General features: G+C 71.3%; 159 protein-coding genes, 1 tRNA gene, 2 other RNA genes, 2 pseudogenes and 1 riboswitch. Of the genes and pseudogenes, 87 read left to right on the top strand and 77 right to left on the bottom strand.

All coding sequences use genetic code 11. The annotated features are described in order from the left end of the window. A partial coding sequence (locus QZV97_RS02930; RefSeq protein WP_295638165.1) for a hypothetical protein occupies positions 1–285 on the top strand: 285 nt, incomplete at its 5' end. 361 nt (positions 286–646) lie between these two features. On the opposite strand, the gene QZV97_RS02925 is transcribed toward QZV97_RS02930, so the two are convergent. Together QZV97_RS02925 and QZV97_RS02920 are read right to left on the bottom strand one after the other, a co-directional pair. Beyond that, a complete protein-coding gene (locus tag QZV97_RS02925; protein ID WP_295638162.1) occupies positions 647–2,956 on the bottom strand; it encodes a xanthine dehydrogenase family protein molybdopterin-binding subunit in 2,310 nt (769 codons plus the stop codon). Further along, positions 2,953–3,417: a (2Fe-2S)-binding protein gene (locus QZV97_RS02920; RefSeq protein WP_295638159.1), complete on the bottom strand. Its 465-nt coding sequence runs from the start codon at positions 3,415–3,417 to the stop codon at positions 2,953–2,955. The genes QZV97_RS02925 and QZV97_RS02920 overlap by 4 nt, the downstream gene beginning before the upstream one ends. A 174-nt stretch (positions 3,418–3,591) precedes the next feature. Here QZV97_RS02920 and QZV97_RS02915 point away from each other — a divergent pair, with 174 nt between their 5' ends. The 5 genes from QZV97_RS02915 to QZV97_RS02895 all read left to right on the top strand — a co-directional run bounded on the left by QZV97_RS02915 (position 3,592) and on the right by QZV97_RS02895 (position 9,006). Further along, entirely contained in the window at positions 3,592–4,194 is a 603-nt protein-coding gene (locus QZV97_RS02915) for a response regulator transcription factor (RefSeq protein WP_295638155.1), read from the top strand. Then, positions 4,195–5,967 (top strand): hybrid sensor histidine kinase/response regulator, encoded by a 1,773-nt coding sequence (locus QZV97_RS02910; protein WP_295638152.1) that lies wholly within the window; start codon positions 4,195–4,197, stop codon positions 5,965–5,967. 85 nt (positions 5,968–6,052) lie between these two features. Continuing rightward, the gene (locus QZV97_RS02905; RefSeq protein ID WP_295638149.1) at positions 6,053–7,675 is read left to right on the top strand and encodes a hypothetical protein; all 1,623 of its coding nucleotides are present in this window, start codon (positions 6,053–6,055) and stop codon (positions 7,673–7,675) included. Continuing rightward, positions 7,675–8,592 carry an alpha/beta hydrolase gene (locus QZV97_RS02900; protein ID WP_295638146.1) on the top strand — a complete coding sequence of 306 codons (918 nt, stop codon included), beginning with the start codon at positions 7,675–7,677 and terminating at the stop codon, positions 8,590–8,592. Before QZV97_RS02905 ends, QZV97_RS02900 begins: the two co-directional genes overlap by 1 nt. A gap of 39 nt (positions 8,593–8,631) precedes the next feature. Next, positions 8,632–9,006, top strand: a complete 375-nt coding sequence (locus QZV97_RS02895; protein ID WP_295638143.1) for a hypothetical protein — start codon at positions 8,632–8,634, stop codon at positions 9,004–9,006. 30 nt (positions 9,007–9,036) lie between these two features. On the opposite strand, the gene QZV97_RS02890 is transcribed toward QZV97_RS02895, so the two are convergent. Both QZV97_RS02890 and QZV97_RS02885 read right to left on the bottom strand, forming a co-directional pair. Further along, the gene (locus tag QZV97_RS02890; RefSeq protein ID WP_295638140.1) at positions 9,037–10,959 is read right to left on the bottom strand and encodes a propionate--CoA ligase; all 1,923 of its coding nucleotides are present in this window, start codon (positions 10,957–10,959) and stop codon (positions 9,037–9,039) included. Beyond that, positions 10,956–11,534, bottom strand: coding sequence for an isochorismatase family protein (locus tag QZV97_RS02885; protein ID WP_295638135.1), 579 nt, complete (start codon positions 11,532–11,534; stop codon positions 10,956–10,958). Before QZV97_RS02885 ends, QZV97_RS02890 begins: the two co-directional genes overlap by 4 nt. A 72-nt stretch (positions 11,535–11,606) precedes the next feature. Here QZV97_RS02885 and QZV97_RS02880 point away from each other — a divergent pair, with 72 nt between their 5' ends. Beyond that, entirely contained in the window at positions 11,607–13,223 is a 1,617-nt protein-coding gene (locus QZV97_RS02880) for a 4-hydroxyphenylacetate 3-hydroxylase N-terminal domain-containing protein (protein ID WP_295638132.1), read from the top strand. Between the two features lie 189 nt (positions 13,224–13,412). Here the strand turns inward: QZV97_RS02880 and QZV97_RS02875 are convergent, their stop codons facing one another. Then, positions 13,413–14,408 carry an MDR family oxidoreductase gene (locus QZV97_RS02875; protein WP_295638129.1) on the bottom strand — a complete coding sequence of 332 codons (996 nt, stop codon included), beginning with the start codon at positions 14,406–14,408 and terminating at the stop codon, positions 13,413–13,415. A 156-nt stretch (positions 14,409–14,564) separates the two neighbouring features. Here QZV97_RS02875 and QZV97_RS02870 point away from each other — a divergent pair, with 156 nt between their 5' ends. From QZV97_RS02870 to QZV97_RS02840, 7 genes are all read left to right on the top strand, one after another. Then, the gene (locus QZV97_RS02870) at positions 14,565–15,287 is read left to right on the top strand and encodes a C40 family peptidase (protein ID WP_295638126.1); all 723 of its coding nucleotides are present in this window, start codon (positions 14,565–14,567) and stop codon (positions 15,285–15,287) included. A gap of 43 nt (positions 15,288–15,330) precedes the next feature. Continuing rightward, positions 15,331–16,458 (top strand): GTP 3',8-cyclase MoaA, encoded by a 1,128-nt coding sequence (gene moaA, locus QZV97_RS02865; RefSeq protein ID WP_295638123.1) that lies wholly within the window; start codon positions 15,331–15,333, stop codon positions 16,456–16,458. 3 nt (positions 16,459–16,461) lie between these two features. Continuing rightward, a complete protein-coding gene (gene mobA, locus QZV97_RS02860; RefSeq protein ID WP_295638121.1) occupies positions 16,462–17,073 on the top strand; it encodes a molybdenum cofactor guanylyltransferase MobA in 612 nt (203 codons plus the stop codon). Continuing rightward, entirely contained in the window at positions 17,066–17,653 is a 588-nt protein-coding gene (locus tag QZV97_RS02855) for a GNAT family N-acetyltransferase (protein ID WP_295638118.1), read from the top strand. Before mobA ends, QZV97_RS02855 begins: the two co-directional genes overlap by 8 nt. 16 nt (positions 17,654–17,669) lie before the next feature. Further along, entirely contained in the window at positions 17,670–18,971 is a 1,302-nt protein-coding gene (glp, locus tag QZV97_RS02850; RefSeq protein ID WP_295638115.1) for a gephyrin-like molybdotransferase Glp, read from the top strand. An 11-nt stretch (positions 18,972–18,982) separates the two neighbouring features. Then, positions 18,983–20,428, top strand: a complete 1,446-nt coding sequence (locus tag QZV97_RS02845) for a dihydrolipoyl dehydrogenase (RefSeq protein WP_295638112.1) — start codon at positions 18,983–18,985, stop codon at positions 20,426–20,428. Positions 20,429–20,495: 67 nt separating this feature from the next. Further along, the gene (locus QZV97_RS02840) at positions 20,496–21,119 is read left to right on the top strand and encodes a hypothetical protein (protein WP_295638110.1); all 624 of its coding nucleotides are present in this window, start codon (positions 20,496–20,498) and stop codon (positions 21,117–21,119) included. Here QZV97_RS02840 and QZV97_RS02835 read toward each other — a convergent pair. Further along, positions 21,104–21,940, bottom strand: coding sequence for a helix-turn-helix domain-containing protein (locus tag QZV97_RS02835; protein WP_295638107.1), 837 nt, complete (start codon positions 21,938–21,940; stop codon positions 21,104–21,106). The genes QZV97_RS02840 and QZV97_RS02835 overlap by 16 nt on opposite strands. Positions 21,941–22,049: 109 nt before the next feature. On the opposite strand from QZV97_RS02835, the gene QZV97_RS02830 reads away from it, so the two are divergent. Beyond that, positions 22,050–22,451 (top strand): hypothetical protein, encoded by a 402-nt coding sequence (locus QZV97_RS02830; RefSeq protein WP_295638104.1) that lies wholly within the window; start codon positions 22,050–22,052, stop codon positions 22,449–22,451. Between the two features lie 9 nt (positions 22,452–22,460). Here QZV97_RS02830 and QZV97_RS02825 read toward each other — a convergent pair whose 3' ends face one another. Next, the gene (locus QZV97_RS02825) at positions 22,461–24,140 is read right to left on the bottom strand and encodes a hypothetical protein (protein ID WP_295638100.1); all 1,680 of its coding nucleotides are present in this window, start codon (positions 24,138–24,140) and stop codon (positions 22,461–22,463) included. 194 nt (positions 24,141–24,334) lie between these two features. Between QZV97_RS02825 and QZV97_RS02820 the strand changes: the two genes are divergently transcribed. Next, positions 24,335–25,327 carry an HD domain-containing phosphohydrolase gene (locus QZV97_RS02820; RefSeq protein ID WP_295638096.1) on the top strand — a complete coding sequence of 331 codons (993 nt, stop codon included), beginning with the start codon at positions 24,335–24,337 and terminating at the stop codon, positions 25,325–25,327. 23 nt (positions 25,328–25,350) lie between these two features. Here the strand turns inward: QZV97_RS02820 and QZV97_RS02815 are convergent, their stop codons facing one another. The 4 genes from QZV97_RS02815 to QZV97_RS02800 form a co-directional block, all read right to left on the bottom strand. Beyond that, entirely contained in the window at positions 25,351–28,452 is a 3,102-nt protein-coding gene (locus tag QZV97_RS02815) for an efflux RND transporter permease subunit (RefSeq protein WP_295638093.1), read from the bottom strand. Positions 28,453–28,465: 13 nt separating this feature from the next. After that, positions 28,466–29,647: an efflux RND transporter periplasmic adaptor subunit gene (locus QZV97_RS02810; protein ID WP_295638090.1), complete on the bottom strand. Its 1,182-nt coding sequence runs from the start codon at positions 29,645–29,647 to the stop codon at positions 28,466–28,468. 120 nt (positions 29,648–29,767) lie between these two features. Continuing rightward, complete coding sequence (gene rnhA, locus QZV97_RS02805) at positions 29,768–30,238, bottom strand: ribonuclease HI (protein ID WP_295638087.1); 471 nt, start codon at positions 30,236–30,238, stop codon at positions 29,768–29,770. After that, the gene (locus QZV97_RS02800; protein ID WP_295638084.1) at positions 30,235–31,065 is read right to left on the bottom strand and encodes a methyltransferase domain-containing protein; all 831 of its coding nucleotides are present in this window, start codon (positions 31,063–31,065) and stop codon (positions 30,235–30,237) included. Before QZV97_RS02800 ends, rnhA begins: the two co-directional genes overlap by 4 nt. Here QZV97_RS02800 and gloB point away from each other — a divergent pair. Together gloB and QZV97_RS02790 are read left to right on the top strand one after the other, a co-directional pair. Then, positions 31,064–31,834 carry a hydroxyacylglutathione hydrolase gene (gene gloB / locus QZV97_RS02795; protein ID WP_295638081.1) on the top strand — a complete coding sequence of 257 codons (771 nt, stop codon included), beginning with the start codon at positions 31,064–31,066 and terminating at the stop codon, positions 31,832–31,834. The two genes, QZV97_RS02800 and gloB, sit on opposite strands and share 2 nt — an antisense overlap. Next, on the top strand, positions 31,831–33,402 hold the full coding sequence (locus QZV97_RS02790; protein ID WP_295638078.1) for a transglycosylase SLT domain-containing protein: 1,572 nt from the start codon (positions 31,831–31,833) through the stop codon (positions 33,400–33,402). The genes gloB and QZV97_RS02790 overlap by 4 nt, the downstream gene beginning before the upstream one ends. Before the next feature lie 18 nt (positions 33,403–33,420). Here the strand turns inward: QZV97_RS02790 and recR are convergent, their stop codons facing one another. Genes recR through dnaX form a run of 3 tightly spaced genes read right to left on the bottom strand, consistent with a single transcriptional unit; the run spans position 33,421 to position 36,143 of the window. Beyond that, positions 33,421–34,005, bottom strand: a complete 585-nt coding sequence (gene recR / locus QZV97_RS02785) for a recombination mediator RecR (protein WP_295638075.1) — start codon at positions 34,003–34,005, stop codon at positions 33,421–33,423. Between the two features lie 4 nt (positions 34,006–34,009). Further along, complete coding sequence (locus QZV97_RS02780) at positions 34,010–34,336, bottom strand: YbaB/EbfC family nucleoid-associated protein (RefSeq protein ID WP_295638072.1); 327 nt, start codon at positions 34,334–34,336, stop codon at positions 34,010–34,012. Positions 34,337–34,358: 22 nt separating this feature from the next. Next, positions 34,359–36,143, bottom strand: coding sequence for a DNA polymerase III subunit gamma/tau (gene dnaX, locus QZV97_RS02775; protein ID WP_295638069.1), 1,785 nt, complete (start codon positions 36,141–36,143; stop codon positions 34,359–34,361). Between the two features lie 84 nt (positions 36,144–36,227). On the opposite strand from dnaX, the gene QZV97_RS02770 reads away from it, so the two are divergent. Both QZV97_RS02770 and ffs read left to right on the top strand, forming a co-directional pair. After that, the gene (locus QZV97_RS02770) at positions 36,228–37,343 is read left to right on the top strand and encodes an AIR synthase related protein (protein WP_295638066.1); all 1,116 of its coding nucleotides are present in this window, start codon (positions 36,228–36,230) and stop codon (positions 37,341–37,343) included. 42 nt (positions 37,344–37,385) lie between these two features. Beyond that, an RNA gene (gene ffs, locus QZV97_RS02765) (signal recognition particle sRNA small type) lies at positions 37,386–37,483 on the top strand. 12 nt (positions 37,484–37,495) lie between these two features. On the opposite strand, the gene QZV97_RS02760 is transcribed toward ffs, so the two are convergent. From QZV97_RS02760 to QZV97_RS02750, 3 genes are all read right to left on the bottom strand, one after another. Then, entirely contained in the window at positions 37,496–39,979 is a 2,484-nt protein-coding gene (locus tag QZV97_RS02760; protein WP_295638063.1) for a serine/threonine protein kinase, read from the bottom strand. A gap of 2 nt (positions 39,980–39,981) precedes the next feature. Then, a complete protein-coding gene (locus QZV97_RS02755; protein ID WP_295638058.1) occupies positions 39,982–41,745 on the bottom strand; it encodes an HDOD domain-containing protein in 1,764 nt (587 codons plus the stop codon). Between the two features lie 88 nt (positions 41,746–41,833). After that, positions 41,834–42,700, bottom strand: a complete 867-nt coding sequence (locus tag QZV97_RS02750) for an alpha/beta hydrolase (protein ID WP_295638055.1) — start codon at positions 42,698–42,700, stop codon at positions 41,834–41,836. An 83-nt stretch (positions 42,701–42,783) separates the two neighbouring features. On the opposite strand from QZV97_RS02750, the gene QZV97_RS02745 reads away from it, so the two are divergent. After that, positions 42,784–43,653, top strand: a complete 870-nt coding sequence (locus QZV97_RS02745; RefSeq protein WP_295638052.1) for an NAD(P)-dependent oxidoreductase — start codon at positions 42,784–42,786, stop codon at positions 43,651–43,653. 37 nt (positions 43,654–43,690) lie between these two features. Beyond that, positions 43,691–43,766 (top strand) — tRNA-Ala (locus QZV97_RS02740). Between the two features lie 63 nt (positions 43,767–43,829). Here QZV97_RS02740 and QZV97_RS02735 read toward each other — a convergent pair. The 5 genes from QZV97_RS02735 to ppk2 form a co-directional block, all read right to left on the bottom strand. Next, on the bottom strand, positions 43,830–44,453 hold the full coding sequence (locus QZV97_RS02735; RefSeq protein ID WP_295638049.1) for a thioredoxin family protein: 624 nt from the start codon (positions 44,451–44,453) through the stop codon (positions 43,830–43,832). 39 nt (positions 44,454–44,492) lie between these two features. Then, complete coding sequence (locus QZV97_RS02730; RefSeq protein WP_295638046.1) at positions 44,493–46,655, bottom strand: protein-disulfide reductase DsbD domain-containing protein; 2,163 nt, start codon at positions 46,653–46,655, stop codon at positions 44,493–44,495. Positions 46,656–46,807: 152 nt separating this feature from the next. Continuing rightward, positions 46,808–47,020 carry a hypothetical protein gene (locus tag QZV97_RS02725; protein ID WP_295638042.1) on the bottom strand — a complete coding sequence of 71 codons (213 nt, stop codon included), beginning with the start codon at positions 47,018–47,020 and terminating at the stop codon, positions 46,808–46,810. 230 nt (positions 47,021–47,250) lie between these two features. Then, on the bottom strand, positions 47,251–47,472 hold the full coding sequence (locus tag QZV97_RS02720; RefSeq protein ID WP_295638039.1) for a hypothetical protein: 222 nt from the start codon (positions 47,470–47,472) through the stop codon (positions 47,251–47,253). Positions 47,473–47,782: 310 nt separating this feature from the next. Beyond that, positions 47,783–48,715 carry a polyphosphate kinase 2 gene (gene ppk2, locus QZV97_RS02715; RefSeq protein ID WP_295638036.1) on the bottom strand — a complete coding sequence of 311 codons (933 nt, stop codon included), beginning with the start codon at positions 48,713–48,715 and terminating at the stop codon, positions 47,783–47,785. A 188-nt stretch (positions 48,716–48,903) separates the two neighbouring features. Between ppk2 and ppsR the strand changes: the two genes are divergently transcribed. Beyond that, positions 48,904–50,286, top strand: coding sequence for a transcriptional regulator PpsR (ppsR, locus tag QZV97_RS02710; RefSeq protein ID WP_295638033.1), 1,383 nt, complete (start codon positions 48,904–48,906; stop codon positions 50,284–50,286). Positions 50,287–50,293: 7 nt separating this feature from the next. Next, positions 50,294–52,462 carry a GAF domain-containing protein gene (locus QZV97_RS02705; RefSeq protein ID WP_295638029.1) on the top strand — a complete coding sequence of 723 codons (2,169 nt, stop codon included), beginning with the start codon at positions 50,294–50,296 and terminating at the stop codon, positions 52,460–52,462. Here QZV97_RS02705 and QZV97_RS02700 read toward each other — a convergent pair. The 5 genes and pseudogenes from QZV97_RS02700 to pufL form a co-directional block, all read right to left on the bottom strand. After that, positions 52,426–53,109 (bottom strand): heme oxygenase (biliverdin-producing), encoded by a 684-nt coding sequence (locus QZV97_RS02700; protein ID WP_295638026.1) that lies wholly within the window; start codon positions 53,107–53,109, stop codon positions 52,426–52,428. The genes QZV97_RS02705 and QZV97_RS02700 overlap by 37 nt on opposite strands. 77 nt (positions 53,110–53,186) lie before the next feature. Then, positions 53,187–54,086, bottom strand: coding sequence for a photosynthetic reaction center cytochrome PufC (gene pufC, locus QZV97_RS02695; RefSeq protein WP_295638023.1), 900 nt, complete (start codon positions 54,084–54,086; stop codon positions 53,187–53,189). A gap of 116 nt (positions 54,087–54,202) precedes the next feature. Beyond that, positions 54,203–54,454 (bottom strand): annotated as a pseudogene (locus QZV97_RS02690) (photosynthetic reaction center cytochrome c subunit family protein); the annotation flags it as partial. A gap of 134 nt (positions 54,455–54,588) precedes the next feature. Then, a complete protein-coding gene (gene pufM / locus QZV97_RS02685) occupies positions 54,589–55,563 on the bottom strand; it encodes a photosynthetic reaction center subunit M (protein ID WP_295638020.1) in 975 nt (324 codons plus the stop codon). Between the two features lie 27 nt (positions 55,564–55,590). Further along, positions 55,591–56,220 carry a photosynthetic reaction center subunit L gene (gene pufL / locus QZV97_RS02680; RefSeq protein ID WP_295638017.1) on the bottom strand — a complete coding sequence of 210 codons (630 nt, stop codon included), beginning with the start codon at positions 56,218–56,220 and terminating at the stop codon, positions 55,591–55,593. 38 nt (positions 56,221–56,258) lie between these two features. Here pufL and QZV97_RS02675 point away from each other — a divergent pair, with 38 nt between their 5' ends. Together QZV97_RS02675 and QZV97_RS02670 are read left to right on the top strand one after the other, a co-directional pair. Further along, positions 56,259–57,125 carry a diiron oxygenase gene (locus tag QZV97_RS02675; RefSeq protein ID WP_295638014.1) on the top strand — a complete coding sequence of 289 codons (867 nt, stop codon included), beginning with the start codon at positions 56,259–56,261 and terminating at the stop codon, positions 57,123–57,125. A 25-nt stretch (positions 57,126–57,150) separates the two neighbouring features. Continuing rightward, positions 57,151–57,726 (top strand): hemerythrin domain-containing protein, encoded by a 576-nt coding sequence (locus QZV97_RS02670; protein ID WP_295638007.1) that lies wholly within the window; start codon positions 57,151–57,153, stop codon positions 57,724–57,726. A gap of 15 nt (positions 57,727–57,741) precedes the next feature. On the opposite strand, the gene QZV97_RS02665 is transcribed toward QZV97_RS02670, so the two are convergent. Further along, on the bottom strand, positions 57,742–60,960 hold the full coding sequence (locus QZV97_RS02665) for an efflux RND transporter permease subunit (RefSeq protein ID WP_295638002.1): 3,219 nt from the start codon (positions 60,958–60,960) through the stop codon (positions 57,742–57,744). Positions 60,961–60,981: 21 nt separating this feature from the next. After that, positions 60,982–62,133, bottom strand: coding sequence for an efflux RND transporter periplasmic adaptor subunit (locus QZV97_RS02660; protein WP_295637997.1), 1,152 nt, complete (start codon positions 62,131–62,133; stop codon positions 60,982–60,984). A gap of 133 nt (positions 62,134–62,266) precedes the next feature. On the opposite strand from QZV97_RS02660, the gene QZV97_RS02655 reads away from it, so the two are divergent. Beyond that, a complete protein-coding gene (locus QZV97_RS02655) occupies positions 62,267–63,412 on the top strand; it encodes an alpha-hydroxy acid oxidase (RefSeq protein WP_295637994.1) in 1,146 nt (381 codons plus the stop codon). A 1-nt stretch (position 63,413) separates the two neighbouring features. Here QZV97_RS02655 and QZV97_RS02650 read toward each other — a convergent pair whose 3' ends face one another. From QZV97_RS02650 to QZV97_RS02640, 3 genes are all read right to left on the bottom strand, one after another. Next, complete coding sequence (locus QZV97_RS02650) at positions 63,414–64,211, bottom strand: DNA-binding domain-containing protein (RefSeq protein ID WP_295637991.1); 798 nt, start codon at positions 64,209–64,211, stop codon at positions 63,414–63,416. Continuing rightward, positions 64,208–65,053 carry a DUF692 domain-containing protein gene (locus tag QZV97_RS02645; protein ID WP_295637988.1) on the bottom strand — a complete coding sequence of 282 codons (846 nt, stop codon included), beginning with the start codon at positions 65,051–65,053 and terminating at the stop codon, positions 64,208–64,210. Before QZV97_RS02645 ends, QZV97_RS02650 begins: the two co-directional genes overlap by 4 nt. 63 nt (positions 65,054–65,116) lie before the next feature. Next, complete coding sequence (locus QZV97_RS02640) at positions 65,117–65,371, bottom strand: hypothetical protein (protein ID WP_295637985.1); 255 nt, start codon at positions 65,369–65,371, stop codon at positions 65,117–65,119. Between the two features lie 259 nt (positions 65,372–65,630). Between QZV97_RS02640 and QZV97_RS02635 the strand changes: the two genes are divergently transcribed. The 10 genes from QZV97_RS02635 (at position 65,631) to QZV97_RS02590 (ending at position 78,395) form a co-directional block, all read left to right on the top strand. After that, positions 65,631–66,242: a TRAP transporter small permease subunit gene (locus QZV97_RS02635; RefSeq protein ID WP_295637981.1), complete on the top strand. Its 612-nt coding sequence runs from the start codon at positions 65,631–65,633 to the stop codon at positions 66,240–66,242. A 2-nt stretch (positions 66,243–66,244) separates the two neighbouring features. After that, complete coding sequence (locus tag QZV97_RS02630) at positions 66,245–67,975, top strand: TRAP transporter large permease subunit (protein ID WP_295637974.1); 1,731 nt, start codon at positions 66,245–66,247, stop codon at positions 67,973–67,975. Positions 67,976–68,060: 85 nt separating this feature from the next. Next, positions 68,061–69,767 (top strand): YbaL family putative K(+) efflux transporter, encoded by a 1,707-nt coding sequence (ybaL, locus tag QZV97_RS02625; RefSeq protein WP_295637972.1) that lies wholly within the window; start codon positions 68,061–68,063, stop codon positions 69,765–69,767. Then, positions 69,768–70,238: a hypothetical protein gene (locus QZV97_RS02620; RefSeq protein WP_295637969.1), complete on the top strand. Its 471-nt coding sequence runs from the start codon at positions 69,768–69,770 to the stop codon at positions 70,236–70,238. It begins immediately after the preceding gene. A gap of 75 nt (positions 70,239–70,313) precedes the next feature. Further along, positions 70,314–71,057 carry a response regulator transcription factor gene (locus tag QZV97_RS02615; RefSeq protein WP_295637964.1) on the top strand — a complete coding sequence of 248 codons (744 nt, stop codon included), beginning with the start codon at positions 70,314–70,316 and terminating at the stop codon, positions 71,055–71,057. Positions 71,058–71,077: 20 nt separating this feature from the next. Further along, complete coding sequence (locus QZV97_RS02610; RefSeq protein ID WP_295637959.1) at positions 71,078–72,670, top strand: radical SAM protein; 1,593 nt, start codon at positions 71,078–71,080, stop codon at positions 72,668–72,670. An 11-nt stretch (positions 72,671–72,681) separates the two neighbouring features. Further along, positions 72,682–74,502 carry an ATP-binding protein gene (locus tag QZV97_RS02605; RefSeq protein ID WP_295637956.1) on the top strand — a complete coding sequence of 607 codons (1,821 nt, stop codon included), beginning with the start codon at positions 72,682–72,684 and terminating at the stop codon, positions 74,500–74,502. Beyond that, on the top strand, positions 74,499–76,298 hold the full coding sequence (locus tag QZV97_RS02600; protein WP_295637949.1) for a hypothetical protein: 1,800 nt from the start codon (positions 74,499–74,501) through the stop codon (positions 76,296–76,298). The genes QZV97_RS02605 and QZV97_RS02600 overlap by 4 nt, the downstream gene beginning before the upstream one ends. Positions 76,299–76,322: 24 nt before the next feature. Then, a complete protein-coding gene (gene dapB / locus QZV97_RS02595; protein ID WP_295637945.1) occupies positions 76,323–77,120 on the top strand; it encodes a 4-hydroxy-tetrahydrodipicolinate reductase in 798 nt (265 codons plus the stop codon). Positions 77,121–77,192: 72 nt separating this feature from the next. Next, entirely contained in the window at positions 77,193–78,395 is a 1,203-nt protein-coding gene (locus QZV97_RS02590) for a glycosyltransferase (RefSeq protein WP_295637942.1), read from the top strand. A 6-nt stretch (positions 78,396–78,401) separates the two neighbouring features. Here QZV97_RS02590 and uvrB read toward each other — a convergent pair whose 3' ends face one another. After that, complete coding sequence (gene uvrB / locus QZV97_RS02585; protein ID WP_295637939.1) at positions 78,402–80,525, bottom strand: excinuclease ABC subunit UvrB; 2,124 nt, start codon at positions 80,523–80,525, stop codon at positions 78,402–78,404. A 110-nt stretch (positions 80,526–80,635) separates the two neighbouring features. Between uvrB and QZV97_RS02580 the strand changes: the two genes are divergently transcribed. From QZV97_RS02580 to QZV97_RS02555, 6 genes are all read left to right on the top strand, one after another. Then, the gene (locus QZV97_RS02580; RefSeq protein ID WP_295637936.1) at positions 80,636–81,829 is read left to right on the top strand and encodes an amino acid aminotransferase; all 1,194 of its coding nucleotides are present in this window, start codon (positions 80,636–80,638) and stop codon (positions 81,827–81,829) included. A 119-nt stretch (positions 81,830–81,948) separates the two neighbouring features. Next, positions 81,949–84,009: a DUF6600 domain-containing protein gene (locus tag QZV97_RS02575; RefSeq protein WP_295637932.1), complete on the top strand. Its 2,061-nt coding sequence runs from the start codon at positions 81,949–81,951 to the stop codon at positions 84,007–84,009. A gap of 221 nt (positions 84,010–84,230) precedes the next feature. Beyond that, positions 84,231–85,472 (top strand): polyhydroxyalkanoate depolymerase, encoded by a 1,242-nt coding sequence (gene phaZ, locus QZV97_RS02570; RefSeq protein ID WP_295637929.1) that lies wholly within the window; start codon positions 84,231–84,233, stop codon positions 85,470–85,472. Then, on the top strand, positions 85,469–86,137 hold the full coding sequence (gene rsxB, locus QZV97_RS02565) for an electron transport complex subunit RsxB (protein ID WP_295637924.1): 669 nt from the start codon (positions 85,469–85,471) through the stop codon (positions 86,135–86,137). The genes phaZ and rsxB overlap by 4 nt, the downstream gene beginning before the upstream one ends. Positions 86,138–86,181: 44 nt before the next feature. Then, positions 86,182–86,817, top strand: coding sequence for an endonuclease III (gene nth, locus QZV97_RS02560; protein WP_295638175.1), 636 nt, complete (start codon positions 86,182–86,184; stop codon positions 86,815–86,817). 27 nt (positions 86,818–86,844) lie between these two features. Beyond that, positions 86,845–87,861, top strand: a complete 1,017-nt coding sequence (locus tag QZV97_RS02555) for an alpha/beta hydrolase (protein WP_295637920.1) — start codon at positions 86,845–86,847, stop codon at positions 87,859–87,861. Between the two features lie 232 nt (positions 87,862–88,093). On the opposite strand, the gene QZV97_RS02550 is transcribed toward QZV97_RS02555, so the two are convergent. Next, on the bottom strand, positions 88,094–89,167 hold the full coding sequence (locus QZV97_RS02550) for an alpha/beta fold hydrolase (protein WP_295637917.1): 1,074 nt from the start codon (positions 89,165–89,167) through the stop codon (positions 88,094–88,096). A 217-nt stretch (positions 89,168–89,384) separates the two neighbouring features. Here QZV97_RS02550 and QZV97_RS02545 point away from each other — a divergent pair, with 217 nt between their 5' ends. Then, positions 89,385–89,786 (top strand): nuclear transport factor 2 family protein, encoded by a 402-nt coding sequence (locus QZV97_RS02545; RefSeq protein ID WP_295637913.1) that lies wholly within the window; start codon positions 89,385–89,387, stop codon positions 89,784–89,786. 211 nt (positions 89,787–89,997) lie between these two features. On the opposite strand, the gene QZV97_RS02540 is transcribed toward QZV97_RS02545, so the two are convergent. Genes QZV97_RS02540 through QZV97_RS02505 form a run of 8 tightly spaced genes read right to left on the bottom strand, consistent with a single transcriptional unit; the run spans position 89,998 to position 97,525 of the window. Then, a complete protein-coding gene (locus tag QZV97_RS02540; protein WP_295637910.1) occupies positions 89,998–90,555 on the bottom strand; it encodes a histidine phosphatase family protein in 558 nt (185 codons plus the stop codon). Beyond that, the gene (gene cobS / locus QZV97_RS02535; protein WP_295637907.1) at positions 90,552–91,370 is read right to left on the bottom strand and encodes an adenosylcobinamide-GDP ribazoletransferase; all 819 of its coding nucleotides are present in this window, start codon (positions 91,368–91,370) and stop codon (positions 90,552–90,554) included. The genes QZV97_RS02540 and cobS overlap by 4 nt, the downstream gene beginning before the upstream one ends. Before the next feature lie 24 nt (positions 91,371–91,394). Then, a complete protein-coding gene (gene cobT, locus QZV97_RS02530) occupies positions 91,395–92,447 on the bottom strand; it encodes a nicotinate-nucleotide--dimethylbenzimidazole phosphoribosyltransferase (RefSeq protein WP_295637904.1) in 1,053 nt (350 codons plus the stop codon). Positions 92,448–92,460: 13 nt separating this feature from the next. Further along, positions 92,461–93,390: a cobalamin-binding protein gene (locus QZV97_RS02525; protein ID WP_295637900.1), complete on the bottom strand. Its 930-nt coding sequence runs from the start codon at positions 93,388–93,390 to the stop codon at positions 92,461–92,463. Beyond that, complete coding sequence (cobU, locus tag QZV97_RS02520) at positions 93,387–93,929, bottom strand: bifunctional adenosylcobinamide kinase/adenosylcobinamide-phosphate guanylyltransferase (RefSeq protein WP_295637897.1); 543 nt, start codon at positions 93,927–93,929, stop codon at positions 93,387–93,389. Before cobU ends, QZV97_RS02525 begins: the two co-directional genes overlap by 4 nt. Beyond that, the gene (locus QZV97_RS02515) at positions 93,926–94,714 is read right to left on the bottom strand and encodes an ABC transporter ATP-binding protein (protein ID WP_295637894.1); all 789 of its coding nucleotides are present in this window, start codon (positions 94,712–94,714) and stop codon (positions 93,926–93,928) included. The genes cobU and QZV97_RS02515 overlap by 4 nt, the downstream gene beginning before the upstream one ends. Next, on the bottom strand, positions 94,711–95,628 hold the full coding sequence (locus QZV97_RS02510; protein WP_295637891.1) for an iron chelate uptake ABC transporter family permease subunit: 918 nt from the start codon (positions 95,626–95,628) through the stop codon (positions 94,711–94,713). Before QZV97_RS02510 ends, QZV97_RS02515 begins: the two co-directional genes overlap by 4 nt. 13 nt (positions 95,629–95,641) lie before the next feature. After that, on the bottom strand, positions 95,642–97,525 hold the full coding sequence (locus tag QZV97_RS02505; protein WP_295637887.1) for a TonB-dependent receptor: 1,884 nt from the start codon (positions 97,523–97,525) through the stop codon (positions 95,642–95,644). A 71-nt stretch (positions 97,526–97,596) separates the two neighbouring features. Next, positions 97,597–97,839: riboswitch (cobalamin riboswitch) on the bottom strand. Between the two features lie 48 nt (positions 97,840–97,887). Between QZV97_RS02505 and QZV97_RS02500 the strand changes: the two genes are divergently transcribed. The 9 genes from QZV97_RS02500 to QZV97_RS02460 all read left to right on the top strand — a co-directional run bounded on the left by QZV97_RS02500 (position 97,888) and on the right by QZV97_RS02460 (position 104,118). Then, positions 97,888–98,124: a DUF904 domain-containing protein gene (locus QZV97_RS02500; protein ID WP_295637884.1), complete on the top strand. Its 237-nt coding sequence runs from the start codon at positions 97,888–97,890 to the stop codon at positions 98,122–98,124. Continuing rightward, positions 98,121–98,420: a cell division protein ZapA gene (locus QZV97_RS02495; protein WP_295637881.1), complete on the top strand. Its 300-nt coding sequence runs from the start codon at positions 98,121–98,123 to the stop codon at positions 98,418–98,420. Before QZV97_RS02500 ends, QZV97_RS02495 begins: the two co-directional genes overlap by 4 nt. A gap of 165 nt (positions 98,421–98,585) precedes the next feature. Then, positions 98,586–100,187, top strand: a complete 1,602-nt coding sequence (locus QZV97_RS02490; RefSeq protein ID WP_295637878.1) for an RHS repeat-associated core domain-containing protein — start codon at positions 98,586–98,588, stop codon at positions 100,185–100,187. A gap of 13 nt (positions 100,188–100,200) precedes the next feature. Then, positions 100,201–100,575, top strand: a complete 375-nt coding sequence (locus QZV97_RS02485; RefSeq protein WP_295637875.1) for a hypothetical protein — start codon at positions 100,201–100,203, stop codon at positions 100,573–100,575. A gap of 378 nt (positions 100,576–100,953) precedes the next feature. After that, positions 100,954–102,180 carry an RHS repeat-associated core domain-containing protein gene (locus tag QZV97_RS02480; protein ID WP_295637872.1) on the top strand — a complete coding sequence of 409 codons (1,227 nt, stop codon included), beginning with the start codon at positions 100,954–100,956 and terminating at the stop codon, positions 102,178–102,180. A 12-nt stretch (positions 102,181–102,192) separates the two neighbouring features. Then, positions 102,193–102,471: a hypothetical protein gene (locus QZV97_RS02475; RefSeq protein WP_295637869.1), complete on the top strand. Its 279-nt coding sequence runs from the start codon at positions 102,193–102,195 to the stop codon at positions 102,469–102,471. A gap of 61 nt (positions 102,472–102,532) precedes the next feature. Next, a non-coding RNA gene (ssrS, locus tag QZV97_RS02470) (6S RNA) lies at positions 102,533–102,714 on the top strand. A 41-nt stretch (positions 102,715–102,755) separates the two neighbouring features. Beyond that, positions 102,756–103,220: an EVE domain-containing protein gene (locus QZV97_RS02465; RefSeq protein WP_295637866.1), complete on the top strand. Its 465-nt coding sequence runs from the start codon at positions 102,756–102,758 to the stop codon at positions 103,218–103,220. Between the two features lie 88 nt (positions 103,221–103,308). Next, a complete protein-coding gene (locus tag QZV97_RS02460; RefSeq protein WP_295637862.1) occupies positions 103,309–104,118 on the top strand; it encodes a sulfite exporter TauE/SafE family protein in 810 nt (269 codons plus the stop codon). An 8-nt stretch (positions 104,119–104,126) separates the two neighbouring features. Here QZV97_RS02460 and QZV97_RS02455 read toward each other — a convergent pair whose 3' ends face one another. Both QZV97_RS02455 and QZV97_RS02450 read right to left on the bottom strand, forming a co-directional pair. Beyond that, positions 104,127–105,131: a sensor domain-containing diguanylate cyclase gene (locus QZV97_RS02455; RefSeq protein WP_295637859.1), complete on the bottom strand. Its 1,005-nt coding sequence runs from the start codon at positions 105,129–105,131 to the stop codon at positions 104,127–104,129. Between the two features lie 105 nt (positions 105,132–105,236). After that, complete coding sequence (locus QZV97_RS02450) at positions 105,237–106,511, bottom strand: ANTAR domain-containing protein (RefSeq protein ID WP_295637856.1); 1,275 nt, start codon at positions 106,509–106,511, stop codon at positions 105,237–105,239. 200 nt (positions 106,512–106,711) lie between these two features. Between QZV97_RS02450 and QZV97_RS02445 the strand changes: the two genes are divergently transcribed. Further along, positions 106,712–107,986: an MFS transporter gene (locus QZV97_RS02445; protein WP_295637853.1), complete on the top strand. Its 1,275-nt coding sequence runs from the start codon at positions 106,712–106,714 to the stop codon at positions 107,984–107,986. 10 nt (positions 107,987–107,996) lie between these two features. Here the strand turns inward: QZV97_RS02445 and QZV97_RS02440 are convergent, their stop codons facing one another. Further along, complete coding sequence (locus QZV97_RS02440) at positions 107,997–109,727, bottom strand: bifunctional protein-serine/threonine kinase/phosphatase (protein WP_295637849.1); 1,731 nt, start codon at positions 109,725–109,727, stop codon at positions 107,997–107,999. An 80-nt stretch (positions 109,728–109,807) separates the two neighbouring features. On the opposite strand from QZV97_RS02440, the gene nirB reads away from it, so the two are divergent. From nirB to QZV97_RS02410, 6 genes are all read left to right on the top strand, one after another. Further along, positions 109,808–112,249 (top strand): nitrite reductase large subunit NirB, encoded by a 2,442-nt coding sequence (nirB, locus tag QZV97_RS02435; RefSeq protein WP_295637846.1) that lies wholly within the window; start codon positions 109,808–109,810, stop codon positions 112,247–112,249. After that, complete coding sequence (gene nirD, locus QZV97_RS02430; RefSeq protein ID WP_295637842.1) at positions 112,249–112,629, top strand: nitrite reductase small subunit NirD; 381 nt, start codon at positions 112,249–112,251, stop codon at positions 112,627–112,629. Before nirB ends, nirD begins: the two co-directional genes overlap by 1 nt. A 7-nt stretch (positions 112,630–112,636) precedes the next feature. Next, positions 112,637–115,426: a nitrate reductase gene (locus QZV97_RS02425; protein WP_295637839.1), complete on the top strand. Its 2,790-nt coding sequence runs from the start codon at positions 112,637–112,639 to the stop codon at positions 115,424–115,426. A gap of 42 nt (positions 115,427–115,468) precedes the next feature. Further along, positions 115,469–116,440, top strand: a complete 972-nt coding sequence (gene ybiB, locus QZV97_RS02420; protein WP_295637836.1) for a DNA-binding protein YbiB — start codon at positions 115,469–115,471, stop codon at positions 116,438–116,440. Beyond that, positions 116,424–117,194 carry a uroporphyrinogen-III C-methyltransferase gene (gene cobA / locus QZV97_RS02415; protein WP_295637833.1) on the top strand — a complete coding sequence of 257 codons (771 nt, stop codon included), beginning with the start codon at positions 116,424–116,426 and terminating at the stop codon, positions 117,192–117,194. The genes ybiB and cobA overlap by 17 nt, the downstream gene beginning before the upstream one ends. A gap of 112 nt (positions 117,195–117,306) precedes the next feature. Continuing rightward, entirely contained in the window at positions 117,307–118,431 is a 1,125-nt protein-coding gene (locus QZV97_RS02410) for a sterol desaturase family protein (RefSeq protein ID WP_295637830.1), read from the top strand. A 35-nt stretch (positions 118,432–118,466) separates the two neighbouring features. Here QZV97_RS02410 and QZV97_RS02405 read toward each other — a convergent pair whose 3' ends face one another. After that, positions 118,467–119,489: a catalase family peroxidase gene (locus tag QZV97_RS02405; protein ID WP_295637827.1), complete on the bottom strand. Its 1,023-nt coding sequence runs from the start codon at positions 119,487–119,489 to the stop codon at positions 118,467–118,469. A gap of 120 nt (positions 119,490–119,609) precedes the next feature. Between QZV97_RS02405 and QZV97_RS02400 the strand changes: the two genes are divergently transcribed. From QZV97_RS02400 to QZV97_RS02365, 8 genes are all read left to right on the top strand, one after another. Further along, positions 119,610–120,827 (top strand): NAD(P)/FAD-dependent oxidoreductase, encoded by a 1,218-nt coding sequence (locus tag QZV97_RS02400; RefSeq protein WP_295637824.1) that lies wholly within the window; start codon positions 119,610–119,612, stop codon positions 120,825–120,827. A 133-nt stretch (positions 120,828–120,960) separates the two neighbouring features. Beyond that, positions 120,961–121,173, top strand: a complete 213-nt coding sequence (gene rpsU, locus QZV97_RS02395) for a 30S ribosomal protein S21 (protein ID WP_295637821.1) — start codon at positions 120,961–120,963, stop codon at positions 121,171–121,173. An 84-nt stretch (positions 121,174–121,257) separates the two neighbouring features. After that, the gene (locus QZV97_RS02390) at positions 121,258–121,704 is read left to right on the top strand and encodes a GatB/YqeY domain-containing protein (protein ID WP_295637819.1); all 447 of its coding nucleotides are present in this window, start codon (positions 121,258–121,260) and stop codon (positions 121,702–121,704) included. A 43-nt stretch (positions 121,705–121,747) separates the two neighbouring features. Then, positions 121,748–122,095, top strand: coding sequence for a TIGR01244 family sulfur transferase (locus QZV97_RS02385; protein ID WP_295637816.1), 348 nt, complete (start codon positions 121,748–121,750; stop codon positions 122,093–122,095). Between the two features lie 117 nt (positions 122,096–122,212). Continuing rightward, positions 122,213–123,397 (top strand): DNA polymerase IV, encoded by a 1,185-nt coding sequence (dinB, locus tag QZV97_RS02380; RefSeq protein WP_295638171.1) that lies wholly within the window; start codon positions 122,213–122,215, stop codon positions 123,395–123,397. 162 nt (positions 123,398–123,559) lie between these two features. Then, the gene (locus QZV97_RS02375; RefSeq protein ID WP_295637812.1) at positions 123,560–124,486 is read left to right on the top strand and encodes a DUF3034 family protein; all 927 of its coding nucleotides are present in this window, start codon (positions 123,560–123,562) and stop codon (positions 124,484–124,486) included. 28 nt (positions 124,487–124,514) lie between these two features. Continuing rightward, on the top strand, positions 124,515–124,970 hold the full coding sequence (locus QZV97_RS02370) for a group 1 truncated hemoglobin (RefSeq protein ID WP_295637808.1): 456 nt from the start codon (positions 124,515–124,517) through the stop codon (positions 124,968–124,970). Positions 124,971–124,977: 7 nt separating this feature from the next. Continuing rightward, a complete protein-coding gene (locus QZV97_RS02365; RefSeq protein ID WP_295637805.1) occupies positions 124,978–125,613 on the top strand; it encodes a plastocyanin in 636 nt (211 codons plus the stop codon). 9 nt (positions 125,614–125,622) lie between these two features. Here the strand turns inward: QZV97_RS02365 and QZV97_RS02360 are convergent, their stop codons facing one another. The 3 genes from QZV97_RS02360 to dcd all read right to left on the bottom strand — a co-directional run bounded on the left by QZV97_RS02360 (position 125,623) and on the right by dcd (position 127,672). Further along, positions 125,623–126,498, bottom strand: coding sequence for a neutral zinc metallopeptidase (locus tag QZV97_RS02360; RefSeq protein ID WP_295637802.1), 876 nt, complete (start codon positions 126,496–126,498; stop codon positions 125,623–125,625). An 88-nt stretch (positions 126,499–126,586) separates the two neighbouring features. Then, positions 126,587–126,934: a hypothetical protein gene (locus QZV97_RS02355; protein WP_295637798.1), complete on the bottom strand. Its 348-nt coding sequence runs from the start codon at positions 126,932–126,934 to the stop codon at positions 126,587–126,589. A 168-nt stretch (positions 126,935–127,102) separates the two neighbouring features. Next, the gene (gene dcd / locus QZV97_RS02350) at positions 127,103–127,672 is read right to left on the bottom strand and encodes a dCTP deaminase (RefSeq protein WP_295637795.1); all 570 of its coding nucleotides are present in this window, start codon (positions 127,670–127,672) and stop codon (positions 127,103–127,105) included. A 108-nt stretch (positions 127,673–127,780) separates the two neighbouring features. Here dcd and QZV97_RS02345 point away from each other — a divergent pair, with 108 nt between their 5' ends. Further along, positions 127,781–128,311 (top strand): Mpo1-like protein, encoded by a 531-nt coding sequence (locus QZV97_RS02345; protein WP_295637792.1) that lies wholly within the window; start codon positions 127,781–127,783, stop codon positions 128,309–128,311. After that, complete coding sequence (locus QZV97_RS02340; RefSeq protein ID WP_295637788.1) at positions 128,311–129,303, top strand: MBL fold metallo-hydrolase; 993 nt, start codon at positions 128,311–128,313, stop codon at positions 129,301–129,303. The genes QZV97_RS02345 and QZV97_RS02340 overlap by 1 nt, the downstream gene beginning before the upstream one ends. On the opposite strand, the gene QZV97_RS02335 is transcribed toward QZV97_RS02340, so the two are convergent. From QZV97_RS02335 to QZV97_RS02305, 7 genes are all read right to left on the bottom strand, one after another. Beyond that, a complete protein-coding gene (locus QZV97_RS02335; protein WP_295637785.1) occupies positions 129,300–130,163 on the bottom strand; it encodes a formate dehydrogenase accessory sulfurtransferase FdhD in 864 nt (287 codons plus the stop codon). The genes QZV97_RS02340 and QZV97_RS02335 overlap by 4 nt on opposite strands. Positions 130,164–130,231: 68 nt before the next feature. After that, on the bottom strand, positions 130,232–130,627 hold the full coding sequence (locus QZV97_RS02330; protein ID WP_295637782.1) for a hypothetical protein: 396 nt from the start codon (positions 130,625–130,627) through the stop codon (positions 130,232–130,234). Between the two features lie 17 nt (positions 130,628–130,644). Beyond that, positions 130,645–131,751 carry a formate dehydrogenase subunit gamma gene (locus tag QZV97_RS02325; protein ID WP_295638168.1) on the bottom strand — a complete coding sequence of 369 codons (1,107 nt, stop codon included), beginning with the start codon at positions 131,749–131,751 and terminating at the stop codon, positions 130,645–130,647. Between the two features lie 56 nt (positions 131,752–131,807). Beyond that, the gene (locus tag QZV97_RS02320) at positions 131,808–132,041 is read right to left on the bottom strand and encodes a hypothetical protein (RefSeq protein WP_295637780.1); all 234 of its coding nucleotides are present in this window, start codon (positions 132,039–132,041) and stop codon (positions 131,808–131,810) included. Further along, positions 132,038–132,661 carry a formate dehydrogenase FDH3 subunit beta gene (gene fdh3B / locus QZV97_RS02315; RefSeq protein ID WP_295637777.1) on the bottom strand — a complete coding sequence of 208 codons (624 nt, stop codon included), beginning with the start codon at positions 132,659–132,661 and terminating at the stop codon, positions 132,038–132,040. Before fdh3B ends, QZV97_RS02320 begins: the two co-directional genes overlap by 4 nt. 12 nt (positions 132,662–132,673) lie before the next feature. Beyond that, positions 132,674–135,631, bottom strand: a complete 2,958-nt coding sequence (locus QZV97_RS02310) for a formate dehydrogenase subunit alpha (RefSeq protein WP_295637774.1) — start codon at positions 135,629–135,631, stop codon at positions 132,674–132,676. Between the two features lie 15 nt (positions 135,632–135,646). Next, complete coding sequence (locus QZV97_RS02305) at positions 135,647–135,853, bottom strand: formate dehydrogenase (RefSeq protein WP_295637771.1); 207 nt, start codon at positions 135,851–135,853, stop codon at positions 135,647–135,649. A gap of 338 nt (positions 135,854–136,191) precedes the next feature. Here QZV97_RS02305 and QZV97_RS02300 point away from each other — a divergent pair, with 338 nt between their 5' ends. Both QZV97_RS02300 and QZV97_RS02295 read left to right on the top strand, forming a co-directional pair. After that, the gene (locus QZV97_RS02300) at positions 136,192–137,568 is read left to right on the top strand and encodes a sigma-54 dependent transcriptional regulator (protein WP_295637766.1); all 1,377 of its coding nucleotides are present in this window, start codon (positions 136,192–136,194) and stop codon (positions 137,566–137,568) included. A 1-nt stretch (position 137,569) separates the two neighbouring features. Beyond that, positions 137,570–139,636, top strand: a complete 2,067-nt coding sequence (locus tag QZV97_RS02295; protein ID WP_295637763.1) for a cache domain-containing protein — start codon at positions 137,570–137,572, stop codon at positions 139,634–139,636. A 225-nt stretch (positions 139,637–139,861) separates the two neighbouring features. Here the strand turns inward: QZV97_RS02295 and QZV97_RS02290 are convergent, their stop codons facing one another. The 6 genes from QZV97_RS02290 to QZV97_RS02265 form a co-directional block, all read right to left on the bottom strand. Further along, entirely contained in the window at positions 139,862–140,485 is a 624-nt protein-coding gene (locus tag QZV97_RS02290; protein ID WP_295637760.1) for a molecular chaperone TorD family protein, read from the bottom strand. Continuing rightward, complete coding sequence (locus tag QZV97_RS02285; protein ID WP_295637757.1) at positions 140,482–142,680, bottom strand: 4Fe-4S dicluster domain-containing protein; 2,199 nt, start codon at positions 142,678–142,680, stop codon at positions 140,482–140,484. Before QZV97_RS02285 ends, QZV97_RS02290 begins: the two co-directional genes overlap by 4 nt. Next, positions 142,595–143,257 (bottom strand): DUF3306 domain-containing protein, encoded by a 663-nt coding sequence (locus QZV97_RS02280; protein ID WP_295637754.1) that lies wholly within the window; start codon positions 143,255–143,257, stop codon positions 142,595–142,597. The genes QZV97_RS02285 and QZV97_RS02280 overlap by 86 nt, the downstream gene beginning before the upstream one ends. Further along, positions 143,254–143,742, bottom strand: coding sequence for a DUF3305 domain-containing protein (locus QZV97_RS02275; RefSeq protein ID WP_295637751.1), 489 nt, complete (start codon positions 143,740–143,742; stop codon positions 143,254–143,256). The genes QZV97_RS02280 and QZV97_RS02275 overlap by 4 nt, the downstream gene beginning before the upstream one ends. Position 143,743: 1 nt before the next feature. Continuing rightward, a complete protein-coding gene (gene apbC / locus QZV97_RS02270) occupies positions 143,744–144,841 on the bottom strand; it encodes an iron-sulfur cluster carrier protein ApbC (RefSeq protein ID WP_295637748.1) in 1,098 nt (365 codons plus the stop codon). A 74-nt stretch (positions 144,842–144,915) separates the two neighbouring features. After that, positions 144,916–146,688: an ATP-binding protein gene (locus tag QZV97_RS02265; protein ID WP_295637745.1), complete on the bottom strand. Its 1,773-nt coding sequence runs from the start codon at positions 146,686–146,688 to the stop codon at positions 144,916–144,918. Between the two features lie 104 nt (positions 146,689–146,792). Here QZV97_RS02265 and metG point away from each other — a divergent pair, with 104 nt between their 5' ends. Together metG and QZV97_RS02255 are read left to right on the top strand one after the other, a co-directional pair. After that, positions 146,793–148,835, top strand: a complete 2,043-nt coding sequence (gene metG / locus QZV97_RS02260; RefSeq protein WP_295637741.1) for a methionine--tRNA ligase — start codon at positions 146,793–146,795, stop codon at positions 148,833–148,835. 18 nt (positions 148,836–148,853) lie between these two features. Further along, positions 148,854–150,566 carry a SulP family inorganic anion transporter gene (locus QZV97_RS02255; protein ID WP_295637738.1) on the top strand — a complete coding sequence of 571 codons (1,713 nt, stop codon included), beginning with the start codon at positions 148,854–148,856 and terminating at the stop codon, positions 150,564–150,566. Between the two features lie 13 nt (positions 150,567–150,579). Here the strand turns inward: QZV97_RS02255 and QZV97_RS02250 are convergent, their stop codons facing one another. Next, positions 150,580–152,094 (bottom strand): CYTH and CHAD domain-containing protein, encoded by a 1,515-nt coding sequence (locus tag QZV97_RS02250; RefSeq protein WP_295637735.1) that lies wholly within the window; start codon positions 152,092–152,094, stop codon positions 150,580–150,582. Positions 152,095–152,148: 54 nt separating this feature from the next. Further along, a complete protein-coding gene (locus QZV97_RS02245) occupies positions 152,149–152,640 on the bottom strand; it encodes an outer membrane protein assembly factor BamE (protein ID WP_295637732.1) in 492 nt (163 codons plus the stop codon). A gap of 45 nt (positions 152,641–152,685) precedes the next feature. On the opposite strand from QZV97_RS02245, the gene QZV97_RS02240 reads away from it, so the two are divergent. The 12 genes from QZV97_RS02240 to QZV97_RS02185 all read left to right on the top strand — a co-directional run bounded on the left by QZV97_RS02240 (position 152,686) and on the right by QZV97_RS02185 (position 161,950). Then, positions 152,686–152,886, top strand: coding sequence for a DUF3460 family protein (locus QZV97_RS02240; RefSeq protein ID WP_295637730.1), 201 nt, complete (start codon positions 152,686–152,688; stop codon positions 152,884–152,886). A 14-nt stretch (positions 152,887–152,900) separates the two neighbouring features. Continuing rightward, entirely contained in the window at positions 152,901–153,746 is an 846-nt protein-coding gene (locus QZV97_RS02235) for a ScpA family protein (RefSeq protein WP_295637727.1), read from the top strand. Positions 153,747–154,163: 417 nt separating this feature from the next. After that, complete coding sequence (locus QZV97_RS02230; RefSeq protein WP_295637723.1) at positions 154,164–154,808, top strand: CPBP family intramembrane glutamic endopeptidase; 645 nt, start codon at positions 154,164–154,166, stop codon at positions 154,806–154,808. Between the two features lie 66 nt (positions 154,809–154,874). Further along, complete coding sequence (gene panB, locus QZV97_RS02225; protein WP_295637721.1) at positions 154,875–155,723, top strand: 3-methyl-2-oxobutanoate hydroxymethyltransferase; 849 nt, start codon at positions 154,875–154,877, stop codon at positions 155,721–155,723. A 92-nt stretch (positions 155,724–155,815) separates the two neighbouring features. After that, positions 155,816–156,655: a pantoate--beta-alanine ligase gene (gene panC, locus QZV97_RS02220; protein ID WP_295637718.1), complete on the top strand. Its 840-nt coding sequence runs from the start codon at positions 155,816–155,818 to the stop codon at positions 156,653–156,655. Between the two features lie 164 nt (positions 156,656–156,819). Beyond that, on the top strand, positions 156,820–157,242 hold the full coding sequence (locus QZV97_RS02215; protein ID WP_295637715.1) for a VOC family protein: 423 nt from the start codon (positions 156,820–156,822) through the stop codon (positions 157,240–157,242). A 45-nt stretch (positions 157,243–157,287) separates the two neighbouring features. Further along, the gene (locus QZV97_RS02210) at positions 157,288–157,647 is read left to right on the top strand and encodes a DUF1428 domain-containing protein (protein ID WP_295637712.1); all 360 of its coding nucleotides are present in this window, start codon (positions 157,288–157,290) and stop codon (positions 157,645–157,647) included. Positions 157,648–157,657: 10 nt separating this feature from the next. Further along, positions 157,658–159,214, top strand: a complete 1,557-nt coding sequence (locus tag QZV97_RS02205; RefSeq protein WP_295637709.1) for an MFS transporter — start codon at positions 157,658–157,660, stop codon at positions 159,212–159,214. Next, positions 159,202–159,636, top strand: a complete 435-nt coding sequence (locus QZV97_RS02200; RefSeq protein WP_295637706.1) for a YciI family protein — start codon at positions 159,202–159,204, stop codon at positions 159,634–159,636. Before QZV97_RS02205 ends, QZV97_RS02200 begins: the two co-directional genes overlap by 13 nt. A gap of 22 nt (positions 159,637–159,658) precedes the next feature. Beyond that, positions 159,659–160,195, top strand: coding sequence for an SRPBCC family protein (locus QZV97_RS02195; protein WP_295637703.1), 537 nt, complete (start codon positions 159,659–159,661; stop codon positions 160,193–160,195). Positions 160,196–160,216: 21 nt separating this feature from the next. Further along, complete coding sequence (locus QZV97_RS02190) at positions 160,217–161,515, top strand: RNA polymerase sigma factor (protein ID WP_295637700.1); 1,299 nt, start codon at positions 160,217–160,219, stop codon at positions 161,513–161,515. Positions 161,516–161,593: 78 nt separating this feature from the next. After that, positions 161,594–161,950 (top strand): YciI family protein, encoded by a 357-nt coding sequence (locus tag QZV97_RS02185; RefSeq protein WP_295637697.1) that lies wholly within the window; start codon positions 161,594–161,596, stop codon positions 161,948–161,950. 19 nt (positions 161,951–161,969) lie between these two features. Here QZV97_RS02185 and QZV97_RS02180 read toward each other — a convergent pair whose 3' ends face one another. The 8 genes from QZV97_RS02180 to QZV97_RS02145 form a co-directional block, all read right to left on the bottom strand. Beyond that, positions 161,970–162,377 carry a YdeI/OmpD-associated family protein gene (locus QZV97_RS02180; RefSeq protein WP_366558877.1) on the bottom strand — a complete coding sequence of 136 codons (408 nt, stop codon included), beginning with the start codon at positions 162,375–162,377 and terminating at the stop codon, positions 161,970–161,972. Positions 162,378–162,551: 174 nt separating this feature from the next. Next, positions 162,552–162,734, bottom strand: coding sequence for a hypothetical protein (locus QZV97_RS02175; protein ID WP_295637690.1), 183 nt, complete (start codon positions 162,732–162,734; stop codon positions 162,552–162,554). Positions 162,735–162,748: 14 nt separating this feature from the next. After that, on the bottom strand, positions 162,749–163,213 hold the full coding sequence (locus tag QZV97_RS02170; protein ID WP_295637687.1) for a hypothetical protein: 465 nt from the start codon (positions 163,211–163,213) through the stop codon (positions 162,749–162,751). A gap of 32 nt (positions 163,214–163,245) precedes the next feature. Then, a complete protein-coding gene (locus QZV97_RS02165; protein ID WP_366558879.1) occupies positions 163,246–163,656 on the bottom strand; it encodes a GNAT family N-acetyltransferase in 411 nt (136 codons plus the stop codon). Positions 163,657–163,712: 56 nt separating this feature from the next. After that, on the bottom strand, positions 163,713–164,234 hold the full coding sequence (locus tag QZV97_RS02160; RefSeq protein ID WP_295637680.1) for a GNAT family N-acetyltransferase: 522 nt from the start codon (positions 164,232–164,234) through the stop codon (positions 163,713–163,715). 16 nt (positions 164,235–164,250) lie between these two features. After that, positions 164,251–164,568, bottom strand: coding sequence for a hypothetical protein (locus tag QZV97_RS02155; protein WP_295637677.1), 318 nt, complete (start codon positions 164,566–164,568; stop codon positions 164,251–164,253). Between the two features lie 52 nt (positions 164,569–164,620). After that, positions 164,621–165,004 (bottom strand): MAPEG family protein, encoded by a 384-nt coding sequence (locus tag QZV97_RS02150; protein ID WP_295637674.1) that lies wholly within the window; start codon positions 165,002–165,004, stop codon positions 164,621–164,623. Positions 165,005–165,107: 103 nt separating this feature from the next. Further along, positions 165,108–166,127, bottom strand: a complete 1,020-nt coding sequence (locus QZV97_RS02145) for a hypothetical protein (protein WP_295637671.1) — start codon at positions 166,125–166,127, stop codon at positions 165,108–165,110. A gap of 188 nt (positions 166,128–166,315) precedes the next feature. Here QZV97_RS02145 and QZV97_RS02140 point away from each other — a divergent pair, with 188 nt between their 5' ends. Next, positions 166,316–166,657, top strand: coding sequence for a YciI family protein (locus tag QZV97_RS02140; RefSeq protein WP_295637668.1), 342 nt, complete (start codon positions 166,316–166,318; stop codon positions 166,655–166,657). A gap of 219 nt (positions 166,658–166,876) precedes the next feature. Here the strand turns inward: QZV97_RS02140 and QZV97_RS02135 are convergent, their stop codons facing one another. The 5 genes and pseudogenes from QZV97_RS02135 to QZV97_RS02115 form a co-directional block, all read right to left on the bottom strand. Continuing rightward, positions 166,877–167,407: a hypothetical protein gene (locus QZV97_RS02135; RefSeq protein WP_295637665.1), complete on the bottom strand. Its 531-nt coding sequence runs from the start codon at positions 167,405–167,407 to the stop codon at positions 166,877–166,879. 166 nt (positions 167,408–167,573) lie between these two features. Then, positions 167,574–167,963, bottom strand: a complete 390-nt coding sequence (locus QZV97_RS02130; RefSeq protein WP_295637662.1) for a hypothetical protein — start codon at positions 167,961–167,963, stop codon at positions 167,574–167,576. 157 nt (positions 167,964–168,120) lie between these two features. Beyond that, positions 168,121–168,429 (bottom strand): hypothetical protein, encoded by a 309-nt coding sequence (locus QZV97_RS02125; RefSeq protein ID WP_295637659.1) that lies wholly within the window; start codon positions 168,427–168,429, stop codon positions 168,121–168,123. A 141-nt stretch (positions 168,430–168,570) separates the two neighbouring features. Continuing rightward, positions 168,571–168,963 carry a nuclear transport factor 2 family protein gene (locus QZV97_RS02120; RefSeq protein WP_295637656.1) on the bottom strand — a complete coding sequence of 131 codons (393 nt, stop codon included), beginning with the start codon at positions 168,961–168,963 and terminating at the stop codon, positions 168,571–168,573. Further along, a pseudogene (locus QZV97_RS02115) lies at positions 168,947–169,362 on the bottom strand (dihydrofolate reductase family protein); the annotation flags it as partial. The pseudogene QZV97_RS02115 and the gene QZV97_RS02120, both read right to left, overlap by 17 nt.

Below are 169,362 nucleotides of genomic sequence, written 5' to 3'. Positions count from 1 at the left end.
TTCGGCAACCGCCTCATCCGGGAGACAGGCGGCGTCGCCTTCCAGGATCCGAACTGCGAGCTGGGGCCGCGGCTGCTGGTAGGACTGCCGATGCTCATCGAGGGCGGCACCGAGGTTGTCATCGACGTTCGCGTGCTCCGACGCACCGACGGGGAGCGCCTGATGGATACCCGCACGCAATGGCGCAACGGCGGCACCTTCGTGATCAAGGGCGTTGGGTCTCTGGATGTCGACCTGAGCGCCGCCTTGAGGTCCGCATTCGCACCCGTGTCGCCCAGGCGCTGAAGCGCACCTCGGTACCCGATCGGATCGTCCGGATGGATTGGATCGGACTCGCCATGTCGACGGATCTCCCGCCCGAGACCCAGTCTTCGCGCTGCGCGCGACAAGGCAGCGCATCTATCCACCTCTCGCCGCTTGCCGGATCGGTTGTGACCGAGCGGTTGACCCTTGGCTCTTGCCACGCCGGCAAGCTGAGCACGGGATGGTGGCACTGTCGAACGTCGGCTTGTAGACGAGCGGGACAGCGGGATGGGTGTCTCTGATGGGTCGCAAGGCGACACTCAGTCAAAGCCCCCAAGCCGCTCTGGCACTCAAGCCCGCACGCCTCCCGGCGTGCGGACCCTGACCATCACGCCGCCAGCAGCTAGCTGCTCGCCGTCCCCAGCTGCGCCCGCAGCGGCAACTGCCGAATCCGCTTGCCGGTGGCCACGGCGATGGCGTTCATCAGCGCCGGCGCGACCACCGGCACGCCGGGCTCGCCGATACCGCCCAGCGGCACGTCCGGGGCCGAGGGCAGGATGTGCACGGCGATCTTGCGTGGCGCCAGGTTCATGCGCGCCACCTCGAACTGGTGGAAGTTGCCCTGCTCGGCGCGGCCGTTCTTGAAGGTGATCTCGCTCACGACCGCTTGGCTGATGCCCATGATGCAGGCGCCCTCGATCTGCGAGCGCACGCGGTCCGGGTTGACGACCGGGCCGCAGTCCACGGCCACGTCGATGCGCGGGATCGTCAGCTGGCCCTTGGCGTCGACGCTCACCTCGATCACCGCCGCGATGTAGCTGACGAAGCTGTAGTGCGCGGCGAGCCCCAGGCCCTGGCCGGCGGGCAGCTTGCGGCCCCAGTTGGCTTCCTTGGTCACGCGCTCGACCACCCGGCGCAACCGACCGGTGTCGACCGGGTAGCGCTCGGGCGACTCGCCGTGGTTCCACGGGTCGCCCAGCTTCACCGGGTCGAGCTTGCGGTCTGGGCCCAGCAGTTCCAGCAGCAGGTCGCGGTGGTCCTTGCCCTGGGCCTGCGCGATCTCGGCGATGAAGGACTGCGTCGCGAAGACGTGCTGGATGTTGCTGACGGCGCGCAGCCAGCCGATGCGGGCGTGCGCGGTCGCCTCGGGGTTCTCGATGCGCACGTTCGGGATCGCCAGCGGCAGGTTGGTCAGGCCCAGGCCCAGCTCGAAGGGCGCCAGCGTCTTGGGGTCGGGCGCGAAAATGGAGACGATGGTCGGCTCGGCACTGCGGTGCAGCCAGGCCGTGAGCTTGCCGCTGGCGTCCAGGCCCGCTTCCAGCCGCTGCGCGCACACGGTGTGGAAGTAGTCGTGGTGCAGGTCGTCCTCGCGGGTCCAGGTCAGCTTGACGGGCCGGCCACCCATCTCCTTGGAGACCAGCGCCGCCTCGACGATGAAGTCTGGCTTGGACTTGCGCCCGAAGCCGCCGCCCAGCAGCGTCACGTGGACGGTGACCTTGTCCTTCGGCAGGTTCAGCCGCTTGACGATGCGGTCGTGCGCGGCCTGCGGCGACTGCACGCAGGCCCAGACCTCGCAGGCGCCGCCCACGATGCGCGCGGTCGCGGCCGGCGGCTCCATCGCGGCGTGCGCGAGGTGCGGCACGTAGTAGCTGGCTTCGACCTTCTTCGCGGCCCTGGACAGCGCGGCGTAGGCGTCGCCGTCGTTGCGCACCACCTTGCCGCCGGGCTTGAGGACCGCAGCCTCGAGCTGGGCGCGGAAGGCGGCCGAGTCGTAGCTGCCGTGGGGGCCGTCGTCCCAGTCGATCTTCAGCAGGCTGCGGCCCTTGATCGCGGCCCAGGTGTCCTTGGCCACCACGACCACGCCGCCGATCGGCTGGAACTCCGACGGCGGCGGCGCGCCGTCCATCGCGTAGACCTTGACGACACCCGGCACCTTCAACGCAGCGGCGGCATCGAAGCTCTTCACCTTGCCGCCCATCACCGGCGGGCGCGCGATCACCGCGTACAGCATGCCGGGCAGGCGGGTGTCGATCCCGTACTGGGTCTTGCCGGTCACGATCGCCAGGCCGTCGGTGAGGTAGGTGTCTTCCTTGCCGATGTAGCGGAACTCGCTGGGGTCCTTGAGCTTGACGCTGGCGGCCGGCGGCACGTCGAGCTTGCCCGCCGCCAGCGCCAGCGCGCCGTAGCCGAGCTTGCGGCCCGTGGGCACGTGCACCACCTCGTGGTTCTTCGCGCGCACCTGGGCCAGCGGCACCTTCCAGCGCGCGGCGGCGGCCTGTTCCAGCATGGTCCGCGCGCTGGCGCCGCAGCGGCGCATCGGGTCGAACCAATGGCGCGTGCTGCGCGAGCCGTCGGTGTCCTGGTTGCCGTACTTCGCCTCGTTGCCCGGCGCCTGGACCACGCGCACGCGCTTCCAGTCGGCCTCCAGTTCGTCGGCGACGATCTTCGGCAGGCTGGTGCGCACGCCCTGCCCCATCTCGGCGCGGTTGACGACGATGCTGACCGTGCCGTCCGGCGCGATCGAGACAAAGATCCTGGGGCTGTCGCGCAGGCCCTCGGGCATCGCGTCGCCGCCGTACTTCTGCGGCTCGGCCGCGGCGGCCGGGCCCGGCATCCCGACCACCAGCACCAGGCCGGTCAGCGGCACGCCCTTGAGGAAACTGCGGCGGCTGGTGCCGGCTGCTTGCACAGGCAGATCGTGCGGCGCGTTCATGCTGCGTCTCCCTGACCGGCGGCGGTCTTGATCGCGGTGCGGATGCGCGTGTAGGTGCCGCAGCGGCAGATGTTGCCGCTCATCGCGGCGTCGATCTCGGCGTCGCTGGGCTTGGGGTTGGCCTGCAGCAGCGCCGTCGCGGTCATGATCTGGCCCGACTGGCAGTAGCCGCACTGCGCGACGCCGATCTTCATCCACGCGGCCTGCACAGCCTTGCCGACGGGCGTGGCGCCGATGGCCTCGATGGTGGTGATCTTGCGGCCCTTGGCGGCCGACAGCGGTGTCTGGCAGGCACGCACCGGCGTGCCGTCGAGGTGCACGGTGCAGGCACCGCACAGCGCCATGCCGCAACCGAACTTGGTGCCGGTCAGGCCGAGGTGGTCGCGCAGGACCCAGAGCAAGGGCGTGTCTTCCGGCGCGGCGACGGTGGTCACCTTGCCATTGAGGGTGAGGCTGGTCATGGTGGGCTCCCTGCAGTGAAGACAACGATCCTAGACCTGAACGGCAAGGCTTGCAGGCGCGGTCTCTTGCCCGAGCGCGTCTCGGGCCGACCTGCCCTTTGGGGCAGCTCTGCACGACGACTTCTCGAAAGACAATCGCCGCTTCCTCGCCGACCGCGCCCGCCTGCCCACCCGATGAACCTGCTGCTCGTCGACGACCATCCGCTGTTCGGCCTGGGCTTCGTCCATGCGCTGGCGCACGGCAGCCCGGGCGTCGACGTGCGAACCGTGCTGAACCTCGAGCAGGGTCTGGAGCTCGCCGACCGCTGGCCGGCGCTGGACTGCGTGCTGATCGACTACCGCCTGGGCGGCGACAACGGTCTCGACGGCCTGCGGCGCTTCGGTGTGCGCCATCCGCTGGTGGCGCGCGTGCTGATCTCGGGCGACGAAGACCCGGCGCTCGCGGTGCGGGCGCGCACCGCGGGTGCTGCCGGCTTCTTCGGCAAGTCGATGCCGATGGCCGAGCTGATCGCGGCCCTGCAGTCCATCGTGCGGGGCGGCGAGTGTTTCCCGTCGCACGGACTCGCGCCGGTCGCGGCCCGCGGCACCGGCCCGACCGCGCGCCAGCTCGAGGTCCTGGCCCTGGTCGCCGCAGGCCGGCAGAACAAGCAGATCGCCGACGAGCTGGGCATCGCCGAGCGCACCGTCAAGCTGCACATCACCGGGCTGCTGGCCCTGACCGGCGCGCGCAACCGCACGCACCTGCTGGTGCAGGCGCGCGATCTGGGCCTGCTGTAGATGCCGGCGGCGCAGTGCCCGATCAACCCGGCGCCTGCGGCCGCGCCGGAGGTCGACCAGCTGGAGCGGCTGGTCCGCACCACGCCGGCGGCCTGGCTGCTCAGCACGCTCGGCGCGGTGATCTGCTACGTCGAGTACGCGCCGCCGACGCGGTCGCCGCTGACCGCCTGGCTGGTCGCCTTCTGCGCGATCAGCACGATGCGGCTGGTGGCTGCGCTCTACGCGACCCACCTGCGCCCCGCGGCACTGACGAGCCACGGCTGGCGGCGCGGCTGGCTCGCCAGCACCTACGTCCACGCCGCGCAGTGGGGACTGCTGCCCGTGGTGCTGGCCACGCCGGGCAGTGCCGAGGCCGAGGCCATCCTGCACATCACGCTGGTGGCGATCGCGATGGGCGGCTCGGTGCGCCTGCCGGGCTTTCGCCGGACCTTGTATGCCCACGTCCTGCTGGTGCTGGGCCCGCTGATCCTGCGCGACCTGATGACCGGCAACCCGCACCACGCGCTGATGGCGATGCTGGTGTTCCTGATCACGGTCTATGCGCTGGTCAGCGGCCGCAACCAGTCGGGCGCGCTGCTCCAGATCCACGAGCAGCGCCGCCGCAACGCCGAGCTGATCGAGGCGCTGCAGCGCGAGAACGCCCGCAGCGATGCCGCCCTGCGTGCGGCCGAGTCGGCCAGCGCGGCGCGCACGCGCTTCTTCGCCGCCGCCAACCACGACCTGCGCCAGCCCCTGCACGCCATGGGCCTGCTGTCGCAGACCCTGCTGGCGCGCGACGGTGCAGCGGCCTCGCCCGAGATCGCCCGCCACCTGAGCGACTGCGTCGATGGCATGACCGAGGTGGTCGACGACCTGCTCGAGATCACGCGCCTCGACGGCGGGCACATGACGCCGCAGTGGTCGGTGTTTCCCGCCGCCGACCTGATCCGCGAGTGCTGCCGGATCTACGAGACCTCGGCCCGCGCGAAGGGGCTGCAGTTCTCGACGGCGATCGAAGCGGCCGCCGTGCGCAGCGACCGCACGCTGCTGATGCGCGTGCTGTCGAACCTGGTCGCCAATGCGATCCGCTACACCGCGCAGGGCTCGGTCCGCGTCGCGGCGACGGTGCGCGACGAGCGCCTGCACGTCGTCGTCGAGGACACCGGCATCGGTATCGCCGAAGAGCATCTGCCGCGCATCTTCGAGGAGTTCTACCAGGTCGGCAATCCGGCGCGCGACCGGCGCCTGGGTCTGGGACTGGGCCTCGCGACGGTGCAGCGGCTCGGCGAACTGCTGTCGCTGGAGGTCGCGGTGCAGTCGGCGCCGGGCCGCGGCAGCGTCTTCTCCTTCGTGCTGCCCATCGTCGCCGGCGCAGCGACCGACGCGCTGCCGCCGGCCGACGGCGCCGAGTCGCTGCTGCCGGTGCGGCGCGTCCTCGTCATCGAGGACGACGCCGACTCGCGCCTGGCCCTGCTCGGCCTGTTGCGGTCCTGGGGTTGCGACGCGCGCGGCGCCGAAGGCCTGGCCGACGGGCTGGCCTGCATCGAGGCGGGCTTTCGGCCCGAGGCCGCCGTCGTGGACCTGCGCCTGGCCGACGGCGCCAGCGGCATCGACGCGGTGCACGCGCTGCGCGCGCGGCTGGGCGGCGACTTGCCGGCCGTCATCGCGACCGGCGATGTCGGCAGTGCGGCCATGCGGCGCGCGCAGGCCGAAGGCCTGTCGGTGATGGTGAAGCCCGTGCGCGCGGTGCAGCTGCGCGCCTTCCTGAGCCAATCGTTCTCGACCGCGGACTGATCGCGACGGCCTGCCCGATGGTGCTATTGGAGCCACGGCTCCGGCTGCCTAGCATGCCGCGCATCTTGGGTCCGGGAGCGATTCGATGCGTGAGCGCAGGGTGTGGGCGGGTCTCGTGGTGCTGGGGTCGATGGCCGTGCTGGCGGCCTGCGGCGGCGGGGGCGGCACGGGCCCGATCGGCGGCACGCCGCAGCGCGTGGAGCTGTTGGTCGGTGTCAGCGGGTCCGGCAGCGTGCGCTCGCAGCCGGCCGGCATCGATTGCGGCAGCGCCTGCCGCGCGTCCTTCGACGCCGGCAGTTCGGTCACGCTGACCACCACGCCGGCGGTCGGCCAGGTCTTCACCGGCTGGGACGGTGCATGCGCCGGCACCGCCTCGACCTGCACGCTGGCGATGAACGCAGCGCGCACCACCACCGCGCGCTTCCAGGCCGCGCCGCCCGCCGGCGGCTGGGGCGATCTGGTGCGGCTCGCGGGCAGCGGCGCCGCCGACCCGGTGGTCGCCATCGATGCCGCGGGTCGTGCCACCGCCGTCTGGCGGCGGCTCGAGCCGGGGACCGCCCAGTACCACCTGTGGGGCAGCCGCTCGCTGGGCGGCAGCGCCTGGAGCACGCCGGAGCGCCTGGAGATCAATCCGGGCAACGTCTCCGAGCTGCGGCTCGCCGTGGACCGCAGCAGCGGTCGCGGCATGCTGGTGTGGATCCAGGCCGGTGCAACGGTGGACCTGCACGCGCGCCCGCTCGACCCGTCCAGCGGCTGGGGCACGGCCGCGCGGGCCGAGACCGGCGCCGGCATGGTCGGCGTCAGCAGCGTCGGCGTCGACGCGAGCGGCAACGCGGTGGCCGTCTGGTCGCAGATCGGCCCGGGGCCGCGCTTCAGCATCTACGCCAACCGCTACAGCGCCGCCGGCGGCTGGGGCAGCGCCGCACTCATCGAGACCAACGAGGTGACCGGCAGCGTCGACGGCGATCCGATCGTCGCGGTGACGCCGGCCGGCGACGCGGTCGCGGTCTGGAAGCGCTCCAACGGCATCAGCGCCGACCTCTGGACCAACCGCTACGCCGGCGGCAACTGGGGCACGGCGACGCAGCTGGTGGCCGACGCCGGCACGGCGCAGTCCATCGGCCGTCACGACCTCGCGGCCGACGCACGCGGCAACGCGCTGCTCGTCTGGGGCCAGCTCGACATCGGCGGCGGCGTGGCGAACGACGCGATCTGGTTCAAGCGCTACGCCGGCGGCGGCTGGTCGTCGAGCGCAGCGCGCGTCGCGCCCGCCGTGCCCAACACGCAGGGCACCATCAGCACGCCGCTGCTGCGCGTCAATGCTGCCGGCGCCGCTGCGGTGGCGTGGGTGGGGTTCGACACCTCGCTCAGCGCAGCGACCGCAGCGGCCGACGGCAGCTTCGGCAGCCCTGCCACGCTGCGCCCGGCCGGCTCCCGCGCATGGACCGCGCCACCGGCGCTCGGCATCGACGACACCGGCGGCGCCATCGCGGCCTGGGGCGACCCGGACAGCCTGGATCTCGTCGCCTCGCGCCTCGTGCCGGGCAGCGGCTGGACGGCGGCCGCCGCCGTCGAGGCCTATGCCGACCTGGCCTTCGGCCCGGCGCTGGCGATGAACGAGAGCGGCAACGCCGTGCTGGCCTGGTCGCAGCTGTTTCCCGCCAGCGGCAGCGAGATCGTCGTGCGGCGCTACGCGTCGGGCCGCTGATGGCGGGCGCCGGCGGCAGCGCGCGCCTGCACGACTGGCGCCGCGGCGGCGCCTGCTTCCTGTGGCGCGGGCATCGCATCTTCGTGGCCGAGGCCGGCAGCGGCCCGCCGCTGCTGCTGATCCACGGCTACCCGACCGGCTCCTACGACTGGTTCGCGGTCTGGGACGCGCTGGCCGCACGTCACCGCCTGCTGGCGCCGGACCTGCTGGGGCTGGGCTGGTCGGACAAGCCGGCGGGCCACCGCTACGGCATCGCCGATCACGCCGACATGATCGAGGCGCTGCTGACGCACCACGGCATCGCGCGCGTCCACGTGCTGGCGCACGACCTGGGCGTGAGCATCGCGCAGGAGCTGCTGGCGCGGCAGCGCGAAGGGCCGGGGCGCTGCCGCGTCGAGTCGCTGGTCATGCTGAACGGCGGTCTCTGTCCGGAGGCCTACCGGCCGCGGCCGATCCAGCGCCTGCTGGCGTCGCCGCTGGGCCGCTGGATCGGGCCGCGCGTGCCGCGTCGCGCCTTCGAGCGCGCGATCCGCTCGCTGTTCGGGCCCGGCCACGCGCCGGCGCCCGGGCTGATCGACGACTTCTGGCAGCTGCTGGAACACCACGACGGCCGCCGCGTCGCGCATGCGGTCGGGCGCTTCTGGGTGGACCGGCTGGCGCAGCGCGATCGCCTGGTCGCCACGCTGCGCGAGGCCGGGCCGCCGCGGCGCCTGATCAACGGCGCGGCGGATCCCAACTCGGGCCGGCACATGGCCGAGCGTTACCGCGAGCTGCTGCCCGATGCCGACATCGTGAGCCTGGCCGCCGTCGGCCACTGGCCGCAGATCGAAGCGCCGGCGCGCGTGGTCGAGGCGGTGCTGCAAATTACCGCGCACCTGCCCGATGGTGCTATGGAGCGCAGCCGCACCGGCTCCTAGCATCCAGCCGATCCCACCACTGCGCATGACGTCCACGACATGAGAAACATCGCCTCCACGTTCCACCGTTCCAGCCTCGTGCTCGCCGCGCTCGCCGGCATCGGCGGCTGCGCTGCGACGATCGACCAGGCCGGCATCGAGCAGAAGACCTCGTCCGCGATCGGCCGACCGACGGGCAGCTTCACGATCTCGAACCAGGTCGAGGGCACCGGCGGCCGCATCGACTACAGCGTGAAGGCCCGGGACGGCGCGAGCTACAAGTGCTACATGTACTCGGCCACCGGCTTCCAGCGCGCGATGTCCTTCGGCCAGACACCGCACTCCGAGGCGATCTGCACCGCGGCCGGCGGCGGCGCCACGACCCCGGCGCCCGCGGCCTGCAATGCGCTGAACAAGGCGGCGGGGCGCTGCTGACGACGGCGGCGCGATGGCGCCGTCGGCCGATCAGGCCTTCAGCGCCCCCCGCACCTGCTCCAGCGCACCCGGATCCTCGATCGTCGTCAGGTCGCCGGGATCGCGCCCTTCGGCCACGGCCTGGATGGCGCGGCGCAGCAGCTTGCCGGAGCGCGTCTTGGGCAGCGCGGTCACGAAGTGCACGCGCGACGGCCGGGCGACGGCGCCGAGCTGGCTGTCGACGAGCTTCATCACCTCGCCTTCGAGCTTCATCCGCGCCGCGGCGTCGCCGAGCGCCGATGCGTCCTTGGCGATCGCGAAGGCCATCGCGACCTGGCCCTTCAGTTGGTCGGCCACGCCGACCACCGCGACCTCGGCCACGTTGGGGTGGCTGGAGATGCTTTCCTCGATCTCGCGCGTGCCCAGGCGGTGGCCGGCGACGTTGATCACGTCGTCGGTGCGGCCCAGGATGAAGTAGTAGCCGTCCTCGTCCTTGATGCCCCAGTCGAAGGTCGAGTACACGAGCTTCCCGGGGATGCTCTTCCAGTACGTATTGACGAAGCGCGCGTCGTCGCGCCACACGGTCTGCATGAAGCCGGGCGGCGTCGGGCCCTCGATGACGACCACGCCCTTCTGGTTGGCGGTGGTCAGTTCCTCGCCGGTGCTCTCGTGCACCAGCTTGACCTTGTAGCCGTACATCGGGATGCCGGGGCTGCCGAACTTGGACTTCTGCGTCTGCACGCCGTTGGCGATGGTCAGCAGCGGCCAGCCGGTCTCGGTCTGCCAGTAGTTGTCGATGATCGGGCGGCCCAGGGCCTCGGCGATCCACTGCGCGGTCGGCTCGTCCAGCGGCTCGCCGGCCAGGAACAGCGCGCGCAGCGAGCTGAGGTCGTGCTTCTTCAGCGCCGCCGGGTCCTGCTTCTTCAGCACGCGCACCGCGGTGGGCGCGCTGAACATCGACGTGACCTTGTACTTCTCGACCAGGCTCCACCAGATGGCGGCGTCGGGGCGGATCGGCAGGCCCTCGTACATGATCGTCGCCATGCCGGCGATCAGCGGGCCGTAGACGATGTAGCTGTGGCCCACCACCCAGCCGATGTCGCTGGTGCTGAAGTAGGTCTCGCCGGCATTGCCCAGGAAGATGTGCTTCATGCTGGCGGCCAGCGCCACGGCGTAGCCGCCGGTGTCGCGCTGCACGCCCTTGGGCCGGCCGGTGGTGCCGCTGGTGTAGATCGTGTAGCTGATGGCGGTGGAGTCGAGCCAGGTGACCGGCACGGGGGTGTCGAGGTGCTTCTCGCGCAGCGGCCCGTAGTCCACGTCGCGATCGGCCGTGCGCTCCATGGCCGCGAGGCCGCGATCGACCAGCAGCACCTTGGGGACCTTGTGCTTGGACAGCTTCAGCGCCTCGTCGAGCAGCGGCTTGTAGGGCACGACCTTGCCGGCGCGGCTGCCGGCATCGGCGCTGACCACCAGCGTGGGCTCGGCGTCCTCGATACGGCTGGCGAGACTGACGCTGGCGAAGCCGCCGAACACCACCGAATGCACGGCGCCGATGCGCGCGCAGGCCAGCATCGCGAACGCGGCCTCGGGAATCATCGGCATGTAGATCAGCACGCGGTCACCGCGCTTCACGCCCTGCTCCAGCAGGATCGCGGCCATGCGCTGCACTTCGGCCTGCAGCTCGCGGAAGCTGTAGATGATTTCCTTGTCGACCTCGGTCGACACCCAGATCAGCGCGTTCTGGTCGCCGCGCGTGGCGACGTGGCGGTCCACCGCGTTGTGGCAGAGGTTGGTGGTGCCGCCGACGAACCAGTTCGCGAACGGCGGATTCGAGTCGTCGCAGACGGTGGTGAAGGGCGTGTGCCAGTCGATCAGCTGCGCCTGCTCGGTCCAGAAGGCGTCGGGCTGCTCGACCGAGCGGCGGTAGAAGGCGGCGTAGTCCATGCGGGTCGTCTCCGTGTCGTTCTTGTTCACTCGATGCGCGCCTTGACCAGGGCCAGCACCGGCTTGAATCGCGGATGGGTGCAGCTGCGCAGCCACTCGAAGACCACCATCTCGGTCGAGACGAGGGTCGCGCCGGCCCGCTGCAGCCGCTGCATCGCGAGGGCGTGGTCCTGGGCCGACCGCGACGCGCAGGCATCGGCCACGACCCACACGCGCCGACCGGCGCGCAGCAGGCCCAGGGCGGTCTGCAGCAGGCAGACATGCGCCTCGCAGCCGGCGACCACTACTTCGGCGGTGCTGTTGACGGGATCACCGCCCAGCAGGTCCAGCAGCCCGTCCTCGCAGGCGTCGAAGTGCATTTTCGACAGCGTGCTTGCGCAGCGCTGACGCACCGCCTCGTCGTTGGGGCCGAGGCCGGCGGGGTTCTGCTCGGTGCCGACGATGTGCACGCCCAGCTCGCGCGCCGCGTCGGCCAGGCGCAGCGCGCGTGCGACGGCCTGAGCGCCGCCGTGGATCTGCGGCATCAGCCGGTGCTGGTAGTCGACGAGCACCAGCACGCTGCGCGCGGCGGACATCGAGGCGGCGGCGTCGGGGGAGTTGTTCATCAGGGAAATGTAGCCTTGGGCCGCCAGCCGGGAACTGCTCAAATGCCCTCAGTCCACCGCACGACCCGAACCATGAACGCCCCCCACACACCCGCCGTCGCCGCCCCACCCGCCACGCTGATGACCGGCACCGACTACCGCGAGTCGCTGCGCCGCTACAAGCCGACGGTCCATGTCGACGGCCAGCGCATCGACTCGGTGGCCGACGCGCCGTCGCTGCAACCCGGCGTCAACGCCCTGGCCTACACCTACGACTTCGCGCACGACGCGAAGCTGGCGCCGGTGGCGCTGGCCTCCCAGGCCAGCCGCGGCCGGCAGGTCAACCGCATGCTGCACATCGACGAGTCGGCCGGCGACCTGCTGAACAAGCTGGAAGCGGTGCGCCTGCTGTGCCAGGAAACCGGCTGCGCGCAGCGCTACCTGGCCCACGACGCGCTGAACGCGCTGGCCCAGGTGACGGCGCGCATCGACGACGCGAAAGGGTCCACCGAGCACCGCGCCCGCTTCGCCGCCTACCTGGCCCATGTGCAGGACGAGGACCTGTCGCTCGGCATCGCGATGACCGACGCCAAGGGCGACCGCAGCCGCAAGCCGCACCAGCAGGCCAACCCCGACACCTATGTGCACGTGGTCGAGCGCAACGCCCAGGGCATCGTCATCAGCGGCACCAAGGCCATCGTCACGGGCGCGCCCTACATGCACGAGATCCTGCTCATGCCCAGCCGCAACATGGGCGAGGCCGATGCCGATTTCGCGGTGTGCTGCGCGGTGCCGATCGACGTGGCCGGCCTGACCATCGTCTCGCGCCCCGCCGGCCGGCCCGGCGAGAAGCTGGAACACGGCAGCGCCCTGTTCTCGCGCAGGTACGGGCAGTCCACCGCGGTGCTGATCTTCGACAAGGTCTTCGTGCCCTGGGAGCGCGTGTTCTACGCGGGGGAATGGGAGCACAGCCACGTGCTCACCTACAGCTACGCCACCCACCACCGCCACAGCTGCATCGCCGCGCGCGCCGGCTTCGGCGACCTGCTGATCGGCGCCGGCGCGCTGATGTGCGAGGCCAACGGCTTCGACCCCGGCGAGAAGAGCAACCTGCGCGAGCCCATGGTCGAGCTGATCAAGATCACCGAGGGCTTCTACGCCTGCGGCGTGGCGGCCAGCGTCTACGGCACGCAAGACGCGCATGCCGGCAACTTCATGCCCGAGCCGGTGTTCGCCAACATCGGCAAGCTGCTGCTGGCCACGCAGATCTACGACATGCACCGCCTGGCACACGAGGTCTCGGGCGGCCTGATCGTGGCACTCCCCGGCCCGGACGAGGACCACAACCCCGCCACCGCCGCGACGCTGGCCGAGGTGCTGCGCGCCAACCCCGCCGTGCCCTACGACAAGCGCATCGAGGTCGCGCGCTTCATCGAGGACCTGACTGCTTCGTATCAAGGCGGCTGGTACTCGGTGATCAGCCTGCACGGCGGCGGCTCACCGGCGGCGATGAAGCAGGAGATCTGGCGCAACTATCCGGTCGGCAGCAAGGTGGAGCTGGTCGAACGCTTGCTGGATCGCGGGGTCCTGCATGACGAGACGCGGGCGATCACGAAGAACCGGCAGCCCGGCAGGTGCTGCGACCAGGGGTGCAGCGCGCCGGGGCAGGCGGTGATGGTGGATCTGCCGAAGACGACGCGGTCGGACTGAGCGCGGCTGGCGGGAGTGCCAGCTCCACCACCGCGTGCGGCGAGGAGCGACGGCGCCGCCCGAGCGCCGAGTCGGGGTACTGCACGGAGCGAAGTAAAGGAGGAGACGCAAGCGTTCAGCAAGCGTCGGGGGACATGAGCGCAGTGCAGTGCCCCGGCTCGGCGCGAGCGCTCCACGGACGAAGAGCAATCAGCCCGAAGTCCGCACGACAATCCGCCCCCTCACCTTGCCTTGCATCAGCTCCTCGGCCTTGACGATGGCTTCGTCGAGTCCGATCTCGGTCGTCATCGACTGCAGCAGCGCCGGGTCCAGGTCGCGCGCGAGGCGAGCCCAGGCTTCCTGGCGTCGCGCGATCGGCGCCATCACGCTGTCCACGCCCAGCAGCGCGACGCCGCGCAGGATGAAGGGCATCACCGTGGCGGGGAAGTCCAGGCCCTGGGCCAGGCCGCAGGCGGCGACGGCGCCGCCGTAGCGCGTCTGCGCGCAGGCATTGACCAGCGTGTGGCTGCCGACCGCGTCCACCACCGCGGCCCAGCGTTCCTTCTGCAGCGGCTTGCCGGGGGCGGCCAGTTCGGCGCGGTCGACGATGCCGGCGGCGCCGAGCTTCGTCAGGTAGTCGGCCTCGCTGGCCTTGCCGGTGGCGGCGATCACCTTGTGGCCCAGCTTGGCCAGCAGCGCGATGGCGACCGAGCCGACGCCACCGGTAGCGCCGGTGACCAGGATCTCGCCGTCGCCCGGCTTGATGCCGTAGCGCTCGAGCGCCAGCACGCAGAGCATCGAGGTGTAGCCCGCGGTGCCGATCGCCATCGCCTGCCTGGGCGTGAAGGCATCGGGCAGGCGCACCAGCCAGTCGCCCTTGAGGCGCGCCTTGCCGGCGAGGCAGCCCTTGTGCGTCTCGCCGACGCCGAAGCCGTTGAGCACCACGCGGTCACCGGGCTTCCAGGCCGGGTGATGGCTGTCGATCACGGTGCCGGCGCCGTCGATGCCGGCCACCATCGGCCAGCTGCGCACGACCGGCGAGCGGTTGGTGATGGCCAGGCCGTCCTTGAAGTTGAGCGTCGAGTAGTCGATCGCGACGGTCACGTCGCCGCCGCCGTCGATGACCGGCAGGAAGCCGTCGTCGACTTCGCGCAGCTCCGCGCGGAAGCCTGCCTCGCCCTTGTCGAGCACCAGTGCCTTGAACATGCCGACCGTCTCCTGTGGGTTCTCTGCGGAGGCCGCAGTGTAGGTCGCGGGCCGTGTCGTGCGCCCCTCACGGTCTTGAGCAAAGCGAGTTAAGTGCTTGTAAGGCAAGGCTTTTCCGCTTGACGCCCCGGGCGGCAGGCCGCTAAGGTCGCGGCCATGCTCGCCCGCCATTCGACCGCCCGACCGCTGCTGCTGGCCCTGGCCGCGGCGCTGTGCCTGGGGGCCGGCAGTGCGCGGGCCGAGCCGAGCAGCGGCGACGCGATCAAGGGCTTCCTGCTCGAGCGCGGCCTGCTCGACCCGGCCCGGGCCGACCTGCCGCTGACGCAGCAGGTGCGCGAGCGCGCGGTGCAGGCCTCGAACTGGGCCTCGGAACTGGTCGTCGCGGCGATGAACTTCCTCGGTGTCGACTACCGGCGCGGCGGCAACTCGGTCGAGACCGGCTTCGACTGCAGCGGCTTCACGCGCCACGTCTTCGAGTCGAGCATCGGCCTGGTGCTGCCGCGTCGTTCCGCCGAGCAGGCCAAGGCGCCGGGCCTGGCCGCCGTCAAGCGCGACGAGCTGGAGCCGGGCGACCTGGTGTTCTTCAACACGCTGCGGGCTGCGTTCTCGCACGTCGGCATCTACGTCGGCGACGGCAAGTTCATCCACGCGCCGCGCACCGGCGGCCAGGTGCGGGTCGAGGACATGCGCGTGGCCTACTGGAGCAAGCGCTACAACGGCGCGCGCCGCGCCAGCCTGCCGACGGCCGAGACGGCGAGCGTCGCGCCTGCCCCGGTGCCGGCCGCGCCGGCCTTCGTCTCCACCGCCGCGCCGGCCGGCGCCGGCCCCACGACCCTCAACCCACCCCCGGGTTCGGTGCAGCCCCTGCTGGTGCATTGACCCGGCCGGCGGCCGAGGCCGCCACGCGCGGCACAATCGCCGCATGGCCGAGCGCAGCATTCCCCTGATCGACCACCGCCAGGCCGCGGCACGCCCGGCGGTGCCGCGCGACGCGCCGGCGCCCGATGGCCTGATGACCGACCGGCGCGGCCGCCTGCTGCGCGACCTGCGCATCTCGGTCACCGACCGCTGCAACTTCCGCTGCAGCTACTGCATGCCCAAGGAGGTGTTCGACAAGGACCACCGCTTCCTGCCGCATGCCGAGCTGCTGAGCTTCGAGGAGATCACGCGCCTGGCGCGGGTCTTCACGCTGCACGGCGTGCGCAAGCTGCGCCTGACCGGCGGCGAGCCGCTGCTGCGCAAGAACCTCGAGATCCTGATCGGGCAGCTCAGCCAGTTGCGCACGCCCGACGGCGAGCCGCTGGACCTGACGCTGACCACCAATGCCTCGCTGCTGGCGCGCAAGGCGCAGGCGCTGAAGGACGCCGGCCTGCAGCGCATCACCGTCAGCCTGGACGCGCTGGACGACGCGGTGTTCCGCCGCATGAACGACGTCGACTTCCCGGTGGCCGAGGTGCTGGAAGGCATCGAAGCGGCCGCCAAGGTCGGGCTGGCGCCGATCAAGGTCAACATGGTCGTCAAGCGCGGCACCAACGACCAGGAGATCGTGCCGATGGCGCGCTTCTTCCGCGACAACTTCGGCGGCGCGGTGGTGCTGCGATTCATCGAGTACATGGACGTCGGCATCACCAACGGCTGGCGCATGGACGAGGTGCTGCCGTCGGCCCAGGTGGTCGCGCGCATCCACGAGCACTTTGCGCTGCGCGCGCTGGAAGCCAGCGCCCCGGGCGAGACCGCCGAGCGCTGGGGCTACGAGGATGGTCGCGGCGAGGTCGGCGTGATCTCCAGCGTGACCCAGGCCTTCTGCGGCGACTGCAACCGCGCGCGGCTGTCGACCGAGGGCAAGCTCTACCTCTGCCTCTTCGGTCACCGCGGCCACGACCTGCGCACGCTGATCCGCGATCCGGCCGGCTACACCGACCTGCAGATCGCCGCGGCGATCGGCCAGGTCTGGCAGGGCCGCGACGACCGCTACTCCGAGCTGCGCGGCAGTGCCGCCGGCGAGCTGGCGGCTGCGGCAAAAGTCGAGATGTCCTACATCGGCGGATAAGGGATGGACCCCTCGCTGATCACCGGCGTCATCCTCGCCGGCGGCCGCGGCAGCCGCATGGGTGGTGTCGACAAGGGCCTGCAGCCCTACCGCGGCGTGCCGCTGGCGTTGCACACGCTGATGCGGCTCTCGCCGCAGGTCGGCGAGGTGATGATCAACGCCAACCGCAATCTCGCCGCCTACGAGAGCTTCGGCGTGCCGGTCTGGCCCGATGCCGACGCGGACTTCGCCGGGCCGCTGTCGGGCTTCCTGGTCGGGCTGGAGCGGGCCGAGACGCCCTGGGTCGTCACCGTGCCCTGCGACACGCCGGACTTTCCGGACGACCTGGTGGCGCGGCTCGCGCAGGCGCTGGAGGCCGGGAACGCCGAGATCGCGATGGTCCGCGCGCCCGACAGCGAGGACCCGCAAGGCACACCGCGCCCGCAGCCGGTGTTCTGCCTGATGCACGGCACGCTGATGGAGAGCCTGGTGAAGTTCGTCCACGACGGCGGCCGCAAGATCGACCGCTGGACCGCGCAGCACCGCTGCGCGATGGTCGACTTCACGGAGCCGGCTGCGTTCTTCAACGCCAACACGCTGAACGAGTTGCGCCAGCTGGAGCTCGGTCGTGGCTGAGACACCGGCCGTCTTTGTACGCGCCCGCCGGCTGGCCCCTGCGAGGCCCGCGACGATCCGCAAGCTCGGCCCGGCCGACCTGGGCGCCTACAAGTCGCTGCGCGACGAGGCCCTGCGGCTGCATCCCGAAGCCTTCACGTCGGACCACCAGACGCAGCGCACGCGCACGCCCGAGAGCTACCTGGGCCGCCTGGGCCTGAACGAGCCGCTGGGCGGCAGCTTCCTGCTCGGCGCCTTCGTCGACGGGCCGCAGGTGCCGCAGCTGATCGGCTCGGTCGGGCTGGAGCGCGAGACCAAGCTCAAGCGCCACACCGCCACGCTGATCGGCCTGATGGTGCTGCCGGCGCACACCGGGCACGGCATCGGCCGCGCGCTGGTCGCGGCCTGCATCGCCGAGGCGCGCCGGGCGCAGGGGCTGGAGACGATCCTCCTCAGCGTCACCGCGTCGAGCGCGCGCGTGGTGCAGCTGTACGAACAGGCCGGCTTCACGCGCTACGGCCTGCTGCCGCGCGCGCTGCGCATCGCCGACGCGCGCGGCGAGCGCTACGTCGACAAGGCGCAGATGCTGCTGAACCTGTGACCGGCCGATTCGCACCATGAGCACCCCCGCCCTGCCCTCGATCGAAGAGATCGCCTCCTGCGTCGCCGGCTACGACCCGAACGCGCTGACGGTGGCGCAGGCGCAGGACTTCATCCGGCGCTTCGTACCGCGGGTCAATGCGGTCGAGAAGCTGGCGATCCGCAGCGCGCTCGGCCGCGTGCTGGCCGCCGACCTGGTGTCGACCATCGACGTGCCCTCGCACGACAACTCGGCGATGGACGGCTACGCACTGCGCGCCGCCGACCTGAAGACCGATGCGCCGACCGCCCTGCGCGTCGCGGGCACCGGCCTGGCCGGCCAGGCCTATGCGGGCAGCGTGGGCGCCGGCGAGTGCGTGCGCATCATGACCGGCGCGGTGATGCCGGCCGGGCTGGACACGGTCGTCCCGCAGGAGTTCACGAAGCAGCAGGACGGACTCGTCGTCGTGCCGCCGGGGGTCGTGGCCGCAGGCGACAACCGGCGCCTCGCCGGCGAGGACCTGGCGCGCGGCGAGGCGGCGCTGTCGGCGGGCCGCATCCTCAAGCCGGCCGACATCGGCATGGCGGCCTCGCTGGGCCGCGCCGAGCTGCCGGTGTGGCGGCGCCTGCGCGTGGCCTTCTTCTCGACCGGCGACGAACTGCGCTCGATCGGCGAGCCGCTGGACGAAGGCTGCGTCTACGACAGCAACCGCTACACGATCCACGCGATGCTCACGCGCCTGGGCTGCGAGGTGCTCGACCTCGGCGTGGTGCGCGACGACCCGGCGGCGCTGGAAGCGGCCTTCCGCAGCGCCTGCGAGAACGCCGACGCGATCATCACCTCGGGCGGCGTCAGCGTCGGCGAGGCCGACCACACCAAGCGCGTGATGGCGCAGCTCGGCGAGGTCGCGTTCTGGCGCATCGCGATGCGGCCGGGCCGGCCGATGGCCTTCGGGCGCGTCGCCGCCGACGGCCCGGGCTCGAAGTCGGCGGTGCTGTTCGGCCTGCCCGGCAATCCGGTCGCGGTGATGGTGACCTTCTATGCCTTCGTGCGGGAGGCGCTGCTCGCCATGTCCGGCGCCGCGCCGGTCCCGCTGCCGCTGCTGCGCGCGCGCACGCTGGAGCCGATCCGCAAGAAGCCGGGCCGCACCGAGTACCAGCGCGGCATCGTCCAGCGCGCGGCCGACGGCGACTGGGACCTGGCGCTGACCGGCGCCCAGGGCTCGGGCATCCTGCGCAGCATGAGCGTGGCCAACGGCCTGGTGGTGCTGCACCACGAGCAGGGCTCGGTGCCGGTGGGCGGGCATGTGGATGTGCTGCCGTTCGATGGGCTGATCTAGCCGGACCCATCATGCCGACACGCCAGGTCGATGTCGCGATCCTCGGCGCTGGTTCCGCCGGCCTCAGCGCGTGGCGCGCGGCGCGCCAGCACACGCCGCAGGTGCTGATGATCGACCCCGGCCCCTGGGGCACGACCTGCGCGCGCGTGGGCTGCATGCCGAGCAAGCTGCTGATCGCCGCCGCCGAGGCCGCGCACGCGGCGCGGCACGCGCACCGCTTCGGCATCGACGTGCAGGGCATCCAGGTCGACGGCGCCCGCGTCATGGACCGCGTGCGCAGCGAGCGCGACCGCTTCGTCGGCTTCGTGCTCGAGGACATGCAACCGCTCGAGCCCGGCCACCTGCTGCGCGGCCGCGCGCGCTTCACCGGGCCGAACGAGTTGCACGTCGACACACCGGACGGCGCGCTGCGCGTGCGGGCCGGCCGCTTCGTCATCGCCACCGGGTCGCGGCCCGAGGTGCCGGCCGCGTGGCGCACCGCGCTGGGCGAGCGGCTGATCGTCAACGACGACGTGTTCGACTGGACCGAGCTGCCGCGCTCGGTCGCGGTGGTCGGCGCCGGCGTGATCGGACTCGAGCTGGCGAACGCGCTGCACCGGCTGGGCGTGCGCGTGCGCCTGCTGGCCCGCGGCAGCCGCATCGGTCCGCTGACCGACCCGGTGCTCGCGGCGCAGGCCGTGCGCATCTTCGAGACCCAGTTGCCGCTGCAGCGCGAGGCCACGTTCTTCCACCTGCAGCGCGACGGCGACGCGGTCGACCTGCACTGGCGCACGCCGCAGGGCGAGGAGCGCGAGCGCTTCGACTTCCTGCTCGCCGCCATCGGACGCCGGCCCAACATCGACGACATCGGGCTCGAGCACCTGGGCCTGCCGGCCGACGCCCTGGACGACGACGGCGTGCCGCGCCACGACCCGGCCACCGGCCGCATCGGCGACAGCCACGTCTTCATCGCCGGCGACGTGGCCGACGACAAGCCGCTGCTGCACGAGGCCGCCGACGAGGGCCACATCGCCGGCGACAACGCCGGCCGCTGGCCCGACGTGCAGCCGCAGCCGCGCCGCACGCCGCTGGCGGTGGTGTTCAGCGAGCCGCAGATCATGCTGGCCGGCCGCAGCCATCGCGAGCTGAGCGACGCGCGCGTGCTGTTCGCGACCGGCCACGTCAGCTTCGAGAACCAGGGCCGCAGCCGCGTGATCGGCCGCAACGTCGGCGCGCTGCACGTCTATGCCGACTGCGGCACGCGCCGGCTGCTGGGCGCCGAGATGATCGGCCCCGCGGCCGAGCACCTGGGCCACCTGCTGGCCTGGAGCATCGGCCACGGCGCGACCGTCGACGACGCGCTGGCCCAGCCCTTCTATCACCCGGTGATCGAGGAGGGCCTGCGCACCGCGCTGCGCGAACTGCGCAAGGCGCTCGACGCGCGGCCGCCGTGCGAGGGCTGCACGCCCGGCGAGTGAGCCGCCCCGTTTGCAACGCCCTGTCTCGGTGCTTGCCCTCGGCCGGCGATGTGTTCAAGATGCCGGCATGAAGCTGCGCCTGCTCCCTGCCCTGGCTCTGGTCCTGCCGTGCGCCGCCGCGCTGGCCCAGGCCACGCCCGACGACAAGCGCAAGACCGCCGCCGAGGCCTGCGAGGCCGCGGTGGCCGAGACCATCCGCGACATGCGCGGGCGCGCCGCGGCGCAGGACGTGCAGTTCATCGCCTCGCGCCGCGTGGCGCTGCCCAAGTCGGCCGAAGAGACGGCCTTCCGCGGCGAAGGCCGCTACCGCGGCAGCGCCGGTGCCACGCGGCCCTTCACCTACAGCTGTGCCTACGACGGCAGCGCCAACACCACCAGCGGCGTGGTGTTCCGCGAAACCGGCGTCGCGACCGCCGCGGTCGAGAAGCCCTGGGAGCCCGACCTGACGCGCCTGTCGCCCGAGGCCTGCGAGTCCGCCGCGGCGACCTCGGTCACCGGCCGCTATCCGCAGGCCGGCCGCATCAGTTTCCTGTCCGACACGCGCAAGCTCAAGCCGGCGCCCAACCGGCAGACCGCGCTCGAGGGCGATGGCCTGGTCGAGCGCGCGCCCGGCATGAACCCGATCCGCTTCACCTACCGCTGCGAGATCGATGCACGCGGCAAGGTCACCGCGGTTCACACAGGAAGCTGAGCCAGCGCCGCGTCGAACGACTGCCGCAGGGCCGCGGCCGTGGCCTCGTCGGCCGGGAAGAAGGTCTCGAGCGCCAGCTCGGACAAGGTGATGTCCACCGGCGTGCCGAAGACCGTGGTCGTGCTGATCAGGTTCAGTGTCCCGGCCGGCGTCACGTACTGCAGCGGCACGATCACACCGCCGTCGGGCAGCGGATGCTCGTCCGGCGGCGTGCCGGGCGGCAGCGGCATGGCCTGCAGTTCCTCCAGCAGCGCCTGCAGGGTCGCGTCGCCCGAGGCCGTGACCTGCTGGCGCAGCCGCAGCAGCAGGTGGCTGCGCCACTGCGCGAGGTTGCCGATGCGCGGGCCGAAGCCGCGCGGGTGCAGGCTCAGGCGCAGCACGTTGCAGGGGTGCGCGAGGAACTCGGGCTCGATGCCGGCCAGCAGCGGCGGCACGGCGCGGTTGTGCGCGACGAGGTTCCAGTGCCGGTCGACCAGCAGCGCCGGATACGGCTCGTGGCCGCGCAGCACCAGGTCCAGCGCCTGGCGAGCACCGGCCAGGGCCGGGTCGGCCAGCGGGCGCTCGCGGTACAGCGGCGCGAAGCCGGCGGCCGTGAGCAGCACGTTGCGCTCGCGCAGCGGCACCTCCAGCTGATCGGCCAGGCGCAGCAGCATCGCGCGGCTGGGTTCGGCACGGCCGGTCTCGACGCAGCTGAGATGGCGGGTCGAGATCTCGGCCTCGGTCGCGAGGTCGAGCTGGCTCATGCGGCGCCGCTGGCGCCACTGGCGCAGCAGCGCGCCGACCGGCTGCGCGGCGTGCGAAGTGGGCGAGGTGAGGAGCATGGGGCGACGATAGCGCAGCCGACTCGCCGCGCGCATGACCCGCCAGGTCATGGCCGGCGTGCACGCCGATGCGGACCATCACGGCATTCGCAAGCCACCTGGAGTCCGCATGAGCACTCTCCGCCCTTCCCTGCTGCTGCGCCGCGCCCTGCTGCTCGATGCGGTGGTCAGCGGCGCCAACGCCGCCCTCATGGTCGGCGGGGCCGGCCTGCTGGCGCCGCGGCTTGGCCTGCCGTCCGCCCTGCTGCTGCTGGCCGGGCTGGCCCTGCTGCCCTACGCCGCGCTACTGCTGTGGCTGGCGACGCGCGAGGCCGTGCCGCGCGGCGCGGTCGTCTTCGTCATCGCCTGCAACCTGCTGTGGGCGATCGACTGCGTGCTGCTGCTGGCGACGCAGTGGGTCACGCCGACGACGCTGGGCGAGGCCTACGTCGCGCTGCACATCGTCGCGGTGCTGGGCTTCGCAGCGCTGCAGTGGGCCGGCCTGCAGAGATCGGCCCTGCAGGCCCGCTGACCCGGCAACTCACACTCCGACGGAGAACAAGCGCGCGTTGTTGACCGTGTAGACGCGCCCGTCCGGCCCGATCGCGGTGGGCGTGTACGACTGCGCGTAGCCGTTGTTCAGCGGCAGGCTCTCGGTGAATGCGTTGGTCGGCAGGTGCCAGCGGTAGAGGATGCCGTCCTCGCTGTTCATCAGCACGGAGCTCGTGAACGGGTCGACCACCGCGGTGTTGATGCACCACTCCTTGACGCCGCCCGGCCAGTTCGGGTCCGGGGTGATGCCGAGGATGCTGATGATCTCGCGCATCACCGTCGCGCCGGAGAACGGCGCGTCGACCTGGGTCTGGTTGGGGTCGAGGATGGCGACGCGGTGCCGGCCGTCGCCCGCCGGTCCGGTGCCGCCGTAGCTGTTGTACTTGGCGCACAGCAGGTAGCTGGACGGGCCGACGTACTGCGGAACCATCGCCCGCGGCACGATCGACGGCGTGTTGTCCCAGCCGAAGGAGCCCGGCGTGCGCAGCGTCGTCAGCGCCGCGTCGAAGTGCAGCAGCCAGCCGCGAAAGCCATGCGCCGGCGGGTTGGACTCGAGCACGCCGATGTAGACGTCGCCGTCGGGGCCGACCAGCGGCGACGAGGTCGCGTTGTCGCTGACCCAGGACGGCGCGCCGGTCAGCGGGTCCAGCAGCACGCGGCGCGTCAGCACGGCCAGCGTGTCGGCATTCAGCGCCAGCAACCGGCCGACCGCGCGCGCGCCCGGCGCCGGCACGTTGTTCAGCACCACGTAGAGCGTGCGTTCGTCGACCGACAGCGCCGGCGCGCTGTTCATCGCCGCCTTGGTGATGGTCGCGTCGGCCGCGGCGGTGGCGGCACTGACCCAGGTGGCCACGCCGTCGGCGCCGATGCGCGCGATGCCGCCGCCCGTCAGCCCGGCCGGGTTGGCCCCGGTGACCACGAAGCCGAAGAAGACATTGCCCTGGCTGTCGGTGGTCAGCGGCGTGTTGATGAAGACCGTCGCGTCGAAGGTGGCCGGCGCGGCGTCGTAGGCGGCCTCGCCGTAGAAGACGGCGTGGCGCTGCGCGCCGCTGGCGTTGTCGGGGTCCTCGCGCAGCAGCAGGCGACCGCCCGAGTCGGGGATGAGCAGCGGGCCGTCGGGCGCCTGCGCGAGGTTGAAGGCCGGCACCCAGTTGTACGGCGGCAGGCGGTAGTCGCTGTCGAGCGACCACACCATCTGGCCGTTGGCGCCGATGCGCGCCTCGACGCGGAAGCCGGCCGTCGTGCCGCCGCTGATCTTGATCGGCACGAGCACGGTGTTGTAGCGCGTGATGACCGGCGAACCGTAGTGCGCCAGCAGCGCGCCGTTGTTGTACGGCGGTGCCAGGTCGACCGCGGCGCTCCAGATCAGCCGCGTCAGCGGCAGGCTGGCGATGCCGCTCAGCGCGCTGTGCTGGGCATTGCGCGCGAAGCCCAGCCACGGCGGCCCGTCGACCGGCACGACCGGTGGTGGCGGGGCCGGCGGCGGAGGCGGGGGCGGCGCGGGCGACGGGGATCCGCCACCGCCGCCACCGCAGGCGGCGGCGAGCGCGGCCGACATCGCGGCCAGGCCCAGAAGGCGGCGGCGACGCGGGTCGAGTGCGGCAGCGGGCTCGGCAGCGCGGTCGGCAGGAGAAGGGGACTCGGCTTCGGTCGAATGAGGATCGCTCATGGCGGGCAGGGAATCAGGGGCTCGGGACGTGGCGCGGTAACGCCGGGACAACCGACGCTAAGCGCGAACGGCGGCCGCCGCAACCGAATCTGCCCTCTGGCGCGCTGCAGCGCGCCGCCCGATGCGCTACCCTCGCCGCGTCCGCCCGGCGCCTCGTTCGCGCCGGCTTCCCGACCGTCCTCCCCGACCCGCGCATGCCGGCCCAGGAAACCTCCCCCGCCCCGTCCGCCACCGACGAAGCCGCCGCGCTCGTCGCCTCCGTCCAGGAACTGCACCGCTTCGCGATCCTGCTGCTTGCCGATGCCCCCGACGACCCGCTGTGGGTCGATCGGCTTCGAGCGCTGGCGCAACGCCTCGACGCGCTGCGCCTGCAGTCGCCCGACGGCCTGTTCTACCTGCTGATCCACGGCGCGGCGCGTACGCTGGAGCGCTACAGCAGCCATCACGCGCTGGTCTGCACGGCGGTCGTCGCCGAGTGCGCGATGCACCTCGGCTGGCCCGAGCCCGAGCAGCGCAGCCTGGCGCTGGCCGCGCTGTCGATGAACCTGAGCATCACCGCGCTGCAGGACGAACTGGTCTACCGCGAACGCACGCCGACGCTGGACCAGCGCATGGCGATCGACCGCCACAGCGCACGCAGCACCGAGATGCTGTCGGCGCTGGGCGTCGCCGACGCGCTGTGGCTGGCCGTCGTCGGCCAGCACCACGCGCCGCCCGCGCCGCCGGCCGCGGACGGCGACGAGCCGCCGGCATCGCCGGGTTCGCTCGACCCGGCGGCGCGGCTGGCGCGGCTGCTGCAGCGCATCGACGTGTTCACGGCACGCATGAGCCCGCGCAAGGCCCGCAAGGGCCTGCCGCCGATGCAGGCGATGCGCGAGGCCTGCCTGGGCAGCCAGGGCACGGCCGACGACATCGGCGTGGCGCTGACGCGCGCGCTCGGCATCTACCCGCCGGGCAGCTTCGTGCAGCTGGTCAACGGCGAGACCGCGGTGGTGCTGAAGCGCGGCTCGCGCGCCAGCCAGCCGCTGGTGGCCAGCGTGCTGGGCGCCGACCGGCAACCGCTGGCCGCGCCGCTGCTGCGTCGCACCGCCGATCCCGGCGAGCAGGTCAAGGGCCCGTCCCGCAACGACGAGAGTCGCCTGCGGCTGGACCACGTGCAGTTGCTGACGCTGGCCGCGTCGTCCTGAGCGCCCCCAGGGCTAGGCGGTGCTCAGACCGCCGCGTCGGGTGCGGGCTGGTCGGCCAGGGCCGGCGTGTCGTTCGGCCCCGGCGCGTGCTGGCGCGCGAACAGCGTGTAGACGGTCGGCACGACGAAGATCGTCAGCAGCGTGCCGAGCGACATGCCGCCGACGATGACCCAGCCGATCTGCTGGCGGCTCTCGGCGCCGGCGCCGGTGGCCAGCGCCAGCGGCACCGCGCCCAGCACCATCGCGCCGGTGGTCATCAGGATGGGTCGCAGCCGCAGGCTCGCGGACCGCGTGACCGCCTCGAGCGTCGACAGTCCCTGCTGGCGCAGCTGGTTGGAGAACTCGACGATCAGGATGCCGTGCTTGGTGATCAGGCCCACCAGCGTGATCAGGCCGATCTGCGAATAGACGTTGAGCGTGCCCCCGGCCAGCTTGAGCGCCAGCAACGCGCCGACCATCGACAGCGGCACCGCCAGCAGGATCACGAAGGGGTCGACGAAGCTCTCGAACTGCGCCGCCAGCACCAGGAAGATGAACAGCAGCGCCAGTACGAAGACGAGGCCGAGCGCGCCGCCGGACGTGCGGAACTCGCGCGAGATGCCGTTGAGCTCGGTCGAGTAGCCGGGCGGCAGCACCTTCGCGGCGGCCTGGTCCATGAACTGCAGCGCCTCGCCGAGCGCGTAGCCCGGGCCGAGGTTGGCGGTGATCGTCACCGAGCGGCGCTGGTTGAAGTGGTTCAGTTCGCGCGGCGCGACGCTGGTCTGCACCTTGACCAGCGCCGACAGCGGGATCATCGCCGCGTTGCCCGCGGCATCGGCGCGGCCGCGCACGTAGAGCTTCTCGATGTCCTCGGGCGTGCTGCGGCCGCTGGGCTGGGTCTGCACGATCACGTCGTACTGTTCGGCATCGCGCTTGTAGCGCGTGACGTTGCGGCCGCCGAGCATCGTCTCGATGGTGCGCGCGACGGCGTCCACCGAGACGCCGGCATCGGCCGCGCGGTCGCGGTCGACCGAGATGTAGATCTCGGGCTTGTTCAGGCGCAGGTCGATGTCGGGCTGGACGATGCCGGGGTTCCTCGCCATCTCGGCCAGCATCTGCTGGGCCACGCCGAACAGGTTGTCGTAGCTGTCCGAGGTGAGGATCACGAAGTTGACCGGCCGCTCGCGGAATCCCCCGCCCAGCGAGGGCGGCGTCACCGGGAAGGCCTGCACGCCGGGCAGCGCGGCGAACTTGGGCGACAGCTCGCGCGCGATGGTCGGCGTGCTGCGCTCGCGGTCCTTCCAGTCCTTGCCGCGGAACACCGCGATGCCCTGCGCGACCGTCGGCGTGCCGGAGATGATGAAGATGCGGTCCAGGTCGGGGTCGGCGAGCGCGATCTTCTCGATCTCGCCGAGATAGCGCGAGGTGTAGTCCAGCGTCGCACCGTCCGGGGCGCTGACGCTGGTGAAGACCACGCCGCGGTCCTCGATCGGCGCCAGCTCGCTCTTCATGCCCTTGAACAGGAGCGCGGCGCCTGCCGCCGACGCCACCATCACCAGCACCACGACCCAGCGATGCGCCAGCGTCCAGCGCAGCACGCCGGTGTAGCCGTCGGTCAGGCGCTGCAGCCCGCCTTCGACGAGGCGGTCGAAGCGGCTGGGCCTGGGGTTGTGGCGCAGCAGCTGGCTGCACATCATCGGGCTCAGCGTCAGCGCAACGAAGCCGGAGACGACCACCGCGCCGGCCAGCGTCAGCGCGAACTCGGCGAACAGCCGGCCGGTGCGGCCGGGCGTGAAGGCGATGGGGGCGAACACCGCTGCGAGCGTGAGCGTCATCGCCACCACCGCGAAACCGATCTCGCGCACACCCTTGAGCGCCGCCTGGAAGGGCTCCATGCCCTCTTCGATGTGGCGGTAGATGTTCTCGAGCACGACGATCGCGTCGTCGACCACCAAGCCGATCGCCAGCACCAGCGCCAGCAGCGTCAGTGTGTTGACGGTGAAGCCGGCCAGCGCGATCAGCGCGAAGGCGCCGATCAGGCTGACGGGGATGGTGACCAGCGGAATGATCGACGCGCGCAGCGTGCGCAGGAACACGAACACCACCAGCGCGACCAGCACCACCGCCTCGACGATGGTCTGGAAGACCGACCGGATCGAGCGGTCGATGAACACCGTGTTGTCGTTCGCCACCTGCACGCTCACGCCGGGCGGCAGCTCTTCGCGCAGCCGCGGCAGCATGTCGCGAACGCCCTGGGCCAGCTCCAGCGGGTTGGCGGTGGCGTTGCGCACCACGCCGGCCGACACCGCCGGCTTGCCGTTGAATCGCACCGCGCTGCGCTCGCTGGCAGGCGCCTCCTCGACGCGCGCGATGTCGCGCATCCGCACCGTGTAGCCCTGGGCGCTCTGCTTGATCGCGATGTCGGCGAACTGCGCCGGCGTCGCCAGGTCGGTGCGCGCGGTGACGGTGAACTCGCGCTGCTGGCTCTCGATGCGCCCGGCCGGCACCTCGAGGTTCTGGCGCCGGATCGCGTCCTCGACGTCCTGCACCGTCAGGCGCAAGGCGGCCAGCTTGTCGGGGTCGAGCCAGACCCGCATCGCGTAGGTGCGGTCGCCGCGGATCTGCACGTCGGCCACGCCCGGGACGGTCTGCAGCCGCGGCTTGATGATGCGCGTCAGCAGGTCGGTCAGCTGCAATGCGGTCTGCGAATCGCTGCTGAAGGTCAGCCAGATCGTCGGCGAGGCGTCGGCCTCGACCTTGGTGATGATGGGTTCGTCGACGGTGTCCGGCAGCCGGCCGCGCACGCGCGAGGCGCGGTCGCGCACGTCGGCAGCGGCGTTGTCCGGGTCCTTCTCGAGCTTGAAGCGCACCGTGATCTGGCTTTCCTCGGAGCGCGAGATCGAGGTGACGATGTCGACGCCGTCGATGCCGGCGATCGAGTCTTCCAGCGGCTTGGTGACCTGCGACTCGATCACCTCGGACGACGCACCGGTCAGCCGCGTCGTCACGGTGACCACCGGCTCGTCGATGCGCGGGTACTCGCGCAGCTGCAGGCGCGAGAACGACACCAGGCCGATCAGCACCAGCAGCAGCGACAGCACGGTCGCGAAGACCGGGCGGCGGATCGAGGCCTCGGCGAGCTGCATCGCGACCTGCCGCTCAGCCGGCGCGCGCCGCCGACGCCGCCGGCCCGGACGGCGCGACCGGTGCCGCCTGCGCCGGCTTGGCGCCCAGCTCGACCAGCTTCAGCGGCAGCGCGTCGCCGCGCGCCAGCTGCTGCTGACCGGCGGTGACGATGCGGTCGCCGGCGGCGACGCCGTCGAGGATCTCGACCTTGCCGTCGCGGCGCAGGCCGGTGCGGACCTCGAGCCGCTGCGAGGTCGGGCCCCGGGGGCCGTCGACGACCTTGATCAGCAGCTCCTTGCCGGCCTGCGGCAGCAGCGCCTCCTCGGGCACCAGGACCGCGCCCGGCCGCTGCCCCAGCACGACCTTGACGCGCGCGAACATGCCCGGACGCAGTTGCGCGCTGGCGTTGGGCACGCGGGCCCGCACGGCGATGGCGCGGCCGTCGGCGGTGATCTGCGGCTCCAGCGCCTCGACGACGGCGCTGAAGGTCTGCCCCGCCAGCGAGTCGATCGCGACCGCGACCTTCTGCTGCGGCTTGATGCGCGTGGCGAAGCGCTCGGGCAGGTTGAAGTCGACGTAGACGCTGGAGCTGTCCTCCAGCGCGACGATGTCGGCGCCGTCCTTCAGGTAGTCGCCGACGTTGACCTGGCGGATGCCGGCCTGGCCGTCGAAGGGCGCGAGGATGCGCAGCTTGTCGACCGTGGCACGCGCCAGCGCGACCTGGGCCTCGGCCACGGCGACGTTGGCCTGCGCCTGGTCGACCACGCTCTGCGTGACGAAGTTCTGCGCCACCAGCTCGGCATTGCGCTGCAGCGTCGTGCGCGCGATCGCCAGCTGGGCCTGCGCCTGGCGCAGCTGGGCCTGCGGCAGCGAGTCGTCGAACTGCACCAGCAGCTGCCCGCGCTTCACGCGCTGGCCGTCGACGAAGCCGAGCCGCACGATGCGGCCGCTGACCTCGGGGCGGATCACCACGCCCTGGCGCGAGCGCAGGCTGCCGACGGCCGTCGTGTCGTCGGTCAGGTCGCGCGCCTCGGCGCGGGCCACCTCGACCGACACCGGCCCGGCCGGCGTGGCGCCTCGGCCGGGGGCGCTGGGGGCCGCGTTCGCGACGCCGGCGCCCGAGGCCGACGACGGTGCGCGCTGCTGCCACCACCAGGCCAGCAGCGAGGCGGCGATCAGGCCCACGGCGGCCACGCTGAGATGCAGTCGTTTCATCGGGAGCTTGTCAGCAGAATCTCAGGATTCTGAACCGCCGCGGCCCGGCGCGGCGGCAGCGGCTTTGCATACCGCACGGCCGGGCGAGGGGAAACATTGCTTCACACAAGGCGGCCCGGCTCACAGGAAGCGCGCCACGCCCTGGTTGGCCAGTGCGTCGGCGCGCTCGTTGCCCGGGTCGCCGGCGTGGCCCTTGACCCAGTGCCAGTCGACATGGTGCACCGAGGCCAGGGACTCGAGCTTCTGCCACAGGTCGGCGTTCTTGACCGGCTTGCGGTCGGCGGTCTTCCAGCCGCGCTGCTTCCAGCCGTGGATCCATTCGGTGATGCCCTTGCGGACGTACTCGCTGTCGGTGTACAGCGCGACCTTGCAGCTGCGCTTGAGCGAGCCCAGGGCCTCGATCACCGCGGTCAGCTCCATGCGGTTGTTGGTGGTGCTGGCCTCGCCGCCGCTGAGTTCCTTCTCGTGGCCGTCGCTCGACAGCCAGGCGCCCCAGCCGCCAGGCCCCGGGTTGCCCTTGCAGGCGCCGTCGGTGTAGATGGTCACGGCCGGGCGGGCGATCACGTCGCTGACGCTGCGGGCCGCGCTCACTCCAGCTCCTCGCTCAGTTCGCGGTGCCGGTGGCTCACCACGGCCGGCGCGGCGCGCGACTTCGGGGCCTTGCCGCGCGCCAGGCCGATCAGCCGCATGCCGCGCACGCGCTTGACGGCCGTGACGAGGTAGACCGCACCGAACATCGGCCACCAGCGGTCGCCGGCTTTCTCCATCCAGCCCCAGCGGTCCAGCCACGGCTGGGAGCGCAGCGCCGGCCGGTAGCAGCCGAAGGCACCGCCCTCGACCTCGAAGCTGAGCAGGCGCAGCCAGTCGCGCAGCCGGCGGTTGGCGATGAACTCGCCGGCGCGCGGCAGGAACAGGCTGGCGCCGTTGCCGCCGGCGCCCAGCCGGCGCGACCAGCGCCCGCCCCACTGCCGCAAACCCCACAGGCTGGCCGGGTTGAAGCCGACGATGACCACGCGGCCCTCGGGCACCAGCACGCGCTCGACCTCGCGCAGCGTGTGGTGGGCGTCGCGCGCGAACTCCAGCGTGTGCGGCAGCACGACCAGGTCCAGGCTCTGGCTCGGGAACGGCAGCGCCTCGAAGTCGCACAGCAGCGATGTCGCCGGCATCGGCGCCGGCGGGGCGTCGTGGTCGGCCTCGCGGGCCGCGGCGGGCGTGACGCCCGGGCGCGCGAGCCAGCGGTGCGGCATGCGGTTGGCGCGCAGCGCGTCGATCTCGGGCAGGCCGAGCTGCAGCGCGTGGAAGCCGAAGACGTCGGCCACGTGGGCATCGATGCGCGCCTGCTCCCAGTCCAGGACGTAGCGTCCCGGCGGTGTCTGCAGCCAGCGCGGCAAATCTATACTCGAAGCCTCTTGCGTCATGGACCTGCTTGCTGTTCCCGCCTTCACCGACAACTACATCTGGATGCTTCACGATGGCGTGTCGGCCATCGTCGTCGATCCGGGGGACGCAGCACCGGTCGTTCGTGCTCTCGACGAGCGGTCGCTGAAGCTGTCGGCGATTGTAGTGACCCACCACCACGGCGACCACGTCGGCGGCGTCGATGCGCTGCGCGATCGCCTGCAGGGGCCGGTGTGGGCGCCGGCGACCGAGTCCATCCCCGAACCCAACGTGCCGCTGCGCGGCGGTGACGCGGTCGACCTGTTCGGCACGCGCTTCGAGGTCATCGACGTGCCGGGCCACACGGCCGGCCACATCGCCTACTTCGGCCGGCCGGCCGGCCAGGCGCCGATCCTGTTCTGCGGCGACACGCTGTTCAGCGGCGGCTGCGGCCGCCTGTTCGAGGGCACGCCGGCGCAGATGCATGCCTCGCTGTCGCGGCTGGCGGCGCTGCCGGGCGACACGCGGGTCTGCTGCGCCCACGAGTACACGCTGTCCAACCTGAAGTTCGCGCGCGCCGTGGAACCCGGCAACGCCGAACTGGTCGACTACAGCGCGCGCTGCGAATCGCTGCGCCGACGCGACCTGCCGACGCTGCCCAGCAGCGTGTCCACCGAACGGCAGGTCAATCCTTTCCTGCGGGTCGCCGAACCCGAGGTCCGCGCCGCGGCGCGGGCCCACGGCGCGACCGGCGACGATGCGGTGAGCGTGCTCGCCGCATTGCGACAGTGGAAGAACGAATTCCGATGAAGCGCCCCACCGCCCTGCTGCAGCGTCTTGCACCTTCCCTGGCCCTGACGCTGCTGCTGGCGGCCTGCGCCACGGCCCCGACACCGGTGCCGCCCCCGGTCGCATCCGCCGCCTCGGCGGCCAGCGTGCCGGTCGCGGCGGCCTCCGTGCCGGCGCCGGTCGCCGCCTCCGCGCCGGCCGTCGCCGCGTCCGGGTCGGTGCCGGCCGCACCCGGCGAGCCGCCCGCCGTCGCCGCCGGCACGCCGACCGATCCGGTGCGTCCCGAGGAGCCCGTCAACCTGGCCGACGACACGGCCCAGCGCGACCTGTGGGTGCGGGTGCGACGCGGCTTCGCGATGCCCGACCTCGACACCGACCTCGTGCGCAACCGCGAGCAGTGGTACGCGACGCGACCCGACTACGTGCAGCGCATGACCGAGCGCTCCAGCCGCTACCTCTATCACATCGTCGACGAGATCGAGCGCCGCGGCATGCCCACCGAGCTGGCGCTGCTGCCCTTCATCGAGAGCGCATTCAACCCCCAGGCGATGTCCTCGGCCAAGGCCTCGGGCATGTGGCAGTTCATCCCCTCGACCGGCAAGCACTACGACCTGACGCAGAACATCTTCCGCGACGAGCGCCGCGACGTGCTGGCGTCGACGCGCGCCGCGCTCGACTACCTGCAGAAGCTGCATGCCCAGTTCGGCGACTGGCACCTGGCGCTGGCCGCCTACAACTGGGGCGAGGGCAGCGTCGGCCGCGCGATGGCGCGCAACCAGAAGGCCGGGCTGCCGACCGACTACCTCAGCCTGAAGATGCCGCTCGAGACGCGCTACTACGTGCCCAAGCTGCAGGCCGTGAAGAACATCGTCGCGCGGCCGCAGGACTTCGGCCTGGTGCTGCCGACGCTCGAGAACCACCCCTACTTCCTCAGCGTGCCGATCCAGCGCGACGTCGACGTGGCGCTGGTGGCGCGCCTGGCCGGCCTGACGATGAGCGAGTTCCAGGCCCTGAACCCGCAGCTCAACCGGCCGGTGATCCTGGCGGCCGGCACGCCGCAGGTGCTGCTGCCCTACGACAACGCGAACGACTTCCTGATCGCGCTGCGCCAGCACCAGGGGCCGCTGGCCAGCTGGACCGCCTGGACCGTGCCCAGGACCATGAAGCCGGGCGACGCGGCCAAGCAGGCCGGCATGAGCGAGGAAGCGCTGCGCGACGTCAACCGCATCCCGCCGCGCATGCTGATCAAGGCCGGCTCGACGCTGCTGGTCCCGCGCAACCACCAGCGCCACCAGGATGTGTCGGAGCGCGTCGCCGACAACGCGGCCATGCACCTGGTGTCCGACGGCCCCAACCTGCGGCGCACGACGGTGAAGGCGCGCAAGGGCGACAGCGTGGCCTCGATCGCGACGCGCTACCGCGTCAGCGCGGCCAGCCTCGCGACCTGGAACAAGGTCTCGGCCGGGGCGTCCTTCGCCACCGGCCAGGCGGTGGTGCTCTACGTACCGGCCAAGGCGGCGGCCAAGAAGGGCACGCGCACCGCCAAGAAGGCCACCAGCAGCAAGCGCGCCAAGGCCGGCAGGCGCTGACCGGTTCTGCGCCGGCGCTCAGCGCCGGTCGCTGAGCGCGTGCGCGATCGTGCCGAGGTCGACGTACTCGAGCTCGCTGCCGACCGGCACGCCGCGCGCCAGTCGCGTGACGGTCACGCCGCGCCCCTTGAGCGCCTGCGCGATCACGTGCGCCGTGGCCTCGCCCTCGGCGGTGAAGTTGGTCGCGACGATCAGCTCCTGCACCTCGCCGTCGGTCGCGCGCTCCAGCAGCGCGGCCAGGCCGATGTCGCGCACGCCGATGCCGTCGAGCGGCGACAGCCGCCCCATCAGCACGAAGTAGAGGCCGTGGTAGCTGCCGCTGCGCTCGACCGCGGCCTGGTCGGCCGGCGTCTCGACGACGCAGAGCTGGCGTCGCTCGCGCGCCGGATCGAGGCAGGTGCTGCAGACCTCGGCCTCGGTGAAGGTGTGGCAGCGCGCGCAGTGGCGCACCGTCGCCACGGCGCCTTCGAGCGCCCGCGCCAGCTGCTGCGCGCCGCCGCGGTCGTGCTGCAGCAGGTGGTAGGCCATGCGCTGCGCCGACTTGACGCCGACACCCGGCAGGCGCCGCAGCGCCTCGGTCAGCTGGTCGAGCGACGAGGCCACGGGGTCAGAAGGGGAACTTCATCCCCGGAGGCATCGGCATGCCGGCGGTGAGCTTGCCCATCTTCTCCTCGCTGGTCGCGGCGGCGCGGCGCACCGCGTCGTTGACGGCGGCGGCGACCAGGTCCTCGAGCATGTCCTTGTCGTCGGCCAGCAGGCTGGGGTCGATGGTGATGCGCTTCACGTCGTGCTTGCAGGTCATCACGACCTTCACGAGGCCGGCGCCCGACTGGCCCTCGACCTCGATCAGCGCCAGCTCGTCCTGCGCCTTCTTCAGGTTGTCCTGCATCGCCTGCGCCTGCTTCATCAGGCCGGCCAGTTGTCCTTTGAGCATCTCGTTCTCCAGAAAATGATCGTCAGGTCGGCTTGACCGACCCCGGCACGATGCGCGCCGTCTTGTACTGCGACAGCATCTGCACGACGAACGGGTCGGCATCGATCTCGGCCTCGGCCGCGCGCTGGCGTGCCTCGCGCGCTGCGGCGTCGCGGCGCGCCGGCGTGTCGACGACCGCGCCGGCCTCGACCTCGAGCGCGACCGCGTGGCCCAGCACCTGCGCCAGCGCGGCCTGCAGCTTGTCGGCATGCGCGGGGTTGCGCAGGGCCTCGCGCTCGACGCGCAAGGCGAAGCGCGTCTCGCCGCCGTCGATGGCGGTGCACTCGGCCTGCAGTGCCAGCTCGCGCACCAGCGCAGCCACCGCATTGGCGGCCACGAGCGACTGCACCAGCGCGTGCCAGCGATCGCCGAGCGGGCCGGTGACGAGCGGCGCCGCATCGGCCACCGGTGCAAGCGCAGGCGCGCGCGCGGACCGCGGCGCGGCCGGCGCGACCGGCGCCTCGGCCTCGATCGGGATCTCTTCTTCCCACGGCGGCACGCCGGCCGCGGGCGCCGTCGCCTGGACCGGCGCGGGCTTGCTGGCCGGTGCGACCGCGGTGCTGGCCACGGCCGGATTGCGCGCCAGCGGCACCGCCGGTGCGGGTCGCGGCGCCGGCGCCGCCGAGGACGGCGCGGCGGCAGCGCGCGGCGGCACCGACCGCGTCGCCCCGCCCGGCCGGAAGGCCAGCATGCGCAACAGCACCATCACCAGACCGCCGTACTCATCGGGCGCCAGCGCCAGCTCGCCGCGGCCGTGCAGCGCGATGCTGTAGAGCAGCTGGGTCTCGTCGGGCGGCAGCAGGCCGGCGCGCTGCTCGAGCGCGGCGGTGTCGGGATCGTCGGCGTCCAGCGCGCCGGGCACGGCCTGCAGCAGCGCCATCTGCTGCAGCACCACGGTCATCTCCTCGAGCGCGCCCTCGGCCGACAGCCCCTCGGCGCGCAAGGCGTCCGCGGTGGCGACCACGGCCGCACCGTCGCCGGCGGCCAGCGCATCGATCAGCGCATAGACGTGGCTGCGCTCGACGGCGCCGAGCATCTGGCGCACGCCCGCCTCGGTCAGCGCACCGGCGCCGAAGGCGATCGCCTGGTCGGTGAGCGAGAGCGCGTCGCGCATCGAGCCGTGCGCGCCGCGCGCCAGCAGGCGCAGCGCACCGGGCTCGGCCTCGATGGACTCGCTGGCCAGCACCTGCTGCAGGTGCGTGCGCACGACCTCGGGCGGCATCGGCCGCAGGTTGAACTGCAGGCAGCGGCTCAACACGGTGACCGGCACCTTCTGCGGGTCCGTCGTGGCCAGCACGAACTTCAGGTACTCGGGCGGCTCCTCCAGCGTCTTCAGCATCGCGTTGAAGGCCGTCGTCGACAGCATGTGCACTTCGTCGATCATGAAGACCTTGAAGCGCCCGACCACCGGTTTGTAGGCCGACTGCTCCAGCAGCTGCTGGATCTCGTCGACGCCGCGGTTGCTGGCCGCGTCGAGCTCGGTGTAGTCGACGAAGCGGCCGGCATCGATGTCGCGGCAGGCCGGGCAGACGCCGCAGGGCTGGGCGGTGATGCCGCCCTGGCCGTCGAGCCCGGTGCAGTTGAGGCTCTTGGCGAGGATGCGCGAGACCGTGGTCTTGCCGACGCCGCGCGTGCCGGTGAAGAGGTAGGCGTGATGCAGGCGTTGCGAGCCCAGCGCGTTGGCCAGCGCGCGCACCACGTGCTCCTGGCCGACCATCTCGCCGAAGTGGCGCGGACGGTACTTGCGGGCCAGGACCAGGGTGCTCATGCGAATCAGTTTACCGGGGCAGCGCAAGGCCCCGCGGCGGCGCGGTGCCGGATAATCCGGCGCACTCGCGCCCCCTGCCCGCCCATGACCACCGCTGCACCCACCCCGCTGAGCTACGAACAGGCCGGCGTCAACTACGACCTCATCGATCCGCTGAAGGTGGCCGCGCAGCGCGCCGCGAAGGACACCGCGATCAACCTGGCGGCGCACGGCTTCGGCGAGGTCGCGGCCTCGCGTGGCGAGTCGGCCTACGTCGTCGACGTTGGCCCTTTCTACCTGGCCAGCATCGTCGAGTGCCTGGGCAGCAAGGCGCTGGTCGCCGACGAGATGCAGGCGCTCACCGGCAGGAGCTGGTACGACCGCATCGCGCAGGACACCATCGCGATGGCGATCAACGACCTGATCACCGTCGGCGCGACGCCGCTGGTGGTGCAGGCCTACTGGGCCGCCGGCGGCAGCGACTGGTTCGGCGACGCCCAACGAGCGCAGGCGCTGGTGGCCGGTTGGAAACGCGCCTGCGACGTCTGCGGCGTGGCCTGGGGCGGCGGCGAGACACCGGCGCTGGCCGGCATCGTCGAGGCCGGGCGCATCGACCTCGCGGCGTCCTGCACCGGACTGATCAACCCGAAGAGCCGGCTCTCGGTCGGCGACGCGCTGGCACCGGGCGACGCGATCGTGCTGCTGGCCTCGAGCGGTATCCACGCCAACGGCCTGAGCCTGGCGCGCAAGCTGGTGGAACGGCTGCCGCAGGGCTACCTCACCGAAGTGGCGCCGGGCCTGAGCTACGGCGAAGCCCTGCTCGCGCCGACGGCGCTGTATTCGCCGGTGACCGAGGGGCTGTGGCAGGCCGGCATCGTGCCGCACTACAGCGCCAACATCACCGGCCACGGCTGGCGCAAGCTGCTGCGCCACCCCGCGACCCACACCTACCGCATCCACACCGTGCCGCCGGTGCCACCGGTGCTGGAGTTCATCGCCCGGCACGCCGGCCACGACGCGCGCGAGGCCTACTCGACGCTGAACATGGGCGCGGGCTTCGCGCTCTTCGTCAAGGCCGCGGACGCAGCGCGCACCGTCGAGGTCGCGAAGGCCACGGGCGTCGCGGCCTGGGTCGCGGGCGCGGTCGAGGCGGGGCCGAAGCAACTGCTGATCGAGCCGATCGGCGTGCGCTTCTCCGACGACGACCTCAAGCTTCGTTGAAGCGGTGAAGGGCCCGAGGACCCGTCACCTACAATCCACCTCGACGGGCCTCCCCGCATGGGGGCGCGGCCAACCGGGTCAGGTCGGGAACGAAGCAGCCCTAACCGTTAGCTCTCAGTGACGGGATCAGGCTCGTCACCCTTGCTCTGTCGTCATCCGCCGCTCGCCTGGCGGAACGCCATCACGGCCTGATTGCGCAAGGTGCGCAGCAGCGACAGTTCCTTCTCGCTCAGCACGATCGCGCCGGCTTCGGCCTTGTCGGCGTAGATCAGGCCGACCGGCGCCTGCTTGACCGACAGCGGCAGCAGCAGGAAGGCCGGCGCGTCGATCGTGTCGCGGTACCAGGCCGGCAGGCGGCCGCGGAGATTGTTCGCGGTGGCATCGCTGATCAGCGTGTCGGCGCCCTTCAGGCACACGGCCGCAAACAGATCGGCGGTCGTGCCCGGCGCCGGCTTGAGCGCGACGCGGAAGGCCGCCTTCAGCGCCTCGTCGCCCTCGCCCAGCAGGAAGCGGCCGACCAGCGCGCCGCTCTTCGCGTCGCGCAGGCAGAACAGCACGCGCCGGAAGCCGAGCGCGCGGTACATCGTCTCCAGGATCATGCGCAGCACCTCGCCGAGCTTGACCTCGTCGACCATGCTGTTCGTGATGTCCTGGATGCCGGCGGCCAGCACGCTGGCCGGGTCGGCGGCGGCGGCGCGGTCGCGGCCTTGCGGTGCAGCCAGCACCAGGGTGTCCTCGACGCGACCCGGGCCGATGGCGAGGTCGGACAGGGTGTCGGACGCAGCCGCGCCGTGCTTCGCGGGCGCGGCCGATGCGGCAGCCGGCTGCGGCTTGGGCGCCAGCAGCCGCTCGGCGGTGGCGCCGGGCTGCAGGCGGATCTCCAGGCCCGCGGCCAGTTCGGTCAGGCGCCCGCGCGAGCGGCCGACGGCCGCGATCATCTCGCGCGCCGGCACGCCGATGGCACGCGCATGACGCTCGGCCAGCTCGGCGAGCTTGCGCGTCGCTTCCTCGGGTTCGTGATGCAGCAGCGTGTCGGCGATCTCGTTGGCGGCGCTGGCCAGCCAGCGCAGGCGCTCGGGCACGGCGGCGGGGGGCTGCGAGGGCGGCGTGCCGGTCGCCGTGCGCATGCAGCGCTGCAGCGTGTCGGGCAGGCCCCAGTGGCGGGCGACGCCCAGGCCCAGCTCTTCGTAGCTCAGGCCCAGCACCGACACCGAGGCTGCCGCTTCGGGCATCGGCTGCTTCGGCGCGCTGCGTGCAGGCACGACGCCGGGGCGCACGAGCCGGCGCACCTGCTCGGCTTCCTCGGGGAAGTAGAACTCGGCCAGCAGACGGCCGAGGTTCTGGAACATCGCACCGAGGAAGGCCTCCTCCATCACGCCGTGCTGCGCCATCGAGCCCGGGCACAGCTCCTCGGCCAGCGTGCCGGCCATCAGCGCGCGCAGGAACTCCTGGCGGATCTGCTGCGCGTGTAGCTTGTCGTTCATGTGCTCGACCAGCACCAGCGACAGCGCGAGGTTGCGCACGCCGGCAAAGCCCATCAGCTGCACTGCGCGCGAGACCGTGCTGATGCTGCCGCCGCCGGCCTGCGAGTAGTGCGCGGTGTTGACCAGCCGCAGCAGCTTGTGCGTCAGCGCCACGTCCTTGAGGATCTCGCCGGCCAGGGTGCCGAGGTTCTCGTTCTCGGACGCGGCGACACGCTGGATGCTGGCGACCGAGTCCGACAGCGCCGGGAAGTCGGTCTTGTGGCGCATGCGGCGCAGCAGGAAGTCGAGCGTGCCGGCCTTCTGGGAACCGGCTGCGCCGGTATCGTCGGCGGCCGGTGCGAGCCAGGCCTTCAGCGCGTCGCGCAGCTCGCCGGCGTCGCGGAAGCGCTGCGCCGCATCGCGCGCCAGCGCACGCTGGATCACGCCACGCAGCGCGTCGTCGATGGGTTGCGGCGTCTGGGCCGGCAGCGCGAGGTCGGTGTCGGCGATGCGCTTGAGGATCGCCGGCACCTCGGTCTCGGTGATCAGCGCGCGGCCCAGCATCAGCTCGGCCAGCACGAGGCCGAGCGCGAAGACATCGACCGCCGGCGTCGGCGGCTCGCGCTTCAGCGTCTCGGGTGCGGCGTAGCGCGGCGTGCCGACGGCCGCGACGGCGACGCCGCTCTTCACCGCGATGCCGAAGTCGGTGACGCGAGCATGGCCGGCCGCGTCGACGAGAAAGTTCGACGGCTTCAGGTCGCGGTGCACCAGGCCGGCGGCATGCGCCTGGGCCAGCGCATCGACCACGCCGAGCATCCACTCGACCGCCTCGCGCGGCGCATAGGGGCCGCGCTGCAGCAGGTGCCGGTCCAGCGAGGCGCCGGCCACGTACTCGAAGACGAGATAGGGCTGGGCCCGCGCGCCGCTGCCGTGCAGGTCGGCCTCGAAGACCGGGACGATGTGCGGATGGTTCAGGCCGGCGGCGGCGCGCGCCTCGGCCAGCCAGTCGCCGAGATCGGCCCCGGCCTCGACGTTCATCAGCTTCAGCGCGACGTCGCGCGCCAGCCGCGGGTCGTGCGCCAGCCAGACGGTGCTCTGCGCACCACGGCCCAGCACGCGACGGAGCTCGAAGCGGCCGACGCGCTCGACGCCGGCGACGGCAGCCGCACCCACGTTCAGGCCGCCTGGTCCACGGGATGCGCGCTCGCGTCGACGTCGCGCAGCGCCGACTGCAGCGCGTCGGCCAGTTCGTTCTGGCCCAGCACGATGGCGCGCGCGTAGCGCTGCGTCACCTTGCCGATCGCGACGGCGGCAGCGCCGCTGCGCGCCTCGCGCGAGTTCAACGCGTCGACCGCCTCGACGGCGGCACCGGCCAGCAGCCGCATCATGTCGCCGCGCTGGTCGGGCGTGCGCACCGGCGCGTCGGTCGAGACGCGGCGCATCGCGTGCAGCATCGATTCGGGCAGGCCCCAGTGGCGCGCGACGGCCAGCGCCAGCACCTCGGGCTCGACGCCGATCACGGCGCAGGCCGCGGCCGCCTCGGGCATGCCGCGCGGCACCTCGGGACCCGGATGGACCAGGCGGTGGATCTGCTCGGCCTCGTCGGGGAAGTGATAGCGCAGCAGCAGCGCGCCCAGATGCTGCAGCAGGCCGACGAGGAAGGCCTCCTCGCCGTCCATGTCGGCCGGGCACAGCCGGCGCGCCACGTGGGCAGCGAGTCGCGCCTCGCGCAGCGCGGCGGCCAGGGCCGGCGCATGCTGTTGCTGCAGCGCGCCCGGCCAGGGCTTCAGGCCGGTCGTGCTGCGGCGCAAGCCCTGCACGCCGATCAGCTGCACGGCGCGCCGCACGGTGGCGACGCCGCTGCCGGCCTGGGCCGCGAACTGCGCGGCGTTGACCAGCCTCAGCAGCTCGAAGGCCAGCGCCGGATCCTGGATCAGCACCTCGGCCATGTCGCTGATGCGCTGCTGCTCCATCGCCACCACCGCGGACACGCGCGACAGCAATCCCGGCAGCGCCGGCAGGTGGCCGACGCTGTGCATGCGATCCAGCAGCAGCGCCAGCGCGCCCTCGCTGCCGGCCGCCTGCGCATCAAGCCAGCCCTGCAGTGCGCGCTGCAGGCTGCGCGCGCCGAGGTAGCGGCGCTGCGGCTCGCGTTCGGTGGCGCGGTTGACGATGGCGCGCAGGGCATCGGGCACCGGCTGCGGTGTGGTCCAGCCCAGGCGCACGATCTCGCGGTCCAGGCGCTCCAGCGCCGTCGGCGGGTCGGTCTCGTCCAGCGCCGGGGCGCCGGCCAGCAGGCGGTGCAGCAGCAGGCCGCAGGCCTGCAGGTCGCGGGCGCCGGCGTCGCGCTGCAGGCGCAGCGCACCGGTGTCGACGGCGCGCGCGGCGCTGGCACCGGCCGCCCGTGCCGGCGGCGCACTGCCCGCGTCCGCGCCCGGCAGCAGCATCGCGCGACCCTGCGCGTCGATCAGCACGCTGTAGGCACCGATGTCGCCGTGCGCGAGGCCGGCCTCGTGCACGAAGGCCAGGCCCTGCAGCAGGTCGATCATCCATAGTGCCGCGTCGGCCGGCGTCGGCGGCTCGCCGCCGGCCAGCCGTGCGTCGAGCGTCATGCCCTCGATGGCCGGACCGGCGACGTAGGGCCAGCGCTCCTCGACACCGACCTCGGTGACCGGCAGCAGCTGCGGATGATTCAGGCGCGCGACGAGGCGGGCGTCGTGGAGCCAGTGCTCCAGGGCCGCGGCATCGGTCGGCTGGTGGCGCGGCAGCGCCAGGATCAGGTCGTGGGCGGTGGCCGGCTCGCGCGCGCACCACAGCATCGTGCGGCTGCTCTTGCCCAGCAGGCTCAGCAGCTGAAAACGGCCGAGCCGCCGCCCGACGGCGCCGGAGGCGGACGTCGGCGGCGGAGCGCTGGTCGATGAGGACGGGGCAGCGGGCATGAGGCCACGGAATCGTTGCCTCGATTGGACGGCCGGCCGGCTCCCGGCAATGCGGGGAACTGGGGCCGCGGGACCGTCTTATTCCGGTTCAGGCGCGCAGAAGTTCCCAGGCGCGCGCATGCAGCACCCCGTCCGGCTCGGCCAGCGCGTGCAGGACGTCGAGGTGGTTCGTGCCCGGCACCTCCTCGCAGCGCGGCACGACCGCCTTGCCCCAGGCGGCCTGGATCAGGCGGTTCTGGCGCAGGAACTCCTCACTCTCCAGCGCGCCGGCGGCGGCCAGCAGCGTGCGCCCGCGCGGCGCTGGAAAGCGCGCCGGGCTGAGGTGCGCCACCGCGGCCGGCGTCAGCCGCAGATCGGCCTTCAGGAAGGGCGTCAGCCGCACCGGCTCCAGCTCGTAGAGCCCCGAGATGCTGAGCGCGCACCTCACCAGCCCGGCCGGCAGATCGGGCGCGACGCGCCGCCAGTCGCAGGCCAGCAGCATCGTCGCGAGGTGACCGCCTGCCGAGTGGCCGACCAGCACGATGCGCCGCGGGTCGCCGTGGTGCGCGGCCGCGTGGCGCCAGGTCCAGGCCAGCGCGCGCGTCATCTGCAGCACGATGGTCTCGATGGTGACGCTGGGCGACAGCGCGTAGTTCGGCAGCACCACGGTCGCGCCGCCGCGCACGAAGGCCGGCGCGACGAAGCTGTGGCCGGCCTTGTCGAGCGACCGCCACCAGCCGCCGTGGATGAAGACCAGCACCGGCGCGCCGGGCTGCGCGGCCGGAAAGACGTCGAGCGTCTCGTTCGGCCCGTCGCCGTAGCGCAGGTCGACGCGACACGGCAGCGCGGCGCGGGCCGCCGCCGAGTCGGCGTCCCAGCGCGCGAACAGCTGCGGATGCCCGGGGATGCGGGCGCGGTTGTTGTACTGGACGTCGAGCCAGGCGGGGTCGAGGCTGGCGGGCTGCGGCAGGGTCATGTGGGTGGGGGCGGTGCGTCGTGGACTCGCTTCCTATACTGCCCCAGAACCCCACCGATCCACCACAACGACATGGAGCACCGATGAAGATCGCCTTGCTGGGCACCGGCCTGATGGGCGCGCCGATGGCGCGGCGGCTGTGCGGCGCCGGCTTCGACGTGACGGTGTGGAACCGCACGCGCGCGAAGGCCGAGCCGCTGGCCGCCGATGGCGCGCGCATCGCCGATGCCGCGACCGAGGCGGTGCGCCAGGCCGACGTCGCGATCACGATGCTCGAGCATGGCGACGCCGTGCAGGACCTGCTGTTCGCCCAGGGCGTGGCCGATGCGCTGCCGCGCGGCGCGTTGCTGGTCGACATGAGTTCGATCAAGCCGGCCCAGGCCCGCGAACACGCCGCCGCGCTGGCGACGCGCGGCATCGGCCACGTCGACGCGCCGGTGTCCGGCGGCACACTGGGCGCGCAGGCCGGCACGCTGACGATCATGGCCGGCGGCGAGGCGGCGGACTTCGCCCGCGCGCAGCCGGTCTTCGCGCCGATGGGTCGCTCGACCCACGTGGGCCCGCACGGCGCCGGCCAGCTGGCCAAGCTGGCCAACCAGATGATCGTCGGCATCACCATCGGCGCGGTCGCCGAGGCGCTGCTGCTGGCCGAGCGCGGCGGCGCCGACCCGGCCCGGGTGCGCGAGGCGCTCAAGGGAGGCTTCGCCGACAGCCGCATCCTCGAGGTGCACGGCCAGCGCATGGTCGAGCGCGATTTCGCCAAGCGCGCCGCCGTGACGGTGCAGCTGAAGGACCTGCGCAACGCGCTGGCGACCGGTGCCGAGACCGGCTTCGACGCGCCGATCACGCGGCTCTTCGAGCAGCTCTACGCCAGCACGGCCGAACACGGCTGGCCCGACGTCGACCATGCCGGCCTGTGGCTGGAGCTGGCGCGGCGCAACGGCATGCGCTGAGCGTGCCGTCGGCGTCGGCTACAATGCGCGTTGTCGTGGGGGGGTAGCTCAGCTGGGAGAGCGTCGCGTTCGCAATGCGAAGGTCGGGAGTTCGATCCTCCTCCTCTCCACCAGGACACCGAAGGCCTCGATGCTCATCGAGGCCTTCTTCTTTGCGGCGTCCTTCTTCGCTTCGTTCAGCTCGCGTACTTGACGCTGCAGCCGTAGGGCGCCGCCGTCGTCGTGCTGACCGGCTTGCCGGCCAGCGACTCGGCCAGTGCAGCCTTGACGAAGTTCTTCGCGCCGGGGATGTCGCCGGGGTCGGCCGAGCGCTTGTCGTCGATGCCGCCCGCGTAGACGAGCTTGCCGCCCGGGTCGATGACGTACATGTGCGGCGTGGTCTTGGCACCGTAGGCCTTGCCGATGCTGCCGCTGTCGTCCATCAGCATCGCGGCGGGCGCGGCGCCCCAGGTCTTGTACTTCGCCGTCAGCGCCGCCGGCGCCAGGTAGTCGGTCTGGCCCGGCGCGGTGGAACTGACCGACAGCCACACGACGTTCTTCGCCGCGGCGTCCTTCTGCAGCGCCTGCATGTTCTGCGCGCCGTAGTGCTTGACGACGAAGGGGCAGCCGGGGTTGGTCCACTCCAGCACGACGTGCTTGCCCTTGAAGTCGGCCAGCTTCACGAGCTTGCCGCTGGCGTCCTTGACCTCGAAGGCCGGCGCTGCCTGCCCGATGCTTGCGGTCTGTGCGGCGGCCGTCAGCGGCAGGGCCGCGGCCAGCGCGGCGAGGACGATCAGGCGCTTGTTGAATTCACGTCGCATCTTCGGCTCCTTGATTGACGTTGACGAGGGAACAGGGACTCACAGGGTCGCGAGCGCCTCGGTGACGAGGCGCCCGGTCAGGATCTCCGGCAGCAGCAGCGGCTCCTTGCCGGGGCGGATCAGCAGGTAGACGGGCACGCCGTTGCGGCCCAGCCGGGCCAGCGCCTCGGTGATGCGCGCATCGCGGTTCGTCCAGTCGGCGCGCATCAGCACGACGCCGGCGTCGGCGAAGGCGCGCATCGTCGCGTCGGTGCGCAAGACCAGGCGCTTGTTGACCTGGCAGCTCACGCACCAGGCCGCGGTGAAATCGACGAAGACCGGCTTGCCCTCCGCGACATGGCCTGCGATCGCCGCCTCGTCGTAGACCTGCCAGGCCGCGTCGGTCGACGTGATGGGCGGCGCGTCGGCTTGCGCCGCGAGCGCCGGCGTTGACGCGCCGGGCCAGGTCCAGGCCAGCAATGCGGCGAGCGCCAACGCGCCCAGCACCCTGCCGGCCAGCGCGCGCGCCGGCGGCAGGCCCGCCAGCCACACCAGGAAGGCCAGGCCCACCAGCGCGAGCAGCGCCTTGGCCGCGCCGTCGACGCCGGCCTGCTGGCCCAGCACCCACACCAGCCAGACCACGGTGGCGAACATCGGGAAGGCGAGGAACTGCTTGAGCTGCAGCATCCATACGCCCGGCCGCGGCAGCCGGTCGCGCCAGCCCGGCATCAGCACGAGCAGCGCGTAGGGCAAGGCCATGCCCAGGCCGAGCGCGGCGAACACGCCCAGCGCGAGCAGCGGCGACTGCGTCACCGCATAGCCCAGCGCGGCACCCATGAAGGGCGCGGTGCAGGGACTGGCCGCCGCCACCGCCAGCACGCCGGACCCGAAGGCATCGGCCGCAGGCCGCTCGGCGCGCCAACCGGCCAGGCGTTGCGGCAGCAGGTTGCCGACCTCGAAGGCGCCCATCAGGTTGAGCCCGAGCGCGAAGAACACCAGGGCCAGGACGAAGACGACGCCCGGCTCCTGCAGCTGGAAGCCCCAGCCGATCGCGCTGCCGGCCGCACGCAGCGCCAGCAGCGCGGCGGCCAGCGCGATGAAGCTCAGCAGCACGCCCGCGCCATAGGCCAGCGCGTGCACGCGCAGCGAGGACCGGTCGCGAGACTGCTGCGCCAGGCCCAGCAGCTTGATCGACAGCACCGGAAACACGCAGGGCATCAGGTTCAGCAGAGCCCCGCCGAAGAAAGCCAGCGCGAGCGCCGTCCACAGGCCGAGGTCGGCGCTGCCGCCCAGGCTGGCCGGCGCGGTCGTCGTGGGCATTGCCAGCAGCACGGCCCCGGCCGGCAGCGCGATGGCGGCCACCGGCTGCACGGTCGCCGCGACCTCGACCGCGCGCCGCGTGCCGCCCCAGGGCGGCGGCGCATAGGCGCCGCCCTGCGACACCAGCACGCCGTCGAAGCGCGACGGCAGCGACGCGCCGTCCAGCAGCGCGAGCCGGATCGCGTAGCCGCGCGCGGTGCGAAGGACCTCGTGGCGGGCCGGCTCGAGGGTCTGCTCGGCATGCGGGAAGAAGTGCAAGGGCGGGCGGGCCGCCGAAGCCGCGGCATCGCCGGCCGGCTCCAGCTCGAGCAGCAGCTCGCGGCCGGCCTGCTGCAGCCGGGCGGTCCAGCCCGGCACGGGGAGCGGTCGCTCGACAACGTGGCGCTCGAACAGCGCGCGTGCGGCGCCGGGCGTGGCCGGCGTGCCGGCCGCGGCGACCGGCAGCTGCAGCTCGAGGTCGGCATGCTCGGGAATGCAGACGTCGCTGCAGACCAGCCAGTCGGCGCGCGCCTTCAGCGTCAGCGTCTCGCCCGGTTTCGCATCGGCGGGCGGCGTGTAGCTCAGCGGCAGCAGCACCTCGCCTTCATAACCGTAGTTGACCAGCGGGCCGATGGGCAGGCGCTGCGGCGCGGGCCAGTCGATCGCGGTGGTGCTGCTGCCGGCCGGCAGCGTCCACTTCAGCGTGGTCGGCAGGCCGGAGTCACCCGGGTTGCGCCAGTAGGTGTGCCAGTGCGGGATGTGCTGGAGCTTCAGGCCGATCTGCAGCGGCTGGCCGGGCTTCACGGCGGCGTGCTCGGTCACCAGCTCGGCGGTGACGTGCGCTGTCTTCACCGGCGCGCCAAGGGCCGGCGCGGCGGCGATCGCGAGCAGGAGCGCAGCAAGAAGGACGAAGGCTTGCGACATCGGACGGCGGCCCGGAAGTTCCAGCGGTCGGAGTCTCGACAGGTCGGCGAGTTCCTGCGCCGCCGGCTGCACAAGACCCCGGGCCACTCAAGGCCAAGCGACGGGACGTGCCGAAGACCGGCATCGCATGCATCGGTCGGATGCACGCGCCGTCAAGCGGCTTCGTTGTCGGCGGGTGATTCGTCGACTTGCTGCAGGCAGCGGTCGTGCACCTCGAGCACGCGATTGGCCAGGCGCAGCAGCTGGTCGACATCCGGCGGACGTTCGCCGCGACTCATGCTGCCGACCGCGGCGAGGAAGGAGTAGCGCGCCTCTTCGACGGCTCGAAACCTGGACTGAACCGGATCGATGTTGCTCGTCGCCATGCCGCACCCCGCTACCGCTTGTGAGTCGACTCTACAGGCACGGGCGAGGGCTGAACAAGCGTTACGCGGATCGATTTCGACAGCGTCTGCCGGAGGCTGTCCCCACATTCTGTGGACAAGGCTGTGGACATGCGGTGCAGAGCACACGCCGATGCGCGCCCGGCCTCGTCATCGCTCTCACTGCTGCAAACTTCAGCGCTTCATGCACGCTGTCACATGGGCGACGACGCTCAGCGCGGCGGCGGGCAGGCGAGCACCGCGCCCTGCACCGTGCAGGTGCCGCGCGGGCCGACCAGGTCGGGGCCCAGGCGCTGCAATCGCGAGCCGTCGCTGGCCCAGCAGCCGGTCGCATCGCAGCCGGTCACGACGAGCGGCGACGGCGGCGGCGCGATGGCCGACGGCGCGGGCACCGGTCGCGGCGCGCCGGTGATCCTTGCGGCGGGTGACTCCACGCTGATCGGCGCACGCAGGCGCGGCCGCGGTGGCGGCGACTCCGGCGCGGCTCCGAGACAAGCCCGTGCCGCATCGCGACGTCGCGCCACCATGCGCGCATCAGGGGCCGACGTCGCCGCGGACGCGGCACGGCCCTCTTCGACTCGAAGGGCTTCGAGCGCGCGCTCGCAGTCGGCAGAACGCAGGGGATCTTCGCCGGCCGGCGCACCCGCCATCGCTGTCGACATCAGGAGTCCGATCGCAAGCCGGCCAGGGATTCCTCGTCGCATGCCGGGTTCGACCGCAATGGTCGCCGCAAGTTCGCAGCTCTCAGTAGACCTCGGGCACGACCATCTCGGCCGGCACCGGCTGGCGCGTGTAGTCGGGGTTGCGCACGCGCGGCGGCAGCTCGACCAGGGGCTTGGGCACGGCCTCGTAGGGCATCTGCGACAGCAGGTGCGCGATGCAGTTCAGGCGCGCGCGCTTCTTGTCCACCGCGTGCACCAGCCACCACGGCGCCTCGGGGATGTGGGTGTGCTCGAGCATCGCTTCCTTGGCCTTGGTGTAGGCCTCCCAGCGCACGCGGCTCTCCAGGTCCATCGGGCTCAGCTTCCACTGCTTGAGCGGGTCGTGGATGCGGCCGAGGAAGCGCAGGTGCTGTTCCTCGTCGGTGATCGAGAACCAGTACTTGATCAGCCGGATGCCGGATCGCACCAGCATGCGCTCGAACTCCGGCACCGAGCGGAAGAACTCCTCGACCTCGTCTTCGCTGCAGAAGCCCATCACGCGCTCGACGCCGGCGCGGTTGTACCAGCTGCGGTCGAACAGCACGATCTCGCCGCCGGCCGGCAGGTGCTGCACGTAGCGCTGGAAGTACCACTGCGTGCGTTCGCGGTCGTTGGGCGCCGGCAGCGCGACGACGCGGCAGACGCGCGGGTTGAGCCGCTGCGTGATGCGCTTGATGGCCCCGCCCTTGCCGGCCGAGTCGCGGCCCTCGAACACGATCACGACCTTCTGCCGGGTCGCCGCGACCCAGTCCTGCAGCTTGACCAGTTCGCCCTGCAGGCGGAAGAGCTCACGGAAGTAGCGGCGCCGTTCGACCTGGCGCGTCGCCTCGTCGCCGCCGGCGCCGGGTTCAAGCGCCTCGAGCTGGCGGTCGTCGAACTCCAGCTCGAACTCCTCGTCGTAGCCGTCGATCAGGTCGTTCTCGATGCGTCGGACGAGTTCGTCGTGGTCGACGCTCGGGGCAGGCTGCCGGTCCATGAGGTCCGATGCGGTCGAGTTGGGGAGTTTTCGATGTTCGGGGCGAGCCGATGACGGCTTGATGACGCCGACGCTGCGGTCCGCCGACCCGCGCATCCCCTAGGCACCCCGGCCCCGACCCCCGCCTAAACTGGCAGGGATGCGCGGCCGGGCTCGGCCACGCCCCCCGAAGGAGCCACGCGAGCCACGTGCCGGATGACGCCCCCGATCTCGCCGCCCTGTCGCCGTGGGCGCGCGAGCTGGCGCAGACCTTCGTGTCGCTGGACAGCGACATCGCGCTGGTGATCGATGCCGACGGCGTGGTCCGCAACGTCGCGCAGGGCCACGCCGCGCCGCTGTCGGCCGCGGTGCGGGACTGGGTCGGCCGGCCCTGGGTCGACACGGTGACGGCCGACACCCGCGGCAAGATCGAGCGCCTGCTGGCCGATGTCACGTCGACCGGGCTGGCGCGCCGGCGCGAGGTCAACCACCCGTCATCCAGCGGCGACCACATCCCGGTCGCCTACGCCGCGGTGCGGCTCGGCGAGCACGGCCCGGTGCTGGCGGCCGGCCGCGACCTGCGTGCGATCGCGGCGATCCAGCAGCGCTTCGTCGATGCGCAGCGCGAGATGGAACGCGGCTACTGGTCGGCACGCCAGGCCGAGTCGCGCTACCGGCTGCTGTTCCAGGTGGCGACCGACGCGGTGATGATCGTCGACGCCGGCAGCCTGCGCATCCTCGAGGCCAACGAGGCGGCCTCGCGGATGTTCGACCTGAGCCTCGATCAGCTGGCCGGGCACGACGTGGTGGCCGGCTTCGAGCATCACTCGCGCGGCGCGGTCGAGGAGTTGCTGACGACCGCGCGTACCGGCGGCCGCGCCGCCGAGATCCGCGTGCGGCTGGCCGGCAAGGTGGGCAGTGCCAGCGTCGCGGCCACGCCCTTCCGCGGCGCCGGCGCGATGCACCTGCTGGTGCGCGTGCGCCAGGCCGAAGGGGCGGCCGCCAGCCCGCTCGATCTCGGTCGATCGCTGGCGCGGCTGGTCGACGGCGCGCACGAGGGCGTGGTGGTCACCGACTCGAGCGGTCGCATCCTCGCCGCCAATCCGGCCTTCGTCGACTTGCTGCGCGCCGGCGACGAGGGCGCGCTCAAGGGCCGGCAGCTCGGCGAGCGTGCCGGCCTGGCGCCCGCCGAGATCGAATCGCTGCTGACCGCGGTCCGCCGCCACGGCCTGGCGCATCGCGCCGGCCTGGTGCTGCGGGCGGCCGGCGCGCCGGCCGCCCGCGTCGATGTGTCGGCGGCCCTGCTGACCGAAGGCGACCAGGAGTGCGTGGGCCTGATGCTCAAGCTCGTCGACCGGGCCACGGACGAGCCGCAGCCCGAGAGCGTCGTGCTGACGCCGCTCGCGGCGCGCCTGGGCACGGCCGACCTGGGCACGCTGCTGCGCGACGCCAACGCACGGGCGCAACGGCAGCTGATCGACGCGGCGCTGCAGCGCGTCGGCGGCGACGTCGCGGCCGCGGCCGCCTTGCTGGGCATCACCGCGCGCACGCTGAAGCGCCGGCGCGGACCCGGGACGGGCGATGCAACCTGAGCCGGCCGTGAGCGCGCTGACCAGCCCGCCCTTCGGCCAGGCCGACCTGAGCAACTGCGAGCGCGAGCTCATCCACCTGGCCGGGTCGGTGCAGCCGCACGGCCTGCTGCTGGCCTTGCGCGAGCCCGAGCTGCGCATCGTGCAGCTGAGCGCCAACCTCGAGGCGCTGGCGGGCGTGCCGGCCGAGGTGCTGCTGGGCCAGAAGCTGGCCGAGCTCGGCGGCGACATCGAGTCGCAGGTACGCCGCCAGCTCGCGTCGGCCGACCTGTCGGAGCCGGCGCCGCTGCGCTGTCGCATCGCCGTCCACGGCCGCGCGACGGACCGGGAGGGCTGCCTGCACCGCGAGCCGCGCGGCCTGCTGCTCGTCGAGATCGAGCCGACGGCATCGAGCCTGCCGACGGTCGACCTGCCCCACGACCGGCTGGTCGAGCAGCTCGGCGCCGCCGTCGAACGCTTCAGCAATGCATCGACCATCGGCACGCTGGCCGACTCGGTGGTGCGCTGCTTCCGCGACCTGGTCGGCTACGACCGCGTGATGGTCTACAAGTTCGACCCCGACGGCCACGGCAAGATCATCGCCGAGGCGCGCGATCCGCGCCTGGAGTCGCTGCTGGATCATCACTACCCGGCCTCCGACATCCCGCAGCGCGCCCGCGAGCTCTACCTGCGCAACCGCGTGCGCGTGCTGGCCGACGTGCACTACGAGGCCGCCCCCCTGCTGCCGCAGCGCCTGCGCGGCAGCGACGAAGACCTCGACATGTCGCTGTGCCAGCTGCGCAGCATGTCGCCGCTGCATCTGCAGTACCTGAAGAACATGGGCGTGACGGCGACGCTGGTGGTGTCGCTGGTGCGTGAAGGCAAGCTCTGGGGTCTGATCGCCTGCCACCACTACAGCCCGCGCAATCTGCGCTTTGCGGTGCGCGCGGCGGCCGACATGCTGGCCGAGGTGATCTCGACGCGCATCACGGCGATCGAGAACTACGCCCATGCGCAGGTCGCCATCCAGGTGCGGCGCCTCGAGCAGCGCCTGGTCGAGGCCACCTCGACCGAGGGCGACTGGCGGCTGGCGCTGTTCCGCAATCCGCGCACGCTGCTGCAGCCGCTCGATGCGACCGGCGCCGCGCTGTATCACGAGGGCGAGCTGCTGACCTCGGGCGAGGTGCCGTCGACACCCGAGCTGCGTGCGCTGCTGCAGTGGATCGACACGCGGTCCTTCGACGGGCTGTTCAGCTGCTCTTCGGTGGCGCGAGAGAACCCGGCGCTCGATTCGCTGACGCCGACCGCCAGCGGCGTGCTGGCCGTCAAGCTGTCGGCGGCACGGCCCGATTACCTGGTCTGGTTCCGCAAGGCGCAGTTGCTGACCGTCACCTGGGCGGGCGATCCGTCCAAGCCGGTGGTCGGCAACGACCCGCTGGAGCTGTCGCCGCGGCGGTCCTTCGCCGCCTGGTCCGAGATCGTGCGCGGCACCGCCCTGCCCTGGTCGACGGGCGAACAGGCGCTCGCGCGGGCCTTCGGCGAGGCGCTGATCGACATCGTGGTGCAGGTCAACGCGGTGCGCCTGCTGATCGCCGAGCACCAGCTCGCCGGCATCCGCGCCACCGTCGCGCACTCCAAGGAGCCGATCGCGATCGCCGACGCGACGCAGCACCTGCTGTTCGTCAACGACGCCTTCCGCGACCTGACCGGCGTGAGCAGCGGCAGCGCGTCGCTCGACGACCTGGCCGCCCTGTGCACGCAGCCCGCGCTGCTGCGCAAGGCCGTGGACCAGCTGAGCCAGGAGCGGCAGCCCTGGCGCGGCGAGCTGAGCCTGGCGCGCGGCAGCGACACGCTGCCGGTCGGCCTGCGCGCCGAGGTCGTTCCGGCGCGCGACGGCTCGGTGCTGGGCTACTTCCTGATCCTCGACGATCTGCGTGAAAGCCGCCGCACGGCTGCCGCGCGCCAGCATCTCGAGCAGTCGCTGTCGCGCACCGGCCTGCGCCAGCCGGCCGGCCGCGGCGAGACGCAGGCCGATGGACTGATGAACGCGATCCTCGCCAACGCGAGCCTGGCGGCGATGGACATCGCCGACGGCAATGCCTTGCCGGGCGTGGCGCCGCTGCTCGAGGAACTGGAGGCCTCGACCGAGCGCGCCGCGGCGCTCTACGCGCGACTGCGCGGGCTGGCGTCGGAAGGCTGAGGCCGCGCCAGATCGGCGGCGAGCGCGAGCTCGTCGAACAGGCGCAGATGCAGGCCGAAGGCGAGCCGTGCCTCGGCCACCAGCATGTCGGCCAGGCGACCGCGATCGTCGATCGCCGCGAGGCCGTCGCGGAAGTCCCGGCCACGCTGCGCGGCCAGCGAGACACCTCCGAAGTCGTAGAAGCGCGTCGCGTCGCCAGCCGGCAGCTGCAGGCTGCGCTCGACGATGGGCGCGAGCAGCTGGCCGCCGCTCAGGTCCCCGAGGTAGCGCACGTAGGCGTGGCCCAGCAACGCGGCCGGCGTCTCGCGGGCCAGCTGCCGCAGGTGGCGGGCATGCTGCTGCGCCGCCGGCTGCGCGTCGAGCTCGGTCGCCCACGCCTTGCCGGCCAGGCCGCACAGGTCGCGCTCCAGCGCCGCGCGTCGTGCCAGCGCCGGGCACCAGACGCGCGCGAGCTGCGGATGGCCCGGGTGCGCGTCCAGCCCGGCCTCGAGGGCCGCGTAGATCTCGTGCAGGCTGCGCAGCATCAGCGCATACGCGCCGCGCTCCAGGCGGCCGCTCAGCAGCGCGCTCATGAAGGCGCTGCGCTCGGCGGCGCGGTGCAGCTCGTGGGTCTCGGACTTCAGGCGCTCGGCCAGGGGCTCGCTCACACGGCGCTCCGTCGCGTTGGGGAGCCCCCATCATAGGCAGCGGCCCCGCCGCTGCGGGGCCGGCCGCCACTCGGACGCTACTTCAGCGCCACCTCGACGCGCCGCGCCTTCGGATCCTCGCCCGACAGGTTGGCTTCGGCCGACTGCGGCTTCTCCAGCACGACGCGGTCGGCGCCGATGCCGGCCGCCTTCAGCGCATCGCGCACGGCGAAGGCGCGCTGCTTCGCGAGCTCCTGGTTCTGGCTCAGGCTGCCCGAGGCCGAGTGGTAGCCGGAGATCACCGCCTTGGCCGACGCGTTGGCCTTCAGGGACTCGGCCAGCGCCGCGAGGCTCTTGCTGCCGTCGTCCGTCAGCGCCGACGAGCCGACCGCGAAGAATACCGTCGCGCTGTCGACCGACGCGGGGGCGGCAGCCGGTTCTGCGGCAGCGGCCGGTGCCGTCACCGCCACCTTGACGCCGCTCAGCTCGGGGTGCGCCTTCAGCAGGCTGGTGCCGTAGAGCGGCTTGTAGGCCCCCTGGTGGCAGGTCGCGCAGTTGACCTTGGCGACATCGCCGGTCGGCCCGTTGCGAGACGCCGGAAAGACCGAGGTCAGCGGCTGCATGTAGGCCTTGTTCAGATCGCGCGCCATGCGGATGCCGTACCAGGCCGTGGTGCGCTGCGGCGTGCTGGCGTCCCACTGCGCGAACGAACGGCTGTTGTGGCAGTAGGTGCAGTTCACGCCCAGCGACTGCGACATGTGCATCATCAGTCCGTAGGTCCACTCGGCCTGCTTGGTCGATTGGCGGTTGCCGGACGGCAGCGCCGTGGTTCCGATGACGCGGATCTCGTTGCCGCTGGCCAGGAAGGGCGTGAACGGGTCCTCGGGCAGCGAGGCCCAGGCCACCGAGCCCGCCGCGACGTTCTGGCCGGCGCGATCGCCGACCAGGGCCGTCGCCTGCTTCTGCGGCGCACTCGTGAACCACACCTCGGCCGGCACCGGTTGACCACGGTGGCAGGTGTAGCAGGTGACGCCGGTCTCGGCGACGTGTGGTTCTTCCAGTCGGCGTTGATGTGCTGCGTCATCTGCAGCACCTTGCGGGCGACGACCTTGGTGTAGAGCTTGTCCGACGACAGGTCCTCGCCGGCGGCGTGGCAGTAGACGCAGCCCTGCTTCGGTGCGACCCAGGCCGTGATCGCCGTCATGGTGCGGGTGAACTCGGCCACGCTCTGGTCGCCGAGGACCTGCACGTTCTTGAAGGTGTCCTTGGCCTTGGGGCCGTCCGCGGGTGCTGCCGGCAGCGCGGCCGGCGACGTGTTCAGCGCCGCCTGGGTCGCGACGATGCGCGGGTTGTAGACCTGCTCCATGCCGGTGCCGCGGTAGCCGCGCTGCACCGTGTCCACCGGGGGCCGCTCGCACCCGGACAGCAGCAGCGCGGCGGCTGCCAGGAAGAGCCACGGTGTCGTCCGCACGATGACGTGGCCCTTGTCGAGGCGCTTGCTCATGGCTTGACTCCCAGCAGGGCGGGGTCGGTGACCGCCGGAAACACCGCCGGATAGCCCGGCGCCACGCCGTGCTTGACGGCCCAGAGGAACCAGTTGTCGACCACCGTGCCGGTCAGCAGGATGCCGATGCCGCCGGTGAGCGGGCACAGCACCGCGAACCACCAGGCCCAGCGGTGGACCGATTCCATCGTCGCGTTGAAGCCCATGGTCCAGCGCCAGAACAGCGCGGCGCGTTCGCTGGCGGTGCCGCGGTCGGTGATCTGCTCGATCTCGCGCTCGCCGCCGAAGCGGCTGACCGCGAGGATGGTCGCCCCGTGCATCGCGAACAGCAGCGCCGACCCGTACAGGAAGGCGATGCTGAGCATGTGGAAGGGGTTGTAGAACAGGTTGCCGTAGCGGATCGAGAAGGCCGCGGTCCAGTCGAGGTGGGGGAAGATGCCGAACGGCACCGCCTCGCCCCAGCTGCCCATCAGGATCGGGCGGAAGAAGCCCAGCACCAGGTACAGCCAGATCGCCGCGGCGAAGGCCCACGCCACGTGCGTGCCCATGCCCAGCGCGCGGGCCCGGCGGTACATGCGCGCCCACCAGAGCAGGATCGACGCGGTGAGGAAGAAGCCCGCCATCAGCCACCAGCCGCCCTGGTTGAGCGGTGGCATCTTCAGGCCGTACTCGGGTGGCGGCGGCTCGAGCGCCAGCCAGGGCAGCTGCCGCACGAACTGCACGATGTCCCAGTTGACCGAGGCCAGCATGTTCAGGCCGATGATCTCGAAGGCCGCGAAGAAGCAGATGATCGAGATCAGCCCCAGCCAGCCCAGGTAGATCGGCCCGATCTGCGCGTCGCCGAGGCGGCCGAACAGGTGGATGTGCGCGGGCACGCCGTCGCGCTTCTTGGACCCTGCTGCCAGCGGCACGCCGGCATAGGAGGGTGCGGCAACCTGCACCCGTGTGAAGAGGTTCTGGTATTCGGCCACGTTGGTCTCCTCGTCGTTCGGTGCGGGTCAGCGCCAGATCGGCAGGTTCAGCCACCAGCCCCACCACTCGGGCCAGCCGCGCGTCCAGAACGGCCCGCTGATGACGATGCACACCGCGCTCCAGAACACCGCCGACAGCGCCAGGAACAGGCCGAGCCGGTGGATGCCCAGGGTGCCGATCGAGTAGCCGATCGCGTCGCGGAAGAAGGTGTTCTCGTGCTCGGCCGTCTTGACCGGCTCACCCGGGGCCGGGTTGGTCGACGACAGGATCAGCGAGCCGTGCAGCGACAGCGCGAAGCAGGTCGCGAAGAAGAAGCTCACCCCCAGCATGTGCGCCGGGTTGTAGTGGAAGTGCAGGTACTGGTAGCCGGTGTTCGACACCCAGTCCAGGTGACTCATGATCCCGTAGGGGAAGCCGTGGCCCCAGGCGCCCATCAGCACCGGGCGGATCACGACCAGCGTCACGTAGGCCAGGATCGCGAAGCTGAACGCGAAGGGCACGTGGTAGCCGATGCCGAGCTTTCGACAGATCTCGACCTCGCGCAGCGCCCAGGATCCGAAGGCGCCGATCGCGCAGACCGTGATGAGCTGCCAGGAGCCCCGGGCGCTCGTGCCTTGATCCAGATCAGCCCTGTCGCGAGGGTCGCTTCCTAGCATCGGACGTCTCTTGCCCCCTGCCTGGAGCCCCCCGTCGCATGGAAACCGCCTCGGAGATCGCCGATCGACTGTCGCGCGCGTCATGCCGGAAGTTCTACGACGTCTACCGCGCCATCGACTGGCCCGAGCGCCTGGATGACGCGGCATGGGCGATGTCGCCGGAGCTGGTGTCGCTCCACGGCACGCCGGCCTGGGACGCGCTCGACGAGGCCGGCCGCCACCGGCTCGCCCTGCACGAGATGGCCAACGTCTTCAGCCTGATCCTGCACGGCGAGCGGCTGCTGGTGCAGGGTCTGGCGCATCGCCTCTACGCGCGCAGCAACAACCGCCCGATCACCGGCTACCTGCATCACTTCCTGGACGAGGAGAACAAGCACATGGTGATGTTCGGGGAGTACTGCCACCGCTACGTCGGCAAGGTCTACCCGGACAAGAAGCTGGCGCTCGCGCCGCGGCCGCTCGCGCCCGGCGAGGAGGAGGTCGTGTTCTTCTGCATGGCGATGGTGGTCGAGGAGCTGGGCGACTTCTACAACGTCGTCATCGAGCAGGACGAGCGCGTCGACGCGCTGACGCGCCGCATCAACCAGGTCCACCACATCGACGAGGCCCGTCACCTCGCCTTCGGGCGGCTGCACCTGGCCGAGCTCTTCGAGCGCCACGCGCCGGGCTGGGACGCCGACGCGCTGGCGGCGTTCCGGCGCTGGCTCGGCGACTACCTGCGCGCCTGCTGGGGCGAGTACTACAACCCCGCGGCCTACCGCGACGCCGGCATCGCGGACGCCTACGAGGTGCGCCAGGCCGCCATCGGCCACCCGGCCGCCGTCGCGCACCGCGTCCGCGCCTCGGAGAAGCTGGTCGGCTACCTGCTGCGCACCGGCGTGCTGGCCGAGCGCCCGGCCTTGTGAGCGGACGGAAGGGAAGGATTCGCCCATGGAACATGCTGCCCTGCGGGTGATCCGCGACGAGCACGCCTCGCTCGCGGCGATGCTGCGCACCGTGTCGCTGCTGCTGGCGCAGCACCGGCGCGACGGCACGGCGCCCGACTTCCGGGCCCTGCGCGCGATGCTCTTCTACATCACCGAGTTTCCCGAGCGCCTGCACCACGCCAAGGAGTCGACGCTGCTGTTCCCGCTGCTGCGGGCGCGCAGCGCGCAAGGCCACCGGGTCCTGGATCGCCTGGACCGCGAGCACGGCGAGGGCGAGCGCGCGACGCGCGAACTGGAGCATGCGCTGATCGCCTTCGAGATGATGGGCACCCCGCGGCGCGACGCGTTCGAGCAGGCAGCGCAGGCCTACGTCGACTTCTATCTCGCCCACATGCGGCTGGAGGAGCAGGAGGTGCTGCCGCTGGCGCAGCAGGTGCTGACGGCCGGCGACTGGGCCCTGCTCGACGCGGCGTTCTCGAGCAACGACGATCCGCTGCTGGGGCATGCGCCGGCAGCCGAGTACGCGGCGCTGTTCAGCCACATCGTGCGCCTGGTGCCGGCGCCGCTGGGCCTGGGCTGAGCGCGTCGGCGCCGCTCAGGCCGGCTGCGGCCCCTGGCGGCGGGTCAACCGCCGCCGCAGCGCCGCGCCGCCGCGCACCAGCAGCCGCCAGACAGCGCGCAGCATCAGCAGCGTCAGCACCGCCTCGACCAGCGTGACGACGAAGGCCGGGAAGGCCGACCAGCGCGCCGCACGGCCGCGGAACTTGGCCGCGGCACGCTCGCGCGAGATCTCGATGCTGTCGTAGAAGCTCGGGATCACCAGCAGCGTCAGCAGCGTCGAGGTCAGCGTGCCGCCAATGATGGCGACCGCCATCGGCCGGTAGAACTCGCCGCCCTCGCCCACGCCGATGGCCACCGGCAGCATGCCGGCGATCAGCGCGAAGGTCGTCATCAGGATGGGCCGCAGGCGCTGGCGGCCGGCGGCCATCAGCGCCTCCTCGCGCTCGACGCCGCGCGCCTCGGCGCTGCGTGTCGCGTCGATCAGCAGGATGCCGTTCTTCGCCACCAGGCCCACCAGCATGATGATGCCGATGAAGCTCATCAGGTTCAGCGTCCCCTTGGTCACCAGCAGCGCAAGCACCACGCCGATCAGGCTGAGCGGCAGCGACAGCATCACCGGCAGCGGCGCGGTGAACGACCCGAACTGCACCACCAGCACCAGGTACATCAGCGCCACGCCCATCACGAGTGCGATCCCCATCTCCGAGAACACCTCCTGCTGGTCGCGCGAGGCGCCGGCCAGCTCGAGGCCGTAGCCGGGCGGGAAGTCCATCGCGCGCGCGAGCTTCAGCGCGTCGGCCGTCACCTCGCCCGGCGAGCGGCCCTGCGCATTGGCCGACACGGCGATCATCCGCTTGCCGTCGGCATGCTCGATCTTCGACGGCGCCTTGCCCATGCTGACGCTGGCGATCTGCTCGAGCGGCACGACCATGCGGCCGCTGCCGGCCACGGCGATCGGCAGCCGCTCGATGTTGGCCGCGTCCACCCGGTCGTCGGGATGCAGGCGCACCGCCACGTCGCGCGTCTCGCCGGAGGGGTCGACCCAGTCGCCCACCTCGACGCCGGCGAAGGCGACGCGCAGCGCCTGCGCGGCGTCGCCGGCCGAGATGCCCAGTGCGTTGGCCAGGCCGCGGTCCAGCTCGATCTTCAGCTCGTCCTGCGGGTCCTGCTCGGACAGGCCGACGTCGGTCGCGCCAGGCACCTTGCGCAGCTTCTCCATGAACTCGCTGGTCAGCGCCAGCAGCTGCCGCGAGTCGCTGCCGTGGAAGCGGATCTGCACCGGCTTCTGCACGCCGTTGTTCAGGTCGTCGATGACCGTGTACTCGGCGCCCACCAGCCGCTGCATCCGCGCCCGCAGGTCGACGGCGATCTGCTCGGCCGAGCGCTTGCGCTCGGTGCTCTTGCCGATGTCGACGTAGATGCGCCCGCCGCCCGGGTTGACGTAGCTGTTGGTCGCGACGGTCTCCGGCACGCTGCGCGCCTGCACGGCGGCGCTCTCCATCTTGAGCCGCGCGTACTCGAGACTGCTGCTGGACGGCGTGCGCACCTCGATCGCCAGCACGCCGGCATCCGAGGCCGGCAGGAAGCTGGAGCCGCCGACCGTCGCCTGCAGCACCAGGGCCAGCACGAAGCTGCCGAAGCCGAACACGAACATCCAGGTGCGGTGATGCAGCGCCCAGGCGATGACGCGGCCGTAGCGGTCGGCCTGCCGGTCGAACCAGTCGTTGAAGGTCGCCAGCCAGCGGCTGATGCCGCGCCGGGGCGCCTCGTGGTGGCCCGGCGGATCGCCCCAGTAGGCCGACAGCATCGGGTCGAGCGTGAACGAGATGAACAGGCTCACCATCACCGAGGCCACGACGGTCAGCGCGAAGGGCCGGAACCACTCGCCCGACACGCCCGGCATGAAGGCCACCGGCACGAACACCGCGACGATGGAGAAGGTGGTGGCCATCACCGCCAGGCCGATCTCGGCCGTGCCGTTGAGCGCCGCGGTGCGGCGGTCCTCGCCGCGCTCCATGTGGCGCACGATGTTCTCGCGCACGACGATGGCGTCGTCGATCAGCACGCCGATCGCCAGCGACAGGCCCAGCAGGCTCATGAAGTTGAGCGTGAAGCCGCACAGCCACACCGCGATGAAGGCCGCGATCACCGAGGTCGGCAGGCTCAGCGCCGTGATCAGCGTCGAGCGCCAGGAGTTGAGGAACAGGTAGACCACGAAGACCGTCAGCCCGGCGCCGAACACCAGCGCATGGATCACGTTGTTGAGGCTGCTCTGGGCGTCCTCGCCGCCGTCCTCGGTGATGACGAGGCGCGTGCCTTCGGGCAGGCCCCGGGCGATGTCGGCCACCAGCGTGCGCACCTCCTTGGCCACCGACACGGTGCTGGCGTCGCGCGAGCGCGTCAGCGAGATGCCGACGTTCGGCTGGCCGTTGCGCACGCTGAAGGTCGTCAGCTCGGCGAAGCCGTCGCGCACCACCGCCAGCTGGCCGAGGCGCACGGTCTCCTCGCCGCGCCGCGCCACCACGACCTGCTCGAAGTCGGCCGGCACCTCGATGCGCCCGACCAGCCGGATGCTCTGGTCCTGCAGGCTGCCGCGCACCTTGCCGACCGGCGCGGTGGCGTTCTGCGCGCGCAAGGCGTTGACGACCTCGGTGACCGAGACGTTGTACTCGCGCAGCTTCTCGGCGCGCAGCAGCACGCTCAGCTCGCGCTTCAGCGCACCGCTGACGTCGACGATCGCGACACCCGGGATCGCCCGGAAGCGATCGGCCAGCTCGTCCTCGGCCAGCCGCGAGATCTCGGCATGGCTCTGCGAGGTCGAGGACAGCGCGATCTGCACGATCGGCCGGGCCCCGGGGTCGACGCGCCGCAGCACCGGCTCGCGCATCTCGACCGGCAGCTTGTAGCGCACCGTGCCGATGGCATTGCGCACCTCCTCGGCGGCCTCGATCATGTTCTTGCTGAACACGAAGAACAGCAGGAAGCGCGCGTTGCCCTCGTTGGCCGTCGCGTTGATCTTGTCGACGCCGGGGATGCTGTTGAGCGTCTTCTCGATGCGGTTGATGACCTCGCGCTCGACGGTGTCGGGCGAGGCGCCGGGGTAGTCGATGCTGACCGCGAGCATCGGCTGCTCGACATCGGGGATCTGGTTGACGCGCAGCTTCTTCAGGGCCAGCAGGCCCAGCGCCATCAGCGCGATGATGATCGCGATGGTCGCGATCGGCCGCTTGATGCTGAAGTCCGACAGGAACATGGCCGCTCCTCCTTGCCGCCGTCAGCCGCCGCCGGCGGCCGACGCGGCGCTGCCCGCGGTGGCGCTGGCGAACTCGACCGCCTGGCCGTCGACCAGGTTGCTGCCCGGGTTGCGCAGGATCTGGTCGCCATCGGCCAGGCCGCCCAGCAACGGGTATTCGCCGCGGCGCGCATCGCGCTCGCCCAGCTGCACCGCCACCCTGGCCAGCTTGCGGTCCTTGACGCGCCAGACATGCGCCGCGTCGGCGCTGCGCTGCACGGCCGCGTCGGGCAGCATCAGCGCACCGCCGCCGCCGGTCTGGATGCGCCCTTCCGCGTACAGGCCGGCGGTCTGCGGACCGTCCTTGGCGGGGAAACCAACCAGCACCTCGACCTGCCGCGTCGTCGCGTTGGCTGCGGCGTCGACGCGCTTCACCTGGCCGGTGAAGCGGGCCTGCGGGTAGCCGCTGACCCGGAAGCTCACCGCCTGGCCGAGCTTCACCTCGTGCATGCGGTCGGCGGACACCAGGCCCTCGAAGCGCATGCTCGACGGGTCGATCACCTTGACCAGCTCCTTGCCGATCTGGGCGGTGTCGCCGGCCGAGACCTTGCGCTCGCTGACCATGCCGGCGAAGGGCGCCCGCACCTCGGTGCGGCGCAGCTGCTGGCGCGCCGACACGCCGCGGGCGCGGGCCGCGACCAGCTCGCTCTGCGCGTTGTTGCGGCGGATCTCGGCGTCTTCCAGCGCCTGCATCGACAGCATGCCCTGGGCCTGCAGCGTCTTGAGCCGCTGCACCTGGCGCTCGGCCTGGTCGTGGGCCTGGCCGGCGGCGCGCGTCGCTTCCTCGGCCGACGCCAGGCTGTCGCGGATCGAGGTGTCGTCCAGACGCACCAGCAGGTCGCCCTGCTTCACGGTATCGCCGTTTTCCTTGAGCACCTGCAGCACGACGGCCGACACCTCGGCACGCAGGTCGGCGCGCTTCTCGGGCTGGATGGAGCCGGTGATCACCGGGCCCAGCGCCTGCGGGCTCATGCTCACGGTGCGCAGGTCCTCGGGCGCCAGCAGCAGGGCCGGCGCGGTCGGCTTGGCGGCCGTCGCGGCCGGCTGGGCGGCGGGGTCCTTGCCGCAGGCAACGAGTGCCAGGCTCAGCAGGCACAGCACGGGCCAGGGCCCGCAGGGACGACGGATCGGCATCGTTCGAACTCCCATGCGCTTGTGGCGCTTTCACCGGACAGCCGCGCCGACGGCCCGGGCAGGGGCCGGCGCGAGGCCGAGAGTGTCCCACGCGCCGGCTGCCCCAGAATGGCGGCCCGACAAGGAAGCTCCCATGCCCGTCATCACCTGCATCGAGGACCTGCGCGTCCTGGCCGAGAGGCGCGTCCCGCGCATGTTCTACGACTACGCCGACTCGGGCTCCTGGACCGAGAGCACCTACCGCGCCAACGAGGCCGACTTCCGTGCCTTCAAGCTGCGCCAGCGCGTCGCCGTCAACATGGAGGGCCGCACGCTGCGCACCACGATGGCCGGCCAGGAGGTCGCCATGCCGGTGGCGATCGCGCCGACCGGCCTGACCGGCATGCAGCACGCCGACGGCGAGATCCTCGGCGCCCGCGCGGCCGAGAAGTTCGGCATTCCCTTCACGCTGTCGACGATGAGCATCTGCTCGATCGAGGACATCGCGGCCCACACCCAGGCGCCGTTCTGGTTCCAGCTCTACTGGATGCGCGACCGCGACTTCATGGAGCGCCTGATGGACCGCGCCAAGGCGGCCCGCTGCTCGGCCCTGGTGCTGACGCTGGACCTGCAGGTGCTGGGTCAGCGCCACAAGGACATCAAGAACGGCATGACCGCGCCGCCCAAGCCGACGCTGGCCAACATCCTCAACCTGATGACCAAGCCGCGCTGGTGCCTGGGCATGCTGGGCACGCGGCGCCACAGCTTCGGCAACCTGGTCGGGCATGCCAAGGGGGTCAGCGACATGAGCTCGCTGTCGGCGTGGACCAAGGAGCAGTTCGATCCGCGGCTGGACTGGTCCGACGTGGAGTGGATCAAGAAGCAATGGGGCGGCCGGCTGATCCTCAAGGGCGTGATGGACGTCGAGGACGCACGCCTCGCAGCCGACAGCGGCGCCGACGCGCTGGTGGTGTCCAACCACGGCGGACGCCAGCTCGACGGCGCGCCCTCGTCGATCGCGGCACTGCCCGAGATCGCCGACGCGGTCGGCTCGCGCATCGAGGTCTGGATGGACGGCGGCATCCGCTCGGGCCAGGACGTGCTGAAGGCCGTGGCGCTGGGCGCAAAGGGCACGATGATCGGCCGCGCCTTCCTCTACGGCCTGGGCGCGATGGGCGAGGCCGGCGTGAGCAAGGCGCTGGAGCTGATCCGCCACGAGCTGGACATCACGATGGCCTTCACCGGCCACACCGACATCCGCACGGTGGACCGCCGGATCCTGCTGCCGGCCCGCGCCTGAGTCAGGCGTCGAACGAGGCGATCAGGCCTTCGGCGATCCAGCCCTGCAGCAGGCCGACGACCACGGCGGCCGCGTGCTCGTCGCCCTGCCGGGCGGCGGCGATCAGGCACAGCGACTCGAAGCGTTCGCCGGCGAACAGTGCCTCCAGCAGCGCAGCCTCCAGCGGTTCGAGCGAGCGCCAGCGCGTGTCGAGCCGGGGGCGCCAGATCAGCAGGTGGTGGGCCGCCGGCTCGGGCTCGGGCGGTTCGGCCTCGCTATCGTCGGCCCGCAGGGCCTGCACCAGCGGACCGATGCGCCAGCCGAGCGGCAGCAGCGCGGCGCTCGGCAGCGGTGCGAAGCGCAGGCTCGCCCAGGCATCGGCCGGCCGGCCGGCCAGCGCCGCAGCCTCGATCGGCTGTGCGTCCGGCGCGTCGAACGCGGCGCGCAAGGCCCACTCGAGGCGCGCCAGGTCGGCCAGCGCCGGATGCGGCGAGAGATCGGTGCGCGCGGCCATGAAGTCGGCCAGCCCGGCCCCGTACCAGCGGATCGACGGATGGCGCGAGGGATGCGCCTCGACATAGGCGGCGGCCAGCGCGTCGAAGGCCTCGTCGCCCATCACGCGCGGCAGCAGCTCGTGGTTGTCGCGCAGCGCCTCGGCCAGGCGGGCGCGGTAGGCATGGCGGTAGATGCCCAGCAGCGGCGGGCCCCCGCCGTCGCGGGTGCGCAGCAGCGCATCGGCTTCGTCGGCCTGGGCTGCGGCCGGCGCGGCGCCGACGATGGCGCGCTGCAGGCGCCGCTGCTGGTCGGCCAGGCGCGTCATGCGGGCACTCCGGGGCGCGCCGCGGCCAGCGCCTCGGCCTGCACGCGCCGCGCCACGTCCAGCTCGGCCAGCAGATCGTCCAGCGGCGGGATGCGGTCGTCGCGCTCGATCATCGCCGGCACGGCGCCGAGGCGCCGCGTCGTGTAGGCGTACAGCGACCAGACCTCATCGCGCACCGGGTGGTCGTGGGTGTCGATCAGGTGGTCGCCGTGCTCCTCATGGCCGGCCAGGTGGATCTGGCGCACGCGCGCGGCCGGTATCGCGTCGATGTAGCGGCGCGGATCGAAGCCATGGTTGACGCTGCTGACGTAGACGTTGTTCACGTCCAGCAGCAGCTCGCAGTCGGCGCGGCGGGCGAGCTCGGCGACGAAGTCCCACTCGCTCATCTCGTCGCCGGCGAAGGCGACGTAGCTGGACACGTTCTCGAGCAGCAGCCGGCGGCCCAGCAGGTCCTGGACGCGGCCGACGCGGTCGACCAGGTGGCGCAGCGCCGCCTCGGTGTACGGCATCGGCAGCAGGTCGTGCAGGTTGCGGTGATCGACGCCGGTCCAGCACAGGTGGTCCGACACCCAGGCCGGCTGCACCCGATCGGCCAGCGCCTTCAGCCCGCGCAGGTAGTCCAGGTCGAGCGGATCGGTGCTGCCGATCGACATCGACACGCCGTGCATCACGACCGGGAAGTCGCGGCGGATCCGCTCCAGCCAGTCCAGCGGACGGCCACCGGGAACCATGTAGTTCTCGGAGACGATCTCCAGCCAGTCGACGCGCGGCCGCCGCGCCCCGGCGAAGTCGGCGTAGTGTTCGGCGCGCAGGCCGAGTCCGAAACCCTGGAGAGATGACATGCGTCGCAGGCCGGGCGGTCCGGTCCGACACCAGCGGGCGTCGGACCGGACGACTTCCGACGCTTACTTGGCGACCTTGCCGCCGGCCTTGGTGCACTCCTCGGCCGACTTCTTGCTGACCCAGCCCGTGCCCTTGCAGGCGTTCTGGCCCTTGCAGGCGCTGCTGGCCGTCTTGCACTCGGACGTGCCCTTGCAGCCGTTGATGCCGGTGCATTTGACGTCGCCGTCGGCGGCATGCGCGACGGTGACGACCGAGCCGGCGGCGAACAGAGCGGCGGCCGAGGCAGCGATGGCGAGGCCGGACTTGAGGTTCATCATGGTGGTTTCCTTCCAGTAGGGGTGGAGCAGAGAGGGACACGTCAGGCCGGCATCGGTCTCCTCCACCGGCCTGCGTGCGTGGACATACGCCCAGTCCGGGCCGGCGGATGCAGGACGACCGCCCACCGACGGACTGACGCGCCGTTGACGCAGCGCCTCACCGGCCCGGGCAAACACGCGCCCCGCGCCGTTCGCGCAGCGCCTAAACTGCGGCGCGCCTCGCGATGCGGGGCGGCCCGGTTCCGCTTCCGTCCCGCCCATGAACGCTCTCCTGCAACTGTCCCGGCTGATCGACGCACTGAACGAGCGTGTCGGCCGGCTGGCCATGTGGCTGGTGCTGCTGTCGGTGCTGATCAGCGCCGGCAACGCCTCGGTCCGCAAGGCCTTCAACACCAGCTCGAACGCCTGGCTCGAGATCCAGTGGTACCTGTTCGCCGGCGTGTTCCTGCTGTGCGCCGGCTACACCCTGCTGCACAACGAGCACGTGCGCATCGACGTGATCACCTCGCGCTTTTCCAAGCGGACCCAGATCTGGGTCGACATCATCGGCCTGCTGGCCTTCCTGCTGCCCTTCGTCGGCCTGACCATCTGGCTGGCCGTGCCCTTCTTCTACCAGGGCTACGTCAGCGGCGAGATGTCGTCCAACGCCGGCGGCCTGATCCGCTGGCCGGTCTACATCCTGATGCCGGTCGGCTTCATCCTGCTGGGCCTGCAGGGCCTGTCCGAGCTGATCAAGCGCATCGCCTTCCTGCAGGGCCGCATCGCCGACCCGACGCTGAAGAAGGTCGAGAAGACCCCCGAGGAAGAGCTGGCCGAGGCCATCCGCGCCCAGGCCGAAGCGGCCGCGCGCAACGGCGGCAAGGCGGCCTGACCATGGAGTTCGTCACCGCCAACATCGCGCCGATCATGTTCTCGGCGCTGATCGTCTTCCTGCTGTTCGGCTTTCCGGTGGCCTTCGGGCTGGCCGCCTGCGGCATGTTCTTCGGCTTCGTCGGCATCGAGCTGGGGCTGCTGCCGGCCACGCTGTTCCAGGCGCTGCCGCTGCGCATCTTCGGGATCATGGGCAACGACACGCTGCTCGCGATCCCCTTCTTCACCTTCATGGGCCTGATCCTCGAGCGTTCCGGCATGGCCGAGGACCTGCTCGACACCATCGGCCAGGTGTTCGGCCCGCTGCGCGGCGGCCTGGCCTTCGCGGTGATCTTCGTCGGTGCGCTGCTGGCCGCGACCACCGGCGTGGTGGCCGCGAGCGTGATCTCGATGGGCCTGATCTCGCTGCCCATCATGCTGCGCTACGGCTACGACCGGCGCGTCGCCTCCGGCGTGATCGCCGCGTCCGGCACGCTGGCACAGATCATCCCGCCCTCGCTGGTGCTGATCATCATGGCCGACCAGCTCGGCAAGAGCGTCGGCGACATGTACAAGGGCGCCTTCATCCCGGGCTTCGTGCTGACCGGGCTGTACGTGGCCTACATCATCGGTCTGACGCTGTTCAAGCCCAAGTGGGTGCCGGCGCTGCCGCCCGAGGCGCGCACCATCCGCGAGCCCGACGGCTCGAGCGGCCTGCCCTCCCTGGGCGTGCTGCTGATGCTGGCGATCGCGCTGGCGGTCGGCTTCGGCTGGTACTACGAGGACATCGTGGCCGCCGTGACCGGGCATGCCAAGGCCGTGGCACCGCTGGACGAGCAGATCGTCGTGTCGATGTCGATGTCGGTGATCTTCGCGCTGGCGCTGGCGCTGGTGAACCGCGTGACCAAGCTGGGCCTGCTGTCGCGCATGGCCGAGCAGGTCACCTTCGTGCTGATCCCGCCGCTGCTGCTGATCTTCCTCGTGCTGGGCACGATCTTCCTCGGCATCGCCACGCCGACCGAAGGCGGCGCGATGGGTGCGGTCGGAGCGCTGGTGATGGCGGTGCTGCGGCGCCGGCTCGACCTCAAGCTGCTGAAGCAGGCGATGAACACGACCGCCAAGCTGTCCTGCTTCGTGGTCTTCATCCTGATCGGCTCGACGGTCTTCAGCCTCACCTTCCAGGGCGTCGACGGCCCCAAGTGGGTCGAGCACCTGCTGACCAGCCTGCCCGGCGGCCAGGTCGGCTTCCTGATCGTCGTCAACATCCTGGTGTTCCTGCTGGCGTTCTTCCTCGACTTCTTCGAGCTGAGCTTCATCGTGATCCCGCTGCTCGGGCCGGTGGCCGACAAGCTGGGCATCGATCTCATCTGGTTCGGCGTGCTGCTGGGCGTGAACATGCAGACCTCGTTCATGCACCCGCCGTTCGGCTTCGCGCTGTTCTACCTGCGCAGCGTCGCGCCGATGAAGGAGTACGTGGACAAGGTCACCGGCGCGCGCATCGCGCCGGTCACGACCGGCCAGATCTACTGGGGTGCGGTGCCCTTCGTCGTGATCCAGATCATCATGGTCGGCCTGCTGATCGCCTTCCCGGTGCTGGTCACCATCGGCCTGGGCGAGCAGATCAAGGTCGACACCGACAAGGTCATCATCGACGCCCCGATACAGCAGGACTTCGGCGCGCCGCCGAACATGGACGATCCCTACGCAGTGCCGGCCGATCCGGCCTCGGCGCCGGCCAGCGCGGCCTCCAACTGAGCGGCCGGCGCGGCGGCACGGGCGCACGGCGGTGCGTCCGTTATCCTCGGTCAACGTCCGGCATCCCGTCGCGCGTGCCCGCCGCATGCCCCACAACGTCTCGCTGATCACGACCATCGCCGCCGGCCTGGGGCTGGCGCTCGTGCTCGGCTTCCTGGCCGCGCGGCTCAGGCTCCCGGCGCTGGTGGGCTACCTGCTCGCCGGCATCGCCATCGGGCCGGCAACGCCGGGCTTCGTCGCCGACATCGAGATCGCCGGGCAGCTGGCCGAGATCGGCGTGATGCTGCTGATGTTCGGCGTGGGCCTGCACTTCTCGATCGACGACCTGATGGCCGTGCGCAAGATCGCGCTGCCGGGCGCCGTCGCGCAGATGGCGGTGGCCACGCTGCTGGGCATGGGCGTCGCCACCTGGTGGGGCTGGGATCTCGGCGCGAGCCTGGTGTTCGGCCTGTCGCTGTCGGTCGCCAGCACCGTGGTGCTGCTGAAGGCGCTCGAGGCGCGCGGCGTCCTCGACTCGATGAACGGCCGCATCGCCGTCGGCTGGCTGATCGTCGAGGACCTCGCGATGGTGCTGGTGCTGGTGCTGCTGCCCGCCCTGGCCGGCGTGCTGGCGCCGCAGGCCGGGGGCGAGGCGACGCGCTCGATCAGCGTCACGCTGGGCCTGACGCTGCTGCAGGTCGCCGTCTTCGTCGCGCTGATGCTGGTGGTCGGGCGGCGCTTCTTTCCCTGGCTGCTGTGGCAGGTCACCAAGACCGGCTCGCGCGAGCTGTTCACGCTGTGCGTGGTGGCCGCGGCGCTGGCGGTGGCCTACGGCTCGGCGGCGCTGTTCGGCGTGTCGTTCGCGCTCGGCGCCTTCTTCGCCGGCATGGTGCTGCGCGAGTCCGAGTTCAGCCACCGCGCCGCCGAGGACTCGCTGCCGCTGCGCGACGCCTTCGCGGTGCTGTTCTTCGTCTCGGTCGGCATGCTGTTCGACCCGCTCGTGCTGGTCGACCGCCCGCTGCAGGTGCTGGCCGTCGTCGGCATCATCGTCGTCGGCAAGTCGCTGGCGGCGATGGCGGTGGTGCTGCTGTTCCGCTACCCGCTGAACACGGCGCTCACCGTGTCGGCCAGCCTGGCGCAGATCGGCGAGTTCTCGTTCATCCTGGCGGCGCTGGGCGTGTCGCTCAAGCTGTTGCCGCCCGAGGGCCAGAGCCTGATCATGGCCGGCGCGCTGATCTCGATCGCGATCAATCCCTTCGTGTTCTCGCTGATCGAGCCGGCGCGTCGCTGGATCGTCGGCCACTCCGAGGCCGCGCGCCGGCTCGAGGCCCGCGACGACCCGCTGGCCGAGCTGCCGATGTCGACCGACCGCAAGTACCTGTCGCGCCAGGTGGTGCTGGTGGGCTACGGGCGCGTCGGCCGGCGCATCGGCGAGGCCCTGACCGCCGCCGGTCTGCCCTTCGTCGTCGCCGACGACAACCGCGAGCTGATCGAGGCCTTGCGCGCCGACGGCGTGCCGGCGGTGTCGGGCAATGCCGTCGACCCGGCGGTGCTGATCCAGGCCCACATCGCCGAGGCGCGCATGCTCGTGATCGCGACCCCCCAGACGCTGGAAGTGCGCCAGATGGTCGAGACGGCGCGGGCCCTCAACCCGGCGATCGAGATCGTCGTGCGCAGCCACAACGCCGACGAGGCCGCGATGCTGGAGAAGGAGAACGCCGGCAAGGTCTTCGTCGGCGAATCCGAGCTGGCTTCGGCCATGGCGCGGCATGTGCTGCAGCAGGTCGGCGCGGCGGCGCCGGCCGGCCACTAGTTGGAAACCGCCGACGCGACCCCGGCGGTCGAAGGCCCGGCCTTCGGCCGCAGTGCCCGGGCGCTGGCGACGGCGGTGATGCTGGTGCTGCTGGCGGCCGCCTGGCGTGCCTTCGACGGGCCGGCCCTGGCCCAGGCCGGCAGCGGCGTGAAGCTGCTGCTCGGCGGCACGCTGGCGATGATGGGCTGGCTCTACGCCTGGATCCTGCGCAGCCGCACGCGGGTCGCCGGCGGCCTGATCACGCAGAGCTGGCTGTGGGACAAGCGGGCCGAGGCGCAGGCCATCGTCAACGCCAAGTTCGTCTACGTGCCCGGTCTGGCCTGGTTGATCGCGCCGCGGCTGATCGTGCGCACACGCGACGGCGTGGTCACGCAGTTCCACGCCGCCGACCCGGCCGTGCTGCGGGCCTTCGCCGAGCTGACACTGGCCCTGCGCGAGCGCAAGGCCGGCCGTATCCCGACTTCCCCCTAACACCTAAGAGGGGACGAGAACCGGGCCGGGGCTCCGCTACCATCGACCGCGGCATCCACAGCAACGAGGTCCGCGATGAAAGTGCTGCTGATCGACGATCACCCGCTGATCCTGTCGGCCCTCAAGGCGGTGATCCAGGGACTGGGCGACGACGTCACCGTGGCCGGCGCGAGCAGCGCCGCCGCAGCCCGCGCGACGCTCAAGGAGGACAGCGTCTTCGACCTGGTGCTGCTGGACCTGCAACTCGGCGATGCCAACGGCTTCGACCTGCTGGGCGAACTGCGCAGCACCTACCCGGCGCTGCCGGTCGTCGTGGTGTCGGCCAGCGACCGCACCAGCGACGTGATCCGCTCGATCGACATGGGCGCCATGGGCTTCGTGCCCAAGCGCGCCACCAACGAGACCCTGTTCGACGCCCTGCGGCTGGTGATGTCCGGCGGCATCTACGTGCCGCCGATGACGATGGGCGCCGATGCCGGGTCCGCCGCCAGCGCGCCCGAGGCCGACACCGTGCCGGGCTACATGAAGGTGATCGGCAGCCATGCGGCCCAGGGCGACTACCAGACCACCCCCAGCCTCGCCTCGCTGGGCCTGACGCCGCGCCAGACCGACGTGCTGGCCTTGCTGCTGCAGGGCAAGCCCAACAAGCTGATCGCGCGCGACCTGAACCTGTCGGTCGAGACCATCAAGGACCACGTCGCGGCCGTGCTGCGCGCCCTCGGCGTCAACTCGCGCACCCAGGCGGTCCTGGCGGTCAGCCAGATGACGCAGCAGGCCGGCGGCAACAACAGGGCCTCGTGGCGGCTCGGCAGCCGCTGACACCGGACGGTTCCCGCGCGATGCGCGTCGCGATCATCTCCGTCTTCACCGACTACCACCGCCGGGGCCAGCCGCACCGCGGCACGCTGCAACCGCAGATCGGCCCGCTGATCGCCGCCCTGCTGCCCGACGACGCCGACGTCGACATCGTCAACGACACCTGGGAGGACCCCCACTGGCAGCGGTCCTACGACCTGGTGCTGCTGTCGTGCATGCACTCCGACTTCGACCGCGCCCGGCAGATCGGCCACTACTACCGCCAGCGCGGCGCGCGCACCGTGCTGGGCGGCATCTTCGCCAGCACCCACCCGGCGCTGGCCGAGCCCTGGTTCGACGCGGTCGTCGTCGGTGACCCCGAGGACACGGTCCCGCAGCTCTACGCCGACGCGCAGGCCGGGCGCCTGAAGCGCCGCTACTGCTCGAACGGTCACGACGCGCGCCGCGTCCCGACGCCGCGCGTCGCGCCGGTGGCCCGCAAGCAGGCCTTCCCCGTGGCCCTCGAGGCCACCCGCGGCTGCCCCTACACCTGCGACTTCTGTGCCCTCACGGCCCTGGGCACGCGCCACGAGCTGCGCCCGGTGGCCGACGTCGTGCGCGACGTCGTCGCGCTGCAGGCGGCGCTGCGCGGCCGGGTCAGCGACTGGCGCCGGCGCATCGTCATGTTCTACGACAACAACCTCGCCGGCAACCTGCGCTGGTTCCGCGAGCTGTGCCACGCGCTGCGGCCGCTGGGCGTGGTCTGGGGCACCTGCCTGACCTTCAACGTGATCGCCAACCGCGAGCTGCTGAAGCTGATGTACGACAGCGGCTGCCGCGCGGTGTTCGTCGGCATCGAGAGCTTCAACCAGAGCGCACTGGACGACATGGCCAAGCCGCAGAACAAGCTCGCGCGGGCCCGCGAGGCCATCGCGCAGGCGCGCGACGAAGGCATCGTCGTCACGGCCGGGCTGATGCTGAACCCGCAGCACGACGACCTCGACTACCTGCGCGCGCTGCCGCGCCACCTGCGCCAGAGCGGCCTGCACGTGCCCAGCTTCGTCTGCTTCGAGACGCCGTTCCCGGGCACGCCCTTCTTCGACCGCATGGCGCGCACGCCGGGTGCCTTCCTGCCGAACGCGCTGCTGCGCGACTTCAACGCCTACACGCTGGTGCTGCAGCCGCAGCGCGCGCCGCTGCCCGACTTCATCGCCGCCTACGTCGACGTCCTCGGCGAGATCCACGGCTGGCCCAACCGCCTGGCGAAGCTGGCCGACGACCTGCCGCGCCTGCTGAGGCGCGGCTCGCTGGCCGGCGCGGCGCTCGACATCGTCGACATGCTCGACGCGGGCTTCGACCCGGCGCCGGGCCGCAGCTTCTGCGCAGGCACCGAGCTCGCGCCGCCGGAGTCCGTGCCCTTCGTCGACGCCGACTTCCGCTCCGGCGCCGAGCGCGCCGCCGTCTGCGGCGCGACGCGCGTGACCGACGCCACCGGGCGCCTGCTGCCGGCGTGGCATCCGGCCGGCGAGCCGCCGCTGCGCCCCCTGCCCTGGCCGTCGGAGGGACGCGCCCCGGCGCCTGCGCCCGAGGTCGCCACGGCCGAGCTTCCCTCGTGGGCCGAACCGGCCCTGCCCTGACCGCCGCCGCCATGAACGCCCTGCCGCCCCTGCCCCCACCGCCCGAACCCGCCGCCTCGGACCGCAGCGCGCTGCTGCCGGACACGGTGCGATCGCTCTACAGCCAGACCGGCGTCTCGCTCGCCGGCAACCTGCTCGGTGCGGTGGTCCTGGCGATGATCTACTGGGACGTCGCGCCGCGCGGCGAGGTCTACGCGTGGGTCCTGCTCTTCTTCTGGATCTGGGCGCTGCGCCTGGTCTCGCTGCGCCGCTACGCGCACGCCGGCTGGGCCGATGCGTCGGCGCGCGCGGCGCACTGGCAGCGCGTGTGGAACATCGGCGCGATGGCGTCGGGGGCGGCCTGGGGGCTGTCGGCCTGGCTGTTCTACAACGACGGCCGGCCCTTCCACCAGACCACGCTGCTGCTGATCATCTACAGCTTCTGCGTCGGCGCGATCCCGCTGATGGCCTCGCAGATGCTCAGCTTCCTGATCTTCATCTCGCTGTGCTTCGTGCCGACCATCGTGCGCATCGCGACCCACGGCACGCCCGACTCGCTGGCGCTGGCCGGCGTGCTGGCGCTGGTGTTCGCGATGACCGCGCTGCTCGGCCGCATCTTCCGCCGCACCTTCGACCGCGCGATCGAGCTGAAGGTCCGCACCGAGAAGCTGGCCCAGCAGCTGCAGGTCGAGAAGACCGCGGCCGACGAGGCCAAGCGCGCCGCCGAGATCGCCAACCGCGCGAAGACCCAGTTCTTCGCCGCGGCGAGCCACGACCTGCGCCAGCCGCTGCACGCGATGGGCCTGTTCGCCGAGGCGCTGCGCGCACGCACCAAGGGCGACGACGAGGTGCTGCACCTGGTCAACAGCATCAACAGCTCCGTCGATGCGCTCGAAGGCCTGTTCGGCGAGCTGCTCGACATCACCAAGATCGACACCGGCGGCGTCGAGCCGCGGCCCGAGCACTTCACGCTGCGCGAGCTGTTCCAGCGACTCAAGCTGCAGTACGAGCCGACCGCCTTCGAGAAGGGCCTGGCGCTGCGCTTCGCCGGCATGCGGCAGGTGGTGCACGGCGACCCGGTGCTGGTCGACCGCATCGTGCGCAACCTGCTGTCCAACGCGATCCGCTACACCGACGACGGCGGCGTGCTGGTCAGCGCCCGCCGGCGCGGCGACAGCGTGCAGCTGCAGGTCTGGGACACCGGCGTCGGCATCGCGCTGTCCGAGCAGCCGCACATCTTCGACGAGTTCTACCAGGTGCAGGCGCACTCGGCGCTCGAGCCGCACCACCCCAAGGGCCTGGGCCTGGGCCTGGCGATCGTGCAGCGGCTGGCGCGGCTGATGGGCGCGCCGCTGTCGCTGTCCTCGATCCCCGGCCGCGGCACCGTGTTCACGCTGACGCTGCCGGTCGGCAAGGCGCCGCGCAGCGTCTCGCCGCTGCCGGGCGGTGCCAAGCCCGGCCTCGGCCTCACGCTCGAGCAGCGCTTCATCGTCGTCGTCGAAGACGAGCCCGCGGTGCGCGAGGGCCTGGTCGTGCTGCTGCGCGGCTGGGGCGCGACGGTCGAGGCCTTCGACACGCTGGCCGCCGTCGAGGCCTGGGTCCGCGGCGGCAACGCGGCCGCGCCCGATCTCGCGATCGTCGACTACCGACTGCCCGAAGGCCACAACGGCGTCGAGGCGCTGCGCGCGCTGCGCGGCGCCTTCTCCGGCACGCTCCCCGGCATCGTGGTCACCGGCAGCACGATGAGCGGCCACGAGGAGGAGTCGAGCCGCCACGACTTCCACCTGCTGGTCAAGCCGGTCGCGCCGAACAAGCTGCGGGCCATGATCGCCTTCAAGCTGGGACTGCGGTGAGCGCGTCCGACCCCGCCGGCGTCGAGATCGGCTTCGAGGACGACGGGCCGGGCTCCGGCCGCAGCGCCCCGCTCGATCCGGCCCTGGCCGCGGTGGGCCACCCGGTCGACACCGTGCACGAGCCGCTCAGCGCGGCCGGCCTGCTGCAGCGCTTCCGGTTGCACCGGCCGGAGTGGTTCGCCGGGCTGCAGGCGGAGTCCGACGGCATCGAGACCCTGCTGGCGCGCGACGCGGACCTCAGCGCCCGCTGGCAGGGCCTGCCCGGCCTGGACCACCGCAGCCACTGGGACCGCGGCACCGAAACCTCGCAGCCGCGTCGCTGCGAGTGCCATGCCGAGTGGCAGCCGCCGCTGTGGGCGATGGCGCCGGTCGTGCGCCGCCAGGGCGGCACGATGAAGCTGCGGCTGCCGCCGGCGCTGACCGCAGCCGCACTGCAGCAGGCCGTGCTCGAGCATTGCCCGAAGGCCTGGCTGCGCCACGACGACGTGCGCGTGCGCGTCGAGATCGAGACGCGCCTGTACTGGGGCGCGCGCTCGCCCGCCGACGGCCTGCCCTGGATGCCGGCCGCCGAGCACCGCGACAGCGTCGGCCTGACCGCCGAGATCATCGAGATCGAGCGCGGCACGCCGCGCTGGCTGATCGACGAGCGCGACGCCGTCTCGCCGACCATCACGCGCAGCCTGCGCGCCGGCGTCGGCCTGATGGTGGCCATGCCGGTGCTGCTGTACAGCCGCCGGCCGCGTCCGCTGGGACGCTGGCGCAAGCTGGTGCAGCGCGCGCTCGACTGGTTCGACCGCCTGCGTGGCGTGCGCCAGGACTGCGACCCGACCTTCATCGACCGCCTGAAGTCCGACGAACCCTACTGGGCCGCAGGCCTGGGGCAGAAGGCGCCGGGCTGGCTGGCGATGCGGCAGGTGAGCCTGGCCGGTGCGCGCCTGGCGCCGGCCTCGACGGCTGCGCTGGGCAACACGGAGTCGGCGCCCGTGCACGTGCTGCTGCTGCATGGCGGGCTCACCTCGGCCCTCGCCGGCTTCGAGGCCTGGCTCGCCCCCGACCCGAAGCAGCGCCCGCTGTGGACCGGCATGCCGCTGTTCGAGCAGCTGCCCGTGTGGCGCTTCGAGCACGACACCTTCCTCGAGGTCGGCCGCAACATCGACGACCTGATCGAGGCGCTGCAGGCGCAGGTCATCGGCCGCCGCCGCGAGGGACGCCTCGTGCTGCTGGCGCATTCGCGGGGCGGCGTGGTCGCGCGCTTCGCGTTGCCCGAGCTGAAGGACCGCTGGCCCGGCTGGGACTTCCAGGCCCTCACGGCCGGCAGCCCGCACCTCGGCACCGACGTCTTCGAGCGCCTCGGCCAGCGCTGGGTGGGCCTGGCCGGCGCCGTCGGTCTGCTGTCCGGCGCACTGCGCGAAGTCGGCAGCCGCAGCGCCCTGGCCAAGCTGAAGAACCTCGAGCGCGGCATGGCCGGCGACATCCCGCCGGGCTTTCGCGACCTGCTGCCGGCCAACGTGCTGGAGCGCGCCGAGCGCTACCCCTGGCCCGAAGGACAGATCGTCACCTGGGGCTCGCAGTGGCGTGCCGAGGTCGCCGCCGACTGGCGCCCCGAGATGTGGCACCGGCTGATCGAGGGCTTCGCCGGCTTCGAGGCCGACGGCGACGGCATGATCCCGCTCGACTCGGCCAAGCACGGCGGCCAGGCGCACGACGCCTCGCCGGTGTTCCATACCGAGTACTTCGCGCACCCGGACACGGCCGCGCAGATCCGCGCCCAGCTCGAACGGCTGGCCCGCCGCTGAGCGCCTGCCCCGAGGAGACTTCGCATGAGCCTCACCGTCTGCCTCGCCGGCGCCACCGGCTGGGCCGGATCCGAACTGGCGCGTGGCATCGCCGCGGCCCCCGACCTGCGACTGGTGGCCGGCATCTCGCGGGCGAATGCCGGCCGTTCGCTTGGCGACGTGCTCGGCGAGCCGCGCCTGAAGACGCCGCTGTTCGCCAGCGCGGCCGAGGCGCTGGCCGTGGGCTGCGAGGTGTTCGTCGAGTACACGAAGCCCGGCAGCGCCAAGGCCAACATCCTGGCGGCACTGGCGCAGGGCGCTCACGTCGTGGTCGGCACCTCGGGCCTCACCGATGCCGAGTACGCGGAGATCGACGCCGCCGCGCGGGCCCGCCAGCGCGGCGTGCTGGCGTGCGGCAACTTCGCGCTGACCGCCGTGCTGCTGCAGCGCTTTGCCGAGCAGGCCGCGAAGCTGCTGCCGCAATGGGAGATCATCGACTACGCCGACGACGCCAAGCGCGACGCACCCAGCGGCACCGTGCGCGAGCTCACCCAGCGCCTGTCGCAGGTGCGCGCCCCCGAGACCACGGTGCCGATCGACCAGACCCTGGGCCTGCGCGAGGCGCGCGGCGCCACCGTCAACGGCATGCAGGTGCACGCACTGCGGCTGCCGGGCCACGTGCTCGGGGTCGACGTGGTGTTCGGCCTGCCCGACCAGACCCTGGTCCTGCGCCACAACGCCGGCAGCTCGGCGCGCCCCTATGTCGACGGCGCGCTGATCGCGATCCGCCGCGTGCACCGGCTGGTCGGCGTGCACCGCGGGCTGGACAAGGTGCTGGACTGAGGCTCGCGCCTCCTACGCCGCCCACGTCGCTGTCACCACGCCGTCACGCGCGCTGCGCAGCATCGCGCACCGATGACGGTCGCACGCAGACTCGACGACACCCCGCCACCGCCGGCCGCGACGCCGACCCGCAGCGTCGACCTCGTCTACTTCAACGCCGGCGGCGGCCATCGCGCGTCGGCCACCGCGCTGCAGGCCGCGATCCGCGAACAGGGCCGGCCCTGGGACGTGCGCCTCGTCAACCTGCTCGAGGTGCTGGACCCGCAGGACCTGTTCCGCAGGTTCACCGGCTTCGCGCCGGAGGCGATCTACAACCAGCGCCTCGCGCGCGGCTGGACGCTCGGCCTGGGCCAGGAGCTGAAGCTGCTGCAGGGACTGATCCGCCTCGCGCACCCGACGCTGGTCAGGCAGTTGCAGCAGCACTGGCTGAAGACCGAGCCCGACCTCGTGGTCTCGCTGATCCCCAACTTCAACCGTGCGCTGTACCAGAGCCTCGCGTCCGCTTTGCCCGGCGTGCCCTATGTGACGGTGCTGACCGACCTGGCCGACCATCCGCCGCATTTCTGGATCGAGCCCGACCAGGCCCAGCACTTCGTCTGCGGCACGCCGCGGGCCATGGAACAGGCGCGCACGACAGCGCATCCGGCCGCGAGGCTGCATGCCAGCTCCGGCATGATCATCCGGCCCGACTTCTACCGCGCGCCGATGGTCGATCGCGCCGCCGAACGGGCCGCGCTCGGCCTCGATCCGTCGCGACCGACCGCGCTGGTGTCCTTCGGCGGCCAGGGCTCGAAGGCCATGCTCGGCATCGCCAGACAGCTCGCCGACACGCAGCTGATCCTGGTCTGCGGCCACAACGAGGCGCTCGCCGCCAGGCTGCGTGCGCTGCCCGCCGCGGCGCCGCGCCTGGTGCTGGGCTTCACCTCCGACATGCCGCGCGTGATGCAGCTGGCCGACTTCTTCATCGGCAAGCCCGGCCCGGGCAGCCTGAGCGAAGCGGTGCAGCTCGGGCTGCCCGTGATCGTGGTCCGCAACGCCTGGACCATGCCGCAGGAGCGCTACAACGCGCAGTGGGTGCGCGAGAACGGTCTGGGCCTGGTGCTGCCCGGCTTCACGCGCATCGCGCCGGCCGTGGCGGAGGTGATCACGCGGCTCGATGAACTGCGCGCCAACACGCGGCGCCTCGAGAACCTGGCGGTGTTCGAGCTGCCGCGCGTGCTGGACGGCATCCTGCGCGAGAGCGAGGCGCTGCGGCCCGGCCTGCCGCTGCGCTGAGCCGGCTCAGGCGGCCGCGCCGCCTCCGCTGATCGGCACGACGTTGTCGTGCCCGGCGCCGCCGAAGGCCTGCTCGCGCAGCAGCGCCAGCTGGTCGCGCACGCGCGCGGCCTTCTCGAACTCCAGGCTCCTGGCGTGCTCGAGCATCTGGCGCTCGAGCTGCTTGATGCGCTTGCCCAGGTCCTTCTCGCTCATCGCCTCGAGCTCGGCCGCCGCCTGCGCGGCCTTCAGGTCGTCGCCGCGGCTCTTCTCGGAGTAGACGCCGTCGATCAGGTCGCGCACTTCCTTCTTCACGCTGCGCGGCACGATGCCGTTGGCCTCGTTGAAGGTGATCTGGCGCTCGCGGCGGCGCTCGGTCTCGTCGATCGCGCGCTTCATGGAGTCGGTCACCACGTCGGCATAGAGGATGGCCTTGCCGTTGAGGTTGCGCGCCGCGCGGCCGATGGTCTGGATCAGGCTGCGCTCGGAGCGCAGGAAGCCCTCCTTGTCGGCATCCAGGATCGCGACCAGGGAGACCTCGGGAATGTCCAGGCCCTCGCGCAGCAGGTTGATGCCCACCAGCACGTCGAAGGCGCCGAGCCGCAGGTCGCGCAGGATCTCGACGCGCTCGACCGTGTCGACGTCGCTGTGCAGGTAGCGCACCTTGACGCCGTTGTCGGCCAGGTAGTCGGTCAGCTGCTCGGCCATGCGCTTGGTCAGCGTGGTCACGAGCACGCGCTCGTGGAGGTCGACGCGCTCGCGGATCTCCTGCAGCAGGTCGTCGACCTGGTGAGTCGCCGGCCGCACCTCGACCAGCGGGTCGACCAGGCCGGTCGGGCGCACCAGCTGCTCGACGACGTGGCCGGCGTGCTGCTTCTCGTAGTCGGCCGGCGTGGCCGACACGAAGACCACCTGGCGGATCTTGCGTTCGAACTCCTCGAACTTCAGCGGCCGGTTGTCCAGCGCGCTCGGCAGCCGGAAGCCGTAGTCGACCAGCGTCTGCTTGCGCGCGCGGTCGCCGTTGTACATGCCGCCCAGCTGACCGATCAGCACGTGGCTCTCGTCGAGGAACATCAGCGCATCGGCCGGCAGGTAGTCGACCAGCGTCGGCGGCGGGTCGCCGGGCGCAGCGCCGCTGAGGTGCCGCGTGTAGTTCTCGATCCCCTTGCAGTGGCCGATCTCCTGCAGCATCTCGAGGTCGAAGCGGGTGCGCTGCTCGATGCGCTGCGCCTCGACCAGCTTGCCGGCGGCGACGAACTCGGCGAGCCGCAGGCGCAGTTCTTCCTTGATGCCGTCGATCGCCTTCAGCACCTGCTCGCGCGGCGTCACGTAGTGGCTGGACGGATAGACCACGAAGCGCGGCACCTTCTGGCGGACGCGGCCGGTCAGCGGGTCGAACAGCGACAGCGTCTCGATCTCGTCGTCGAAGAGCTCGACGCGGATCGCCAGCTCGGAGTGTTCGGCCGGGAAGATGTCGATGGTGTCGCCGCGCACGCGGAAGCTCCCGCGCGAGAAGTCGGTCTCGTTGCGCGTGTACTGCATGCGGATCAGCTGCGCGATCAGGTCGCGCTGGCCGAGCTTGTTGCCGCTGCGCAGGATCAGCCGCATCTCCAGGTAGTCCTCGGGCTTGCCGATGCCGTAGATCGCGGACACGCTGGCGACGATGATCACGTCGCGCCGCTCCAGCAGGCTCTTGGTGGCGCTCAAGCGCATCTGCTCGATGTGCTCGTTGATCGCGCTGTCCTTCTCGATGAACAGGTCGCGCTGCGGCACGTAGGCCTCGGGCTGGTAGTAGTCGTAGTAGCTGACGAAGTACTCGACCGCGTTCTTCGGAAAGAACTCGCGGAACTCGCTGTACAGCTGCGCGGCCAGCGTCTTGTTGGGCGCGAACACGATGGCCGGCCGGCCCATGCGCGCGATCACGTTGGCCATCGTGAAGGTCTTGCCCGATCCGGTGACGCCGAGCAGGGTCTGGAACACCTCGCCGTCCTCGATGCCCTCGACCAGGCCCGCGATCGCCGTCGGCTGGTCGCCCGCCGGCGGATACGGCATGAAGAGCTGGAAGGGCGAGTCGGGGAAGCTCGCGAATTCGCCCTCGGGCAAGCCGGCATCGGCAGCCACGGGAGCATCGGTCTCGGTCAGAACGGCCATGGGCGGGCTCGCTAGAATGCGGGTTATCCCTTGGGGCAGGGCAATCCGCCAGCGTAGCCGAATCGCTTCGCCCCTGCCACTGACATCCACTGCCCAGCGAAGCCGCCACCATGTCCGCCCTGTTTGCCTCCGTCGAGATGGCTCCCCGCGACCCGATCCTGGGTCTGAACGAGCAGTTCAACGCCGACCCGAACCCGGCCAAGGTCAACCTCGGCGTCGGCGTCTACACCGACGAGAACGGCAAGCTGCCGCTGCTGAAGTGCGTCGCTGCCGCCGAGGCGCAGATCGCCGCAGCGCCCAAGGCACGCGGCTACCTGCCGATCGACGGCATCGCCGCCTACGACAAGGCGGTGCAGGGCCTGGTGTTCGGCGAGGCCGCCGCGGCCAGCGGCCGCATCGCCACCGTGCAGGGCCTGGGCGGGACCGGCGGCCTGAAGATCGGCGCCGACTTCCTGAAGCGCCTGTCGCCCGCGGCCAAGGTGCTGATCAGCGACCCGAGCTGGGAGAACCACCGCGCGCTGTTCACCAACGCCGGCTTCCAGGTCGAGAGCTACCCGTACTACGACGCCGGCAAGCGCGGCATCGACATCGACGGCCTGCTGACCGCGCTGAACGGCGCACCGGCCGGCACGATCGTCGTGCTGCACGCCTGCTGCCACAACCCGACCGGCTACGACCTCGACGCCGCCCAGTGGCAGCAGATCATCGCCACGGTGCAGGCGAAGAAGCTGGTGCCCTTCCTCGACATGGCCTACCAGGGCTTCGGGCAGGGCATCGCCGAGGACGGCGCGGTGGTGCAGCAGTTCCTGGGTTCGGGCCTGGACTTCTTCGTCTCGACCAGCTTCTCCAAGAGCTTCTCGCTGTACGGCGAGCGCGTCGGCGCGCTCAGCGTCGTCTGCGCCAGCAAGGACGAGGCGGCGCGCGTGCTGAGCCAGCTCAAGATCGTGATCCGCACCAACTACTCCAACCCGCCGACGCACGGCGCGACCGTCGTCGCCACGGTGCTGACGACGCCGGCGCTGCGCACCCAGTGGGAAGAAGAACTCGCCGGCATGCGTCAGCGCATCAAGGCCATGCGCGTCGCGCTGGTCGCGCGGCTGCAGGCCGCCGGCGTCCCGGGCGACCTGAGCTACATCACCTCCCAGCAGGGCATGTTCAGCTACTCGGGTCTCAACGCCGCGCAGATGCAGCGCCTGCGCAGCGAGTTCGGCATCTACGGCGTCGATTCGGGCCGCATCTGCGTGGCCGCGCTGAACGAGCACAACCTCGACGCCGTCGCGAAGGCGATCGCCGCGGTCGCCTGAGGCCCCATGGCGCCCCCGGGTTTGCAATTCTTTGCAAGCTCGTGGCTGCTGCCGATGCACCGATACGCCGGCTGCTGCGTTGAACCGTCACCGGTCGCGCCGCGACCCGAGGTGACGCCATGAACGCCATTCGCTTCTTCCCGCCCCGCAGCGGCAGCCTGTTCACCCTGCTCTGCGCCGGTCTGCTGGTGTCAGGCTGCGCCAGCCCGGCCCACGCCGAGAACGAGCCCGACCAGGACATCGTCGACCCCCCGGCCCGCGTCGGCAGCATCAGCGCACTGCGCGGCCCGGTCGACGCCTCGACCGAGGCCGGCGGCGCCTGGGAGCCGGCCCAGATCAACCAGCCCGTGACCACGCAGACCGCGCTGTGGGCGCCGCCCGGCAGCCAGGCCGAGGTGCGCATCGGCAGCAGTTCGGTGCGCCTGGACGGCAACACCCAGGCCGTCTTCTCGCAGCTCGACGACCACGGCGTCTCCATCGACGTCGCCCAGGGCACGGTGCGCGCCCGTGTGCGCAACCTGCCGACCGGCGACCGCTTCAGCCTCAGCGCCGACGGCGTGCGCGCCGAGGCCGACGGCCCCGGCGACTACCGCGTCGAGTACGACCCCGACCGCCGCGCCTACACGCTGCGCGCGATCGCCGGTCGGCTGCGGCTGGTGACGCCGAACAACAGCTTCACGCTGGGCACCGGCCAGGAAGCCCTGGTCGAGCGCGGCGGCGAAACCCTGCAACTGCGCGCCATGGGCCAGCGCGACGACTTCGACCAGTGGGCCGAGGCCCGCGACCGCGACCAGGACCGTCTGGCCGCCGCGCGCTACGTCTCGCCCGAGACCACCGGCATCGAGGCACTCGACGAACACGGCCGCTGGGACACCGTGGCCGAGTACGGCGCCGTCTGGTATCCGCGCGCCCTGCCCTACGGCTGGGCGCCCTACCGCTACGGCCACTGGGCCTACGTGCGTCCCTGGGGCTGGACCTGGGTCGACGACGCCCCCTGGGGCTTCGCGCCCTTCCACTACGGCCGCTGGGCGCTGATCGGCAGCGCCTGGGGCTGGGTGCCCGGCCCGATCGTCACGCGCCCGGTGTGGGCACCGGCGCTGGTGGGCTACGTCGGCGGCAGCGGGGTGAGCGTCAGCATCAGCATCGGCATCGGCGGCGGGCGGCCGGTCGGCTGGTTCCCGCTCGGCCCGCGCGAGGTCTACCACCCGCCGTACCGCTACTCGCCGCGCTACGTGCGGCAGGTGAACATCATCAACGTGACCAACGTCGTCAACGTCACGACGGGCGATCGCACCGTGGCCCGCCCGCAGCCGCCCGCGCCGGCCTACCGCTACGCCCAGCGACCGGACGCGGTGACGATCGTGCGCGAGGACCAGTTCCGCAACGCCCGCCGCATCGGCCGCGACCGCATCGAGCTCACGACGCAGCAGGCCGCGCAGCTGCAGCCGGTGGTCGGCACCGTCGGCGGCCGCCCGTCAGGGGCCGGCCCGCGGCCGGGTGGCCTGCCCACCGCCGCGCTGCCATCCGCGCCGGCGCAGCGCGACGTGCGTGCCGACGAGCCGCGCCGCGGCTTCCGCGACCCGCGCGTCGAGCGTCCGCGCGTCGAGACCGGCCTGCCGCCCCGGGCCATCGGCCCCTACGGCAACAACGCGCCGGCACCGGCCGCGACCGCGCCGCAGCAGCCCGGCCCGGCGAACCCGCCGCGCGGCGAGCGGCCGATGCTCGCGCCGACGCTGGTCGAGGCGCCGCGCCCGCAGGGCGAGCCCGACCGCATGATGCGCCGCCACGGCAACGACGACCGTGCCGACGAGCGCGGCGACTGGCGCCAGAACGGCCGCGGCTACGACGGCAACCAGCGCGGCGAGCGCCCGCAGCCGCGCCAGGCGCCGGAGCCGGCGCGCATGCCGCAAGCGCAGCCGCAGATCGCGCTGCCCAACAACGCGCCGTCGCCGCAGGTGATGCCGCGTCCGGTGCCCGTGCCCCAGGTCATGCCGTCGCCGCAGGTCATGCCGCGGCCGGTGCCGGTGCCGAGTCCGCAGCAGCAGGGCCCGGCGGTGCAGCAGCCGCGGGCGCCCGAGCGATCCGACCGCCAGGAGCGCGGCAACGTCGACCCGCGGCGCGGCTTCGTCGATGCCGTCCAGGGACAGGGCCAGGGCAACAAGCGCGAACGCGAGCGCTGAGACCGCTGACGCCAAGGTGACATCCCGGGCCGGACCGCGCGCGAAAGCGCCGGTCCGGCCCCGCATTTGCGCCCTTTGCCGCGGCCGCGGGCCTGCGACGATGCCAAGGTCGGGGACTCTCCCCTACACTGGTTGCGGCGCAGCATGAGGGTGCGCCGACCCCCACAAGACGACCGGCGGCGCGTCGCGACCCCGGCCGATCGACGCTACGAGGCAACGGCATGCTCTATCAGCTCTACGAAACGCAGCGTGCGCTGCTCAGCCCCTTTGCGGAGTTCGCCACCGCCTCGGCCAAGCTCTACAGCCACCCGCTGTCGCCCTTTGCGCAGGCGCCCGGCGCCCAGCGCGTGTCGGCCGGCTTCGAGCTGATGCACCGCCTGACCAAGGAATACGAGAAGCCCGAGTTCGGCATCACCAACATCGAGGTCGGCGGCGTCGACGTCGTCGTGCAGCAGCAGACCGCGATCGAGAAGCCCTTCTGCAAGCTGCTGCGCTTCAAGCGCTTCACCGACGACGCCAGGCTGCTGGGCAAGATGCGCAACCAGCCCAGCGTGCTGGTCGTGGCGCCGCTGTCCGGCCACCACTCCACGCTGCTGCGCGACACCGTGCGCCTGCTGCTGAAGGACCACAAGGTCTACATCACCGACTGGGTCGACGCGCGCATGGTGCCCACCGAGGCCGGCGCCTTCCACCTCGACGACTACGTGCACTACGTGCAGGAGTTCATCCGCCACGTGGGCCCTGACGTCAACGTGATCTCGGTGTGCCAGCCGACGGTGCCGGTGCTGGCGGCCGTGTCGCTGCTGGCCAGCGGCGGCGAGAAGACGCCGCGCACCATGGTCATGATGGGCGGCCCGATCGACGCCCGCAAGTCGCCGACGGCGGTCAACAACCTGGCGATGAACAAGAGCCATGAATGGTTCGAGAACAACGTCATCTACCGCGTGCCGCCCAACTACCCGGGCGCCGGCCGCGCGGTCTACCCCGGCTTCCTGCAGCACACCGGTTTCGTGGCGATGAACCCGGACCGCCACATGTCGTCGCACTACGACTACTTCCTCGACCTGGTGCGCGGCGACGACGACAGCGCCGAAGGCCACCGCCAGTTCTACGACGAGTACAACGCCGTGCTCGACATGCCGGCCGAGTACTACCTCGACACCATCAAGGTCGTGTTCCAGGACTTCGCGCTGGTCAACGGCAGCTGGCTCGTGAGCGGCGAGCCGGTGCGGCCGCAGGACATCAAGACCACCGCGCTGCTCACGGTCGAGGGCGAGCTCGACGACATCTCCGGCAGCGGCCAGACCGCCGCCGCGCTGGAGCTGTGCAAGGGCATCCCCAGGACCCGCAAGCGCCACTACGAGGTCAAGGGCGCGGGGCACTACGGCATCTTCTCGGGCCGCCGCTGGCGCGAGTTCGCCTACCCCGAGATCCGCGACTTCATCCTGAAACACCAGAAGTGAAGGCGGACGCGCAGCAGCGGCTGGTCGACGCGATCGACGCCGCGCTGCCGCAGACGCAGTGCACGCGCTGCGGCGAGCCGGACTGCCGCCGCTACGCCGAAGCCATCGCCGCCGGCCGCGCCGGCATCGACCAGTGCCCGCCCGGTGGTGCCGAAGGCATCGCGCGTCTGGCCGCGATCACCGGCCGCGCCGTCGTGCCGCTCAACCCGGTCCACGGCATCGAAGGTCCGCTGAAGCTGGCCGTCATCGACGAGGCCTGGTGCATCGGCTGCACGCTGTGCATCAAGGCCTGCCCGGTCGACTGCATCGTCGGCGCGGCGAAGCAGATGCACACGGTGATCGAGTCGCAGTGCACCGGCTGCGAGCTGTGCATCCCGGTCTGCCCGGTCGACTGCATCTCGCTCGAGCCCGCCGGCCCCGCGACCGGCTGGGCCGCCTGGTCGCCGGCGCAGGCCGAGGCTTCTCGCGCGCGCTACCGGGCGCGCGACGCGCGCCGCGCCCGCGCCAAGCGCGAGAACGACGAGCGCCTCGCCGCCAAGGCCGCGCACAAGCTGGCGCACCTGGAAGAGGAAACCCGCCTCACCGATCCGGCCGAGGTCGACGCCAAGCGCCGCGTCATCGAAGCCGCACTGGCGCGAGCCCGCGCCAAGCGACCGCCGGCCTGAGCGCGCGGCGCCGGGCGCGTCCACAATCGCGGCCCATGACGACGATGAATGCCGCGCAGGTCGAGAGCTTCTTCGCCACGCTGAAGGCGGCCAATCCGCATCCGTCCAGCGAGCTGCAGTACGCGTCGGTCTTCGAGCTGCTGGCCGCGGTGCTCCTGTCGGCGCAGGCCACCGACGTCGGCGTCAACAAGGCGACGCGCCGCCTCTTCGTCGTGGCGCCGTCGCCGCAGAAGATGCTGGCGCTCGGCGAGGCCGGGCTGATCGAGCACATCAAGACCATCGGCCTGTTCCGCAGCAAGGCGCGGCACCTGATGGAGACCTGCCGCCTGCTGATCGAGCGCCACGGCGGCCGGGTGCCGCGCGATCGCGCCGCGCTGGAAGCCCTGCCCGGCGTCGGCCGCAAGACCGCCAACGTCGTGCTCAACGTCGCCTTCGGCGAACCCACGCTCGCGGTCGACACCCACATCTTCCGCATCGGCAACCGCACCGGCCTCGCGCCCGGCAAGACACCGCTCGACGTCGAACTCAAGCTGCTGAAGCGCGTACCGCCGCACTACCTGCACGACGCGCACCACTGGCTGATCCTGCACGGGCGCTACGTCTGCCAGGCGCGCAAGCCGCGCTGCGGCGAGTGCGCCGTGGCCGCGGCCTGCGGTTACGCGGACAAGGCCGCCGCCTAGCGGCCAGAAGCATTCGCCGGAGGCCTCGTGTCACGACCGCTGCGCCGGCTGCTGACGAGCCTGGGGGTCGTCGCCCTGCTGCTGGCGCTGCTGGCCGGTGCCTTCCTCGTGAGCCCCTGGCCGGGGGCGCTGGTGATCCGCCAGGTCTTCGACCGCGGCGCGCAGCAGGCGTCCGACGCGCTGCGCAAGCACGTGCCGCCCGGCATCGTCCAGCACCTGGGCGAGGTCTACGACCCTGCCGACCCCGACGCGCGCTTCGACGTCTACCTGCCGCCGCCGCCCGCCGACGGCGCCGCGCGCGGGCCGCTGCCGGTCGTCGTGTGGGTGCATGGCGGCGGCTGGGTGTCGGGCAGCCGCGGCGACATCGGCAACTACGCGCGCGTGCTGGCCGGCCGCGGCCTGGCCGTCGTTGCGGTGGACTACAGCATCGCGCCCGGCGCGCACTACCCGACGCCGGTGCGCCAGGTGAACACCGCGCTGCGCCACCTGTCGATGCAGGCCGCGCGCTGGGGCATCGATCCGGACCGCATCGTGCTGGCCGGCGACTCGGCCGGCGCGCACATCGCGGCGCAGGTCGCCAACACGATCGCGCTGCCGGCCTATGCGGTGGAGGTCGGCGTCGTGCCGGGCCTGGCCAGCCGGCAGCTGCGCGGCGTCGTGCTCTTCTGCGGCCCCTACGACCTGCGCAAGGGCCGGCTGAACGGGCCCTTCGGCCTGTTCCTGCGCAGCGTGCTGTGGTCGTACAGCGGCCAGCGCGACTTCCCGAGCGATCGCGCCTTCGCGACCGCCTCGGTCATCGACCACCTCACGCCCGACTTCCCGCCCGCCTTCATCTCCGCCGGCAACGCCGACCCGCTGCTGCTGCAGTCGCACGACCTGGCGGTGCGCCTGTCGACGCTGCGGGTGCGGGTGGAGACGCTGTTCTTCCCCGATGACCACGTGCCGGCGCTCGGGCACGAGTACCAGTTCGACCTGGATCAGGAGGCTGGACAGCGGGCACTGAAGGAGATGGTGAGGTTCGTGGAGGCGAGAGTGGGTCAGTAGCGGGCGTCAAGAGATCGTTGTGGCCGCTTTCGGCCAGGAGCCGTCCTTCCGGGTCGGCTCGAAAATCTCGCGTCGGCGTTCCGACAAAGGACAGCTTCCCGGTGACGCGTTCGGAATTCTCGTCCGCCCGATCTGGGCGGGTCCCGGTCTAGGTCGACATCCTCGTGACTGGACGTCGGGCGGGATGCTCGAGCTCGCTAACCGCAATCTGGCTTGGCTTCGCGCACGCGGCTCAGGGCTCCCTGCCAAAGCCGGCGTCGCGCGCCCGCACGATCAAGTGTCCACGCGACTCGATGCCCAACACGTCAAGGATCGCGGAAACCTGATTGCGAACGGTCTTGTCCGCCACCTCCAGATGCGCGGCGATCTGGGCGTTGTCGAACCCTCGGGCCAACAGGTCGAGGATCTGAGTTTGTCGTTCGGTGAGCTTGTCGAATCCCTGCGCGGCGCGCGCCGATGGGACGCGGGGAAGAAAGGCCTCAATCGCATCAAGGCACTGCTGCCAGCCGGGTTCATCGGCCGTCATGACGTGATTGACCCCATCGATCGGCACGAACCGGGCGTCGCGGATGCCAGCGGCGATCGCCGCGCCCTCGGCGAACGGCACCCGTACGTCGCCCTTGGCGTGCAAGACCAGCGTCGGGCATCGGACCTCGGCCAGCAGAGGGGTCACGTCCATGGCGTTGAACGCCCGCATGCAGCGAACGGCGTTCGCCGACGAGGCCGACACGCGCTGCAGCTCGTTGAACCATTGGTGCTGCTCCATGGTGCCCGTCGGAAGGAACTGGGTTGTGAAGAACTGGCGGTACGCGTTGTCCTCCTTGGCCCATCCCAGCTCGGCCAGCCGGCACATGGTCTCGGCCTCGTCGCGCTCCTGCTGCGTTCTGGCGCGTGCGAGGCGCCCGCGAGTGAAACCGCCATAGACGATGAGCTGCGCGACCCGCTCGGGGTGGCGCGCCGCGTAAGCGATCGCCACGCCGGCGCCCTGCGAATAGCCGAACAGCGTGTACGGCGGTTCTCCGATCGCGTCCGCGACCGTCGCCAGGTCGTCTACCCAGGCATCGAAGTCGATCGCGGGCGGCTCCCAATCCGACAGGCCGCAGCCGCGGGCGTCGTAGCGAACGTAGCGCCCCCGCGCCTCCATTGCGTCACGCCAGTGGCGGTTCAGCGGATTCGTCGAATCGAACTCGATGTGAGAGAGCCACATGCCCGCCTTGATCACGACGCGCGCCCCCGCGCCCGAGACCGAGTACGCCAGTCGAGCGCCATCGGGCGCGTGGACGAAGCGGATGTCGGGTGGCGCCATGCGTCAAGCTCGTTCGCAGCGTGGCGTTCGCTGGGTCGCCGCGCGGCCCGCCCCACCCCATCGACGGGACAAAGTCCCGGCCGACGCGGCGGAAGGGGGGCGGAATCGGGGCCACGGCGGGACAAGCGCCCGTCGACGAAACACACGTCGGGTTTGAAACTGGACTTCCGTCGTTCCAGTCGACGGATCCCCGTTCAACCAGCAAGGAGTCGCAGCCATGAGCAACATCCAGCGAGTATTGACCATCTACGAGGCTTTTGGTCGAGGCGACGTTCCAACGATTCTCAGCCACTTGGCCGACGACGTCGAATGGGAGCACGGCGCAGCTGACGTGGGCATTCCCTGGCTGAAACCACGACAAGGGCGCGCCGAAGTGCCAGCATTCTTCGAAGCGATGGGCGCACTCGAGATCCGAAGTTTTCAGCCCAAAACCCTGCTCGAAAGAGACAACGTGGTCGTCGCCATCATCGGGCTGGAGTTCGTCGTCAAGGCCACCGCCCACACGGTCAAGGAGGACGACGAGGTGCACATCTGGCGCTTCGGCGACGATGGCAAGGTCGCCAGCTTCTGCCACAAGGTCGACACACACCAGCATTGGCTCGCACTTCAGCCCACGTAGACGTTCGAGGCTCGAGTCTCGGGCCGGATCGGGCCGCGTTGTCGCCCACCTTGTGGCACCGGCGCTCAGATGCCTGCAGGCCACGAGGTCGTGCCGTCGTTCCGTGGGCCGGAAGCTCCCGAGAATGCCCAGTGGCGCCGCTAGGACGGCCACCTTCGGAGCGTCACCGCTGGCCGCTATGGGTCGGAAGCGACCAACTACCACGCACAACTCACTTCAGCCTCACCGCAACGCCCCAGCGCGGCGCCGCAGGCCAGTCGCTTGCCGTGGCGCGTACCGCTCCCGCGTCCCGCAACCAGATCCACCCCGACACCCACCCCCCATGCGTCACCAGCAACCCCGCCGGCGCATCCCTCAGCACCGCCCTCACCCGCTCCAGCAGCATCGCCACGCTCTCGCCCCCGCCCGGCCGGTAGTCGTGCAGGTCGGCCGCCCAGGCGTCGATCTCCTCGCGCGCGATGTCGTCCCAGCGCCGTCCGTCCCAGCGGCCGAAGTCGCACTCGATCAGTCGCGCGTCGACCACGCACTTGAAGCCCCAGCGCCGCAGCCAGCGGCCCACGTCGCGGCAGCGCCGCAGCGGCGACACCGCCACCTCGCGCGGCAGGCCCTCGCGGCGCGCGGTGCGGCGGATGCGGTGCGCCAGGCGCTTGGCCTTGCGCGGGTCCACCGGCAGGTCGGTGCGTGCGCCGATGCAGCGGCCTTCGGCGCCGCGCGGCCGGGGGTGGCGCCAGGCGATCAGCACGGTGGGTGGCGCCGCTTCTTCGCTCACTGCCCCAGCATCGCCAGCACGGCCAGATAGACGGCCAGCTCGCTCAGCTGCTGCGCGGCGCCCAGGGTGTCGCCGGTGACGCCGCCCAGGCGGCGGTGGAACCAGCGCGCGCAGAAGGCACCCGCCGTCACCGCCGCGGCCAGCGCTACCAGCCACGCGGCGGCACCGGGCAGCGCGTAAGCCACGTCGCCGCGCCGCGCGCCGATCAGCAGCGCGACCAGTGCCAGCGGCCACGCGCAGGCCACGCACCAGCTGGCCGCCGACACGCGCGTCGCCAGCGGCTTGGCCTTGGCGTGCTCCACGTCGCCGGCATAGGGCAGCACGCGGATCAGCGTGACGGCCACCGCACGCGACAGCGTGTGCGCCACCAGCAGCGTGGCCGCGGCCCAGCCCAGCGGCAAGGACGCGAGCGCGGTCGCCTTGAGGCCCAGCACCACGATCAGCGCCAGCGTGCCGTAGCTGCCGATGCGCGAGTCCTTCATGATCGCCAGCGCACGCTCGCGGTCGGCGCTGCCGCCCAGGCCGTCCAGGGTGTCGGCCAGACCGTCCTCGTGGAAGGCGCCGGTCAGCCACAGCGTGGCCGCGATCGACAGGCCCACGGCCACCGGCATCGGCCACCACTGCGCGGCCGTCATCAGCACCACGGCACCCACCGCGCCGACGAAGGCGCCCACCAGCGGCAGGTAGCGCGCGCTCTGGTTCAGCCACTCGGGCTGCCAGCCCACCCACGCCGCCAGCCGGCCGCGCACCGGCACGCGGGTCAGGAACTGCAGCGCCAGCAGCAGCAGGCGCAGTTCGTGGGCCAGGAACTTCATGCCGCGATGATGCCGCCCGCGGCGCTAGCCCTCGCTGCGCGCGCTGACGCCGGCCTCGTCGAACGAGGCCATGCCGTTGAGCAGCGCGACGGCGGCGGCCACCAGCGGCCAGGCCAGCGCGGCGCCCGAGCCTTCGCCCAGGCGCAGGCCCAGGCTCAGCAGCGGCTGGGCATGCAGGTGGGTCAGCGCCAGCTGGTGGCCGGACTCGTGGGAGCGGTGCGCAAACACGCAGGCGTCCAGCACCGCGGGCCGCAGCGCATGCGCCACCAGCAGCGCGGCGGTGACGATGTAGCCGTCGATCACGATCAGGCGGCGCTCGTGCGCGGCCTGCAGCATGGCGCCGGCCAGCGCCGCGATCTCGAAACCGCCGAAGGCCGCCAGCGCGTCCAGCGGCGCGCGCGCGTCGGCGTGGCGCGCGGCCACCTTCTGCAGCAGCACCAGCTTGCGCGCGTAGCCGGCATCGTCCAGCCCGGTGCCGCGGCCGGTGCAGGCCGCCACCGGCTGGCCGGTGAGGCGCGCCACCAGCAGCGCCGCGGCCGAGGTGTTGGCGATGCCCATCTCGCCCAGCACCAGCGCGTTGCCGGGCAGGCCGCGCACGACCTCGCAGCCCAGCGCCAGCGCCTGCGCGCATTGCGCCGCGCTCATCGCCGGGCCGTCCAGGGCGTCGGCGGTGCCCGGCGCGACCGGCCGCACCACCAGGCCCGGCCGCGCGCTGCGCGTGCCGGCACGCACGCCCGCGTCGACGACGGTCAGCCCCAGGCCCTGCGTGCGCGCCAGCACGCTGATGGCCGCACCGCCGGCCAGAAAGTTGTCGACCATCTGCGCCGTCACCTCGGCCGGATAGGCCGAGACGCCGCGCGCCGCCAGGCCGTGGTCGGCGGCGAACACCACCGCCTGCGGCTCGTGCAGTTGCGGGTCGACGCGGCCCTGCAGCAGGCCCACCTGCAGCATCAGCGACTCGATGCGACCCAGCGCGCCCAGCGGCTTGGTCAGGTGGTCGATGCGATGGCGCAGGCGCGCGGCCAGCGCGGCGTCGGCCACGGGCTCGACGGTGGGCGGGGTCCAGGGAGTCGTCATGAGGTCGTCGCGTTCAGGGGCGCGCGGCGCGTTCGCGGCGCACCTCGTCCAGCGCCTGGCACAGCGCGCGCGCGCCGTCGGCGATGCGCGGGCCGGCGCGGCTGATCTCGTCGCCGGGCAGCGTGTACAGCCAGCCGCGCCGCGCGGGCGTGAAGCCCTGGCCCAGGCGGCGCCAGATCGCATAGCCGGCGTCGTCGGGCGCGCGCTTGAGCAGCGGGCCGCCGCCGTCCTCGCGCGCGCTCAGCACCACCTCGGGCCGCGCCTGCAGCACCGACTCGATCGACACCTGCGGCGCCAGCGGCTGCAGCTCGGCGAAGACGTTGCGGCCGCCGCAGAGCTCGATCACGTCCGACACGATGTGGCGGCCGCTCAGCGTCATCAGCGGCTCGGACCACACCTGATAGAACACGTCGACCTTGGGCGCGTCGGCCGGGCGCGCGGCGCGCAGCGCGGCCAGCGTGCGGTTCAGCGCCTCGGCGCGCCGGCGGCCCGCGTCGGCCAGGCCCAGCAGGCGCCCGACGCGCTCGATGGCCGGGGCCAGCTCGGCCAGGCGCAGCGGCTCGACACGAAAGGCCTGCAGGCCGGCGGCCTTGAGCATCGCGAGCTCGCGTTCGGTACCGCTGTGGGTCCACACCAGCACCAGGTCGGGCTTGAGGCCGATGATCTTCTCCAGATCCAGCCGCTGGTGGTCGCCGATGCGCGGGATGCGCGCGGCCTCGGGCGGATGGTTGCTGGTGTTCACCGTGCCGACGATGCGGTCGAGCGCGCCCAGGTCGGCCACGATCTCGGTGAGGTTGGGCGCGATGGTGACGACGCGGCGCGCCGGCGCGGGCAGCGTGACGAGCTGGCCACCGTCGTCGCGCAGCGTCAGCGGAAAGCCGGGCTCGGCGGCATGCGCGGCGCCCGCGCAGGCCAGCAGCAGCGCGAGCCACCAGCGCTTCATGCGGCGGGCCCCTTCACCGCGACGGGCAGGCCGGCGACCATCAGGCTCACGCGGTCGGCCTGTGCGGCCAGTTGCTGGTGCAGGCGGCCCTGCACGTCGACGACGCGGCGCGACACGGCGTCCATCGGCACGACGCCCAGGCCGATCTCGTTGCCGACGGCGATGACGGGGCCGGCGCAGCGCGGCAGTGCGGCCAGCAGCGCCTGCACTTCGGCCTGCGCATCCAGCGGCGCGTGGCCCGGCGGCGGCGCGAGGACCTGCGTGATCCACAGCGTGAGGCAGTCGATCAGCAGGCAGCGACCGGCGCGCGACTCGGCCTCGACCGCGCTCGCCAGCGCCAGCGGCGCGTGCGGCAGGTCGACGCTGCGCCAGTGCGCGGGCCGGTCGGCGCGATGGCGCGCGATGCGGGCGCGCATCTCGTCGTCGGCGGCGAGCGCCGTCGCAATGACGACGACTTCGCAGCCGCTCGCCGCGGCCAGGCGCTGCGCCTGCGCGCTCTTGCCCGATCGCATGCCGCCCACGATGAGGTGCAGCGTCATGCGGCCTCCTTGGCGCTGCCGATCCAGAAGCGCCGCTCGCCGCAGACCTCGACCTCGGCGATGGGCACGTCGAAGGCCAGGCCCAGGTGCGTGGGCGTCATCACCTGCTCGCGCGGGCCGGCCCAGAGCTCGCCCTGGCCGTCGAACAGCAGCGCGTGCGTGGCCAGCGACCACGCGAGGTTGAGGTCGTGCAGGCTGGCGACGACCAGGCCGCCGCGCGCGGCGTGCGCCACCAGCGCGGCCACCAGCAACTGCTGGTGCGCGAGGTCGAGGTGGGCCGAGGGTTCGTCCAGCAGCAGCAGCGGCGCGTCCTGCATCAGCGCGGCGCACAGCGCGACGCGCTGGCGCTCGCCGCTGGAGAGGCGGCCCACGTCGTGCGCGGCCAGCGCCTGCAGGTCGAAGCGGCGCAACAAGTCCGTGAGGCGTGCCTCGGCGGTCGCCGCGTCGTCGCCGCGCGCCTGGGCCACGGCGAACAGCGCCTCGTCGACGCGCAGCGGGAAGGGGTCGCTCCAGCCCGGCGGGCACCAGGCGCGCCAGGGCGCCAGCGCGGGCAGCGGCCAGTCGTGCAGCGCCCGGCCCTGCAGACTCAGCCGGCCGCCGGCGGGTCGCAGCAGGCCGGCCAGCGTGGCGATCAGCGTGGACTTGCCGGCGCCGTTGGGGCCGAGGACGACCCAGCGCTCGCCGGCGGCGAGCTCGAGCTTCAGGCCCTGCAGCAGCGTGCGCTCGCCGGCCGCGAGCGACAGGCCGTCGAGCGACAGGCGCAGCGGGTCCTGCCACGGGGTCATCGCCGACCCCGCCTCAGCAGCAATGCGACGAACACCGGCACGCCGACCGCCGCCGACAGCACGCCGACCGGCAACTGCAGCGGCGCGAACGCGCTGCGCGCCACCGCGTCGGCGACGACGACGAAAGCGCCGCCCAGGCCGACGAAGCCGACCGCGCCGGCCGTGGCGACCGCGGCACCGGTGGCCACGGCGGCGGCCAGCAGCACCTGGCGGCGCCGGCGCGCGACCGGCACGCCCAGCGTCGCGGCCCAGGCCTCGCCGCGCGCCATCAGGTCGAGCTCGCGCGACCACGGCCAGGCCAGCGCCAGCGTCGCGACCAACGCCAGGAAAGCGGGCTGCCAGGCGACGACGCCGTTCAGGTCGCCGAGCAGCCAGAACACCATGCCGCGCAGGCGGCCCTCGGGCGCCAGCGTCAGCAGCACCGAGACGACGGCCGCCGCGGCCGCGCCGATCATCACGCCGAGCAGCAGCACCGTCGCACTCGACTCGCCGCCCGGCGCGCTGGCAGCAGCCAGCGGCTGCGAGCGGCCGGTGACGCGCCACGACAGCAGCAGCAGCAGGCCGGCCGCGAGCGCGGCACCCAGCATCGCGCCGACCGCCGCGCCGCCTTCGGAGCCGAGCATCAGCCACAGCATCGCGCCGACCGAGGCGCCGCCCGACACGCCGATCACGTGCGGATCGGACAGCGGGTTGCGCGTCAGCCCCTGCAGCAGCGCGCCGGCCACGGCCAGCAGCGCACCGGTCGCGAACCCGGCCGCGACGCGCGGCGCGCGCACCTGCCACAGGATGGTCGCGTCGCCGATGCCGCCCCAGCCCGCCGACCCGGCCAGCAGCCCGCCGCCGAGCACCAGCACGGCGGCCGCCGCCAGCACGACGAGTGCAGCGACGGGGCGGGCGGGCGCGAGGCGGGTCATGGCCGCGAGTGGATCACCACTTGGGCTGGTACTGCAGGCCGACGAAGACGCTGCGACCCGACTGCGGATAGCCGTAGACGGTCTCCCAGTCGCGGTCGGTCAGGTTCTCGCCGCGCGCGAACAGCTGCCACTCGGGCGTGAGGCGCCAGCGCGCGCGCAGGTCCAGCAGCGCGTAGCCGGGCAGGCGTTGCGCGCCGGTGTCGGGCCGCGCGGCACTGGCGCGCACGTCGGCGCCGATCTCCCAGGCGCCCAGCGGCCAGGTGATGCCGACGTTGCCGAAGCGCTTGGCGCGGCGCAGGCGCTGCTCGCCGGTGGCCTCGTCCTCGGGCTTCTGCAGCGTGAGGCTGGCGCGCCAGGCGATGCCCATCGCGTCGCCGTTGGCGGCGAGTTCCAGGCCGCGGTTGCGCGTGCGGGCGACGTTCTCGAAGCGGCTCGTGCCGAAGTCGTACTCGAACTCGTTGCGCACGCGCGAGCGGAAGGCCGTGGCGCGGACCAGGGTGCTGCCCTCGCTGTACTGCAGGCCGGCCTCGGCCGAGCGCGCGCGCTCGGGTTGCAGCTCGGGGTTGCCGAAGAAGGGCGCGTACAGATAGCCCAGCGGCGCGGCGTTGAAGGCGCTGGAGACGCTGGCGGTCGCCTTCCACGCGTCGGTGAAGGCGTAGCCGTAGCCCAGCAGACCGGTGGTGGCCGAGCCGGCGTCCTCGACGCGGTCGCGGCGCACGTTGAGCTGCAGGCTGTGTGCGCCGAGCTTGCCCTGCAGGCCGCCGTAGACCGCGTCGGCGTTGCGCTCGCGGTCGTAGCCGCCGCCGAAGCCGTCGACGACGTCGACCGACTGCTGCTGCCGCTCGAGCCCCGCGCTGACCGACCAGTCGCTGCCGAGCGCGACCTGGTTGGACCAGCCGAAGAGCCGCGTGCGCGACACGTAGCGGTCGTCGTAGCCGAAGGTGCCGGTCAGGTGGTTGCGGTTCTCGTCGCGCGTCTGCGACAGCGTGACGATGCCGCGCCAGTCCTGCGTGTAGCGGTTGTCGCTGGCGAGCGATACGGTGTCGAGCTTCGTGCGGCCGGTCTGCAGGTCGGCCGGCGTGTCGAAGGCGCTGTCGAAGTCGAAGCGGCCGTCGGCGTGATGCAGGCGCAGCGCCAGCGATTGCCCCGGAGCGAACTCGTGCGCCAGCGAGGCCCAGGCCGTCTGGTTGCGGTAGCCGTCGCGGTCGGGGTTGGCGGCGGGCAGGCGCGTCGGGTCGATGGCGGTGTGGCCGTCGGTGTCGTGGTAGCTCACGCCCCCGGCGATGGAGGTGCTGCCCAGCTTCGCGTCGGCCGAGACGCTGGCATGGCGCGTCTTCTCCGAGCCGCCTTCCAGCACGACGGTGGCCTTGGGCGCACCGCTGGCGCGCCGCGTGAAGATCTGGATCACGCCGCCGATGGCGTTGGACCCGTAGAGCGCCGAGACGTTGCCGCGCACGACCTCGATGCGCTCGATCGAGTCGAGTACCAGGTGCTCGAGGCTGACGGCGCCGCTCGCGTCCTGCTTGTTCATCGGCACGCCGTCCAGCAGCACCAGCACCTGGCGCGAGCTGGCGCCGCGCAGGTAGACGCTGCTGGCCTTGCCGCGCCCGCCGTTGTCGGCGAAGGCGAGGCCGGCCTCGCGCGACAGCAGCGCCGGCAGGTCCAGCGCCTGCGAGCGCTCGATGTCCTCGCGCGTCAGCACGGTGGTGAAGGGCAGCGCGTCGGACAGGCGCTGGTCGAAGCGGGTCGCGGTGACGACGACCGGCGAGAGCGTGGAGGAAGGTGGCGACGTCTGGGCCGAGGCCGAGAGCGAAGCGAACAGGGAAAGGCTGGCGCCGGCGATCTGGGTGAACGCGTGCGCCCGGCGTGCGCGAGGCACGAAGGCTGAGGAAGTCATGAGGAAGGACCACGGATAAGACAGCCGGCGCAAGCTTCCCCGCGAGCGCTGGCGACATGGCATGGACCCTTCGGACCACGCCCCCTGTTGGCCGGTATCCGGGCTGGCGGAGGCGACCCGTGCGACCTTCCCAGCCGCTTCTGGCGACCAGTGGTGTGTGCACACGAGCGGAGGCCTGGAACAGCACCTCGTCCGCTTACCGTTGCGGGGGCAGCGCAGGTTGGGTTCGACCCGGAAGGATCTCACCGCCCTGCTTCCCGTTTGACTGTGTCGGCGTGAACACCGACACGAGCACCAACGCGGCGGAGTGTAAATGCAGCCGGGGGCGGCCCCTACAATCGGCCACGATCGCGGGGAGAGGCATGGCCACCATCGAGGAACTGGCGGAACGCGTGGAGCGGCTGCTGCTGCGCCACGAAGAACTCCAGCGCACGCATGCGCTGACCGTGCAGCAGCTCGGCACGGTGACGGCCGAGCGCGACTCGCTGAAGTCGCGGCTGGCGGCCGCACGCCAGCGCGTCGACGCCCTGCTCGACCGGCTGCCGCTGACCGATCCTGCGGTCGCCGATGGCGCCGCCGAGGAAAAGACCACGCCATGAAGCAGCTCGAAGTCACCATCATGGGCCAGAGCTACATCCTCGGCTGCCCCGACGGCGGCGAGCGCGCGCTGCTGGAAGCGGTGGGCAACGTCGACCAGGAGATGTGCGCGATCCGCGACGCCGGCAAGGTCAAGGCGCGCGAGCGCATCGCGGTGCTGGCGGCGCTGAACCTGGCCTACGCGCTGGCTGAGCGTCCCGCGCCCGCACCCGCCGCCGACGGCGGCCGCCCCGTCGACGTGAAGGCGCTTGTCGCGCGCATCGACGAGGCGCTGGGGCACGACGGGCAGCTGCTCTGACGGTCGACGCGCATTCAAGCGCGTAGGGATACACGCCACATCGATCGGAATCCGCTCGCCCTGAGCTTGTCGAAGGGCCGATTCGGAGCGCGCCCCGCCCTTGGTTCTTGAGCAAGTGACACCTGGGACACGATCGGCCGGCCGACATCGCGCAGTTCGGGCGGCGTGACCGAGAGCTTCACCTACGACGAAGGCAGCTACGGTCGCGGACGGTTGACGCGGATGAACGACGCCACCGGCCAGACGACCTACGTCTACGGCGCCGCCGGCGAACTGGTGAGCCAGACCAGCACGATCTACGGCGTGGGCTACACCACGTCGTGGACCTACGACGCAGCCGGCCGCCTGTACGACATGAACTATCCCGGCGGGATGATCGTGCGGCACTCCTACGACGGCTACGGCCGACTGTCGGCCCAGGCGGCTCTCGTCTCGGGGGTCTGGCGAGGCACGGCCGACGCCTTCCTGTATCAGCCGGCCACCGAGCGGGTCTACGCCTGGCGCTACGGCAACGGCGTCGGCCGCCTGGCCACGCTGGACACTGACGGCAGGCTCACGCAGCTCAGCAGCCCAGGCATCCAGAACCTGACCTACGGCTACCACAACACCGACACGATGGCCTCGCTGACGGATGGCGTGGTCCCGGCGCTGAACGCGAGCTTCGGCTACGACGCGAACGACCGCTTGAGTTCGGTCTCGCGCAGCGGCGACGCACAGGGCTTCGGCTGGGACACGACGTTCAACCGCACCGCCCATACGCGCCAGGGGCAGACGTACAGCTACGCGCTGCACCCCTCGGCCAACCGCCTGGCCGCCTGGAGCGGCGCCGGCCAGTGGCGCAACCTGGGCTACGACGCGGTCGGCAACCTGTACAACGAGTCGCGCCACGACGGCACGCGCGGCTACGGCTACGACGCCTTCAACCGCCTGGCCGCGGTCAACGTCAACGGCAGCCTCGTCGGCGACTACCGCAGCAATGCCCTGAACCAGCGGGCCTACAAGGCTGCCGGCGGTACGACCCGGCGCTTCGTGTACGGGCCTTCGGGTGAGTTGCTGTACGAGGACGGGCCGCAACCCACGGCCTACCTGTGGCTGGCCGGCCAGCTGCTCGGTGTCGTACGCTCGGGCACCGTGTACGCCAGCCACAACGATCACCTGGGGCGCCCCGAGGTGCTGAGCAACGGCAGCGCCCAGGTGGCCTGGCGCGCCGCCAACGCAGCCTTCGACCGCAGCGTGTCGGTCGATGCGATCGGCGGGCTGAACGTGGGGTTTCCGGGGCAGTACTTCGACGCCGAGAGCGGGCTGTACTACAACTGGAACCGCTACTACGACGCCTCCACCGGGCAGTACACCCAATCCGATCCCATCGGGCTCGCGGGCGGGATCAATACGTATGCGTATGTGGGTGGGAATCCAGTTTCGAACACAGACCGGAATGGTCTCGGACCAGTTAGCTTCGTCGCTTGCTCGGTCATCAACGCAACTAAGCAAGTCGTTGACTTTCGCAGCAACGTTCAATCGCTAACCGAAGGAACAAGGGCTACGCGAGATCTACTCGACAAGGTCAACAAGGAGATCGCGGCTTGTCCAAGCAGCGATACAAGCCGGCTACAGGAGCTTGACGGCATACGGAAGAACCTCGCGAGCCAACTGGCTCGATCGACAACTGCTGCAACTGACGCTGGCAACTTCGGACTCCAACAGCTCGCGGAAGGACTTGTATGGGAAGGTGCGTGCGCATTGCTGCTGGTCCTGCCAGTGCCATAAGAGACCTACCGCGATGAAGATGCTCCCCGACTCAGTTTTCAGGCTTGCAGTTGTGCTGCTGGTCGTCATTTCGACAGTTGGTGCGATCTCCGCGACACAACGCTACTTCACGCTCGTAGCCTTGAGCGAATCACTCCAGTCGAAGCGAAGTCTTGAGGACTCATTCGTGCTGATGGTCAAGTCTGGATTGGCGACGACGAAAGTGGACGGCGTGCTCCTTAGGTCTGTTGAGGACGAGTCTGAGCAGCTCAGGGTGGTTCACGATTCGATTGCCAAGCTCGCATCGCAGACCCTGCGCTGGGAGCTTGTTGATGCATCACTTTGGACCTTGATGTTCGCGATTTCCTCAACTCTACTCATCGTGGGTCGACGCAGGAGTCGAACTTAGTGAGATGCGATCAATTTCGACTTCTGGGCACCATAGGGCTGGTTGCCGTGGCGTTCGGTATCGCCAAGGCAGGACGACTTGGTCTTGACTGGCTAGCCAGCACTTATCCCGAGTGGGCGGTTGTCATCGAGCACCTTGGCGGATGGCTCGTCGGACTTGTAGTAGTCATCGTGGTGCTGTTGCCCATTTTTCGTCTGTACGGCGTGTTCAATAGATCAGATTCCGAGACGGATGCGTAATGCAGTCTGATCTACGGCTGGCGGCTGGGCAGCGACCCAGTGAGCCCCGAGCAGATGGAGATCGCGCGGCTGCGCGCCGACGCAGCTCAGCAGCCCAGGCATCCAGAACCTGACCTACGGCTACCACAACACCGACACGATGGCCTCGCTGACGGATGGCGTGGTCCCGGCGCTGAACGCGAGCTTCGGCTACGACGCGAACGACCGCTTGAGTTCGGTCTCGCGCAGCGGCGACGCACAGGGCTTCGGCTGGGACACGACGTTCAACCGCACCGCCCATACGCGCCAGGGGCAGACGTACAGCTACGCGCTGCACCCCTCGGCCAACCGCCTGGCCGCCTGGAGCGGCGCCGGCCAGTGGCGCAACCTGGGCTACGACGCGGTCGGCAACCTGTACAACGAGTCGCGCCACGACGGCACGCGCGGCTACGGCTACGACGCCTTCAACCGCCTGGCCGCGGTCAACGTCAACGGCAGCCTCGTCGGCGACTACCGCAGCAATGCCCTGAACCAGCGGGCCTACAAGGCTGCCGGCGGTACGACCCGGCGCTTCGTGTACGGGCCTTCGGGTGAGTTGCTGTACGAGGACGGGCCGCAACCCACGGCCTACCTGTGGCTGGCCGGCCAGCTGCTCGGTGTCGTACGCTCGGGCACCGTGTACGCCAGCCACAACGATCACCTGGGGCGCCCCGAGGTGCTGAGCAACGGCAGCGCCCAGGTGGCCTGGCGCGCCGCCAACGCAGCCTTCGACCGCAGCGTGTCGGTCGATGCGATCGGCGGGCTGAACGTGGGGTTTCCGGGGCAGTACTTCGACGCCGAGAGCGGGCTGTACTACAACTGGAACCGCTACTACGACGCCTCCACCGGGCAGTACACGCAGTCGGATCCCATCGGGCTTCAAGGCGGGATCAATACGTACAGCTACGTTGTAGGAAATCCAGTGAGCTTCATCGACCACACGGGGCTAATGGGCTCGGGTGGTGGGGGTTCGGCTGGCGGCGGAAGGTGCGGCTGCTCGGCGGCCGGAGGCTCCTCACCAAAGGTGCCGACGCAGGCGCAGGCCGGTGACATCATCAGCAAGAGCATGGCCATCGGAGGCGGCGTGGGCGCTGTGAACGGGGCGCTCTTCGGAGCTGCGGCCGGTGCTTTGGAAGGCGCACATCTGGGAGCGATTGGTGGACTTGCGGTTGCTGATGCGACGTTCAGCGGAGCGGTTGTCGGCACCACGGTCGGAGCTGCCACGGGAGGCATCGTCAGCGGAGTTGCCCTCGGCAGCATCTACGTCGCCAATCGGTTCGGCACAGGCCCAGTAACGCGATCACGGGCGGGCAATCCAGTGCCTAGATCCGGCGCCAGCTGTCCATAAGGATTGCAACTCATGGGCGCGCTGACACGACTTGGTGACTACATATCGACTGAACAGGGGTTCCGAAGGGCCTCGCTCGTAGGATTCGGCATCCCTGCTGCAGCGATCGGTGCTTGGGTCTTTAGCGACTACGACGCTGCTTGGCTGCTGGTGATTCCTGGTGCAGCGATTGCCGCCTACGTTTGGGCGACCGTCATGTGGAAGCTCGTCTTCCGCGAGATCTTTGCTCAGAAGCAGGCAGCAGCTGGGAGAACTGGATCCCGGGTCCGCGACAAGCCAAGCGGGCATTGACAACGCCAGTAGGTCATGACCGTGCTGTCAAACGATAGTTGAGAACCCGGGCGTACACTCGTTTCGTCCGTCGTGTTCGCGGGAGTCTTATATTTCCTTGAACCGATGCTCTTACGAGCAAGGGCTTGGAACATCGCGATGCGGGCGTGATCGTCTCGCGTCAGATGAACCCGAAGCTTCGCTGACCTCGCCCACCTGAACTCCGGTTCAGGAATGCGGCTCTCGGCTCGCGGCGGACACCTTGTCCCGCTGCGCTCGCCTCCCGCGACCCACGCCCCCTGCCGATGGCCTACTGGTTGATGAAGTCCGAGCCCGCCGAGGAGTCGATCGACGACCTCGCCGCCGCTCCCAAGCAGACCCTGTCGTGGACCGGCGTGCGCAACTACCAGGCGCGCAACTTCATGCGCGACCAGTTCGCGGTCGGCGACGGCGTGCTGTTCTATCACTCGTCGTGCCCGCAGCCCGGCATCGCCGGCCTGGCCGAGGTGGTGTCGGCGGCGCATCCCGACGAGACGCAGTTCGACAAGAAGAGCAAGTACCACGACGCCGCCGCGACGCGCGCCGAGCCGCGCTGGTACGGCGTCGACGTGAAGCTGGTGCGCAAGACCCGGCTGCTGTCGCTGGCCGAACTGCGCGCCGAACCCCGACTCGCGACGATGCGCATCCTGCAGCGCGGCAACCGGCTGTCCATCACGCCGGTCACGCCGGCCGAGTGGAAGACCGTGCTGGCGTTGCTGGGCACGGCGTGAGCCGCGCGGGCCGAGCGCTGGGCCGCTCCCGAGCCGGCCCGCACCCCCGCGGGGGGTCGTGCGACGTAGTCGGCGCACGGGGGGCTCCATGATGCTGGACGTTGCGCTGGTCGCCGAGCTGCTGCTGCTCGGCGGCATCGGCGGCTTCCTGGCCGGCATGCTGGGCGTCGGCGGCGGCATGATCCTGGTGCCCTTCACCGCGCTGCTGCTCGAGGCACGCGGCTTCCCGGCCTCGCAGGTGCTGCAGGTCGCCATCGCGACCTCGCTGGCGATGATCTGCTTCACCTCGATCTCCTCGCTGCGGGCGCATCACCAGCGCGGCGCGGTGCGCTGGCCGCTGGTCGTCGCGCTGTCGCCGGGCATCGTGGTCGGCTCCATCCTCGGCGCCCAGGTCGCGAGCCGCCTGCCGGGCGCGCTGCTGAGCCTGGTGTTCGGCGGCTTCATCCTGGTGATGGCGACCAACATGCTGCGCGGCGGCGGTCGCGAGGGCACACGCGAGCTGCCCGGTCGGTGGGCCGTGGGTGCTTTCGGCGGCGTCATCGGCTTCGTGGCCTCGATGGTCGGCGCCGGTGGGGCCTTCCTCACCGTGCCCTTCCTCAGCGCGCATCGCGTCCCCATGCACCACGCGGTCGGCACCTCGGCCGCGGTCGGCCTGCCGGTGGCCCTGGCCGGCACCCTGGGCTATGTGCAGGCCGGCTGGTCGGCGAGCGGACTGCCGCCCGGCACGCTGGGCTACATCTACCTGCCGGCGCTGGCGGTGCTGTCGGTGGCCAGCGTGCTGGCGGCGCCCTGGGGCGCCCGCGCGGCGCATCGCCTGGACACCCGGCAGCTCAAGCGGGCCTTCGCCGTGCTGTTGTACGGCATCGCGGCCTTCATGCTCGTGCGCGCGCTGCGCTGAACGACGAGTCAGGCCTTCGGCTGCGCCGCGCCGAAGGCGATGCTCGCCAGCGCCACGTGGTTGCCGCCGCGCTGCTGCGCCTGCTGCAGCGCGCCCTCGGCGGCCTGCAGCAGGCCGGCCTGGGTCTGCGCCGTGTGCGGGAAGCTGGCCACGCCCATCGACACGGTGAAGCGCAGCGCATCGCCGCCGCGCGCGACGAGCTGGGTCGCGCACTGGCGCCGCAGGCCTTCCATGCGGGCGTGCGCCGTGGCGAGCCCGACGCCCGACAGCAGCACCGCGAAGCGTTCGCCCTCGAGCCGGCTCGGCGCGTCCATCGCGCGGGTGTTGCCGCGCAGCAGGCCGCCCAAGGCCTCGAGCACGCGCGCCCGGCCGTCGGCGTCGTGCGGCGGGCTGCCCTCGGGCGCGGCATCGACGGTCACGTAGACGATCGCGAACTCGCGGTGCTCGCGCATCGACAGGTCGATCTCGCGGCCGAGCTGGTCCCAGAACTGATCGCGCTGCACCAGGCGCGTGGCGCTCTCGCGCGGCGCGCGGCCCTCGACCTCGCCGCGCAGGGATTCGACGGCGCGCTGCTGGGTCTCGAGCTGCTGGAGCGCGTCGCGCAGTTCGGCCTCGCGCCGGCGCAGCACGCTGGTGTCGAGCCACACGCCCAGCAAGGGACGGCTGCCGTCGGCCTGCGCGGCGAGCGGCACGCGCACCGCGGACAGCTCGCGGCGCTGCCCGCCCAGGTCGACCTGGTGCTCGGCCAGGCTGGCGGCAGGCTGTTGCATCGCGCCCTGATCGGCGGCGCGCAGCGCGCTGGCCACCGCGTGCGGCAGCAGCTCGGCGTCGGTCTTGCCGCTGGCCCCGCCGGCCGTCGCGCCGAGCAGCACATGCCCGACCGGGCTGAGGTGGAGGTAGCGGCCGTCGGCGTCCTTGACCCACCAGGCCAGGCCCAGGCTGTCGAGCGCCTCGGCCAGACCCTGCGACAGGCCGGCCGGCAGCGGCGGATGCGGAACGCGGGGGTCGGACATGGTGGGACCCCGAGGCCGAACTGCGCCGAAGGGGGCCCGGGAATCATAGCCCTGCCATCGATGCGCGCATCCCCAGCTTGAAGGCCCGGCGCGCGGCCGGCAGCCTCAGCCGATCAGCAGCTGCATGCTGCGCTCGTAGCGCTCGGTCAGGTCCTCGAAGCGCTCGAGCAGCGCCTCGCTGCTGGCGGCCAGCAGGCGTCGGCCCTCGGCCTGCCGGAGGCGGCGACGCCCTTCGAGCAGTGCGGCCCAGTCGCGCGACGCGTGGTCCAGGGTCGCGACGATCTCCGGCGTGCCCAGCGGCAGGGCGCGCAGGCCGTCCAGCGCGCGCTCGAACTCCAGCGCCGTCTGCTCGGCCGCCGCACGGGCCTGCGCGGCCGGCTCGCCTTCGAGCAGCTCGCCCAGCAGCACCTGCTTGGCGAGGCGCTGGCCGCGCATGCGCTGGCGTCCGCAGAGGTTGATGACGTGCAGCGTGCCGCCGAGGCCGGCGGCCTCGAGCGCGGCCACCAGCTGGTCGGCGCGCTCGAGGCCGCGCTCGGCCAGCGCGTCCAGCGTCGGCAGGTCGGCGCGCGTCGAGGCCGGCGCGACGGCAGCGGCCAGCGCCTGCCAGGCGTCCTTCAGCGCGCCCAGCAGGTCGCCGAAGGTCGCGCGCGACAGCAGCCGGTCCAGCGCCGCCAGGTTGGCCTCGGCGCGCGCGGCCGCGACGGCCAGCAGCGAATGCGCCGCTGCTGCATCGACGTCGGCGACGACCAGCGCGCGCAGCATCACCACGCGCTGCGACAGCATGCGCAGCTGGCCGGCACGGTTGACCGCCTCGCCGTACAGCGCGCTGTCGATGACCTGCCGCGAGACCTGGCCGACGCGCTGGTTGGCATGCATCGACGCCGTGCGCAGCACGCGGAAGGCCTCGTCCTCGCTGATCTGCCCGGCCCGCATCAGGATGCCCTTGGCGCGGTCGACGAGCTTGCGTTCCTCGAGCCGCTGGCTCAGGACGTCGAGCGCCGCCTGGCGCTCGCGATCGCGCGCGAAGCGCAGCTGCGCGAGCTGCACGACCGCGCGCAGCCGCTCGCGCGCATAGCCCTGCGCCACCCACTCGTGCACGCCGGCACGCAGCGCACGCTCGGCCGCCTCGACCGAGCTGTCCTGCGTGAAGACGACGACCGGCAGCGGCTGGGTCGCGGCCAGCGCCTCCAGTGCCGCGGTCAGCGCCGGGCCGGGCCGGGGTTCCCAGCAGACCACCACGTCGGGGCTCAGCCGCAGTGCATCGCGCACCATCATGCTGCACTGCGACACGGGCAGCGCTTGCAGCCCCGCAGCCCGCAGGTCGTCGGCCAGCGGCGGTGCCGAGGCGTCCGAAACGACGGGGAGCACGGTGATGGACATGGGCAGGCGCTTTGGCAACCAATAGCACGGACCAAGCCATTGTCCCCTCGCTGGCACGCATGTTGCGACCGCTCGCGCATCGGGTGTGACGATGCACCCGGGCCGGGCGAACCGCACCGCCGGCCGGGCGCACGCCGACGTGCGCCGGATGTGCCTCCCTGCCGCGCCTTCGGGCCGCGGCGCAGCGCCCACGGGATGCCATGTCCAAGTTCAGCAGCTTCGCACGCGCCGGCCACTGGCCGACGCTGTTCGCCGCCTTCCTCTATTTCGACTTCTGCTTCGCGATCTGGGTGCTGAACGGCGCGATGGCGCCCTTCATCAGCGAGACCTACGGCCTCGACGCCGCGCAGAAGGGCTTCATGATCTCGGTGCCGATCCTGGCCGGCGCGCTGATGCGCTTTCCGCTGGGCGTGCTGTCGCAGTACATCGGCCGCAAGAACGCCGCCATGGTCGAGATGGCGCTGATCATCGCGGCGCTGGCCTTCGGCTTCACGTTCGTCGACAGCTACGACAGCGTGCTGGCGATGGGCGTGCTGCTGGGCATCGCCGGCGCGAGCTTCGGCGTCGCGCTGAGCCTGGGCAGCGGCTGGTATCCGCCCCGGTACAAGGGCCTGGCGATGGGCATCGCGGGCGCCGGCAACTCGGGCACCGTGCTGGCGGTGCTGTTCGCGCCGCCGCTGGCGCAGGCCTTCGGCTGGCAGACGGTCTACGGCCTGGCCGCCGGCACCATGCTGCTGCCGATGGCGGTGATGTGGTTCTGCGCCAAGGAGCCGCCGGACCGCGAGCACCAGACGCTGCGCGAGCACGTCGCCTGCCTGTTCGAGAAGGACGGCTGGGCCTTCAGCCTGATCTACATCGTCACCTTCGGCGGCTTCATCGGCCTGGCGAGCTTCCTGCCGACCTACTTCCACGACCAGTTCGGCGTCACCAAGGTGCAGGCCGGCCAGCTGACGATGCTGGCGACGCTGATGGGCTCGGCGGTGCGCGTGCTCGGCGGCTGGATCTCCGACCGCGTCGGCGGCATCGCGACGCTGTCGGGCGTGCTGGTCGCCGTCGCGGTCACGCTCACGGCCTGCGGCTTCGCCGGCGGCTCGCTGGCGGTGACGACGCTGCTCTTCATGCTGTGCTTCGCCGCGCTGGGCGCCGGCAACGGCGCGCTGTTCCAGCTGGTGCCGCTGCGCTGGCCGCTGACCACCGCGGTGGCCGGCTCGATGATCGGCGAGATCGGCGCGCTGGGCGGCGGCTTCCTGCCCAACGCGATGGGGCTGTCCAGGCAGTACGGCGGCAGCTACCTGTGGGGCTTCCTGTCGTTCACGCTGCTGGCGCTGGCCATGCTGGTGATGTTGCGCATCCTGCAGATCCGCTGGACCCGAACCTGGGCTGAAAGGGGGGGCAGAGCCCCCGCGCTCCGCCCGGGGGGCGGTCACTCATCGCTCCCGCGGGCCCCCTCCGCGAGGGGATTCCAGCATGAGTGACGAGTTCTCGCTACCGCGGCAGCCACAGCAGCCAGACGAGCAGCAGGGCGTTGAAGAGCAGCGAGAGGACGAGTCCTGCCTTCCACAAGGCCATCGGGTCGCGCTGGATCAGCGGCGTGGCGGGCGGCGCAGCGAGCGTGCGCGAGGCGCCGCGCTCCAGCGCGAGCAGCAGTTCCTCGGCGGTCTCGAAGCGCTGCCTGGGGTCGCGCGCGACGGCCTTGGCCAGCAGGTGGTCCAGCCAGATCGGCACGTCGGGCCGCAGGCGCGACGCGGGCGGCGGATCGTGCCGGTAGCGACCCGACTGGTAGGGCTCGATCTCGCCGTAGGGCAGCCGGCCGGTGAGCCAGCGGTACAGCGTGACGCCGAGCGCGAACAGGTCGCTGGCCGCATCGGCCGGCGCGCCGTCCCACTGCTCGGGGTTGATGTAGCTCGGCGTGCCGGCGTGCAGATCGCGCTGCGCGGCCGGCTCGCGGCCGGACAGCGCGACGCCGAGGTCGAGGATGCGCCAGCGGCCGTCGTCGCCGCGGTGCAGGTTGCCGGGCTTGATGTCGCGGTGGATCACGCCGTGGCGGTGCAGCCGGCCCAGCGCCTTGGCCACCTGGGTCGCGCCGCCGACCAGGTCGGTCACGGCCACCGGGGCCGGCACGGCCAGCATCTGCTCGAGCGTGCGGCCGCCGTGCCAGTCGAACACCGTGTACAGCGCGCTCGGCTCGGCCAGCTCGTGCACCCGCACGAAGCCCGGGTCGTCGCCGGCCGCCGGCTTGCGGCTGCCGACGTAGCGCTCGGTCAGGCGCAGCCCCAGCCAGGCCTCGTGGGCCAGCATGGCGCGCTCCTCGGGGTCGCTGGCGCGCGACTCGTGCAGGGTCTTGATCGCCACCAGCTCGCGCTGCGCCGACGCGGTGGCCCGCGCCTGGTAGAGCCGGTGCACGCCGGTGTCGGCGACCAGCGCGGTGACGGTGTAGCCGTCCAGCACGTCGCCGACCTTCAGACGCGGCGGCACCGGCAGGCGGCGGCCGCGCAGCAGTTCGTCCTCGAGCCGGGCCGCGTCGAGCTCGCGCACCACGATGACGAGCGCGGTCGCGTTGTCGGCGCCGCCCGCGCCACGGGCCGCCAGCGCCGCGTCGACCAGCGCCTCGCTGGCCTGCTGCGCCCCGCCCTCGCCGGCCAGCGCAGCCAGGCGGCCGGCCGCCAGGGCGCCGTGCACGCCGTCGCTGGTGAGCAGGTAGCGGTCGCCGACCTGGACCTCGCCCTGGGCGTAGTCGATGCGCACCGCGTCGTCCAGGCCGATGGCGCGCGTCAGCCGCGATTGCAGGTCGGGGTGGTCGAAGCGGTGGTCGTGGGTCAGCTGCATCAGCTCGTGGCCGCGCAGGCGCCAGGCGCGGCTGTCGCCGACGTGGGCGATGGTGACGCCGTGACCCTCGAGCGCCAGCGCGGTCAGCGTCGTCATGGCCGTCGCGCCGCCGCCCTTGGCGTTGTGGGCCGCGAGCCAGGCGTTCTGGGCGCCGACCAGGCGGTCGAAGACCACCGTCGTCTCCCAGGTCGCGGGCGCGGCGAAGAAGTCGGCCAGCAGGCCCATCACCGTGGTCTGCGCCGCCTCGCGGCCGCGGCCGCCGGCCGACACACCGTCGGCGATGGCCGCGATCAGCCCGCGGCCCGGCTCGCGCAGCGCGCCGGCGAAGTCCTCGTTGTGCTCGCGCCCCCCGCGCCGGCTGGTGTGACCGATGTCGACGTCGAAACTCATTGCGACATTGTCACTGTCGCCATCGTCGGCCGAGGTGCTGGCACCCGCTTTGCTATGAACCGCTCGATCAGGAGCCTCGCATGAAGAAGATGAAACTGGTGATGGTGGGCAACGGCATGGCCGGCGTGCGCACGCTCGAAGAGCTGCTGAAGATCGCGCCCGACCTGTACGACATCACGGTGTTCGGCGCCGAGCCCCACCCCAACTACAACCGCATCCTGCTGAGCCCGGTGCTGGCCGGCGAGCAGACGGTCGACGAGATCATCCTCAATCCGCTGTCGTGGTACGCCGAGAACGGCATCACGCTGCATGCCGGCCGGAAGGTGGTGGACATCGATCGCGTCAAGCGCATCGTGCGCGCCGACGACGGGACCGAGGCCGAGTACGACCGCCTGCTGATCGCCACCGGCTCCAACCCCTTCATCCTGCCGGTGCCGGGCAAGGACCTGACCGGCGTGATCGCCTACCGCGACATCGCCGACACCGAAACGATGATCGAGGCGGCCACCAAGTACCAGCACGCGGTCGTCATCGGCGGCGGCCTGCTGGGCCTGGAGGCGGCCAACGGCCTGATGCTGCGCGGCATGCAGGTGTCGGTGGTGCACATCATGCCGTGGCTGATGGAGCGCCAGCTCGACGACGTGGCCGGCAAGCTGCTGCAGAAATCGCTGGAGGACCGCGGCCTGAAGTTCCTGATCGGCGCGCAGACGCAAGAGCTGATCGGCGACAAGGACGGACGGGTGATGGCGGTGCGTTTCAAGGACGGCAAGGAGATCCCCGCCGACCTGGTGGTGATGGCCGCGGGCATCCGCCCCAGCACCGAGCTGGCCGAGAAGATCGGCATCCATTGCAACCGTGGCATCGTCGTGACGGACACGATGCAGACCGTGACCGACCCGCGCGTCTACTCGGTCGGCGAGTGCGCGGCGCACCGCGGCATCGCCTACGGCCTGGTGGCGCCGCTGTTCGAGCAGGGCAAGGTCTGCGCGACGCATCTGGCGCAGTTCGGCATCGGCCGCTACACGGGCAGCCAGACCTCGACCAAGCTCAAGGTCACCGGCATCGACCTGTTCAGCGCCGGCAACTTCATGGGCGGCAAGGACCACGAGGAGATCGTCATGAGCGATCCCTACGGCGGCGTCTACAAGAAGCTGGTCATCAAGGACGACAAGCTGGTCGGCGCCTGCCTCTACGGCGACACCGTCGACGGCAGCTGGTACTTCAAGCTGCTGCGCGAGGGCCGCCCCATCGGCGAGCTGCGCGACAAGCTGATGTTCGGCGAGGCCGGCGCCGGCATCGGCGACGTTGGCCACGAGGGCCACACCAAGGCCGCCGCGATGCCCGACGACGCCGAGGTCTGCGGCTGCAACGGCGTCAACAAGGGCACGATCTGCAAGGCCATCAAGGAGAAGGGCCTGTTCACGCTGGAGGAGGTGAAGAAGCACACCAAGGCCAGCGCGTCCTGCGGCTCCTGCACCGGCCTGGTCGAGCAGATCCTGATGTTCACCGCCGGCGGCGACTACTCCAGGGCGCCGACCAAGAAGGCGATGTGCGGCTGCACCGACGCCAGCCACCAGGAGGCGCGCGAGCTCATCAAGTCCGAGCACCTGCTGACCATCGACAGCGTCTACAAGCGCCTGGGCTGGCGCACGCCGAACGGCTGTTCGTCGTGCCGGCCGGCGATCAACTACTACCTGATCAGCAGCTGGCCGAAGGAAGCCAGGGACGACCCGCAGTCGCGCTTCATCAACGAGCGCAGCCACGCCAACATCCAGAAGGACGGCAGCTACAGCGTGATCCCGCGCATGTGGGGCGGCGAAACCACGGCCGACGAACTGCGCCGCATCGCCGACGCGGTCGACAAGTACAAGATCCCGACCGTCAAGGTCACCGGCGGCCAGCGCATCGACCTGCTGGGGGTGAGGAAGGAAGACCTGGCCGGCGTCTGGAAGGACATCGGCATGCCCTCGGGCCACGCCTATGCGAAGGCGCTGCGCACCGTGAAGACCTGCGTCGGCAGCGAGTGGTGCCGCTTCGGCACCCAGGACAGCACGCAGATGGGCAAGGACCTGGAGCGCGCGATGTGGCGCATGTACGCGCCGCACAAGGTCAAGTTCGCGGTGAGTGGGTGTCCGAGAAATTGCGCCGAGGCCGGCATCAAGGACGTCGGCATCATCGGCGTCGACTCGGGCTGGGAGATGTACGTGGCCGGCAACGGCGGCATCAAGACCGAGGTCGCGCACTTCCTCGTCAAGCTCAAGACCGCGGAAGAGGTGCTCGAGTACACCGGCGCCTTCTGCCAGCTCTACCGCGAGGAAGGCTGGTACCTGGAGCGGACCGTGCACTACGTCGGCCGCGTCGGACTCGACTACGTCAAGAAGAAGATCCTCGACGACGCCGCGGGCCGCAAGGCGCTGTGGGAGCGGCTGCAGTTCAGCCTGGACGGCGAGCCGGACCCGTGGTTCGAGTTCGACAAGGCCGCCGTCGATACGCGCCAGTTCACGCCGGTGGGAGCGCAGTGATGAGCGAGTGGAAGAAGATCTGCCGGGTCGACGAGATCCCGAGCCTGGGTGCGCGCCGCGTGGCACGCGACGGTGCCGTCGCGGTCGCGGTGTTCCGCAACGCCGACGACCAGGTGTTCGCGCTGCTCGACCGCTGCCCGCACAAGGGCGGGCCGCTGTCGCAGGGCATCGTCTTCGGCACCTCGGTCGCCTGCCCGCTGCACAACTGGACCATCGGCCTGGACGACGGCTGCGCCAAGGCGCCCGACGAAGGCTGCACGCCGAAGTTCGCCTGCAAGGTCGAGAGCGGCGAGGTCTTCCTCGATGCGGCCGAGCTGGCCGGCAAGGCGCTGGATCTAGCCGCCCCCGTGGCCGGGCCGAAGCTCAAGACCACGGCCTGAGAACTCGATGCGCGAGACACGCTCCACCTGCCCGTACTGCGGCGTCGGCTGCGGCGTGGTCATCGAGTCGCAGGGCACGCAGATCACCGGCGTGCGCGGCGATCCGGAGCATCCGGCCAACTTCGGGCGGCTGTGCACCAAGGGCAGCACGCTGCACCTGACGGCGTCGAAGGCGATCACGCTGCAGACGCGGCTGCTGCGCCCGATGCGGCGCGCGGCCCGCGGCGCGGAACCGCAGCCGGTGAGCTGGGACGCGGCGCTCGACGAGGCCGCGGCGCGCTTCGCGCAGGTGATCGACGCGCACGGCCCCGACGCGGTCGGCTTCTACCTGTCGGGCCAGCTGCTGACCGAGGACTACTACGTCTTCAACAAGCTCGCCAAGGGCCTGATCGGCACGAACAACGTCGACACCAACTCGCGGCTGTGCATGTCCAGCGCGGTGGCCGGCTACAAGGCCACGCTCGGCGCCGACGCGCCGCCCGCCTGCTACGACGACCTCGCGCATGCGAACACGATCTTCATCGCCGGCAGCAACGCGGCCTGGGCCCACCCCATCCTGTTCCGCCGGCTGGAGGACGCGCGTGCCGCCAACCCGGCCCTGAAGCTGATCGTCGCCGACCCGCGACGCACCGAGACCGCCGAGGTCGCGGACCTGCACCTGCCCCTGCTGCCCGGCACCGACGTCGCGCTGTTCCACGGCCTGCTGCACCTGCTGCTGTGGGAAGGGCTGACCGATGCGGCCTGGATCGCCGCGCACACGACCGGCTTCGAGGCGCTGCGCGACCGCGTGCGCGACTACACGCCCAGGCACGTCGCCCAGGTCTGCGGCCTGAAGGAAGACGACATCGTGCAGGCGGCGCGCTGGTTCGGCCAGAACACCCCCACGCTGTCGCTCTACTGCCAGGGCCTGAACCAGAGTTCGAGCGGCACCGACAAGAACGCCGCGCTGATCAATCTGCACCTCGCCACCGGCCAGATCGGCAAGCCGGGCGCGGGTCCGTTCTCGCTGACCGGCCAGCCCAATGCGATGGGCGGGCGCGAGGTCGGCGGGCTGGCCAACCTGCTGAGCGCGCATCGCGATCTGGCGAACCCGCGGCACCGCGCCGAGGTTGCCGCGCTGTGGGGCATCGCGGACGTGCCGGCCGTGCCGGGCAAGAGCGCGGTCGAGATGTTCCAGGCCGCGGCCGACGGCGAGATCAAGGCGCTGTGGATCAGCTGCACCAACCCCGCCCAGTCGATGCCCGACCAGGCCACCGTGCGCCGCGCGCTGGAACGCTGCGAGTACGTCGTGCTGCAGGAGGCCTACGCGACCACCGCGACCGCCGCCTACGCCGACCTGCTGCTGCCGGCCACCACCTGGGGCGAGAAGGAAGGCACGGTCACCAACAGCGAGCGCCGCATCAGCCGCGTGCGCGCCGCGGTGCACGCGCCCGGCGAGGCGCGCCACGACTGGTCGGCCGGCGTCGACTTCGCGCGCCGCCTCGAGGCGGCGCTGCCGCGTCGGCGCGCCGACGGCAGCAGCCTGTTCCCCTACGCCACGCCCGAGTCGGTGTGGAACGAGCACCGCGAGAGCACGCGCGGCCGCGACCTCGACATCACGGGGCTGTCCTACGCCGCGCTCGAACGCGCGCCGCAGCAGTGGCCCTGTCCCGAGGGCGAGTCCGCGGGCCGCACCCGGCTCTACGAGGACGGTCGCTTCCCCACCGCCGACGGCCGTGCCCGCTTCGCCGACGCGCCCTACCGCGCGCTGGCCGAGCCGCGCGACGCGCGCTACCCGGTGTCGATGACGACCGGCCGGCTGCGCGACCACTGGCACGGCATGAGCCGCACCGGCACGCTGGGCCGCCTGTTCGGCCACGTGGCCGAGCCGGGCATCGAGCTTCATCCGCAGGAACTCGCGCGCCGCGGCTGGGCCGACGGCCAGCTGCTGCACGTCACCTCGCGCCGCGGCTCCATCGTGCTGCCGGTGCGCGGCAGCGAAGCCGTGCAGCCCGCCCAGGCCTTCGTCGCGATGCACTGGGGCGAGGAGTTCGTGTCCGGCCGCAGCGCGATGGGCGTGCCGCTGGCCGGCATCAACGCGCTGATGCCGAGCAGCTACTGCCCGCAGTCGAAGCAGCCCGAGCTGAAGCACGCCGCCGTCAAGCTGCTGAAGGCCGAGCTGCCGTGGCAGCTGGTGGCCGCCGCGTGGCTGCCCGAGGACGAAGCGCTGCAGGCACTGCAGGCCTTGCGCGCGCTGATGCCGGCCTTCGACTACGCGCACTGCGTGCCCTTCGGCCGCGAGCCGCATGCACGCGGCGTGGTGGGCGTGCTGCTGCGTGCGGCGGCGCAGGAGGCGGCCGCGCCCGAGATGCTGGCGCAGGTGGAGGCGCTGCTCGGCATCGCCGGGCCGCAGGCGCTGCGCTACGTCGACCGCAAGCATGGCCAGCACCGTGCGATGCGCGTGCTGGCCGGGGAGCACGGCAACGCCCGCCTCGAGGCCTTCGTGCTGGCCGGCGACGTGCGCGCCGAGGCCTGGATCAAGGCCCTGCTGACCGACGAGCTGCCGGCGCAGGCCTACGGCCGCGCGCTGCTGCAGCCGGGCGCGAAGGCCCCGATCGCGGTGGCGCCGCGCGGCCGGCAGGTGTGCTCGTGCTTCGACGTCGGCGAGCCGCAGATCCTGGAGACGCTGTCGCGCGCCGAAGGCCCGCCCGACGCGCGGCTGGCGCAGCTGCAGGCCGCGCTGAAGTGCGGCACGAACTGCGGCTCCTGCCTGCCTGCGCTGCGCGGCCTGGTGCGCGCCTCGATGCAGGCCGCCTAGGGCCTTCTGCCTCACGTGGCCCGGGACTTGCGAAACTCGACCATGGGCATCGCTCACTACCTCAAGGAAATCGGCCGCGGCAAGGAAGGCGCCCGCTCGCTGTCCGAGGAGCAGGCACGCGACCTGATGGACCAGGTGCTGGACCGCCAGGTCAGCGAGGCCGAACGCGGCGCCTTCGCCATCGCGATGCGCATCAAGGGCGAGAGCACCGAGGAGCTCGCCGGCTTCACCGCGTCGGCGGCGGCCCGAAGCCTCGAGATCGGCAGCGATGCCGCGGACCGCGATGCGATGCCCATCGTGCTGCCCTCCTACAACGGCGCGCGCAAGCTGCCCAACCTGACCGCCCTGCTGGCGCTGCTGCTGGCGCAGGAGGGTCTGCCGGTGCTGGTGCACGGGCCGCTCGGCGACCCCGCGCGGGTCACGACCTACGAGCTGTTCAAGGCGCTGGGCCTGCCGATCGCCCACGACGCGGCCGATGTGCGAGCCGCCTGGGCGCGCCACGAGCCGGTCTTCATGCCGACCGCGTCGCTGTGCCCGCCGCTGGCCGCGCTGCTGGACCTGCGCTGGCAGCTGGGCCTGCGCAACCCCGGCCACACGGTGGCCAAGCTGCTGACGCCGCGCGGCACGCCCTGCCTGCGCGTCGTCAACTACACGCACCCGGAGTACGCGCTGTCGCATGCGCGCTTCCTGCAGCACTGCGGAGCGCATGCGTTGCTGATGCGCGGCACCGAGGGCGAACCGGTGGCCGACGCACGCCGGCTGCCGCGGCTCGACGTCCATATCGGCGGCAGCCTGCGGCCCGAGCTCGGCTGCGCCGGCACCGAGGGCGCGCTGCTGCAGCTGCCGCTGCTGCCACGCGTCAACGACGCGGCGTCGACGGCGGTCTACATCCAGTCGGTGGTGAGCGGCGAGACCCCGCTGCCCGGCCCCCTGGAGGAACAGGTGGATGTCCTGCTGCGTGCCCACCGCGCGATGAAGCTCCACGAAGCCCATGTCCATGAACGCTCTGCCTGAAACTCATCCGGTCTGGCTCGTCGGCGCCGGCCCCGGCGACCCGGAGCTGCTGACGCTGAAGGCGCTGCGCGCGATCCGCCGCGCCACGGTGCTGCTGGTCGACGACCTGGTCGACGACGCGGTGCTGAAGTGCGCGCGCCGATCGGCGCGCATCGTCCACGTCGGCAAGCGCGGCGGCTGTCGCAGCACGCCGCAGACCTTCATCGAGCAGCTGATGCTGCGCGAGGCGCTGGCCGGCGAGCGCGTGGTGCGGCTCAAGGGCGGCGACCCCTTCGTCTTCGGACGCGGCGGCGAGGAGGCCGAGTTCCTGCGCGCGCACGGCGTGCAGGTCGAGGTGGCCAGCGGCATCACCGCCGGCCTGGCGGCGGCCACCGCACTGGGCGTGCCGCTGACGCACCGCGACCACGCCCACGGCGTGATCCTCGTCACCGGCCACCCGCGCGACGCGGACGCGGCGCTGCACTGGCGCACGCTGGCGGCCGCCGCGGCCCAGGGCCTGACCCTGGTGATCTACATGGGCGTGGCCGAGGCGGCGCGCCTGCAGCACGAACTGCAGGCGGCACTGCCCGGCAGCACGCCGGTCGCGATCGTGCAGCACGCCAGCCGGCCGGCGCAGCGCAGCGCCGTCACGACGCTAGGCGGGCTGGTCGCCACGCTGGAAGCCGAGTCGCTCGGCAGCCCGTCGGTGATCATCGTGGGCGACGTGCTGCGCGGCCTGGCCAGCCTGCCGGCGGCCGCGCAGCTCGCGGCGTGAACGGCTGCACGGCCAGCGCCTCGCGTCGGCCTCTGCGCGCGCCCGGCCGACCCGGGCGCCCCCGCAGAATCGCGGCATCGTCCCCCGGGGTCGCCGCGCCATGCCCGTGCCCATGCTCGACAAGCTCCAGCGGCTCGCCGCGTCGCACGGTGCCCTGCGGCGCGGCCGCGGACTGGTGTCGGGCGTCGTCGCGCTGTCGCTCGCGATCCTGTGCTTCCTGGGCGTGCTGGCCTTCCACTTTCCCGAGTACCTGACGACGCCGCAGCTGCGCAAGGCCTACGACGTCGATGTGCTGCGCCAGCTGATGTACTGGTCGATGGTCGTCGCCGGCGGCATCGCGCTGTTCAACATGGCCTTCGGCCGCGTGCGCTGGCTGTCGGCCGGCAGCTTCGTGCTGGTCGGCCTGTCGCTCGCGCTCGGCGGCCACAAGGTGCCGGTCGGCGACTTCGCCGAGGGCACGCCCTACATCGGCCTGGACTGGTTCATCCTCGACCTGCTGGGCTCGGCGCTGATCTTCGTCTTCGTCGAGAAGCTGTTCGCGCTGCGCAAGGACCAGCCGGTGTTCCGCCCCGAGTGGCAGACCGACTTCCATCACTTCATCGTCAACCACATGCTGGTCGGCTTCATGCTGCTGGCGACCAACCTGCTGGTGCACCAGTTCTTCGGCTGGGCCGCGCACGACGGCCTCCGCGGCTGGGTGCAGGGCCTGAACTTCTGGGTCGCGCTGTTCCTGATCGTGCTGGTGGCCGACCTGGTGCAGTACGGCGCCCATCGCGCCTACCACGAGCTGCCGCTGCTGTGGCGACTGCACGCCGTGCACCACAGCGTGAAGACCATGGACTGGATGGCCGGCTCGCGCCAGCACCTGGTCGAGGTCATCATCACGCGCACGCTGGTGCTGGCGCCGATCGTCGCGCTGGGCTTCAGCAAGGAAGTGATCGACGCCTACATCGTGATCGTCGGCTTCCAGGCCGTGTTCAACCACGCCAACGTCAGCGTCACGCTCGGCCCGCTGCGCTACGTGATCGTGACGCCCAACTTCCACCACTGGCACCACGCGCAGGACGACGAGGCGATCGACCGCAACTACGCGGCCCACTTCGCCTTCATCGACCACCTGTTCGGCACCGCGGTGCAAACCGACCGCCCGTGGCCCGAGCGCTACGGGGTGCAGGGCGACGGCGTGCCGGACGGGTTCTGGAAGCAGTTCCTCTTCCCGTTCACCCGGAAGGCCTGACCCGCCCCCGTCGCGGCACCGCCATCCGAAGTCGCCTACTGCTGCTTGGCGCCCTCGGTCAGGCGACGGCCCAGCGACACCGCATAGGGCGCGGCGCGGGCGGCGATCATCGGATCGGCCGACGGCAGCACGCCCTTGGGCATGACGTTCGGGTCGAAGTTGATGGTCAGGCACTCGCCGCCGGCGTCTTCCGACACGCCGGTGATCCTGAGGGCCCCCAGGGTGACCTTCCTGCGCCCTTCGGGCAGCGGCGTGGTGGCGCTGTCGATCCTGTCGCCGGGCTGGGCAAGCTCGAGGTTGAAGTTGAACGCCACCTTGCCGTCCTTGACGCGGGCGCGCAGGTCATCGAACAGGAACGTGCCGCCCTTGGCCTTGGCCTCGTCGTCGGTCAGGCCCTGCACGCCACCGACCGGTTCGAAGATCCACTTGCCGAACTGCTTGTCGCCCTTGGCGTTGACGAAGCCGAAGGCGTGCACGCCCCAGTAGTTGACCGTGCCGAAGCTGGCCGGCACCGGCTGCGACGCGAAGTACCTGCCTTGCAGCAGCACCTCGGGGTTGGCGTCGGCGAAGGCCTTGACCTTGGCCGGATCGGGCGCCTTGGTGGCCGGATCGGGTTGCAGCGACGCGACGCGCCCCAGCATCTGCTCGGGCGACGATGCGCCGAACACCGGCGAGTTGATGTTGCCCATCAGCCAGGTCTCGCCGCCGGGCAGGCGGAACTGCAGTGCCATGTTGCGCTGGCTCTTGCCGTTGTCGGCCGCCTTGGGGTTGGCGCCGCCGACCGAGAAGCGGGCCACGACCGGGATCTTGGCGCCGCTGAAGACCGTCGCGGTGGACAGGCCGCGCGCGTCGGCGCTGCCGATGAACTCTCCCGTGGCGCAGATGCCCTTGGCGCCCGACCGGCGGTAGCCCGCGAACTTGCCGTTGGTGGCCTCGAACTGGTCGACCATGGTGACGGGGTTGACCTGCGGCACCGCCGGAGGCGGCGCTTCGGGGGTCGCGCAGGCCGCCAGGACGAGGACGGCGGCGGCAACGGCGGAAAGAGTCGGCTTGTTCATGAAGGCTCCCGTGGAGAAAGGTTCGAGTGCGCGAGAAGCGCGCTTCGGCGCACTTCGTGATGCTGGTCGAAGGAGGCTCCCGAAAACTTACACGGCGACGGCCCGGATAATCCCGCCCCCATGAATCGCTTCGACCTCGTCGTCATCGGTGCCGGAGCGGCCGGCCTGTTCTGCGCCGGCATCGCCGGGCAGCGCGGCCTGAAGGTGCTGCTGGTCGACCACGCCGGGAAGCTGGCCGAGAAGATCCGCATCTCGGGCGGCGGGCGCTGCAACTTCACCAACCGCGACGCCGGGCCGGCGAACTTCCTGTCGGCGAATCCGGACTTCTGCCGCTCGGCGCTGGCGCGCTACACGCCGCAGGACTTCATCGCGCTGGTGCAGCGCCACCGCATCGCCTGGCACGAGAAGCACAAGGGCCAGCTGTTCTGCGACGAGAGCAGCGAGGACATCATCGGCCTGCTGCTGCGCGAGTGCGAGGCGGGCAGCGTGACGCGCTGGCAGCCCTGCGCCGTCACCGCCGTGCGCCAGGCCGCGGCCGGCTTCGAGCTCGACACCGCGCGCGGCGTCGTCGGCGCCGCACGGGTCGTCGTCGCGACAGGCGGCCTCTCCATCCCCAAGATCGGCGCCAGCGACTTCGGCTACCGGCTGGCCCGGCAATTCGGCCACCCGCTGGTCGAGCCGCGGCCGGCGCTGGTGCCGCTGACCTTCGACGCCGCGGCCTGGGCACCGTTCGCGGCGCTGTCGGGCCTGTCGCTCGAGGTGGGCGTCGCCACCGGCAGCGGCAAGGCGCGCGGTGGGTTCGTCGAGGACCTGCTGTTCACGCACCGCGGCCTCAGCGGGCCGGCGATCCTGCAGATCTCGAGCTACTGGCGCCCGGGAACACCGATCGAGCTCGACCTGGCACCGGGCCACGAGCTGGCGGCGGCACTGCGGGAAGCCAAGGCGGTGTCGAAGCGGCAGCTCGCCAACGAACTGGCGACCCGGCTGCCGGCGCGGCTGGCCGAGGCCTGGTGCACGCGGCTCGGCGAGCTGGCGGCACGCCCGCTGCCGGAGGTGAAGGACAAGGACCTGGCGACCCTGGCGGCCTCGCTGCAGGCCTGGCGCCTGACGCCGACCGGCAGCGAGGGCTGGCGCAAGGCCGAGGTCACCGCCGGCGGCGTCGACACCCGCGAACTGGACTCGCGGACGATGGAGAGCCGGCGCGTCCCGGGCCTGCACTTCATCGGCGAGGTGGTCGACGTGACGGGCTGGCTGGGCGGCTACAACTTCCAGTGGGCCTGGGCCAGCGCCCACGCCTGCGCGCTGGCCAGCATCGCGGGCCGCCCGGCCGCGGCCTGAGGCCCGTTTGCCCGGGCCAGCGGGCATGGCTATAATCCCGCTCCTTTGCTGGCAACCGCGCAGCGATTCCCGTGTCAGGCATCCGGAAAGCCGCCGGGGACATCGAGCGCAACATCCTGGGATCCACCGCTACATGACCACCATCCGCGTCAAAGAGAACGAGCCTTTCGACGTCGCGCTGCGTCGCTTCAAGCGCACGATCGAGAAGATCGGCCTGCTGACGGACCTGCGCGCCCGCGAGTTCTACGAAAAGCCCACCGCCGAGCGCAAGCGCAAGAAGGCCGCCGCCGTCAAGCGCCACTTCAAGCGCGTTCGCAGCATGCAGCTGCCCAAGAAGCTCTACTGAGTTTTCTTCCGCAGCCCGCCGAGCCCGCCTGGGGACGCCCGCGCGGGCTCTGTCGTTTCTGGCGCCTGATTTCTGGAGATCGCGATGACGCTCAAGGACCGCATCACCGAGGACATGAAGAGCGCGATGCGCGCCAAGGAAGCCGATCGCCTGCTGACGATCCGCGGGCTGCTGGCCGCGATCAAGCAGAAGGAAGTCGACGAGCGCGTCGCGGTCGACGATGCGATGGTGATCGCGATCGTCGACAAGCTGGTCAAGCAGCGCAAGGACTCGATCACGCAGTTCGCGGCCGGCGGCCGCAGCGACCTGGTCGACAAGGAAACGGCCGAGCTGAAGGTGCTCGAGGGCTACCTGCCCGCCCGGCTGAGCGCCGAGCAGGTGGCGGCCGAGGTCGCGAAGCTCGTGACCGAGCTGGGCGCCAGCGGCCCCGGCGACATGGGCAAGGTGATGGGCGCCGCCAAGGCCCGCCTGGCCGGCAACGCCGACATGGGACTGGTGTCGGCCGCCGTCAAGCAGGCGCTGGCGAAGTAAGCTTGCCATCCTGCATCGGCCCGCTCTGCCGTCGAGGACCCTCATGGACCTGCCCGCCACCCGCCTGAACGCCGAGATCGCCACCGCCCCGCAACTGGGCCCGCAAGCGATGGCCGCCGCCGCCGCGGCCGGCTTTCGCAGCGTCATCAACAACCGGCCCGACTTCGAGGGCGGTGTCGAGCAGCCGACCAGCGCCGTCATGGAAGCCGCCGCCCGCGCGGCCGGACTCGAGTACGTGCACCTGCCGGTGTCCGGCGCCTTCCAGACGCCCGAGCAGGCGCAGGCCATGGCCGACCTGATGGAGCGCCTGCCCAAGCCGGTGCTGGCCTTCTGCCGCAGCGGCGCGCGCAGCGGGCGCCTCTATCAGATGGCGCTGCAGCTGCGCGGCTGAACCAGCGGGCCGAGCGCCGGGCCGCTCCCAAGCCGGCCCGCTTCCCCAGGGGCCACGAGGAGGCCCCTTCGTGGCCCCTGGGGACCGGCCGATGTACTCATCGGACGAGGGGCTGTCATCACACGCCGCCTGATTGCCCACCTCGACATGGACGCGTTCTACGCGTCGGTCGAGTTGCTGCGCTACCCCGACCTGAAAGGCCAGCCGGTCGTGATCGGCGGCGGTCGCCGGCACCAGCCGGAGCTGCTGCCCGACGGCACGCGCCGCTACGCGATCCTGCGCCACTACGCCGGCCGCGGCGTCATCACGACCGCGACCTACGCGGCGCGCGCCTTCGGCGTCAACTCCGGCATGGGCCTGATGAAGGCGGCCGCGCTGGCGCCCGACGCGGTGCTGCTGCCGATCGACTTCGACGAGTACCGGCGCTACTCGCGGCTGTTCAAGGCCGCGGTGGCCGAGGTCGTGGGCACCGACCCGCCGGTCATCGAGGACCGCGGCGTCGACGAGATCTACATCGACCTCTCCGCCCAGCCCGGCGTCGAGGTCGATCGCGGCGAGGCGGTCGCGCGCGCCATCAAGGCACGGGTGCTGGAGCGCACCGGCCTCAGCTGCTCGATCGGCGTGACGCCGAACAAGCTGCTCAGCAAGCTCGCCTCCGAACTCGACAAGCCCGATGGCCTGACGCTGCTGGGCCATGACGACATCCCGGCGCGCATCTGGCCGCTGCCGGCGCGGCGCATCAACGGCATCGGACCCAAGTCGGCGGCCCGGCTCGAGGCGCTGGGCATCCGCAGCATCGGCGAGCTGGCAGCCGCCGATCCGGCCTGGCTCGTGACCCAGTTCGGCGCGCACTACGGTCGCTGGCTGCATGAGGCGGCGCACGGCCGCGACGAACGCGCCGTCGTGACGCACAGCGAGCCGGTGAGCCTGAGCCGCGAGACGACCTTCGACCGCGACCTGCATCCGCGCACCGACCGCGCCGTGCTGTCCGGCATCTTCACGCGGCTGTGCGAACAGGTGGCCGACGACCTGCAGCGCAAGGGCTACGTCGGCCGCACCATCGGCCTGAAGCTGCGCTACGAGGACTTCCGCACGGTCACCCGCGACCTCACCCTGCCGCAGGCCACCGCCGACGCCGCCGAGATCCGCCGCGCCGCGGGCTTGTGCCTGAAGCGCACGCCGCTGGACCGGCGGCTGCGGCTGCTCGGCGTGCGCGTCGGCAAGCTGGAGCGCCTGGCGGACGCGCCCCCGCGGATCCACGAGCCGCTGGCGCCGTACACCGCCAGCCTGTTCGAGCACTGAAACGCCGGTTTTCCGGGCGTCCCGTGTTTCGCTGGCGTTCGGCGTGAACTCGCTCACGCCGATACGACGCATCCGTGCATCGCTTGCGGCCTGCCGCCCGTAACCACCGGACACACCGCGCGACAGAATCCCTGACGCACCCACTTCTCACGAGGAAACCGCATGCCCCGACGCTCATCGCGCATCCAGACAGGCACCCTGGCCCTGGCTGCACTGGTCCTGGCCACCGGCGCCCAGAGCGCGCTCGCCCAGGGCGCCAACCGTTCGGGCAAGCTGCTGCTGACCAGCGGCGTCAGCAGCATCGACGGCGCGGCCGGCGGCGGTCTCACGCCCTGGGCCGTGACCGGCGGCTATGCGACCGAAGGCCAGTTCGGCGCCAGCGCCTACGCGACCCGCGTCAAGACCTCCGACTACGCGCTCACCGGCTACGGCGTCGCGGCCAGCTACGGCGACCGCATCGAGCTGTCGATCGCGCGCCAGGACTTCGACACCGGCCCGACCGGCCCGGCCCTCGGCCTGCCCGGCCTGCACCTCAGGCAGAACATCTTCGGCGCCAAGCTGCGCGTGGCCGGCGACGCCGTGCTCGACAGCGACACGCTGATGCCGCAGATCGCCATCGGCGCGCTCTACAAGGACCTCGACGCCGCCGGCCTGGCGCCGACGCTCACCGCGCTGGGCGCCAAGGACAGCGGCACCGACGTCTACGTCAGCGCGACCAAGCTCTTCCTCGCGCAGGGCGTGCTGGTCAACCTGACGCTGCGCGCGACCAAGGCCAACCAGAACGGCCTGCTCGGCTTCGGCGGCACGGCCAGCGACAGCGTCAAGCTGCAGCCCGAGATCTCGCTCGCCTGGCTGCTGCGCAAGGACCTCGCGATCGGCGCCGAGTACCGCGCCAAGCCCGACAACCTCAACCCCTCGATCCTGGGCGACGGCCTGAAGGAAGACGACTGGAAGGACGTGTTCGTCGCCTGGGCGCCGAGCAAGCACCTGTCGCTGACCCTGGCCTACGTCGACCTCGGCAAGATCGTGCCGGCCGTCGTGTCCAAGCGCCAGAAGGGCGCCTACCTGTCCGCCCAGCTCGCGTTCTGAGCACCGCATCGATTCCGGAGAACCGAAGATGAAGACGCTGATTTCCACGCTCGCGCTGTGCCTCGCCGCCCTCGGCGCCCAGGCGCAGACCGCCGTCACCGGCAGCTCGGTGCGCCCGCTGCCCGACGACTCGCTGTACCAGGCCTTCGGCGGCAAGCCCGGCCTCGACAGGCTGATGGCCGACTTCGTGCCGCGCTTGAAGGCCGACCCGCGCATCGGCGAGTTCTTCAAGGAGACCAAGGCGGCGGAGCTGCAGAAGCAGCTGGCGTCCCAGCTGTGCGTCGTCTCCGGCGGTCCCTGCAAGTACGAGGGCGCGAACATGAAGGACGCGCACGCCGACATGGAGGTCCGCAAGGCGGACTTCAACGCGCTGGTCGAGCTGCTGCAGCAGTCGATGGACGCGCAGGGCATCCCGTTCACGGCGCAGAACCGCATGCTGGCGCAGCTCGCGCCGATGCACCGCGACGTCGTCAACAAGCGCTGAGGCCGGCATGAACGCGGTGCGCACTCTGCTCGCGGCGCTGGCCTGCATCGCCGGCACGGCCCAGGCCGCGAGCCTGTCGGTCACGGTCACCGACAAGGACGGGACGCCGGTGCCCGACACCGCGGTGATGCTGCGCTATCCGGCGCCGCCGTTGAACCGCCCGGTGCCGCCGCCGGTGGTGGTGGTCGACCAGGAGAAGATGCGCTTCAACCCCTACCTGAGCATCGTGGCGCCCGGCACGACCATCCTCTTCACCAACCGCGACGCCTTCGACCACCACGTGGTCGCCACCGCGCCGCAGATCGGCACGGCCCCGGCCAAGAGCTTCGAGACGCGGCTGCCGCCCGACCCGACCAAGCCCTTCGGCGTGAAGCTCACCGACCTGGGCCGCCACGCGCTGTCGTGCCACCTGCACTCGCGCATGCGCGGCTACATCTACGTGACCGACACGCCCTGGTTCGGCAAGACCGACGCCCAGGGACAGCTGACGCTGGACAACCTGCCCGCGGGTCTGGTCGACGTGCAGCTCTGGCACCCGGAGCAGTTCCTCGACCAGGCGCCGTTGCGCGCCCAGCTGGGCACGGCGCCGGCCGCACTGAGCGGCCAGCTGAACTTCAATCCGCGCGTGCGACGCGCGCTCTGAGCACCCGCGCTAGAGCGCGCGGGCCTCGAAGGTGTTGCAGTCGGCCATCCGGCCGCTCTGCAGGCCACGCTTGAACCAGCTCACGCGCTGCGCGCTGCTGCCGTGCGTGAAGCTCTCGGGCACGATGCGGCCCTGGCTCTGGCGCTGCAGGTTGTCGTCGCCGATCTTCGAGGCGGCGTTCAGCCCTTCCTCGATGTCGCCCTGCTCCAGCCACTGACGGGCCTGCTGCGAGCGGTTCGCCCAGATCCCCGCGAAGCAGTCCGCCTGCAGCTCCAGGCGCACGCTCAGGGCGTTGGCCTCGACCTCGCTGGCTCGCCGGCGCGCCTGCTCGACCTTCTCGCTGATGCCGAGCAGCTGCTGAACGTGGTGGCCGACCTCGTGCGCGACCACGTAGGCCTGCGCGAAATCGCCGGGCGCACCGAGCCGCGCCTTCAGCGTGTCGAAGAACTCGAGATCGATGTAGACCTGCTGGTCGCCGGGGCAGTAGAACGGCCCCATCGCGCTCTGCCCGGTGCCGCAGGCCGTCGGCGTGGCGCCGCGGAACAGCACGAGTTTGGGCCGCTGGTAGCTGGCCTGGCCGCTGCGGAAGACCTCGTCCCAGGCCTGCTCGGTACTGCGCAGCACGACCGAGACGAACTGCGCCTGCGCGTCGTTGGCGGGTGGCGCGGGCGCCGGTCCGGGCGCCACCTGCGCGGTCGGCGCGCCGCCTCCGCCCAGCAGGCCCAGCACGGTGAGCGGGTTGATGCCGAAGATCCAGCCCGCCACCAGCGCGATCGCGATGGTCCCGAGCCCGATGCCGCGGCCGCCGATCGGCAGGCCGCCCCGTCCGCCCATGCCGCGACGGTCTTCGACGTTGTCGCTGCGTTCCTCGCCTTCCCACTTCATGCCGCGCTCCCGCAAGGCCTGGATGCGGCGGATGGTAGCCCGGCGCGGCCGGGCCCGGTTCGCGCGGCGACGCAGCGCCGCAGACCGATCAGTGCGCGGACAGGCCGTCTTCGGCGTGCATGCGGCGGAACAGGTCGAGCGCCAGGCGGCGCAGCGGCTCGTTGGCGCTGCTGTGCGCGAAGGCCAGGCGCTCGTGGGCGTAGACGCGGTCGAAGATCATCCGCGCCGCGTGCACCGGCCAGCCTTCGCCGGCCATCAGGTCCTTGAAGCGCGCCAGCGTCCACAGGTCGACGTTCAACGGCGACTGGCCGGCGCCGAGTTCGGTCTCCTCGGGCAGCAGCGAGTCGCCGTCGCCGAAGTCGGCGTCGCAGAACTCGGTCAGCAGCTCGACCGGCATGGTCGGACGCTCGTCGATCAGATGGGGGTGGCGCTTCATGGTCGGCTCCTGCGGGCTGCTGGAGCCCGCATTTCGATGCCGCCAGTCTGCCGGCCGGGCGCTGCCCTCATGGCCCGAATACGCCGGCCAAGCACCGGCAGTTGCGCGCTTGCTGCGCGGATGCCGACGCGGCGTGTCAGTCGCCTTCCTACACGCGCTGCCGGGCGCTCAGGTCTTGGGCAAGGTGACCCCGCGTTGCCCCTGGTACTTGCCGCCGCGGTCCTTGTAGCTGGTCTCGCAGACCTCGTCGCTCTCGAAGAACAGCACCTGGGCGCAGCCCTCGCCGGCGTAGATCTTGGCCGGCAGCGGCGTGGTGTTGCTGAACTCGAGCGTCACGTAGCCCTCCCACTCGGGCTCGAAGGGCGTGACGTTGACGATGATCCCGCAGCGCGCGTAGGTGCTCTTGCCCAGGCAGATGGTCAGCACGTTGCGCGGGATGCGGAAGTACTCCATCGTGCGCGCCAGCGCAAAGCTGTTGGGCGGGATGATGCAGACGTCGGCCTCGATGTCGACGAAGCTGCGCTCGTCGAAGTTCTTCGGGTCCACCACGGTGCTGTAGATGTTGGTGAAGACCTTGAATTCCGGCGCGCAGCGGATGTCGTAGCCGTAGCTGCTGGTGCCGTAGCTCACGATCTTGTGGCCGTCGGCCGCATGGCGCACCTGGCCGGGCTCGAAGGGCTCGATCATGCCGTGCTGCTCGGCCATGCGGCGGATCCACTTGTCGCTCTTGATGCTCATCTCGGTTCCCTGGGAGTGCCTGGATTGTAGGCAGCGCCCCGGGCCCGCCCGGTTGGCGAGCGGCGGCCGGCTGGCTAGGATCGAAGCCTTCCCCGACCGGAGACGCCCATGCGCCAGGCCACCGAACTGATGGTGCAGTACGCCGCCTACCACCGCGATCGCCGCAACATCGCCACGCACTTCATCGGCGTGCCGATGATCGTGCTCGGGGTCGGCGCGCTGCTGGCGCGGCCGGCGTTCAACCTCGGCGGCATCGCCTTCACGCCGGGCGGTCTGCTCTTCCTCGCCGCCGCCGCCTGGTACCTGACGCGCGGCAACCTCGGCCTGGGCCTCGCGACGACCGTCGTCGTCGGCCTGCTGGTGGCCGTCGGCCACCGCGCAGCGGCCGAGAGCACCGGCGTCTGGCTGGCGATCGCGATCGGCAGCTTCGCCGTCGGCTGGGTGATCCAGTTCATCGGCCACTACTACGAGGGCCGCAAGCCGGCCTTCGTCGACGACCTGATCGGCCTGCTGGTCGGGCCGATGTTCGTGGTCGGCGAATGGCTGTTCGCGCTGGGCTGGGGCAAGCCGCTGCTGGCCGAGATCGAACGGCGCGTCGGCCCGACCCACCTGCGCGACCTGGCCCGACCGGCCACCTGATGCCTTACCCGCTGCTGCGGAGCGCCGGCCTGGCGCTGCTGGCGCTGGCGATGGCCGGCACGGGCTTCGTGCTGCTGCAGACCCTCCGGCGTCCGCCGCTGGAGCCTTATCGCAACCTGGTGCTGCCCGCTGCCGCCAAGGACGCCCCGCTGCGCGTGCGCTTCGCCGGCGTCTCGACGCTGCTGTTCGACGACGGCGAGACGGCGTGGATCACCGACGGCTTCTTCTCGCGCCCCGGCAAGGCGGCGACGCTGCTGACGCGCATCGCCCCGGACCCGGCCGCGGTCGAACGCGGCCTGCAGCGACTGGGCGTCACCAGGCTGGCCGCCGTCGTGCCGCTGCATTCGCATTACGACCACGCGATGGATGCGCCACTGGTCGCGCAGCGCAGCGGCGCCCTGCTGGTCGGCGGCGCCTCGACGCTCAACGTCGGCCGCGGGCTGGGGCTGGCCGAGGCGCAGATGCGCGAGGTCCGGGCCGGCGACACGATCGAGCTCGGCCGCTTCAAGCTGCGCTTCCTGGCATCGCGCCACAGCCCGACGCCCTGGAGCGACGGCGTGACGCCCGAGACGCTCGACGCACCGCTGACGCCGCCCGCTCGCGCCAGTGCCTGGCGCGAGGGCGATGTGTGGAGCCTGCTCGTCGAGCACGCCTGGGGCCGGCGCTTCCTGGTGCAGGGCAGCGCGGGGTTCGTGCCGGGCGCGCTGGCGGGCCGCCGTGTCGACACGGTCTTCCTGGGCGTCGGCACGCTGGGCCGCAAGACCGAGGACTACCGCGACGCCTACTGGACCGAGACCGTCCGCGCCGTCGGTGCCCGGCGCGTGATCGCCGTGCACTGGGACGACTTCTGGCTGCCGCTGGATGCGCCGCTGCAGGCGATGCCGCTGCTGCTGGATGACTTCGCGACGACGATGGCCGACCTGCAGGAGCGCGGCGCGCGCGACGGCATCGAGGTCCGGCTGCCGCCGCTCTTCACGCCCTTCGTGCCCTAGGGGCCACGGGGAGCCGCGCGCGGCGGCTCCGGCTCGGCATCGAAGCGATCGAAGCCGCTGTAGCAGAGGAAGTGCCGGTTCGTCGCGCGGCCGAACAGGGCCAGACCGAGCCGGGTCGCCAGCTCGTGCCCCATCTGCGTGATGCCGGAGCGCGAGACGACGATGGGCACGCCCATCTGCGCCGACTTGATGACCATCTCGCTGGTCAGCCGGCCGGTCGTGTAGAAGGCCTTGTCGGCCCCGTCCATGCCCCGCAGCCACATCCAGCCGGCCAGGGTGTCGATGGCGTTGTGGCGGCCGACGTCCTCGACAAAGAGCTCGAGCCGCGCATCGTCGCCGGCCAGCGTGAAGATCGCGCAGCCGTGCACCGAGCCGGCCGACTTGTAGGTGCTCTCCTGGCGGCGCACCGCATCGAGCAATGCGTAGAGGCCGCGCTGGCTGATGCGGGCCCGGGCCGGCGGCGGCAGGTCGACCGAGTCCAGTTCGTCCATCAGGCCGCCGAACACCGTGCCCTGGCCGCAGCCGGTCGTCACCACGCGCTTCGCGGTCTTGCGGTCGAAGTCCTCGATGCCGCGGCGCGTCTTGACCGCAGCGGCGCCGACCTCCCAGTCGACGGTGATCGACTCGATGTCGTGCACCGACCCGACCAGGCGCTGGTTGCGCAGGTAACCCAGCACCAGCAGTTCGGGCTCGGCGCCCAGGGTCATCAGCGTCACCAGCTCGCGCCGGTCGACAAAGACGGTGAGCGGGCGCTCGGCGGGGATGCGGATCGCGCTGCGCGCGCCGTGCTCGTCCTGCACCTCGACCTCGCGCGTCAGCGGCGCGCGGGCGGCGGTCAGGTGGGGCAGCGGGCGGGACATGGAAGACGGCAACGAAGAAGAACAACGGGCCGCACGCGGCGGCCCGTCGGACGGTGGCGATGCCCCGATTATTTCTTGGCCGCGCCCTGCTGCTCGGCGGCGGTGGCTTTGCCGCTCGGCGGCGCGGCGGCGGTCTTGGGCGGCGAATGCGCGCCGGCCGCCTCGAGCGGGGGCGTGGGCGCAGCGGCCACCGGAACGAAGGCACCGGGGTCGGCGCAGGGCGGCGTCGCGGTCGCCGACTTGGCGTCCTTGCCCGAGCTCTTGAAGTAGTGCGCGGCGGTCTTGTCCATCGACAGGCACAGCTTGTAGCCCGCAACCTTGTCGCCGTGCGCCGTCTTGGCCCGGGCCTCGTCGGCCTTGGCCTTGGCCTCGGGGCTGGGCGCCGGCAGCTTGGCCTGCACCGCCAGCGGTGCGGCCAGGCAGGCAGCCAACAGGAGTCCGGTCAGCTGGAACGGCTTGCTCATCTCGATTCCCTTCGACATCAGGCCTGCGCAGGCCGGTTGGACGTGCCCGACGCCGACCGCTGTGCCGGGATCTTGCCGGCGCGGATGTCGTCGTGCCACAGCTCGTGGTGTTCCCGGGCCCAGGCCTCGTCGACGTAGCCGGTGGTCATCGCGCCGTAGGCGCCCTTCATGCCCAGCGTGCCCAGGTAGATGTGGCCGAGGAACATCGCCATCATCAGGATCGTCGAGACGCCGTGGATCATGTTGGCGATCTGCATGTCGCCGCGCGTGTAGGCCATGCCCGGAATCAGCTTGTCGAGCACCAGCCCGGAGCCGACCACGATGGCGCCGAGGAAGAACACGCCCGCCCAGAAGATCAGCTTCTCGCCGGCGTTGAAGCGGTGCGAGGGCACGTGCGCGCCGTTGAAGAGCCCGCCGCCCTTCTGCAGCCAGACCATGTCGACCTTGCTCGGGAAGTTGTCGCGCACGAAGGTGATGAACACCACCACCAGCGACACCGCGAACACCGGGCCGGCGAAGTTGTGCAGGTTCTTCAGCGCATAGGTGATCCAGCCGAACAGCGTGCCGCCGAGCACCGGCAGCAGGAAGAACTTGCCGAAGGCCATCACGACGCCGGACACCGCCAGCGCCACGAAGGTCACCGCGTTGGTCCAGTGCGCCGCACGCTCGAAGTAGGTGAAGCGCTCGATCTTGCGGCCGGTCTCCGGGCTGTGCAGCCCGATCGAGCCCTTGGCCTTGTAGAACAGCGCGATCGCCAGCAAGACGATCAGCAGCAGCGCCCCGCCGTAGGGAAGGATCCAGCGGTTGCGCACCTCGCGCCAGGCCTCGCCGGCGGTCGTGAACTTGGAACCCGGGTACTGCACGAACTCCTGGATCAGCACGCCCTTCTCGATGCCGGGCAGGCTGGTATAGCCGGCGTCCTTGCCGGACTCGCGCACCGCGCGCCAGAACGGCGCGTTGTTGTAGGGCTGGGACTTGGCGCGCTCGGCGTTGGTCTCGTCGGCCGCGGCGGCGGGCCCTTCGGTGGCCGCCGTGACGGCCGGCGCGCTGGCGGCCGGCGCGGCCTGCGCGGCCGCCAGGCCGGTCAGCGTCGCCAGCACGAGCGCGGCCAGGCCGCGGAGGATCGAGGGATGGGTCATGGGCTTTCCCGCTGGACGTTGCGATCCGGTGCCGGCGATGTTCAGCGCGAGCGCGTGTACTCGTTCTGCTGCTGGTTGCGTGCCTTGAGCTGCTGCTCCCAGCTGGCCCGGTCGCCCGGCTTCCAGCCCGGGGTCGTGTAGGCCGCGGTCGCGCCGCCGTCCCAGGCCTTGGCGTCGGCCTTCTTCGGCGCGGCGGCGCCTTCCTGCGGCTTGTCGCCGCAGGCCGCCAGCAGCGCCCCGGCGGCGATCAGGAGTGCGTAGCTTGCGCGCTTCATGACTTGGTCACCTCGGGCTTGGCCGGCTGCGCGCCGGGCTTGCCGTAGGCCGTGCCCCAGCCCCAGACCTCGGAGCCCTTGCCGCGCTGCAGGACGCGCGTGCGGAAGATGTCGGCCACCACATCGCCGTCGCCGCCCAGCAGCGCCTTGGTCGAGCACATCTCGGCGCAGGCCGGGAGCTTGCCTTCCGCGAGGCGGTTGCTGCCGTACTTGTGGAACTCGGCCTCCGAGCCGTTGGCCTCGGGGCCGCCGGCGCAGAAGGTGCACTTGTCCATCTTGCCGCGCAGGCCGAAGCTGCCGTTGGTCGGGAACTGCGGCGCGCCGAAGGGGCAGGCGTAGCTGCAGTAGCCGCAGCCGATGCAGATGTCCTTGTCGTGCAGCACCACGCCCTCGTCGGTGCGGTAGAAGCAGTCGACCGGGCAGACCGCCATGCAGGGGGCGTCGCTGCAGTGCATGCAGGCGACCGAGATGCTGCGCTCGCCGGGCACGCCGTCGGCCAGCGTGACGACCCGGCGGCGGTTCACGCCCCAGGGCACCTCGTGCTCGGCCTTGCAGGCGGTGACGCAGCCGTTGCATTCGATGCAGCGCTCGGCATCGCAGATGAACTTCATTCGGGCCATGGTTGCGTCTCCTTAGGCGGCTCGTTCGACCTGGCAGACCGTGGTCTTGGTCTCTTGCATCATCGTCACGCTGTCGTAGCCGTAGGTGGTGGCGGTGTTCACGGCTTCGCCACGGATCACCGGCTTGGCACCGTCCGGGTAGTAGGGCGCGAGATCCACGCCCTGCCAGCGGCCCGAGAAGTGGAAGGGCATCCACACCGTCTCGCGGTCGACCCGCTCGGTGACCAGCGCCTTGACCTTGATGCGCGCACCGGTCGGCGTCGTCACCCACACGTCCTCGCCGTTGCGCACGCCGCGGTCGTTGGCGGTCGCCGGGTTGATCTCGACGAACATCTCCTGCTGCAGTTCGGCGAGGTAGGGGTTGGAGCGCGTTTCCTCGCCGCCGCCCTCGTACTCGACCAGGCGGCCCGAGCTCATGATCAGCGGGAACTTCTTGCCGACGTCCTTGTTGGCGTCCTGCACCGTCTTGAACAGCGTCGGCAGACGCCAGAAGGCCTTCTTGTCGTCGTGCGTCGGGTACTTGGCGACCAGGTCCGCGCGCGTCGAGTACAGCGGCTCGCGGTGCTTGGGGATCGGATCCGGGAAGTTCCAGACCACCGCGCGCGCCTTGGCATTGCCGAAGGGATGGCAGCCGTGGACCTTCATGGCCACGCGGATGATGCCGCCCGAGGGATCGGTCTTCCAGTTCTTGCCTTCGGCCTTCTTCTTCTCGTCGTCGGTCAGGTCGTCCCACCAGCCCAGCTTCTTCAGCAGCACGTGGTCGAACTCGGGGTAGCCGGTCGTGATGTCGGCGCCCTTGGAGTAGGACCCGTCCTCGGCCAGCAGGTTGACGCCGTCCTTGTCGACGCCGAAGTTCGCGCGGAAGTTACCGCCGCCGTCCATCACGTGCTTGGACGTGTCGTACAGGTTCGGCGAGCCCGGGTGCTTCATCTCGGGCGTGCCGTAGCACGGCCACGGCAGGCCGAAGTAGTCGCCGTCGAGGCTGTAGCCGGTTTCCTTGTCGATGCCGCCCTTGGCCTTGAGCGTCTTCACGTCGAAGACGTTCATGTTGCGCATGTGGGCCTTCAGGCGCTCGGGGCTCTGGCCCGTGTAGCCGATGGTCCAGACGCTCTTGTTGATCTCGCGCAGGATGTCCTCGGGCACCGGCTCGTCCATGCCGGCGACCTTCTGCATCTTGTAGTTCTTGGTCAGTTCCTTCTCGAAGCCCAGCTTGGCGGCCAGCTGGTACATGATCATGTGGTCGGTGCGGCTCTCCCAGAGCGGCTCGATGACCTTCTCGCGCCACTGGATCGAGCGGTTGGACGCGGTGCACGAGCCGCTGGTCTCGAACTGCGTCGTCGCCGGCAGCAGGTAGACCGCGCGGTTGGGGTTCTGGTCCTCGGGCTTGCCCGGCATCGCGGCCATCGCCGCGGTGGCCGACGGGAAGGGATCGACGACGACCAGCAGGTCGAGCTTGTCCATCGCCTTCTTCATCTCCAGACCGCGGGTCTGCGAGTTGGGCGCATGGCCCCAGAAGAACAGGCCGCGCAGGTTGCTGTCCTGGTCGATCAGCTCGTTCTTCTCGAGCACGCCGTCGACCCAGCGCGAGACCGTCATGCCGGGCTTGGTCATCATGCCCGGCGCGTACTGCTTCTTCATCCACTCGAAGTCGACGCCCCAGACATTGGCGAAGTGCTTGAACGAGCCTTCGGCCACACCGTAGTAGCCGGGCAGCGAGTCGGGGTTGGGGCCGACGTCGGTGGCGCCCTGCACGTTGTCGTGGCCGCGGAAGATGTTGGCACCGCCGCCCGACACGCCGATGTTGCCCAGCGCCAGCTGCAGGATGCAGGACGCCCGCACCATCGCGTTGCCGATCGTGTGCTGGGTCTGGCCCATGCACCAGACGATGGTGCTCGGGCGGTTCTTGGCCATGGTCTCGGCGACACGCGCGACGGTCGCCTCGTCGACGCCGCAGGCCTCCTGCACCTTGTCGGGCGTCCAGTTGGCCATCACGTCGTCGCGGACCTTGTCCATGCCGTAGACGCGATCGTTGACGTACTTCTTGTCTTCCCAGCCGTTCTTGAAGATGTGGTGCAGCACACCGAACAGGAAGGGAATGTCCGAGCCCGAGCGGATGCGGATGTGCTCGTCGGCCTTGGCGGCCGTGCGCGTGAAGCGCGGGTCGACCACGATCATCTTGCAGCCGGTTTCCTTGGCATGCAGCATGTGCAGCATCGACACCGGGTGGGCCTCGGCCGCGTTCGAGCCGATGTACAACGCAGCCTTCGAGTTCTGCATGTCGTTGTACGAGTTCGTCATCGCGCCGTAGCCCCAGGTGTTCGCGACGCCCGCGACCGTGGTGCTGTGGCAGATGCGCGCCTGGTGGTCGCAGTTGTTGCTGCCCCAGAGCGTGAGCCACTTGCGCATCAGGTACGCCTGCTCGTTGTTGTGCTTGGACGAGCCGACGATGAAGACCGAGTCCGGGCCGCTTTGCTTGCGCAGCTCGAGCATCCGGGCGCTGATCTCGTTCAGGGCCGTGTCCCAGCTGATGCGCTCGTACTTGCCGTTCACCAGCTTCATCGGGTACTTGAGGCGGTATTCGCCGCGGCCGTGCTCGCGCAGCGCCGCACCCTTGGCGCAGTGCGCGCCCAGGTTGATCGGCGAGTCGAACACCGGCTCCTGGCGCACCCACACGCCGTTGTGCACGACCGCGTCGACCGCGCAGCCGACCGAGCAGTGGCCGCAGACCGTGCGCTTGACCTCGACCTTGCCGCCTTCGGCCGCCTTGGCGGGATTGGCGGCCTCGGCCTTGCGGACCAGGGTCAGCTGGCCGGCCGCGAGACCGGCGCCGACGCCGAGGCCCGAGCGGCGCAGGAAGGCGCGACGGTCCATCGTCGGGATCGCCCGGGCGACACCGCGCGACAGGCTGGACACGAGGGAAGAGACAGGCGAGCCGAGGCCCGCTTCAGGCGACTTGCGCGTGAGCAACATAGAGCCTCCGGGCACTCAGATCTTGGTGGTTTGGTAGTAGCGCTGAACGTGAGCCGTCAGGCGGTAGCCGGCGGGCTGGTCGGCCTCGGCCTTCCCGGCGCCGGCGGGCGCGGCCTGCTCCTTCGCGACGGGCAGCACGGCAGCGGCAGCTGCCAGCGCCCCGAGCGTGCCGGCGCCGGCGAACACACGGCGGCGGGAGAGCTTGGATTGCGGATCGTTCATCGCGGACTCCTGGGTTGCGGCGAGGACTCGCCGCTGGCCTTGGCATATCGATTGACGCGACCAGCCACTGTGTTCGGCATGGTCATTCATATCTTAGCGTGCAGAGTGCGCTTTCGTGTGCCGTCTCGACGCTGCGGACGGCACGCCGAGTCGCGCGGCCGCGACGCTGCGCCGGCCTGCGCCAGCTTGTCGCCGCGGCCCTCTGCGACCGACAGCCTGACGAGGCCGCCGCGACAAGCTGTCGCGCGACGCTGCCGCAGCGATCCGGGAAAGTCCGGGGGTCGCGGCCGCGAGCGAGCGATGTGCCACAGTAGCGGCCGCCTTCCGGAACCCGCTCCATGCCTGCCAGCGCCGCCCTGCCTTCGGACCGATCCGCCCTCGACGACTGGCCCCGTGCGTCGGTGCTGCTGGTCGACGACGAGCTGGGCATGCGCAACTTCCTGGAGAAGACCCTCGCGCCGCGCTGCGGCGACGTGCAGAGCGCCGCCAGCGCCGAGGAAGCCGACGCGCTGGTGCGCCGCCACCGCTTCGACCTGGTGATCCTGGACATCACGCTGCCCGGCAAGAGCGGCCTGGCCTGGTTGCGCGAGCTGCGTGCGCAGGGCTACAGCGGCGAGGTCGTGCTGATCACCGCCTATGCCGACCTCGACACCGCGATCGAGGCGCTGCGTGCCGGCGCTTCCGATCTCATATTGAAGCCGTTCCGCGTGACGCAGATCCTCAACGCGGTGAAGCACGGCCTGGACCGCACGCTGCTCAAGCGCGAGAACTGGGTCCTCAAGCACATGATCTCGCAGCGCGGCGAGGGCTTCTACGGCCTGGTCGGCGGCTCGGCGACGATGCGCGACCTGCAGCGCGCGCTGCAGCTGGCCGCCCCGGTGGCCAGCACCGTGCTGCTGTCGGGCGAGTCGGGCACCGGCAAGGAGCTGGCCGCCGTCGCGCTGCACCGCCACAGCCCGCGCGCGGCGGCGCCCTTCGTGCCGGTCAACTGCGCGAGCCTCGCGCCCGAGCGCATCGAGAGCGAGCTGTTCGGCCACGCCCAGGGGGCCTTCCCGGGTGCCGCGCACGGCCGCGACGGCCTCTTCTACTACGCCCAGGGCGGCACGCTGTTCCTCGACGAGATCGCCGAGCTGCCGCTGGCCCAGCAGGCCGCGCTGCTGCGCGTGCTCGAGGACCATCGCATCCGCCCGGTCGGCAGCGAGCAGCAGATCCCGGTCGACGTGCGCATCGTCGCCGCGACCAACCGGCGCCTCGCCGAGGAGGTGGCCGCGGGCCGCTTCCGCAAGGACCTCTACTACCGGCTGCAGGTCGTCGAGATCGGCCTGCCGCCGCTGCGCGAGCACAAGGACGACATCCCCGAGCTGGTCGCGCACTTCATCGCCACGCTCGCACCGCAGCTCGGCGTCGAGCCGATCGCCGTCAGCGCACCCGAGATGGCCTACCTGCAGCAGTACGACTGGCCGGGCAACGTGCGCGAGCTGCGCAACCTGGTCGAGCGCTCGATGATCCTGGGCGCGCTCAACGTGTCGGCGCTCTACCCTGGCGCCGCGGCACCCCGCGCCGCGGGCGGCCCGACCGACCTGCACACGCTGGAGAAGCAGCACATCCTGGCGGTGCTGGAGTCGGTGCAGGGCGACAAGACCCGCGCGGCCGAGCTGCTGGGCATCTCGCGCCGCACGCTGGAGCGGCGTTGCGCCGAGTGGCTCGTCGCCTGACATGACGTTTTACGAGCGCTTCCAGCGGCTGCCGATCCGCAGCAAGCTGCTGGTGCTGGCGCTGCTGCCGCTGGGCATCGTGTTCCCCCTGCTCGGGCTGATCCTGCTGGCCTGGGGCAACCTGGCCTTCGACCAGTTGCTGATCACCAAGGTGCGCAGCGACCTGGCGGTGGCGCAGGGCTACTTCGAGCGCGTGCTCGGCGAGGTCGGCAGCAGCGCGACCGCGGTGGCCGACTCGCACGCGCTGCATCTCGCGCTCGACGGCGCCGTCGCGCGCGAACCGCAGGGCCGGTCCGCACCGCCCGGCCAGGGCGAGCTGGTCGAACTGCTGCGCACGCTGAAGGAGCGCGAGGGCCTGGACTTCCTCAACCTGCGCGCGCCCGACGGCCGCCTGCTGCTGACCGACTCCGGCCCGGCCAGCGGCACCGACCGGCGCTCGCCGGCCTTCCGCGCGCTGGAGTCGGGCCGCCGCCGCACCAGCCTCGAGGTGCTGTCGCCCGACGAGCTGGCGCGTGTCGCGCCGGCCCTGCAGAGCCGTGTCGCGGTGCCGCTGGTGCCGACGCGCAACGCCGCACCGACCGAACGCACCCAGGAGGATCGCGCGATGGTGGTGCTGGCGGTGGCACCGGTGCGCGACGCGACCGGCGCACTGCTGGGTCACGTGCAGGCCGGCATGCTGCTCAACCGCAACCTGCCCTTCATCGACCACATCAACGAGATCGTCTACCCCGAGGGCGCGCTGCCCTTCGGCAGCCAGGGCACGGCGACGCTGTTCCTCGACGACGTGCGCATCAGCACCAACGTGCGGCTGTTCGGCAGCGACCCCAAGGACCGCGCGATCGGCACGCGCGTGTCGCAGACGGTGCGCGACACCGTGCTCGGCGCCGGCAAGCTGTGGCTGGACCGCGCCTTCGTCGTGAACGACTGGTACGTCTCGGGCTACCAGCCGCTGGCCGACGGCGGCGGTCAGCGCATCGGCATGCTCTACGTGGGCTACCTCGAGCGTCCCTTCACCTGGCTCAAGTTCGGCACGCTCGCAGGCATCGGTGTCGTCTTCTTCGTCGTGATGATCGCGACGGCCGTGCTGTCGCTGCGCTGGGCCCGCAGCATCTTCAAGCCGCTGGAGCAGATGACGCGCACGATGCAGCGCGTCGAGGACGGCGCGCTCGACGCGCGCGTCGGCACCGTCGGCAACCCCGACGAGATCGGCCGACTGGCCGGCCACCTGGACCACCTGCTCGACGTCATCGACGACAAGACGCGCGCGCTGCAGCGCTGGAACGCCGAGCTCGACGCCAAGGTCGCCGAGCGCACGCGCGCGCTCGAGCAGGCCCAGAGCCAGCTGCTGCGCTCGGAGAAGCTGGCGACGGTGGGCCAGCTGACGGCCAGCATCGCGCACGAGGTCAACAACCCGATCGCGGTGATCCAGGGCAACCTCGACCTGGTGCGCGAGCTGCTGGGCCCCGACACCGCGAAGACCGTGCACGCCGAACTGAAGCTGGTCGACGAGCAGATCGAGCGCATGCGGCTCATCGTCACCCAGCTGCTGCAGTTCGCGCGGCCGAGCGAGTACGCCGGCTACGTCGACAGCGTCGACGTCTCGCGCGCGCTCGACGACAGCCTGCTGCTGGTCGGCCCGCAGCTGGCGCGCACGCACATCGAGATGAAGCGCGAGTTCGCCGCGCGCGCGCCGGCGGGCATCAACCGCCAGGAACTGCAGCAGGTGCTGCTGAACCTGCTGATCAACGCGGTGCACGTGATGCCGGCCAGCGGCACGCTGACGCTGCGCAGCTTCGACTGGCTGGACGGCGCCGGCCACCCGGTCGGCGCCGTGATCGAGGTCCAGGACACCGGCCCGGGCCTCGGCCCCGACGTCGAGGAGCGCCTGTTCCAGCCCTTCGTCACCACCAAGACCGACGGCACCGGCCTGGGCCTGTGGATCAGCCGCAGCCTGGTCGAGCGCTACGGCGGCGAACTGACCGCACGCAACCGCAACGACGGCACGAGCGGCGCCGTGTTCACGATCAGGCTGCGGAGCGAGCCAAAGACCGAGGCCGTCGTGGGCTGAACTTGCCATCCGAGGCGCAAACAGCGGAACGGACTGGGGCGCTGCCGGTGACGCCATGGCAACTCGTAGCCCGAACACCTCTCAGGGTGAACAGCCGAGGGCGATGGGTGACCGGCGCAGTGAAGTAAAGGAGGAGACGCGAGCGTTCAGCAAGCGTCGGGGGACATGAACGGAGCCGGTCGCCCGTCGCCCTCGGCACCCTCGGAACCGGAAACCGACAAAGGCCTACTCGATCAAATCGAATCCCTGCGCCTCGACCTCGGCGAAGGCGCGCAGGAAACCTGCTGCGGCGCGGTAGAAGTCGGCGCGCGGATGGGCCTCGATCTCGCCGGCCAGCGTGTCGACCCAGGTCTGCAGGTGGATGCGGAAGAAGCGGCGCTGCTGCTCCAGGTTGCAGATCTCGACGTCGTCGCCGGCGATCAGGAAGCGCATCACCTCGCACAGGCTGGCGAGGTGGTCCTCGGTCTCCAGCACGCCGTCGGCGCGCTCCAGGCCCAGGCGCTTCAGGTCGTCGCGCAGCTCGACCAGCGGCTTGTCGTTGATCGCACCGGCGAGGTGGTAGGAGCCGTAGAGAAAGACCTCGGGCTTGCCGATGGCCTGGAACAGGCTGTCGTACTCGGCCGCCACCTCGTCGCGCGACAGTCGCTGCGCCGCCGCGACCACCTCGCCCCACGGGCCTTCCAGAAAGCCGCCGGCGGCCGGCGCCTCGGTCGGCGCGAGCTTCAGCTGCTCGTACAGCTCGGCGGCGGGCGGCCCGACGAAGAGGTGGGCCAGCACGCCGTAGACCTCGGCGCGCGCCAGCTCCTCGCGGTCGTCGGTGCTGCTGAAGGCGATGGGCTGCGGCTTCATAGATCCGTGATCCTGACTTCGTTCGGGTTCGTGTGCAGATCGATGACGCGGCAGTCGCCGCACATCTTCAGGCGCTCCAGCGCCGCGCCCTGGAACATCGAATGCCCGGCCAGCTTGGTCAGCATGCCCTCGATCGCCTTCTGCGTGCCGAAGGGCTTGCCGCACTTCACGCAGGCCCAGGGCGGCACCTCGTGCAGCACGCGCGCCTGCTTGCGCGCCTTGCCGCCGTCGGCCAGCCACAGGCGCGGCTCCAGCGCCAGCGCGCCCTCGGGGCAGGTGACGACGCACAGGCCGCACTGCACGCAGTTCTTCTCGGTGAACTTCAGCTGCGGGCGCTCGGGGTTGTCGCCCAGCGCGCTCTCGGGGCAGGCGCCGACGCAGCTCAGGCACATCGTGCACTTGTCGGTGTCGACGCCCAAGCTGCCGAAGGGCGAGGCCGAGCCGCGCTTCGGATTGGCCAGCGCCGGCAGCGCGATCGACTCCGTCTGGCGCGGTGCCTGTGCCAGCAGGTGATCGATCGCCAGCTCCAGCGTCGCGCGCTTGTCGGCCTGCACCGCGAAGCCTGCCGGCCGCTCGACCGTCTGTGCGGGCGCGGCCTGCAGCGCCGCGTCGAGCGCCAGCGCGTCGTGCGCCTCGACCAGCCGCAAGTGCTGGCCGCGGTAGCCCAGGCCGTTGAGGATGGCCTGCCCCACCGCCATCTGCGCGCTGACCGCGGCGCGGTAGTCGGGCGCCTCCTCGTCGGTCATCAGCACCCAGACCTGCGAGGCACCATGGGCGATTGCCGCGAGCCACAGGTCCAGGCCGACCGAGGCCGTGTGCCACAGGTCGACCGGGATCACGCGCGCCGGCAGGCCGCGCAGCGCGCTGCCCGAGGGCCGGGCCAGGCCGGGCACCGGCTTGTCGCCGACGCGCGCGGCGCGTCCCAGCGCGTCGACCAGCTGCGCCCCCGCCTGCTGGCTGTGCAGCAGCAGCACCGCGTCCTGGCCGCCGGCCTTGCGGTAGGTCGTGACCAGGCTGCGCAGCCGCTGGCCCTGGTAGGCCGGCGTCGGCGTGGCGTAACCCAGCGCGCCGCTCGGGCAGACGGTCGTGCAGGCGCCGCAGCCGACGCAGAGGTTGGGGTTGACGGCGATGCCGCCCTTCTCGGGTCCGTCCTCGGTGCGGCGGCTGGTGATGGCCTGCGCCGAGCAGACGTCGATGCAGGCGGTGCAACCCTCGCGCTCGTTGCGGCTGTGGGCGCAGAGCTTGTGCTTGTAGTGGAAGAACTTCGGCTTCTCGAACTCGCCGACCAGCTCGCGCAGCTTCAGGGCGGCGTCGACCAGCGCCGCCTCGTCGGGCGCGTGGAAGTAGCCCTGGGGCGGCTGGTGCAGCGCGATCAGCGGCTGCGGGCTCAGGTCCAGCACCAGGTCGTAGCGCTCGCTGGCCGCCAGCGGCGCGCGCTGGAAGTCGATGGCGCCGGCGGCCTCGCAGACGCGCACGCAGTCGCGGTGGCTCTTGCAGCGCGACAGGTCGACCTGGTAGCTGAGGTCGATCGCGCCTTCCGGGCAGGCCTCGACGCAGGCGTTGCAGCGCGTGCACAGGTCCAGGTCGATCGGGTTGGCCGACTCCCAGCTCACGTCGAAGGCGCCGAGCCAGCCCGTCAGCGCCGTCACGCGGCCGGCGGCGACCGGCAGCTCGCGCTGCTGCGGCAGGCTGCCGCCCGGGCCGGTCAGCAGCAGCGACACGTCGAGCTTGTCCTGCAGCAGCCGCGCGGCGCGCCCGGCCGCATCGGCGCTGCCGATCACCAGACAACGGCCGGCCGAGCGGTAGGTCACGGTGGCGACCGGCTCCGGATCCGCGCGCTGCGCGGCCGCGATCAGCGCCGCGATCTTCGGCTGCACCGACGCAGCCTGCGACTTCGCCTCGCGCGACCAGCCGGCGGTCTCGCGGATGTTGACGAAGCGGATCGGCCGCTCCTGCACGCCCGGCGCGCCTTCGGTCTCGGCGTTCAGCTCGAGGAAGAGGCGCTGCTCCTGCGTGCAGGCGATCAGCAGGTCCTCGCCGGACTTGGCGGCGCGCTGGAACGCCGCCGCCTCGCGCCGGCACAGCAGCGTGTGGACGGTCTCGAGGCCGTCAGACGCCGTCGGGCCGAGCGCGCTCTTCAGCGCTGCCGGGTCCAGCGGGATCGTCTGGTTGCAGTTGCAGATCAGGGTCTTCATCGGAGGCCTGGTTGGCGTCGTTCTGCACGGCGGCGGCGGGTTCACCGGCGGCGCCTGCGTCCTCGGCAGGGGGTGGGCTTGCAATGGCGGGATCGGCCGCGTCGGTGCGGGCCGCGGCGGCGGCCGCTTCTTCGGCGGCCTCCTCGGCAGCGAACAGCCCGAGGGCCTTGGACTGGTTCATCTGCCGCAGCATGGCCATCGGGATCGGATCGGGCTTGCCGTAGTCGTCGATGTAGATGTCCAGCCCGTCCATGATGTTGAAGTGCGGATCGGTGAAGAGCTTCTTCACCGCGGCGCGCTTGACGGTCTCGTCGACCCCGCGCGCCACGAAGCGCGAGACCTCGTCGCCGGGGGCGAGCGCGGCGACGTCGTCGAGGGTGGGCGTCGGCTCGGCCGCTGGCTGCCCCGGCACCGCAAGTTCCCGTTCGGGCTGAGCCTGTCGAAGCCCTGCGACTTCGGAAGCTGGCCCTTCGACGAGCTCAGGGCGAACGGACGGCGGCACGACAACAGGGGCCGGCTCCAGTCCACGCTTGCGCCGCGACCAGCGCGACAGGAAGCCGCTGTCCTCGTCGCTCACTTGCGCTGCTCCGGCGGCAGGAAGGACGCGGGCCGCTTGCGCTGCTTGGGCTCGGGCTTGTAGTGCTCGTCGGTCCAGGCCTGCAGCCACTCGGCGACGTCCGCCGGCAGCGGCAGGTTGTCGACGCGCTCCTGCGCATCGAGCCAGCGGCCGGCCTCGTTGTAGGAGACGCTGACGATCTCGGGCCAGGCGCGCGAGGGGTCGTCGTCGGCGATGCGCCACATGACGAACCACACCGGCTGGCCGGAACTCAGGTTGAGGTAGTAGCCCTCGGCCTCGTCGCGGAACAGCTCGAGCCTCAGGCCCGGATGCAGCCACTGCGAGCGCCTGCCGTCGTCGCGCAGCAGGCGCGGCTCGCTGCCGAAGGCCGGCTCCTGCGGCAGCACCTCGGCGATGCGGAAGCGCCAGTCCTCCCAGCGGTTGGGCCGGGCCTCGCGCTCGATGACCACCGCGACATCGAGCGCCGGGCGATCGATCTTGTCCATCTCAGGTGGTTTTGGAAATCGAGATCGTCGGGAACTTGGACGAGTAGTCCTTGGCCTTCTCGGCGATCTTGACGGCGATCTGGCGCGCGACGGCCTTGTAGATCGAGGCGATCTCGCCGTCCGGGTCGCTGACGACGGTCGGCCGGCCGGCGTCGGCCTGCTCGCGGATGCTCAGGTTCAGCGGCAGGCCGCCGAGGTAGGCGACGCCGTACTCCTCGCTCATCTTCCGGCCGCCGTCGGCGCCGAAGATGTGCTCGGTGTGGCCGCACTGGCTGCACACGTGCACCGCCATGTTCTCGACCACGCCGAGGATGGGCACGCCGACCTTCTCGAACATCTTCAGGCCCTTGCGCGCGTCGAGCAGCGCGATGTCCTGCGGCGTCGTGACGATCACCGCGCCGGTCAGCGGCACCTTCTGCGACAGCGTCAGCTGGATGTCGCCGGTGCCGGGCGGCATGTCGACGATCAGGTAGTCGAGGTCGCGCCAGTTGGTCTGCTTGAGCATCTGCTCGAGCGCCTGCGTGACCATCGGGCCGCGCCAGATCATCGGGTTGTCGGGTTCGATCAGGAAGCCGATCGACATCACCTGCACGCCGTAGTTCTCGAGCGGCTCCATGCTCTGGCCGTCGGCGCTTTCGGGCCGGCCCGAGATGCCCAGCATCATCGGCTGGCTGGGGCCGTAGATGTCGGCGTCCAGGATGCCGACGGACGCGCCCTCGGCGGCCAGCGCCAGCGCCAGGTTGACCGCGGTCGTGCTCTTGCCGACGCCGCCCTTGCCCGAGGCCACCGCGACGATGTTCTTGATGCGCGGCATCAGCTGCACACCGCGCTGCACGGCGTGCGGGATCACCTTGGTGGCGAGGTTGGCGCTGACGTTCTCGACCCCGGGCACGCTGCGCGCTGCGGCGATCAGCGCCTTGCGCAGCGCCGGGATCTGGCTCTTGGCCGGGTAGCCGAGCTCGACGTCGAAGGCCACGTCGCCGCCCTCGACCTTGAGGTTCTTCAGCTGCCGCGTCGACACGAAGTCGCGGCCGGTGTTGGGGTCGACGACCTTCGTCAGTGCGGCAAGCAGACCGGCATCGGTCAGGGACTGGGACATGAAAGCCTATGCAAGGGGGTTCACAACAGGCGGCGAGTCTAGCCGAGCGCCCCCCGCGAGCCGGCCCCCGCGCGCTACCGCCCCCCGGGCCGCAGGGGCAGGGAAATCCACAGCGCCGCGCCGCGCCCGTCCTGCGGGTCGCCGATGCCGATGCGCCCGCCGGTCCGCTCGACCAGCAGCTTGCAGATCGGCAGGCCCAGGCTGTTGCCGCGCCGCGTTCCGCCTTCGGCGTCGCCCGGCGCAAAAGGCTCGAACAGCCGCTCGGCGGCCGTCTCGGGCAGGCCGGGGCCGCTGTCGATGACCCAGACCACCGCCTCGTCCTCGCGCCGGCCGGTCACGATCTCGACCTCGCCGCCCAGCGGCGAGGCGTCGATCGCCCGCGTGACGAGCCGGTCCAGGGCCTGCGCCAGGTGCTCGGGGTCGGCCTGCACCGGCAGCGGCTCGCCGTCGCCCAGCAGCCGCAGCTCGATCTGGTGCCGCAGCGCGGCCGCGCGGCCGGCCTCGAGCGCGAGCCGTGCCGCCTGCCCCAGGTCCAGCGCCGCGATCGCCATCGGCTCCTCGCCGCTGCGCAGGCGCTCCATCTCGAGCAGGTCGTCGGTCAGCTGCAGCAGCCGTTCGCTGTCGCGGCGGGCCAGGCGCAGGCGCGCGTCGGCCGGAGTGTCCGACGGCCCGTCGATCGCGGCCAGCGCGTCGCGGATGCTGCGCAGCGGCTCGTTCAGCTCGCCGCGCACCGAGTCGATGAAGCCGCTCTTCAGGCGCTCGACGCGGTCGGTCTCGCTCAGGTCGCGGCACAGGCAGATGCCGATGCGGTCGCCCTCGACCTGCGTCTGCACCAGCGCGATCTCGAGCGGGAACTCGCCGTCGGGCTGGGGGCGCAGCCCGGTCACGGTGTCGCGCCGCGCGGTCCACGGCGCCGGCGACAGACCGTCGAGCTCGGCCTGCGGCTGGGTCACCGGCCAGTCCAGGTCCTCGGCCAGCGCCGGGATCAGCGCGGTGATCGGCTCGGTGCTGACGCTCTGCCGCGAGCGGCGGAACAGCAGCTCGCCGGCCGGATTGAGCCACTGGATCTTGCCCTGGGCGTCGAAGGCGATCACCGCGTCGTTGATGTGCTCGAGCAGCATGCGCAGCCGGCGCTGCGAATCCACCAGCTGCTCCTTGGCCACGCCGCGCTCGGTGGCCTCGCGTCGCAGCGCGCGGCTCGACTCGGTCAGCTGCGCGGTGAAGCCGCGCATCGCCAGCAGCGACACGATGCCCAGCAGCAGCGCCGCCGCGCCCGTCAGGATGAACAGCCGGCGGTTCGCGTCGATGCTCATCTGCAGCTGCGTCGCCAGCATGGACTGCTGGCCCGCGGCCACGTTCTGCAGGCCGGCGATCGTCGAGATCGCGCGCGCCCGCGTGTCCTCGGCCACGCGGTACAGCGACTGCACGTAGGCCGAGCCCAGGCGCTGGCCCTCGCCGCAGGCGCGCTGCAGCGGCTGGACGTAGAGCTGCTGCCACTCCTTCAGCAGGCCGTCGAGCGTGCCGATGCGCTGCAGCTGCGCCGCGTCGCCCGCCACCAGGCGCCGCAGCACGACCAGCGTGCCGGCCCAGTCGCCGGCGGCCGACGCGGCGGGCGCGCCCGGCATCGCGCCGCTGGCCGCGCACAGCGCCAGCGCCGCATCGGGCGTGACCTGGCGCTCCAGCGCCGCGAGCTGCGCCAGCAGCTTCTCGGCCTGCAGCTGGGCGCGCTGCGCGGTCTGCCACTCGCCGTAGCTGCGCCAGCTGAGGAACAGCAGCACGAACAGGCACAGCACCAGCGCGCCGAAGGCGAGCGGGAAGCGCCACGCGAGATGCGAACGTTCGGCCATCGACGGATTATGGGAGGGCGGGACCTACAATCTTTTCGCCATCTTCGACCTCGAGCCGCACCGGCTGCGGCGCCCACTCGCCCCTCGCTCCTCGTCCTTCGTCCATGCCGCGTCAGCTGTTCGTCACCACCGCCCTGCCCTACGCCAATGCGCCCTTCCACGTGGGGCACATGATGGAGTACATCCAGGCCGACATCTGGGTGCGCTTCCAGCGGATGCAGGGCCACGAGGTCCACTTCGTCTGCGCCGACGACGCGCACGGCGCGCCGATCATGATCGCGGCCGAGAAGGCCGGCAAGACGCCGCAACAGTTCGTTGCCGATATCGCCGCGGGCCGCAAGGCCTACCTCGACGGCTTCCACATCGGCTTCGACAACTGGCACTCGACCGACGGCCCCGAGAACCACCAGCTCGCGCAGGACACCTACCGCGCGCTGCGCAAGACCGGCCTGATCTTCACGCGCCCGGTCGAGCAGTTCTTCGACCCGGTCAAGCAGATGTTCCTGCCCGACCGCTACGTGAAGGGCGAGTGCCCGAAGTGCGGCGCGAAGGACCAGTACGGCGACAACTGCGAGGTCTGCGGCGCCGTCTACGCGCCCACCGAGCTGAAGAACCCGTACTCGACGCTGACCGGCGCCACGCCGGTGATGAAGACCAGCGAGCACCACTTCTTCCAGCTCAGCTCGCAGCGCTGCATCGACTTCCTGCAGGAATGGACGCAGACCCCGGGCCGACTCCAGCCAGAAGTGCTGAACAAGATCAAGGAGTGGTTCGTCACCGACGAGCAGGGCCACGGCGGCCTGGCCGACTGGGACATCAGCCGCGACGCGCCCTACTTCGGCATCGAGATCCCCGACGCGCCGGGCAAGTACTTCTACGTCTGGCTCGACGCACCGATCGGCTACCTCGCGTCGCTGAAGAACTACTTCGGCAAGATCGGAAAGGACTTCGACGCCTTCATGGCCGACCCGAAGACCGAGCAGGCGCACTTCATCGGCAAGGACATCGTCTACTTCCACACCCTGTTCTGGCCGGCGATGCTGCACTTCAGCGGCCGCAAGGTCCCCGACCACGTCTTCGTGCACGGCTTCATCACCGTCAGCGGCGAGAAGATGAGCAAGAGCCGCGGCACCGGCATCTCGCCGCTCAAGTACCTGGAGCTCGGCATGAACGCCGAGTGGCTGCGCTACTACATCGCGGCCAAGCTGAACGGCAAGGTCGAGGACGTCGACTTCAATCCGGACGACTTCGTGGCGCGGGTGAACAGCGACTTGGTGGGCAAGTACGTCAACATCGCGAGTCGGGCGGCAGGTTTCATCGCCAAGCGCTTCGGCGGCCGGCTGGCCACCAGCCGCTCGGCGGAAGCGGCGTCGCTGCTGCAGGCCTTGCAGGCGGCGCGCGACGGCATCGCGCAGCTCTACGACGATCGCGAGTACGGCAAGGCCTTGCGCGAGATCATGGCGCTGGCCGACCGCGTCAATGGCTACGTCGACACGCACAAGCCCTGGGACCTCGCCAAGCAGGCCGGCCAGGACACGCCCTTGCAGGAAGTCTGCAGCACCTGCATCGAGGCCTTCCGCCTGCTGACCATCTACCTCAAGCCCGTGCTGCCGGCGCTGGCTGCGCAGGTCGAAGGCTTCCTGCGCATCGAGCCGCTGCGCTTCGCGGATGCCGATCGGCTGCTCGGTGCGCACGACATCGGCAGCTATCAGCACCTCATGCAACGCGTCGACCCCAAGCAACTCGACGCCCTGTTCGAGCCCCCTGCCGTCGAGACCCCCAAGCCCGGCGGCGAGGATCTCGCGCCGACGATCACGATCGACGACTTCGCCAAGGTCGACCTGCGCCTCGCCAGGATCGTCGACGCGAAGCGCGTCGAGGGCAGCACCAAGCTGCTGCAGCTGACGCTCGATGTCGGCGAAGGCAGGACCCGCAACGTCTTCAGCGGCATCCAGTCGGCCTTCGCGCCCGAGGACCTGGTCGGCAAGTTCACGGTGATGGTCGCCAACCTCGCGCCGCGCAAGATGAAGTTCGGCCTCAGCGAAGGCATGGTGCTGGCCGCGTCGCACGCCGACGAGAAGTCGCAGCCCGGGCTCTACCTGCTGGAGCCCACGCCCGGCGCGGTGCCGGGCCTGCGCGTGCGCTGAGGCGCGCGGGACCCGCCGGTGAAGCTCCCGGACCGGGCCCTCGGCATCGAGCTGGCGCGCTTTCGGCCGCGTCTGCTCGACGACCTGGCCGGCTACGACCGTCGGCGCTTCGGCGCCGACGCGGGCGCCGGCATCACCGTCGCGATCGTCGCGCTGCCGCTGGCGATGGCCTTCGCCATCGCCAGCGGGCTCAAGCCCGAGCAGGGGCTCTTCACGGCGATCATCGCCGGGCTGCTGATCTCGCTGCTCGGTGGCTCCAGCGTGCAGATCGGCGGGCCGGCCGGCGCCTTCATCGTCATCGTCTACGGCATCGTCGAGCGCTACGGCCTGGCCAACCTGCTGATCGCGACCATGCTGGCCGGCGTGCTGCTGTTCGTGCTGGGCTGGCTCAAGCTGGGCGGCCTGGTGCGCTACATCCCGGTCGCCATCGTCATCGGCTTCACCAACGGCATCGCCGTGCTGATCGCGCTGTCGCAGCTGAAGGACCTGCTGGGCCTGACGACGCCCAAGCTGCCGGCCGACTTCTTCAGCCAGATCGGCGTGATGGCGCGCCACCTGGACAGCTTCAACCCCTGGGCCTTCGCGATCGGTGTGCTGTGCTTCGGCGGCCTGATGCTGTGGCCGCGGCTGTGGCGGCGCGACACCGGCTCCGCGCTGCCCGGTGCGCTGGTCGACAGCGGGGCGGGCCGCGTCGCCGCGCGCCTGCCGGGACCGATCGTCGCGCTGGTCACGCTGACGCTGGGTGCGCTGCTGCTGCACCTGCCGGTCGAGACGATCGGCTCGCGCTTCGGCGCGATCCCGCAGGCGCTGCCGCGCTTCGACTTCCCCGAGTTCAACTGGGCCACCGCCAAGCTGCTGTTCGTGCCGACGCTCACCATCGCGCTGCTCGGCGCGATCGAGTCGCTGCTGTGCGCGCGCATCGCCGACAACCTGGGTCCGCAGCGCCGCCACGACCCGAACCAGGAGCTGATGGCCCAGGGCATCGCCAACTTCGTGACGCCGTGGTTCGGCGGCATGCCGGCCACCGGCACCATCGCGCGCACCGCGACCAACGTGCGCGCCGGCGCCACCAGCCCGGTGGCCGGCATCGTGCACGCGCTGGTGCTGCTGGCCATCGTGCTGGTCGCCGCGCCGCTGGCGGTGCACGTGCCGCTGGCGGCGCTGGCCGGCATCCTGCTGTACGCGGCCTGGAACATGGGCGAGTGGCACGAGTTCGCGCGGCTGCGCCACTTCAGCCTGTCCTACCGCGTGATCCTGCTCGGCAGCTTTGCGTTGACGGTGATCTTCGACCTGACGGTGGCGGTGGAGGTCGGGCTGGTGCTGGCCTGCGCCTTCTTCATCGTCCGCATGAGCGCGCTGTTCCGCGTCGATCCGCTGCCCGAGTCGCCGCCGGGCATCGCGGTGCGCCGGCTCTACGGCGCGCTGTTCTTCGGCGCGGTGACCAAGATCGAGGCGCTGGCCGACGAGTTGCCGGCCGGCACGCGGGTGCTGGTGCTCGAGATGCACCGCCTGATCTCGCTCGACGCGAGCGGCCTGGAAGCGCTGTCGCAGCTGCACCGCACGCTGCAGCGACGCGGCATCGCGCTGCTGCTGTGCGAGGTCAACGAGCAGCCGCTCGAGAAGCTGCGCCGCAGCGGCTTCGCCACGGGCCTGGGCGACGCCCACATCGCCGCGAGCCTGGCCGATGCGCTGGCGCGCGCGGCGCCGCTGGCCGACGCGGCCGGCCGCTGAGCCGGCGCGAGGCTCAACGCCAGAACGGCTCGGCCTTGCGCAGGCCCTGCAGCGCTGCGGCGCCCTCGGCCAGCGTCATGTCGCGCCGCGCGGCCAGCCAGCCCAGTGCGAACCAGGCCTGCGGCACACCGTCGGTGAGCGACTTGCACGCCGCCTGGGCCACGCAGACGTCGTTGAACTCGCCCAGCCGCTCCTGCGCGGCGCGCAGCGGCGCCATGTAGCGCTCGACCGCACGCCTCGGGAACAGCGCCGCGCTGAACTCGGCCGCGTAGCGCAGCCGCTTGACGCGCTTGCGCAGTCGATGCCGGGCCTCGTCGTCCAGTGTGTCGAAGCGCTTCGCGTCGCGGCGCACCCGGGCATGCCAGTCGTCCAGCCGCTCGGCGGCGAGGTCCGTCAAGGCGGCGTCGCTGTTCACCGCGCCGACGAACTGCTGCATCTCGGCGGCGTAGGCCAGCAGCTCGACCAGCACGATGCCGGGGTCATGCAGGGCCTGACCGGTCCAGTCGGGCGCGTGCGCCATCGGCCAGACCATGGACGGCAGCCCCTGGGCCGCGAGCGCCGCGTCGATCGCGGGCTGCAGGCCCCCGGCCAGCGCGTCGCGGTCGCGCGTCGCGCCGAGCGCGCGGAACAAGGCCGCGACCGCCTCGCTCCACGGCGCCTCGGGCACGCCGGGCCAGCCGGCGAAGAAACGCTCGGCCGAGCGCAGCCGCCGCAAGGCCACGCGCAGCTGGTGCAGGTGCTCGGCACGGCCGCTGCCGCCGGCGACCTCGCTCCAGTTGGGCAGGGCCTGCGCCAGCCCCTGGCGCAGCACGGTCGCCCAGGCTTGGACGGGCGCCATGTCCTTGCGCAGGCGCACCGCCTCGGCCTTGACCGCCGGCACCTGATCGCCGGCCGCGATGCCGCGTGCCAGGCGGTCGCCGCGCTCGGCCTTGGTCCGCGTGTCGAGCCACAGCCCGTGGGCACGCGCGAAGCGGCGCGCGACCTCGGCCACGGCGACCGGGCTGCCGCCCAGCAGCTCGACCTCGAGCTCGCAGGCCGGCCAGCGGCGCAGCCTGCCGTCGGGACCGTCGGCGACGATCTCGCCGCGGTCGAGCGCCAGTTCCACCGTGCCGCGCCGGCTGCGCAGCGGCCGCGCCAGGCGCGTCACGTCGGTCCGGTACAGCGGCAGCAGCGCGGGCGCCACCTCGCCGTCGCGCGGCTCCAGCGCGGCGGCCAGCGCCCGGCCGATCGGCGCGACGGCGTGCAGCGCGGGATCGAGCGCGGGCGGCACGCCGGCCGGCACGCGCAGCTCGACGTTGTGCTCGCCGCGCGCCATGCCGTGCGCCGGACCGACCTTGAGCGTCTGCACCCAGCGCCGGCCTTCCTTGCGCAGCCGCAGCGCAATGCCGGCGGCCGCCAGGCGGCGGTCGGCGGTGTCGAAGTAGATCGCCTGCAGGCGCTGCCGCCGCGCGCCGGCCGTACCGACCGCGCGCGCCACGGCAGCAACCGCGGACGGGGGAATGGCCAGCTTGAGTTCGATCTCGGTCACCGACTCACTATGGCACGCGCATGTGACAGTGACGGTTCGGTGACGGCGGCCGCCTCAATAGCCCCCTTGCTGGATCTCGCGCGGGTCGATGGCGCTGGCGGCGTGCAACACGCGCCCCTGCGCATCGAAGGTGGCGCTGAACATCATCCCCTGCTGGCCGTCGCGCCAGCGCCAGTCCCAGACGCTCTCCTGCTTGAGCGGGAACTCCCACTCCTTGGCCGGCTTGCCCAGCAGGCGGCGCACTTCCTCGCGCGTCATGCCGGGCCGGACCCTGGCGAAGTACGGCGGCGCCAGCACCTGGCGCAGCGCGCTCATCACGCCGTCCGGGCCGATCGTGATCATGTAGTTGGCCGTGCCCTCGGGCTGGCGGGTGTATTCCAGCGTGCGCGCGCCGCCGGGCTCGGCATGCACGGCCAGCGGCTCGCCGAAGGCGGCGCGCACCTGCGCCTCGGTCGAGACGCCCTCCTCGAGCTTCGCGATCCGGTTCTGGTCGCAAGCCGCCAGCGCCAGCAGTCCCAGGCCCAGGACGATCCCCCATAGCCGCATGGCCACCCCCGGTAAAATGCCGGCTCGACTCTAAGCCCACCCGCCATGCCGCTGTTCTGGAAGCCCTACCGGTCGGACGTGACCGACTTCATCGCGACGCTGAAGCAGCGCGACCCGAAGCTCGAGGAAAAGCAGCGCCAGGGCCGCGCCCTGCTGTGGGACCGGCCGCAGGACCTGCAGACGACGGCCGAGCAGCGCGAGTCGCGCGTGCCGCAGCAGCCCTACGTCTACCAGACCAAGGGCTGAGCTTGTCGGCGTCGATGCCCTCTGCGGCCGGCGAGGCCGTGCTGCCCCCGCCCGTGGCCCCGGTCCCCGAGACCGTGGACCAGATCGCGCTGGCGCGCCTGTACGGCGAGCCGCTGTTCGCGCTGCCGACCGACCTGTACATCCCGCCCGACGCGCTGGAGGTCTTCCTCGAGACCTTCGAGGGCCCGCTGGACCTGCTGCTCTACCTGATCCGCAAGCAGAACTTCAACATCCTCGACATCCCGATGGCGGATGTCACGCGCCAGTACCTGACCTACGTCGACCAGATCCGCAGCCGCAACCTCGAGCTGGCGGCCGAGTACCTGCTGATGGCGGCGATGCTGATCGAGATCAAGTCGCGCATGCTGCTGCCGCCCAAGCGCAGCGAGGAAGGCAAGGAGCCCGAGGACCCGCGGGCCGAACTGGTGCGCCGCCTGCTCGAGTACGAGCAGATGAAGGGGGCCGCCGCGAAGATCGACGCGCTGCCGCTGCTGGGCCGCGACTTCCTGCGCGCGCAGGTGCACGTCGAGGCCTCGCTGCAGCCGCGCTGGCCCGAGGTGGCGGTCGACGAGCTGCGCGAAGCCTGGCTCGACATCCTCAAGCGCGCCCGGCTGGTGCAGCACCATCACATCACGCGCGAGGAGCTGTCGGTGCGCGAGCACATGAGCATCGTCCTCAAGCGCCTGCAGGGCCGCCGCTTCGCACTGTTCGAGGACCTGTTCGACGCCCGCCGCGGCCCGCAGGTCGTCGTCGTGACCTTCATCGCGATGCTCGAGCTGGCGCGCGAGCACCTGATCGAGGTCACGCAGGCCGAGGCCTTTGCGCCGCTGTACGTGCGGCTCGCCTACACCCCCAGCTGATTGCGACGCGACTTGCGATTGACGCCCGCTCCGCGTCACGGCCGCCTGCTAGCCGCCGCCCAAACGAAGCGCCACAACCTGTAAGGTCTTACACGTTTGAGTCGAAAGACTTGAGACAGCTTACGTGATCAATCACGATCGCAATCACGTGGTCGGGCGCGACGTTACAGCGCCTCATGACGAACGGGAGATGCAAATGGATTGCAATGAAGAGACGGGGACCAAAGCCCGTGATCTCACACCGGAGGAGTGCAAAGCTGTTGGCGGAGGGATGGCACTTGCCCCTGTTCCCGCCATCTACAAGGCGGCGAAGGAGTCCACAGGTGGCAACGGAGACATGAGTAGTTGGGGATGCCCGTAGCTTGAACTTGAAGCAGTGTGATGCTGCGGCATCACCCTGCCACGACGAGGAATCTTTTGGAACTGACGCTGGTTGTGCTCTTGCTCTGGCTGTTCCAGCAGGCTATGCACACCCAGTTCGATGCGCTCGGCTCGGCGGCTCTCTACGGATCCCTTTTCGCGGGGCTGCTGCAGTTGATGGCGTTGCGCCACTTCCGTGCCGATCTGCCTGTCGTTGCACGCGATTCACTGACTCACATCCCGCCGCTTCGGTTGAGCTTGGGCTGGATCGTCTTCTGCGTTCTGGCTTTGGCCTTGCTCCAAGTCATGGCGTTCCTGCACCTTCCCACGTCAGTCGAGGTAGCCCGCGAGTACCGGCCCTACGCAGCGCACTGGGTCGGCTGGTTGACGATCTGTCTGGTCCTGCCGCTCGTCGAGGAGATCGTGTTTCGCGCGTGTGCGATGGGGCTCCTGTTGCGTCGGATGAGCAAGACTCCCGCCGTCGCGCTCGCCGCGGCGGCGTTCGCATGTGTTCACTTGAGCGATCCAGTTCACGCCTGCGTCGCGTTCGTTGGAGGCCTCGTTCTCGGGTTTGCCTACCTGCAAACCCGGTCGGTCCTTCCCGGCTACATCGCCCACGCAATCAACAACGCAGTCGCGTTAGGCGTCCTCGGCCTGCACGCGCAAGAGCAGAAGCTGCCTGCGATGCTCGTCGGTGCGTAGCCGTTGGCTCCATGCGGGCGGCCGGTGATGGCTAGAATCCGCCGCCCCAGCGTCGAAAGCCCCTCGATGAGCAGCCACGCCTCGCCCGCACAAGCCAACGCCGCCGCTCCGGCGCGCAAGCCGGTCACGCTGCACACGCTGCGCGAGATGCACACGCGCGGCGAGAAGATCGCGATGCTGACCGCCTACGACGCCAGCTTCGCGGCGCTGGTCGACGCCGCCGGCATCGACTGCATCCTGATCGGCGACTCGCTCGGCATGGTGCTCAAGGGCCAGCCCAGCACGCTGTCGGTGACCATGGAGCAGATCGGCTACCACACGCGCAGCACCGTGCGCGGCAACCGATCGGCCTTCGTCATCGCCGACATGCCCTTCGGCAGCTACCAGGAGAACCCGGTCCAGGCGCTGCGCAACGCCGGCACGCTGATGGCCGCCGGCGCGCAGATGGTCAAGCTCGAGGGCGGCGGCTGGACGCCCGAGACCGTGCACTTCCTGGTCGAGCGCGGCGTGCCGGTGTGTGCGCACCTCGGCCTCACGCCGCAGAGCGTGCACGCGCTCGGCGGCTACCGCATCCAGGGCAAGGACCCGGCGGGCGCCGAGACGCTGCGCCGCCACGCCAAGGCCCTGGCCGATGCCGGTGCCGCGATGATGGTGCTGGAGCTGATGCCCTCGGCCGTCGCGAAGCAGGTGCAGGCCGACAACCCCGGCCTGATGACCATCGGCATCGGCGCCGGCGCCGCCACCGCCGGCCAGGTGCTGGTGCTGCACGACATGCTGGGCGTGTCGCGCGGCAAGCTGCCGCGCTTCGTCCGCAACTTCATGGAAGGCGCCACCTCGATCGAGGACGCGGTGCGCCGCTATGTGGCGGCCGTCAAGGACGGCAGCTTCCCGGATGAAGCGACCAATGCTTACTGAACTCATGCCTTACCTGCGAGCCGTTCACCCTAAGCCTGTCGAAGGGCCGCGCCAGGCTTCGACAAGCTCAGCCCGAACGGTGCGGAGCTGACATGCGCGTCGTCCACACCATCGCTGAACTGCGCCAGGCCCTCGCCGGGGCCAAGGCGCCGGCCTTCGTGCCGACCATGGGCAACCTGCACGAGGGCCACCTCGCGCTGGTCAAGCTGGCGCGCGAGCAGGGCGGCCCGGTGGTCGCCAGCATCTTCGTCAACCGCCTGCAGTTCGCGCCGCACGAGGACTTCGACCGCTACCCGCGCACGCTGGAGCGCGACTGCGAGCTGCTCAAGGGCGTGGGCTGCAACGTCGTGTTCGCGCCCGACGAGGCCGAGCTCTACCCCGAGCCGCAGACCTACAAGGTGCTGCCGCCGCCCGAGCTGGCCGACATCCTGGAAGGCCAGTTCCGGCCCGGCTTCTTCACCGGCGTGTCGACGGTGGTGATGAAGCTCTTCCAGTGCGTGCAGCCGCGCGTGGCGGTGTTCGGCAAGAAGGACTACCAGCAGCTGATGGTGCTGCGCGGCCTGGTGCGGCAGTTCGCGCTGCCGATCGAGATCGTCGCCGGCGAGACGGCCCGCGCCGACGACGGCCTGGCGCTCAGCTCGCGCAACGGCTACCTCGGCGAGGCCGAGCGTGCCGAGGCGCCGCAGCTCGCGGCCGCGCTGCGCAAGATCCCGGCCGGGCTCGAGTACGGCGAGCGCGATCTCGCCGCGATCGAGCAGCGCGCGATGGACGGCCTGCGCACGCGCGGCTGGGCGCCCGACTACGTGGCCCTGCGCCGCCGCAGCGACCTGCAGCCGCCGACGGCCGAGCAGATCGACGCGAAGGAGCCGCTCGTCGTGCTGGCGGCGGCCCGGCTCGGCAAGACGCGCCTGATCGACAACCTGGAGATCTGACCCACCGGGTCTGATCTCCAGCTTGCGGCGCCCACCACGAGCGCCGGCATCACCGCCCGCCGGCCAGCGAAACAACCCGTTACACCTGCACCGGTCGACCCTGTCGATCCGCCGTGCTCTCCTTCGTCGTGTCGGTACACGCCACTCACGACGAAGGAGCCGCCATGCTGATCCAGGCCTACCTCACCTTCAACGGCAAGACCGAGGAAGCGGTGGAGTTCTACCGCCGCGCGCTCGGCGCCGAGCTCGAGATGCTGATGCGCTTCAAGGAGGCGCCGGACCCGCCGCCGCCCGGCATGATCCCCGCCGACTGGGGCGACAAGGTCATGCACGCCTCGATCACCGTCGGCGACCAGCGGATCATGATGTCCGACGGCTGCAGCAACGAGGCCGGCGCGCCCTTCCAGGGCTTCTCGCTGGCCGTCAGCGTGACCGACATCCCCAGTGCCGACCGCGTCTTCGCTGCGCTGTCCCAAGGCGGCAGCGTGACGATGCCGCAGGGCGAGACCTTCTGGTCACCGCGCTTCGGCATGCTGACCGACCGCTACGGCGTCGCCTGGATGGTCATGGTCTCGCCGCCGATGTGAGCCCGCCCCGACCCGACACCCGCACCCCACCCCGAGGAGACCCCCATGAGCTACGTCGATGGATTCATCGTGCCCGTCCCCACCAAGAACCTGGAGGCCTATCGCCGGCTGTCGCGCAAGGCCGGCAAGATCTGGCGCGAGTTCGGCGCCCTCGAGTACATCGAGTGCGTGGCCGACGACGTGAAACCCGGCAAGTGGACCTCGTTCCCGCAGGCCGTGAAGCTGAAGAAGGGCGAGACGGTCGTCTTCTCGTGGATCGTCTACAAGTCGCGCAAGCAGCGCGACAAGATCAACGCGAAGGTCATGGCCGATCCGCGCCTGGAGTCGATGATGAACCCCAAGGCCATCCCCTTCGACGGCAAGCGGATGATCATGGGCGGCTTCAAGACCTTCGTCGACGTCTGAGCGGGCCGGCATGTCGCAGACTCCCGCCCCGGCGCGCGCCGGCCGCCGCGAATGGACCGGCCTGGCCGTGATCGCACTGCCCTGCATGCTCTATTCGATGGACCTCACGGTCTTGAACCTGGCGGTGCCGGCGCTCAGCCGCGAGCTGGCGCCGAGCGCGTCGCAGCTGCTGTGGATCATCGACATCTACGGCTTCATGGTCGCCGGCATGCTGATCACGATGGGCACGCTGGGCGACCGCATCGGCCGGCGGCGCCTGCTGCTGATCGGCGCGGCCGCCTTCGGCGTGGCCTCGGTGCTGGCGGCCTTCGCGACCAGCGCCGAGGCGCTGATCGCGATGCGCGCCCTGCTGGGCATCGCCGGCGCGACGGTGGCGCCGTCGACGCTCTCGCTGATCCGCAACATGTTCCACGACCCGGCCCAGCGCACCACCGCGATCGGCATCTGGGTGTCGAGCTATTCGCTCGGCGCGGCCGTCGGCCCGCTGATCGGCGGCCTGCTGCTCGAGTGGTTCTGGTGGGGCTCGGTGTTCCTCATCAACGTGCCGGTGATGTTGCTGCTGCTGGCGGTCGGCCCCTGGCTGCTGCCCGAGTTCCGCGACCCGTCGGCGCGCCGGCTCGACGTGGCCAGCGCCGCGCTCTCGCTCGCCGCGGTGCTGGCGCTGATCCACGGCCTCAAGCGCCTGGCCGAGCACGGCCTCGCGATCGAGCCGCTGCTGGCGATCGGCGCCGGGCTGGCGCTCGGTGCCGTCTTCGTGCGGCGCCAGCGCCGCCTGGACGACCCGCTGATCGACCTGCGGCTGTTCCGCGTGCCGGCCTTCAGTGCGTCGCTCGCGATCTACCTGCTGGCCTGCCTGGCGATGTTCGGCGTCTACATCTTCATCGCGCAGTACCTGCAACTGGTGCTGGGGCTGACGCCGCTGCAGGCCGGCATGGCCACCGTGCCGTGGGCGCTGGCCTTCGTCGCCGGCTCGATGGCGACGCCCTGGCTGCGGAAGCGCGGGTCGTCGGCCGGTGTCGTCGCCGGCGGTCTGCTGCTCGCCGCGGCGGCCTTCGCGATGCTGTCGCAGGCCCCGGTGCGCGAGGGCCTGCCGCTGATGATCGTCGCCAACGTGCTGATGTCGCTGGGCCTCGCGCCGGTCTTCACGCTCGCGACCGACCTGGTCGTGGGCTCGGTCCCGCCCGAGCGCGCCGGGGCCGCGTCGGCGATCTCGGAGACCAGCTCCGAGTTCGGCGGCGCGCTCGGCGTCGCCGTCTTCGGCAGCCTGGGCACCGCCATCTACCGCGGCGCGATGGCCGGGTCGCCGGCGCCGCTGTCGCCGCAGGCACTGGAGGCGGCGCGCGCCACGCTCGGTGGCGCCGCGTCGGCGGCCGGCCAGCTGTCGGCCAGCGACGGTGCGGCGCTGCTCGACGCCTCGCGCGCCGCCTTCATGCAGGGCCTGGAGCTCAGCGCCCTGGGAGGCGCCGCGCTGCTGCTGGCCTCGGCCCTGCTGGCCTGGTCCACCCTGCGCGCGCCACCGCGCACCGAACCCGCAACACTGTCAGGAGAACTGCCATGCGATTCATGATGCTGATGATCCCCGAGGGCTACGCGGCCGCGGCCCCCGATGCCGTGCAGACGCTCGACCCCGAGCGCGTCAAGGCGATGATGAAGTTCAACGAGGACCTGCAGAAGGCCGGCGTGCTGCTCGCGCTCGACGGCCTGCACCCGCCCGCGACCGGCGCGCGCGTGTCGTTCAAGGGCGGCAAGGCCAGCGTCAAGGACGGCCCCTTCGCCGAGGCCAAGGAGGTGCTGGGCGGCTACTGGATGATCCAGGTCAAGTCGCGCGACGAGGCCATCGCCTGGGCCAGCCGCTGCCCCGGCGCCGACAACGAGATCATCGAGGTGCGCCAGGTGCAGGAGTTCGCCGACTACACCCCCGAGGTGCAGCAGGCCGCGGCCGGCTTCGACGAGATGCTCGCGCAGTCGGCCCACCGGCCTAAGCAGTAAGACCCCTTCCCCGGAGACCCCCATGCTCAAGTTCATCGCCTACGCCGCCGTCGTCGTCGTGGCCCTGCTGGCCGCGCTGCTGATCGTCGCGGCGACGCGGCCCGACAGCTTCCGCGTGCAGCGCAGCCTCACCATCCAGGCGCCGCCCGAGAAGATCTTCCCGCTGATCGACGATCTGAAGGGCTTCGCGAGCTGGTCGCCCTACGAGAAGAAGGACCCCGCGATGAAGCGCAGCTTCGCCGGCCCGGCGGCCGGCCCGGGCGCGACCTACGCCTGGGACGGCAACAAGGACATCGGCCAGGGCAGCCTGGCGATCACCGAGTCGCAGTCACCGTCGCGCGTGCTGATGCGGCTCGACTTCCTGCGCCCCTTCGAGGCCCACAACTTCGCCGAGTTCACGCTCGTGCCGCGCGGCAGCGCGACCGAGGTCACCTGGGCGATGTACGGGCCCAGCCCCTACATTTCGAAGGTGATGGGACTGGTGTTCGACTTCGACACGATGGTCGGCAAGGACTTCGAGGCCGGGCTCGCCGACCTGAAGGCCGCGGCCGAGAAGTGAAACGATGAAGGGACGCTCCGCGTGACGCAGGCCGACGCCACCCACCGCGCGATCGAGGCGGTCTGGCGCATCGAATCGGCCAAGCTGATCGCTGCGGTCGCCCGGATGCTGCGCGATGTCGGACAAGCCGAGGAACTGGCCCAGGACGCGCTGGTCGCCGCGCTCGAGCAGTGGCCGCTCAAGGGCCTGCCCGACAACCCGGCGGCCTGGCTCATGACCACCGCCAAGCGCCGCGCCATCGACGTGCTGCGCCAGCGCCGCATGGCCGACGACAAGCACGAGGCGATCGGCCTCGATCTCGAGGCCCTGGGCGAGGCCTTCGTGCCCGACTTCAGCGACAGCCTCGACGACGACATCGGCGACGACCTGCTGCGGCTGATCTTCACCGCCTGCCACCCGGTGCTGTCGACCGAGGCGCGCGTCGCGCTGACGCTGCGGCTGCTGGGTGGCCTGTCCACCGGCGAGATCGCGCGCGCCTTCCTCGTGCCCGAGCCGACCATCGCGCAGCGCATCGTGCGCGCCAAGCGCACGCTGTCCGAGGCGCGCGTGCCCTTCGAGATGCCGCAGGCGGCCGAGCGTGCCGAACGCCTGGGTTCGGTGCTCGAGGTCATCTACCTCGTCTTCAACGAAGGCTACTCGGCCACCGCCGGCGACGACTGGATGCGCCCCGGCCTGTGCGAGGACGCCATGCGCCTGGGCCGCGTGCTGGCCGAGCTGACGCCCGACGAACCCGAGGTCCAGGGCCTGCTGGCGCTGATGGAGATCCAGGCCTCGCGCACCGCGGCGCGCACCGACGCCAAGGGCAACCCCATCCTGCTGCCCGACCAGAACCGCGCGCGCTGGGACCCGCTGCTGATCCGCCGCGGCCTGGCCGCGCTGGCGCGCGCCGAGGCGCTGACCGCCCACGAGGGCTACGGCCCCTACGCGCTGCAGGCCGCGATCGCCGCCTGCCACGCGCGCGCGCTGACGGCCGACGACACCGACTGGCCGCGCATCGCCGCGCTCTACGACGCACTGTCGCAGCTGGCGCCGTCGCCGGTGGTCGAACTCAACCGCGCGGTGGCGCTGGCGATGGCCTTCGGCCCCAGCGCCGGGCTGGAGCTGGTGGATGCGCTGCGCGAGGAACCCGCGCTCGCCCACTACCACCTGCTGCCCAGCGTGCGCGGCGACCTGCTGGTGCGCCTGGGCCGCCATGCCGAGGCACGCGCCGAGTTCGAGCGCGCCGCCGCGCTGACGCGCAACGAGCGCGAGCGCGTCTTCCTGCTGTCGCGCGCGGCCGACTGCCGGCGTGTCGTCGAGCCGCCGGCCTCGCTCCAGTGACAGCCCCTGCCATGACATCCCAGGTCATCGCGGGGACAAGGCGACGCCCCTAAGATCGCCGCTCCACGGGAGAACACGATGGCCTACATGCTGATGGTGATGGAGCCGCGCGACCAGCGGCCCAGCCGCTCGCCTCAAGAGGGCGAGGCGCTCTACGACCGGATGGTGAAGTGGGGGCAGCAGCTTGCCGCCCGCGACTTGCTGGTGGCGAGCGAGTCGCTGCGTTCCGACCAGCACGGCGTGCGCGTCGCGATCCGCGGCGGCAAGCGCCTGATGACCGACGGCCCCTTCACCGAATCGAAGGAGATGGTCGGCGGCTTCTACCTGCTGACCTGCCAGACGCGCGACGAAGCCATCGCCCTGGCCGCCGAATGCCCGGCCGCCGAGTGGGCGACGATCGAGGTGCGCGAGGTGGCGCCCTGCTTCGCGGGCTGAGCGCTGCCGTGCCGGCCGGCTAGAGCCGCAGCCCGCTCGCCGACGCCTCGATGAGCCGGGCCAGGCGGGCCTGCCGCGTCTCGGGCCGCTTGGCGCTCACCACGTGCCAGGCGGCCAGGTGGCGGTAGCCCGGCGGCTGAGCCTCGAAGAACTTCCAGGCCTTGCGGTGCTTCCTGAATTCGGCCTCCTGGGCCGGGTCCAGCTCGGCGCGACGGGCCTGCTCGTAGGCGTAGATGCGCGACTTGTCCTCGCTGCGCCGCGCAAGGCCTCCAGCCCGGCCGGCGTCATGCGGCCGGCCGCCTGCAGCGCGTGCACCTTGTCGATGTTGATGGCGCTCCAGGTCGAGGTCGGCTTGCGCGGCGTGAAGCGGATCTTGTAGGCGTCGTCGTCGATGCGCGTGCGCACGCCGTCGATCCAGCCGAAGCACAGCGCCTCGTCCACCGACTCCGACCAGGTCATGCTGGGGCGCCCGCTGCCGCGCTTGTAGAAGCCGACAACGAGCTCCGGCTCGGTGCGGCCGTGTTGCTCAAGCCAGGTGCGAAACCGCGCGGGCGTTTCGAAGAAGGTGGGCATCGCTCTGATCGCACGCCGGGCCGTCCGCTCAGCGCGCCTGCGCGGCCAGCCGTGGGCACAGCATGATCGGCACCGAACCGGTGATCTGCTCCGTCAACCGTTGCGCACCCGGTCGCACCGAAAGGTGTCCCTTTGCCCGGTGGCCCGGCACGATCCGCATCAGCGCGACGGACGTCACGACAGATGTGGGGCAGGACGAGGCATCGACCATGAGAGACCTCCGCTTCAGGAAGCATCGGCAGAAGGGCACGCGCGCCGATGCGCCGACAGGATGGCATCCCCCGCAGCACCACGTATCGAAATCGCGGTCCAGTGATTGCGCACGCGGACGACCACAAAGCGCCAGAAGAGGAAGCGTCTCAGCTCGACAGACTCCACCTCGCGCCAAGGCACGAACAGCGGTGGACTCATCAGTCTGAATAGGAAGAAGATGGCGAGCCCGAACCCCGCGTCGTTCACCGTGACGAACAGACAACCTCCGTAGCTGACCGGGAACCAGCGCATTCCCATCGACCCGGAGACGAAACGAAAGCGCTGGCCATCGACGCGCCCATCAGCGCGTACGTGGCCGGCCAGGCTCGACCACCCACTCATCATCGCGAGCAGACTGGTGATGCCGACCCACATCGTCGCGAACAGCAGAAGTAGCCACTGCGGTTCCATCAGCTCGGCGGGTAGGAACTGCTGCATGTCATGCTTGGGGTAGTCAGGGGGTTTGGGCTTCAGTACGCGCCGGAGCCCGGCGCGATGTCGAAATGCAGCACGTCCTCGCGCACGCCGAGCTTGGTGTACAGCGCGATCGCCGCATCGTCGCCCGGGTCGGCCTGGACGAAGCCGACGTCGACGCCGTGCTCGGCGGCGTGGCGCTTCAACCGCTCGATCAGCGCCGTCGCGACGCCCCGGCGTCGATGCGCTTCGGCGACCGTCAGGTCGTAGATGTAGAACTCCGAGCGCGCCTGCTCGAACTTGGGCAGCACGTAGCCGGCCAGCCCGCCGGCCACATTCGTGCCCGCGAGCGCCGCAATGGCCACGAATCCGGGGCTTGCAAGCAGCCGGCCCAGGTAGGCATCGTCGGGCTGGCGCGACTCGCAGGTCGGCCGGTCATCGAAGGCGCCGCCGAACATCGACGGCATGGCGCGCAGCGTGGTCGTGTCGGTCGCTCCAAGGATGCGGACGTCGAACGGCGCGCTCATCGGGGGCGTCGGTAGCGGCTCACCTTCTGCGGCGTGCCCTGGAACGTCCGCGCCTCGTCGCACTCGTGCACGAAGCCGGCACGCTCCAGCGTGCGGCGAGAGGCCCGGTTGGACGCCGCGGTGACGGCCAGGAGCGAGGGCAGGCCGTAGGCCCGGCCGATGGCGTCGCAGGCGGTGACCAGCGCCTCGACGCCGTAGCCCTGCCCCCGCGCCGCCTCGGCGATGGCGAACGAGACCTCCACCTCGTCGTCCAGCGGACTGAAGCCCACATGCCCCAGCAGTTGCCCCGATGCGCGGTGATCGACGGCCAGCACGTAGGGCCCCTGGCCCGGATCGCCGGGCCGGGCATAGCAGGCGATCAGGAAGTCCAGCGCGGCCCGGGCCTCGTCGAGATCCGCGTACACGTGCGACGGCAGCCACTGGCGCGTCGACGGCTCGGCGTTCAGGGCAAGGATCTGCGGCGCGTCGTCGGGGACGAAGGGGCGCAGCAGCAGGGAGGGGGTGGTGATCGGGCTCATGGATCGCCAGAGACACCTACTTCAGGCGATGCCAGCGCAAGGGCTTGGCCGTCCGATCCCGCTCGATGACGCCCTTCGCCTCAAGGTCGAGCTGAACGCACTTGATCCACCACCCCGCCTTGGCGCCGCCTGGGAACTCTTCTTCCGGCAGGTGGGCCGGCACGGCCTGCAGCATCTCGGCCTGCGTGAGACCCGGCTTCCTGGCGGGCAGCGCCTTCAGGAGGGCGCGCCGCGCGGCCTCGTACTTGATGCCGTCGACCTGGCTGGTCGAGCCGGGCACGTTGATGTTCTCGACCGTCACGCGCGGCCGCTTGGGTGGTGCTGGTGCTGCCATGGGAACCTCCTGTCGTCGCTGCGCATCCGCGATGCACCGGACGGCACGGGCCTCACCCCAGCGCGCGCGCCAGTGCCACGCATCCCAGCCAGCCGATTGCAAAGAGGGTGAGGATCATTCCATACCCTCGGCCGTCGCCCCAACCCTTGCGTGCAACCACGTAGGCATGCAGCAGCCTCCCCGCGACGAGTGCGCAGCCCCCGACCAGAAGGACCCACCTGGGCGCGCCGGTTGCCTCGGCCGCAGCCAGGGCGAGCAAGGCGATGGGTACGTTCTCGGTGAAGTTGCCGTGCGCGCGCATCTTTCGCAGGAGGGCGGCGTCTCCGCCATCGAAGAAATGGATGCCGGTCCTTGCCCTGTGGTAGCCGACCATGACCGTCAGCGGAATGTGCAACAGGGCCATGATCCCGACGAACGCGGCGGTGGTGTTGAGCATGGGGGCTCCAGGAGTCGGTTGGTGTGGGGCCAAGTGAGGCTTGCTCACGTCGATGCCGGCGTCGGGCTTCACGCCGTCACAGTGTCGTGGTGTACCGGCATCGTCAGAAGGCGCCGCGCTCGGGCTCGCCGTGCCAAACCTCAGGCCGTGGCGCCCATGCCGAGTCTGGCTCTCGCTCGAGGACAGCGCAAACGGCAATGCCCAGATCGACGTCCAGGTTTTCCCTCGCGGACCAGGCTGCGGCATCTGCCAGGTCGGCGGCCAGGGCGAACCGGCGGAACCGGTCCCAGTCGGCCGAAAACTGGGACACAAGGAGCCGCGCCAGGTCGTAGGACAGCTCGTTGCCTTCGTCGTTGCGGAGGAAGGACTTGCCCGACCAGAACTCCTGGATCTCTTCCGGCCCCCAGAACTTGCGATGACGAGCATGCAGCTGCCGTGGATTCGCGGGCGCTTGCGGCGGAGGGCAGAGCCTCGACTCGGTGTTGACCGCCAGGCCCTCGTTGAGCCACGCCGGGATCGGCAAGTGAATCAGGCAAGCATGCGTCAGTTCATGCGCGATGACCGGCTCCACAGAGCGCAGATCCGCCTGGACAGTGACGAAGTGGCCGCAGCCCTTGTTGATGTACATGCCGCTGCTGCCGGCGAACTCCCCACTCTCCGGGTAGTAGTGCGACACGTACCGGTAGTAGGACTCGTCTTCCTCGAAGACGATCAGGATGTCGTGCCCCCACGCGGGCGTGGTAGCGACTCCATCCAGCAGCCGCATGACTCGCTGCGCCGTCTTGTTGACGAAAGCCAGCGTTGCTTCGGCCACGTTGGCAGGCTGCGCCGAGACCAGGATGGCGGAACCTTGCGACCGCAAACGGTAAGCGTCGCCCAAGGCCAGGCACAGATGCCCCAGCCATGCACGTTCGCACGAAGACCAGGCTTCGGCCTTGGCCGATTCGCCCGGCACGCTCTCGATCCAGCGTTGCACCGCGTCCCAATCCAGCACAGGAAACCCGTCGGCTTCAGCGAGTGACGCCGCCAGATCGAAGGGTGCCGCGCCTGGCGCGTCGATCTCGGCCGGCGCCGCCGCAGCCGCGTCGGTCCCGTCGGCCGATCGATCCTTCAGGGAAGGCATCCAGGACTTCAGAAGCTCAAGCACGATATAGAGGCCGGGTGTACCGGACAAGGTCGACGTTCGAGAACCGTGGTGACGCAGGGGTGCGCCCGCGCCGCAAGCGCGTGACCAGTGACTGCTGTGGCTGCCTTGGGCAAGAATGAAGAGTGACCATTCTGGGCCCGACACCCGGTCGAAGGAGCGATGCGATGCCCCGGTACCTGATCTCGTTCGACGACGGCTCCATGAACCACATTGCCGAAGCGGACTTGCCGGCGGTTGGCGAAGCTTCCCACGCGGTGGTTCGCGAGGCAAAGGCGGCGGGGGTCTGGATCTTCGGCGGCGGGGTCCTCCGCCAGCAGGCGGCCATCGTTGCAACGGACGGGACCGTTTCGGACGGCCCGGTGCCGGAGAGGAAGGCGGTTGTGGGCGGGTTCTCGATCATCGAGGTGCCTTCCCGAGAGGACGCGCTCGCCTGGGCGGCCCGAATCGCGAAAAGCTGTCGGTGCGCGCAGGAGGTTCGCGAGATCATGTTCGACCCGGAGTCCTGATCGAACCTGACGAAGCCTGGACTGGGGCCTGGCGGTGCCGGCCCGCACGAACCACGACAAGGCCACTGGCTGCCGCACCGGCTTGATGAAGCCGAAGTCGAAGTTCGGAAACGGCCGGACGAGACCGGCGAGCAGCCGGAGGTAGGGAGGGGTTGGTTCCCGGCAGCATGCATGCAGCGTGCCGGGGTGGTCAATTGATCAGCGTTGCCTGAGGTCGCACTACCAAGTGCGAACGAAGCGAAAGCCATCCTTGTCAGACCCTTCCCGATATCCCATGCACTCCAGGGTCTGGTCCTCTGGCTTGCGCTCGACGAAGGCCGACAACGCGCGCGAACCGGGACCAGCGACCTTGCCGGCTGCTGACCTGAACAGGTGCTGCTGGTGTACCCCAAGTAGGGCCGCAGCGTGCCAGACGACTGGCATGACAAGCATCCCCTCTCGGTCGTTGTCTCGAGCCGCTGCAGCGAGCCCCACGGCAACAGCGGCCTCTGCAAGCGCCGAGGGCCGCTTCGTGCGCACGGCGAGCGCAGCCTGTCGTTCCGCGAACCCCAGAAGGATGGAAGCTCCTTGATCGGGAAGGCAAGCGATCAGCGCCTGTTCGTCAGCTTCGGACTCCTGGTAGGAGCGCACGATGGTCTGAACGAAAGCGTCCAGGTCGTGCGGGATAGGACGAGGCAGGTAGGCATCGAAGGTACCGCTGGTGAGCCGCCGGCAAAACTCTTCCAGGAGATCGGGTAGGGTCTGCAACATGTTGATGTGCGGCCTAACAGGCTGTTGAAACTCTCCTCGCGTCACTGCTGATGCGCGAGCGCCGCGCGGGCCTCGTCGAGATCGGCGTACGCGTGCAACGGCAGCCAGCGGCGCGTCGGCGATGCATGGGCACGGAGGGCGTCCGCAGGCCGCACCGCGAACGACTTCAGGGACCGAAGACCTTGTTGCAGCGCCGGCAGATCCACTGGCGCTCCCACTCGCTGTGCTTGCGAAAGTACTTCGGCAGGGCCACGAGTCGCCAGACGAACAGCAAACCGAAGGCGACCGTTATCCATCCGAGGACCGCCAGCGCCGTGGAGCCCCGCATCGCCGAGATCCCGTCGATCACGAGGTAGGCGACACCGACCGCTGCTGCCGTGCCGCCCGTCTCCTTCAGCCAGGGCGAAGGAGGCGCTGCACGCTGCGCGAAGCTCGACACCGTCGTGACGGTGCCCGTGGTCCCGTCGTTGGCACGTACGGTGGCGGTGCTCTTCCCTTGCTCATAGGCCGCCTCGCACTTCAGCGTATCGCTCGACTGGCAGCTGGGGCATTGCATGGGACGTTCCTCCTACCAAGACCCATAGACAGGAGGCGGCGCCTCGACCGTGTGGCCCGTCGGGCCGCTTCGGCACCGATGCTACGGCCTCGATGGCGCCCCAGGAACCCCCTCCTTCTCGCCTTGCCGCGAGAGCCTGGTCGGCAAGGACCGGCGCTCAGCCCGGTCGCGTCTCCATCGGCGGCGGGGGCGTCGTCTGCGACGCTGCATCTGCCCTGCGTCGGCGCAGGCGGACGGCGATCTGCGCGGCCGCGAGCAACAGGAAGCCGATCGCCGGCAGGCCCCAGACGAACGCCGAGTCGGTGACCACGACCTGGGCCTCGGCGTCGTAGTGCCGCCCGAGCTCGTTGAAGTCGACGCGGAGGTAGAGGTCGACCCAGAGCCAGAAGAAGAACGCGGACGCGGCGAGCGACAGCACGACGCCTGTCGAGAACACGCGCGTCGGCGGATTGGCGGTCTTGCTCATCGGCTTACCGCATCAGAACGAGTCGCAAACCTGCTCGATCCGCAGGCCGCGGTCCAGCGACCCGCGGCGTGATCGAGCACGGCCGGCGTGGCCTGGGCGGGTCTGCTGGAAGGAAGGGTCGCACGTCACCGCCTTGCCCTGCTAGAACATCGTGTTCGAGTGCCTGGATTCGCTGGGGACGACCTGCAGCACGTCCCAGTGCTCGACGATCTTGCCGTCGTCGTCGAAGCGAAAGATGTCGATGCCCGCCCAGTCCTTGTTTGGGTCGGTGGGCCACAGCTGCTGGCAGTGCAGGACGACCAGAGGCCCTTCTGCCACCGACCGCTTGAAGAACACCTGCTTGCCCGGGTAGTCCTTCGCCATGCGCTCGAAGTACTCGATGAAGGCCGCCTTGCCGTCGGCGACGTGAGGGTTGTGCTGCGTGTAGCTTGCGCCGACATAGCGTTCGACCGCCTCGCGCGGCCTGCACTGATTGAACATGAGGTCATAGAACGCCATCGCGTTCTTGCGGTTCTCATCAGGGGTGTGGGGCATGACGCGACCTCCGGTTCAACGAGCGCGCCGGTAGTGCATGGCGACCGCGCCGCTGCGGAGCGACTTCGCCGAGATCAACTCGAGCCGTCGCGTGCGGCGCAACTCGCTCTCGTACAGGCTTGCCAGCGATGTGGTGGCTGTTGGTCCACGGGAAGTCCTTGCGCGTCGAGGACACCACGTACTTCGGCTTGGCCTCCAGCTTGACCGTCCACTCGCGCAGCGCCGGCGGTGCCTTAGCGTCGCCGCGGGCGACCGCCGGCCAGTGGCTCTCCATCATCTCGTAGGTGACGCGACCCCACAGCATCGCCCCACCCTCGTCCATGAGGCGGGTGAAGAAGGCGTGAGTCTCGTCGTCGGCGATTCCTTCCTGGTGGTCGACGCAGCCGTCCAGGGTGACGT

It is taken from the genome of uncultured Methylibium sp. (genome assembly GCF_902826655.1).
In the GTDB taxonomy this organism is placed as follows: Bacteria; Pseudomonadota; Gammaproteobacteria; order Burkholderiales; family Burkholderiaceae_C; genus Methylibium.
Note: the sequence above shows the minus strand (reverse complement) of the source record. Positions and strands in the feature narration are given on the sequence as shown.

Coding starts and splice junctions, on each gene's coding strand:
- QZV97_RS02925 (WP_295638162.1), bottom strand. CDS start 2,956: ATGAACGCGCCGCACGATCTGCCTGTGCAAGCAGCCGGCACCAGCCGC.
- QZV97_RS02920 (WP_295638159.1), bottom strand. CDS start 3,417: ATGACCAGCCTCACCCTCAATGGCAAGGTGACCACCGTCGCCGCGCCG.
- QZV97_RS02915 (WP_295638155.1), top strand. CDS start 3,592: ATGAACCTGCTGCTCGTCGACGACCATCCGCTGTTCGGCCTGGGCTTC.
- QZV97_RS02910 (WP_295638152.1), top strand. CDS start 4,195: ATGCCGGCGGCGCAGTGCCCGATCAACCCGGCGCCTGCGGCCGCGCCG.
- QZV97_RS02905 (WP_295638149.1), top strand. CDS start 6,053: ATGCGTGAGCGCAGGGTGTGGGCGGGTCTCGTGGTGCTGGGGTCGATG.
- QZV97_RS02900 (WP_295638146.1), top strand. CDS start 7,675: ATGGCGGGCGCCGGCGGCAGCGCGCGCCTGCACGACTGGCGCCGCGGC.
- QZV97_RS02895 (WP_295638143.1), top strand. CDS start 8,632: ATGAGAAACATCGCCTCCACGTTCCACCGTTCCAGCCTCGTGCTCGCC.
- QZV97_RS02885 (WP_295638135.1), bottom strand. CDS start 11,534: ATGAACAACTCCCCCGACGCCGCCGCCTCGATGTCCGCCGCGCGCAGC.
- QZV97_RS02880 (WP_295638132.1), top strand. CDS start 11,607: ATGAACGCCCCCCACACACCCGCCGTCGCCGCCCCACCCGCCACGCTG.
- QZV97_RS02875 (WP_295638129.1), bottom strand. CDS start 14,408: ATGTTCAAGGCACTGGTGCTCGACAAGGGCGAGGCAGGCTTCCGCGCG.
- QZV97_RS02870 (WP_295638126.1), top strand. CDS start 14,565: ATGCTCGCCCGCCATTCGACCGCCCGACCGCTGCTGCTGGCCCTGGCC.
- moaA (WP_295638123.1), top strand. CDS start 15,331: ATGGCCGAGCGCAGCATTCCCCTGATCGACCACCGCCAGGCCGCGGCA.
- mobA (WP_295638121.1), top strand. CDS start 16,462: ATGGACCCCTCGCTGATCACCGGCGTCATCCTCGCCGGCGGCCGCGGC.
- glp (WP_295638115.1), top strand. CDS start 17,670: ATGAGCACCCCCGCCCTGCCCTCGATCGAAGAGATCGCCTCCTGCGTC.
- QZV97_RS02845 (WP_295638112.1), top strand. CDS start 18,983: ATGCCGACACGCCAGGTCGATGTCGCGATCCTCGGCGCTGGTTCCGCC.
- QZV97_RS02840 (WP_295638110.1), top strand. CDS start 20,496: ATGAAGCTGCGCCTGCTCCCTGCCCTGGCTCTGGTCCTGCCGTGCGCC.
- QZV97_RS02835 (WP_295638107.1), bottom strand. CDS start 21,940: ATGCTCCTCACCTCGCCCACTTCGCACGCCGCGCAGCCGGTCGGCGCG.
- QZV97_RS02830 (WP_295638104.1), top strand. CDS start 22,050: ATGAGCACTCTCCGCCCTTCCCTGCTGCTGCGCCGCGCCCTGCTGCTC.
- QZV97_RS02825 (WP_295638100.1), bottom strand. CDS start 24,140: ATGAGCGATCCTCATTCGACCGAAGCCGAGTCCCCTTCTCCTGCCGAC.
- QZV97_RS02820 (WP_295638096.1), top strand. CDS start 24,335: ATGCCGGCCCAGGAAACCTCCCCCGCCCCGTCCGCCACCGACGAAGCC.
- QZV97_RS02815 (WP_295638093.1), bottom strand. CDS start 28,452: ATGCAGCTCGCCGAGGCCTCGATCCGCCGCCCGGTCTTCGCGACCGTG.
- QZV97_RS02810 (WP_295638090.1), bottom strand. CDS start 29,647: ATGAAACGACTGCATCTCAGCGTGGCCGCCGTGGGCCTGATCGCCGCC.
- gloB (WP_295638081.1), top strand. CDS start 31,064: ATGGACCTGCTTGCTGTTCCCGCCTTCACCGACAACTACATCTGGATG.
- QZV97_RS02800 (WP_295638084.1), bottom strand. CDS start 31,065: ATGACGCAAGAGGCTTCGAGTATAGATTTGCCGCGCTGGCTGCAGACA.
- QZV97_RS02790 (WP_295638078.1), top strand. CDS start 31,831: ATGAAGCGCCCCACCGCCCTGCTGCAGCGTCTTGCACCTTCCCTGGCC.
- QZV97_RS02780 (WP_295638072.1), bottom strand. CDS start 34,336: ATGCTCAAAGGACAACTGGCCGGCCTGATGAAGCAGGCGCAGGCGATG.
- dnaX (WP_295638069.1), bottom strand. CDS start 36,143: ATGAGCACCCTGGTCCTGGCCCGCAAGTACCGTCCGCGCCACTTCGGC.
- QZV97_RS02770 (WP_295638066.1), top strand. CDS start 36,228: ATGACCACCGCTGCACCCACCCCGCTGAGCTACGAACAGGCCGGCGTC.
- QZV97_RS02755 (WP_295638058.1), bottom strand. CDS start 41,745: ATGCCCGCTGCCCCGTCCTCATCGACCAGCGCTCCGCCGCCGACGTCC.
- QZV97_RS02750 (WP_295638055.1), bottom strand. CDS start 42,700: ATGACCCTGCCGCAGCCCGCCAGCCTCGACCCCGCCTGGCTCGACGTC.
- QZV97_RS02745 (WP_295638052.1), top strand. CDS start 42,784: ATGAAGATCGCCTTGCTGGGCACCGGCCTGATGGGCGCGCCGATGGCG.
- QZV97_RS02735 (WP_295638049.1), bottom strand. CDS start 44,453: ATGCGACGTGAATTCAACAAGCGCCTGATCGTCCTCGCCGCGCTGGCC.
- QZV97_RS02730 (WP_295638046.1), bottom strand. CDS start 46,655: ATGTCGCAAGCCTTCGTCCTTCTTGCTGCGCTCCTGCTCGCGATCGCC.
- QZV97_RS02725 (WP_295638042.1), bottom strand. CDS start 47,020: ATGGCGACGAGCAACATCGATCCGGTTCAGTCCAGGTTTCGAGCCGTC.
- ppk2 (WP_295638036.1), bottom strand. CDS start 48,715: ATGGACCGGCAGCCTGCCCCGAGCGTCGACCACGACGAACTCGTCCGA.
- pufL (WP_295638017.1), bottom strand. CDS start 56,220: ATGCTAGGAAGCGACCCTCGCGACAGGGCTGATCTGGATCAAGGCACG.
- QZV97_RS02675 (WP_295638014.1), top strand. CDS start 56,259: ATGGAAACCGCCTCGGAGATCGCCGATCGACTGTCGCGCGCGTCATGC.
- QZV97_RS02670 (WP_295638007.1), top strand. CDS start 57,151: ATGGAACATGCTGCCCTGCGGGTGATCCGCGACGAGCACGCCTCGCTC.
- QZV97_RS02665 (WP_295638002.1), bottom strand. CDS start 60,960: ATGTTCCTGTCGGACTTCAGCATCAAGCGGCCGATCGCGACCATCGCG.
- QZV97_RS02660 (WP_295637997.1), bottom strand. CDS start 62,133: ATGCCGATCCGTCGTCCCTGCGGGCCCTGGCCCGTGCTGTGCCTGCTG.
- QZV97_RS02655 (WP_295637994.1), top strand. CDS start 62,267: ATGCCCGTCATCACCTGCATCGAGGACCTGCGCGTCCTGGCCGAGAGG.
- QZV97_RS02650 (WP_295637991.1), bottom strand. CDS start 64,211: ATGACGCGCCTGGCCGACCAGCAGCGGCGCCTGCAGCGCGCCATCGTC.
- QZV97_RS02645 (WP_295637988.1), bottom strand. CDS start 65,053: ATGTCATCTCTCCAGGGTTTCGGACTCGGCCTGCGCGCCGAACACTAC.
- QZV97_RS02640 (WP_295637985.1), bottom strand. CDS start 65,371: ATGATGAACCTCAAGTCCGGCCTCGCCATCGCTGCCTCGGCCGCCGCT.
- QZV97_RS02635 (WP_295637981.1), top strand. CDS start 65,631: ATGAACGCTCTCCTGCAACTGTCCCGGCTGATCGACGCACTGAACGAG.
- QZV97_RS02630 (WP_295637974.1), top strand. CDS start 66,245: ATGGAGTTCGTCACCGCCAACATCGCGCCGATCATGTTCTCGGCGCTG.
- ybaL (WP_295637972.1), top strand. CDS start 68,061: ATGCCCCACAACGTCTCGCTGATCACGACCATCGCCGCCGGCCTGGGG.
- QZV97_RS02615 (WP_295637964.1), top strand. CDS start 70,314: ATGAAAGTGCTGCTGATCGACGATCACCCGCTGATCCTGTCGGCCCTC.
- QZV97_RS02610 (WP_295637959.1), top strand. CDS start 71,078: ATGCGCGTCGCGATCATCTCCGTCTTCACCGACTACCACCGCCGGGGC.
- QZV97_RS02605 (WP_295637956.1), top strand. CDS start 72,682: ATGAACGCCCTGCCGCCCCTGCCCCCACCGCCCGAACCCGCCGCCTCG.
- dapB (WP_295637945.1), top strand. CDS start 76,323: ATGAGCCTCACCGTCTGCCTCGCCGGCGCCACCGGCTGGGCCGGATCC.
- QZV97_RS02590 (WP_295637942.1), top strand. CDS start 77,193: ATGACGGTCGCACGCAGACTCGACGACACCCCGCCACCGCCGGCCGCG.
- uvrB (WP_295637939.1), bottom strand. CDS start 80,525: ATGGCCGTTCTGACCGAGACCGATGCTCCCGTGGCTGCCGATGCCGGC.
- QZV97_RS02580 (WP_295637936.1), top strand. CDS start 80,636: ATGTCCGCCCTGTTTGCCTCCGTCGAGATGGCTCCCCGCGACCCGATC.
- QZV97_RS02575 (WP_295637932.1), top strand. CDS start 81,949: ATGAACGCCATTCGCTTCTTCCCGCCCCGCAGCGGCAGCCTGTTCACC.
- phaZ (WP_295637929.1), top strand. CDS start 84,231: ATGCTCTATCAGCTCTACGAAACGCAGCGTGCGCTGCTCAGCCCCTTT.
- nth (WP_295638175.1), top strand. CDS start 86,182: ATGAATGCCGCGCAGGTCGAGAGCTTCTTCGCCACGCTGAAGGCGGCC.
- QZV97_RS02550 (WP_295637917.1), bottom strand. CDS start 89,167: ATGGCGCCACCCGACATCCGCTTCGTCCACGCGCCCGATGGCGCTCGA.
- QZV97_RS02545 (WP_295637913.1), top strand. CDS start 89,385: ATGAGCAACATCCAGCGAGTATTGACCATCTACGAGGCTTTTGGTCGA.
- cobS (WP_295637907.1), bottom strand. CDS start 91,370: ATGAAGTTCCTGGCCCACGAACTGCGCCTGCTGCTGCTGGCGCTGCAG.
- cobT (WP_295637904.1), bottom strand. CDS start 92,447: ATGACGACTCCCTGGACCCCGCCCACCGTCGAGCCCGTGGCCGACGCC.
- QZV97_RS02525 (WP_295637900.1), bottom strand. CDS start 93,390: ATGAAGCGCTGGTGGCTCGCGCTGCTGCTGGCCTGCGCGGGCGCCGCG.
- cobU (WP_295637897.1), bottom strand. CDS start 93,929: ATGACGCTGCACCTCATCGTGGGCGGCATGCGATCGGGCAAGAGCGCG.
- QZV97_RS02515 (WP_295637894.1), bottom strand. CDS start 94,714: ATGACCCCGTGGCAGGACCCGCTGCGCCTGTCGCTCGACGGCCTGTCG.
- QZV97_RS02510 (WP_295637891.1), bottom strand. CDS start 95,628: ATGACCCGCCTCGCGCCCGCCCGCCCCGTCGCTGCACTCGTCGTGCTG.
- QZV97_RS02505 (WP_295637887.1), bottom strand. CDS start 97,525: ATGACTTCCTCAGCCTTCGTGCCTCGCGCACGCCGGGCGCACGCGTTC.
- QZV97_RS02500 (WP_295637884.1), top strand. CDS start 97,888: ATGGCCACCATCGAGGAACTGGCGGAACGCGTGGAGCGGCTGCTGCTG.
- QZV97_RS02495 (WP_295637881.1), top strand. CDS start 98,121: ATGAAGCAGCTCGAAGTCACCATCATGGGCCAGAGCTACATCCTCGGC.
- QZV97_RS02485 (WP_295637875.1), top strand. CDS start 100,201: ATGAAGATGCTCCCCGACTCAGTTTTCAGGCTTGCAGTTGTGCTGCTG.
- QZV97_RS02480 (WP_295637872.1), top strand. CDS start 100,954: ATGGCCTCGCTGACGGATGGCGTGGTCCCGGCGCTGAACGCGAGCTTC.
- QZV97_RS02475 (WP_295637869.1), top strand. CDS start 102,193: ATGGGCGCGCTGACACGACTTGGTGACTACATATCGACTGAACAGGGG.
- QZV97_RS02465 (WP_295637866.1), top strand. CDS start 102,756: ATGGCCTACTGGTTGATGAAGTCCGAGCCCGCCGAGGAGTCGATCGAC.
- QZV97_RS02460 (WP_295637862.1), top strand. CDS start 103,309: ATGATGCTGGACGTTGCGCTGGTCGCCGAGCTGCTGCTGCTCGGCGGC.
- QZV97_RS02455 (WP_295637859.1), bottom strand. CDS start 105,131: ATGTCCGACCCCCGCGTTCCGCATCCGCCGCTGCCGGCCGGCCTGTCG.
- QZV97_RS02450 (WP_295637856.1), bottom strand. CDS start 106,511: ATGTCCATCACCGTGCTCCCCGTCGTTTCGGACGCCTCGGCACCGCCG.
- QZV97_RS02445 (WP_295637853.1), top strand. CDS start 106,712: ATGTCCAAGTTCAGCAGCTTCGCACGCGCCGGCCACTGGCCGACGCTG.
- QZV97_RS02440 (WP_295637849.1), bottom strand. CDS start 109,727: ATGAGTTTCGACGTCGACATCGGTCACACCAGCCGGCGCGGGGGGCGC.
- nirB (WP_295637846.1), top strand. CDS start 109,808: ATGAAGAAGATGAAACTGGTGATGGTGGGCAACGGCATGGCCGGCGTG.
- nirD (WP_295637842.1), top strand. CDS start 112,249: ATGAGCGAGTGGAAGAAGATCTGCCGGGTCGACGAGATCCCGAGCCTG.
- QZV97_RS02425 (WP_295637839.1), top strand. CDS start 112,637: ATGCGCGAGACACGCTCCACCTGCCCGTACTGCGGCGTCGGCTGCGGC.
- ybiB (WP_295637836.1), top strand. CDS start 115,469: ATGGGCATCGCTCACTACCTCAAGGAAATCGGCCGCGGCAAGGAAGGC.
- cobA (WP_295637833.1), top strand. CDS start 116,424: ATGAACGCTCTGCCTGAAACTCATCCGGTCTGGCTCGTCGGCGCCGGC.
- QZV97_RS02410 (WP_295637830.1), top strand. CDS start 117,307: ATGCTCGACAAGCTCCAGCGGCTCGCCGCGTCGCACGGTGCCCTGCGG.
- QZV97_RS02405 (WP_295637827.1), bottom strand. CDS start 119,489: ATGAACAAGCCGACTCTTTCCGCCGTTGCCGCCGCCGTCCTCGTCCTG.
- QZV97_RS02400 (WP_295637824.1), top strand. CDS start 119,610: ATGAATCGCTTCGACCTCGTCGTCATCGGTGCCGGAGCGGCCGGCCTG.
- rpsU (WP_295637821.1), top strand. CDS start 120,961: ATGACCACCATCCGCGTCAAAGAGAACGAGCCTTTCGACGTCGCGCTG.
- QZV97_RS02390 (WP_295637819.1), top strand. CDS start 121,258: ATGACGCTCAAGGACCGCATCACCGAGGACATGAAGAGCGCGATGCGC.
- QZV97_RS02385 (WP_295637816.1), top strand. CDS start 121,748: ATGGACCTGCCCGCCACCCGCCTGAACGCCGAGATCGCCACCGCCCCG.
- QZV97_RS02375 (WP_295637812.1), top strand. CDS start 123,560: ATGCCCCGACGCTCATCGCGCATCCAGACAGGCACCCTGGCCCTGGCT.
- QZV97_RS02370 (WP_295637808.1), top strand. CDS start 124,515: ATGAAGACGCTGATTTCCACGCTCGCGCTGTGCCTCGCCGCCCTCGGC.
- QZV97_RS02365 (WP_295637805.1), top strand. CDS start 124,978: ATGAACGCGGTGCGCACTCTGCTCGCGGCGCTGGCCTGCATCGCCGGC.
- QZV97_RS02360 (WP_295637802.1), bottom strand. CDS start 126,498: ATGAAGTGGGAAGGCGAGGAACGCAGCGACAACGTCGAAGACCGTCGC.
- QZV97_RS02355 (WP_295637798.1), bottom strand. CDS start 126,934: ATGAAGCGCCACCCCCATCTGATCGACGAGCGTCCGACCATGCCGGTC.
- dcd (WP_295637795.1), bottom strand. CDS start 127,672: ATGAGCATCAAGAGCGACAAGTGGATCCGCCGCATGGCCGAGCAGCAC.
- QZV97_RS02345 (WP_295637792.1), top strand. CDS start 127,781: ATGCGCCAGGCCACCGAACTGATGGTGCAGTACGCCGCCTACCACCGC.
- QZV97_RS02340 (WP_295637788.1), top strand. CDS start 128,311: ATGCCTTACCCGCTGCTGCGGAGCGCCGGCCTGGCGCTGCTGGCGCTG.
- QZV97_RS02335 (WP_295637785.1), bottom strand. CDS start 130,163: ATGTCCCGCCCGCTGCCCCACCTGACCGCCGCCCGCGCGCCGCTGACG.
- QZV97_RS02330 (WP_295637782.1), bottom strand. CDS start 130,627: ATGAGCAAGCCGTTCCAGCTGACCGGACTCCTGTTGGCTGCCTGCCTG.
- QZV97_RS02320 (WP_295637780.1), bottom strand. CDS start 132,041: ATGAAGCGCGCAAGCTACGCACTCCTGATCGCCGCCGGGGCGCTGCTG.
- fdh3B (WP_295637777.1), bottom strand. CDS start 132,661: ATGGCCCGAATGAAGTTCATCTGCGATGCCGAGCGCTGCATCGAATGC.
- QZV97_RS02310 (WP_295637774.1), bottom strand. CDS start 135,631: ATGTTGCTCACGCGCAAGTCGCCTGAAGCGGGCCTCGGCTCGCCTGTC.
- QZV97_RS02305 (WP_295637771.1), bottom strand. CDS start 135,853: ATGAACGATCCGCAATCCAAGCTCTCCCGCCGCCGTGTGTTCGCCGGC.
- QZV97_RS02300 (WP_295637766.1), top strand. CDS start 136,192: ATGCCTGCCAGCGCCGCCCTGCCTTCGGACCGATCCGCCCTCGACGAC.
- QZV97_RS02295 (WP_295637763.1), top strand. CDS start 137,570: ATGACGTTTTACGAGCGCTTCCAGCGGCTGCCGATCCGCAGCAAGCTG.
- QZV97_RS02290 (WP_295637760.1), bottom strand. CDS start 140,485: ATGAAGCCGCAGCCCATCGCCTTCAGCAGCACCGACGACCGCGAGGAG.
- QZV97_RS02285 (WP_295637757.1), bottom strand. CDS start 142,680: ATGAAGACCCTGATCTGCAACTGCAACCAGACGATCCCGCTGGACCCG.
- QZV97_RS02275 (WP_295637751.1), bottom strand. CDS start 143,742: ATGGACAAGATCGATCGCCCGGCGCTCGATGTCGCGGTGGTCATCGAG.
- apbC (WP_295637748.1), bottom strand. CDS start 144,841: ATGTCCCAGTCCCTGACCGATGCCGGTCTGCTTGCCGCACTGACGAAG.
- QZV97_RS02265 (WP_295637745.1), bottom strand. CDS start 146,688: ATGGCCGAACGTTCGCATCTCGCGTGGCGCTTCCCGCTCGCCTTCGGC.
- metG (WP_295637741.1), top strand. CDS start 146,793: ATGCCGCGTCAGCTGTTCGTCACCACCGCCCTGCCCTACGCCAATGCG.
- QZV97_RS02245 (WP_295637732.1), bottom strand. CDS start 152,640: ATGCGGCTATGGGGGATCGTCCTGGGCCTGGGACTGCTGGCGCTGGCG.
- QZV97_RS02240 (WP_295637730.1), top strand. CDS start 152,686: ATGCCGCTGTTCTGGAAGCCCTACCGGTCGGACGTGACCGACTTCATC.
- QZV97_RS02235 (WP_295637727.1), top strand. CDS start 152,901: ATGCCCTCTGCGGCCGGCGAGGCCGTGCTGCCCCCGCCCGTGGCCCCG.
- panB (WP_295637721.1), top strand. CDS start 154,875: ATGAGCAGCCACGCCTCGCCCGCACAAGCCAACGCCGCCGCTCCGGCG.
- panC (WP_295637718.1), top strand. CDS start 155,816: ATGCGCGTCGTCCACACCATCGCTGAACTGCGCCAGGCCCTCGCCGGG.
- QZV97_RS02215 (WP_295637715.1), top strand. CDS start 156,820: ATGCTGATCCAGGCCTACCTCACCTTCAACGGCAAGACCGAGGAAGCG.
- QZV97_RS02210 (WP_295637712.1), top strand. CDS start 157,288: ATGAGCTACGTCGATGGATTCATCGTGCCCGTCCCCACCAAGAACCTG.
- QZV97_RS02205 (WP_295637709.1), top strand. CDS start 157,658: ATGTCGCAGACTCCCGCCCCGGCGCGCGCCGGCCGCCGCGAATGGACC.
- QZV97_RS02200 (WP_295637706.1), top strand. CDS start 159,202: ATGCGATTCATGATGCTGATGATCCCCGAGGGCTACGCGGCCGCGGCC.
- QZV97_RS02195 (WP_295637703.1), top strand. CDS start 159,659: ATGCTCAAGTTCATCGCCTACGCCGCCGTCGTCGTCGTGGCCCTGCTG.
- QZV97_RS02185 (WP_295637697.1), top strand. CDS start 161,594: ATGGCCTACATGCTGATGGTGATGGAGCCGCGCGACCAGCGGCCCAGC.
- QZV97_RS02175 (WP_295637690.1), bottom strand. CDS start 162,734: ATGGTCGATGCCTCGTCCTGCCCCACATCTGTCGTGACGTCCGTCGCG.
- QZV97_RS02170 (WP_295637687.1), bottom strand. CDS start 163,213: ATGCAGCAGTTCCTACCCGCCGAGCTGATGGAACCGCAGTGGCTACTT.
- QZV97_RS02165 (WP_366558879.1), bottom strand. CDS start 163,656: ATGCCGTCGATGTTCGGCGGCGCCTTCGATGACCGGCCGACCTGCGAG.
- QZV97_RS02160 (WP_295637680.1), bottom strand. CDS start 164,234: ATGAGCCCGATCACCACCCCCTCCCTGCTGCTGCGCCCCTTCGTCCCC.
- QZV97_RS02155 (WP_295637677.1), bottom strand. CDS start 164,568: ATGGCAGCACCAGCACCACCCAAGCGGCCGCGCGTGACGGTCGAGAAC.
- QZV97_RS02150 (WP_295637674.1), bottom strand. CDS start 165,004: ATGCTCAACACCACCGCCGCGTTCGTCGGGATCATGGCCCTGTTGCAC.
- QZV97_RS02145 (WP_295637671.1), bottom strand. CDS start 166,127: ATGCCTTCCCTGAAGGATCGATCGGCCGACGGGACCGACGCGGCTGCG.
- QZV97_RS02140 (WP_295637668.1), top strand. CDS start 166,316: ATGCCCCGGTACCTGATCTCGTTCGACGACGGCTCCATGAACCACATT.
- QZV97_RS02135 (WP_295637665.1), bottom strand. CDS start 167,407: ATGTTGCAGACCCTACCCGATCTCCTGGAAGAGTTTTGCCGGCGGCTC.
- QZV97_RS02130 (WP_295637662.1), bottom strand. CDS start 167,963: ATGCAATGCCCCAGCTGCCAGTCGAGCGATACGCTGAAGTGCGAGGCG.
- QZV97_RS02125 (WP_295637659.1), bottom strand. CDS start 168,429: ATGAGCAAGACCGCCAATCCGCCGACGCGCGTGTTCTCGACAGGCGTC.
- QZV97_RS02120 (WP_295637656.1), bottom strand. CDS start 168,963: ATGCCCCACACCCCTGATGAGAACCGCAAGAACGCGATGGCGTTCTAT.